The organism is Alteribacillus bidgolensis (assembly GCF_002886255.1).
Classification (GTDB): domain Bacteria; phylum Bacillota; class Bacilli; order Bacillales; family Marinococcaceae; genus Alteribacillus; species Alteribacillus bidgolensis.
In genome coordinates, this window is the sequence record NZ_KZ614149.1 from 2,763,607 (window position 1) to 2,994,292 (window position 230,686).

General features: G+C 39.4%; 206 protein-coding genes and 16 pseudogenes (1 of these 222 cut by a window edge). 65 read left to right on the plus strand and 157 right to left on the minus strand.

From position 1 onward, the window contains the following. Window positions 1–267: 267 nt before the first annotated feature. Window positions 268–903 carry a hypothetical protein gene (locus CEF16_RS13765; RefSeq protein ID WP_091583428.1) on the minus strand — a complete coding sequence of 212 codons (636 nt, stop codon included), beginning with the start codon at window positions 901–903 and terminating at the stop codon, window positions 268–270. 130 nt (window positions 904–1,033) lie between these two features. Then, a complete protein-coding gene (locus CEF16_RS13770) occupies window positions 1,034–1,957 on the minus strand; it encodes an ROK family protein (RefSeq protein WP_091583425.1) in 924 nt (307 codons plus the stop codon). A 258-nt stretch (window positions 1,958–2,215) separates the two neighbouring features. Between CEF16_RS13770 and CEF16_RS13775 the strand changes: the two genes are divergently transcribed. Further along, window positions 2,216–3,259 carry a M14 family zinc carboxypeptidase gene (locus tag CEF16_RS13775; RefSeq protein WP_091583423.1) on the plus strand — a complete coding sequence of 348 codons (1,044 nt, stop codon included), beginning with the start codon at window positions 2,216–2,218 and terminating at the stop codon, window positions 3,257–3,259. A gap of 17 nt (window positions 3,260–3,276) precedes the next feature. Continuing rightward, window positions 3,277–4,470: a M14 family zinc carboxypeptidase gene (locus tag CEF16_RS13780; protein ID WP_091583420.1), complete on the plus strand. Its 1,194-nt coding sequence runs from the start codon at window positions 3,277–3,279 to the stop codon at window positions 4,468–4,470. Window positions 4,471–4,646: 176 nt separating this feature from the next. Here the strand turns inward: CEF16_RS13780 and CEF16_RS13785 are convergent, their stop codons facing one another. The 3 genes from CEF16_RS13785 to CEF16_RS24455 all read right to left on the minus strand — a co-directional run bounded on the left by CEF16_RS13785 (window position 4,647) and on the right by CEF16_RS24455 (window position 5,737). Then, entirely contained in the window at window positions 4,647–4,841 is a 195-nt protein-coding gene (locus CEF16_RS13785; RefSeq protein WP_091583418.1) for a hypothetical protein, read from the minus strand. A 197-nt stretch (window positions 4,842–5,038) separates the two neighbouring features. Continuing rightward, window positions 5,039–5,380: a Na-translocating system protein MpsC family protein gene (locus CEF16_RS24450; RefSeq protein ID WP_342750502.1), complete on the minus strand. Its 342-nt coding sequence runs from the start codon at window positions 5,378–5,380 to the stop codon at window positions 5,039–5,041. Between the two features lie 9 nt (window positions 5,381–5,389). Then, window positions 5,390–5,737, minus strand: coding sequence for a Na-translocating system protein MpsC family protein (locus CEF16_RS24455; RefSeq protein ID WP_245917873.1), 348 nt, complete (start codon window positions 5,735–5,737; stop codon window positions 5,390–5,392). A 265-nt stretch (window positions 5,738–6,002) separates the two neighbouring features. Between CEF16_RS24455 and nagE the strand changes: the two genes are divergently transcribed. Beyond that, a complete protein-coding gene (gene nagE, locus CEF16_RS13795) occupies window positions 6,003–7,370 on the plus strand; it encodes an N-acetylglucosamine-specific PTS transporter subunit IIBC (RefSeq protein WP_091583415.1) in 1,368 nt (455 codons plus the stop codon). An 828-nt stretch (window positions 7,371–8,198) separates the two neighbouring features. Here nagE and CEF16_RS13805 read toward each other — a convergent pair. The 7 genes and pseudogenes from CEF16_RS13805 to CEF16_RS25340 form a co-directional block, all read right to left on the minus strand. Then, window positions 8,199–9,422 (minus strand): cytochrome P450, encoded by a 1,224-nt coding sequence (locus tag CEF16_RS13805; RefSeq protein WP_091583410.1) that lies wholly within the window; start codon window positions 9,420–9,422, stop codon window positions 8,199–8,201. A gap of 116 nt (window positions 9,423–9,538) precedes the next feature. Next, entirely contained in the window at window positions 9,539–9,829 is a 291-nt protein-coding gene (locus CEF16_RS13810) for a hypothetical protein (protein WP_091583407.1), read from the minus strand. Between the two features lie 217 nt (window positions 9,830–10,046). Continuing rightward, window positions 10,047–10,787 (minus strand): SIS domain-containing protein, encoded by a 741-nt coding sequence (locus CEF16_RS13815; protein ID WP_091583404.1) that lies wholly within the window; start codon window positions 10,785–10,787, stop codon window positions 10,047–10,049. 37 nt (window positions 10,788–10,824) lie between these two features. After that, the gene (locus tag CEF16_RS13820) at window positions 10,825–11,562 is read right to left on the minus strand and encodes a GntR family transcriptional regulator (protein ID WP_091583399.1); all 738 of its coding nucleotides are present in this window, start codon (window positions 11,560–11,562) and stop codon (window positions 10,825–10,827) included. A gap of 25 nt (window positions 11,563–11,587) precedes the next feature. Beyond that, entirely contained in the window at window positions 11,588–12,355 is a 768-nt protein-coding gene (nagB, locus tag CEF16_RS13825) for a glucosamine-6-phosphate deaminase (RefSeq protein ID WP_091583397.1), read from the minus strand. A gap of 28 nt (window positions 12,356–12,383) precedes the next feature. Continuing rightward, the gene (gene nagA / locus CEF16_RS13830) at window positions 12,384–13,577 is read right to left on the minus strand and encodes an N-acetylglucosamine-6-phosphate deacetylase (RefSeq protein ID WP_091583395.1); all 1,194 of its coding nucleotides are present in this window, start codon (window positions 13,575–13,577) and stop codon (window positions 12,384–12,386) included. A 120-nt stretch (window positions 13,578–13,697) separates the two neighbouring features. Next, window positions 13,698–14,172: pseudogene (locus CEF16_RS25340) on the minus strand (thioesterase family protein). A 166-nt stretch (window positions 14,173–14,338) separates the two neighbouring features. Between CEF16_RS25340 and CEF16_RS13845 the strand changes: the two are divergent. Further along, window positions 14,339–15,898, plus strand: a complete 1,560-nt coding sequence (locus tag CEF16_RS13845; RefSeq protein ID WP_091583386.1) for a BCCT family transporter — start codon at window positions 14,339–14,341, stop codon at window positions 15,896–15,898. Window positions 15,899–15,960: 62 nt separating this feature from the next. On the opposite strand, the gene CEF16_RS13850 is transcribed toward CEF16_RS13845, so the two are convergent. The 18 genes from CEF16_RS13850 to CEF16_RS13935 form a co-directional block, all read right to left on the minus strand. After that, a complete protein-coding gene (locus tag CEF16_RS13850) occupies window positions 15,961–17,238 on the minus strand; it encodes a TRAP transporter large permease (RefSeq protein ID WP_091583384.1) in 1,278 nt (425 codons plus the stop codon). After that, the gene (locus CEF16_RS13855) at window positions 17,235–17,699 is read right to left on the minus strand and encodes a TRAP transporter small permease (protein ID WP_091583381.1); all 465 of its coding nucleotides are present in this window, start codon (window positions 17,697–17,699) and stop codon (window positions 17,235–17,237) included. The genes CEF16_RS13850 and CEF16_RS13855 overlap by 4 nt, the downstream gene beginning before the upstream one ends. A 57-nt stretch (window positions 17,700–17,756) precedes the next feature. After that, window positions 17,757–18,842: a TRAP transporter substrate-binding protein gene (locus CEF16_RS13860; RefSeq protein WP_091583379.1), complete on the minus strand. Its 1,086-nt coding sequence runs from the start codon at window positions 18,840–18,842 to the stop codon at window positions 17,757–17,759. A gap of 45 nt (window positions 18,843–18,887) precedes the next feature. Then, complete coding sequence (rhmD, locus tag CEF16_RS13865) at window positions 18,888–20,072, minus strand: L-rhamnonate dehydratase (protein WP_091583376.1); 1,185 nt, start codon at window positions 20,070–20,072, stop codon at window positions 18,888–18,890. Window positions 20,073–20,096: 24 nt separating this feature from the next. Continuing rightward, window positions 20,097–21,122, minus strand: coding sequence for a zinc-dependent alcohol dehydrogenase (locus CEF16_RS13870; RefSeq protein ID WP_091583373.1), 1,026 nt, complete (start codon window positions 21,120–21,122; stop codon window positions 20,097–20,099). 13 nt (window positions 21,123–21,135) lie between these two features. Continuing rightward, complete coding sequence (locus CEF16_RS13875; protein ID WP_245917874.1) at window positions 21,136–22,050, minus strand: fumarylacetoacetate hydrolase family protein; 915 nt, start codon at window positions 22,048–22,050, stop codon at window positions 21,136–21,138. Window positions 22,051–22,062: 12 nt separating this feature from the next. Further along, on the minus strand, window positions 22,063–22,815 hold the full coding sequence (locus tag CEF16_RS13880; protein ID WP_091583367.1) for an IclR family transcriptional regulator: 753 nt from the start codon (window positions 22,813–22,815) through the stop codon (window positions 22,063–22,065). A 307-nt stretch (window positions 22,816–23,122) separates the two neighbouring features. Further along, window positions 23,123–24,310: an MFS transporter gene (locus CEF16_RS13885; protein WP_091583366.1), complete on the minus strand. Its 1,188-nt coding sequence runs from the start codon at window positions 24,308–24,310 to the stop codon at window positions 23,123–23,125. A gap of 475 nt (window positions 24,311–24,785) precedes the next feature. Then, the gene (locus CEF16_RS13890; protein ID WP_091583363.1) at window positions 24,786–25,349 is read right to left on the minus strand and encodes a shikimate kinase; all 564 of its coding nucleotides are present in this window, start codon (window positions 25,347–25,349) and stop codon (window positions 24,786–24,788) included. A gap of 65 nt (window positions 25,350–25,414) precedes the next feature. Further along, a complete protein-coding gene (locus CEF16_RS13895; protein ID WP_139185929.1) occupies window positions 25,415–26,635 on the minus strand; it encodes a hypothetical protein in 1,221 nt (406 codons plus the stop codon). Between the two features lie 210 nt (window positions 26,636–26,845). Next, complete coding sequence (locus tag CEF16_RS13900) at window positions 26,846–28,045, minus strand: CaiB/BaiF CoA transferase family protein (protein WP_091583356.1); 1,200 nt, start codon at window positions 28,043–28,045, stop codon at window positions 26,846–26,848. Further along, window positions 28,046–28,879, minus strand: coding sequence for a sugar phosphate isomerase/epimerase family protein (locus CEF16_RS13905; RefSeq protein ID WP_091583354.1), 834 nt, complete (start codon window positions 28,877–28,879; stop codon window positions 28,046–28,048). Window positions 28,880–28,994: 115 nt separating this feature from the next. Beyond that, window positions 28,995–30,758, minus strand: coding sequence for a thiamine pyrophosphate-binding protein (locus CEF16_RS13910; protein ID WP_091583351.1), 1,764 nt, complete (start codon window positions 30,756–30,758; stop codon window positions 28,995–28,997). After that, a complete protein-coding gene (locus CEF16_RS13915) occupies window positions 30,755–31,759 on the minus strand; it encodes a zinc-dependent alcohol dehydrogenase (protein WP_091583349.1) in 1,005 nt (334 codons plus the stop codon). Before CEF16_RS13915 ends, CEF16_RS13910 begins: the two co-directional genes overlap by 4 nt. Beyond that, window positions 31,749–32,516, minus strand: a complete 768-nt coding sequence (gene aroD / locus CEF16_RS13920; RefSeq protein WP_091583346.1) for a type I 3-dehydroquinate dehydratase — start codon at window positions 32,514–32,516, stop codon at window positions 31,749–31,751. Before aroD ends, CEF16_RS13915 begins: the two co-directional genes overlap by 11 nt. Before the next feature lie 13 nt (window positions 32,517–32,529). Continuing rightward, complete coding sequence (locus CEF16_RS13925) at window positions 32,530–33,960, minus strand: aldehyde dehydrogenase family protein (protein ID WP_091583344.1); 1,431 nt, start codon at window positions 33,958–33,960, stop codon at window positions 32,530–32,532. Beyond that, window positions 33,957–34,808 (minus strand): citryl-CoA lyase, encoded by an 852-nt coding sequence (locus CEF16_RS13930; protein WP_091583341.1) that lies wholly within the window; start codon window positions 34,806–34,808, stop codon window positions 33,957–33,959. The genes CEF16_RS13925 and CEF16_RS13930 overlap by 4 nt, the downstream gene beginning before the upstream one ends. An 11-nt stretch (window positions 34,809–34,819) precedes the next feature. After that, the gene (locus CEF16_RS13935) at window positions 34,820–35,599 is read right to left on the minus strand and encodes an IclR family transcriptional regulator (protein ID WP_425428027.1); all 780 of its coding nucleotides are present in this window, start codon (window positions 35,597–35,599) and stop codon (window positions 34,820–34,822) included. Between the two features lie 508 nt (window positions 35,600–36,107). Here CEF16_RS13935 and CEF16_RS23320 point away from each other — a divergent pair. The 5 genes from CEF16_RS23320 (at window position 36,108) to CEF16_RS13955 (ending at window position 40,879) form a co-directional block, all read left to right on the plus strand. Then, window positions 36,108–36,374, plus strand: a complete 267-nt coding sequence (locus CEF16_RS23320) for a hypothetical protein (RefSeq protein ID WP_139185928.1) — start codon at window positions 36,108–36,110, stop codon at window positions 36,372–36,374. Between the two features lie 367 nt (window positions 36,375–36,741). Then, a complete protein-coding gene (locus tag CEF16_RS13940) occupies window positions 36,742–37,800 on the plus strand; it encodes a Bug family tripartite tricarboxylate transporter substrate binding protein (RefSeq protein ID WP_170031942.1) in 1,059 nt (352 codons plus the stop codon). A 15-nt stretch (window positions 37,801–37,815) separates the two neighbouring features. Beyond that, complete coding sequence (locus CEF16_RS13945; protein WP_091583333.1) at window positions 37,816–38,865, plus strand: tripartite tricarboxylate transporter substrate binding protein; 1,050 nt, start codon at window positions 37,816–37,818, stop codon at window positions 38,863–38,865. A gap of 19 nt (window positions 38,866–38,884) precedes the next feature. After that, the gene (locus CEF16_RS13950; RefSeq protein WP_091583330.1) at window positions 38,885–39,370 is read left to right on the plus strand and encodes a tripartite tricarboxylate transporter TctB family protein; all 486 of its coding nucleotides are present in this window, start codon (window positions 38,885–38,887) and stop codon (window positions 39,368–39,370) included. A 12-nt stretch (window positions 39,371–39,382) separates the two neighbouring features. Beyond that, window positions 39,383–40,879, plus strand: a complete 1,497-nt coding sequence (locus CEF16_RS13955; RefSeq protein WP_091583326.1) for a tripartite tricarboxylate transporter permease — start codon at window positions 39,383–39,385, stop codon at window positions 40,877–40,879. Between the two features lie 770 nt (window positions 40,880–41,649). Here CEF16_RS13955 and CEF16_RS23810 read toward each other — a convergent pair. Next, complete coding sequence (locus CEF16_RS23810; protein ID WP_170031945.1) at window positions 41,650–41,796, minus strand: hypothetical protein; 147 nt, start codon at window positions 41,794–41,796, stop codon at window positions 41,650–41,652. A 675-nt stretch (window positions 41,797–42,471) separates the two neighbouring features. Between CEF16_RS23810 and CEF16_RS13965 the strand changes: the two genes are divergently transcribed. From CEF16_RS13965 to CEF16_RS13975, 3 genes are all read left to right on the plus strand, one after another. Further along, entirely contained in the window at window positions 42,472–42,780 is a 309-nt protein-coding gene (locus CEF16_RS13965; RefSeq protein WP_091583321.1) for a DUF5634 family protein, read from the plus strand. Between the two features lie 599 nt (window positions 42,781–43,379). Next, window positions 43,380–43,862 (plus strand): hypothetical protein, encoded by a 483-nt coding sequence (locus CEF16_RS13970; RefSeq protein ID WP_245917875.1) that lies wholly within the window; start codon window positions 43,380–43,382, stop codon window positions 43,860–43,862. A 115-nt stretch (window positions 43,863–43,977) separates the two neighbouring features. Further along, the gene (locus CEF16_RS13975) at window positions 43,978–45,921 is read left to right on the plus strand and encodes a tetratricopeptide repeat protein (RefSeq protein WP_091583318.1); all 1,944 of its coding nucleotides are present in this window, start codon (window positions 43,978–43,980) and stop codon (window positions 45,919–45,921) included. A 447-nt stretch (window positions 45,922–46,368) separates the two neighbouring features. Here CEF16_RS13975 and CEF16_RS13985 read toward each other — a convergent pair whose 3' ends face one another. Both CEF16_RS13985 and CEF16_RS13990 read right to left on the minus strand, forming a co-directional pair. After that, window positions 46,369–48,975, minus strand: coding sequence for an MMPL family transporter (locus tag CEF16_RS13985; protein WP_091583312.1), 2,607 nt, complete (start codon window positions 48,973–48,975; stop codon window positions 46,369–46,371). Window positions 48,976–48,993: 18 nt separating this feature from the next. Continuing rightward, complete coding sequence (locus CEF16_RS13990) at window positions 48,994–49,434, minus strand: MarR family winged helix-turn-helix transcriptional regulator (RefSeq protein ID WP_091583309.1); 441 nt, start codon at window positions 49,432–49,434, stop codon at window positions 48,994–48,996. Between the two features lie 189 nt (window positions 49,435–49,623). Between CEF16_RS13990 and CEF16_RS13995 the strand changes: the two genes are divergently transcribed. Then, on the plus strand, window positions 49,624–49,812 hold the full coding sequence (locus tag CEF16_RS13995; RefSeq protein WP_091583306.1) for a hypothetical protein: 189 nt from the start codon (window positions 49,624–49,626) through the stop codon (window positions 49,810–49,812). A 137-nt stretch (window positions 49,813–49,949) separates the two neighbouring features. On the opposite strand, the gene CEF16_RS14000 is transcribed toward CEF16_RS13995, so the two are convergent. The 9 genes from CEF16_RS14000 to CEF16_RS14040 all read right to left on the minus strand — a co-directional run bounded on the left by CEF16_RS14000 (window position 49,950) and on the right by CEF16_RS14040 (window position 58,248). Further along, a complete protein-coding gene (locus CEF16_RS14000) occupies window positions 49,950–50,903 on the minus strand; it encodes a 2-hydroxyacid dehydrogenase (RefSeq protein WP_091583303.1) in 954 nt (317 codons plus the stop codon). 58 nt (window positions 50,904–50,961) lie between these two features. Next, window positions 50,962–51,717, minus strand: coding sequence for an alpha/beta hydrolase (locus CEF16_RS14005; RefSeq protein WP_091583301.1), 756 nt, complete (start codon window positions 51,715–51,717; stop codon window positions 50,962–50,964). A gap of 101 nt (window positions 51,718–51,818) precedes the next feature. After that, window positions 51,819–52,517 carry a YqjF family protein gene (locus CEF16_RS14010; protein WP_091583299.1) on the minus strand — a complete coding sequence of 233 codons (699 nt, stop codon included), beginning with the start codon at window positions 52,515–52,517 and terminating at the stop codon, window positions 51,819–51,821. 632 nt (window positions 52,518–53,149) lie between these two features. Beyond that, entirely contained in the window at window positions 53,150–55,033 is a 1,884-nt protein-coding gene (gene ctaD, locus CEF16_RS14015) for a cytochrome c oxidase subunit I (RefSeq protein ID WP_091583296.1), read from the minus strand. Window positions 55,034–55,418: 385 nt separating this feature from the next. Continuing rightward, complete coding sequence (locus CEF16_RS14020) at window positions 55,419–55,631, minus strand: hypothetical protein (RefSeq protein ID WP_091583293.1); 213 nt, start codon at window positions 55,629–55,631, stop codon at window positions 55,419–55,421. Next, a complete protein-coding gene (locus CEF16_RS14025; protein WP_091583291.1) occupies window positions 55,631–55,948 on the minus strand; it encodes a hypothetical protein in 318 nt (105 codons plus the stop codon). Before CEF16_RS14025 ends, CEF16_RS14020 begins: the two co-directional genes overlap by 1 nt. A 362-nt stretch (window positions 55,949–56,310) precedes the next feature. Further along, window positions 56,311–56,706, minus strand: coding sequence for an HXXEE domain-containing protein (locus tag CEF16_RS14030; RefSeq protein ID WP_245917877.1), 396 nt, complete (start codon window positions 56,704–56,706; stop codon window positions 56,311–56,313). A gap of 127 nt (window positions 56,707–56,833) precedes the next feature. Beyond that, window positions 56,834–57,034, minus strand: a complete 201-nt coding sequence (locus CEF16_RS14035) for a hypothetical protein (protein ID WP_091583288.1) — start codon at window positions 57,032–57,034, stop codon at window positions 56,834–56,836. 830 nt (window positions 57,035–57,864) lie between these two features. Then, window positions 57,865–58,248 (minus strand): ArsR/SmtB family transcription factor, encoded by a 384-nt coding sequence (locus CEF16_RS14040; protein WP_091583285.1) that lies wholly within the window; start codon window positions 58,246–58,248, stop codon window positions 57,865–57,867. A 146-nt stretch (window positions 58,249–58,394) separates the two neighbouring features. Between CEF16_RS14040 and gvpU the strand changes: the two genes are divergently transcribed. Beyond that, window positions 58,395–58,817 carry a gas vesicle accessory protein GvpU gene (gvpU, locus tag CEF16_RS14045; protein WP_091583283.1) on the plus strand — a complete coding sequence of 141 codons (423 nt, stop codon included), beginning with the start codon at window positions 58,395–58,397 and terminating at the stop codon, window positions 58,815–58,817. Window positions 58,818–58,954: 137 nt separating this feature from the next. Here gvpU and nadA read toward each other — a convergent pair whose 3' ends face one another. From nadA to nadB, 3 genes are read right to left on the minus strand one after another with little or no spacing between them, the layout of a single operon-like run. Beyond that, window positions 58,955–60,052 carry a quinolinate synthase NadA gene (gene nadA, locus CEF16_RS14050; protein ID WP_091583280.1) on the minus strand — a complete coding sequence of 366 codons (1,098 nt, stop codon included), beginning with the start codon at window positions 60,050–60,052 and terminating at the stop codon, window positions 58,955–58,957. Between the two features lie 27 nt (window positions 60,053–60,079). Beyond that, window positions 60,080–60,907, minus strand: coding sequence for a carboxylating nicotinate-nucleotide diphosphorylase (nadC, locus tag CEF16_RS14055; RefSeq protein ID WP_091583277.1), 828 nt, complete (start codon window positions 60,905–60,907; stop codon window positions 60,080–60,082). Then, window positions 60,888–62,486, minus strand: a complete 1,599-nt coding sequence (gene nadB, locus CEF16_RS14060; RefSeq protein ID WP_170031948.1) for an L-aspartate oxidase — start codon at window positions 62,484–62,486, stop codon at window positions 60,888–60,890. Before nadB ends, nadC begins: the two co-directional genes overlap by 20 nt. Window positions 62,487–62,711: 225 nt before the next feature. Between nadB and CEF16_RS14065 the strand changes: the two genes are divergently transcribed. Next, a complete protein-coding gene (locus CEF16_RS14065; protein WP_091583272.1) occupies window positions 62,712–63,848 on the plus strand; it encodes an IscS subfamily cysteine desulfurase in 1,137 nt (378 codons plus the stop codon). 436 nt (window positions 63,849–64,284) lie between these two features. On the opposite strand, the gene CEF16_RS14070 is transcribed toward CEF16_RS14065, so the two are convergent. Beyond that, the gene (locus tag CEF16_RS14070; RefSeq protein WP_211295860.1) at window positions 64,285–67,440 is read right to left on the minus strand and encodes a glycoside hydrolase family 97 N-terminal domain-containing protein; all 3,156 of its coding nucleotides are present in this window, start codon (window positions 67,438–67,440) and stop codon (window positions 64,285–64,287) included. 970 nt (window positions 67,441–68,410) lie between these two features. On the opposite strand from CEF16_RS14070, the gene CEF16_RS14075 reads away from it, so the two are divergent. Then, window positions 68,411–69,490 carry a branched-chain amino acid aminotransferase gene (locus CEF16_RS14075; RefSeq protein ID WP_091583269.1) on the plus strand — a complete coding sequence of 360 codons (1,080 nt, stop codon included), beginning with the start codon at window positions 68,411–68,413 and terminating at the stop codon, window positions 69,488–69,490. 32 nt (window positions 69,491–69,522) lie between these two features. Here the strand turns inward: CEF16_RS14075 and CEF16_RS14080 are convergent. The 7 genes and pseudogenes from CEF16_RS14080 to CEF16_RS14110 form a co-directional block, all read right to left on the minus strand. Then, window positions 69,523–69,812 (minus strand): annotated as a pseudogene (locus tag CEF16_RS14080) (LysE family translocator); the annotation flags it as partial. A 368-nt stretch (window positions 69,813–70,180) separates the two neighbouring features. Further along, entirely contained in the window at window positions 70,181–71,584 is a 1,404-nt protein-coding gene (locus tag CEF16_RS14085) for a glycoside hydrolase family 32 protein (RefSeq protein ID WP_091583267.1), read from the minus strand. Window positions 71,585–71,599: 15 nt separating this feature from the next. Further along, window positions 71,600–72,421, minus strand: a complete 822-nt coding sequence (locus CEF16_RS14090; RefSeq protein WP_091583264.1) for a carbohydrate ABC transporter permease — start codon at window positions 72,419–72,421, stop codon at window positions 71,600–71,602. Continuing rightward, entirely contained in the window at window positions 72,421–73,302 is an 882-nt protein-coding gene (locus CEF16_RS14095; RefSeq protein ID WP_091583260.1) for a carbohydrate ABC transporter permease, read from the minus strand. The genes CEF16_RS14090 and CEF16_RS14095 overlap by 1 nt, the downstream gene beginning before the upstream one ends. A 96-nt stretch (window positions 73,303–73,398) precedes the next feature. Then, window positions 73,399–74,661, minus strand: a complete 1,263-nt coding sequence (locus CEF16_RS14100; protein ID WP_091583257.1) for an ABC transporter substrate-binding protein — start codon at window positions 74,659–74,661, stop codon at window positions 73,399–73,401. Window positions 74,662–75,161: 500 nt separating this feature from the next. Continuing rightward, window positions 75,162–76,295 carry a response regulator transcription factor gene (locus CEF16_RS14105; RefSeq protein WP_091583254.1) on the minus strand — a complete coding sequence of 378 codons (1,134 nt, stop codon included), beginning with the start codon at window positions 76,293–76,295 and terminating at the stop codon, window positions 75,162–75,164. Next, window positions 76,273–77,982, minus strand: a complete 1,710-nt coding sequence (locus CEF16_RS14110; protein WP_091583251.1) for a cache domain-containing sensor histidine kinase — start codon at window positions 77,980–77,982, stop codon at window positions 76,273–76,275. Before CEF16_RS14110 ends, CEF16_RS14105 begins: the two co-directional genes overlap by 23 nt. Before the next feature lie 279 nt (window positions 77,983–78,261). Here CEF16_RS14110 and CEF16_RS14115 point away from each other — a divergent pair. Next, window positions 78,262–78,729: pseudogene (locus CEF16_RS14115) on the plus strand (alpha-amylase family glycosyl hydrolase); the annotation flags it as partial. 402 nt (window positions 78,730–79,131) lie between these two features. Here the strand turns inward: CEF16_RS14115 and CEF16_RS23815 are convergent. After that, window positions 79,132–79,296 carry a hypothetical protein gene (locus CEF16_RS23815; RefSeq protein ID WP_170031951.1) on the minus strand — a complete coding sequence of 55 codons (165 nt, stop codon included), beginning with the start codon at window positions 79,294–79,296 and terminating at the stop codon, window positions 79,132–79,134. A 391-nt stretch (window positions 79,297–79,687) separates the two neighbouring features. On the opposite strand from CEF16_RS23815, the gene CEF16_RS14125 reads away from it, so the two are divergent. Next, complete coding sequence (locus CEF16_RS14125; protein WP_096241753.1) at window positions 79,688–80,884, plus strand: IS110 family RNA-guided transposase; 1,197 nt, start codon at window positions 79,688–79,690, stop codon at window positions 80,882–80,884. 204 nt (window positions 80,885–81,088) lie between these two features. Here the strand turns inward: CEF16_RS14125 and CEF16_RS14130 are convergent, their stop codons facing one another. From CEF16_RS14130 to CEF16_RS14200, 15 genes are all read right to left on the minus strand, one after another. Continuing rightward, window positions 81,089–82,066, minus strand: coding sequence for a 2-hydroxyacid dehydrogenase (locus CEF16_RS14130; protein ID WP_091587006.1), 978 nt, complete (start codon window positions 82,064–82,066; stop codon window positions 81,089–81,091). A gap of 289 nt (window positions 82,067–82,355) precedes the next feature. Continuing rightward, entirely contained in the window at window positions 82,356–84,404 is a 2,049-nt protein-coding gene (locus CEF16_RS14135; protein ID WP_091587007.1) for a thioredoxin domain-containing protein, read from the minus strand. Window positions 84,405–84,732: 328 nt separating this feature from the next. Beyond that, window positions 84,733–86,379: a glycosyltransferase family 39 protein gene (locus CEF16_RS14140; RefSeq protein WP_091587008.1), complete on the minus strand. Its 1,647-nt coding sequence runs from the start codon at window positions 86,377–86,379 to the stop codon at window positions 84,733–84,735. 21 nt (window positions 86,380–86,400) lie between these two features. Then, window positions 86,401–87,138 carry an SDR family oxidoreductase gene (locus CEF16_RS14145; RefSeq protein WP_091587009.1) on the minus strand — a complete coding sequence of 246 codons (738 nt, stop codon included), beginning with the start codon at window positions 87,136–87,138 and terminating at the stop codon, window positions 86,401–86,403. Next, the gene (locus CEF16_RS14150; protein WP_245917879.1) at window positions 87,135–88,502 is read right to left on the minus strand and encodes an FAD-binding oxidoreductase; all 1,368 of its coding nucleotides are present in this window, start codon (window positions 88,500–88,502) and stop codon (window positions 87,135–87,137) included. Before CEF16_RS14150 ends, CEF16_RS14145 begins: the two co-directional genes overlap by 4 nt. Window positions 88,503–88,562: 60 nt before the next feature. Further along, the gene (locus CEF16_RS14155; protein WP_170031954.1) at window positions 88,563–89,525 is read right to left on the minus strand and encodes a lysylphosphatidylglycerol synthase transmembrane domain-containing protein; all 963 of its coding nucleotides are present in this window, start codon (window positions 89,523–89,525) and stop codon (window positions 88,563–88,565) included. Between the two features lie 17 nt (window positions 89,526–89,542). Beyond that, on the minus strand, window positions 89,543–90,391 hold the full coding sequence (locus tag CEF16_RS14160) for a decaprenyl-phosphate phosphoribosyltransferase (RefSeq protein WP_245917880.1): 849 nt from the start codon (window positions 90,389–90,391) through the stop codon (window positions 89,543–89,545). Between the two features lie 1,165 nt (window positions 90,392–91,556). Continuing rightward, on the minus strand, window positions 91,557–92,174 hold the full coding sequence (locus tag CEF16_RS23820) for a hypothetical protein (RefSeq protein ID WP_170031398.1): 618 nt from the start codon (window positions 92,172–92,174) through the stop codon (window positions 91,557–91,559). 1,212 nt (window positions 92,175–93,386) lie between these two features. Next, entirely contained in the window at window positions 93,387–94,379 is a 993-nt protein-coding gene (locus CEF16_RS14170; protein WP_091587013.1) for a ketoacyl-ACP synthase III, read from the minus strand. A gap of 503 nt (window positions 94,380–94,882) precedes the next feature. Further along, window positions 94,883–95,647, minus strand: a complete 765-nt coding sequence (gene allE / locus CEF16_RS14175; RefSeq protein ID WP_091587014.1) for a (S)-ureidoglycine aminohydrolase — start codon at window positions 95,645–95,647, stop codon at window positions 94,883–94,885. Window positions 95,648–95,677: 30 nt separating this feature from the next. Beyond that, window positions 95,678–96,907 carry an allantoate deiminase gene (gene allC / locus CEF16_RS14180; protein WP_091587015.1) on the minus strand — a complete coding sequence of 410 codons (1,230 nt, stop codon included), beginning with the start codon at window positions 96,905–96,907 and terminating at the stop codon, window positions 95,678–95,680. 275 nt (window positions 96,908–97,182) lie between these two features. Continuing rightward, window positions 97,183–98,535, minus strand: a complete 1,353-nt coding sequence (locus CEF16_RS14185) for an allantoinase (RefSeq protein ID WP_091587016.1) — start codon at window positions 98,533–98,535, stop codon at window positions 97,183–97,185. A 317-nt stretch (window positions 98,536–98,852) separates the two neighbouring features. Continuing rightward, window positions 98,853–100,280, minus strand: coding sequence for an NCS1 family transporter (locus tag CEF16_RS14190; protein WP_091587017.1), 1,428 nt, complete (start codon window positions 100,278–100,280; stop codon window positions 98,853–98,855). A 491-nt stretch (window positions 100,281–100,771) separates the two neighbouring features. Next, window positions 100,772–102,160 carry an allantoinase AllB gene (allB, locus tag CEF16_RS14195; RefSeq protein WP_091587018.1) on the minus strand — a complete coding sequence of 463 codons (1,389 nt, stop codon included), beginning with the start codon at window positions 102,158–102,160 and terminating at the stop codon, window positions 100,772–100,774. A gap of 455 nt (window positions 102,161–102,615) precedes the next feature. Beyond that, window positions 102,616–102,996, minus strand: a complete 381-nt coding sequence (locus tag CEF16_RS14200) for a cupin domain-containing protein (protein ID WP_091587019.1) — start codon at window positions 102,994–102,996, stop codon at window positions 102,616–102,618. Between the two features lie 277 nt (window positions 102,997–103,273). Here CEF16_RS14200 and CEF16_RS14205 point away from each other — a divergent pair, with 277 nt between their 5' ends. The 3 genes from CEF16_RS14205 (at window position 103,274) to CEF16_RS14210 (ending at window position 106,283) form a co-directional block, all read left to right on the plus strand. Next, complete coding sequence (locus tag CEF16_RS14205) at window positions 103,274–104,935, plus strand: PucR family transcriptional regulator (RefSeq protein ID WP_170031957.1); 1,662 nt, start codon at window positions 103,274–103,276, stop codon at window positions 104,933–104,935. Window positions 104,936–105,600: 665 nt separating this feature from the next. After that, the gene (locus tag CEF16_RS24900; protein ID WP_281259177.1) at window positions 105,601–105,732 is read left to right on the plus strand and encodes a hypothetical protein; all 132 of its coding nucleotides are present in this window, start codon (window positions 105,601–105,603) and stop codon (window positions 105,730–105,732) included. Between the two features lie 68 nt (window positions 105,733–105,800). Then, complete coding sequence (locus CEF16_RS14210) at window positions 105,801–106,283, plus strand: DUF421 domain-containing protein (protein ID WP_091587021.1); 483 nt, start codon at window positions 105,801–105,803, stop codon at window positions 106,281–106,283. A 136-nt stretch (window positions 106,284–106,419) separates the two neighbouring features. Here CEF16_RS14210 and CEF16_RS14215 read toward each other — a convergent pair whose 3' ends face one another. From CEF16_RS14215 to CEF16_RS23825, 14 genes and pseudogenes are all read right to left on the minus strand, one after another. Further along, window positions 106,420–106,731, minus strand: a complete 312-nt coding sequence (locus CEF16_RS14215) for a YrhK family protein (protein ID WP_091587022.1) — start codon at window positions 106,729–106,731, stop codon at window positions 106,420–106,422. A 489-nt stretch (window positions 106,732–107,220) separates the two neighbouring features. Next, window positions 107,221–108,166: pseudogene (locus CEF16_RS14220) on the minus strand (isocitrate/isopropylmalate family dehydrogenase). Between the two features lie 255 nt (window positions 108,167–108,421). Continuing rightward, window positions 108,422–108,877: a DUF2188 domain-containing protein gene (locus tag CEF16_RS14225; RefSeq protein WP_091587023.1), complete on the minus strand. Its 456-nt coding sequence runs from the start codon at window positions 108,875–108,877 to the stop codon at window positions 108,422–108,424. Window positions 108,878–109,260: 383 nt separating this feature from the next. After that, window positions 109,261–110,976, minus strand: coding sequence for a sigma-54-dependent transcriptional regulator (locus CEF16_RS14230; protein ID WP_091587024.1), 1,716 nt, complete (start codon window positions 110,974–110,976; stop codon window positions 109,261–109,263). A gap of 87 nt (window positions 110,977–111,063) precedes the next feature. After that, on the minus strand, window positions 111,064–112,074 hold the full coding sequence (gene pdxA / locus CEF16_RS14235; RefSeq protein ID WP_091587025.1) for a 4-hydroxythreonine-4-phosphate dehydrogenase PdxA: 1,011 nt from the start codon (window positions 112,072–112,074) through the stop codon (window positions 111,064–111,066). Further along, the gene (locus tag CEF16_RS14240) at window positions 112,074–113,348 is read right to left on the minus strand and encodes a four-carbon acid sugar kinase family protein (protein ID WP_091587026.1); all 1,275 of its coding nucleotides are present in this window, start codon (window positions 113,346–113,348) and stop codon (window positions 112,074–112,076) included. The genes pdxA and CEF16_RS14240 overlap by 1 nt, the downstream gene beginning before the upstream one ends. Before the next feature lie 45 nt (window positions 113,349–113,393). After that, window positions 113,394–114,545: an iron-containing alcohol dehydrogenase gene (locus tag CEF16_RS14245; protein WP_091587027.1), complete on the minus strand. Its 1,152-nt coding sequence runs from the start codon at window positions 114,543–114,545 to the stop codon at window positions 113,394–113,396. A 23-nt stretch (window positions 114,546–114,568) separates the two neighbouring features. Next, on the minus strand, window positions 114,569–115,462 hold the full coding sequence (gene dapA / locus CEF16_RS14250; protein WP_091587028.1) for a 4-hydroxy-tetrahydrodipicolinate synthase: 894 nt from the start codon (window positions 115,460–115,462) through the stop codon (window positions 114,569–114,571). A 130-nt stretch (window positions 115,463–115,592) separates the two neighbouring features. Then, window positions 115,593–116,897 carry a TRAP transporter large permease gene (locus CEF16_RS14255; RefSeq protein ID WP_091587029.1) on the minus strand — a complete coding sequence of 435 codons (1,305 nt, stop codon included), beginning with the start codon at window positions 116,895–116,897 and terminating at the stop codon, window positions 115,593–115,595. Next, window positions 116,894–117,403: a TRAP transporter small permease gene (locus CEF16_RS14260; RefSeq protein ID WP_091587030.1), complete on the minus strand. Its 510-nt coding sequence runs from the start codon at window positions 117,401–117,403 to the stop codon at window positions 116,894–116,896. Before CEF16_RS14260 ends, CEF16_RS14255 begins: the two co-directional genes overlap by 4 nt. Before the next feature lie 222 nt (window positions 117,404–117,625). After that, entirely contained in the window at window positions 117,626–118,642 is a 1,017-nt protein-coding gene (locus tag CEF16_RS14265; protein ID WP_091587031.1) for a TRAP transporter substrate-binding protein, read from the minus strand. Window positions 118,643–118,692: 50 nt separating this feature from the next. Then, window positions 118,693–119,778 carry a sialidase family protein gene (locus CEF16_RS14270; protein ID WP_091587032.1) on the minus strand — a complete coding sequence of 362 codons (1,086 nt, stop codon included), beginning with the start codon at window positions 119,776–119,778 and terminating at the stop codon, window positions 118,693–118,695. A 27-nt stretch (window positions 119,779–119,805) separates the two neighbouring features. Then, window positions 119,806–120,552 (minus strand): SDR family NAD(P)-dependent oxidoreductase, encoded by a 747-nt coding sequence (locus tag CEF16_RS14275; protein ID WP_091587033.1) that lies wholly within the window; start codon window positions 120,550–120,552, stop codon window positions 119,806–119,808. A gap of 330 nt (window positions 120,553–120,882) precedes the next feature. Next, window positions 120,883–121,005: pseudogene (locus tag CEF16_RS23825) on the minus strand (DUF2188 domain-containing protein); the annotation flags it as partial. A gap of 178 nt (window positions 121,006–121,183) precedes the next feature. Here CEF16_RS23825 and CEF16_RS14280 point away from each other — a divergent pair. Next, window positions 121,184–122,728, plus strand: coding sequence for a PTS transporter subunit EIIC (locus CEF16_RS14280; RefSeq protein ID WP_091587034.1), 1,545 nt, complete (start codon window positions 121,184–121,186; stop codon window positions 122,726–122,728). Beyond that, on the plus strand, window positions 122,729–123,436 hold the full coding sequence (locus CEF16_RS14285; protein ID WP_091587035.1) for an N-acetylmannosamine-6-phosphate 2-epimerase: 708 nt from the start codon (window positions 122,729–122,731) through the stop codon (window positions 123,434–123,436). Window positions 123,437–124,347: 911 nt separating this feature from the next. On the opposite strand, the gene CEF16_RS14295 is transcribed toward CEF16_RS14285, so the two are convergent. The 3 genes from CEF16_RS14295 to CEF16_RS14305 all read right to left on the minus strand — a co-directional run bounded on the left by CEF16_RS14295 (window position 124,348) and on the right by CEF16_RS14305 (window position 126,568). After that, window positions 124,348–124,533 (minus strand): DUF4083 domain-containing protein, encoded by a 186-nt coding sequence (locus tag CEF16_RS14295; protein WP_091587037.1) that lies wholly within the window; start codon window positions 124,531–124,533, stop codon window positions 124,348–124,350. A gap of 240 nt (window positions 124,534–124,773) precedes the next feature. Continuing rightward, window positions 124,774–125,304, minus strand: a complete 531-nt coding sequence (locus CEF16_RS14300; protein ID WP_211295861.1) for a 5' nucleotidase, NT5C type — start codon at window positions 125,302–125,304, stop codon at window positions 124,774–124,776. A 418-nt stretch (window positions 125,305–125,722) separates the two neighbouring features. Then, complete coding sequence (locus CEF16_RS14305; protein ID WP_091587039.1) at window positions 125,723–126,568, minus strand: HAD-IIB family hydrolase; 846 nt, start codon at window positions 126,566–126,568, stop codon at window positions 125,723–125,725. A gap of 83 nt (window positions 126,569–126,651) precedes the next feature. On the opposite strand from CEF16_RS14305, the gene CEF16_RS14310 reads away from it, so the two are divergent. Then, window positions 126,652–127,638: a LacI family DNA-binding transcriptional regulator gene (locus CEF16_RS14310; protein ID WP_091587040.1), complete on the plus strand. Its 987-nt coding sequence runs from the start codon at window positions 126,652–126,654 to the stop codon at window positions 127,636–127,638. Window positions 127,639–128,275: 637 nt separating this feature from the next. On the opposite strand, the gene CEF16_RS14320 is transcribed toward CEF16_RS14310, so the two are convergent. From CEF16_RS14320 to CEF16_RS14350, 7 genes are all read right to left on the minus strand, one after another. Continuing rightward, window positions 128,276–128,968: a YesL family protein gene (locus tag CEF16_RS14320; protein ID WP_091587042.1), complete on the minus strand. Its 693-nt coding sequence runs from the start codon at window positions 128,966–128,968 to the stop codon at window positions 128,276–128,278. Between the two features lie 116 nt (window positions 128,969–129,084). Beyond that, the gene (locus CEF16_RS14325; RefSeq protein ID WP_091587043.1) at window positions 129,085–130,053 is read right to left on the minus strand and encodes a sugar phosphate isomerase/epimerase family protein; all 969 of its coding nucleotides are present in this window, start codon (window positions 130,051–130,053) and stop codon (window positions 129,085–129,087) included. Between the two features lie 57 nt (window positions 130,054–130,110). Beyond that, complete coding sequence (locus CEF16_RS14330; RefSeq protein ID WP_091587044.1) at window positions 130,111–131,118, minus strand: Gfo/Idh/MocA family protein; 1,008 nt, start codon at window positions 131,116–131,118, stop codon at window positions 130,111–130,113. A 27-nt stretch (window positions 131,119–131,145) separates the two neighbouring features. Beyond that, window positions 131,146–131,877 carry a ThuA domain-containing protein gene (locus tag CEF16_RS14335; RefSeq protein WP_091587045.1) on the minus strand — a complete coding sequence of 244 codons (732 nt, stop codon included), beginning with the start codon at window positions 131,875–131,877 and terminating at the stop codon, window positions 131,146–131,148. 100 nt (window positions 131,878–131,977) lie between these two features. Next, window positions 131,978–132,796, minus strand: coding sequence for a carbohydrate ABC transporter permease (locus CEF16_RS14340; protein ID WP_091587046.1), 819 nt, complete (start codon window positions 132,794–132,796; stop codon window positions 131,978–131,980). After that, window positions 132,796–133,656, minus strand: coding sequence for a carbohydrate ABC transporter permease (locus CEF16_RS14345; protein WP_091587047.1), 861 nt, complete (start codon window positions 133,654–133,656; stop codon window positions 132,796–132,798). Before CEF16_RS14345 ends, CEF16_RS14340 begins: the two co-directional genes overlap by 1 nt. Before the next feature lie 137 nt (window positions 133,657–133,793). Then, a complete protein-coding gene (locus CEF16_RS14350) occupies window positions 133,794–135,092 on the minus strand; it encodes an ABC transporter substrate-binding protein (RefSeq protein WP_091587048.1) in 1,299 nt (432 codons plus the stop codon). Window positions 135,093–135,443: 351 nt separating this feature from the next. Here CEF16_RS14350 and CEF16_RS14355 point away from each other — a divergent pair, with 351 nt between their 5' ends. Beyond that, window positions 135,444–136,463: a LacI family DNA-binding transcriptional regulator gene (locus CEF16_RS14355; protein WP_091587049.1), complete on the plus strand. Its 1,020-nt coding sequence runs from the start codon at window positions 135,444–135,446 to the stop codon at window positions 136,461–136,463. 86 nt (window positions 136,464–136,549) lie between these two features. On the opposite strand, the pseudogene CEF16_RS14360 reads toward CEF16_RS14355, so the two are convergent. Both CEF16_RS14360 and CEF16_RS24085 read right to left on the minus strand, forming a co-directional pair. Continuing rightward, window positions 136,550–136,912 (minus strand): annotated as a pseudogene (locus CEF16_RS14360) (tryptophan--tRNA ligase); the annotation flags it as partial. Then, window positions 136,885–137,154 carry a hypothetical protein gene (locus tag CEF16_RS24085; RefSeq protein ID WP_211295862.1) on the minus strand — a complete coding sequence of 90 codons (270 nt, stop codon included), beginning with the start codon at window positions 137,152–137,154 and terminating at the stop codon, window positions 136,885–136,887. The gene CEF16_RS24085 and the pseudogene CEF16_RS14360, both read right to left, overlap by 28 nt. Here CEF16_RS24085 and CEF16_RS23325 point away from each other — a divergent pair. Continuing rightward, window positions 137,146–137,331, plus strand: coding sequence for a hypothetical protein (locus tag CEF16_RS23325; protein WP_139185998.1), 186 nt, complete (start codon window positions 137,146–137,148; stop codon window positions 137,329–137,331). The genes CEF16_RS24085 and CEF16_RS23325 overlap by 9 nt on opposite strands. A 335-nt stretch (window positions 137,332–137,666) precedes the next feature. Next, entirely contained in the window at window positions 137,667–137,936 is a 270-nt protein-coding gene (locus CEF16_RS14370) for a hypothetical protein (protein WP_091587051.1), read from the plus strand. Between the two features lie 357 nt (window positions 137,937–138,293). On the opposite strand, the gene CEF16_RS24905 is transcribed toward CEF16_RS14370, so the two are convergent. The 3 genes from CEF16_RS24905 to CEF16_RS25520 form a co-directional block, all read right to left on the minus strand. Next, a complete protein-coding gene (locus CEF16_RS24905) occupies window positions 138,294–138,509 on the minus strand; it encodes an aldo/keto reductase (RefSeq protein ID WP_254781015.1) in 216 nt (71 codons plus the stop codon). A 101-nt stretch (window positions 138,510–138,610) separates the two neighbouring features. Further along, window positions 138,611–138,949 carry an aldo/keto reductase gene (locus CEF16_RS25515; protein ID WP_483860543.1) on the minus strand — a complete coding sequence of 113 codons (339 nt, stop codon included), beginning with the start codon at window positions 138,947–138,949 and terminating at the stop codon, window positions 138,611–138,613. Beyond that, on the minus strand, window positions 138,946–139,143 hold the full coding sequence (locus CEF16_RS25520; RefSeq protein ID WP_342750504.1) for an aldo/keto reductase: 198 nt from the start codon (window positions 139,141–139,143) through the stop codon (window positions 138,946–138,948). Before CEF16_RS25520 ends, CEF16_RS25515 begins: the two co-directional genes overlap by 4 nt. 645 nt (window positions 139,144–139,788) lie before the next feature. On the opposite strand from CEF16_RS25520, the gene CEF16_RS14380 reads away from it, so the two are divergent. The 3 genes and pseudogenes from CEF16_RS14380 to CEF16_RS14385 all read left to right on the plus strand — a co-directional run. Beyond that, a complete protein-coding gene (locus tag CEF16_RS14380) occupies window positions 139,789–140,058 on the plus strand; it encodes a hypothetical protein (RefSeq protein ID WP_091587052.1) in 270 nt (89 codons plus the stop codon). Window positions 140,059–140,207: 149 nt separating this feature from the next. After that, a pseudogene (locus tag CEF16_RS25345) lies at window positions 140,208–140,355 on the plus strand (IS110 family transposase); the annotation flags it as partial. Window positions 140,356–140,401: 46 nt separating this feature from the next. After that, a pseudogene (locus CEF16_RS14385) lies at window positions 140,402–140,720 on the plus strand (IS110 family transposase); the annotation flags it as partial. A gap of 19 nt (window positions 140,721–140,739) precedes the next feature. On the opposite strand, the gene CEF16_RS14390 reads toward CEF16_RS14385, so the two are convergent. From CEF16_RS14390 to brnQ, 7 genes are all read right to left on the minus strand, one after another. After that, complete coding sequence (locus CEF16_RS14390) at window positions 140,740–141,717, minus strand: ornithine cyclodeaminase family protein (RefSeq protein ID WP_091587053.1); 978 nt, start codon at window positions 141,715–141,717, stop codon at window positions 140,740–140,742. Window positions 141,718–141,874: 157 nt separating this feature from the next. Then, window positions 141,875–142,000, minus strand: coding sequence for a hypothetical protein (locus tag CEF16_RS24915; protein ID WP_281259178.1), 126 nt, complete (start codon window positions 141,998–142,000; stop codon window positions 141,875–141,877). A gap of 294 nt (window positions 142,001–142,294) precedes the next feature. Further along, the gene (locus CEF16_RS14395; protein ID WP_091587054.1) at window positions 142,295–143,476 is read right to left on the minus strand and encodes an NAD(P)/FAD-dependent oxidoreductase; all 1,182 of its coding nucleotides are present in this window, start codon (window positions 143,474–143,476) and stop codon (window positions 142,295–142,297) included. Continuing rightward, window positions 143,473–144,720: an NAD(P)/FAD-dependent oxidoreductase gene (locus CEF16_RS14400; RefSeq protein ID WP_091587055.1), complete on the minus strand. Its 1,248-nt coding sequence runs from the start codon at window positions 144,718–144,720 to the stop codon at window positions 143,473–143,475. The genes CEF16_RS14395 and CEF16_RS14400 overlap by 4 nt, the downstream gene beginning before the upstream one ends. Continuing rightward, window positions 144,713–145,054, minus strand: coding sequence for a (2Fe-2S)-binding protein (locus CEF16_RS14405; protein ID WP_091587056.1), 342 nt, complete (start codon window positions 145,052–145,054; stop codon window positions 144,713–144,715). The genes CEF16_RS14400 and CEF16_RS14405 overlap by 8 nt, the downstream gene beginning before the upstream one ends. A 5-nt stretch (window positions 145,055–145,059) precedes the next feature. Then, on the minus strand, window positions 145,060–145,323 hold the full coding sequence (locus CEF16_RS14410) for a (2Fe-2S)-binding protein (RefSeq protein WP_091587057.1): 264 nt from the start codon (window positions 145,321–145,323) through the stop codon (window positions 145,060–145,062). Between the two features lie 82 nt (window positions 145,324–145,405). Next, window positions 145,406–146,761, minus strand: coding sequence for a branched-chain amino acid transport system II carrier protein (gene brnQ / locus CEF16_RS14415; RefSeq protein ID WP_091587058.1), 1,356 nt, complete (start codon window positions 146,759–146,761; stop codon window positions 145,406–145,408). A gap of 851 nt (window positions 146,762–147,612) precedes the next feature. Here brnQ and CEF16_RS14420 point away from each other — a divergent pair. Beyond that, window positions 147,613–148,161: a helix-turn-helix domain-containing protein gene (locus tag CEF16_RS14420; RefSeq protein WP_091587059.1), complete on the plus strand. Its 549-nt coding sequence runs from the start codon at window positions 147,613–147,615 to the stop codon at window positions 148,159–148,161. Window positions 148,162–148,388: 227 nt separating this feature from the next. Here the strand turns inward: CEF16_RS14420 and CEF16_RS25350 are convergent, their stop codons facing one another. After that, window positions 148,389–148,574, minus strand: a complete 186-nt coding sequence (locus CEF16_RS25350) for a GrpB family protein (RefSeq protein ID WP_091587106.1) — start codon at window positions 148,572–148,574, stop codon at window positions 148,389–148,391. A gap of 31 nt (window positions 148,575–148,605) precedes the next feature. Here CEF16_RS25350 and CEF16_RS14430 point away from each other — a divergent pair. After that, window positions 148,606–149,393 (plus strand): annotated as a pseudogene (locus CEF16_RS14430) (transposase); the annotation flags it as partial. A 64-nt stretch (window positions 149,394–149,457) separates the two neighbouring features. Here the strand turns inward: CEF16_RS14430 and CEF16_RS14435 are convergent. Beyond that, complete coding sequence (locus tag CEF16_RS14435) at window positions 149,458–150,027, minus strand: dihydrofolate reductase family protein (protein ID WP_091587060.1); 570 nt, start codon at window positions 150,025–150,027, stop codon at window positions 149,458–149,460. Between the two features lie 280 nt (window positions 150,028–150,307). Here CEF16_RS14435 and CEF16_RS24920 point away from each other — a divergent pair, with 280 nt between their 5' ends. From CEF16_RS24920 to CEF16_RS24930, 3 genes and pseudogenes are all read left to right on the plus strand, one after another. Next, complete coding sequence (locus CEF16_RS24920; RefSeq protein WP_281259180.1) at window positions 150,308–150,703, plus strand: IS110 family transposase; 396 nt, start codon at window positions 150,308–150,310, stop codon at window positions 150,701–150,703. Continuing rightward, window positions 150,700–151,134 (plus strand): hypothetical protein, encoded by a 435-nt coding sequence (locus CEF16_RS24925; RefSeq protein ID WP_281259181.1) that lies wholly within the window; start codon window positions 150,700–150,702, stop codon window positions 151,132–151,134. Before CEF16_RS24920 ends, CEF16_RS24925 begins: the two co-directional genes overlap by 4 nt. A gap of 53 nt (window positions 151,135–151,187) precedes the next feature. Next, a pseudogene (locus CEF16_RS24930) lies at window positions 151,188–151,471 on the plus strand (transposase). Window positions 151,472–151,769: 298 nt separating this feature from the next. Here CEF16_RS24930 and CEF16_RS14445 read toward each other — a convergent pair. The 3 genes from CEF16_RS14445 to CEF16_RS14455 form a co-directional block, all read right to left on the minus strand. Then, entirely contained in the window at window positions 151,770–152,243 is a 474-nt protein-coding gene (locus CEF16_RS14445) for a DinB family protein (protein ID WP_091587061.1), read from the minus strand. A gap of 291 nt (window positions 152,244–152,534) precedes the next feature. Further along, window positions 152,535–153,341 carry a MurR/RpiR family transcriptional regulator gene (locus CEF16_RS14450; protein ID WP_091587062.1) on the minus strand — a complete coding sequence of 269 codons (807 nt, stop codon included), beginning with the start codon at window positions 153,339–153,341 and terminating at the stop codon, window positions 152,535–152,537. A 211-nt stretch (window positions 153,342–153,552) separates the two neighbouring features. Beyond that, window positions 153,553–154,887 carry an aminotransferase family protein gene (locus CEF16_RS14455; protein ID WP_091587063.1) on the minus strand — a complete coding sequence of 445 codons (1,335 nt, stop codon included), beginning with the start codon at window positions 154,885–154,887 and terminating at the stop codon, window positions 153,553–153,555. Window positions 154,888–155,247: 360 nt separating this feature from the next. On the opposite strand from CEF16_RS14455, the gene nhaC reads away from it, so the two are divergent. The 7 genes from nhaC to ald all read left to right on the plus strand — a co-directional run bounded on the left by nhaC (window position 155,248) and on the right by ald (window position 165,245). After that, the gene (gene nhaC, locus CEF16_RS14460; RefSeq protein ID WP_091587064.1) at window positions 155,248–156,702 is read left to right on the plus strand and encodes a Na+/H+ antiporter NhaC; all 1,455 of its coding nucleotides are present in this window, start codon (window positions 155,248–155,250) and stop codon (window positions 156,700–156,702) included. A gap of 245 nt (window positions 156,703–156,947) precedes the next feature. Continuing rightward, entirely contained in the window at window positions 156,948–159,083 is a 2,136-nt protein-coding gene (locus tag CEF16_RS14465) for a sigma 54-interacting transcriptional regulator (RefSeq protein ID WP_091587065.1), read from the plus strand. 345 nt (window positions 159,084–159,428) lie between these two features. Further along, window positions 159,429–160,817, plus strand: a complete 1,389-nt coding sequence (locus tag CEF16_RS14470; protein ID WP_091587066.1) for an aminotransferase family protein — start codon at window positions 159,429–159,431, stop codon at window positions 160,815–160,817. Between the two features lie 26 nt (window positions 160,818–160,843). Then, the gene (locus CEF16_RS14475; RefSeq protein ID WP_091587067.1) at window positions 160,844–161,926 is read left to right on the plus strand and encodes a C45 family autoproteolytic acyltransferase/hydrolase; all 1,083 of its coding nucleotides are present in this window, start codon (window positions 160,844–160,846) and stop codon (window positions 161,924–161,926) included. 15 nt (window positions 161,927–161,941) lie between these two features. Next, the gene (locus tag CEF16_RS14480) at window positions 161,942–163,351 is read left to right on the plus strand and encodes an NAD-dependent succinate-semialdehyde dehydrogenase (RefSeq protein ID WP_175488377.1); all 1,410 of its coding nucleotides are present in this window, start codon (window positions 161,942–161,944) and stop codon (window positions 163,349–163,351) included. Between the two features lie 37 nt (window positions 163,352–163,388). Then, window positions 163,389–164,078 (plus strand): GNAT family N-acetyltransferase, encoded by a 690-nt coding sequence (locus tag CEF16_RS14485; protein ID WP_245917881.1) that lies wholly within the window; start codon window positions 163,389–163,391, stop codon window positions 164,076–164,078. A gap of 27 nt (window positions 164,079–164,105) precedes the next feature. Continuing rightward, window positions 164,106–165,245: an alanine dehydrogenase gene (gene ald, locus CEF16_RS14490; protein ID WP_091587069.1), complete on the plus strand. Its 1,140-nt coding sequence runs from the start codon at window positions 164,106–164,108 to the stop codon at window positions 165,243–165,245. Between the two features lie 112 nt (window positions 165,246–165,357). On the opposite strand, the gene CEF16_RS14495 is transcribed toward ald, so the two are convergent. Both CEF16_RS14495 and CEF16_RS14500 read right to left on the minus strand, forming a co-directional pair. Beyond that, window positions 165,358–165,642 (minus strand): hypothetical protein, encoded by a 285-nt coding sequence (locus CEF16_RS14495; RefSeq protein ID WP_091587070.1) that lies wholly within the window; start codon window positions 165,640–165,642, stop codon window positions 165,358–165,360. Window positions 165,643–165,699: 57 nt separating this feature from the next. Then, window positions 165,700–166,126 (minus strand): annotated as a pseudogene (locus CEF16_RS14500) (DUF1801 domain-containing protein). A 283-nt stretch (window positions 166,127–166,409) separates the two neighbouring features. On the opposite strand from CEF16_RS14500, the gene CEF16_RS14505 reads away from it, so the two are divergent. Then, window positions 166,410–166,862: a hypothetical protein gene (locus CEF16_RS14505; RefSeq protein WP_091587071.1), complete on the plus strand. Its 453-nt coding sequence runs from the start codon at window positions 166,410–166,412 to the stop codon at window positions 166,860–166,862. 112 nt (window positions 166,863–166,974) lie between these two features. Here CEF16_RS14505 and CEF16_RS14510 read toward each other — a convergent pair whose 3' ends face one another. The 5 genes from CEF16_RS14510 to CEF16_RS14530 form a co-directional block, all read right to left on the minus strand. Next, window positions 166,975–168,018, minus strand: a complete 1,044-nt coding sequence (locus CEF16_RS14510) for a FecCD family ABC transporter permease (RefSeq protein ID WP_091587072.1) — start codon at window positions 168,016–168,018, stop codon at window positions 166,975–166,977. Continuing rightward, window positions 168,015–169,028: a FecCD family ABC transporter permease gene (locus CEF16_RS14515; RefSeq protein WP_091587073.1), complete on the minus strand. Its 1,014-nt coding sequence runs from the start codon at window positions 169,026–169,028 to the stop codon at window positions 168,015–168,017. Before CEF16_RS14515 ends, CEF16_RS14510 begins: the two co-directional genes overlap by 4 nt. A gap of 66 nt (window positions 169,029–169,094) precedes the next feature. Then, entirely contained in the window at window positions 169,095–170,063 is a 969-nt protein-coding gene (locus CEF16_RS14520; protein WP_091587074.1) for an ABC transporter substrate-binding protein, read from the minus strand. A gap of 296 nt (window positions 170,064–170,359) precedes the next feature. After that, a complete protein-coding gene (locus tag CEF16_RS14525) occupies window positions 170,360–170,866 on the minus strand; it encodes a hypothetical protein (protein WP_091587075.1) in 507 nt (168 codons plus the stop codon). 23 nt (window positions 170,867–170,889) lie between these two features. Further along, a complete protein-coding gene (locus tag CEF16_RS14530; protein WP_091587076.1) occupies window positions 170,890–171,204 on the minus strand; it encodes a DUF2325 domain-containing protein in 315 nt (104 codons plus the stop codon). Window positions 171,205–171,453: 249 nt separating this feature from the next. On the opposite strand from CEF16_RS14530, the gene CEF16_RS14535 reads away from it, so the two are divergent. From CEF16_RS14535 to CEF16_RS14545, 3 genes are all read left to right on the plus strand, one after another. Continuing rightward, entirely contained in the window at window positions 171,454–171,915 is a 462-nt protein-coding gene (locus tag CEF16_RS14535) for a hypothetical protein (protein WP_091587077.1), read from the plus strand. Then, entirely contained in the window at window positions 171,912–172,409 is a 498-nt protein-coding gene (locus CEF16_RS14540) for a hypothetical protein (RefSeq protein WP_091587078.1), read from the plus strand. The genes CEF16_RS14535 and CEF16_RS14540 overlap by 4 nt, the downstream gene beginning before the upstream one ends. A 99-nt stretch (window positions 172,410–172,508) precedes the next feature. Beyond that, a complete protein-coding gene (locus tag CEF16_RS14545) occupies window positions 172,509–173,276 on the plus strand; it encodes a PRC-barrel domain-containing protein (RefSeq protein ID WP_170031960.1) in 768 nt (255 codons plus the stop codon). A gap of 455 nt (window positions 173,277–173,731) precedes the next feature. Here CEF16_RS14545 and CEF16_RS25355 read toward each other — a convergent pair whose 3' ends face one another. The 3 genes from CEF16_RS25355 to CEF16_RS14560 form a co-directional block, all read right to left on the minus strand. Further along, complete coding sequence (locus tag CEF16_RS25355; RefSeq protein WP_091587080.1) at window positions 173,732–174,223, minus strand: nuclease-related domain-containing protein; 492 nt, start codon at window positions 174,221–174,223, stop codon at window positions 173,732–173,734. Window positions 174,224–174,714: 491 nt separating this feature from the next. Then, window positions 174,715–176,085 (minus strand): aminotransferase family protein, encoded by a 1,371-nt coding sequence (locus CEF16_RS14555; protein ID WP_342750480.1) that lies wholly within the window; start codon window positions 176,083–176,085, stop codon window positions 174,715–174,717. Beyond that, window positions 176,078–177,346 (minus strand): M20 family metallo-hydrolase, encoded by a 1,269-nt coding sequence (locus CEF16_RS14560; protein WP_091587081.1) that lies wholly within the window; start codon window positions 177,344–177,346, stop codon window positions 176,078–176,080. Before CEF16_RS14560 ends, CEF16_RS14555 begins: the two co-directional genes overlap by 8 nt. A 168-nt stretch (window positions 177,347–177,514) precedes the next feature. On the opposite strand from CEF16_RS14560, the gene CEF16_RS14565 reads away from it, so the two are divergent. The 6 genes from CEF16_RS14565 (at window position 177,515) to CEF16_RS14595 (ending at window position 185,040) form a co-directional block, all read left to right on the plus strand. Then, entirely contained in the window at window positions 177,515–178,915 is a 1,401-nt protein-coding gene (locus CEF16_RS14565; RefSeq protein WP_091587082.1) for a sigma-54 interaction domain-containing protein, read from the plus strand. 302 nt (window positions 178,916–179,217) lie between these two features. Next, window positions 179,218–180,312, plus strand: coding sequence for an agmatine deiminase (gene aguA / locus CEF16_RS14570; RefSeq protein WP_425428028.1), 1,095 nt, complete (start codon window positions 179,218–179,220; stop codon window positions 180,310–180,312). Between the two features lie 87 nt (window positions 180,313–180,399). Next, window positions 180,400–181,740, plus strand: coding sequence for an APC family permease (locus CEF16_RS14575; protein WP_091587084.1), 1,341 nt, complete (start codon window positions 180,400–180,402; stop codon window positions 181,738–181,740). 266 nt (window positions 181,741–182,006) lie between these two features. Continuing rightward, window positions 182,007–183,392 carry a Na+/H+ antiporter NhaC family protein gene (locus tag CEF16_RS14580; protein WP_091587085.1) on the plus strand — a complete coding sequence of 462 codons (1,386 nt, stop codon included), beginning with the start codon at window positions 182,007–182,009 and terminating at the stop codon, window positions 183,390–183,392. Between the two features lie 138 nt (window positions 183,393–183,530). After that, entirely contained in the window at window positions 183,531–183,794 is a 264-nt protein-coding gene (locus CEF16_RS23330; protein WP_139185999.1) for a hypothetical protein, read from the plus strand. Window positions 183,795–184,851: 1,057 nt separating this feature from the next. Then, window positions 184,852–185,040: a hypothetical protein gene (locus tag CEF16_RS14595; RefSeq protein ID WP_091587088.1), complete on the plus strand. Its 189-nt coding sequence runs from the start codon at window positions 184,852–184,854 to the stop codon at window positions 185,038–185,040. 71 nt (window positions 185,041–185,111) lie between these two features. On the opposite strand, the gene CEF16_RS14600 is transcribed toward CEF16_RS14595, so the two are convergent. From CEF16_RS14600 to CEF16_RS24475, 3 genes are all read right to left on the minus strand, one after another. Then, window positions 185,112–185,495, minus strand: coding sequence for a hypothetical protein (locus CEF16_RS14600; protein ID WP_091587089.1), 384 nt, complete (start codon window positions 185,493–185,495; stop codon window positions 185,112–185,114). After that, entirely contained in the window at window positions 185,492–185,701 is a 210-nt protein-coding gene (locus CEF16_RS14605; protein WP_091587090.1) for a helix-turn-helix transcriptional regulator, read from the minus strand. The genes CEF16_RS14600 and CEF16_RS14605 overlap by 4 nt, the downstream gene beginning before the upstream one ends. 112 nt (window positions 185,702–185,813) lie before the next feature. After that, window positions 185,814–186,611, minus strand: coding sequence for a halocin C8-like domain-containing protein (locus CEF16_RS24475; RefSeq protein ID WP_091587091.1), 798 nt, complete (start codon window positions 186,609–186,611; stop codon window positions 185,814–185,816). Window positions 186,612–186,936: 325 nt separating this feature from the next. Between CEF16_RS24475 and CEF16_RS14615 the strand changes: the two are divergent. After that, a pseudogene (locus CEF16_RS14615) lies at window positions 186,937–187,164 on the plus strand (Ger(x)C family spore germination C-terminal domain-containing protein); the annotation flags it as partial. A gap of 362 nt (window positions 187,165–187,526) precedes the next feature. On the opposite strand, the gene CEF16_RS23830 reads toward CEF16_RS14615, so the two are convergent. Further along, window positions 187,527–187,703, minus strand: coding sequence for a hypothetical protein (locus CEF16_RS23830; protein WP_170031963.1), 177 nt, complete (start codon window positions 187,701–187,703; stop codon window positions 187,527–187,529). Between the two features lie 371 nt (window positions 187,704–188,074). Between CEF16_RS23830 and CEF16_RS14620 the strand changes: the two genes are divergently transcribed. Both CEF16_RS14620 and CEF16_RS14625 read left to right on the plus strand, forming a co-directional pair. After that, window positions 188,075–189,037 carry an SGNH/GDSL hydrolase family protein gene (locus CEF16_RS14620; RefSeq protein WP_091587093.1) on the plus strand — a complete coding sequence of 321 codons (963 nt, stop codon included), beginning with the start codon at window positions 188,075–188,077 and terminating at the stop codon, window positions 189,035–189,037. Next, on the plus strand, window positions 189,034–189,672 hold the full coding sequence (locus tag CEF16_RS14625; protein WP_091587094.1) for a YpmS family protein: 639 nt from the start codon (window positions 189,034–189,036) through the stop codon (window positions 189,670–189,672). Before CEF16_RS14620 ends, CEF16_RS14625 begins: the two co-directional genes overlap by 4 nt. Window positions 189,673–189,720: 48 nt before the next feature. On the opposite strand, the gene CEF16_RS14630 is transcribed toward CEF16_RS14625, so the two are convergent. From CEF16_RS14630 to CEF16_RS14675, 11 genes and pseudogenes are all read right to left on the minus strand, one after another. After that, window positions 189,721–189,915, minus strand: coding sequence for a hypothetical protein (locus CEF16_RS14630; RefSeq protein WP_091587095.1), 195 nt, complete (start codon window positions 189,913–189,915; stop codon window positions 189,721–189,723). Further along, window positions 189,899–190,009 (minus strand): HAD family hydrolase, encoded by a 111-nt coding sequence (locus CEF16_RS14635; RefSeq protein WP_425428029.1) that lies wholly within the window; start codon window positions 190,007–190,009, stop codon window positions 189,899–189,901. The genes CEF16_RS14630 and CEF16_RS14635 overlap by 17 nt, the downstream gene beginning before the upstream one ends. 46 nt (window positions 190,010–190,055) lie before the next feature. Beyond that, complete coding sequence (hpaB, locus tag CEF16_RS14640; protein WP_091587096.1) at window positions 190,056–191,492, minus strand: 4-hydroxyphenylacetate 3-monooxygenase, oxygenase component; 1,437 nt, start codon at window positions 191,490–191,492, stop codon at window positions 190,056–190,058. A gap of 875 nt (window positions 191,493–192,367) precedes the next feature. Then, window positions 192,368–193,828 carry a sodium/pantothenate symporter gene (gene panF, locus CEF16_RS14645; RefSeq protein WP_091587097.1) on the minus strand — a complete coding sequence of 487 codons (1,461 nt, stop codon included), beginning with the start codon at window positions 193,826–193,828 and terminating at the stop codon, window positions 192,368–192,370. Next, on the minus strand, window positions 193,825–194,112 hold the full coding sequence (locus CEF16_RS14650; protein ID WP_091587098.1) for a YhdT family protein: 288 nt from the start codon (window positions 194,110–194,112) through the stop codon (window positions 193,825–193,827). The genes panF and CEF16_RS14650 overlap by 4 nt, the downstream gene beginning before the upstream one ends. A 364-nt stretch (window positions 194,113–194,476) precedes the next feature. Continuing rightward, window positions 194,477–195,817, minus strand: a complete 1,341-nt coding sequence (locus CEF16_RS14655; RefSeq protein ID WP_091587099.1) for an aspartate aminotransferase family protein — start codon at window positions 195,815–195,817, stop codon at window positions 194,477–194,479. Between the two features lie 375 nt (window positions 195,818–196,192). Beyond that, window positions 196,193–197,212 carry a hypothetical protein gene (locus tag CEF16_RS14660; protein WP_091587100.1) on the minus strand — a complete coding sequence of 340 codons (1,020 nt, stop codon included), beginning with the start codon at window positions 197,210–197,212 and terminating at the stop codon, window positions 196,193–196,195. Beyond that, on the minus strand, window positions 197,209–197,469 hold the full coding sequence (locus tag CEF16_RS14665; protein ID WP_245917884.1) for a hypothetical protein: 261 nt from the start codon (window positions 197,467–197,469) through the stop codon (window positions 197,209–197,211). Before CEF16_RS14665 ends, CEF16_RS14660 begins: the two co-directional genes overlap by 4 nt. Before the next feature lie 418 nt (window positions 197,470–197,887). Continuing rightward, a complete protein-coding gene (locus CEF16_RS24480) occupies window positions 197,888–198,283 on the minus strand; it encodes a molybdopterin dinucleotide binding domain-containing protein (RefSeq protein WP_245917885.1) in 396 nt (131 codons plus the stop codon). Window positions 198,284–198,325: 42 nt separating this feature from the next. Then, a pseudogene (locus CEF16_RS25360) lies at window positions 198,326–199,278 on the minus strand (molybdopterin-dependent oxidoreductase). Between the two features lie 266 nt (window positions 199,279–199,544). Beyond that, complete coding sequence (locus CEF16_RS14675; protein WP_170031966.1) at window positions 199,545–201,038, minus strand: BCCT family transporter; 1,494 nt, start codon at window positions 201,036–201,038, stop codon at window positions 199,545–199,547. A gap of 425 nt (window positions 201,039–201,463) precedes the next feature. Here CEF16_RS14675 and CEF16_RS14680 point away from each other — a divergent pair, with 425 nt between their 5' ends. The 3 genes and pseudogenes from CEF16_RS14680 to CEF16_RS14690 all read left to right on the plus strand — a co-directional run. After that, entirely contained in the window at window positions 201,464–201,643 is a 180-nt protein-coding gene (locus CEF16_RS14680; RefSeq protein ID WP_091587102.1) for a hypothetical protein, read from the plus strand. A gap of 58 nt (window positions 201,644–201,701) precedes the next feature. Continuing rightward, window positions 201,702–202,379: pseudogene (locus CEF16_RS14685) on the plus strand (YetF domain-containing protein). A gap of 93 nt (window positions 202,380–202,472) precedes the next feature. Beyond that, window positions 202,473–202,739, plus strand: a pseudogene (locus CEF16_RS14690) (KGG domain-containing protein); the annotation flags it as partial. A gap of 215 nt (window positions 202,740–202,954) precedes the next feature. Here CEF16_RS14690 and CEF16_RS14695 read toward each other — a convergent pair. After that, the gene (locus tag CEF16_RS14695; RefSeq protein ID WP_091587104.1) at window positions 202,955–203,203 is read right to left on the minus strand and encodes a GlsB/YeaQ/YmgE family stress response membrane protein; all 249 of its coding nucleotides are present in this window, start codon (window positions 203,201–203,203) and stop codon (window positions 202,955–202,957) included. Between the two features lie 427 nt (window positions 203,204–203,630). Then, window positions 203,631–205,319, minus strand: a complete 1,689-nt coding sequence (locus CEF16_RS23835; protein WP_170031969.1) for a coiled-coil domain-containing protein — start codon at window positions 205,317–205,319, stop codon at window positions 203,631–203,633. A 497-nt stretch (window positions 205,320–205,816) separates the two neighbouring features. Here CEF16_RS23835 and CEF16_RS14710 point away from each other — a divergent pair, with 497 nt between their 5' ends. Further along, on the plus strand, window positions 205,817–206,302 hold the full coding sequence (locus CEF16_RS14710; RefSeq protein WP_091587377.1) for a hypothetical protein: 486 nt from the start codon (window positions 205,817–205,819) through the stop codon (window positions 206,300–206,302). A 168-nt stretch (window positions 206,303–206,470) separates the two neighbouring features. Here CEF16_RS14710 and CEF16_RS25365 read toward each other — a convergent pair whose 3' ends face one another. From CEF16_RS25365 to CEF16_RS14790, 17 genes are all read right to left on the minus strand, one after another. Beyond that, window positions 206,471–206,548: a putative holin-like toxin gene (locus CEF16_RS25365; protein WP_367888744.1), complete on the minus strand. Its 78-nt coding sequence runs from the start codon at window positions 206,546–206,548 to the stop codon at window positions 206,471–206,473. 226 nt (window positions 206,549–206,774) lie between these two features. Further along, window positions 206,775–207,725 (minus strand): D-2-hydroxyacid dehydrogenase, encoded by a 951-nt coding sequence (locus CEF16_RS14715; RefSeq protein ID WP_091587378.1) that lies wholly within the window; start codon window positions 207,723–207,725, stop codon window positions 206,775–206,777. A 59-nt stretch (window positions 207,726–207,784) separates the two neighbouring features. Beyond that, window positions 207,785–209,071, minus strand: coding sequence for a TRAP transporter large permease (locus tag CEF16_RS14720; RefSeq protein WP_091587380.1), 1,287 nt, complete (start codon window positions 209,069–209,071; stop codon window positions 207,785–207,787). A gap of 31 nt (window positions 209,072–209,102) precedes the next feature. Beyond that, the gene (locus CEF16_RS14725; RefSeq protein WP_091587382.1) at window positions 209,103–209,609 is read right to left on the minus strand and encodes a TRAP transporter small permease; all 507 of its coding nucleotides are present in this window, start codon (window positions 209,607–209,609) and stop codon (window positions 209,103–209,105) included. After that, entirely contained in the window at window positions 209,606–210,625 is a 1,020-nt protein-coding gene (locus CEF16_RS14730) for a C4-dicarboxylate TRAP transporter substrate-binding protein (protein WP_091587383.1), read from the minus strand. The genes CEF16_RS14725 and CEF16_RS14730 overlap by 4 nt, the downstream gene beginning before the upstream one ends. A gap of 19 nt (window positions 210,626–210,644) precedes the next feature. Then, a complete protein-coding gene (locus CEF16_RS14735; RefSeq protein ID WP_091587385.1) occupies window positions 210,645–211,898 on the minus strand; it encodes an enolase C-terminal domain-like protein in 1,254 nt (417 codons plus the stop codon). Between the two features lie 27 nt (window positions 211,899–211,925). Next, window positions 211,926–212,681, minus strand: coding sequence for a glucose 1-dehydrogenase (locus CEF16_RS14740; RefSeq protein ID WP_091587387.1), 756 nt, complete (start codon window positions 212,679–212,681; stop codon window positions 211,926–211,928). A 14-nt stretch (window positions 212,682–212,695) separates the two neighbouring features. Further along, complete coding sequence (locus CEF16_RS14745; protein WP_091587388.1) at window positions 212,696–213,706, minus strand: zinc-dependent alcohol dehydrogenase; 1,011 nt, start codon at window positions 213,704–213,706, stop codon at window positions 212,696–212,698. 4 nt (window positions 213,707–213,710) lie between these two features. Further along, on the minus strand, window positions 213,711–214,412 hold the full coding sequence (locus CEF16_RS14750) for a GntR family transcriptional regulator (RefSeq protein WP_091587390.1): 702 nt from the start codon (window positions 214,410–214,412) through the stop codon (window positions 213,711–213,713). Window positions 214,413–214,827: 415 nt separating this feature from the next. Beyond that, on the minus strand, window positions 214,828–215,385 hold the full coding sequence (locus CEF16_RS14755) for a DJ-1/PfpI family protein (protein WP_091587392.1): 558 nt from the start codon (window positions 215,383–215,385) through the stop codon (window positions 214,828–214,830). Between the two features lie 211 nt (window positions 215,386–215,596). Then, window positions 215,597–216,433, minus strand: coding sequence for a coiled-coil domain-containing protein (locus CEF16_RS14760; RefSeq protein ID WP_096241754.1), 837 nt, complete (start codon window positions 216,431–216,433; stop codon window positions 215,597–215,599). A gap of 352 nt (window positions 216,434–216,785) precedes the next feature. Further along, window positions 216,786–217,439 carry a class II aldolase/adducin family protein gene (locus CEF16_RS14765; RefSeq protein WP_091587394.1) on the minus strand — a complete coding sequence of 218 codons (654 nt, stop codon included), beginning with the start codon at window positions 217,437–217,439 and terminating at the stop codon, window positions 216,786–216,788. A 1-nt stretch (window position 217,440) separates the two neighbouring features. Further along, window positions 217,441–218,373, minus strand: a complete 933-nt coding sequence (locus tag CEF16_RS14770) for a 1-phosphofructokinase family hexose kinase (RefSeq protein WP_091587396.1) — start codon at window positions 218,371–218,373, stop codon at window positions 217,441–217,443. Next, window positions 218,370–219,743, minus strand: a complete 1,374-nt coding sequence (locus CEF16_RS14775) for a PTS galactitol transporter subunit IIC (protein WP_091587398.1) — start codon at window positions 219,741–219,743, stop codon at window positions 218,370–218,372. Before CEF16_RS14775 ends, CEF16_RS14770 begins: the two co-directional genes overlap by 4 nt. Before the next feature lie 16 nt (window positions 219,744–219,759). Further along, window positions 219,760–220,035 carry a PTS sugar transporter subunit IIB gene (locus CEF16_RS14780; RefSeq protein ID WP_091587400.1) on the minus strand — a complete coding sequence of 92 codons (276 nt, stop codon included), beginning with the start codon at window positions 220,033–220,035 and terminating at the stop codon, window positions 219,760–219,762. After that, window positions 220,032–220,508 (minus strand): PTS sugar transporter subunit IIA, encoded by a 477-nt coding sequence (locus tag CEF16_RS14785; RefSeq protein ID WP_091587401.1) that lies wholly within the window; start codon window positions 220,506–220,508, stop codon window positions 220,032–220,034. Before CEF16_RS14785 ends, CEF16_RS14780 begins: the two co-directional genes overlap by 4 nt. Further along, window positions 220,498–222,558 carry a BglG family transcription antiterminator gene (locus CEF16_RS14790; protein ID WP_091587403.1) on the minus strand — a complete coding sequence of 687 codons (2,061 nt, stop codon included), beginning with the start codon at window positions 222,556–222,558 and terminating at the stop codon, window positions 220,498–220,500. The genes CEF16_RS14785 and CEF16_RS14790 overlap by 11 nt, the downstream gene beginning before the upstream one ends. A 220-nt stretch (window positions 222,559–222,778) precedes the next feature. On the opposite strand from CEF16_RS14790, the gene CEF16_RS14795 reads away from it, so the two are divergent. Continuing rightward, window positions 222,779–223,573 (plus strand): carbon-nitrogen family hydrolase, encoded by a 795-nt coding sequence (locus CEF16_RS14795; protein WP_091587405.1) that lies wholly within the window; start codon window positions 222,779–222,781, stop codon window positions 223,571–223,573. Between the two features lie 222 nt (window positions 223,574–223,795). Here CEF16_RS14795 and CEF16_RS14800 read toward each other — a convergent pair whose 3' ends face one another. Beyond that, window positions 223,796–224,845 carry a 2,3-butanediol dehydrogenase gene (locus CEF16_RS14800; protein ID WP_091587407.1) on the minus strand — a complete coding sequence of 350 codons (1,050 nt, stop codon included), beginning with the start codon at window positions 224,843–224,845 and terminating at the stop codon, window positions 223,796–223,798. A 108-nt stretch (window positions 224,846–224,953) separates the two neighbouring features. Next, window positions 224,954–225,979 carry a potassium channel family protein gene (locus tag CEF16_RS14805; protein ID WP_170031972.1) on the minus strand — a complete coding sequence of 342 codons (1,026 nt, stop codon included), beginning with the start codon at window positions 225,977–225,979 and terminating at the stop codon, window positions 224,954–224,956. A 541-nt stretch (window positions 225,980–226,520) separates the two neighbouring features. Between CEF16_RS14805 and CEF16_RS25370 the strand changes: the two are divergent. Continuing rightward, window positions 226,521–226,622: pseudogene (locus tag CEF16_RS25370) on the plus strand (S-layer homology domain-containing protein); the annotation flags it as partial. An 18-nt stretch (window positions 226,623–226,640) separates the two neighbouring features. Continuing rightward, entirely contained in the window at window positions 226,641–227,078 is a 438-nt protein-coding gene (locus tag CEF16_RS14815) for an S-layer homology domain-containing protein (RefSeq protein WP_091587411.1), read from the plus strand. A 432-nt stretch (window positions 227,079–227,510) separates the two neighbouring features. Here the strand turns inward: CEF16_RS14815 and CEF16_RS14820 are convergent, their stop codons facing one another. Next, a complete protein-coding gene (locus tag CEF16_RS14820; protein WP_091587412.1) occupies window positions 227,511–228,884 on the minus strand; it encodes a sigma-54 interaction domain-containing protein in 1,374 nt (457 codons plus the stop codon). A gap of 232 nt (window positions 228,885–229,116) precedes the next feature. On the opposite strand from CEF16_RS14820, the gene CEF16_RS14825 reads away from it, so the two are divergent. The 3 genes in view from CEF16_RS14825 to CEF16_RS14835 are tightly spaced (at most 35 nt apart) and all read left to right on the plus strand, a layout consistent with a single transcriptional unit that may run on beyond the window. Beyond that, complete coding sequence (locus CEF16_RS14825; protein ID WP_139186004.1) at window positions 229,117–230,136, plus strand: NAD(P)/FAD-dependent oxidoreductase; 1,020 nt, start codon at window positions 229,117–229,119, stop codon at window positions 230,134–230,136. A 31-nt stretch (window positions 230,137–230,167) separates the two neighbouring features. Then, window positions 230,168–230,419, plus strand: a complete 252-nt coding sequence (locus CEF16_RS14830) for a ferredoxin (protein WP_425427987.1) — start codon at window positions 230,168–230,170, stop codon at window positions 230,417–230,419. A 35-nt stretch (window positions 230,420–230,454) separates the two neighbouring features. Then, window positions 230,455–230,686 carry the beginning of an aromatic ring-hydroxylating oxygenase subunit alpha gene (locus CEF16_RS14835; protein WP_091587416.1) on the plus strand. 854 nt of this gene lie beyond the right edge of the window, so only the first 232 of its 1,086 coding nucleotides appear in the window; its start codon is at window positions 230,455–230,457; the stop codon falls past the right edge of the window.

Sequence of the window (230,686 nt, forward strand, 5' to 3'; positions counted from 1 at the left end):
TTACGTATTTATCCATAAAAGTTATGCATATATGTTTACATAGTGTTCATTTCTTATTCTTTAATTATGGAGTGCCTGGCCCCATATCATGACCCGAATAACTGGCCCGCTCCACTCCTTTGAAAAACTCGGCTTGCCGCCAGGTCCTATGGCGGAAGTCGCAGTTTTGCTTATACTTTGATCCTTTAACAAAGTTAAACTTTCCCAAAGTATAAAAAAGCGTACAAAAAAAGAGCAGTGTTGCAATTTTTACTGCTCTTTTCTTAGCTATAGTTTCAATATTTTCTGTTTTACTATATCCTCAATTACTTCTTCTGTATTTAATGAGTCATTCACATAAAATCTGCTTCTTTGAGGGGGGCTTGGTTTCATTAGAACATCAAGCTTATGGCAATAACGAAAAAGCAAGGTTATAAATTGCCTCAGAGTTGACGATTGATAGGTTGTAAACGTTCGCAAGTCATTCGCAAATGCTTCGTAGAAAGTCTTTGAAGAAAATGGTTCTTTTTCTTTCCAACTTTCTAGATTGTTTAGAAATTTCCGAAAAAGCTCGACACTAACTGCGTAAGTTTGAGGAGGTTTTTTGAATTTCAAAAGATTATCCTCTTCTATGTAGTACAGCATTAAGGCATCCGGTTTACGTTGGTGGTCGTTGATATTGTGGATAGAGGCAGGGTCTGCTGCAGGGGATAACAGATCTTTGGGGCTGTTTTCTGTTTTATCTTGTTGTACGGAAGCACTGACGGACGCAGCACTGGATTGGAAGGGTTCCCCTGCGATAAAAGCTTCGATACGGGCCAATTGTCTCATGTAGGAAACAGCCTGCTCGGCACGGTCGAATTGATGGGTTTCAATCGACGTCTGGAGAATGTCTTGCAATTTTTCATGTAATAGAGAAGACATGTCTGAACTCCCCCTTTCTTATTTGTTACTATTTAATTGTACACAAAAGACCTGGTTATGGCTATCAAAAAATAAAGCGTTTTCTTTTTCTGGTATATCAGCCTTATTGTAAATTGCAAAGCAGTAGGACTTACCTAATTGAACAAGCTGCACCGACTGCTCCTAATTCTGCTTCAAACCGTGCAGGCTTCATCGTTATTCCCTCCGCCATGTAAGACATAGTAAAGCGCTTTACATAGGCTTCTACTTGGCTGAAAAAGTAATCCCCTTTTTGTAAAACCCCTCCGCCAATAACAATTTCTTTTAAAGCCAGTAAATGAATCGAGTTTACAAGAGCTAGTCCAAGGTATCGGGCACCCTCTTTTAAAACGTTCTGGCACCAAACATCTCCCTTTTCGGCAAGCTCTACTATTTCAGGCATTGCCATTTTTTTATACTTTCCTCCCTTCGTACGAACTTTTTCTTCCATAGCTGGACCGGATGCATAATGCTTTAAACATCCATAATTACCGCACGAACAAATTTGGCCCTTTGGATTCACCGTCATGTGACCCAATTCTCCGGCTCCTTGCATGATCTTCTCTTCCATTACTATGCCAGCACCGATGCCCGTTCCAACAGAAACATACATAAAACGATCCCTTTTTCTACTCTTTTTCTGCCATTCTGCCATAGCTGCTGCATCCGTGTCATTGCATAAACGAACTGGCATTTGTAAGGCTTTTTCTACATGCTCCCCGATGGAAAAATCTTTTACACTTAAGCTTTGAGCATAGCGAATGGTTCGCGTCCTTGGATCGATGATTCCGGCAGAGGCAATCCCAATCTCAATCGGGGTCCGATCTTCTTTTTCCGCCCTTATTATTAAATCCTGAACGATTGTGCTGATCGTTTGTAAAATCTCTTTTTCCGGATGTTCCTTTTTTGCAAAAGTGGGAAGTTGTCTGGTTGCAACTGCATGTCCGTCATCGTCCACCAAAGCACCAAGAATTTTCGTGCCGCCTAAATCAATGCCTATTCGAAGCGTTTTCCCATTAAATTCTCGTCTTTTCATCCCTTTGTCCTCACTTCATCTATATCTCTACTAGCAATATAACATACTTACTTTTTTTCAGCCTTATATATTTCTCCTTACGAAAATTTCCTAATACGAAAGTTATGTTTATCGCTTTAATTATAAAATATTTGTCTGTCTTTTGTATTATTTTCCATTTTCAAGATAAGTCCTTTTGTCGGTTTTTCCATTTTTACCAGGAATTAGAAAATAATAAGTTGAATGATAAAACAGCTCTTACAAAAGGAGGAATTGTTTATGTCAAAAAAGAGTTTTTTTTCCAGAATAACTGCTGTAACTACTGCAGTTCTCTTCGTGTTACCGTTTGCTGCATCGAACGTACAAGCAGTGGGAGAAGGACCAAATCTATCAGGCAATGAAAAAATTTTAAATGAACGCCTCACCAGCTATGAAGACATGAAAACAGAGCTAAAGAGATATGACAGCCAGTCGGAATTACTTGAAGTTGAGGTGTTTGGCCAATCCGTCCAAGGCCGCGACCTTCACCTAGTTTCTTTTGGAGAAAATGCTGATAATCCTGTCATTTTATTTTTAACACAACAACACGGAAATGAAGCGATGATTACAGAAGGTGCGCTTGAGTTGGTGAAAAAGTTAAGCACCAATAGCGAACAGGTCAAAGAGTGGGCTGAAGAAGTCAACGTTTTAATTGTTCCACGTCTCAACGTAGATGGCGCCGAGGGTGATGTAAATTTTGACATTTCTAATTATGTTGGCGGTGGTCAATCCACTCGATATAATGCAAACGAAGCAGATTTAAATCGAGATCATAATACACTGGCGGAACCCGAAACTCGTGCTTTTCATGAAGAGGTGCTGCAGCAATACAACATTGATTATTTGATTGATTTTCACCATCAGGACACCCAAAGTGCGATAGACGATGAATATGTTTCCGGTTCGATGCTGTACCCGACTAACTCTGGTGTGGATGAAGAGGTACGAAAAATGTCTAAACAGCTAGGCTCTGTTGTTTATGATGCCGTAGAGTCTAAAGGTTATGGATTAATCGGAAAATACAACGGCGGAACTGCCAACACAATCGCTCGAAACGGTCTGGCCCATGAATATGATATTGCTACCCTTTTGTTTGAAATGCGCGGAATGACAGATCATGAATATGAAAGTTACGTACTCGGCCAAAAAAGCAACGGATACCTTATCCAACAAGCTAAAACCGCAATGGAAGCTGCAATTACCGCCATTGCTGATGGGAATATAGAAGAAGCTGACATCACATTCTGGGATGAACTGCCGACACAAGGCTATAAAACAGAATGATGAAAAGGATGAGATAGATGAAAAAATGGAAAAGCATATCGTGTATGTGTATGCTAGCTGGCGCTCTTGTTTTTCAACCATTAGCAGTGAGTGCTGATCAACCGGAAAACTCTCCCGGCACGCCAGATCAGCAAAACTATAAGATTAAAGGATTTGTTGATTATGAAGAACTGGAACAAAGGCTGGAAAAAATCGAACAAACGAGCAATGGACGTGTCGACGTTGAGGTCATCGGCCAATCCAACCAAGGCCGTGATATATACAGTGCCCGTATTGGAGACGGAGATAAAGTGGTGTTGATAGAAAGTGAAATTCACGGAAATGAAAAAACCGGAACAGACGCCCTTCTTCATATTCTTCAATATTTAGGATCAAGCAATTCCACACATGCTGAAAAGATTCGAGAAGAACTCACTTTCGTTGCTGTACCAAAAATGAATCCAGATGCTTCCGAATTAGATCGCCGCGGAAATGAGCGTTCCTGGGAGGAAGTTGTGGCTGATTTCCCTCAGCTTGAAGGAGCTGTTCCATCGTGGAATTACTATAATAGAAGCTTGCAGGGAGACGACTACAGCGACAACCCCGGCTTCGATGTAAACCGTGACTTTCATCCAGATTTGCAGTATGAACCTCAGCCTGAAGATTTCCCAGGGAGTTCGAGTGAACCCGGCTGGTATATCCATCCAGAATCTCAAACGATACGTGATCTATACATCGATCTACAAGATGAATTCGGCAGCGTAGATACATTCATCGACCTTCACCATCAGGGCCCGCATTATAAAGTCGGCGAGACTAATAAAGATGTAACCATGTCAATCTCTGCTCAATTTGTTCCTAATCCAAACAGTGAAGATGGGGCGAAATACAGCAGCTATGCAGACAATTACAACTACGATTTTTCCCGTCAATTAAACGTAGCCATCTATAATAAACTGCAGCAAGGAAACTCTCCTTTTAACAATATCACTCTATACTCACAAGGGCTTGACCTGCCGGGGACTGCGCTCGGAAGCTTTGCTTTAAACGGAAGCGGCACTGTTTTATTTGAAGTAAGAGGACAAACACACAGCTTCGGACAGAAAAAACGAGGACAGCTTGTTAAAACAGTCGAAACCGGTCTTTACGCTGTACTTGAAGGAATGGCTGATGGAAGTGTTTATGAACAGGACCCAGAACGTTATGAGGATATCCCGCTTACCAACCGTTAGAATGTAAATCAATGGTGGTAATAAATAGAGAGGCCGTTTCCCTTAGAAATGGAGCGGCCCCTCCCTTTTTAACAACTGAGTTACTACCCGTATAAGACTGTCAGGTTCAGAATTTATGATTTGGGTGAGAACATATGTAAACATACATTTCAATCCTGATAAAAAATCTACCTCTCCTATAAAGGGTAGAGTTTTTCGTCATAACAATGGCGGCACTTTTTATACTTTTTTTCCTCTACTAATTTATTTACATAATTCTCATCGTGAGTCCCTTCCCTTTTTTCAAGAGGTGTAGTGTTGAGACCGCAGGCATACCCTGCATAGGGGGTGCGGTGTATTTGCGACGTCGTATGATCAATGAGATATTTCAAGTTGAATTCCCCCTTTTAAATTTTTTGGAACGATTTAGGAAAAAAAGAACAACCGAAAAACTTGGCTTACCGCCGAGTCCTTATGGCGGAGCCGTAGTTTGACTTATGGGACGGCCCCATAAAAAAAGCCGAAAAGAATGGTTTTCTTCATTCTTTTCGGCTTATGTCCAGCTCTAATTGTCTGTCTCATTACCACCTTAATGCTTATTCGGTTGTAATATAATAATGATATAGCTTTTATCTAATTTAAAGTCCCAATCCACAAAAATGTCCGCTACGTTTGTTTGGAGAATCGCCTCAAATTTACTCGCATGCAACAGCCTTTTTTCTAGATGTCTTTTTGTTAATTTAAGTTCTTCTTCAAAGCCAGATCGGATTAACTCTTTCTCAATCCGAACTAAAATACCATCTCTCGTAATAATAAGAGTTCTGTCATTTATCATACAGGAATCAAGAGACGCAGGTAATTTCTCGGCATGCTTGCTTACACGGGCAATTTCATTATGAATGGCTTCTTTCCCGGAATATTCTTCTAATATGGCGGCATCTTATTCGCCCTCTTCTTCATCAATGATTCCAATTAAGATGCCTGTGCGGTTTTGAAGAGACCAATCATAATACATTTCATTTACCGCTAAATTCGCAGTTACCTTTAAGGCTGCTTTAATTTCCGGAAGAAGTTCCTGCATAAGGATATCTCTCGTTTCTTCCACTTTCATCGTTTTTTCTTGTGAGACCAGCACCCTTTCCATTGGGGCCAAAAAATCTCTTAAATGAAGTGTTACAAACGGTTTTTTTATCGAAACATAAACAGAAGAAGGGCCTTTTCCAAAGTTATCTCTTAAAAGCTTACCAGTATAACTTGCTATTTCAGCTTGCACCGACGTTTTTTCCATAAATCGCCATTCCTTTTTTAAGACAGAAACGTTCTTTTTTCCGTCCTGCAGTTTATTATAACATTTCTTTTCTTAATAAAAAGAGTAGTTACTATCTATTTCCGTATTACGAGGTTTTATAACCAGATTTTTAACATTTAGTGTTCTAGTGGTATAGACAACTATATTTAATGGTGCTATAATGCCCATATGATTGGCATTATTTTTACGTTGTTGTAATCGCTTACCCGAACGTTTACATTCATTATTTAAGGGGGTTAAACAGATGCTTAATTTTTTGCAGAAAATCGGTAAAGCATTAATGCTTCCAATCGCTACCCTGCCTGCTGCGGCATTATTGCTTCGTCTAGGACAAGATGACTTTTTGGATATTCCATTTATGGCAGCAGCAGGTTCGGCATTATTTGATCACTTACCGCTTATTTTCGCTATCGGTGTTGCTGTTGGTTTGTCACGAGATGGAAATGGGGCGGCCGGCCTTGCTGGAGCGATAGGTTTCTTGGTGCTGCAGGAAGGAACAGCTGCTGTTAATGAAGAGATTGACATGGCATTTCTTGGCGGTATTTTGTCTGGTGTTGTTGCGGGGCTTTTATATAACCGCTTTCACGCCGTAAAACTACCAAACTGGCTTGGATTCTTTGGTGGAAGGCGCTTTGTTCCGATTGTAACGGCTGCTACAATGGTTATTTTGGCAGGGATTTTCGGGTTTGTCTGGCCTCCTGTTCAAGCCGGCATTGACGGTATCGGCCAGTGGATTATTGATGCAGGAGCAGTTGGAGTTGGAGCGTATGGCTTCTTAAACCGCTTGCTTATCCCGATTGGACTTCATCACGTTCTAAACAGTCTCGTTTGGTTTGAATTTGGATCATTTGAAGGAGCAACGGGTGATCTTGACCGCTTTTTTGCAGGAGATCCGACTGCGGGAACCTTTATGGTTGGTTTCTTCCCGGTTATGATGTTTGGTCTTCCGGCTGCATGTTTAGCCATGATTGTGGCTGCAAAACCAGAACGCCGGGCCCAGGTGGCTGGTCTTCTCGGGGGGCTTGCGTTCACATCATTTCTTACCGGTATCACAGAACCAATTGAATTTACGTTTATGTTCTTGTCTCCGCTCCTGTATGTCATTCATGCTGCCTTAACAGCAGCTTCGATGGTAGTCACTTATTTAGCCGGGACACTGCATGGTTTTGGGTTTTCTGCTGGTGCGATTGACTATTTTTTAAACTTCAATATCGCAACTAAACCACTGTTATTAGCGGGGATTGGAATCGTGTTTGCTGTGGTTTACTATATCGTCTTTTATGCAGCAATAAAAGGACTTGACCTAAAGACACCAGGCCGTGAAGACGAGGAAGATATGACAAACACAAATGAAGGCGACGACAAATATGAAGTCATGGGGAACGAATATGTCGCAGCGCTTGGCGGATATGAAAATATTCACAGCATTGACAACTGCGTCACCCGTCTTCGTTTGAAAATCAATGATATGGACAAAATCGATGAAGATCGAATCAAGCGAAACGGTGCCCGCGGCGTGATGAAAATAAACAGCACCGATTTGCAAATCATTATCGGCACCGATGTAGAATTTGTCGCCGATGCAATGCGGCGAACGAAGCCTGAAGATTAATCAAAATAGAGTACTGCATAACGTTGCGGGGTCTGGTCTTGTTCTATTTTTGCGGGCCAGACCCCTCATATTTTTGTAATGTGCTTGTTTTTGGATGGTCTGACTCGGATTTTTCGGTTAATGTGCAGTGTAAAACGTTTTATGTGCTTAAGAAAGGTTTTTATGGTTGTAAGGTTTCTCTCATTGTAGGAGCAGGGACATAGTAATACTCATGTTGGTGTAGCGTTAGTTATGCACCTTGTTGGTGATGGTTTGATTTACTTTTTTACAGTTATGCTTAGACTCTTGGAAGATATGTATCACTTCTTATCTTTCATGAGCGGTTTGAACCATTTTATTCTTTTATGAACCATTTCTTTCATGTACACCTCTCTACAAATTTATGTACCTCTCTATCTTTCAACAGCATTACCATTTTTGTGGTCTATCCCTTCACATTTCGTTGTAGTGCAGAATAGTAGATCAACTTGGGGGATACTCTCTTTTGTGCATATTTCTCAACTTTTCCACCACTTTCCCTTTTTATTGATCCACTTTCCGCTTTTTTTGCACTTTTCCCCTTCGTTCGGGTCTGGCACTCCTCATTTAGAAAGACAGCTCCGCCCATTGGATGATCTCTTTTTATGAGATGCTGTACGGCTTTTCCTGTTTTATACACAACTTTTCTAGATTTATTAGCCATTTTTTATGTCTTTTGAACTGCTCTTATTCACTTATAACTCACTTCCTGTCTTTTTTGCACCATTCTCCTTTTTCAGTACCTCTCCGTATCCAGAGCCGGCACTCCACACTTTAAAATTGCAATTGATAGATACCTCAGTCTAATCATTAGCACGACTCCATGTTTTGAAAAGTAATTGGCAGTTTTTCTAATGATCTAAACCCCATAAGATTTCTCCATTGCAATTCAGCAGCGTCCAGTTGAAGATCAGTTATTCTATGCATGAGGGTGTGAATGGCCATTTGCGCCTCCATACGTGCTAATGAGGCACCCAAACAAAAATGAACACCATGGCCAAACGCAAGATGGTAATTAGACTTCCTGGTTATATCCAGCCTATTAGGAGCAATGAACTTTTGCGGGTCACGATTAACGGCACCCAATAGGATGTAAACCTGTTCCCCTTTTTCAATTATATTTTTGTTGATTTCAATGTCTTCTGAGGCATAACGAGCTATCATTTGTGTAGGGCTTTCAAAACGTAAAAATTCCTCCACTGCTCTTTCTGTTAGCGATGGGTTTTCTTTTAATTTCCTAAACTGGTCAGGATGGTTTATTAACGCAAAAATGGAATTGCTAATAAGATTCACCGTTGTCTCATGACCAGCAATTAGAAGTAAAATACAAGTTGATAGCAATTCTTCCTCACTTACTTTATCCTCTTCTTTTATTAACATGCTGATAAGATCATTCCTTGGGTTCTGTTTTCTTTTTTTAATTAACACACGGAAGTAATCTATTAATTTTATTATTTTGTCATTCCCTTTGTGTAACTCCTTTCTTGATCTGGTGAAATCAATAGTTTGCAATAAAATAATAGACCATTCTCTAAATAGATAACGATCCTCTGCTGGTACTCCTAAAATCTTAGCTATAACGAGACTAGCTAAAGGAAAAGCAAAATCTGAAACAACGTCCATCTTATTTTGTACGCCATTTAGTAAGTCATTAGCAGTTTCTACTATGCAAGGTCGATATTTTTCAGCCATCTTTGGTGTAAATGCCTTGCTGACAAGAAAACGTAATCGTTTATGGTCAGGTTGATTTTTGTATACCATCATGTTGTTTTGAATATTCTTAAGAAATTCATACTTTTTGGTGGTTTGAGGAAGTGGGATCCGATTTTGAAACCTCGTATCTTTAAGAATAGCTAGTGCTTCTTCATAACCAGTTACATACCATCCTCTATTTTTCAATAAAGATCCTTTGTATAAGGGACCAATAGAACGCAGATGATCATAAAAAGGATAAGGGTTTTCAAAAAAAGCTGCAGAAGTTAGCGAAAAGGGTTGTTTGGCATCTACTCGTTTTTGAGTTATATGTTTTGTCATTTTTATGCACTCCATATATGTAAACTTATTTTTATTCCAGGTTTACAATAAAGGTACATGATTTATAGTGACATTGCAACGGTCTTATTTCCTTGTTAGTTACTCTTCTTTGTGTACTACGCTAATATATGAACAACTTTCTCTTTAGATTGACGCACTATTTTTATCATTTTCGTTATGTAGAATTTTCCATTTTCAGTGTATTCTGTTTTGGAGTCTGGCCCTACACATTTTGTAACACTTTGCTGCAGCTTTCCTTCTTTTTGATCTCCTTCTTCTTTGATTTGAGCTCCTCTTCCTACTTTTTTAAACACTTTCTCTCTTTTATACTCCGCTTTCCACTGTTTTTGCGCCACCCTGGCCCCGGCACTACTTCCGGGTCTGGCCCCACATACTTTGTAATACATTACCGCCGGGGCAGCTTTGATTTGTATCCTTTCCTCCTTGATTTGAGCAGCTTCCAGTTTTTTTGCACCTCTTTCTCTTTTTTATGATCCTCTTCCCCCCTCTTTTGCACCATTGCCCTTGGTCCAGCGCTTTCCACGTCTCTGGGTCTGGCCCCCCACAAATACTTAATCGTGAATGCTGTTTCAAAATTAAAAAGAGCTGTGCCTCAAATGGCGTTCAGCTCTTTAATAGCGGGATTCGGTTTTTATATAGATCTACCATACGTTTGTTGTGTTCATCGCTTCCTTCGATATTGGCGCTTTTAAAGACGGGCAGTTCAGTTTGTGTTTGTTCGAGCAGGTGCAGAACTTCGGCGATCATGCCTTGTAGTATAGCGATGTTAATCAGGGAGGATCCTGGTGCGAATTGAAGTTCTGGCTCTGTTTCAGCCTTCAGCAGCGCGTCGCCTTTAGGTATATGGTTATCAAGGACGATGTCTGCTGTATCGTGGAGATGTTTGCCGGTATCATGTCTTGAAGGCTGAGACGCTGCATAAGTTTTTGATGTTAATGCAATCACCCTGGAGCCTTTTTGTTTTCCAAGCAAAGCTGCATCTACGGGCACGCCATTTCGGCCCGAAGTGGAGACGACTAACAGAACATCTTTTTCTGTCAGCGGAAGTTCCTCCATAAACGAAGCAGCGTAATCTGTTTTGCGTTCTAGCTGTGAGGATTGTACAGGCCCTTGGTGAAGCATGAGTTTTTCTTCAAGAATGGGATATACCGGAACAAGTCCTCCTGCGCGGTAAAAAAGTTCCTCTGCCATTATGTGCGAATGGCCGCAGCCAAACACATAGAGTAATCCGCCTTCTGAAACCTTGTCCGCTATTTGTTTTGCAGCTTTTTGGATTGTCCGCGCTTCCTTTCTTTCAACTTCATCTATGAGCTGCTTGATTTCATGAAAATAATGTAGAAACATTAGACCGATCCTTTCCTTCCCTATTCAAGATATGCCTTTAGCTTGAATGGCTGTCTCTAGGCATATGAATGCTGAATTTATAGCGGTCCCCTCGATAAGCGGATTTAACGTATTCAAATGGTGTGTCATCTTGCAGGTGAGTAAGACGGGAGATCCATAAAATAGGGTCGCCTTTGTTTATACTTAATAGCTCTGCTTCTTTTTTCCCAGCAACTGCAGATTCTAGGGTTTGATCGGCAAAACCTATTTTTAAATTCAGTTCCTTTTCGATATATTGATAAAGCGATTTACCGGCATGCTCTTCGGTTAGTCCTTTTATTAAATTTGCATTAATATAAGTGGTTTCAAGTGCCATTGGTTCTTTGTCCGCAAGTCGAATACGCTGCATTTCATATACTTTATCGTTTTCTTTAATGTTTAGAGCTTTTGCTGCGTCGCTGCTCGCTTCGGTTACACGAAAATAGTTGAGGACATTTCCGGGTTCGAAGCCGCGTGCTTTCATATCTTCTGTAAAGCTCGTTAAACCTTGCAGTGTTTGTTCTAGTTTTTTTTCTGCCACAAACGTCCCTTTTCCTTTTTCACGCCTTAGCAGACCTTCGTTAACAAGCTCTATAATTGCTTGCCGCACTGTCATACGGCTTACATCAAATTCTTCTGCAAATATGCGTTCGGATGGAAGCATATCTCCAGGCTCCCACTCACCGGCGTTCATTTTTTTCCGTATCATTTCTTGGATTTGATAATAAATAGGCAGTGGTGAACTTTTGTCAATCATCCGGTTTCCACCTCTTTTTTATCCGTTATAAAACATTCAAGCTGTCATGTTTTTTCCATTCTCTTTCTGAAACAGCTGAAAGTGCTTCTTCATCCGCTATGATTGTAACATACGGATGACTTCTTAAAATGGATGCAGGAAATGTCTCATTTATATCGCCTTCTAACAGATTTTTCATTGCTTGTTTTTTACGTTCACCTGAAGCGAGCAGTAGAATACAGCGGCTGTCCATAATGGAAGCAATGCCCATGGTGATAGCACGTTTTGGAACTTCGCTTTTATTTTCAAAATAGCGGGCATTTGCTTCTCTCGTTGATTCCTTCAGCTCTACGATATGAGTGCGGGAGTGGTGAGGCGTTCCGGGTTCGTTAAAGCCGATATGGCCGTTTTCACCGATGCCTAACAGCTGTAAATCAATGCCTCCATAGTCTTCAATCAACTGTTCATAGCTCTTCGCTTCTGCTTCTAAATCAGCAGCATTGCCTTTAGGAAGATGCGTTTGCTCTGATTTCAAGTCCAATGGGTGAAACAAATGCTCTTTCATGTATGCATGATAACTATTCGGATGATCTGACGCGAGACCCTCGTATTCATCAAGATTAAATGTTGTTATTTGAGAAAGATCTAGATCATTGCGTTTCGCTTTCTCGATAAAGGCTTCGTACGTTCCTTCCGGCGTACCGCCTGTCGCAAGGCCCAAAACCACGTTAGGTTGAGTCTGTACTTTTCTAAAAAGAAGTTCGGCTGCATATTCACTCATCTCTTCGTAATTCGTGACCCGAACAATTTCCAATCGGTCCACCTCCTTCAAATGTTTATGATTACTTTTCATATGCAAGAGTACCGCGGCACCACGTTCGAATAACCTCTTGATTAGGACCTAACTGAACAAAATCAGCGTCTTTACCGACTGCAATATTTCCTTTTCTGTTCTCAACCCCTAGCTTGCAGGCAGCATTCCACGAGGTCATTGCTACCGCTTCTTCTAAACGACAGCCAGTAAAATCAATTATATTTTTCATCGCTTCGTTCATTTTTAATACACTGCCAGCAATTGTTCCATCCGTTAAATACGGACGGTTTCCTTTTACGGTGACTGTTTGTCCGCCCAGGTCATACTCACCGTTTTGCAGACACTTTGCTCGTATCGAATCGGTAATCATTAACAATCTGAAAGATCCTTTCATTTGGTAAGCCATGTTTACCATAGAAGGATGCACATGAACACCGTCAGCTATGATTTCATTTGTCAATTCGTTCCGAGTGAGAGCTGCTGCTGCAAGTCCCGGTTCTCGGTGATGCAGCCCTTTCATCCCGTTAAATAAATGAGTCACATGAGTCAAACCGTGGTCGATTGCTTGTTCTATTTCTTCTATAGAAGCGTTGGAGTGAGCAGCAGATGCTATTACTCCAGTGTCTTTTAAATAACGAATGACTTCATGATCCGGGTCTTTTTCAGGTGCAAGAGAGACCCACTTTATAAATCCTTTTGCCGCCTTCTGCCATTTTTTCAACAATTCAATATCTGCTTCGCACAAATGCTCTTTTGGCTGAGCGCCTGCTTTTTCTTCGGTAAAAAACGGCCCTTCTAAATGAACACCGAGCATTTCTGCTAGATCAGATGGCTGCTGTCCTTCGGCAAAAGCCGCTGCGTTTTCTAATGCGTTTGTAATGGCCTTTTCGCTTTGCGTTAGTGTAGTAGCCAAAAAAGATGTCGTTCCTTCTGATGGCAGGGATTCGGCAATCGTTGTTAATGCTTCAGGTGTCGCGTCCATCGTATCTGCATTATTTGTACCGTGTATATGCACATCAATCATGCCCGGTACTAAAACCGTGTCCGGGTCTATTTTTATCTCTTTTATGCTGCTCCATTCTGTCTTGCTAAAGTCTTGTTCAATATTTTTATCTTCACCAATTGCCGTAATTTTACCGTCTTTCACGACAATATAAGCATGATTTAATTCCTGCGCTGGGTTTATTATGGTAACGTTTCGAAGTAAAAAGGACTTCGTCACTTTTAGTACCCCCTCTTCTAGACACGATTGGTCTATACCTGTTTACCTTAATGATAGCAAACTATTAATATAGTTGTCTATACCATCTAATATAAGGGAGGAAACACCCCCCTTATTTTGTTAATTCTCTTTTTTGCTGCGAATTCCAATACGCTGACCAGCTTCTTGCGGCCATTCTTCTCCTTCATGTTCGGCTTTTGCTTTATGTATTAATGGCAGAACCTTTTCTGGAAAGCGTCCGGCTCGTCGTTCGGCTTGATTAACAGCCAGCATCATTGTTTCACAAGTCGCCAGCCTCTCACCATTTTCATTATGCATTTCCAAAAACAAATGAAGACGTTTTTCATCATAATCAAGCAGCTTTCCTAAAACTTGAAACGCTTCCCCTTCTAATATTTCTTTTTATATAAACAACATGAGTTTCGAGTGTGAATATAGTGGCACCGTAATGATTTCGTCCTTGTTCGTTTAGCCCGAGTGAACTGGTGAATTGCTCTCCAGCAATGCTGAACACTCTAAAATAAGCTGCGTCATTCATATGTTTATTGTAATCGACAAAGTATTTTTTTACTTGATCTTTATATAATAAACGCATGCCCTTCCCCTCCTTTTATTTTACATCTTTCCACATTCTCTTATAAATTCCTTTCCCTCTGCTTAGAAAAAATTTCATTTTTCATTTCCCTCTTTTTGGTATACACACATATTACTGAGCCGGACAGGGAAACTTGAATAATACATATAAACGTGAGGAGATTGCTATGGATAAAAATATCATGGATTGGCCAACGTTTTTTGGGGCTTTGCTTTTATTAATTTTAATCGCAGCTCCGCTCGTCATGATTCCTGACTATGGAGAAGCAGTGGTAACAGCGGCTAACACGTTCGTAACAGAAAACTTTGGTGTTCTTTACCTATTAATCGGAATGGTTTTGTTTATTTTTTTACTTTATATTGCTTTTAGCCGCTATGGCCGGATTGTTCTCGGTAGCCGCGGGGTGAAGCCGGAGTTTAACACACTCACCTGGGCAGCGATGCTTTTTGCAGCTGGAATTGGTTCAAGTGTTCTGTATTGGGGAACGATTGAGTGGGCGTACTACTATACTGGACCTCCATTTGGGCTGGAAGCAGAATCAGCAGAAGCAGTGGAATGGGCAACAACCTACGGGATTTTTCATTGGGGGCCGATTGCTTGGGCGATCTATTGTTTACCAGCCCTGCCGATTGCTTATTTTTATTACGTGCGTAAACGGCCGGTTTTAAAAATTAGTGAAGCATGCCGTCCGGTTTTGAAAAAATATGCAGATGGCCCAGTCGGAACACTAGTCGATATCTTATTTATGTTTGGTCTGCTCGGCGGTGCCGGTACGACGATGGCTCTTGCTACTCCGCTGATTGCACAAGGAGTAAATTATTTCACCGGAATAACACCAAACATGGCCTTAAATACGGTAGTGCTCGTTATAAGTACGATTATTTTTGCTGTAAGTTCTTATAGTGGACTGCGTAAAGGTATTCGTATTTTAAGTAACATTAACCTTTGGCTTTCTTTTGTGTTATTAGGCTTTGTTTTTATTGCCGGGCCGACTGTTTTTCTCGGAAATACGATGTTTAACAGCATTGGAAGATTGGCTGATAACTTCTTTAAAATGAGCATGTGGACCGAGCCTTTTGCAGGTGTCGGCGGAGTTGAAGGAACAGGGTTTCCAGAAGCCTGGACCGTTTTCTACTGGGCTTGGTGGCTTGTGTATGCCCCGTTTGTCGGATTGTTCGTCGCACGGATTTCGAAAGGACGTACGATTCGTGAAATGATTGTCGGAACGCTTGTTTACGGCACAATCGGTTGTGCCCTGTATTTCGGAATTCTAGGCAACTTCGGGCTTTATTTACAGTTAAGCGGACAATATGCTGTCGTTGATGTATTAAACGAACAAGGCGCGCCAGCTGCAATTATTGGAACGATTGCCCAGCTGCCGGCAAGCAATTTGTTTGTTGCGGTATTTGTTATTTTAGCGATCATCTTCTTGTCCACCACATTCGATTCTGGTTCCTACATTTTAGCATCTGTGACACAAAAAGAAATTGATGACGAACCATTGCGTTGGAATCGTTTGTTTTGGGCGTTTGTACTTGCCACACCATCGCTTGTGCTTATGTTTCTTGGTGGTCTTGAAACGCTGCAAACAGCCAGCATTGTCGGCGGCTTTCCTTTGATTTTTATTATGGTGATGCTGATTATTTCATTTACACGAGCTATTAAAGAAGACATGCCAAAAACATTTGGAAGCAAATATTTTATTTACCGGGATGAGCAGGAATAAGCAGAATGATAAAAATCTTTGTTCAAATACGTAAAGCAATGAACAAAGATTTCTTCTTTTTATTAGTCAATTAAACTAGGCAGCAAAGTTGAAACATCTGGGAAATAAGCTACAAAAATGATCACAAGGACAATTAACATGAAAAATGGCCATAAATATCGTAAAGTTTCTTTAAAATTGGCCTTTGCAATCCCATTGGTAATAAACAGCAGCACCCCTACTGGAGGTGTAACACCGCCGACAATAAGAGTTATTGCTACTACGGTAGCAAAGTGAAAGGGATCAAACCCTGCTGTTTCTGCAATAACAGATAACACTGGAATAAAGATGATTGTTGCAGCAATTGTTTCAATCACACAACCTATAATTAATAAAATGATAACGATCAACAGCATCAATAAATAAGGATTACCTGTAAAATCATTAAGCCAAGCAGATATTTGCAGCGGAATTTGTTCATTAGCCAAGATCCATCCGAATATCGAGGCCGTGGCTGCAATAAACAATACCATAACACTTGTATGAGTGGATTGAACAAGCACTTTATAAAGGTCTTTTAACTTCAACTCTTTATAAATAAATATGCTTACAATTAACGAATAAACAACAGCTACCACACTCGCTTCGGTGGCTGTGAATATCCCAAACAAGATACCGCCTAATATAATAATAGGTGCCAGCAGCGCCCAGAATGCACTTAAAAAACTTTGCCATACTTCTTTTAAAGTTGCCCTTTCTTCATATGGCAGGTTGTGTTTAACTGCTCCTGCATAGTTAATGACAAGCAGACCTGCTGCCATGACCAAACCAGGAAGAGCTCCAGCCAAAAATAACTTTGAGATAGACAATCCTGTTAACGATCCATAAATAATCATAATGATACTTGGAGGTATGATCGGTCCAATCGCTCCAGCACATGCTGTTAATGCTGCCGCATAACCTCTAGGATAACCGCGGCGTATCATAGATGGGATCATGACGGAACCAACTGCTGATGTATCAGCAGAAGCTGAACCCGAAATCCCTGCAAACGTAGTGCTTGTAAAGATAGTAGCATGCCCGAGACCGCCTTTAATATGACCTAGTAAACTATTAGCAAAGCGCACAAGACGGTTAGATATACCCCCATGTTCCATTATGGAACCAGCTAACATGAAGAAAGGTATGGCTAAAAAAGTGAAACTGTTTAACGTATTTACAATACGCGGCATCACTTGAGCAAGCGTCACATCCGTTGTAATAAAAAGGGTAGCAATAGAGGAAACTCCAATGGCAAATGCAACAGGCATTCTTAAAACGAGAAATAAAAACAGCAGCCCGAACATTAACAATAAAGTCATGAACTTACCCCCTTTTCTTTAACTAAGTCAATAATGTTTAACACTGTATATAAAAGCATAAGTATACCGCCAATCGGAACAGATAGAAATACATATCCCATTGAAATTCTTAATACAGAAGATGTTTGGATACTTGTCACTTCAACGACTTGAAAACCATATTTAATTAAAATCCCAATAAAAATTAAGATCGTCACATTCACTAAGATATCTATGATTCTTGTCACTTTTCTCGGAACAGAGTCACCTATAAAATCAACTACAATGTGTTTTTTCTCTCGTAATGCATAAGCGGAACCTAGCATTACAAACCAAATAAACAAAAATCTCATCGCTTCATTAGGCCAACTCATTGGAAACCCAAAAAAGCGGGTGAATATTTGCAGTACAGCTAAAAGTGTTATGATACTAAATAGCGATACTAAAACTACTCTTACGCCTTTATTAAACACTTTCTCCATTAATCCTCATCCCTTCCTTTTGAAAGGAGAGCCAGCTGATAAGCTGGCTCTAATTCTCTACTCCAATTCAGCAATCTGTTCTAATAAATCGGTCATTCCTTCTTCTTCTGCATAGCTATTTACAAATTCCATGGCAGATTCACGAAATTCCTCTTTATCAATGTCTAGTGTTTCCAGTCCTTCTTCTGCTAGTTGTTCCTTATATTCTTCATCACGTTCCATCGCTAATTCACGTCCATACAATGCAGCTTCGCGCCCAGCCTCTTCAATTAATGTTTGATCCTCACTAGATAATTCATCATAAAATTGCTGACTGATATTCAAAGATAAAACAGTGAAGATATGCTCTGTTGGAACACGATATTCAACGACTTCATGCAAACCATCAGAATATATACTTTCAGCTGATCCTTCAAATCCGTCGGCTACACCCGTTTCGAGAGAATTATACAAATCTCCCCAAGGTATAGAAGTAGCGGAAGCTCCCCAGGATTCAACCGTACGAGAATATTGCGGTGCATCCGGTACACGCAGACTCATTCCATCTACACCTTTAATTCGACTAATTTCTTCATTGATTAATAAATCACGAAATGCTGAGTCTACCCAGCCAATCGATTTAATATCAACAGCAGCCAATTCCTCTTCCAATGTTTCAGCAACGGGACTATCCAATACATCATGCACATGTTCATAGCTGCTGAAAGTATATGGTAAGTCTAAAACACCTACTTTTGGAGCAAAGTTTGATAAGACCCCTGCATCGTTAATTGTCATCTCTAATGAACCTACTTGCAGAGATTGAATAAGTTCGCTTTGTCCTCCTAATTCACCAGATGGGTGAATATTGACACCGATGCGTCCGTTTGATTGAGATTCGACGATATCTTCAAATTTTTCTGTTACTGCAATCACCGAGTGGGAAGGCGGCAAATGAGATCCAAGACGAATACTTATTTCCTCTTCTTCACTATTAGCATTTTCGCCGCTGTCTTGTTCCTCAGCTGCCGTATCCTCTGTCCCTTCACTATCTGCCCCTGTAGCTGTTTCATTCTCATCACTAGATTCATCCGTTAAAGAACTGCATGCTGCTAGAGCCAATATTAGTAACAACATCAATGTAAAAATGAAGCTTTTTTTCATTTTTTCAACTCCTTCACATTTTTGACAACGCTTACAATAATGGTTCTAATCTTTTTCTACCAGTCCTAAATTATTATCTCGATTCAATTCCACTCCAAACCCAGGTGTATCAGGCAATCTCACTTTTCCGTTTTTTGGAAGTATTTCCCCTTCTAATAAAGGGTAGAATTGCGGAATCACCTTGTCAGCTTTTGGACTCATCATGAGGTATTCTGCAAAAGGACTGTTCGTTTTTGTCATTACATAATGGTAACTATAAATACCACTGCCGTGAGGAATAACATATTTTCCATAGCTTTCAGCAAGATTTCCTATTTTCATCAGCTCCGTTAATCCTCCGCACCAGCCGACATCAGCTTGTAAAATGTCCATGTCACAAAACTCTAGCAGCATTTTAAAGCCATACCTTGTGGCTTCATGTTCACCTCCAGTTACTAAAATATTATTAGGTGCTCGTTTTTTTAAATCTCGATACGCCCAGTAATCATCGGGGTTAAAACACTCTTCCACCCATTTAAAATCCAGTTCTGCTGACTTTTGCATCAGTTTTTGGGCATAGGGCAAATCTAATGACATCCAGCAATCCCACATCAGCCAAAAATTTTCTCCCACCTTATTTCTCATGGATTCAGCTTGTTCCATGTTTTTTCGAAGACCCTCTTCTCCATCATCTGGTCCATATTTTAATGGCATTTTTCCGCCAATAAAGCCCATTTCCTTTGCTAAATCAGGTCTGGGTCCAGTCGCATAACACGGTAATTCCTCTCGTACTTTTCCGCCAATCATGGCATAAACCGGTTCTTGTCTTAGTCTTCCTAATAAATCCCAAAGAGCCAAATCAATCGCTGATATCGCATTCATAACGATACCTTTCCTGCCGTAAAAGATAGAACCTCTATACATTTGGTCCCACATTTTTTCAATGTTCTCTACCGGCTGCTCAACGATGAACCGGTCTAAATGATTCATAACAATCCAAGCAGCAGGGTATCCGCCAGTAGAAATACCGACTCCTACTTCCCCATTGTCTGCTTCTACTTCCACCACTAACGTTTTTAATGCATTAATACCGAAACTTGTACGTGTTTTTTTATATTCAGGATAGATACTCATTGGAGTGGCTATTTGTTTTACAATCCAATGCTCTTGGGCTTGATCGTGATAGTCACCACCACCTCCACTCACCACATACGCTCGTATACTCGCAATCTTATGTCCGGTTACTCCCATTCTGCTTTTACCTCCCAAAACGTTTTATTGATTTACTTGAAGAAATATTTTACTGTTTTTCACCTTGCCTTCAATTAAATCCATAAATGCTTGCTTGCCTTCATGCAGATGCCTCACTTCTGACCATCCTTTTGAATCTATCTCGCCTTCTACTAACAGCTGAACAGCATCTTGAAAGTCTTGTTTCGAATAGCAAAAAGACCCTAAAACGGTAACCTCGTCTCTTATAAAGTTATTGATAGGCAGCGGTGTTTCATTGATTCCTAGCCCAATATTCATAATGACTCCCCCGGAATTCACCAAATCAGCAGCTTGTGTTCTTGTTGGCAAAAAGCCGGCAGCATCAATAACCACATCAATTCCTTTAGGTCCAGTAATGTCAGGTAGCGTTTGTTCTACATCTTCTTTATCAGGGTTTAATGTATACTTAATCCCTACATCTTTTACTGTCTGAAGCCTTTCATCATTAATGTCAGTCATAATAATACGGTTTGCCCCAAGAATATTAGCGACAAAAGCACTCAGCACACCAATCGTACCGGCTCCATAAATTAAAACATTTGAAAGGGGGCGGTTTTCTAATGCTCTTCTAACCGCTCTGAAGCAGCATGCCAATGGTTCTGCTAAAGATGCAGTATGCGAATCCAAAGAACTAGGAATCTCAATTACCGTACTTTCCGGCACCGCCACATATTCTGCAAAAGCACCAGAACGATGGATTCCTACAATTTGCCGGTGATCACATAAATTCTCTAACCCTTTCCGGCATTTCGTACAGTGGCCGCAATTTATTAGCGGATTAACTACTACTTTGGATCCTTCTGAGATTTGTTTAACTCCTTGTCCTACCCTTTCTACGCTTCCACAAAATTCATGACCCATAATTAATGGAGGAACTCTTAAACTATTATGACCTAAAAAACCTTCTATCTCGGAACCACAAATACCGACTACATCAACTTTTATAAGAACTTCTTTTTCCCCTGGTTCTGGAATATTTCTTTCTTCTTTATCTAATTGTTTTGGTCCATTCCATGCTAATACTTTCATTGTCAGCCTCCCGTTATCGAACTTTATTTTCCAATACACCTATTGATTCGATTTCGAGCTTGCACCTATCACCCGATTTCAAGAACACCTGCGGATCACGAAATACACCAACACCATGCGGAGTACCGGTTGCAATTATATCTCCTGGTTCAAAGGTGAAACCTTTTGACAAATACGAGATAATATAAGGAATCTTAAATATTAAATTTTTAGTGTTGGAATCTTGCAGTTTTTCTCCGTTTAACTCTAAGGAAATACCAAGGTTATGCGGATCTTCTATTTCATCTTTTGTTACAATTGCTGGTCCAATAGGAGCAAACGTGTCATATGATTTTCCTCTTACCCATTGAACATCTTCGAATTGAATATCCCTAGCACTCACATCATTTATAATTGTGTAACCAAACACATAATCCAATGCTTCTTCTTCTGTTATGTTTCTTGTCTTTTTTCCAATAACCACCGCTAATTCTACTTCATAGTCAACTTGTTCTGACTCTTCTGGCAGTTCAATGTCATCACCGTTTCCAATTAAGCACGAAGCCCATTTAGAAAAAATCATAGGCTTTTTCGGAGGCTCGACGTTTTGTTCAATGCAATGGTCCATATAGTTATTACCTACGCAAACAACTTTACCTGGATTGGAAATAGGCTCTCTAACATCTACGTTTTCAATGTTGTATTGAAAAGATGAAACTTTGTCTGTATGTTTCTGAGCCCATTCCCATGCTTCCTTAATTTCCTTAAGACTTTTTTCGTCATTTTGAATAATAGATAATAAATCCTTTTTCTTTTCTAAACTTTTGGCATTCTCAGAGTTATAAGCTTGCATTAACCCTTCCAATGAGAAAACGTTCTCCTTGTCCAAAATTCCAACTTGATCTGATTCATTTTTTGCTTTAAAAGTAAGTAAGTGCATACTTTTCATCCCTTCTTATTTTTACAATGTTTGATTTGTTGATAATTTTTTAGCTAGTTTCATAATTTCATTAGCAGCAAGTTGTTTCTTTTCAGGCCAATTGTTTTCGAGCATCGTAAAACTGACACCTGCTATGATTTGATTATCTTTGTTGTAGATAGGCGCTGCTACACAACAAAATCCTATGGATCCTTCTTGTTCTTCCACTACATAACCATCTTCTTTTGCTTGTTTTAACTGATTCCACAACTCATCTACGTCAGCCACCGTATTTTTAGTTTGCTTTGGCAGATCTTTTTCTGGGAAAAGTTCTATTAGTTCTTCATATGTGTGGTCGATTAATTGAATTTTTCCGATAGCAGATGCATGAGCCGGAAACCGCATTCCCGGATCTGTAACTAACCGAGCAGGTGAACTCCCTTCTTCTCTTGCTAAATAAAATACTTCAGCATCATAGAGTTTCCCCAATTGGATGTGTTCATCTACTACTTCAATCGCTTTTCCTGCCTTCATGGAAAACGTTTCCAAAATATCGAATTGCCTAAAATATGCTGAACTAAAAGAGCCTAATGCAGGACCCAATGTATACTTTTCACTTTTGTCTTTTTGTATCCACCCTAAGGTTTCTAACGTGTTCAGTAATGAATACATGGAGCTTTTATTAATCTCCAATTTTTTGGAAATATCAATTAGTCTTAATTGAGAAGGGTGATTTGCAATTAAATCAATAATAATATTTGCTCTTTCTAATGCCGGAACCCAATATTTAGGCATTTCATGTACCTCCTTCCCTTAAGTTTATTATAATAAACTAAGTTTTTTATTTTGAACTAACGTTATTCTAACACATAATTACTAATTGTCAAAAAGTTTTTGAGATCAGATTTAATTTTGTTAAAAATAAAAAAGGCTGCCCATAAAAAATGGACAACCTGTTAAAAACGAAAACATAGGTTAATGGACACCCTTTTGTACTAACTTGTAAGTTTATGGCTAGCAACAGTTATTCATAAGAAATTTTTAAATCAAATGATTGATTATTTTTTACACCACTATGCAGTGCAAAAAACTTATTCGCCAGTTAGTTATCATTAACTTCTTCATTATTATCTCCACTTCCATTCGGATCTTTACTTGCTTTAAAAGCCGCCCCTAAACCTAACGAAATCGTACATGCACTAATAATAAACATACTAACTAAGCCCATAGCGCTCGCCACTGCACCCAGCAAAAGCGGTGTAGCTACTTGTGTCATCCGGTTCACGGTCAGCCTGAGCCCTAATGTTTCTGCTGAACGTCCCTGTATCGTTGATTCAAGGGTTAGCGTAATGGATAAAGGAGCGCCTATTCCAAGACCAACACCTAGGAAAAATACCAAAATGCCTGTTACGACAAGGGAGGGAGAAAATGGCAGGCCAACCAAAGCAACGATCATTAATAACATGGTTACGGTCAGTAGTTTCGTGCTTCCTAAAATGGTTATTAAACGAGAAAGATAAAATCGAATGATGACCCCCGCTAAACCATTAATGGCGATAAAGGTGCCTATGACAGAATCACTATATTCAAATTGAACACCTAATAACGGAAAAAATGTCATGTATAAATCCCTGGAAAATAAGACGAGAGCACTGAATATCAACGCTAGCCGCAAGCTCGGGATATGTAATAATTTCATAAAGGAATTGGAGCTATTTTCTATGCCATTTGCGTTTTTGTCCCTTTCTATTGGAGGTTCATCAGGGATGAAAGAAATGATGATACTGCCGATTAAACCCACTCCCGCTAACATGAGAAAGGCCATTTGATAGTTTGTTAGATCAGCAGCGAACCCACTCGTAAGCGGCCCAAGAAACATACCGACCCCAACGCCTAAACTAAACCACGAAACATTTTTACTTCGGTTTTTATTACTGGATATTCTTCCTACATAATCTTGCGCAGCTAATATGAATATCGTTTGGGCGGATCCGGCTATAATTTGGGATGCATATAAGCTGTAGATATTTGGAAAAATCCCAGGCAGTGCGATGCCTGCCACACCTAAGTACCCGCCGATAATAAGTGCCAGTTTTGAATGAAGGTAGTCTATTTTTTTCCCAAGACGAATTGCAAATAAAAGAGGAAAAAAGGAAAATAAACTTGTTATCAACCCAATATGCGTAGCGCTCGCCCCAAGATCATAGGCAAATAACGAAACGGTGGGGCGGGTCCCCATTAGTGATAAAACGTTAAAGCAGGATATGATCATAATTAAAACAAGTTTCAATTTGCATCACCAGTTTCTAGGTCCTTCCCATTAGCTGAGGGCCAGTTCACCTTTATGTACTGCTCATTTGCAAACAGCCTGCTTTCAATATACATTATTAAAATTATGAAAACAAAAAATGCTCTCGCATTTGAGAACTTTTGAAAAACGGTTATTGAGATACTGGGTGGTGCTGAAACGAACATAACGATCAATCAATCGTTTAATTAAATTAAGGCGCCACACCGTTTGGACGCAGCGGTAAGCCAAATTTTTCTAATTCAAACTTATTTGGCTTGAAAGTCTCCTATCTTACATAAAGCTCTTTATGTACGGCCGTGTTATTATTTATTGTTCCATACATTTTAGGGGTCCTTTCTGAACAGATTGTAATTGATGCAGTATCAATACTTTTATCCTCTTATTCACTAAAAAAAGAGAGTACCACATTTTAAGTAAGTACCCTCTTGTTTATATGAAAAATGTCTGTTGGTTTTCAGTCAACAATATACGGCTGATACCATTCCCAGCCGAGCTTCAGCAGGCTGACGATTTCATCTGCAACCTCTTCTTCGTTCATGGAATCGGTTTTTACTTGAAAGCTGTTTAGATTATAGGTGCTCTGCCGCTTTTGAAAAAGCTCTTCTATTTCTTCCATCGATTTATTATGAAGAACAGGACGGTTATCAATAATCAAGCTTAACCGGTCTTTCCAGGAGTCCCACGTAAGATCGAGCGAAATCACAATGCAATACTCCATGCATGCTTCTCTGATTTCGTCTTGGGTATATGCCCCGCCGCCAAGAGAAAGAATCTTTAGGCGTTTGTTTTTACAGTAGTCGATGGAAATTTCCCGTTCAATTCGGCGAAATTCTTCTTCCCCCTTGGTGCGGAAGATCTCCGAAACTTCCATCCCGTATTTTTCTTCAATCACCTTATCGATATCTACAAAATCGCGGTACAGCTTTTTAGACAATCGTTCTCCAATGGTCGTTTTCCCTACTCCCATAAATCCAATAAGAGCAATGTTTCTTTCTCTTAGCGAAGGTACATTTTCCATTGAACACACTCTTCCTCTTCCCGTAGATTATATTTCTTTATTCTACCCAATGAACGATTTAAGTGTCAAACCACTTCGAGAAGTTTTGTTATCCCGTAAGCTGCCGAAATATTCCAGACCATAAAAAGAAACGCAAACAAAATATTTTTTAAGCTGACTTGATAAGGATTCAGATTGATATACATGCCCAGTACGGCCGGCGTCACATTAAACGGGCCGATCATCATCGTACAAACCGCCGAACTTACAATCGTAAGGGTTAACCCAAACGAAAGCTCATCTACAAAAGGATCGATGAACGGGATGAGCAATGCTATCGTAACAAGCGGATGGAAGCCGATAAACGCAAGTCCAAAAATAAACATCCCGATAAGCAGAAACAGAAGAAAATACATATCTGTTTCATACACGTATTGAACGATCGTATTAATATATGCAAAAGGGCTTGTATATGGCATTAACTCCACGAAAAAGCCAGCCGACAAGAAAAGAAAAAACATGCCGTGAAGCTTATCTTTGTTGTTTTTTGCCATTAAGTAACCGAGCCTGCTATAGGCTTTAGGTTTTTTTATAGCGATGGACCAGGCAAAAGAAAAAGGAATGATGGTTACGGTCACGATAAAAAGAAAACCAAGGTCGATCCATTGGTTTCCCGTTAACACGATCATTATAAACGCCAGTACGGCCAGGCCCATTTCGAACCCTTTCTTTTTTATAGGGGACAAGCTTTCTGGATCTTTTTTCGTTTCTTCTTGTCTTAACGTATAACGGTTCCATTTTCTTTGGTGCAGCCGCCAATCAATATAAAGAAATAACAAACTGTTCACCCACAGCACCGGCAGCAGCCATAAATAACTTTGTCCTGTAATATCAAGTGTCATGGCAAGTAAAATTTCAGTAGGACTCCAAAATAATACGAGCGCATAAGGCCTTAATATCCCATGTGTAAAAAATACTTGTGTGAACGTCTCTCCAAAATCCTTTACTTTATCGCGCACGGAGCTAATAATAACAGGAACGGTTGCAACGTTTAAAAAAATGGTCAGCACATAGGTCGCAAACGAGGTTTTTTTGTAAAGTGCACCAGCGTCCTCCGTTTTCATTCCAATCATCCGGCTTAAGGTTTTGTCATAACGGCCCAGTTTAATAATCGCATTCATAAAGGGAAGGACAAATAATAACGCCAGCAGCCCTAACAACGAACTGAAATACGTTAAAAGCTCAAGCGAATATAATCCTTGTGAAAAAACGGCAATAAGGCCAAGCCCTAAAAAAATAAGACCCACTGTTTGAAATAAACGCCCTGCCTTGCCTAATGTGAATAAAAGGATGATGATAGATAAAATGCCAAGAAAATAGCTTATTATGGGCAAGGACAACACTTGATTAATAATATATAAAAATAAGATAAAAGCATACAAATAGAAAATCGTTTTTCACCTGCTTCCTGATGCAATAAATTCATCGGCATGGGCGTCCCATACCGATGAATTCGATTAAATAACTCCTTTATCTTTCAACTCCGAAATTTCTGCTTCAGAATATCCGAGCATGGATGAAAGCAATTCTTCATTGTTTTCCCCAAGATCCGGAGAAAGATTTCTTACACTGCCCGGTGTTTTTTCAAACTTCGGTACGATACCAGGTGTTTTTATTTTTCCTAATCTTGGATGTTCGAGTTCAATAATATTATCTCGGGCTTGATATTGAGGGTGTTCAAAGATATCCTGTATATTGAGGATCGGGCTTACTGGAACTCCGTATTCGCCTAAATACTCTACCAGTTCGTCCCGTTCCTTGGTTTTCATCCAATCTTCTACGATTTGTACTATTTCTTTGTCATTTTGCAGTCTGACTGAATTCGTATAAAATTTTTCATGTTCTAATAGATCTTCTCTGCCCATCGCTTTAGCAAGACGATTAAAGGTTGTGTCTGTACTTGTTACTAACACGACATAGTGCCCATCTTTTGTCTCAAACGTTCCGGCTGGGCTCGAATGGCCGCTTAACCCCGGCGCGCGTTCTCTCACTTTTCCGAGCTGATCATATTCTGCTACAAGAAACTCCATCATCCGAAATACTGTTTCATAAAGAGCAATGTCTATCATTTGTCCGGTGCCGTTCTCATTGGTATCTCGATGATATAAACCGGTTATGGCTGCAAAAGCAACGTAAACGCCAGTAATATAATCGGTTAATGAAAAGGATGGACTAACAGGTGCACGATCAGAATACCCCTGTAAATAAGTAAATCCGCTGAACGCTGTGGCAGGGGTACCAAAGCCTGCTTTTTCTTTATAAGGGCCGGTTTGTCCATATCCTGACACCCTGATCATAAGAAGATCAGGATTTATTTTTTTCAATTCGTCATAGCCTGCTCCCCATTTTTCCAAAGTGCCGGGCCGAAAGTTTTCAATAAGAATATCGACTTCCGATGCGAGCTTTTTTAAAATTTCTATCCCTTCGTCCGTATGCAAATCGAGCGTAAGAGATTTTTTGTTTCTGGAAAGTCCCGGCCATCTCAGCGGCTCTTCTCCTTTAAATGGGCCGACATGCCTTAAGGTATCTCCTTTTCCCGGCATTTCCACCTTAATCACTTCTGCTCCGAAATCTCCTAATAAAACAGAACCATACGGGGCAGCTATCATGGTTGATACGTCTAGAACTTTTACTCCTTCTAATGGTGTTCCAGCCATTTACTTCACCTCCTGCTTTGTCAGTGGATGTGTGTTTAAATAGTCCTTGGCTGATTGCAAACAACGCCTCGCAAATTCTTCATTTCCCAATTCTTGGGCAAGTTTTGCATTTGGCAGCTCGATCGAGTAAGGAATGTTTGGAATTCTATTGACGATGCTTCCTACATCAATACCGCCTTCTCCAAGTAAGGAACGTTCCTCTCGAAGCACCCGGGTCATTTCAGGTTTCCATGCCGGAATTTCTCCAGGCGCGTTACAAAGATGAAGATAACGGAACCAATCACGCGGCACTGCATCTAAATCTTCCACATTATCCTTTGAGCGGTGGAAATGATGAACATCAATCATGAGTCCGGCATTTTTCTGGTTTACGGTGTTCAAAACATCTAAAGCACCATCAAGATTATGAACACTTGCAATTGGTACAAATTCAAGCTCTATCGTTAGTCCAAATGGTTTCGCCAATTCGCAAATTTCTGTGAATCGCTCAATCGCGTAATTTCGATCATCTGTCCAAATGCTGCTGAGAACATGACGTCCTCCTAATTCAGCAGCCACTTCCATTGCAGGAAGATAGCTTTTTGGATCGACCCCGTCATAGACTTTAGCCAGTTCAATATCTAAAAGTTTCATTCCTGTCTCAAACATGGCCTTTTTGGTTTCACGAAGCATCTGTTTGTTTTCCGCCAGCGCATAATTGGGTTCCCCAGGCAGACCCATGTAAATGGGACGGAAGCTGACAAAATCATAGCCGGCCCTTGCAGCAAGGTAGGTCATTTCTGGCGGTGCACAGTCTAGTACGGTAAGGTGAGCTAGTGAAAATTGTCTTGTCATCTCATACTCCTCCTTTGAAATTTGCAAAGCTTCTTTTTCAGCCGGGATAGGTTTCCTGTTACGGATTGCCCGAGTGACTGGACGCTGCAGCAAAAGGTTATTGAATCGTTTCCTATTAATCTACAGACACGTGATGAATCTTCTTCCCTGGAGAATAAATATCCATAATGTTCCAGTGTCCGTCTGTTGGCACCGGTTCGTTTTTCATCGAAACATCAAGTAAGAATGGCTTGTTGCTTTGAATTGCTTTTTTAAGTGCCGGTTTAAATTCTTCTGCTTTGTTGATTTTTACACCATCTACGCCGTAACCCTTTGCGACAGCTGCAAAATCAGGGGAGTACGATTCACCGTCTTTTTTAAATACGGTTCCATAGGTAGTACCATAATGACTTTTCTGCAATCCAGCGATCGTTCCAAACGCACTGTTATTCATCACTACCCAAATCACAGGAATATTTTCTTCAACTGCTGTAGCCATGACAGATGGATTCTGCCCAAAGCCACCGTCGCCAATCAAGGAAACAACCACTCTTTCAGGGTCTGCTAATTTAGCACCGAGCGCTGCCGATGAACCAAATCCCATCGTAGCGTAGCCTCCCGGGGTTAAAATAGTACCTGCTTCATAAGCCGGGAACTGCTGCCCTACTCCGTTTTTGTTCCAGCCAACGTCGGTTGTAATATACGCATCTTTTGGCAGTGCTGCACGAACGTCCGCTAAAATACGTTCCGGACGAAGCGGGAAAGCATCACTCTTTTGATGTTCTTTGATTTTTCCGAAAAATTCTTTACGATAGTTAGCAATTGCTTCTTCCATTTTTGGATTTTTTCTACCCTCGGGGAGCATCTCTTTTGCAACTCTATTCAGTTCAGTTAATGCTTCTTTTAAATCTGCTACAATACCGAGTTCTACTGGATAGTTTCTTCCAAGCTCTTTGCCGTCAATATCAATGTGGATGAGCTTTGTGTTAGGAATATCAAAGGTATATTCTGGATACCATGAACTGGAATCTGCTTCAGAAAATCGGGTTCCGAGCGCTAGAATTAAATCGGCGTCACGGCAATTGTCATTTATGAATTTTGTACCCCAGAAGCCTGTCATGCCAAGGGTAAGAGGGTGCACATCTGATACAGCGCCTTTTCCCATTAACGAATAGGCAACCGGAATGCCCAGATGATCCACCAGTTCACGAAGTTCCTCGGCAGCATCAGCCAGCATGATTCCTCCACCTACATAAAAGACAGAGTCTTTTGCTTCTAGTAATCTTTCAATGACTTGACGCGCTTTTGCATCACTAATCGATGGCTTTGTTAACTCTTTATTGTTCTGCTTTACCCGTTCAAACAACTCTGTATCAACCTCAGCCGAGAAAATATCCATTGGCACAGATACAAGCACAGGACCCGGACGGCCGTTTTGAGCTAAAGAAAAGGCTTTGTCTAAAATTTCTGGGAATAAGTCTGGGCGGTCAACTCTCCATGCCCGCTTTACAAAAGGCCGATAGATTTCATATTGAGACGCATCGGCATGCAAGTTCACTTCTTGGTGAGGATGTTTTCCGTAATAGTGAGAAGGAATATCTCCTGCGATAACGACCATCGGAATAGAATCTAAAGCCGCGTTTGCTACACCTGTTGCTGCATTGGTCAACCCCGGGCCAAGGTGAGAAAGAACGACAGACGTTTCTTTTTTTGCTCGGGCATATCCATCGGCAGCATGAGCAGCAATCTGCTCATGCCTTACATCTATAAACCTCACAGAACTATTTTCAAGCGCGGAGAGAACTGCGATATTCGTGTGCCCGCAAAGTCCAAAAATGTGCTCGACGTTATTATCTTCCAAGTAGCTTACCAACTGATGAGAAACAAGATCTTTTGTCATGAAAGCCCCTCCTTAAAATCGATTAATACTTTCCCTGCTGTACCAAAAAGAGCCGTTTCAAAGGCTTTTTCATAGTCAGAAAACGGATAAATTTCGGAAACAACGTGAGAAAACGGTTCCGGGTTATTTTTTAGAAAATGAAGCGCTCGTTCGAAATCTTTTGGAAAATCATAAATGATCGAACCAAACACCGAAACTTCACTGCGCACCAATTTATTCACATCAATATTTACTGGCTCACCAGTAATGCCAACCGCCAGGATATTTCCTCCTGGTTTTACGACATCAAAGGACTGTTCGATTGTCTTAGGCACACCAGCTGCTTCTACTACATGATCATATTCTTCTTCTAACATCTCAGGCAGGCCGGCTTTAATCTCTTTATGGACGTCCATTCGTTTTAATTTCTCTTCATTAATATCTACGGCAGTGACGTCCGCTCCTAATAGATTCGCTAAGATGGAAGAAAGCATCCCTTCTGTGCCGCACCCTAACACAGCGACCGTATCTCCTTTTTCAACCGTTACGTTTCTAAATGCATGAACGACAACGGCAAGCGGCTCTATTAATACGGCTAATTTGCCGTCCATCTCTTCTGGTATAGTTAAAAGATTTGTGACAGGTACATCAATATAGCTAGTAAACCCACCATCTTTTGTTACGCCTAAGGTTTGTTTGTTACGGCAAATGTTTTTTTTCCCTTTGTGGCACAAATCACATTCGCCGCATGACAGATTTGGCTGTACGACTACTTTTTGTCCTTCGGTGAAAAGCCCTTTATCATCTGCCTCCACCACGGTTCCATACAGTTCATGTCCCATCACTACAGGGTAGTTGGCGTGAGCCAGCTTTCCTTTATAAACACTCAAGTCGCTTCCGCATATGCCGCCATACTCTGTTTTCACTCTTGCATGGCCTTCTGCTGCCTTCGGCTTGACAGCAGCTGATTCTCTGTTAAATGTGTATGGCCCGGTGATGACTAGAGATTGACTAGCTGTCATTGCTCAAATATCCTTCCAATTGACGAACCACTTCGATTGGGATTTGCCCGGGAGCGGAACTTTTGCTGCCGACCGCAAAAGTAAGCGCAGAACCGAATTTCCAGCCTACTAAACGGGTTAATCCCCCATCTACACCCATTGACATGGTAATCACAGGAATATCAAGATCGGTGTGAGCCGTCTGTGTGATCTGAAGGACCGATAGAACATCGGACATATTATTTGGCATCACAGCAAGCTTCCCAATATCTGCTTTATAAGCGGAGGCTTTCTCCAATTTGTTCAGCATTTCTTTTTCTGAAGGTGTCTCGTTAAAATTATGAAAGGATAGGATCACTTTTACGTCGTTTTGCTGCGCGGCTTGTTTAATAGCGTCAATGTCTGCTTTATCATTTTCTACTTCGTAATCAATAAGATCTGTGCTTTTCGTTTCGCATACCTTTTTTAACAGTTCGACTTTCCCGCTTTCATCAAGCGGTATTTCCTGCCCGCCCTCTTTAATAGAACGAATCGTAAAAATGAGCGGCAAATCTCCTAGCTTTTTTCGTATGCTAGAAGCTGTGTTGACAACGGCATCGGCATCGGCGATGTTTTCAAAAAAATCAACCCGCCATTCCACTACATCCGGTTTCTTCGTAACGATGGTTTCTGCCTGTTCTATCAATTCGGATTGGTTTTTGCCAACCATTGCCGAGCATATCGTTGGTTTTCCGCCAGCTAACACTGTATTCCGTACTTTTACTTCTTTTGCACTCATGCTTTCACTCCTCTTAGCTATCTAGATGAACAATCATTTTCATTTCGGTCATCTCTTTGACAGCGAATCGCGGACCTTCTCTTCCGATACCGCTATTTTTCACGCCGCCATACGGCCAGTGATCTAATCTGAAATTTGAGGTGCCGTTTACAACGACGCCCCCAACATCCAGTACTTTGGATGCTTTTTTAATAACATCAAGGCTATTGGAAAAAATACCAGCTTGCAGCCCAGTATCAGAGTCATTAACCTCTTCTAAAGCTTCATCTAAGTTCTCATAAGGAATAATACTGACAACCGGTCCAAACACTTCTTCGCAAACGACTTTTGCCTGTTTTTTCGGATTAAAGATCACCGTAGGCTCAAGAGATGCCTTATTGATTGTACCACCTGTTAAGATCTCGGCGCCTTGCTCTTTTGCTTCTTCTATCCAGCTTTTTACTCTTTGAGCGGCCGCTTCATCTACAAGCGTACCAACGTCCGTCTCTGGATCAAGCGGATCTCCTGTTTTTAAGACGCTTACTTTTTCTGTTAACGTTTCACGAAAACGGTCGATAACCGATGTGTGCACGTATATTCTTTGAACAGAAATACAGCTTTGACCGGAGTTGCTGAAGCCCGTTTTGGCACAAAGTCCAGCAGCCCGTTCGATATCAGCATCTGCATGAACAATTGTTCCAGCGTTTCCGCCAAGTTCAAGCAGAACTTTTTTCATTCCCGCTCGGTAAGAAATATCTGTTCCGCCTTTCAAACCGCCAGTAAAAGAAATGAGATTAGTACGGCTGTCTTCAACGATTTTCTGTCCTACTTCCACTCCGCCGTATACGACTTGAATCGCTTTCTTTGGATATCCAGCTTCAATCAGCAATTCTACAAACGCATTTGCAATCAGAGGCGTTTGCGGAGCAGGTTTTAAAATAACCGTATTGCCGCCAGCAAAGGCAGGGCCAATTTTATGGACCATTAAATTAAGCGGTGCGTTAAATGGTGTAATTGCAGCGATAACACCTGCAGGAACACGGAACGTCATCGCTGTTGCTTGTTCTCCTCTTGTCGAAGTGCTTCCTGGAATGGTTTCCCCCGTTAACCGCTTTGCTTCTTCTGCTGACTGCTCTAATGTTTCAAGTGATCTCGATACTTCATCTCTTGTATTTTTTAATGTTTTTCCTAGTTCCGAAGATAATAGATAAGCAAACTCTTCTTTTCGTTCTTCTAATAAAGAAGCGGCTTTTTTCAAAACGGCAGCTCGTTTGTGTGCTGGTAGGTCTGCCGTTTCGTGTTTTGCATTCACTGCACTTTGCAGAGCATTTTCTACGTCTTCTTCTGTCGCAATAACTTGTTCGCCGACTGTTTCTCCTGTATATGGATTTTCGACCGGAACGGTATCCCTGTCTCCAGCAAGCCATTCCCCATTTACGAATAATTTTGCTGTTTTTATACTCATCGTACCTCTTCCCCTCCAGATAGCTTTCGGTTTTCAACGCCTGTATACTTCACGAGCTCTTCATCATTTGGGCAAGGTCCTTTTACGAGTACACCGGTCTGCATTTCTTCAAATGCATGAGCGGCGATGCCCATCCCGCGTGATAGCGCAAAAATTCCTTTCGCGGCTTCAGCCGGCAGTCCAATTTCACATTGAATAGCTGCAGCAACGCCGTCAATATTCATCGTGATTGAACGCTTCTTTTTCTCCGCTAACAGACGGCGGTATTGTTCGGCTATATCAAGGTAAACTCCGGAGATCTCCTTTTCAGCTGCCATAGGTTCTGCTAATTCATAAAGGCGGTTCACTCTTGGGTCATCATCATGGAGCTGGTGGCCGATTCCTGGAAGTTTTTCTTTTTTGGAAAGCATGTCATCAAGTTTGCTGTCTATGACTTGGTAGAGATCTTTCCCGCTTTCTCTCGCTTCTTCCCATGTTTCATAGAGAAGTTTCATACCTTTTTCTGTCGCTCCTCCATGAGAATCTCCGAGCAGATTGATTCCAGTAGCGACCGCTGAATTAAAAGAAATTCCGCATGTGGCAGCCATTCGGCCAGCCGCTATCGATGGAGCACGCGGGCCGTGATCAGCCCCTGCAACTAAAACGCTTTCAAATAATTTAGCTTTTTTTTCATCGAGTATATCTCCACATAATAGAAGATACAGCATTTGCCCATAAGAAATATTGCCTATTAAATCTTCCATTTTGTATCCTCGAATATTTACTTCATTTTTTTTAATTTGGCTGATTTCTGTTTGCCACCAGCCCTCTCCTTTTTGATAGGATTCAAGCGCACTTCTGCCAGACATACAATACCTCCTTAATTTTCTGCTGTTTTACTGAATGGATATCCTAAATAATTAGATATTTCCATAGCAGCCGCTACCAGGCTTGTTTTTAAATCAGGTAATTCATGCGGTTTAAAACGGCTCGATGGCCCGGAAACCGATAATGCTGCTACCATATTTCCATCAATATCAAAAATCGGCGAGGAAGCAGCAGATGTTCCTGCTTCTCTTTCATCAATGCTTTCTGCATACCTTTCTTCCACGATAGTTTTAAGCTCATTTTTCAAATCTGCTTTAGTATTTTTTATAGGCTGTTCAGCCATTGCTTTTTCTAGAAATTCTTTTGATTGATAAGCGAGCAGTACTTTTCCCCCTGCTCCGACAGTCACAGGCAGCTTTTGACCGATGCTTACCATATGTTTTACAGACTGCGTGCTTTCGTATTGTTGAATACACGTTCTATGTTCTCCGTCCAGCACGTAAAGGTTAACCGTTTCTTTTGTTTGATTGCGCAGTCGTTTCATCGTTTCTTCTGCTACCGATCGAAGTTCAATCGACTGCCCGGCTACGTGGCCAATAAAATATAACTGTCTTCCGAGCCGATATTTTGAGGTTACTGGATTTTTTTCCACAAAATGATTCAGCTCGAGCGTCGCCAATAATCTCGTAGTCGTTGATTTGGCGAGCTCTATTTTGTTTGCTATTTCTGTAAGCGTAAGTTCCGGCTCCTCTCTATGAAAGCAATTTAATATATCAATCGCTCTTTGCAGCGTTCGTATACCTTTTGGAGATTCACTCTTTTCCACTGTTATCCCTCCTTTTGTTTTATCTAATGGAATCTCATTTCGTTTTACGGAACTTTGAATTCATTCTAAATTGCTTCTTTTATTATTTCAAGTATTTTTTTACGATGAACATTTTTGTTGTTCATTTTCCGTGGATATTTGCTTTTTTGGTAATTTGATGATGACAAGGGAAGGATTGTTTGATAGAATGTTCCTAATTCAAAAATTCCATTTGGTAATACCCTTTTCCATTAGATGGTACAATTATAACTATTATTGTATCCGTTTTCAATGTGTGCAGGGTAAACGTCATTAATCATTCTTAGTGGGAGGTGTAAGAAATGAATACAGATGTGGTAGGTATGAATCCAGAAGGAAAAGAAAATTAGATTATCGTAAAGAGAAAAATGTTATATTAATGGTCGGACACCAAAGACGATTTTAAAATGGATAAGCTGCGCCCGTTTCTGTTTTCCGAGGAAAATATGCTTTAGATTCTAACCAAAGATCATGAGTATTAAACGAAGCGTGAAGGTTGAATACAGGAAGCGTTCCATTACTTATTAATGGAATTCATGACATTGATATCCTTCGCTATGTAACTGGTTTAACGATTGAAAGTTTATGCTGCAGATCGGAAGACGCTTCGAAACCATCCCGTAGAAGACGCTGCTTTTATTATTTTGATGCAGGCAGGAAGGAGCAGCGATTAATTATTCTATCTCTGATGGCGATCTTCTCTATGTTCTTATGTATTAACTTGAATAAAAATCCGAAACATTATCATTACAAAGAAAAATGATTTGTGGTTACTTTTTCGGGACAAAAGGAAGTATTGCTTTTCCAAGTTTCAGAGTTTTTTCGTATGAGGAGGATAAATTCCGCTTTTTGAAATTATGCATTTTTTTGATTTTTCATGGTGACGCGATTATAAAGGTCTGGTACAATACTTGTAACAAAGTTCCATTGAATAATAATCCATTCCATCTAATGGAATTTTAATTTTCTGTAATTTGTAAGCGTTGCCAAGTAGCCGCCGCTCATTTCTTATGGTAATTTTATATAAAAATGTAACGCTTTGAAAAGATTTTGTCGTATTAAGGAGAAAATTATTTATATTTGTTATATTTATCTTTATGAAACGATTAATCTTACAAGGAGGAATTGTAATGTCTATGAAAAAAAGAGTGAAATTAATAGGATCATCACTATTTTTAACCCCTATGCTTCTTCTCGCAGCCTGCGGTGGAGGCAATGATACAGGAGCTTCAAATGAGGATGCAGAAAATTACCCAGAACGTGACATCAGCGGTGTAATTCAATGGGGCGAAGGCGGGGCCACAGATAACATTTCGCGTACGCTTGCTCCGCTTGCTGAAGAAGAACTAGGCGGCACCCTTGTTATGGAAAACCGCGAAGGCGCATCTGGTGCTACAGGCGCTCAATATGTATATGATCAGCCGGCTGATGGCTACACGTTATTATTTGGTGCGGAAAATCCAAACCTTTATCAAGTGCTAGGTATTTCTGAAAGAGATTACTTAACCGATTTTGAACCAGTAAGCATTATCGGCCAGAGCTATGCAGGAATTGTCGTAAAAGAAGACTCTCCATTTGAAAGTTTAGAAGATTTAATTGAATATTCCACTGAAAATCCTGGAGACATTACAATGGGGACTTCTGGTGAAGGCGGCCTTCCTCACGTGGCAAGCGCGATGCTGCAAGCGGAACTTGGAACCGAATTTAACCAAGTGCCTTATAACGGAGACGGTCCATTAGCTACCGCATTACTAGGGGATGAAATTGACGCTACCGTCCTTGCCGTTTCAGCTGCACAAGAATACGTAGAGTCCGGTGACTTTCGCATGTTAGCTGTCATTAATGATGAACCGCTCGATTCTGCACCGGATGTACCAGCTATTACCGACGAGTATCCTGAGTTTGAAAAATACTTGCCTTGGGGACCATTCCAGGGAGTTTTCGCTCATAAAGACACCCCGGACGCCATCATAGACAAGCTGTCAGATTCATTTGAAAAAGCCCAAGAAGACGAAGAATTCCAGGAAACGTTAGAAAATCTCGGTGTAAATCCATTGAATATTAACGGAGAAGAAGCGATTGAATATCTTGAACAAAACCGCTCTACTTCCACTTGGATGCTGTACGACGCAGGAGCAACCGAAACATCCCCAGAAGAATTTGATATTCCAAGAGTAGACGAGGAATAGATTTGGAGGAAGAAAGTGATAAAAAAGAATATAAAAAATCTATCATTGTCCTTAGCTGTTATGCTTACTGTTTTTCTCACAGCTTGCGGCAATTCAAACAGTACTTCAGAAACAGACGCATCTTCTTATCCTGAAAAAGATATCGACGGAGTTATTATTTGGGGGGAAGGCGGAGCAACAGACAATATTTCCAGAACATTAGCTCCTCTTGTCGAAGAGGAACTTGGCGGATCTTTAGTTATGCAGAACAAAGAAGGCGCAGCTGGAGCAATTGCGACGCAATACGTATATGATCAGCCCGCTGACGGTCACACGCTTCTGTTTGGAGCGGAAAACCCAAACCTTTATCAAGTGCTCGATATCTCAGAAAGAGATTACATGAACGATTTCACACCGATAAGCATTTTCGGACAAAATTTCGGAGGCCTTGTCGTGCACGAGGACTCCGAATTTGAAACGATCGAAGACGTCATTGATTTCGCAAAAGAAAACCCTGGTGAATTAAATATGGGCTACTCCGGTGAAGGAAGTCTTCCTCACGTAGCTAGTGCTATGCTAGAAGCTGAGTTAGACACAGAATTTAATTACGTTCCTTATGACGGTGACGGACCTCTGGCAACAGCTCTATTAGGAAAAGAAATTGATGCCACTGTTCTGTCTGTGTCAGCAGCTCAAGAATATGTGGACGCAGGAGATTTCCGCATGCTGTCTGTCATTAACGATGAAGCATTAGAAACGGCATCAGATGTGCCTCCTATCACAGAGTCCTATCCTGCATTTGAAAAATATTTCCCGTGGGGGCCTTTTCAAGGAGTATTCGTTCATAAAGATACACCAGAGAGCATTGTAACGAAATTAACGGATGCTTTTGAAACCGCACAAGAAAATGAAGAATTCCAAAATACATTAGAAAGCCTCGGTGTCGTCCCGCTTAATATAAACGGGGAAGAAGCAGTAGAGTATGTGGATAAAAACCGGTCTACATCTACCTGGCTGCTGCACGACGCAGGTGCTGCTGAAATATCTCCTGAGGAATTTGACATTCCAAGAGTAGACGAGGACTAAGACAAGGAGAGAAACCACCATGTTTTCATTCAAATCATCGCTCCCTGGAATTTTTATGGTTATTGTTAGTCTGCTTGTATTAAGCCAGGCTGTCGTCATGGAAAACCAATCGATTATAGATCCGGCAAGCGGAAGCTTTTTTCCCGCTCTCATTGCTTTAATTATGCTTTGTGCCGGAATCGTTACGATTTTTCAAGATCGCTCTTCCACCCAAAAGAAAGCAGCAAAAACGACAGAACAGGAGAATGAATCAAATGAGGCTGCAGCTGCAGAGACATTTACGAAAAAAGATTACAAGTTAATTCTGACCTATTTCTGTCTCGTAATTGGTTTTGTCATCTTGCTTCCTATTTTAACGTTTTTCCCAGCTGCTTTTTTATTTTTAGCAGCCAGCATGTTCTATTTAAAAGGGATATCCTGGCTGCTCAATGTAACCGTCTCTTTAGCAACCATTGTTGTAATCTACTTTTTATTTTCGCAGTTGTTTAATATTGTGTTTCCATAAGGAGAATTCACCATGGATATCCTACAACAATTTCTTACACCATTTATTAATGTAGAATTGCTGCTTTTAGTGGCTGTCGGGACACTGGCTGGCATTTTTGTCGGTGCTATTCCCGGGCTTTCGGTAACGATGGCCGTTGCTCTTTTGCTGTCTCTTACCTATTCCTGGGACATGCTCCCGGCGCTTGCCTTGATGCTTGGTATTTATTACGGAGGCGTTTTTGGCGGATCAAGAGCAGCTATTCTCGTCAATATGCCAGGCTCTCCATCCTCAGTAGCAACGTCTTTTGACGGCTTCCCTCTTTCGCAGCAAGGAGAAGCTCGAATGGCCTTAACATTAACAACCATTTTCTCGTTTATCGGAGGTCTCGTCGGGGTTGCAGTCTTGGCTACCGCTGCTCCGCTTGTATCAACGATTGCGATCCAGTTCGGGCAGCGCGATTATTTTTTACTTGCGATGCTCGGGCTGTTATTAATCGGTAGTTTGAGCCAGGGATCGATGGCAAAAGGGGTGTTTGCTGCTGGTGCCGGGATCATACTAGGTCTGGTCGGCATGGACTCAATCGGAGGGGGAAGCCGTTTCACCTTTGGTTCCCTGCAGCTCATGAACGGCATTGATTTTGTCGTAGCGATTTTAGGGTTGTTTGGTATGTCGGAAATTTTATACCAGCTGAAAACGTTAAACGAAAAAGGGCAAACAGTCACGTTAAAGAAAATGGTGTTTCCGCCGCTTCGTTTTTTGTTTAAATTTTTACCGCTGTCCATGCGTGTATCGATTATGGGGGTTTTAATTGGTGCACTTCCTGGTGCAGGCGGTGAAATCGCAGCACTGCTGGCTTACGACCACGCCAAGCGGACGACGAAAAAACCGAACCGGCCGTTTGGAAAAGGCGCGTACGAAGGGGTTATTGCCCCAGAAGCGGGTAACAACTCGGCAATTGGCGGGGCGCTTATTCCGTTATTGACACTCGGTATTCCAGGTGATGCGGTGACCGCCATCTTCATCGGTGCCTTGTTTATTCATGGGCTGCAGCCTGGACCGATGCTGATGGAACAAAGCGGTGACTTGTTTTGGGTCATGGTTGGCTCTTCTGTTTTGGCTAACGTCTTTCTATTGATTTTTGGCTTGTTGGTCGTAGGTATCTTTATTCGAGTCGTAACGATTCCAAAACAAATTCTGCTTCCCATCATCGCGGTCATTACGGTCATTGGTGCATATGCCTTGAATAACAATATAACCGACGTGTATTGGATGCTTGGCTTTGGGATAGTCGGTTTCTTTATGAAAGTCCATAACTTCTCGGTAGCACCGCTTGTGTTAGGTCTTATTTTAGGCCCGCTCATTGATACATCATTCCGCCGTGCCTATATGGCCGCCCAGGAGCCTTCAACATTCTTATTAGGGTTTGTGAACTCCCCGATCAGTATCCTATTAACGCTGGCATTTGTATTTACTATTTTCTCCCAAACAAAAATGTATGGCAGAATGAAAGAAAAGATGAAAAAATAAATCGGGATGTAAAGAGCCGTTTCCAAACGCACATTGGAAACGGCTCCTTTTGACGTGATTAGAATAATTCCAGGGGGGCCTCTATTATTTTTTATTGTCCTGTTTTTATGTAGTTATTGCTTTTATTTTTGAATGTTTTCCCGCTCTAGTAAAAGTTGTTCACCTTACAAAAATAATAACTCTGATGCTGCATCGATGATATTCTAGTAAACGTTATCTCCTATCACATCACACAAAAAGTCTATGTCACTTTGAGCAATAATTCAGCAACGTTTTTTTAAAAAATTGCCCGCAATCTTTAGCGCTGACTACTTTTATATCACCTTTCCCCTTTAATACGAGCTGTTTTTCTTAAATGCAAAAATAAGCGGGTTAATGAAAGATAAACCTGCAATTTTCAGAAATAAATAAGAAGAAACAGCGTCACCTGCGAGGTTAAATTCGTCTACAATATTTCCACTTGAATAAAGAGTGATGGCCGATATGCAAATAGAAAGGAGGGAGATACTGGTAACAGAAAAAAGTTTCATGAGGTTGTTTTTTTGAAAAATAACGATGAACAATATAACTAGTGACGCAATGGTTAAAGCTACAAACACTGGTCTTAAATTCCGGATATACATATTCCACTAATATCACCTTCTGTCCAATAAATCCAACTCATTTTTGACGTTTTTTTCCTTTGAAAATAGTATGCTGGCAGCACCATTTCATAACCCAGCATACCTGCAGTTTTAAATGAATTCCAGCCTCTCGTTAAAATTCGGAACTTATTTATCAAATTCCTCCGTCTTTCCGTCACGCGTTTCTGCTATTATTTTCTCAAAATAGAATGAACGGTAGTTTCCATCGTAAATTGGGGTTTGACCAGAACCATCTACATTTATTCGATAAATAACGCCGTCGTTTGCATACACGACTACCCTTCCATCTATATAAAAATGATAATGGTCTACACCGCTGAATCCGGTTTTTTCACCTATTCCAATTCTGTCGAGAGATAAGGAAGCAATAACTTCTTTATTTGAGCCATCAAGATCGGAACGGACAAAATGAACGTCTGTTGAATCAATATTACTCTGATCCTCTTTTTCTAAATAATAAAGCTCGTTCCCAATAACGGAAAAATTAGAGTAAGACCACGTTTCTCTCGAATCAGCAGGGTAGGAATCAGGACTGCCGAATAATTTTGTCTTCTCGCTTCCATCCAGTCGTACTCTGTACTAGTCATTATTATACATTTCTTCCACTTCTGAAGAAGTATTATGAACGACAAAGTACAACAAGCTGTCATGATAAATTAAGTCGTTTTCTTTCCCAGCCCAGGAGCAGAATTATAACCTTTTACTAAAATCGCAATAATCACCTTCGAAGTCTTGTTCCTCGAGGTCCAAGTAAAAGTTATCGAATTATATGAACTTCTTCCTGCCGAAGTCTTGATTTTGCTTTTTAGTGATAACGCTCTATCTGGACATCCTCGGAAACTGCGGTTTAAATGACAACAGGTGAGGATTAAATTTCGTTTATTATGAATGACATTCAAGAAAGAACAGCATATTAAGGAAAAATAACAGTTTGAAGGTGATCTTACAATGGAATTTATACCGCGTGAACAACTAATAAATGAGCTGCAGGACTCTTTTAATCCTCTCATGGAAAAATACGACATAGACAACATCGGTGTGTTTGAAGAAGAAGGCCAGGATGATTCTTATTACGTCGGATATACAGTAAGTAAAAACGGGAAAGTTTACATGGTGCATCTTCCGTATAAAAAAAATAAGGATGGCCATTTAGCTCGTGCTCAAGGAGGATGGACGGTTGAAACGGATGAACCTGCGACTGTGGACGAAGAAGGTTATGAGGACTTAGATGACGTTTTCCAAAGATTTCTTACGTAAACATAACTTTTTAAATGAAATTTGGTGATGAACAATGAACTGAAAGCCGTCTATATCAGCCCCTTTAAATGTTTTCTTTGTGTCCAAGATTTTAAAATATTTTATCACTTTCAAAACTCGGGATGCTTATCTTGATAGTGAATGTTTTTAGAATAGCAAACGCAAGGTATTGTGGACTATTGTAATATTCTTTTTCCCAAAACAATCCTTTAAAAAATATTTGTCAGTTACATTATTGTGTTCCTGTATTTTGCTAATACAAACACTCCTTAACCCCATTTTCAATTGGTGGAAGGTAAAAGGAGGAACCAAGTACATGGTATTTGATGCCTTATCTTTTTTTTCGGGCCATTTTTCAAGATTAATTTGTGGGATCTTGCGAAAACACATATTTACTCATTGAAGTATGTTGGAAATAATTAAGAATCAAGAAGACTAATTGTCGCTTCATTGATGAAATGTTTTTGATATCCAAAATAAGTTGCTTCAGACAATACCCACATATCTAAATACACATTAGATAATGGTGGTAACAAATAAATGTAAACAACATACAATATGGCAGGCAATGGCCCAAATTTTTTAAAGAGGGTGTTTTTTTGAGACAACAAAATGTAATGTGGCAGCCTGTCGTGATTGAGCTGAATCGCAGTCTATACAGTGAAGAAATGGTTTGTTCCATGAGCACCCAATTGTTTTATATTCCCGAAACGGAAAACTTGCAGGGAAATGAAGAAATGCATTCCCACCTTGTTCCCGCCTCTTATCACCGCGTGACTGCTAGTGGTTCAGCAGAAAGAATAATGAATGGAGAATATGACCCGTCCATTGTGCAAACTTTGGTCAACTGCATTCAAAACGCAGAACAGAGAGATCGTAACGTACGTAATGGATTACAAGTCATGAGAAACGCTGCTCCCTCGTCCTACAAACCGTTTATTGAAAACATTATACGTTGGCAGGATGATGCGGAAAGGTATTTACAAAATGCTAAACAATTAACCATGCAGGTTACAGGTGCAGCCGAAGGACAGGGACAGTCCCCGTACAGTCAATCACAGAGAGCGTGGCCGTATTTTTAAACACAAATGTTGGAAAATGCAGTTCCTTTTATCATCGTTTTGTTTCCATCACCAAATCTAACGTCTTATGTTACACTATTAGTAAAATCTCGTGGAATGACAGGCAGGTGAAACGATGAAAATAGGACGTAATGATCCATGTCCATGCGGCAGCGGAAAAAAGTACAAGAAATGCTGTGCTGGTAAAGTGACAGCATTAACATATTCGAAAGAAGAAATTTTATATGTTCAACAAAGTATTTATAATTATGTTGTAGACCATTATATACTCGAACTAAGAGATTATATAAGCTTTTTAATAGGAGATAATGCTTTAGACTCCCTCAGAAGAGAAGAAGAAGGTACCCTCTCTATTATCGCTGCCGCACATTGGGTTTTAGAAAAAAGGAACCAAGAGGAAAATGGATTGATAGACGAGATCACCAGCCTATCTTTTTGGAACGCGAAGCAGCGTCGTCTATTAGACACGTGGAAGAAAACATCCCTATTTTCCGTATGTTTTATTGAAGAATGGGGAGAAAAAGAATTAATCGTCCAGGATATGATAAATGGAGACACATTGCATGTAGAGACCCCACTGGATTTTACAAACGGTCCATTAGGAATTTGTTTTCTCAGCCTCGTACCTGCCCAGCAGCACTGGGTTATGTTTGGGATGCCTTGTTTTATTGCCCCTTATGATGAACACAGTGTTAAAGAAGCGTTTCATAACTTCAAAAAAATCTTTGAAGGCTTGGTCACATTATCAAAATCCCTTTCATTCGATGAAGATCCGTTCGCGAAGGTACTGGAACAGTATTTCTCTCTACATTATGATGAAGAAACAGAAGAGGAAGACTATTATATAAATAGTGACTTAACAGACGAAGAAAAACAAGTGATGACGGTTTTCAAAAAGCATGCTAGTCAAGAGCTTCGTGATGAAGGAGGGTTAGACAAAGCAGAAAGGATTTGGGAAGCCTATTGCGAAGTCGCTCTTCCAATAATTAAAAAGCCTGAGGCATATGCGGCCTCTTTAGAGTACTATATGAGCAACGACGTCTTAACTGTTCCGGGTGCTACCCAAAAAGCTCTTGGGAAAAAATATGATGTTTCTCCAAATACGATCTCAAAACGGATACAGGATTTCGATGACGCACTGATGGAGTACCATATGCGTGAAACTGCAGCTAAACCGGCTGATCCGCAAAAAGACAGAATTATGATGGAACGCCAAATGTTTATTTTACATAAAGAAATGGAACGACTCGGTCTTTCATCTATCGAGGAAATCGAGGCGTTTCAACAAGATTTTAATCCAGAGCAAGCTTTGATAGAGCAGTGGGATGAAGGCGATAGAGCCCAGCTGATGTTATATGACGCCATGCTTGAACCACATCCTGTGGAAAAGAATCATTTGATTCAAAAAGCGCTCAAAATTGATGAAAATCAACCTGACGCATATCTACAGCTGGCTAAAATAGCGGTGTCCGAAAAAGAAGAATTGGAATGTACAAGAAAAGCAGTAGAAACTGGACGAGCTGTGCTCGGAGAAGACTTTATTAATAAAGAAAAAGGACATTTTTGGCTCCTAACAGAAACACGCCCTTTTATGCGTGCGATGCAGCAGTATGCCTCCCTTCTTGAATTTACTGATCCCAAACAAGCTGCACAAATATATGAAGAAATGCTCAAGCTTAACCCATCTGACAACCAAGGAATCCGTTATCAACTGCTGTCGCTTTATCTTTTGATTAATGAACATGATAAAGCAAGTGCATTAATAGACGAATACCCTGAAGAGTCTGCTTTCTGGCTGTTTCACCAAGCTTTTATTGAATACATGAACAATGGATTATCGAAAGAATTTGAAGTGAAGCTCCATAAAGCAGAAAAAGAAAATCCTTACATTATTGATTATATAGTGGACTTGGAACGTATGCCGATAGAACCTTTCATGGTTGAAGCTTTTTCTCCTGGAAGCCCAGAAGAAGCCGCAATATATATCGAAGATGCCGTATTTATGTGGCAGGATGAAGACGAGTTGATGAATTATTTGAAAAAACGAGCGGCACAGTGATGCTGGCAACATCCTAGTGTGCACTTTGTGTGGGGCCTGGCCCGCGTTTACGTCACGCGGCCAGGCCCCCTATTTGTTTTCAGATAGAAAGCGGAGTGAATTGAACAGTTCTGGCAGCAGCTCTGGAAAATGTGGTTCTTAATGTTACTGTTGAAATTGAAGTGAAATTAGCAGTAATTTCGAAGCAGACACCGGCCGTTTTTTCGTCAAATCACTTTAGATGGTAGAGATATCCGCTTTTTTTGCTATTTTTATATCTATTATCTGGATTACATAGCTCCATTTGTTCCAGTTTTTTACAATACTAGCCGGATTTTGCGATTTACTCGCCGGATTCACTGGTTTACTCACCGATTTCGCACTTTTACTCGCCGTTCTTGTTCCTTTACTCGCCATTGCGTGACTTTTACTCGCCTAGAAGTATTTTTCTTGACAGGAGAGGGTACTTCATTCGTTGAAGCTGATGACTGCTGGTATAAACAGCGGCAATATCACCAGTCCAAAGAGCATCAGACCTGATACTACCACGGTGCCCACCTGCATCAGCGTCAGTACGCCGGATGGAATCATTGCCCCGAATGTGCCGGATAAAATGATTGCAGCTGTGATGATAACGGTGCCCATTTTCACCATCGATTTCATTAGACCTTGCCGTACGCCGAGTGCTGCTTCTTCCCGGTAGCGGTCAAATAGGAAAATTGAGTAATCCACGCCCAGTGCGACGAGCATGACAAAAGCAAAAAACGGGACTGGCCACATGATACCGGGATATCCTAATCCATTGACGAAAATCAATTCCGCTGCTCCCATAGCGGTATAATACGTTAATAACAGGCCTGCCAAAATAAACAGCGGTTGAAACAGAGAGCGCAACAATACAGCTAAAATAACAAATAACCCAACTAAAATGATGATGATAGTGTTCGTAAAGTCTTCCGATGATACATTCTGCAGATCTGCATTTATACTAGGAACGCCGCTGTAGGCAATGTCACCTTTTTCTAGCGGAGTTCCTTGTATTTCCTGATCTACAATCTGCCTAACCCGCTTTGATGCATCAATAGCGTCAAGGGTATATGGATCATCTTTTAAACTTACTTCTAACGTCATTCCGGTATTATCGGAAAATACATATTCATCCACCGCGTCCTGAAAGTCTTCCTCTTCCAAAAACTCCTCTGGTACGAAGACACCGGTCCCGCGAGTATAGGCTGCTTCTGAAAGATCTTCTGTAAACGTTTCTGCTTCTTCAAGGCCTGCTTCGATTTCTTCGAGACCGTCTATCGATTCCTGTACCCCGGTTGCCAGATCCTCTAGACCGCCCGATAGATTACTAGCTTGCTGCTGCTTGGCTCTCATTTCAGCATTACCTTGCTGAAGTCCGGATTGGATCTCTGTTAATCCTTGCTGGACTCCGGCAAGCTGCTGAACAGCCGTTTGAATATCACCTGTCTGCTGGAGCTGCTGCGAAATGCCTCCCACTTGCTCGTTCACATCTTCTACTCCAGCAATGGCTTCATCAAGCGAACCGCCAGAACCTGCAGAAGATACTTGATTGTTCATATCATGAAGACCGTTTTCTATTTCGGTTAAACCATCCTGCACCTCGCTTAATCCTTCCCTTGCATCTCCTATACCGGAGGAGATGTCTTCCATTTGCGTGTCCACGTAAAGTTCATCAATGACAGAACCTGTCGGACGCGTCACACTCCGGACTTCTTCTACATCTTCAGAACGTTCAATCGTTTGAGAAAGACTTTCCACATAAGCGATTTTCTCTGCGGTTACCATATCTTCTTCTGTATCAATGACGACTTGAAGAGGCAGCGCATCTCCCATTCCAAATGCTTCTTCAACTACACGCAGCCCTTCCACCGATTCAGCACCGCCGCTGATTTCATCCGTATTATTGTAAGAAACATCGTTGTCGTATGTTACTAAAAACGGCACTGTAATAATCGCTACGATCACAATGGAAAGAATTGGCCGGTATACAGAAAGACTTCCCATCATCTTCCATAGTTTATTATCGTGATGCGATGCTGCCTTTTTAGACGGCCAAAATAACTTCTCTTTCAAAACGGCCATAAAAAATGGAACTAACGTATACAGTACAATCAGCAATACAAATATACCAACAGCTACCCCAACAGCGGATTGGAATATAGCAAAGTTTGCAAACCCGATAGCTGAAAAACCAACAAATACGGCCAATCCACTGTAAAACAACGTCTTTCCTGCTGTTTTATACGTATTGACAATCGCTTCTTCCACCTCATGTCCAGCAGAAAGCTCTTCTTTAAACCGGCTTAAGAGCAAAATACAATAGTCCGTTCCGATCCCAAACAGCACAGCCACAAGAAAGATCTGCGTGTAAGTGGAAACCGGGAAGCCGAACCATTCTACGAATAAAGCAACAATAGATTGACTGATAAAATAAGTAATCGCCACAGAAATAAGTGGTACAAACGGAGTCACGATTGCGCGGAACACAACGAGCAGCAGAGTGAAAATGAGTACAATCGTAATTCCCTCTGTTTTCTCTAGCCCTTCCTGCGTTGTTTTATCCACATCATCACTTATAATAGAATCACCCGTCACGTATCGCTGCATGCCATCCGGGACACTTAAAGATTCAATCTTATTGCCAGCTTCGACCGCATCTTCTTCTGAACCATGAATAGCAACCGGAACAAGCACGACATCTTCGTTTTCTGATACGAGCTGTTCTCTTATTTCTTCTCGTTCAAATGGATTTGTCACCGATTCAGTGTTTTCTCCGTTTTTTATTTCTTCTATATATCTTTGAATCTCTTTTTCTATCTCATCTGTTAACGGCTCTTCTAATTGCAGAACAAGACTTAGCGTCTCCCCTCCTTCACCGGCCTCATCAAGAATGTCACCAGCTTGCTGGGAGGTTAAATTTGCAGGCAGTTGAAAGCTGTCTTCCTCTTCTGCCAGCTCGGTCAGGCTGGGGGCATAAAAAAATAACCCCGCTGTCAGTGCAGCCAGCAAAGCAGCAATGAGCCATCGAAATTTTATAATCGGGCGCATGTTTCTCTCCACTTCCTTTTAATTTTGTTTTTTTAACAGTTCTTTTACTTTGCTGAAGATATATATAAATTGATCTATTTCTTCATTTTCAATGCCCTCTAAGACGGAACTTAAATACTCATTCACCTGCTCTTTCGCTTCTTTATAGGCAGCGGCTCCTTTTTCTGTGAATTCCACGTGTTTGACACGTCTATCGTCCTCTTTTTGCACGACTTTGACATACTCTTTATCTACTAGTTTTTTCAATCGGCTTGATGTAGCACTTTTATGTCCGCCTTGTAGTTCGGTGAGTTCTTTAGACGTTAACGACCCATACCTCTCCAACCAATTCAGCATTTTGATCTGCTCCATAGACAATTCTTTATGAAGTTCATTTTCAACCTTTCTAAACACTTCATTTTGTCCATAAACCATAACGTCTGTGAATAATCGAATCGCCTCTTGTAATCTATCACTCATTTAGTTTACCCCCTAAACTTTATTTTAGTTTAACCGTTGAACTATTTTTTGTCAAATAGGAAAAAACAATTATTTTAAAAATTTTACAAATATGTTACATTTGTAAAAAGAAATAGTTCTGTTGTTACACTCGCCATTGATATTAACTGAATATTTCGTATATTAATGTCATATCATGGGGGAATGGTAATGAAGAGGTTATTTGTGTTTTTAAAACCGAAGAGAACATGGCATGATTTTAATAGGTTCGAGCGGAAAATGTGGGTGCAGCTATTTGATAGAAAAAAAGCAGAGCTTAAAAAACAAATAAAAGATAACGTACAATGCTGCCGCTTGGCCAAACGCTATGCGGACTGGCAGATGCGAGCTATGGGATAGGTTTAGAAAAAATATATTATTGACAAAACAAATGGTAATGGAAATTAACATTAATAAAGCTCATCAAGCAAATACAGCTTGATGAGCTTTATTGTATTGCAAAAGTAATCAAACGTTTGATTGACCTTCCCTGCAGCTTATACAGAAATAACATGTTTGGGTGTTTTCCCAAGCACTCCGTCTACACATTGCTTGGCCGCATCTACATACATGGCATGCCTTGTTTCATGAGTTGCTGTGCCAAGATGCGGCAGCGTGACAACTTGGTCCATTTGGAGAAGCGGGTTTTCAGAATCAACTGGTTCTTTTTCAAACACATCAAGTCCGGCTGCTTTTATCCACCTTTCTTGGAGTACATGGATTAAATCTTCTTCCACCACGACGGGACCACGGCCGCCGTTTATAAAAATCGCGTCCCTTTTCATTTTTTGAAAGGCCTCAGCGCCGATCATTCCCCGTGTCTCTTTAGTTAATGGCGTTAAAACCATCACGATATCTGATGTTTCAAGCAAGTCATCTAGATCGGCATAAACGGCTCCCGTCTCTTTTTCTGCTTCTGGTTTACGGCTTCGATTATGATACATCACATCCATATGAAAGCCAAATGCTGCGCGGCGGGCAACTTCTTGGCCGATTCGTCCCATCCCGATAATACCAAGCTTTTTGTGGTGGATGTTCGTTCCAAAATAGTGGGATGATAATGGTTTTTTCCAATTGCCCTCTTTAACAAACCTGTCCAATTCCGGCATCCGCCGTGCTGTAGCAATCATAAGTCCAATCATTGTGTCCGCCATCGTTTGAATAAGGACCTCCGGCGTATGAGTAGCTATTATCCCTCTATTAGTAATGGCTTTCACATCTAAATTGTCGTATCCAACGGAGACGTTACTGACTACTTTCAAGTTGGGAGCTTGATCAAGCAGCGCATCATCCACTTTTAATCCTGCACCGTACAGTCCATCTGCTTCTTGTAAGTATTGGTAAAACAATTCTTTTTGTTTTCTCGGCCGGGCTATTTGTACCTCGCAATGTTCTTTCATTAAAGCTAGTACATCTTCCGGCGGTTCAACATATGAGAGTATCATTGCCATTGTTTATATTCTCCTTTACTGGGTAGCGGGAGTTTTTTTATTATAGTTTTTGCTTTCATTACACCGTTGCCGATGAGGTTAGTCCATTAATAAATGCAATACTTTCAATCGCGATTTTCTCTTTATTATTATCTAACGTCGCGACATGGTAACTATCCTCCATTGGAATCAACCGTTTATCTTCTGATGCTAGGCGGTCATAGATCCATGAACTGTTTTCTGGCGGCACGACATGGTCCACCTCAGATACAAAAATTCTTGCAGGCACTTGAATCTGCGGTAATTTCTGACGTGTTTCTTTCACCAATTGCTGAATCTCCCCGAGCGATTTCACTGGGGTTTTTTCATAGGCTAGCTCCTCGACATTTTCTTTTTTAATGTCTGATCCTATGGCATCTAAAAATCTAACAGCTGGCACTGCTTCCGGACTCATTTCAGGAATATCAATAGCAGCATTTATAAGAATGATACCTTTTGTTTGCGGATACTGTTCTGCCAGGTGCAATGTCAGTGTACCTCCCATAGATAAACCGGCAATATAAATATCATCACACGTTTCCTTTAAAAAATGATAACCTTCATCTACTGTTTCACACCAGTCTATATAGGTAGAGCGTTCCATATCTTCATAATGGGTGCCGTGTCCTCTTAAACGCGGGCCAAACACGGTAAACCCTGCTTGGTTAAAACTTTCACCGAGTGATCGCACGCTTTGTGTCGTCCCTGTGAAACCATGAATCACCAATACGCCCGTTTTATCACCTTCAAAATAGAAAGGCTCCGCTCCTTCCATCACTGGGTATTGTTCCTTCATTTTCTCACCTTCCCCCCAAAATCTACCTTAGATTCCTTCTTTATTGATATACATCATTCCTCTCATTTTTAACTTTTTTTTGTAAAATTAGATCTTTTTCCTTATTGTTCTACAAATGGAAGATAATGAACGGCTTTAAAAGGGGAATAATAAAATATGGGTGTTATGTTAGTGCCGCGCCAATGCATGTCATTTACGAGTCCATGCATTTCAATTTCCGCTTCCGCGCGACGAAGATTCCACGGTTCATGTGAAATCGGCCCCTTATACACCTTGTTACCTCTCATTGTCCATAAACAGTACCGTTCGGTTAGCCAATAAGTTAAAGAGTCAGATGAAGCTTGAAATGAATCCCCATACGGACGATACCGCCCGTAAAAAGAATCCGGACGATAACCTTTTTCTACACGGCGGCTAAGAAAATGTATCCATTCGCCGTTTGAAGTTTTTGTCATCCTTGCCCGTCTATAGGGCATGTGCAGTAAAGATCTAGCTGCAACTACAGCTAAGCAATGATTTGCGTCTAAGCTTAAAAAATAAACACCTGGTTCTCCTTTATATGTTACATACGTTCTCACATTTAATTCAGCAAAATGAGTAAATGGCAGCGGAGCTGGTATTCCACTCAGCTGAACATTTGTTCCGTAAAACGGTACGATACTTAACCAGGCCTGTCCCTCAAACGTATCTATTTCAAACGCTTCCGGTACGTACTGACGTATTTTTTCTAATGATACAGGCCAGTGGATAAACAAGAGATCTTTCCATGTCTGACGAGCAACCCACGCTATTTTCAGCACCTCCTTCCCTTGTCTTTTCCCTCTTTTTCACCTTTTTAATGATGAAAATAAAAGAAACGGCGTATCTATTACAAAAAACGCACTCGTCGACGGTTAGGATGTGCTAATGTCGAGACGTGACGTTTTTGAGGACGGACATATAGACATCTTGTGTAAATCAAAGCAGAAGTCCTCACGTCGTGTGGAAGTATGTTTCTGCGGCGACGCATAATCGCAGGTGTTAAGAACAATGGTGATTGAATTTCCTTTTATTTTCCAATACTATCCGAATATGCTGATTTATTCGCCGTTCCTAGGTAAATACTATCCGTTATCTTCGTTTTACTCGCCAATCTTTAACATTTACTCGCTATTGCGGATCGGGTCGTGCTTTCTGTTACGTTGAAAGGTGCAGAAGTCACTATTGAAGTCCATTTCTGGGCACTGGATCATCGCAGGCATCAGAAATATGGTGATGTTTTACCATCATATGGCTGCTCTTAACTTCCTTTATCTTCCATCACTGTCCGAATATGCTGATTTACTCGCCGTTCCTAGGCAAATACTATCCACAATCGTTTTTTTCTCGCCTATCTCTTCCATTTACTCGCCATTGCCCTAAAACAACGAGTGCAAGCAAAAAAAGCCGGCCACTATAAAGGCCGACTATTATTTTCAATTTCTTTTACTTTATCTTTAGCGATGTGCCAGCCATGATCTTCTTTGACTGACCGGACAATCATTGAACCGAATGTGAGTATTACACCAACTCCGATTGCTAGGAAAGGAATGATATTAGTATCTGCTACGTTTATCAAAATTAACCCGAATCCCCACCAAAACAAGCCAAGTGCCATGAGAAACGGCAATATCGAAGGATTCGGCATATGAATATCTACTACCGGTTCGGCCGGTTTCATGTGCCCTTCCCCATGAACTTTTTCATAAAACCAAGGATCAAGTGAACGTACTTGCGGCACTTGTGCAAAATTATATTCAGGAACAGGTGACGGAATCGACCATTCCAATGTCCTGGCATCCCACGGATCCCCTACTTTGACGCGTTCACCTTTTACAGCAGAATAAATGACATTAATAACGAGTACAAGGACTGCGGCTGTCATTAAAAACGTGCCCATCGTGGAAATAAAATTATAGATATCCAGCCCTTCACCTGCTCTATACGTAAAATAACGGCGGGGCATGCCAATTAAGCCAAGAATATGCTGAACAAAGAAAGTTAAATGAAAACCAACGTACATCAGCCAAAACATAAGCTTACCTAATGTTTCATTTAATTTATGTCCAAACATCAATGGATACCAATAATACAACCCAGCGAAAATACCGAGAATAATTCCGCCGATAAAAATATAATGAAAGTGGGCAACGATAAAATACGTATCATGATAAAGATGGTCTACCGGAGCCATAGCAACCATGACACCCGTGACCCCGCCAAGTACAAATGTTGGCACAAAAGAAGATGCACATAACATTGCTGTATTGAACGTAATCTTTCCGCCCCACATCGTAAACAACCAGTTAAATATCTTCACACCAGTCGGGACAGCAATAGCAAAAGAGGAAATCGCAAAAATGGAATTGGTAATCGGTCCAATTCCGACCGTAAACATATGATGCACCCACACCATAAATCCGAGAAATGCAATCAACAATGTTGCAAAAATCATGGCAGTGTGTCCAAATAAACGTTTTCTAGAAAAAGCCGGAATGACTTCTGAGAGAATTCCAAATGCAGGAAGAACCAGTATATACACTTCGGGATGCCCAAAAATCCAAAAGATGTGCTGCCAGAGAACAACACTTCCCCCATTTTCTACTTGGAAAAATTGCCCGCCAAACAGCCTGTCGAGCATTAACATAGCCAACCCTGCAGCAAGCGGAGTGAAAGCAAACACTATCAGAATCGATACAACGAGCGTCGTCCAGCAAAAAAGCGGCAAACGCATCATTGTCATTCCTGGGGCCCGCATATTAATAATAGTTACAATAAAATTAATCCCCGAAAGAAGTGTTCCAATCCCGCTGATCTGTAAGCCAAGCGTATAAAAATCCATACCTAAATTGCCATATTCTCTCGTTGATAACGGCGTGTAAGCAAACCAGCCTGCATCCGGACCGCTCCCGAAAAACCAGCTGATACTTATGAGCAATCCGCCAAAAAAGAATATCCAAAATGCCAAAGCATTTACAAACGGAAAGGCTACATCCCTCGCTCCGATTTGGAGGGGGACGACGTAGTTCATAAACGCAAACAACAACGGTGTCACCGCTAGAAACAGCATGAGGGTACCATGCATCGTCAGCAGTTCATTATAAGTTTGGCCGGTTAATAATGTATTTTCCGGATACATCAGCTGAATCCGCATCAATAACGCCATCACCCCGGCCTTTATAAAAAACAACGTTCCTGCAATTAAGTATAATACCGCTATTTTCTTATGATCGACAGTCGTCAGCCAGTCCCACAGCACACTTTTTTGTTTTTTATATTCCACTGCTGTTTCTGCCATATGTTCGTCATCCTCCCGGGGGTGAGTTTTTCTGTTTTGTTAACAACCCCGGCTTCATTATTTCCATTCAGAAATAAGGATATACGAAGAATAAAATATTGCAGTGGTTGTTTGGATGGTTTTTCCGTACGTGAAAATTTATATCTATTTGATATTTGCAATATATTTGATGAATAGTAAAACGCAAATGATCCACTTTTTCTGCCTTATAGTCCAATCGAGGCCGGCCCGCTGCACCTCTCCCTGAACTTTAAGATGACAAAAAGAAGATGTACCCATTGAAGGACAAACTAGCAAAATAGCTTTGCTTTTCTTTTATAAGACCTAAAAACAGCTTGCTCTTTTGTTTAAGCAAGCTGTACTTAAGAAAATATAAAAATATATATTATTGCGCTTCTTTTACGGTTAACATCTTCACGGAACAAGGAGAGAGGTCTACTTTAACGACATCATAAAACACACGAGCCTGTTCTTTTGATTCGAACGTAACCTCTGGATTCTCAGGGTTTTTCACATACGATTCAAGTCCTACTTCATTTCCGTCCTGATCTACGGCAATGATCATGTATTTCTCTAGTTTGTCTTGTTCTGCTCTCATTAATCGTTCATCTCCTTTCCCTTTTCACAACGGATATTCTTTTTTAAAAACGTTTCAATGTTGAATGAGTCTGCTTCTCCTTCATAGACAGATTGCATATTTTTCCCTTCCATCACATAGAGAGAAGGAAAAGTTTTAATACCCAAGTATTTAACCAAATCATTGTTATTAGCTGACACTATTTTTATATTCATTTCCTCGTTTCCACATTGCTTGTTCAGGTGCAACAGTGCTTGATAATAGGGTTTTTCTTCATAGAGATTCTCTTCTTTAGAAAATAACAGTATGGATGTTTCGTTTTCCATATTTGTGAGCATGGCTGGCGCCGTTTAAGAACTACAGCCTGCAAGCCATATCAAAGCGACATATAACATGGTTTCTGACTTGCTGTTTTTCCGCCCATCTGCGGTTTACCCCTTTCTGTTACATTTCAAACACCGTGATGTATGCAAACGGATTCTTAGCCTATACCTGTTCTTGTCTCCTTTAAAACTTATTTCTGCTCAGGGAATCCTCTGGACTCCCCTTACTTCTTTAATGGAATAGCAGGCCCAAATGATTACCTAATAATTGCGAAATAAAATGGGCAAGCAATGCCAGAGGAGCCTGCAGGACAAACCCCATGAATAAAAATTGAAGAAATTTTTTTATGGTTAGTACGTTTTCTGCGAGAAGAAACTTAACCGTCAAATAAGAATAGGGGAAAATAAGAAGAATGGATGTAATAATTCCAGGAACATATTCTTTGAAAAAAATGAACTGCAGCAAATGCCCAAGCCCGTTTTGCTAACAAAATACCTGGTACTAAAAAGGAAAGGAAAGTAGCTGGTTTCATTCCTAAAAATTTTCTATCCTTGAATGCTATCACACACCCTGTGGAAGCAAAAACCCATAAAAGAGTAAATGCAAAGGCAAATTCTATTGCTGTCACGTGAATAGGTATTATATTTGAATGAGCTGTGAGGAAGGCCTCTATGGTCCATATTTCTTCGATATCGTGAAGTAAATAAAGAATTGGAAACAATACAATTAGAATATGAAAGGTTGATAAATCATTTATTCGAATATTTCCCATATGACCCTCCGGTAATTGTTAATCTTTCCTCCCTATTCTATTGTATCGTAAAAGGAGTAAGTCCCTTGCACGAGATTCTATCGTTGTTAGCCCATAAAAGGTTTTGCTGCGCGGCACCTTTAAAATATTATTGTTGCCGACGGGTTTTCAATAGAATTCTTGATGTCCTATCAATATGATTGGATATATTCACACCACCTTCATACAAACCATTTTCCTCTGATCCTGCATCAGAAGAAAACATATGATTAGGAAGGACAAACGATAACGCTAAAACATGGAGTAAAACTCCAGCAGCAATGTAAAACCAATGGCTCTCCCAAGCCACCTTTATCCCCCATGTGTATATTACGTTATACTGCTGGTATCATGCGGAAAAGGTAAATAGATATAGGTATTTAGAACTGTATATTTTTACAATTTTATTTCATTTTCAAGGTTTATAAGACTTTAGAGTGTGGTATATAATTATATACTAAGGAACACCAATAAACGTCGGTCTATTAAGGGGTTGCCTATGCATTATATTCTTTCTCGCAAAACAGCGTACTGTACACAGGTCAAGAGGCACGTCAATTATGAAATCTCTATTTACCTATATGAAGGGGTTTTACAATGCAATGCATCTTGTACAGGAATAGAAGATACATGCGCAAGTTGTCCCCTCATTTATTACAATAAAAACTTCCCGGATGAACCTAGAAAAAGACTGACTCATCGTTGAATCAGCCTTGATCTTGGCAATTTTCCTTTTCAAGAATTCCCATATAAAGTACAAAAACAAAGGAGACCAGCCCCTGCTTATAAATAGCGAGTAAATGTATCACTTTAGATAGTAACCCTTTTGATGGAATAGTATTGGAAATAAACAGAATCTCAAACCAGCAATCAAACAGGGTATTTCACTCGGCAGCAACAGGAAAAAGCGGCAATTTGCAAAGTAATCTGCTTGAAGTGGATACCAGATGCCTGAAATCAAGCAAATCGCAACATGTCTTCCGTTTTCATAGAGTTGAACCCTTACAAGCATCGTTGCCTGTATTACTTTTCGCAGCATCAAAAACTAATGCTGCTTAACAAATTTTGTAAATTTTCACATCCTCACATGCCTTTCCTTTTTGACCACCACTTGTTTGTTTCTCGATTATGATAACTATATCAAGTCCGGCTGCTTATTTCTTTTTGGTGAATGGAGGCTAGTTCTGCAATTTCTTGGATGTGATTATCGTCTAACGAATAATACACAAGCTTTCCTTGTTTTCGGTATTTTGCAAGACCTAATTTGCGAAGATACCTTAAGTGGTGAGACGTAGAAGCAATCGACGCTTCTAAAATATTGGCGGCATCACAAACACATAGCTCTCCTTCGAGTGCAAGCGCTTGTACAATTTTCATTCTGTTTTTATCGGCTAGTCCTTTAAACATATTTGCCATTTGTTCCATTTCCCGGTCATTAACAGAGCTGCGTACCCGCTCGACTTTTTCTCGTTCCACACAGGTAACTTCACAAACATCTGGAGCTGCTTCTTTTGGCTTTGCCATTTTTAGCCTCCTTGGTTTCTGTATATATTATGTTTATTATAGTACATTCAAGTTTCTATTTGAATTTTTACAGCAGAAAGATGATTAATAAAACAAGTCTGAAGGGTAAAGAATAGAAAATATGTCCAAAGGAAAGGGTGAACATAATGACAGAAGATTTTTATGAGGATAAACGAACTGACCACTTATTACGGTATTTGGTGCGCCTTGCCGACAATGGCGCGGAAATGGATGTGACGTTGAATGTGAGCGGAACAACCATTACAGGCACCCTGATTGGGAATGTTACTTATTTAGATGAGATTCAACGTTACCTGCACACAAACCATGGTGATTTAAAAGAGAAAATGCTCACTTTTTTTGAAAAAACAGCTGATAAGTTTCAAAAACATACCGATCAAGATGAGTACGAAAGCGGCTATATTCACCTTCGTGATGCTAAAATATTAGAAGAACACGGGGAAAGAGAGTTTGCTGGCAACCTATGGCGCGGAAAATTAGCAGATGTGAACGGGTTCAGCTTTGGAGCGATTCGGGTAAAAAACTCTGAACGCAGCCGTTTTGAATAAGAATAGCAAGCGGCCTGCCGTTCGTTTAACGATTGTTCCTAAACACTCATGCTGACACGTTTTCATGCCAAACCTTTTCTGATAATGGTGACCAGCCGGGGGTTACAACAATCCGGCTGGTCATATTATTCATTCTTTTATCGCTGAAGCATTCTTTCAAGCGCTGACAACGCCTTGCGTTTTGTTTTTTCTTCTACTTCGATAATATGGTGCGGCTTTCCTTCGATAATGCTTTCTAATGACCAAAGCAAATGCGGAAGATCAATTCGGTTCATCGTAAGACACGGGCACATATTCGGGTTTAAAGAGAAAACAGTTTTGTCTGTTTCTTCTTGAGCAAGGCGATTGACAAGGTTCATTTCTGTACCGACTGCCCATTTGGTTTCACTTGGAGCGCTTTGAATCGTTTTGATAATTTTGTTCGTTGAACCTGCATCATCAGCTGCTTGCACGACATCAAACGTACATTCCGGATGAACAATAATATTCACGTCTTGATGTTCTCGGCGTACGTTATCGACATTTTCCATCGTAAACTTTTCATGCACGGAACAATGGCCTTTCCAAAGGATCATTCGTATATCTTCCAGGTTTCCTTCATACTCTAATTTATTATTTATAGGGTCCCAAACAGCCATCTTTTCTAATGGGATGCCTAAATCATAAGCCGTATTGCGGCCAAGGTGCTGATCCGGCAAAAACAAAATCCGCTCTTTTTGAGCAAAAGCCCATTGCAGCATATCGCTCGCATTCGATGACGTTAACGTCGCTCCTTCATGTTCACCGCAAAATGCTTTGATTGCAGCAGTGCTGTTCACATAAGTCAGCGGGATCATGGTATCCCCTAATTTCTGCTGCAGGACTTCCCATGCCGTTTCAACCTGGTTTATATCGGCCATGTCTGCCATCGAGCAGCCAGCTCGTAAATCCGGCAGCAGCACCGTCTGATGGTCTTCTGACAAAATGTCAGCCGTTTCTGCCATAAAATGAACGCCGCAGAAAACGATGTATTCTGCCTCTTTATTTGCCGCTGCCGTTTTAGCAAGCTGCAGTGAATCTCCTGTATCATCGGCAAATTGAATCACTTCATCTTTCTGATAATAATGCCCAGGCATAAACAAACGCGTACCTAGCTCTCTTTTGATTTCTCGCACCCGATTTTCCATCTGCTTTTCACTCAACGTTCGTATATGTTCTGGGAGCGTATGGGCCTGAAAACTTTCTAACACTTTCATCGTCGCACTTCCTTTCTTAGAAAATGATTATATAAGAAAACTAAGATCACATGCTGCCACCGAATGAGTAAGACAGCCAAGCGAAATGTAATCCACCCCGCAGTTTCGGTAGTCTGCTATATTATCGAGCGAAATGCTGCCGGAAGCTTCTGTTTGAATAAAAGAGGGAACGAGTGCTACATATTCTTTGATGTGGCCAGGGGTGCAATTATCGAACATAATAACGTCTGCTCTAGCATCAACGGCTTCTTTTACTTCTTCAGCATTTGTCGTTTCCACCTCTATTTTGATCATGTGACCAGCATAGTGTTTTACGTTTTCCACCGCTTTTGTAATACTGCCCGCTGCAGCAATGTGGTTATCTTTAATCATTACAGCGTCATAAAGACCAAATCGGTGGTTGCTTCCGCCTCCGCATGCAACAGCATATTTATCAAACATACGCAGACCCGGCATTGTTTTTCTCGTATCACAAATTGCAATAGAAGGATCGTCTAGGGTGTTTACAGCTTTCTTAGTCATTGTGGTAATCCCGCTCATCCTCTGTATCATGTTCAAAAGCACTCTTTCACCGCTTAAAACTGCTCTTGTCGGGCCTTGAATGTCAGCGATCACCTCACCAGACGCCATATTTTCTCCTTCTTGTTTGTACACCTGCACCTCCGTGCTGTCATCAAGAAGCTCCAACCCTTCCCTTAGCACCATTCCACCTGAAAAACTGCCCGTGCTTTTTGCAATCAGCTGCCCTTTCGTTTTTTCATGCGGAGAAAAAATAGCATTGGTCGTTACATCTTCAGTTCCAATGTCTTCTATCAAAAATTCTTCCAGTTTCTTTTTAAGGTGTAATGTATTCATGCAAAGCTTCCCTTCCTGTATTCGTTTTTACGATAGGGGCACGCTCTTTTTTCTCCCAATAAATAGAGAAACTTGCCCACTCTATCCTTTCTTGCTCGTAATCTGTGCGAAGGTGAGCCCCCCGGGATTCTGTTCGGATCAGTGCTGCAGTTGTGACCATCCAAGCCACAGCAAGCATATTTTTCACAGCAAGCTGCTGTTTGCTTAACTGATACGAAGCTGGACTGAAAATAAAGGCTTCATACCTGCTTAACCACTCTTTCATGCTGAGAAGTTGGTGTTGTTCTTTTACAATGCCAGCCCAGCCATCCATTCTTTCTTGCAGCTCATGAAGCGCTGGTATGTCTTCTATATTCGAAGAATCAGCCCATGTTGTTGGAAGTCTTCGTTTTTTTGAGGTTACAGCCTGTGTGGCAAGATGTTTAGAAAGCAGAAGCGCTCCGGCGGCTCCTTCAAGCAGTGAATTGCTTGCCAGCCGATTGGCTCCATGCATACCTGTGCATGCGGTTTCTCCAATCGCATAAAGTCCATTTTTGTTTGTTTGACCATATTCATTGGTCTCAATGCCGCCCATCATAAAGTGAGCACCTGGTCTTACAGGAAGCATCCCCTTTTTAAGGTCGATATGATGCGCACGCAGCCTTGATGTTATAGACGGAAATTTTTGTTCAAACTGAGGGATTTGTTTTATAGAAAGATAGACTTCTCCCCCCGCTTGCCACGTTTCATACACCGCTTTTGCCACCACCGACCGAGGTGCTAAATCTTTCAGCTCATGTTTTCCTTCCATAATCGGCTGATGGTGTTCATCAACCAGGATACCGCCTTCCCCTCTGATTGCTTCAGAGAGCAGACCGGCTCCTTTTCCATCTGCATAAAGCATGGTCGGATGAAATTGCATAAATTCCATATCGACGAGTCTTACACCCGCGCGATACGCCATCGCCAGCCCATCTCCGGTGGACTCTTCGGCATTAGAAGTAATCGAATAAAGCTGGCCGCATCCTCCGGTGGCAAGTACGGTAGTGTTTGAAAAAATCTTACACATCGTTCCGTCTTGACTTTTTCCTCGTAGTCCAATGCATTCGTCTTGATCTATTAGTAAGTCATACGCCCAAAAATGTTCCATAACATGGACATTATCTTTTACTTGCTGTTTTAGTGGTTTCATAATGTGATAACCAGTAGCATCACCTCCGGCATGATAAATCCGGCGGCAGCTGTGAGCTCCCTCTTTTGCTAAGTGATAATCACCCTGGTTGTTTTTATCAAAAAGGACCCCGTTCGAAAAAAGAAATTCCATCACTTGAGGAGATTGTTCGATTAACTTTTTTACAGTTTGCTGATTGTTATAGCTGTGTCCTGCTTTGAGTGTATCCTGCATGTGTAAATGGGGACTGTCCTTATTTTCGAGCGCTGCTGCAATCCCGCCTTGTGCCCTGGTGGAATTCCCCGTTCCAAGCGCACCCTTTGTTACTAGCGTTACTTCTCTTTGTTTTGATAACTCAATAGCTGCCATTAACCCTGCTATTCCACTTCCTATGATGAGAATATCCGTAGTGATCCTTTTTTCTTTCATGATTACTCCTTTAAGTTTACATGTGTCTTGACACATATATTTACATAAATTTAAACTAGTAGCAACCACTCTTTACAAAAAAATTCGTATGAATGTGAAATATTGAGCGAGGGGCCAGATATTTTAAAGATCACAAATATCTGAACGGGTCACTAGAACCCGCAGTAGAACAGGAAACTGTTCCGTATCATGGTCTGACTTTTTTCAAGAAGGAGAGGATGGGGATTGATTTATTTAGATCATTGTGCAACCACACCAATGAGTGAAGAGGCAGGGCAAACGTATATAAAAACGTCGCAGTCGTTTTATGGAAATGAACAAAGTTTACATGATGCTGGTGACTCCGCTGGACAATTGCTTGATCATTGTAAGAAAGAACTTGCAAGCATTTTAAATGGCGAAGCGTCTGGTTTTTATTTTACGAGCGGGGGATCTGACAGTAATATTACCGCTCTCTTAAGCCTTGCCTATGGCAATCAGGGACGAGGTACCCATATTATCACCTCTCCCCTTGAACATCCTTCCGTCTATCAGGCATTAGAAAAGCTGAAATCAGAAGGGTTTGAAGTCGAAGAAACGGCCGTACAGCCTAACGGTCAAATTTCGCTTGCTTCTATAAAAGAATTAATTCGCGAGGATACGATTTTAATCACGATCTGCCATGCAAGCAGCGAAACCGGTGTGATTCAGCCGATTGAAGAGATAGGCTCACTTGCGCAAGATCATGGTATATTATTTCATTGTGACGCGGTCCAAACCTTTGCAAAAATACCTATCGATATAAAAAAGAATAGGATAAGCGCCATATCTATGTCGGCTCATAAAGTGTACGGACCCAAAAACACAGGAGCCTGCTATATCGACCCTGCCGCAGCATGGAAAAGTATGTACCCCGGCGTTGTTCACCAACAAGGGATCAAACCAGGCACCATCGATGTACCCGGAATTGCTGCCTTTACAACCGCTTCCTTAAACTTGTATGAAAAAAGAGAGCTAGTAACAGCAGCTTGGCGCCAGATGCAGAGCTGGTTTTTAAAACAGTTAAACGACGATGTTTTTTCTCTCATTGGAGACAAAAAGAAACGCCTCCCCCATCACCTGGCTTTGCGGGCACATAGACGGGAAGGCCAGTGGATCATGTTAGAGTGCAACCGGAAAAACATCGCCATTTCTTCAGGGAGCGCCTGCAAAACTTCTTACTCTGATCCGCCGAAAAGTCTTATAGCCATGGGATGTAGTCCCGAAGAAGCACACGGTTTGTTTCGGATTAGTTTTGGTGTGGATACGACGTATGAAGAACTCGCAGCTGTGGCAGAAACATTAAATGAACTAGCTGCAAGCAGCATGAACGTTCAAGTGTAGCTACGGAAGGGGATTTCAAGGGTTTACTGCACGTCACGCGAGTTAAGATGGTTTATACGTATCGTCGTGCTTTTCATATTGGAAAAACGACTGTTTTAGAACTGGTCCTAACGCTGTACATTTTAAAATATATTGGTATGTCAACACGAAACTGGACAAATATTTAAAGGTTCATAGATTTATATTCAGCTGATATTAAGTAATCTAGTAATCCATGAATACGATGTTGTTGAGTCAAAAAGTTCAAGGTCAAGTTCGTACTGGCTAGAGAAGCTGCAGCCGTGGATAAAATCGATTTTTTAAGGTAGCCTCTGCGACGTTTTTCTAAAAAAGATGACTCCGGCCCATACGGAGTCATCTGATTGATTACTAAACGCACCAAAGATTGGATTTACTGTCTATATTAGGTCACCGGATCAATCAGGAATACCTCACATTAATGATCTAATTTCCTTATTTCAATGGGATCTAAGGGACCATCATACAATCCACCACCCCCGGAGCCATCAAAAACCCGGATACTGATCTCGTTTTCTTGGCCATACTTTATAGCTTCAGTAGGAATTTCATATTCTCGGACCTGGTCCCAGGCTGTATCCATTCCTTCTCCTTCCTCATCAGTTGGAAATTCACCAGATTGGCCGATTTTTTCTCCGTTAAAGTAAGTGATATCTACATCATCAATTTTCCCCAGTGTCACTTTAAGGGGATGTCCTTCCCACTCTGCCGGAATATTAATTGTTTTCCGGTACCAGCCATACACATTATCTTCTGTATAATCGGAATGTTCTTCCCAGCTGGATGGAAGCGTTACTTGCTGCCAATCGCTGTCATCCCATTCAGCTTCTTTCCAATCTTCATTGTCTCCTTTTTGAAATAGCCATTCCCCAGAGAGATTGATGGATGGTAAAGTTACGGTTTGTGTTTCAAGATCACCTATTGCAACTTCGTATATCCCTTTTTCTGCGAGTTCATGTGTGAAAGCCACTTCTTTGGTGCCTCCGCCTGCCTTGGCAGGAACTTGTACTTCTTGGCTGTCGACTTCTTTTCCATCAAGATACATTGGCACCTCCACGGTACCTTTGCTGCTTCCAAAGTTCGTTACTTTAGCTGTCGCTGTAATCTCCTGCTCTTTTGAGCTTACTTCTAAATTACTATACTTAAAAACAGGTTCTTTCTCTTCTACTTTAATTGTTTTACTCTCAAGGTCATTAACGCTAATTTGATGATCACCTGGCTCGAACAGTTTATCGTATGGAATGCTTACTTCTTTCGTTTCTCCCGGATCTACTCTGACTTTTTCTTCTGCCACTACTTCGCTGTCAATTATCATCTCAATATTTTTTCCTAATGTTATCGTTCCGTCATTACTAACGTTTACGGTTACTTCAAACGTATCGTTTGATTGAATGGTTTCAGGCACTTTTTCATAAGACACCGAAACTTCTGATTCTTCGTATTTCTGCAGTTCTTTCCTTTCTTCTTTCGTCGCAGGAGTAAATTTCACAGCCTGTCCTCCTCCTGCAGCTAACGATGAAGTAAAAGTATCTTTAGAATCCACAATAACCTTATTTATAGTAACTTCATGTGGACTGTCTTCGTAATGTGATTCTGATTCATCAGAATAAACTTCAGCCACATACTTCTTTCCGTTTTCGAGAAAATCGAGGTCAATTTCTAAATCTCTTGCATGCTCGTCAGTAATACTTCCCATATACCATTCATCCCCACTGCGGCGGACTGTAGTAGTGTAGTCTCCAATTTCTGCATTTGGAACCATCGTTTCATCCCAAGTGACTGGAACATCATGAATAAATTGAAACTCCGGTAAAATATTTCCGTCTTCATCTAGATAATTTTCTGGTAAATCAGCTACCATTTGCACACCACTAGAAATGGTGACATATAATGCTAATTGCTTTGCACGTGTTGTGTCTACCCTTGCACCATCGTTATACGGCACTTCTGTATCAAAAATACCAGGAGTGAAATCCATGGGCCCTCCTAATTGTCTAGTAAATGGAAGTATTGTATCGTGCTCAGGTGGGTTATTATCTAAGCCAAAGGCACTGTACTCCATTCCACTAACGCCTTCCCGACTCATCCAGTTAGGATAGGTACGTTCTAGCCCTGTACCTTTAATGGGCTCATGCATATTAATCATGATTTCATGGTCCGCTGCTTTTTTTACAGCTTCTAAATAATGGTTCACCATATATTGCCCATGGTGATGCTGTCCTTCGGGGTTTCTAATACCGTGATCTGCGACATACCCACTTTTAATAGCATGAATCCCCATGCGTTGATACATGTCATATGCCTCATCCATCTGGTCTTCATAATTTAAGATATCCCCACTCGTTTCATTGTGCATCATATACTCAACACCGTGTTCTTCTGCGTAGTCTACAACTGCTTCTAAATCATAGTCTGGATAAGATTCAGTGAAGCTAAATAAATCCCCGTTTTCTATCCAATTTCCATCCCAACCAATGTTCCAGCCTTCAACTAGTAGACCGATATTTTGATCTTCTGTATTCAAATGCTCGCTAGCAAAATCAATGTATTTTTTAGCATTTTCGGTCGTCGCTCCATGATCTGGGCCTGATTCCCAAGTAGATTTGCCGCTGATCATTTCCCACCACACACCGACATATTTCATCGGTTCAATCCAAGAAGTATCTTCTAGTGCAGTTGGTTCGTTTAAATTCATAATCATATCCGATTCCACCAAATCACCAGCGTTATCACCCACTTGTATGGTTCTCCATGGTGTTTCGATTGGCAATTCATCTTTTTTAACTTTAACATCGCTGTCCGGCCATGGGGCTAAATGACTCTCAAATGCATGGTCTTCACCTTCCACTGCTTTCAAAGCCATACCTGAATAATCAACTAATGCCGCTTCATGCACTGACATGTGAATGCCTTCCGGTGTTTCCATAGTAAACGGTGTACTGACTTCCTCTACTTCGCTTAATGGACTGTTGGTGTAGTTATATTCATAACTGTCCCAATCGTTGGGAATCCACCAAGAATCATTGTTATTTGAAAAGTTAAATTCAGTGTTTTCAGAAGTAATTTGTAGATTTTCATCCAAATTCTCTTGCTCTGGTAACACATACCTAAACCCAACACCATCGTCAAAGGCCCGGAATTCCACGTTCATTTTTCGATTAGGGTCATCTTTTTCCTGTAAGTATACGGTTAATTGCTTATAATGATTTTTAATCTTTCTTTTGTCTCCCCATTTAGGTTCCCAATGCTCATTATAATTTTCAATAGATGTGTCTGTTACCTCAAAATTACTGTTCATGGGTGCTTGTTCTTTGAAATCAAAACCTAAAGAGGAAGGTTCAATAAGACTGGAACCTCCAAAAGAAAGTTGATATTGAGGCTCACCGTCTTTATTGAGATGAAAGTCAATTTCTACCTTGCCATCAGGTGAGCTTACGGATGTTTTTAAGTTTTTATTATCAGATTTCCCGTGGTTAGCAGCCTTTTCAGACGCATTCGTCTCTATTGTTGGTAGCAAAAGACCCATGACTAAAACAAATATAAAAACAGATATGAATCTCCTCTTAATTTCCATACTTACCTCCTCTTATTAATTTCTCTTCATTTTCCTCATTAACAGATTTAATAACATGAGGATATGATTTCCAAACCCCTTAGGGACAGCATCGTTGGTACTCCCTGAATTTTTAGATACATACCCCTCCTTATACAAAATCTAAAGAACTAACAATCAACTGTTACAGTGCAGCAATCTTCTCCTCCCCCTAGCATTCATTAATATTTTAAAGTAAACGTTTACTCAATAATCATGATTTTAAGCGTTTTCAAAACTATTGTCTACTAATATTTTAAAAATTGTTATAATTTTACCATTAATACTTAAGCAATATGATTAGTATAATATGCTCACTAACCAAAGATTCAATTACCGATTTTTTGTTATTTATACCTAGTATAGGCGTTGCATTACATTTTTTAAAATATAGAACTTTCGATGCGTTAGCAATTTTACTGCATTCAGTTATGTTATGTTAATTGAAGTAAACGTTTACTAATTTCTTTGAATGTTATGGATTTATTCTCTAAATGGTCGATACAACGAGTCCGTCACTTCTACCTGTTTCAACTTCTCCTCCGCCGTACATCTCGGCTGGATAAAACCTATCAATAATCGCTTAAAAATTCTCGGCTAAGCTAATTTTGAGCATGATTATGAAACAACTCTGCTGAAAATTGTACCGATTTTTTTTATATTTGATTATACTTTTCGCTTTTATAGGCTAAGTGGTACAGCTTTCTTGTTATGAGCAAAACAATGCACACAGCAGAAAATAAATATAGTAATCAAACGTTTGATTGAGGTGTATGTTCGGCTTTGCTGCCTCAACATGTGTAGATTTCTCCACTAAATTTTCGGAGTCTGGCCCCGGGTCTTTGTGACATTTCTTCTCATTTCCAAAACACAAATACTGAAAAATAAGCGCATTTCGAGTAAACTATTAGTAAGAAAAAATCTTTCAGTTCAGAAGAAAGAGGGATAAATGATGGCATTAGACTTAACGATTCACCAAGCTCCAACGAAGAAAGAAAAACCCGATTACGATAATTTAAGTTTTGGTAAACATTTTACAGATCATATGTTTGTCATGGATTATAGTACAGAAAAAGGCTGGTATGATGCGCGTATTACTCCTTATGAACCGCTTTTAATGGATCCGTCTTCGCTCGTATTTCATTATGGCCAGTCCGTATTCGAAGGGCTGAAAGCATACAACTCTGGGGAGGAAGTACTCTTATTCCGTCCGGAAAAAAACTTTCACCGCTTAAATAAATCAAATGAACGGATGAACATTCCCAAGATTAATGTCAGATTTATGGTAGATGCCTTAAAGCAGTTAATACATATAGACCGCGATTGGATTCCGACACAGGAAGGGCAGTCCCTCTATATAAGGCCATTTATTATTGCTACCGAGCCGGCATTGAGTGTAAAACCATCAGCTCAGTATAAGCTGATGATCATTCTTTCTCCGGTTGGTGCTTATTATTCCAACTCTGACCAAATGAAACCGGTTAAAATTTATGTAGAAGATGAATATGTTCGTTCGGTAAAAGGCGGGGTTGGTTTTACGAAAACGTCCGGTAACTATGCTGCAAGCTTAAAAGCGCAAACGAAAGCGACCGAACTTGGCTATGATCAAGTACTCTGGCTAGATGCACTTGAAAAAAAATACGTAGAAGAAGTCGGCAGCATGAACATCTTTTTCAAAATAAACGGGAAGATTATTACGCCAGCTTTAAATGGCAGCATTCTTGATGGCATCACTCGTGACTCTGTCATCGAACTTCTCCGTTATTGGGGATACACCGTGGACCAGCGCCGCATTTCTATTGACGAAGTGTATAACGCACAGAAGGATGGGACACTTGAAGAAGTGTTTGGTACCGGCACTGCTGCTGTTATATCACCGGTTGGGATTCTAAAATGGAAAGATGAAGAACTTGTGGTGAACAATAATGAAACGGGAAAACTTTCTCTTGATCTTTACCAAACCATTGCTGGAATTCAAACTGGAAGTAAAATAGATAAACTCGGCTGGACGGTTCCATTAAATGACTTATAGTTGAACAATCTTTTATTATCATTAGTGCCATTAAGATCCGTATCTTTTTCTCTAAATGATTGAAAAGCTAAGAATAACAAATAAATAGCTCCAGCGTATTTCACAATGGCAAACGCAATTGCAGATTGATAAATAATTGTATCCCCAAAGTAGCCGCACTTATATGTACGATTAGACCAGTACAAAGTCTGAGTGCAGTTGCAATCCCTGCCTTTTTATTTTGAGAAATACTTTGAGCAATAACAAATAAAATATCTGGACCTGGCATTAAAGTAAGGAATACTACAACACCTAAATAAGATAAAACCATCGTTATATCCATTTATGCACCTCTTAACAGACTGAATTTTAATCTATTATAATATAATCCTAATATCGGGTGAACCAGGGATTATATAGGTTATAAGTATGTAACTATTGTCTAAAATTATTGGCGCATTCTCTATTCAAGAAATGCGCCCTTTTCTTGAACATTCTACACTAAGACTTAGCTTGTAAGAATTTATTTACGTTCTTTAACCTTTACATATGCCACGTGAAGCGGTCGAGCAATGCATGGTTCCCCTCAAGGGTGATCGGCAGTCATAGGTGGATAAAAATAAACCTCCCTTGAGCCGTCAACTCAAGGGAGGTTTATTTTTTATGAAATACAGTATGGCTACAGAGCTGATTAAAAACAGCTCTCTTTTTCTATTTCTCCAGCTTTTGGATCGAAAAGGAATGGAAATTAGCAGCTTTTCTACTTTTCAAGGTCACCCCTTGTTTTTCGAAATACACCCGAAATGTGGCTGCTTTTTCTCCTCCGTTGATGAAAAGCTCTAAGCTGGAGTGATCGATGTAAGCGTCAATTTGCACGGTTTCACTGTCTGGAACCGCAAGTCTGGTAACGTCTTTGTCTCCTTTTTTCATCCCACTGCGATCCACTGTAAGCTCGCCGTCTTGATAAGCGAGGCTTAATGTGTCCTCTGGGCTTGAGCTAATGTCCAGTTGAAACGCAGTCTCTCTATCTAAGGTTGTTTCCAGGACGATGGTGGTGAAATCAAAAGATACTTCTGTTTCTTCTTTTAATGTCTTTTTCTCGAACTGGAAGATCTCTTTTTTCTGCAGGTTCTTCCATTCTTTTGGGACTTGCATGTGCAGTTTTTCATCCACAATACGCAGTTCTCTTGGCATCGTGAGGGCCCCGGCCCAGCCTTCTTCTTTTTCGATAAAAGCTTTTTCCCACATGTTCATCCAGCCGATGAGAAGCCGGCGTCCCTGCCCGTCTTCGAAGGTTTGCGGGGCGTAAAAGTCAGGGCCAACGTCGATTTCATCCTCGTGAATCGTTTCGAACCGGTTATTTTCTTTATCCCATTGGCCGAGGATATATCTTGTTTTTGAGTTTTCTAGTTCCATTGGTGAATAGATGAGAATGTCGTAGCCGTCGAGCGAGAAAAAGTCCGGGCATTCCCACATTGTTCCCTGGGAGCCGTTGCTTTCAAGCAGCACCCCGCCGTATGTCCAATCTTCAAGGTTATCAGATGTATAGTAGACCGCTTTTCCAATTCCATCTTTACACGTGCCGACGATCATATGCCAGGTGCCGTCTATTAACGTTACTTTCGGATCGCGGAAGTCTTCGGAACCTTTGGCAGGCGGTGCCACGACCACCGGATTGCTTGCCAGCTTCTCAAAAGTTACACCATCTTCAGAAACGGCGACACATTGAACCTCTTTTGGAGAACGCTCTGCGTTATGGCCGGTGTAAATAAGATAGAGCTTGTCATCTTGTACAACGGCACTGCCGGAAAAGCAGCCCCCTTTTTCATACTCATATTCAGGAGCCAGCGCAGTCGGAAGATGCTCCCAGTGTACGAGATCCTTACTTTTCACATGACCCCAGTGCATTGGTCCCCATTCCGATTCATACGGATAAAACTGAAAGAATGCATGATATTCTCCGCGGAAATAGACAAGCCCGTTTGGGTCATTGATCCATCCTACCGGGGCAGTAATATGAAAGGATGGATGATAGGGAAGCTCACTGGACGATAACGCATGTTCTTGAATATATTGATTAGCTGCCTGAACCGTATAGTCTGAGATTTTTTGCATGGTAAATACCTCCGTTTATTTTACTGCTCCGTCGGAAACGCCGCCGATGATGTGCTTTTGCAGGAACAAATAAATGAGAATGACCGGCAATAGCACCATCAAGTACGAAGCAAATGCCAAATTGAAGTTGGCTGTGTACTGGGATTCAAAGACATACTGCATTAACGGCAGTGTCCATTCGGACGAATCCTGCAGGATGACAAGCGGCATAAGAAAGTCATTCCAGATCCAAATTAGATTTAATACAACAAGTGTAATCGTCATTGGTTTTAGCATCGGGAAGATGACGTACCAAAACATCCGGAAGACACCGCAGCCATCAATGAGCGCTGCATCCTCTATTTCTCTTGGAACAGATTTGAAATAGGCGACGTATAAAAAGACGGCCTGGAATTGTCCGTACGTAGCGTATAAGAGGATCAGTCCCCAATTATTCAGCATATCGAGGTTGTTCAACTGCTGAATTAATGGAAGCATCATCACCTGGAACGGGACAAACAATCCGCTCACAAAGAAGTAATACATAATCCGGTAAAACAATTGATCCTGGTTGCGGGCAATCGCAAAGGAAGCAATTGAACCTATGAAAATAATAAATATGATAGAAACAACAGTAATGGTAAACGTATTAAAAAACGCTCCGACGTAGTTACTCATCTCTGCTGCCTGGATGAAATTATTAAATGATAAACTCGAAGGGAGGCCCAGCAGAGATTGAGATGATTCCTCCGGAGATTTAAATGCGGTGACGACCGTTAAATACATCGGGAATAAAATACAGAGTGCTCCGATGATAATAAAAGAATAGAGGCCGATCTTTTTTCCGGTTGTATCCATTACAGTTGCACCTCCCGCTTACGTAAAATACTGATTTGAATAATAGAGACGATGATAATAAACAGAAATAGAATCAGTGCTACAGCAGAGCCGTATCCATAGTTATTATTAAGAAATCCAAGATTATAGATTAAGAGAGTAACAGATTCTGTCGCAAAGCCTGGTCCTCCATCTGTTAAGGCGATGATGTAGTCATAGACCATCAAATGCTGCTTCATAGCTAGAATGGTGCAAATCGTAATCGACGGCACGATCAATGGCAGCGTAATCCGGAAAAACTTTCTCATCCCACTCGCTCCATCAATGGCTGCAGATTCGTACACATCATCTGGAATCGTTTGCAGTCCTGCCATATAAATGACCACAAGAATGGCTGATGCCTGCCAGACCGTAACAAGGATTAACGCCCAGAACACGAGATCATGGTTTCCGAGCATATTTGTTTGCAGGGCTTCTACGTTTAAGCGCTCTCCCAAATATGGAATCACATGATAATAAATCTGCTTCCAAATATAACCGATAATCAGCATACTGAGCACTGCCGGAAAGAAAAATACAGCCCGGAAGATGTTTCGGAATTTAATTTTCTGAACTAGTGCCAGTGCTACAGCTAAGGCGATAATATTAGATAATACCGTAGAAACGAGCGCATATTTAACCGTAAAAGACAGCGAATTCATAAAACGGCTGTCGCTTAAAGCTGATATATAGTTTTCAAACCCGATAAATTCACTCGTGCGGCTGACTCCGTCCCAGTCGGTCATACTCATGTGAAAAGCACTTAGGACCGGGTAGGCATAAAAGGTTAACAATAAAAGCAGCCCCGGAATAATGAGGATAAAATACCCTTTTCGAAGACTGGAATATGCTGTGTTATTCATAAGAATCCTCTCCGATTTTTTACTTATAATGAAGGGAGCTGCCTCCTAATAGAAGCGAGCTTCACTTGATGATCAATGTTTTCTCCTAATATCTTTTTACCGATAGCTTTCAAACATTTGCTCTAAGCTTTCCAGGTATTGTTCAATATCCTGATGATTAAAGAAGTCCTGGCTGTGCGCACGGAAATCTGCTTCTGCAGCTGTTCCGCCTGCCCAGTAGTGGTTCGGCCAGTTCGCAATCTGATCATTTTCTACGTGCGGGGAAAGACCTTCCAATACTTCATCCTGTACCTCTACGTCTTGAACGGCACTAAACGAACCATCCATGTCCGCAAACTGCTGCGCTTCATCGATTAGAAACTCTACAAATTTTAAACTTTCCTCTGGGTACTCTGTATCTGCAGCAATGGACAAGCCAACATCCACTCCAGAAATAGTCACGTTTTCTTCCGGATTATTCGTTTGCGGGAATGGGAAGTAACCGAACTCTTCGTCAAAGTTATCGTTCATGTCCCGAAGTGTAGGCAATACCCATGCTCCCATGAAGTACATCGCACCTTCTCCATTGGCAAACAGCTCATTTGCCTGGTCCGTGTCTGTTCCCATGTGATCCTGCTGGGCGTACTGAATGACCTCGAGCATTTTTTCGGAAGCTTCCTGCCATTCCGGTGACTCAGCTACCGGCTCTTCTCCGGCATTAAAGGCCTCCCAATATTCTGCATCAAACTGTTGGGCGATAAAGTTCAGGTTAAAGATAGACGATTGGTCAATTGACTGGTTTCCCATAATGATCGGGGTTTCTCCCTGTTCATCCAGGTATTCAATGGAAGCCACAAAGTCATCCCATGTTTCTGGGGTGTCGAGGTCATACTCTTCAAATATTTCTTTATTATAGAGGACACCGTTTGCATTTAATGAAAGAGCGGCACCGTACATGCGGCCGTCTTCAAGATAGCGGTCCTGGATTTCAGGATTGATATCATCGATAAAATCTTCGTCTGTGATATCAAGTAAATAATCATTGTTTGCCCTTGTCACATAGTCTTCCTCTACAGGATAAGTAATAAATAAATCCGGGATATCCCCCGTAGAAAATCTAGTTGTGAGTACTGTCATGGCATCTGGAACAGAGTTTTGTTCCACTTTAATGTCCGGGTTTTCCTCTTCAAATTGTTCAATCAATGTATCGAAGGTAGCCACAGCTTCAGGCTTTGCCTGGAAAAATTCTATTTCGGCAACCTCTTCGTTTTCTCCATTTTGGTCTTCATTTCCGTCACTTTCTGCTTCTTCTCCTCCATTGCAAGCGCTTAACAATAATGCCGTCATTCCGGCAGATAATAAGTAAAAAGATTTTTTCATGTGGTTCTCCCTCCTTGGTATATAACCTTACTGTAAAGAAAACGTTTTCAACATGAGGTAATCATTCGGTCTATGTAGAAAATTTTTTGAAAGGGCTTTATCAAAGGAAAGGATCTGATTTAAAAAGTAAAAAATAGAGGTGACCTTTTAAGTGAGGCTCGGCTAATGGCCACTGTTGATAAATGCTAAAATTGCTTGTCCGCACTTAGTATTTATACATCTTCCCTGTCCGCACTTGCATAGTACGTGGCAGCTCTTAGCAGAGGTTCCTATTACTTACAGCCTTCCTTTTTCCGTAGGAGTCCCCGTTCTACCCCGAACAGGCGTCCGCCGTTCTACGCAGCAGGGCAGGCCAAAAGGACAAAGCGTGGGCAGCGACTCCAGCTGAAGTATGGGACTTGAAGACCCCGCAGCAGCCGATTTAAGTTGCGAGGAGGCTGAGAGGCACATACGCGGAAAGCGTTCGCCACACGCAGCATTTTAAGAAAGGTCCACTATATTTACGACTGCTTTTGTTTTCGATATTGGCTTGGGGTCATCTGCTTTAACTTACGAAATACCTGGCTGAAATACCGCTGATCCTCGTATCCCACCATATTCGCAATTTCATAAGCCGGTTTATTTGTATCTCTCAATAAATCACAGGCACGTTCAATCCTTGTTAATTTAAGATGTTCCGAAAATGTTTTTCCATTCACCTCTTTGTACATGGTGCTGAAATAACTGGGGCTGAACCCGAAGGTTTTTGCTACTTCCTCGATGGTAAGTGGCTTATGATAATTTTCTTCTACAAAATATTTAGCTTTCGACAGCATCGTATTCGACTGCTTTTCAAACGATTGATAATTGCGATAGACCGCTTCTGTGAGGAGCTGGTCTTTTATATATTCCTTTTGCCGGAGAAATGTCTCAGCTCTTTCAAGGGAGTAATTTAAATTTTTGCTTCCTTTCACTTCTGGTCCTAATGCTGCTTTTCTTGCGTTATTTTCCTTTAGAAGAGATTCTGCTAAAGTATAAAGTTGTTCTTTTATAAATTGTCCATAGCCGATAACAAGTATGTCTTCGTTAGAAAGAGGATAAACGAAAATTTCGTATTCGTTTGTTTTTGTATCTTCTAGTTTTATGCCGCTTCCATGGATTATTTTTAGAACAGCCAAGGTCTGTGCCTCTAGTTTTCTTGTTATTAAGCCACGTTGATTTTTTTGAAATGCTGCTTCAAAGAGCTCGCTTTTCAAGGTTGTGTGCTGGGCTTTTGTTTTATCTTCAATTTCGTTGATTGCTTTCTTGAGCGTGTCTTTAAGCTCCTCTCGATCGATCGGCTTTAATAAATAGTGAAATGCCTTATATTTTAGGGCGCTCCGTACGAAATCAAACTCATCAAACCCGCTTAACACAATGACCTCATCAGCAGATCGATCCGCTAAGATTTCTTTAAGAAATTCCAGTCCGTCCATATCCGGCATTTTTATGTCTGTTACCACCAGGTCCGGCCGTATTGAATGAAATTTCTCAATCCCCTCTTCCCCGTTTCTAGCTGTCGCTGCAACGTAACAGTTAATTTCTTCCCACGGAAAGGTTTGCTTGAGGCTTTCTAATATAAGTTCTTCATCATCAATTAACAGAACCTTGTACATAGTCCCTGCCCCCTTTTTGAACTGGAATAGTCATTTGAATGGTGGTATTTCCAGGCTCACTGCAAATCAGAAGCCCACTATTTTCTTTATAGTACATCTGGATGCGGTCATGAACGTTTAATAAGCCATGGCCGCTTTGTGTCGATTCGATAGTACGCATATTTAGTAGTTCTAGGGCCTCCTCTGAAAACCCAGGACCATTATCTGTAATTTTTAAAATAATAGCAGACTCGTTTTTCACCCCGTCTATTGCGATGTGATCAAAACTCTTGCCTTTCAAGCCATGCTCAATAGCATTTTCGACGAGAGGCTGTAAGACCAGCTTCAATATGTATTGATCGTTTACCGTTTCTTCAAGGTCTACTTCATAGGTGAACCGGTCGTTATGTCTAATTTTTTGTATTTCTAAATAACTTGTCACATGCTTGAGCTCTTCTTTAACCGGTATTTCATAAGGTCCTTTGAGGCTGATGCGAAGCAGCTTTCCTAAGTTTGTAACAAGATGCTGCACTTCCGCTGTTTTGTTCAAACTTGCGAGAGCATTAACAGACTCGAGGGTATTATATAAAAAATGCGGATTGATTTGATGCTGGAGTACTTTAAATTCAGCCTGATTTCGTTCCTTTTGCTCTTTTTCCACCTGTTCTATCGTCGTACGTAATTGGGCAACCATATCATTAAAGCTATTCGTGAGCATCGTAAATTCCTGTTCTTTGTAAGGAGTTAATTGCACGTTTAAATTTCCCATTGATGCCCGTCCCATCCCGTATTTGAAATATTGTATAAAAGACATTAAACGCTTCGAGAAAAGTTTGTGGAATAGAAACAAAATAAAAAATAAAGAAGCTATAATACCTATCGTAAATAATAAAACAGGCGTTAAAACAGAGTTCATCGTTTCCATGCTTTGAAAAGAAACCAATTTCCAACCCTGAAACGTTGATTTAGAGGTGAAAAAAAACTCCTTTCCTTCTTCGTTTGTATACGTGTTGTCCTCTGCATGAACGACATCCTCCCCTAATTCACCAGGTGAGGTATTATAAACAATCGTGCCTTCTTGGTCGAGAATAACCCAGTCACTGTCACTGTTTTGGCCAAGGTTATCGACGCTTTGCAGCAATTCAGGCTCCACAAATAATATGTAATAGCCTAAATGCTCGAGAGTCTGGGGATCAATAACGCTTCTTCCGACAGTTAAAATATTCACTGGCTGTCGCTTTAGTTCTACATTTTCCGGACCTACCCAGTATGTGCCTCCCTGCTGCTGATTTACATTCTCTAGAAACGATGAACCTGCAAAATCATGAAAATACTCTTCTACAGGGTTTAAATAATACAAGTTCTTCTGATTTTCACCTACTACTTGATAGTCATAGGTTAAGGGATTTGTAAAAGACATTCTTGAAATTGTATTTTCGTTAATTATTTCCTCGCTTGATGAGGCCCATTCATTTGTGAAATGAGATTGAAGAGATTCTGAGGTCACTACATGTTCTGTGAATAATTCAATTTCGCTGAGTACTGTGTTTATGTTTAAATCAATGGCTTCTAATGTGTCTTGCATATGGTCGTTAATTTGATCACGATAAAGCGTGCTGGTGAATTCATATAATATTAAGCCAATGATTGTTAAAGGTATAATCACCATAAAAACAACGAGGGTGTAAAATTTCTTTTTAATACTCATCCAGGGGTGCTCCTTATCAAATAATTGGTTTTACTTTAACATAAAAACAAACATAATATTTGACGGGGTGTTTTTCCGGGCTGTGCATATATTTATCCTTGTATCTATCTTTCATCCGCGATGAAATAAAAGTGCAAAATCGCTTGCACAAACTTATCATTATACAGGATAAACTTTTATAGTCATTTGTCTATTGATAAATGTTTCTTTTAAACATTTAAAGGCAATCGATTGCATTTGTATGTTTTACAACTGAGAAAATTCAGGAGTGATGGTGAAATGAGCAGAGTTTGGTGGAAAGAGGCGGTGGGCTATCAAGTGTACCCCCGCAGTTTTCAAGATTCTAATGGAGATGGAATTGGTGATTTGCAGGGATTGATTCAGCGCCTCGATTACTTGCAGGACCTGGGGATTGACTTGATCTGGATTTGCCCGATGTATAAATCGCCGGAAGATGATAACGGTTACGATATTTCTGATTATAAAGATATTCTCGAAGACTTTGGGACGATGGCGGATTTCGATGAACTGCTTGAAGCGGTGCATTCTCGCGACATGAAGCTGATCATTGACCTTGTTATTAATCATACTAGTGATGAGCATCCGTGGTTTATTGAGTCGCGGTCGTCGAAGGATAATCCGAAGTGTGACTGGTACATTTGGGAAGACGGCAAGAACGGTGCCGAGCCGAACAACTGGGAAAGTATTTTTGGCGGCTCTGCCTGGGAATACGATGAAAAACAGGAATATCTAGCTGGGTTACGTTTTCTTCAATAGCCTGCATTGTTTTGTGGCGAAAAGCATTTGTAGAACGACGCAGCTCTATTAAACCTACTTCTTCATTCAAAGGGAAGAAGTGACAAAGAATGAAACTACTTGTATATCTATTTCGTCTAATGTTTTAAAGGAAGAGATATAAAATTAGGAAAATAAGAAGACCTATTTATTTCTTTTGTTTGTTATTTCTTTCTGTTCTCATAACTGCCTGTGAAGAATCAAATGATAGACAATTAAGTAATGGACAAATGCTGGCAGTTGGAAATACCGTTGGTGGTCCTATAGACCCCGAGGTTTACCGTGTTTTCGAACAGGAAGAATTTGAAGAGAACTGGGAGCATTTTGAATTGCCGGATACCAGGCAGCCGGACATTATAATTTATTCTTGATTTCCTTGTTTTCATATTCTAATTGAGCAATCCTTGATTCTAAATCATCTATCTTTTTCTTGTTAGGACCTATCCGATTTTTTATAAAGGCAATAAGGGATAAGAACAGACCGATATAAAACATGATTCCCATAATAATTACTTCCATAATGGTCCCCTCCCTAAAAAAACTTTTCCTCGTACTTTTCACCTTAGCATAGTTATTCAATAAGTTTGAATCGTTTCACCAATACTCTTTTGCTTAATGTTTCTTTAAAAGCTGTTCTTCGACAATATGGCCCTTTCGTATTATAAGGTCAGCCAGTTCATTTATATTTTCTGGTTGACCTATTTTTTATAGGTTTTATTCTGTAGGTAGCCGGGGTAGGACGCTCGCGCCCTTGGGACATGGATCCCGTCCGTTATACTGTCCACCCCCTACTTGTAGAAACATGTTTGAGGCTGGTTGAGACCTAGATCTCGTATAACAAGCGAAGCTATGACACTACAAGATAGGTTAGGGGTTACCGGTGAATTTATTATGGGAGAGGTGATAATCTATGAATCCAGTCATTGGCCTGGATATCGCAAAAGGAGAAAGCCAAGTACAAGCCTTTTTACAAAAGAAGAAGCCATTTAAGAAAACTTTCAAGTTTAAGCATGACACGGAAGGATTGCATCGTTTCTACAGGTTCTATGAAGAAATGGAGCAGGAATCTGGTATCCGACCAGTCGTCATCTTTGAATCCACTGGTCATTACCATGAGCCTGTCCTTCCGTTTCTTGAAGAGCATAACGTAACCTATTATTTAATTAATCCCGTTATTGCTTATGAATCCAAGAAGACAAGCTTACGGAAGGTGAAAACAGATTCTATTGACGCGGTTCACTTATGTGAACTTTACTACAAAGAAGACTTGGAAACATTCCAACGGAAGAGCATCAAAACGATGAATTTAAGAAATTTATCAAGACAACATGACGCTTTAACCAACACCTATGTTCAGTTGAAATTGAAATTCCAAACGATTTTAGATCAGGTTTTTCCAGAATATAAAGGGGTCTTTGGCGATCTGTATTCTCCTATTTCGTTAAAGACACTCCTTGAATATCCTACTTCTAACGATGTATTACTCTGTGAAGCAGAAGATATAGCTGAGGCAATGTTTGAAATGGGGGGAAGACGTTCGTATGCTTGGTGTCTAAATAAAGCTTTCAAATTGAAAGAGGCAGCCGTGCGAAACCCTTTCAAAAAGAATTTATATCACAGCCACTTAATAAGTTCAGAAATGTACATCCATATGCTTCTTCAATACCAAGAGCACCTATCAAAACTGGAAAGAGAGATAGATGCCCTGGCAAAAGAGTTTGAAGAATATGAGGTTATCAGATCAATCCCCGGTATCGGTGGAAAGATAACAGCCACTATCATTTCCGAGATTGGGGAAATTGATCAATTTAACCATCCAAAAAAATTAGTTGCCTACGCAAGTATAGATCCCAGCATTTATCAATCGGGCAAATTCACAGCCAATATTGCCCGCATTACAAAAAGAGGATCAAATAGGCTTAGGCAAGCATTATATAAAGCTGTTCAATGTGGTTTAACAAGCAATCGGAATCCGATACTAAAGACGTTTTATGATAAAAAACGGGAAGAAGGTAAGCCACATAAAGTAGCGGTTATTGCTTGTGCAAATAAGCTCATTCATTGGATTTATGCCATTCTGAAACGTAAAGAGGCATTTAAAATTTAATACTCATCCAACAAAATCCATAAAAACCAAAAACTTCAAACAAGAAGTTTGAAGCTTATTTGACATGCGCAAATTTATTGTAACATGACTTTTTTAACTTTTTTAGCCCTACCTATTGACCTTCTATTAGCTGGTATTACCATTAGAAAAGTTACATTTTAACGGCTCCTCTGTTTCTAGCAGAGAAGAGCCGTTCTTTTTGCTTTACAAAGAAAAAATCTGTTCATTGATGAGGTTAGGCGGACGTTTTCCTTCTAGGACTGCGTCCGCGTTTTCAGCAGCCAGCAAGGACATTCGGTCTTCTGTCTCTGCTGTCGCTGAACCAAGATGCGGAGTAGTCACTACTTTCTCCAATTTTAATAGCGGGTGATCAGAGAACAGTGGTTCTTCTTGAAAAACATCGAGTGCAGCTGCCCGTATTTCTCCATTTTGCAGTGCTTCCACCAATGCCGTTTCCTCCACCGTATGCCCGCGTGAACCATTTACGAAAACGGCACTTTTTTTCATCCGTTTAAACTGTTCGGCTCCCATTAAGTGGCGGGTTTCCGGAGTTAACGGCGTCATCAAACATACATAATCCGATTCTTCGAGCAGTTGATCGAGGTTTCGGTATTCTGCAGCGAATTTTTCTTCAAGTTGTGGTTTACGAGAACGGTTGTGATAAAGAATATGCATATCAAAACCAAAATGAGCCCGTTTTGCTATCGCTTCACCAATCCTGCCCATTCCGATAATCCCTAACGTTTTATGATGCACATCCACACCAAATTTGGTCTCGGACAGCAGGCCTTTCCACTCTCCCTTTTTAACGTACTGATCTAATTCTGGAATACGGCGGGCGGCGGCAAGCAGCAATCCAAAAATGGCATCAGCTGTCGTATCGTTCAGCACATCAGGTGTATTGGTCGCCGCAATCCCGCGCTTCGTTAACTCTTCTATATCGAGGTTATCGTACCCAACCGAGACATTGCTGACCACTTTTAAGTATGGAGCATGATCGAGCATGTCTTTTCCTACTTCGAGTTCTACAACAATAAAAGCAGATGCTTCACTAATTGCCTTTTTGAATGCTTCATTGGAGAGGTCTTCTCCGTTATTAAAATGACTCACTTCATATTTTTCACTCAGCTTGATTCGAGCCTTTTCTCTGACGCGGCCGTACGCTACTATCTTCGGCTTCATGCATTTTCCCCTTCCCTATTTTTTGGACAGCTGATTCGGCACTTTCGGAACGTCGCTTGCCTTGTTCAGCTCTACTTTTCATAGATTTGGCAGTTTTCTGCCAGAAACAACGCTTCTTCCTATTGGTTCAGCTTTTCCCTTTTTTGGGACAGCCTCCTGTCTCTTCTTGCAATGCTCTTATCCTGTCATACGGAGTTTTACTTGCTTCAATCAGCATTTCACTCCTCAGCGATTCAACGCTCTTTTTATTAAGAAGCAGGTAATTTATTCAGCACTACTCTGCATCTTTTTAACCCAGCATCTTCAACGCTTCCTCTATGTCAGTTACAGGATGGTGACAGGTAAAGTTTTCGCATATATATACTGTTGTTTTGCCTTCTACTTGCCGATACGCGGCTGCAAACGGGGCAGCGTCACTAAACCGTTCTGGATTTTCACTTATAAGATAAGTGACTTCAGGATAAAATTCCTGCTGCAGCTGTTCGGTCACCATCTTCGTTTCTTCGTCGTCTGCGTTTGTAAGAACGACTACTTCTTTCATGTGACTATGAAGCAGCAAGTAGCTTTGGAGAAAATACATGTGGCCGCTCGGATATTGTTTCAGCTCTTTTGCAAACGCATCAATTGATTGCCGCGTTTTTTCTTCATACGTCGTTTCACCGGTTAAACGGGCAAGGCGCAATAGCTGAACAGCAGCAACACTGTTACCGGAAGGCATCGCGCCATCATACGTTTCTTTCGGACGCACCAGTAATTCTTCCCCATCTTTTCCATAAAAGAAAAAGCCGCCATTCTCATGGTCCCAGAACAGTTCTATTAACTGATCGCCATAATGCCTTGCTTTTTCCAAATAAGAAAGATTAAGCGAGCTTTCATACAGCTCAATCGCTGCCCACAGCACATTGGCGTAGTCTTCTATAAATCCTTTATGCTTTACTTCGCCATCACGGTAGCGAACCATCAAGCGGTCCTCTGCCGTAAGCTCGTTTTCTATAAACGAGAAAGCTTTTACTGCTTCTTCTAAATAGCGGGGCTCATTAAATACACGAGAAGCTTTGGCTAAAGCAGCAATCATCAATGCGTTCCATGAGGTTAATATTTTGTCATCTTTATGCGGATGCACTCGTTTTTCCCTATGTTCAAATAATTTTTTCCGCCCTTTTTCAAGTGTTTCCTTCACATTTACTGGATCCAGCTTGTGGCTTGCAGCAAAAGCTTCCGGAGATTGGCGGATGAGGTTTGGAATATTATTTCCTTCAAAATTTCCCTCGTCAGTAATATCGTAAACATTGCAAAACAGTTCGCCGTCTTCTTCACCGAGCACTTGTTTTATTTCATCAGGCGTCCATACATAAAATTTTCCTTCTACTCCCTCAGAATCGGCGTCTTCTCCAGAGTAAAAGCCGCCTTTTTCGTCTTGCATATCACGAAGAATATAAGTGAAAATTTCTTCTGCTGTTTCACGGAAGCGGTCTTCACCAATCAATTGATAGGCTTCTGTAAAGGCAATCGCCAAAAGAGCGTTGTCATAAAGCATTTTTTCAAAATGAGGGACAAGCCATTTGTCATCGACCGAGTACCTTGAAAATCCAAAGCCAATATGATCATACATCCCGCCCGCTGCCATGCCTTCTAACGTTTTCAGCGCCATCTTTAATGCTGTTTCATCCTTAAAACACCGGTAATAGCGGAAAAGATACATTAATATGTGAGGCGTTGGAAACTTCGGAGCACCGCCAAACCCGCCATAGTTAATATCAAAATTCTGCCGGAGCTGTTCCAATCCCTTTTTCAGCACTTCTTCTGTTAAATCGGATTGTCCTTCCGCCGTTCGCGGCTGTAATACGTCGGTCATTTTATCGCTGACTTCCTTCACTTTTTCCGGGTCTTCTTGGTATTTATCATACAGCTGGGTTACAACATCAATCATCCCCGGCATCCCGCGCATGCTGTGTTTTGGAAAATACGTCCCGGCATAAAAAGGTTTTTGGTCTGGGGTAACAAACACGTTCAACGGCCAGCCGCCATGACCTGTCATTGCTTGGCAGGCCAGCATATAAATCGAATCAATATCAGGCCGTTCTTCCCGATCCACTTTAATCGCCACAAACCGGTCATTCAGTAATTCTGCCACTTCTTCATCTTCAAAACTTTCCCTTTCCATCACATGGCACCAATGACAAGTCGAATACCCTATACTCACCATAACCGGTTTATTTTCTCGTTTGGCCTTTTCAAATGCCTCTCCGCCCCACGGAAACCAATCAACGGGATTATGTGCGTGTTGCAATAAATAAGGGCTTTTTTCATGAATCAAGCGATTAGCCAACGAAATCATCCTTTCGAAAAACGATTCTATATAAAGTGTACCCGAAAGAAAACAAAGAAAAAACCGAACCCTTTATTTGGACTCGGCTTCTTTTCTAATAAATAAATCAATTACACAAAATAAGGATAATGTAAAAATAAAATAGGTCGGGAATGTTCCGTGTATATTTAAGAAAAAATTGAATAGTAAAAACGGAAATAGAATGATCAAGCAATTTAACTTTGTCTTTATCTTCAATTGCATCTTTAAGGAATATGTGGCACGAAGCATTCCCTAAGGACAACAGTGAATAGGTTTATTCTGTATACGTTCATAAGATATATCTAAGCAACTAAAATTAATATTCCATAGAATCGATTCGACAGATAAAATAAGTCAGATGTCCGCCTTTCCCCTGAATTGTTTTTACATCTTTCCAGGTAATTCCAAAAATAAGGGTTAATTTATCTTTGGTATCCATGGAAAGAACATACCAGGTATCAGGTGTGTCTTTCATGAAAACTTTTTCCCATCTGGTGTAAAAAGTGAAGTCTTTTTCTTCTTCCCAATTCGATGGGACCTCCTGAGCTTCAAGACTCTCGTTCGGATCTATTCCCACCAATGGACTGTTAAACCCCTTCACTCGAAACATCTTGCTGAGAGCTTCGGCTTGTTTACCTTGCTTGTCCACAGCTATAATAGACTGTTTTTGATGTTCGGACTTCAGTGTTCGGAATGCTAAAAACTCCGCAGAATTGTCACGGCCGGATTGAATATATGACTCAGCATAACTGTGTAAATAGTATAGGGGCAGAATTAGAATGACCGCCCATGCCGCCAGTATAACTGTCCCACGCTTTATGTTCCGTTGTTTATGTTTGTCCCTTCTTCCAATCCAAGGCTGTATCCAATCACCAAATCCTACAGCTATAGCAACTAAGCAAAGTGGGAAAAGATAAGCGATGTATCTAGTCCATAAATAAAACTCATATTGATCGTTCAATATAGGAATCACAAGAAGACTCGCTATTACAATCGCCAACAGGAGAGACCCATGACGAAACCTCATTAATCGACGAAAGCCGTGTGTCAAGCCAATGATAAAGAGAATCATGATCAGGAAACTAATCCCATGCAACCATCCTTCTCCGTCAGGAAACGTGCTTGATAAAGATCGGATAAGTTCCATGATCATTTCTAGGATATTTTCAATATAACCTCCAATCGAAAACTCCTGATTTAGTGCATAGTCCTTCCGCTTAACCCAAAGAAACGAGTCTAAAGGTTTTATAATATTATGTATGATCATGTTGCTGTATCCTGCAATAAAAACGACGATTGCTATTCGATAACCGGATTCCCTATAAAAAGCTCGCCACCCCGAATGGGTTATCACATAGAAAACCACTCCTAGTAAAGCGGCTATAACTGAAGGATGAGTCTGCAGGGCTATTGCCCATGTTAAACCAGCTAAAGCCCATAAAGACCGTCTCTTTTGTCCGATTGTCTTTAAGGTAACCAGCACAGCTAAGCTTACAAAGAATGGGGTCGTGACGTTTGCCCATGCCATGTGCGTGACAAAAATATGCATACTGTTAGTGGCTAAAAGTGAAGCCGCGATCATAGCGTGCAGCCGTCCGAACCAATGTCTGGCTATCCAATAACTGACAACTACGGTTCCCGCACTGAGGAGGACTACATATAATCGTGGCAAGTACACACTATATCCGAATAATTTAAATAGTCCGGCTAATACATAATTATGAAATGCCCCGATGTCATGGGACGTATTATGTAAAGGCCAAATTTCACCTCTTGCAATCTGAGCCGATAATTCAACCTCTCTCCACTCGTCAATGAACCGAGGAACATCATACATGTAAGGAATCCGGACGAGAAGCGCAAAAAGAAATAAACTAAAGCTGATTATCCAATCACTTTTTCGGAGTATAAAAGTTCCTTCTTTCTCTTTAGCCTGAGTAATAGTAAGCTGCTTTTCCTTCATCTCAATAACTCCTCCATGCTGCTACAACTTAAGTCGTTTAAAGACTCGCTCTGGAATTGACTTTATAATGAACATGATCATCCACCAAAAACCGGGGACATAAATCACATCATGCTTCTTACGAATGGATTCGTGTACCCTTTTGGCCGCGTCTTCCGGCTGTGCCACTAGAAACAGACCATTCAAGCCATAAGTCATTTTAGTATCAACAAACCCGGGTTTGATGGTAGCCACATGGACTCCCGAAGCATACAATCGATTCCTCAATCCTTGCACATATACAGATAAGGCCCCTTTGGATGATCCGTAAATATAATTACTTTTCCTACCTCGGTCCCCGGCAACGGAGGTTATGACACCGATGAAGCCGCTCCTTTCTCTTTCAAAATAACGGGCAGCCGTTTCTAGTAAGGACACATAAGATGTAAAGTTAACATCTATCATTTTTTTGGCTTTCGTGAAATCATTTTGGGCTGTTTCCTGATCGATCATATATCCGTGGACCAAGAACATCCCGCTAAGTTTTCCGGCTTCCTCCACACAGGATGCAAAGAAGTCGGCGTGTGTATCAAAGGACTCAGCATCGATGGTTTTTACACTGACGGGAACATGATGGCGAATGTGGATATCAGAGGCGATTCTCTCCATTTCTTTTCTATCCCGCGCCGTGAGGACCAAAGGATATTTTTCCTTAGCATATTGATGAGCGAGCGCTTTACCGATCCCTGATGTGGCTCCTATGATTAGAACATGCCTCATCCGATATCCCTCACAATGTTTAACCGCCTGGCCATTGAGGATGAGAAGAGGCCATCGGGATCTATTTTGGCCTTAATTTCTTGAAACGTAGAAAGTTTCGGATACATCCGGGCAAACGTACCAGGAGTCATTAATGAATCCTTCGCTAAATACAAGGCACCTCCATAGCTGAGCACCACTTCATCCAATTCTCGTATAAACGTCAACAACTGTTCGCCACCCCTAAACGGAATATCTAAAGCCAGCGTGTACCCTTTACGCGGAAAACTCAGTAAGCCATTTTCATTCTCACCAAACCTCTTCAAAACACCCAGAAATGAGGAGCACCGTGCTCGACTTAATTTCTGAAGAAGTTTCGTGAGTCCTTGGCGACTCGTTTCAAGGGGGAACACGACTTGATACTGAATAAACCCTGTTTTTCCGTATATGCGGTTCCAACTTAAAATTACGTCCAGCGGATAAAAGAAAGAATCATAGTCAACAAGTACCTCGGAAGTGTTTTTAAAGCGACTATAGTAAAACGAATTAAATGCTTTTATGCTGTAAGGGTTGAGCACAAAAGCAGGCAGGTTGAAAGGCACCTTTAGCTTTCTTCTCTTTTTTAGTGAAAGAGGCTCATTTTTGTCCACCTGCTCTTTTGAAGCATGGTTCCCCAACATAAGTACTGAGCGGCCCATCGAGCGATTTCTCGATATGCAATCGATCCAGGCTACAGAGTATTGATACAGGTCGTCCGTTTCATTGAGCATGTCGATGGCATCGTCGAGATGAGCTGCCTTTTTGTAATCAACCTCAATATAGGACGATTCCACTTTCATTAATTTAATGCGGGCACTGAGAATGATTCCAGTAAGGCCAATCCCTCCCATTGTCGCCCGGAATAATTCTTGATTTTCTTGACGGGAACAGGTCATAATCCCACCGGAAGGAGTAAGCAGTTTAATATCGAGTATATGGTTGGAGATCGAGCCGTCCCTGTGATGATTCTTACCGTGTACATCATTAGCTATGGCTCCGCCAACCGTCACATATTTGGTTCCTGGTGTGACCGGAAGAGTATATCCCCGCGGCAAAAACAATTCAATGATTTCTTTAAACGTAACCCCAGCTTCACATTCCAACACTTGTACCTGATCGTCAAAATAAAGAAAGCGATTAAAACGAGTATGCGAGATAATACCACTTTGCTTATTTAAGGCGGTATCGCCATAGCTTCTTCCCAACCCTCGAGAAATATAGTGAAACTGGTTTTTGGATCGTAATATTTCCTGTAAATCTTTATATTTTTCTGGTCTGTAAATATATCCTGTTTCTTTCGGAAAGTTTGCCCACCCTGATAAAGCACCTTTGATTGATCTGCTCATTTTTACATCGCTCCTAAAAACAACCTAATCAAAAATCGTCCCATTCAGTATAAAAACCGATCATTTTATCTGTTTCTCAGTTTCTGTATAAAACCATCGCTTAAAATTTATAAGTAAAACAGCACTTCCAAGGATGACCCCAAACCAAAGTGTTGCGAATCTGCCCATTACCATTGCAGCTATGGCCTTAGAATGATCAATTCCTAGTCCTATCATTAAACCAGTCATACTGGCTTCCGTTACCCCAAGTCCGCCTGGAAGCATAGACAACGCACCGGCTATGGAAGAGAAGGAAAAAACAAATACGGCTTCCAAAACACTTTGATTCAAGTCGAGTCCCCGAAGCACAAAATAAAAAGAAAGACATTCTAAAAACCAGGAAACTGTACTTATCATTGTGGCATAAAGAATCGTTTTAAACCGCAGGAGCTTATTCGAACTCTCATACAACACTTCTAATCGGCCTGAAATCCAGCTCATGACGGGATATTTCTTAAATTTAATAAAAATACTTTGAACCAATCTTTTATTTTGCACCAAAAAAACAGCTGAAACGAGTATCAGCGAAGTAATGACTAGAAACCAACCTCCGTTGGAAAATCGAGTAATGCCCCAGGCAGCGAGGATAATCATTGCCAAAAGATCCGTGAGCCTTTCAGAAAACACAACCGGAGCTGTCCTGGCAATATCCACTTTCTCCGACGACTTGAGTAAAAAAGATTTCAGAAACTCGCCTGCTTTTCCGGGTGTAATTGCCATAGACATACCGCTGATGAAAATCATAAGGCTGTTTTTTATGGAAATCCGAATCCCTATCGTACGCAGAAACACTTCCCATTTCAAAAACCTCAACAGATACCCCAAAAACGTTAAACTAAAAATTAGTGGCAAGTAATTCCATTCAAAACGGGTAAAGATTCTCTGCAGCACTTTGAAATCGGTCCATAAACCAAAAGCTATGAGAGTAAGCAGGCCTAGAAGTAAACTAATCCATAGTTTATGCTTTATATAAGACGCATTCATTGTTGATAACCCCATCATTACTGCAAATAAATTTTTATGAACATGACGCTGATGCTAAAAAAAATAACCGTAAGCAGAATATGCTTATCCTCAAGCAAAACCCTTTCCGGACTCCCCCCCTCTTGCTTCATGTGAACGAGATACAAATAACGAAAAATACCATAGATAACAAATGGAATCGTCCACATCATATATGCATTCTCCTCTGTGTTCGCCGTATATAGAGAATAAGTAATAATTGTAGCAGCGGTAACAATGGAAATCAGCTGATCCAAAAATTGCAATGAATAATGATCGAGAACTTTTCTTTGCCTTGCTTTATCGCCATTCAACAATTTCAATTCGTGCCTTCTTTTACCCAAAGCAAGAAACAAGGCAAGCAGCATGGTACAAAGGATGAACCAGGAAGTCAAGCCGACATCCACAACAACGGCACCTGTGAAGCCACGGAGGACGAACCCTATAGCGATGATCATGACATCAATAATCACGACATGCTTTAGCCATATGCAATAAAGGATGTTTTTGGCCAAGTAGAATAAAAGAATACCGGCAAATAAAGGAGTAATCCAGTAAGCTGTAATTATGGATAAAATCAATAAAAGAATTCCGAACGAAATAGCAGTCCGGATGCTCAGTGCCCCGGATGCGATTGGACGCTTTGATTTTTCCGGGTGAAGCCGGTCTTTTTCCACGTCAATAATATCGTTAATTATGTACACTGTGCTGGCAGTAAAGGCAAAACAGAAAAAAGCCATAACGGTCGTAACCATCGCTTCGGTTTCAAGGAATTTTTCCGAGAAGACCGGAGCAGCAAAAATAAGCAGGCACTTTGTCCACTGCTTTGGTCTCAGCTGGGCAATCAACGGTTTCAGTAATGTAAACCTCCTTTCATATGGGAACATATTTAATTTATTGAATAATAACTTATACTGCCCTTAATTCTCACAAGAATATTCATGATTCGTATTAAAAAAGCCGAGCCAAAGTTGAAACCGAAACATAGGATTTCAATAAACTTACTCCATTTTGATTTAATTAAGAGAATCAACAAAAAAATAATTTAGTTGTTATTTAGGTATAGATGGATTACTGCTTTTTTAATAATTCTAATGAAAAAGAAGTAAGAGCTAAAAAAGAAAGAACTAAGTACCAGTTACAATAAAAAAGCATTACTGTTCTTTTATATGATTTTTAAGGAAGAAGAGTTTAGGTATTCTTCCTCGGTCACTCCAAAATTATAGTGATATGACAATCTTTCACCTTCCATAGCCTCTGAAACATTGTCTGCAAGGCATTCTTGTATTTTCCTTGAAATAGCATTTACCTCATTAACTTTTTCAGCCTATCACGCCTTTTAATTTCCTATTATGTTTCTTCATGAACAACCAAATAACACCAAGAAAATCGAACACGACAAAGAATATTTTTGGTAGTTGATAAAAGTCTTTAAACTACAATTTGTTAATTCCTTATATGCTCGTTAGTTTCGAACAAAATAATTCACCCAAAAAAATCACCCTGTTACAAAACAGGATGATTTAACGTTCGTACTACGACCTCGGCTGACTTCTGATCGTTCAGCGACCTCTCATGAAGCCGGTTACCGTAAGTGTACGGCATTTCGATCAGACCTCCCCGGGTAAGCGCACAACTTCCTCTCCATGTACCCGCCTCATTTACCAGCCCTTCCCTTTGGTCGTAAGGATTTCGGCTTGTTTTGCAGCCTCGTCCAAGAAAGACGGCCTTGTATGAGAATCGTGTTCCTCGGGTCGGAGATTTGCCTCCAGCTTCCTTCAGATTCCATTTCGCAATGGACACCCTTGCCTTCCGCTAACGGCTACTACGACCTTCGCCGTTCAGGACTTGAACCTTAAAACGTGTACGCATGCCAGGCACACAAAAATAGGTTCAGGCTTTAAAAAAAGCCTGAACCTATACTTGCTCCAATAATAGCACCAATGATGGAGCTTATGATAATGATAAACTTTAGGTTTGATTGCTTAGAGGGAAATTCTATTTTCATTTATATCACCACCAACATGTTGCTGCATATCCTGCAGCCCCTGACGCAGCCCCTCCTGCACCACCGGCTGCTGCTCCGGGACCAGCTCCTACACCACCTGCGAATGATCCAGTGATTGCACCTCCGACTGCACCACCAACACCAGCAGATACAACAGCTTTACCTAATCCAGACCAACTACAAGACTTTACTTGAACATCACCTGCATCTTGTTGAGGTGGTTCGTAGTTTTCACCAGGGACGATAACGCTTTTCTCTTCATCATATGAAACAATATCTTTCTTTATATCATTATTAATTTGAGCAATACCCAATTTAAATACTTTATAAACGTCTTTGCCAAATTTTGATTTTACTGCTTTGGCATCCATCGTTAAATGTCCTTTTTTATTCGTTTCGATATATTCTCCCACTTCATTGGCTACGGATTCGACTTCCTCATACAACGCGTCATCAATATACAATGAGAAATCTTCATCCTTTTGTAACTCTTCCAAATCATAGCCTGGTCCTACATTTGCTTTTGCCTCCTCACTTTTAGCAGAAACTTGTCCATAAAAAGGATTCATTAACAGCAAGGTAAAAGTCAATGCTACAATACATCTCCAAAGGTTTTTTCTCACCTGCGTCTCCCCCTTGTTTCATTTTCCCAATGTTATTTTATCAGGAGGACTAGGCAAGCTCATGATTATATGGTTTGTTTTTTCCATTTATTTCTTTAAATGAAAACGGCTGAAGAAAGGAAGGTCTTATGTCTTTTTACTCCACCTATGTACAAACGATATACAATTCATGAGCCTCCCTCTTCTATCTGTCGCCACCTAGAAATAAACATTTCTGTCAACGGTACCGCACTGGAGCAAAGCGAAAGGACGATCACCCAATGAAAAATTCATTTTAATTACTGGTAACCGCAGCCATTGCCTTTGGGTTCATTTTTGTATATCAACGATCCTTTCTTTTATCCTTTTTTCTTGAATAACGAGAACAGCTAAAATTTGACCACACAACAAAAATAAAAATATCTAACACATCATCTCAAAGTTAGCCAAACTATGGTTTGGAATAAAACTTATAGTAGAACCGAAGACCCCATTACAATTACAACGATAAAAGAGAAAACAATCCCACTTATCCATGCAAGGTAATTTTAACCCGCTATCCAATTGCCACCATAGAATATCAAAGACAGCGTAATCCCTACTGAAATCGTAAACAATAAGCAATGCCAATCATTGACTGATTGTAAGCATTTTCAGTTTTCCCTTGATTTTAAAGAAAATATAAACAATAACAAAGAATAAAATGAATGAAAAAAATCAGACATATAAAATCCAAAATCTTGATAAATAAAAAGATATAACGAACGGTGATTCCCACTTTAACAATTATCTCAAGTCTTCATAATTCGTACAATAAGCCCGAATATCGCCTTTAAAAAGGAAAAAGCACTACCCTTATTCAAGGATAGCGCCTCGTTTCTGGAACATACCTTGTATCAACACTAAGCTTCTTAAACAAAAAGCTTGGCTTAGACAAAACAAAACGTTTTGATTTCCTATAATTGATTTAGTAAGTCAGTGATTTTGTCTTTTAATGGCGGAATCTCTTTTTCAACCACATTCCAAACGATGCCGTTATCCACTTGTTATGCACTCTAAAATATGAGTCTTGTCATCTTTCATAGTTGTATGGCTCCATTTAACACGTATATATAATAAGTATGATAAACCACAGTTTATTAACATATTGTTACTGATTAAATCCCTATTCTGGAATAACGGCAATCAACATGGTATAACGTTTCACTGATTGGATATCCTCTTATTTTGACCTTATCGGTCCGGAACTCCCCATTTAATAATTATTCCGGTATATGTAAGCCCTCCGCCAAAACCATATAAGACAACCGTATCTCCATAATGTAATTTTTGTTCTTTTATCCCAAGGTCGAGTGCTAATGGTATCGATGCCGATGAGGTGTTTCCCATTTTTTTAACACTATATAATGTATTGTCCATACTAATATGTGATTTTTCACAAATGGATTCAATCATTCTTAAATTTGCACTATGAGGTACAAACCAGTCAATGTCTTCCGTTCTTAAATGGGCTTTCTCTAACAAAGTTTGTAAACCTATTGGAACCGATCGTACTGCCCACTTGTATACTTCACGTCCATTTTGAACCATATTTCCATCGCCAAGCAACTTCATACCATTCATTTCTTTTGACAAGCCAGAACGATAAAGATGAATTCCACCTTCGCCATTCGTTCCCAGAACGGAAGAAATAAAACTTGGATTTTCCTCATCGTATTCGACTAAAACTGCACCAGCCCCATCACCGAACAGAACACAAGTTGACCGATCAGTATAATCTGTAGCTTTCGATAAGGTTTCTCCCCCAATCACCAATATTTTTTTGTGGAGACCGGAAGAGATTAGTCCATTGGCTACATGCAAACCATATGTAAATCCGGCACATGTAGCATTCAAATCAAAAGCACCGGTACTCTTCATCTTGAATGTTTCTTGTAATTGACAAGCTACGCTTGGAAATACAAAATCTGCTGTAGTTGTGGAAACGATAATTAAGTCTACATCATCAACGGTTTTATCGTAATTTTGCATTAAATTTTTCACGGCTTTAATACATAAATCCGATGTAAATTCATTTTCACTAGTGATACGTCTTTCCTTCATCCCTGTTCTTTGAACGATCCACTCATTATTTGTATCAACAATATTTTCTAAGTCTGCATTAGATAAAACACGTTCTGGAATATAAGAGCCAATCGCAGTAATACGAGCTTTTGATTGAGTCATCTAATTCACTCCCTCAACACATGTTATTCATATTTTAACACTTGATATTATTATCTGATACTAATTGTATGTTAAAAAAACAGTATATTAATAAATTCATTTTAAAAGGGCTAATTGCAATTAAGATTAAGGAAGTGTTGCTTATTTTCAATAAAATGGCTATATACACAAGAAAGAGCGCCATTCTTACTTAAGAAAAGCGCCCCTTTAATGAAAATAACACTTTTAAAATAAATTTCTGCACATATGAAGTACTCGTTCAAGATCATGTTTATGTAAAATACCTATATGACGTTTTAATTCAGATCCATGCACTGAAATAATTTTGAAGTACGTGCCACAGGTGGTTTTAATAACCCAGATTCTTTCCAATATTCCAAACAAAAATAATGCCCTGCTAGAATAGCTTTCTTTATTTCAGCTATTTTACAGAAGATTGAAAAGAAAAAAGAATCAGGGCTCACAAGCTCTGATTCCTAGGTAAAATCCAAATTTATTTGCATTTAAAGTTCCGGATCGCGATTGCAATCCTTAGAATAGACATATGTTAGCGGCTCTCTTCCTACTGAATAAGCAGCCTGGTGAACGTAGGGGCCCATGAAAATATAATCACCTTTTTTCACCGGAATCCATTCATTATTAAGATTATACATTCCTTCTCCTGATAATAAGTAAGCACCATGCTCCTGTACATGTGTTTCAATAAATGGGTGACTTGCTGCAGGATCAAATGATAGAATATGGAAGTTCATGTCAAAATCTAAATCTGTTGGTAAAAGATCCTTAATATGCACATTATGCATATCATCATAATCTCTAAATTCGATGTGATTGGCATGACCTGAAACAACCCATGGCTTTCGTCCCTCGAGAGGTTTGTATTTTTGCTTGTAGAGGAATAGCCTTGAGTCTTCTTCAATAAGGTTTTCTAAATACATCTTTGTCCCCGGCGGGCAATACAAATAGCCACTTTCTTCTAGGATGAAGTTTTGCTCCTCAACTGATACTTTCACTTTACCTCCTAAGACATAAACAAAGCTTTCGACATCTTTTTGACCGCAAAAACCATCGCTATTTTTTCCGTCCTTATGCATCGTCACCATATAATCAACAAAGCTTGCCCCTAGCTTAGGAGAACCTAAAACGGAAATGGTACAATTTTCAAATCCAGGGATAACATTGTTCACTAAACCCTCGGGCGCAATAAGTGCATATAGGCCATGTTTTATGATAGACCTGCTTGAAAGTAAATCTTTAGGATAACCCATGATAAACATCTCCTTGTGTCATTTCATTATTTATTCTTTATAAGCTAGTTCATAAAGGGTACCAATCAGTGCTTTTACACCTTCTGCTAAATCTTCTGGTTCTGTATGTTCTGCCGGATTATGGCTGATTCCTTTATGGCTTGGTACAAACAGCATCGCCGTCGGAACAACTGGTGCAAAAATCTGTGCATCGTGTCCGGCACCACTGTGCATCATTTTATAATTCAAATCATTTACATTACATACAGTTTCAATGACTTTTACTATTTTCGCGTCCATTGGTACAGGGTCTATATCCAGCCACATATCGATTTCAGCTTCTACATCATGCTCTTTTGCACGCGTGGCAATGGTATTCTTCACTTTATTTGTATACTGGACAATTTCGTTTTTATCAATATGCCGGACATCAATGGTAAAGTTTGTTTTCCCTGGCACCACATTAACCATGTTCGGTTTCACTTCAATATTGCCAACCGTGGTCACTAGTGGATCCCCAACCTCCTTTGCCATTGTAATAATCTCAGAAATCATTTGACTAGCGGCGTAAACAGTATCCCTTCTATGACCCATTGGTGTTGTTCCAGCGTGATTTGAGTCGCCTGTTAGTTGTACACTAAAGCGTCTTTGTCCAACAATACTTTGTACGATACCAACAGATTTCTTTTCTGCTTCCAAGATACTACCTTGTTCAACATGGATTTCAACAAAGGATTTTACATCTTTACGCATACCTTTTGATTCATCTTTAAAGTGGAAGCCTGTCTCTTTCATGGCCTCTTCAAACGAAATCCCGTTAAAATCAGCAATGGTCTCCACATCTTTTTGCTTTGCTATGCCCACAATGTTTTTAGATCCCCAAAAAGTATATGGAAATCGACTGCCCTCTTCTTCGGCCATGGATACTACTTCAAGATTACGTAATGGCTGGCCATACTTTTCTTTTAAATAGTTGATGGCGATAATCCCCGCCACAATTCCATATTGTCCATCATATAATCCTCCGTTTTTTACGGTATCTATATGGGAACCCGTTAAAATAGTTTCATCCGATTTTGTACCAATTAAGGTTCCAAATAAATTTCCTACTTCATCAAAGCGAGCTTCAAACCCTTCTTTTTCTAACCATGCTTTAACGGCGTTTTGGGCTTCCACCCACGACTTTGAATAAAGTAAGCGTGAGACTCCGCCATCGGGGTCGTTTCCAAACTTCCCAAGATCATGTAACTTTCTAACTATCTCTTCTTTCAACCCTTCCATTTCTACCTTCCCCTTCATAAAACTTAGAAGAATTATATAATGAAACCGCCTTACATATTTTATTTCGTTACTAAAAGTTTACGCTATTTTAGCACCGGGGTCATTATCAGTAATAAATAAAATTTATATCTGTTTTTATGAAAAATTGACAATATACACTTTTCAATTTTTTACTATATTATTAAAAAAGCAAGTTAATAAAAGGCAGTTGAGACAAACTCCACAGCCCTCCACTTTAGTCTTAAAGGACATATGTTCATATCTTTCCTTTTTACTTATACTGTTTCTTGAGCTCTCTTTTTAAAATCCCCATTCTTAAAGACCAGTTCCCCATTGATAAGCGTTGTAATGATCTTTCCATTAAATGTTTTACCCACATATGGAGAATGCTGGTGACGATAAAATAGGTCCTCTCTTTTTAATTCAAAGCTTTCATTAAGGTTAACAATAGCAAGGTCTGCATCACTGCCTACTGAAATGGTTCCTTTATTTGGAAAGAGACCAAAAAGCTTAGCTGGATTTGTCGCTGTTAATTGAACAATTTTTTCTAATGGGAGAGCACGTTTAACATACCCTTCTGTTAACATGACATTCAAGGTAGACTGCGCACCGGAAATACCACCCCATGCTTTAAAATAATCTCCGTCCTGTATTTCCTTCATATGAGGTGGTGCTGGTGAGTGGTCTGATGCAATCACATCAATTTCACCGTTCGCCACTGCATTCCATAGACCTTCCACTTCATTTTCTTCACGTAGTGGAGGACAGCATTTTGCCACCCCTCCTTTCTGTTCTAAGTCTTTAATAGTTAAAGACAAATAATGAGGACAGGTTTCAACAGTGACGTCTACCCCTCTTAGTTTAGCTTCGTTTATAACTTCAACCACTTTTCTACTGCTGGCATGTACAATATGTAGTTTACAGCCGGTTGCTTCTGCATAAGAAATAATTCTTCTAACCGCTTCTATTTCAGATATAATTGGGCGAGATTCTACAAAATCCCTTGCAGATGTTTTGCCTTCTGCTATTTTTTCCTGAGCAAGCTGATCACAAATAACAGTACTTTCAGCGTGAACTGCTAATAAAGATCCTAATCTTGCAATCTCGTTCATTCCTTTAAAAATGGTAACATCATCTACATGATTAAAATCTGTGATTCCGCTTGGGGACATGAAAGCCTTAAAACCAAGGACGCCATCTTCGAAAAGATCCTTTAAATCATTAATATTTTCTGGAACAAGTCCACCCCAGAACCTAGCATGCACCAAGGAATTTTTTTCTGCTGCGGCCTTTTTCAATGCTAAATTCTTTTTATTAATGGCAGGTGGAGTACTATTTAATGGCATATCAATAAAGGTAGTGACTCCGCCCCCGGCCAAGCTCCTGCTTCCTGTTTCAAGGCCTTCCCATTCCGTTCTTCCTGGTTCATTAAAATGAACATGCGTGTCTATTAAGCCAGGGAATATATGAAGGCCATCGGCATTGATTTCACTTTTAGCTATAGCTTTAAGAGATTGACCAGCAGATGTTTCGGCAATTTTCCCATCTTTAATAGCAATATCTCCTTGAATTATTGTCTCTGCTGTTACAATATTACCGTTTCTAATAATTAAATCGTATTTTGACATCGATCTCACCTCCTAAATGAATAAAAACATAGGGGGCTGCCCCATAAGTCAGTTCTCAGCAAACGCAACTGGAATATACTCGCTTTCACCCTCAGGGCACAAGTGCGACATCTACTCCAACTCTCTTTTATCGTTCTCGTAGTGTCTTCTTTGCAGTGGGCAACGGTTCAGCCTCCTCGTGAGCAAACCCTTCACTGCGGAGGCTTCACACTACTGCCCTGTTTCCCCTCAGGAGTCTCGCATATTCCAGTTGCTAGATGGTTTTAATACCCTAAACTAACCTTTTGAGACAGCCTCTCTTTTTTCTAATTTATTGATTAGCTTTCATCAACAGATTTATCGTTGCTGTCAAATATGGTACCCTTTTTAAAATTCGAATCTTTGAATGCTAACTTCATTAGAAGAATATAGGAAATACTTCCAACAATCAGCCCGATAATCCATGCTAGCTCCACAGCTATAAAGGCTCCTCCAGCACCGATTAGCATTGCAAGCACTGCGGCTGGATTAAACCCGGAAAATGGACCGTCTTTCTTATATAAATCTGGAACATTAATTTTTTGCCTTCTTAATATATAGTATTCAACTAATAAAATACCAACAATCGGGCCTAAAAATGCGGAGTAGATTAGAATGAAAACGCCTAGACCCTCTGCTGAAGAATCCTTGACTAGCACCCAAGGAAACGAACCTAGAGCAAGCAGCCCAGTCATAACAACAGCAGGCTTATATTTCAATTTCGTAAGCAACGTAATTACATAGGTTGGAGCAATAATATTGGCAACCATGTTTACACCAATCACACCTAAAACAATGAAAGCGGATACAAAAACGGTAATATAGGGGTTATCTACAACGATGGCAAACGCTTTCACCGGGTTAGAATTTCCTGTTACAGATGCTAGCATTGCTCCGACTGTTAAAGTCAAGCCATATGCTATTAAGATAGGAAAGAAGTATAAGAACCCTCTTTTTGAATCACTGATACCGGATTTCAACTCTCTTGAATAGTCCCCCGCGCTTAAAAAGATTGCTGCATAATTTCCCATAAACATCATGATAAAAGAAAAGAACGGTAACCCCCATGTACCTTTTGCCTGAACCCAGTTTTCTGTAATAGTCTGACTATGAGATGTTAGAAGAATACCTAGAGCATAAATCAGCGCTAAACCAATAACAACGGCTACAAGTGTTTCTACCCATTTTATCGCATGGAAGCCGTACAACGATAGCCAAGTTTGTAAGAGCTGAAGAGCGAGAAAGCAAATGAAAATGTTATCAAAGCTACCACCCGTGGCAATTTTTGCAATTTCATTTAAGGCAGTACCACCAATCCAACTTTGAAAACCGTACCAAACGATGGCAGGAATCCCGCGTAGAAGGGATGAAATGATAGCACCTTTCTCCCCAAAAGACATTCTCAGCTGTACAACATATGGTATTCCTGTTCTGTAACCGACTCTGTCATTTAAAGCAAAAACAGTGGAAATGATACAAATGGCAATGATAGCAGCCGCAAGTGTTTGAAAGAGGTTTAGTGTTGCAGCTCCCGCTACAACCAAGCTTGCTCCAAGCGTCATATTCCCTAAGTTTACCCCGTCACCAATCCACATAAATATATAGTCTAACTTTCCTACTTTTCTTTCTTCTTCGGTTGCCGGCTGTAGTGATTCATCCACAGTCGTGTCAGGCTGGACCGGAGTCTCTACCGTAGCCTGCTCCAAATGCTCCAAATTTGTCGACATCGTTCACTCATCTCCTGTTCATTGTTTTCTGTACCTCTTTAGATTGATTAACGAATTATTAATGCTAAAAGGAAGAGCCTCTGCTTAGAAAACATTTCTTTTCTGGTGTGTGTTCAAAAAGGAGGACAAAAAGCTTCGTCATCGACTAAAAACGTGACGTCCTGTCGTTACGCCGATACTTCGAGGCGGACTTCCACAGGAAGTGGTGACTTCTGCGTTGCGAACAGAACGATCTCGACCTTAGCATAAGATCCTCTCAAAAGCAGAGGCATGTTTTTAACTGAGCAACGGAGAAGCAACCTAACGAAGGTAGCTAAGTCCCGGCGCGTCCGTGGCGAACCCCGTATCAGTACATCGTGTACAAGTAAATTCGACAGCGATTTTTTCGGAACTTTTTAAGAACAACCTCTTGTAGTGATTTGTAGGTTTATCACATTTGTTGTTTTAAGCTATTGTTTTTTATGCTCTTTTCCTGTTAGCAATTGTGGAATTTAGGCTGATGTAGTTTTAATTTTTTTATTGGAGGTAATCAGTTGCCCAACAGGTTCTCCAACAATCCCTTCATTAACGTCAAACATAAGGTTTCCGCGGACAAAAGTTTTGGTTACCCGACAATTAATTTTTCTTCCAATATAAGGGCTGTGTTGATGGCGGTAATAAAGATCATCTTTTTGAACAACATAAGATTGGTTAGGATTCACAAGGATGATATCGGCATCTTTGGATACAGCAATTTCCCCTTTATTTCCGAAATTAAATCGTTGTGCAGGTTTTTTGGCAATCATCCGGACAAAATCAGTTACTGGAATATTTCGCTTCATAACAGCTTCGTCAAACATAAGATCAACATTGTTTTGGCAGCCTGTAATACCGCCCCATACTTCAAAAATATTATTTGTTTCACTATATTTCATTTCAGGTGGACACGGGGAATGGTCGGAAGTAAGCATATCAATTTTACCTTCCGTCAGCCGTTCCCAAAGCTTGTTTTGTTCTGCTTCATCCCGCAATGGAGGCGCACACTTGGCAACTGAACCAATTTCCTCAAATTGAGATGTGGTCATGGTCAAAAAATGCGGACAAGTTTCAAGGGTGACATCTTGACCTTCGTTTCTTGCTTTCGTGATTTCCTCTACCGCTTCAGCCGTACTGATATGAACAAAATGTAGTTTACAACCGGTTTCTTTTGCTAAAAACAATGCTCTTTTTACTGAAAGCACTTCCGTAAATGCCGGCCGTGAAGCCACATAATCTGATGGGGTTATTTTTCCTTGTTTCTCGAATTCCTGTCCCATTCGATCTGTAATCTCTGCATTTTCAGCATGGATGGATAAAATATGACCGAGCTGTTCCAATTTCTTCATCCCCATATATAACGTATAATCATCAACGTTTACGAAATCCTCAGGGATATCCGACCCACAAGTAGACATGAAGCATTTATAGGCTACAACGCCTTCATTTGAAAGCTCTTCTAATTTGCCGAGATTACCAGGAACCAGACCACCGTATAACGCATAATCGATATAGTTCTTCTCCTTAGCGGCTGCCTTTTTTAAATCTAATGATTTTTTATCCACTGTAGCTGGAAGCGCATTCAAAGGCATGTCTACATAGCTTGTCGTTCCCCCAGCTGCCAACGCTTTTGTGCCAGTGATAAAACCTTCCCATTCTGTTCTCCCCGGCTCACAAATGTGAACGTGAGTGTCAATCATACCTGGCATCACATACTGCCCTTGCGCATTTATAACCTGATGAGTTTCTACGTCAAGGTTTTTTGCAATGGCTGAAATTTTTCCATCTTTAACGGCTACATCGATTTTTCTCACTTCATCATCGAAAACAACATTACCGTTTTTAATTATTAGATCGTATTTCATTTTTTCCTCCTGTGGATATTATTTTCAGTTTAGGTTTACGATTCCGTTTATTTCATAACTTCAGTAAAAAATGGCATTCTTGAAAAAATGAATAAAGGCCAACCTTTAGTAAATAAAGGATAACTAACCGCTAAAGGTTGTTATCTTCCTGCTTAGGGTTTTAACCTCTGTACTATAACAATATTATAAACTATTATAAAATCAAAAGTCATTAGCAAAAATAGACAATATTCACAATATTCTTTTGTTCAGCATAAACTATTTGATGGTAGATACTATTTTCACCGTTAATGACACCTTAGAAAAACTCGGCTTGCCGCCGAGTCCTTATGGCGGAAGTCGTAGTTTTGTATACTATGGTCCTTTAACTAAGTTAAACATTCCTAAAGTATAAAAAAAGCAATCTGACTTCACATGGTGTGAATCAGATTGCCAAAATTTATTAAGAAGCAAAACTACTCTTCTTTAGGTAGAACTACATCCATTGGAAGAGGTCCTGCGACCCCAACAAAAATGAAGCGCTCGTTCCCAGTATTTCTCATACCATGTTGTTGACCAGGGTAAGAAATAATCATATCACCTTTCGTAATTTCTACTTCTTCGCCATCTCCAGGATAGAAAATTCCTGTTCCTTGAATACAAATCCAAAGGTCGTCAGAAGTTGTATGCCAATGTTTATAGACTTCTTGACCTGGTTCTAAGCACCATACAGCACCAGCCGTTTTGTCAGTTTCATAAAAAATGGTCTTTTTACCTTGGTTTGGGTCAAACTGTGCAACCTCATCAAGCTTGAAAAATCTTTTTTTTAGGATTTTTTCTTTTGTTTCATTTACCATTTTAGATTGCTCCCTTCACACATTTTCATTGATATAATTTAATTTTTATGGCTCCTATTCCCCATTAATGACGAACCGGAAATTGATTAGACAGTATATTGCAATGATAAACTATCGTTTATGTAAAATATAATAGAAATATCCCGAAAAATCATTAGACATAATTCATAAAGAGAAATATGAATTTTGTTTAAAATAAACATGAAAACTCTATTTTACTGTATAATAAAAAAATGAAAATTTTATAGATTCATTAATTAGTGGGGGAGATATGTATATGAAAAAAGTGGAGGATTTGTTTATTCTAGATGTCTTTCAAGATGCGAAAATCCTTGCAGGTCATTCAGGTTTAATTAGAAATGTAGAATCCATGGAAATTTCTGAGACACCTGATGTCCTTCATTATTTAGCAAAAAATTCATTTTTGTTAACTACAGGATACGCTTATAAAGATAACCCTAGAGAATTATGCCAACTCATTTCGGATATAAATGAGCTCCCCTGTGCCGGGATGGGGATTAAATTAGGAAGATTTATTGATACATTACCTCAAGAGGTTATAGACCTTGCAGATAAGCTGCAATTTCCAATTATTCAAATCCCGGTTTCTCTTACTTTAGGGACGGTGGGACACCAATTATTAGGATTTTTATGGGACAACAAAACCGAAGAACTATTTTATGCCATTCATGTTCATAAAAAATTTACTGATATGATGATGAAAGGATATACATTGCAATCGCTAATCAAAAACCTTGGTCTCTATTTAAAATGTCCGGTTCTTCTGTTAAGTCCATTGGGCGAGGTTACTGCTTCCTCGGTTCATTTCCAAAAGGAAAACATGAAACTAATGCAAGCACACGTAGAGTCCTTATTTAAAAATAGTTTGGAAACCTATCAAAACAACAGTGCCATTACCATTAATCACCCAGATGGCAGCGAGACTGACATCACATTGAATGTGTTTCCTGTTAAAACCACGCATCTATTTCCATATTTATTAATTATATTTAATCCGGAACAGCTTCATTATCCGTCTTCCAAGCTAGCAATTGAGCAAGCATCGACGGTCATTTCTTTTACCTTAATTAAAAATGAGGCGATTAAACAAAACAATCGCGTATTAAAAAATAATTTCTTTGGGTCGCTTGTTGATGGAAAAATTCCTTTAAAGCAGGAAATTATTCACCGTGGAAAACAATATAATCTTTTAGAGAATGCCAAATATTTATCGATTTTGTGTAAAGTCGATAACAATAGCGAGAACTACTTTCAACAAAGTGATGAAGTACTTAACCAAACTTATGACTTTTTATATGATTATTTAGAAATCGCAATAACCAAGTTAGGGATTCAAAATATTTTTTTTATAAAAGATACCTATTTTGTAATCTTGCTCCAATTTACATCGCCATTTGATGATACTTTGAAGGATTCGATTCGAACAAGTTTAGAAGAATTCCAGAAAGAAGCTTTCGATAAATTAAAAATTTCGCTTTCTTTTGGGATTGGGAACTTTGTAAATGACGTCACCTCTATCCCTACCACCTATTCAGAGGCAGTGGAAGCATGGGAAAATGGGGCCGAACTTTTTCAAAAAGAATTTATTAGTTTTTATGAAACAAAACAAATTCAAGAATTGATTCGCCTAATCCCAAAAGAAGAGTTACAAAAATTTTATGAAAATACATTACGGTCCTTGGCATATCCCAAAACAAAGGATGAAGAAGCCCTAGTCAAAACGATGGTTGTGTTTTTAGATAATAACTGCGAGATAGCAATCACGTCAAAAAAATTATTTGTACATCGTAACACCGTTAAATATCGAATTGCAAAATGTGAGGAAATTCTAAATTATTCTATAAACACACCAAATGATTCTCTCCATTTAAGAATGGCACTATTAATGAGGTCGATGTTCCATCCCCTGGGAAGCTAGTCTTTTTTTAAATGTTTTCTGAAATAACAGCTTGTAGTTCCCGGCAATAAAAGATTCTGATCACTATTCGGAATGGACATTAATACAAGCACATAGTAATTTATTGAAGGAATGATTAATAAAGAAGAAATGAACAGGCGGAAAAACTCGAAGCTTCACATAAAGAATTGCGGAAAAAGAACTTGCTCACGTTTCAAACGAATTACTTGACGTCAAATTGAACTACTAGAAGAAGCCCGTTAACGATTTGACCCTTCCGACCCTTTGATTGAATGTATTTATTACGACAAACAAGACGGTAATATTTCTTTAATTCTTCTAAACCCTGCTATTGCAGGGTTTTTCTTTTATACTTTAGAAAAGTTTAACTTCGCTAAAAGATCAAAGTATATTGCCATAAGGACTCGACGGTAAGCCGAGTTTTTCTAATATAATTTGGTTGACTTTAAATATGTTTTAAATAAGGACTCTTTGACTCTACCAGCCAATTGTATTCATTCAATTGTCGGTCATGTTCTTAATATTCATTGTAAAAGTGTACCAATTAAAAATAATAAGTTTAAATATAAGGGAAAAGAGTTATCTGGTATGTTGAGACATCCTTTTTGTGCTGCTGAAAGTTAGCCATTTAGCAACAGAAAAGATATAACAAAGGTGGTTGTAAGATGTTTCTCTCCATCTTTTTAAACCTTTTAGTTGGGCTGGTTGGTGTAGTAGTCATTACCCGGCTGCTCGGCAAAAAAGAGCTCTCTCAGGTAACACCGCTCGACTTCGTTTATGCTTTAATTCTAGGGTAGAGGATGCCATTTATGATTCACAAGTACAGTTTTATCATGTTCTGTTTGCGCTGTCTTTGTGGGGATTGATGATTTGGATAGTCGAAACGATTACTCAAAAATTCGATAACCTGCGAACACTAATGAAAGGAAGCAGTTCTATCCTGATTGAAGACGGAAAAGTAAATACAAAAGCATTAAAAAAAGCCAAACTGGAAATGGAACAGCTTCGCACTCTCCTGAGAATGCAAGGCATTTTTTCTCTGAGGCAGGTCGAACATGCCGTCTTAGAAACGAGCGGAATGGTCAGCGTGATGGAGAAAGCTAGAGAAGAACCAGTCTCTAAAGGGGACGTGCTGGAAGATTATGAGAAAAATGTACCTACCTATTTAGTAGTGGAAGAAAAGGACATAAATGATCGGAATTTAAAATTAATGGGCAAATCCAAGGAATGGCTGTTAGATGAGTTACAAAAGCTCAACTATCATTTAGAGGATATTTACTTTGCAGAGTGGAGTAAAACAGACGGTTTTTTTATACAATCCTATCAGGAAACATCCAAAGAGAAATAAAAATTTAAATAATGTTAAAAATTTACGGAGGGGGCTGTTCTATTATTAAGGGCAGTCCCATCTAAATTCTAGTAACCCCTGATACCTTCCAACAAACTTTTATGGGGCCATACATTTTTTTATCACTGCTGCCTCATTAGCGGGAGTAATTTTTGTACGTTTTATTTATATTATAACTGTCTTTGTCTTTCATTTCGTTGCGCAGGGTAGAGTTATGGATTAGTTTTAAGATAGGGCGTACGGTGAGAGTAAAGCTGGCAAGTAAATAAGCAACATTTCCAAAATTGGCTGTGGCTTGAAAAAAATTCAAGCAGCTTCCTAGGACAAATAAAAAACCGATGAGGATATCATTCAATGTCGTGATCAAGCGATATCTTTTTCGAAAAAAGACTCGGAATCTACCTGCTTTTATATTCACATAGTGTTTCTCATCTTTTATGGCCGGCATTTGTTCATCACTCCTTTTCACAAAATATGGTAATTTTCAGCTTGGATGTAAACATACTTGCCATTTCTGCTTAGATACGGGAGTCAACTTTTATTTAAGAAAAACCGGCTTGCAGCCGGTCCTATGGCGGATGACGTAGTTTTACTTATACTTTAATTCTTTAACACAGTTAAACATTCCTAAAGTATAAAAAATGGGTTGCTTTTTCATCTAGTATAGGAGAAAAAACCCCCTCATTTTTTAATGAAACCAGTATTAGCTTTAACTTCCCCTTTAAAGTACCGACTGCCCCCTCACTCATCTCCATAAATTATTTGTTAAGATTACTCACCCTCCATTGGAACTTTTATCCTTTTACACACATAATTAAACCGGGTTTTATCCAAACTTTTTTAAAGGAATACTTTTTTGTTATTTTTCTGATTAAAACTTTTATGCTTCTAACCAAATAAAGCTGCCAGCAGGATGCTAAGCAGCTCTTAACTGAAATTATTTTGTTATCTTTTCTAATTCCCGACTTACAGCTTCACCGACTTCTGCGGTTGAACTGCCGCCTCCCATATCTGGTGTGAGCGTTTCGTTCTCTGTCATTACCTGTTCCATCGCCTGTAATATTCGTTTTCCCCAATCTTCATGGCCAAAGAAATCCATCATCTGGCTCGCTGACCAAATCGCTGCAAGCGGATTGGAGATTTGTTTTCCGGCAATATCCGGTGCGGAACCGTGAATCGGTTCAAACATAGAAGGATATTCTTTTGAAGGGTTAATATTGGCCCCAGCTGCTAAGCCCAAGCCTCCTGCAAGTCCGGCTCCGAGGTCTGTTATAATGTCGCCGAATAAATTGGAAGTGACAACGACTTCAAAACGGCCCGGGTCCTGAACAAAAAACATACTTGCTGCATCCACCAAATAAGAATACGTTTTCACATCAGGGTATTCTTTTCCTACTTCATCAAACACTTGGTCCCAAAACACCATTGAATAATTTAACGCGTTTCCTTTACTAATGCTTGTCAGTGTTCTTCCGGAACGACTCGCCTCTTCATAAGCATGGCGGATAATCCGCTCGGTTCCTATTCGTGAAAAAACGCCAGTCTGTAATACAACTTCTTCTGGCCCGTAAATTAACATACTGATCAAAGCTCTTTCGAATTTTTAAAAGCAGTTCCCAAAGAGAGATATGATCCGGTACACCAGGATAGCCGACAGCTCCCAAGTAAATCGCATCAAATTCCTTCAATTGATCAATACCATCGTCATCCATCATTTTCCCATGCTTTGCGTAGTATTCACAGCCCCACGGAAAGGAAGTAAATTCAAAACGAATGCTGCCGTCTAGCTCTGCTGCCTTGTTTAACACGTTCATTCCTTGTTCTACCACTTCCGGCCCGATCCCGTCGCCGGGGATAACAGCTATTTTGTGTTTGCTGCTCATTATGTATAAATCCCCTTTCCTGAAATGTCTCCAATCCTATTATACACAAGTTTTCAGAAATGACAGGGCTTTCTTTATATAGGGGTGCAGGGTTTTGGACGAAGGCAAGGAATGAACAGCAGGAGCAGGTTCCGTACGGTGCGGATCCTGGTTCTGTTATTGCACACCAAACAGCAAAAATGACAGAAAATAATGGAATCCCTGTCCATTTCCACTTCCCGTTCAAAAAAGGACAACCAGTATACCTGGGTGTCCTTAATCCGAGTAGGAATGGCGCTTATCAATGGTGCCGTCCTCTTTATAAATAACGGCTTCAGTCCCTTTATTCTCTGCTACTTCTTTTGCACGTTCTATCGCATCCGGTTTTTTATCATACACTTTGTCTGGCTTTTTGGCTCCTTTTGCCTGTACCGCCCAGCCGTCTTCATGAGAAACAACCATTTCTGCTCGGTCAAGAAGCTCCGGTCTGTTGTCATATTTTTTACCTTCTTCAGATCGTTCGGTGGGATCTTCCTCTACCATAAATTCCTCAATTTCATCTTTTGAAGCGTTATCGTGCCATTCTTTAGCCTGTTCGGTGGCGATTGGGATAGCCCGCCCTTTATCATAGCCTTCATCCACCATGGCATTTGCAATGTCAATCGCTTTTTTACGAACTGCTTTATCAAGATTTTTCAACGATGATGGATAATCATTCATGGTCCATGGCATACTATTCTACCTCCTCAGGGTTAGCCCAATTCATAAAATCTACACTATATTTGATATAACCAGTTTTCACATATATAAAACGTTATCCTTTTTTCATTATTTCCCTATCTCCATACGAATTTTCAAAAAACTATTGATGGAACCATTTTCTTTAAGGGGAGAAAAACATGAAAACAGCTTGCTTTGCAAAAGCAAATTCCACAGGTCTTCTTTGTAGAAGTGTTGAAAAGACAGCATTAAAATTCTCGCTTAATCTTTACGAAATACAAGCTGTATCACCTAATAATCAATCTACTTCTAATTCATTACCTGTTTTTCAATTCCGACTTCTTTAATTGAAAAAAGACCCAGTCATACTAGATGCGACTAAGGTCTTTTCAGGGTCAATTTTTAAGCTTTCTCCATAAAGTAGAGCGGTTGATTCCAAGACGCTCTGCTACTTTGGTTTGGTTATAGTCTTCCTCTTTCATGACGTGTTCAATAATATCATGTTCTAGTTCAGCTAGTGTTTTGTTCGCTGGAATGTCCATGGTGGCATACTCATTTTCTGATTCATTTGTCTTCAAATCCGTGCGTGTTATATACGGACCGTCAGATTGTTTGATAGCGTTTTTTATAATAAGACGTAAATCATTTAAATTATTTTCCCAGTCTTTTTCCTTCAATGCTTTGTATGCCTCATCATTCAGGCCTATAATTTGTTTTCCAAACACTGCATTGTATTGGGCAATATAGGGTAAGGTAAATGTTTTTATATGTTCAAATCTCTCGCGCAGTGCTGGAATGGTTAATACTTGTTCGTTTTGAAATACGGTATCCACTACATGACGGTCTTCTGCCGCGAAAACCAATACAGCCCGGCTTTCAGCAGCTAATGCAAGCCAGTGTTGTATTTGTGCTGGCTCAACGTATTCCCACCCTTTTATATAAAGGACGCCATTGTTTACTTTTATGGTTTCTTGAATCAGTAACAAACTATCTTCACTAATGGATTCTCGTATGGTTATTTCTTTTTTAGAGGCGGAGAAATCATAGAGCTCGGAATGAATCGCAGAAGCAATGGTTCTTTTGCCCGTGCCTTTTTCCCCAACAATGGCGAGAGATCGAAACTGTTTCACTGTATCGATCACTTCAGGAACGTCCATGCCCTCTGGCAGAAGAATATGCTGAAAAGAGGTTATCGTCGTTTCTAATGGCAGGACCGCCAAATCTGTCCGATTGATAGAGAAACGCCGCTCTTCTTCGAGCTTTATATAAAATAACTTCTCCCCGTTTTGGTGCAATTGCTCGCCTTGGGCTTCCCATCTTTTATTAGCAAATACGACCCACTCATGGATTTGGCCTTCTTTCATAAGCTTCACCCAGACGTCTCGTAATTTTTTCGGCCACTTATCTATTTCGGCTGTCAGCAGATAGTCTTGCAGAAAATGAGTGCCGGCATGGTTTTCAAACGTAATTTCCCCTTCTTCGTTAAATAATACCAGGGGTTCTTTGACGTTATGCAGCAGGTGCTGAAAACCTTGAAGTATTTGCTGCTGCCTATGCATTAAGTTTGCGGATGTTTTAGCCTGTTCCACCGCTTCCTCAATGGCTTCTATCCCTGAATTAATTAAAATACCAGTCATGCCCAGCCTTTCTGCTTGCCGAACGGTGATTGTGTCTCCTATTACTGTCGACACGCCGCGTGTTTTGGCATCTTGAACGACTGGCAGCACTTCTTCTGAACTATATATGGTCGTGTAAGGAATATGAATATTTAATATATCCATCATTTCTTGAAAGCCGCTGCAAACGTTAGGGAAACCTATAAGCTCCACGCTCTCACCCCATTGTCTGGCCATCATAATCAGTCTTAAAATATCATAGCCAGACACACCGATTTCAATGACCGGCAATGTCGTATGTTCCCGGATAAGCTGAGCGGTACCCCCACGACTAATAATCGTTTGGAAGCCTTCTTTCTCCATTTCAGCTAAAGGCGTTAGTGCTTCTCGTAAATCCCCAGTTTCCACGCGAATGGTAAGATGGTTATTATTCACTTCTAGAGACTTTGCCCTTTGAGCCATCCCTTCATAAGGAGCGATTATTCCTATTTTCATTCCATTCTCCCCTACTATTCATTCATATTGTGGTCATTATAACGAATAATTAGAAGGAAAAGGAATCACCCTCTTCCTTTTCCATTTTCAGGTTATCGATTGTTTTGGTGCCAGTTCTGCTGCATTATATATAGCAGCTACCAGACTTTGATGATCGGCAATGTTTTTGCCTGCGATGTCAAAAGCCGTTCCGTGATCTACCGACGTGCGAATGACTCCACCATTAAGGCCTACTGTAATATTGATTCCAGCTTCAAGCCCTAGCACTTTCACGGGGCCGTGGCCTTGGTCGTGGTAAGCGGCTACAACGATGTCATAGTCGCCGCGGGCTGCTCGGAAAAATAGAGTATCTGCCGGGCTAGGCCCTACGACATTGATTCCTTCGCCTTGCGCTTTTTCAATACCAGGAACCATTTGGTTTTCTTCTTCCCCATATCCAAACAGTCCGTTTTCTCCTGCGTGAGGATTAATGCCGCATACAGCAATCGAAGGATCTTCGTTTCCAGATGCTTTTAACGTCTCGTGCGCAAGCTTAACGACCTCATACGTCCGTTCCGGCGTAATACTTTCTATCGCATCTTTTAACCCTACGTGTGTTGTTAAATGAATCACTTTCAGGTTAGGAGCGGATAACATCATTGAATAGTTGTCTGTATTCGTTAAAGAAGCTAAAATTTCTGTATGCCCCGGATATTTGTAACCGCCTTTTTGCATTGCTTCCTTATTTAAAGGAGCTGTACAAATAGCGTTGATATGCTGATCCTTGGCAAGATTAACCGCTTTTTCTACAAACAAATACGCATGCTTCCCAGCTTCTGCACTCACTTGTCCTTTTGGAATGTCCTGGGACATATTCCCGACCTGTAAACAATTTAGGGTACCCGTTTCAAACTGAGCTTCTTCTACCGCTTCGACTTTGTTTATAGATGCGTCTATATTTACAATCTCGAGGACTTGTTGTAAATAAAACGCGTCTCCAATAATCAGCGGCCGTACTTTTTCGTACAGATTGTTTTCTAAAAGCGCTTTTACTATGATCTCCGGCCCTACTCCGGCCACGTCGCCCATAGTTATACCGATAATTGGTTTTGTGCGCATCAATATAATACCCCCCTCTCCGATTTTTCCAAAGCATGTAAAAATACGTCTTTTCCCCCAAAACCGCCTGCTTTTGTGATGACAAATACAGGGTCATCCTCTTGGGCTTGACCGATGGGGATTCCATTTTCTAATTCGTCAATCAGTTTTAATTGATCCCATTTATTTTGCCTGCAGACGGCTTTTGCAATATCGCCGCCTGATAAAAAGTACCATTTAAATGCAGCGGTAGAACGTAATTGCTTCACTAAGTTTCCGAGTGCATTTGCAATTTCTCTGGAAGCATCTTTTATTTCCATGTTTCGCTTTTTCAACGCATGCTGTAAAGACTCCCAAGTATCTTCGTCATACAATGTATATAGCACTACATGCTTTCCATTTGCTCCTTTTTCGAATTGCCGTTTCACGTCATTCCATGTCTCTGTGTAATCAAATAACAGCGAGGTCGGATGCACGGCAATATGGCACATGTTGTCAGCCTTTTTCAACTGCTCTAACTGCAATCTCGTCACTTGATTAATGCTTCCAATCGTAAACAGAAACCTTCCTGCTTCCATTTTCGTTTTATCCGTCTCATTTTTTTCTTGGGATAAGCAAGCTTTCGCCACAGACGGCATTAATCCTGCCGACCCTGCCCAGGAAAATCGGTATGAAGAATTGGTTAAAACTTGAACAACTCTCTCGATATCTTCATCTTTCTTTGCATCAAAGGTTATATAGCGTTTGTTTTCGCCATCGTTTTTTTTTAAAGCGTCCTTCCACTGCTTATCCGTCCAATCAGGCGAGCCGTGCCATAAATCGTGGGCAGACTGCCTATTAATGATCGTTTTGATCGAAGCGGTGTCAAAAGGAGGACCAGGATAATTTTTAATATGGCTTCTATCTAATGGTTTATCTTTTACGTACAGTTCCCCGTTTTTTACAAAACGTCCAGCAGAAGGATAGGCTGGGTTGATAACAATGAAATCAGGTGAGCATGTATCGTAAATAGCGTCGAGCTCTGCGCCGATGTTTCCCCGCATGGTAGAATCTATTTTTTTATAGACAACGTCGGGGAGATACTGCTGTACCGTGTTCATGACTTGCTTTACTTTATGGTATGAAGCCATCGAGGCATCTGCCCTTGAATCTGTATCTACAACAACCACTTCATGTTTATGAAGGCCTTTTAAATCTCCATCTACTAGGACGGTCGGATTATACCCAACATCCAGTAACTGCACCCCTGAATCATTTGCTCCTGTTAAATCGTCAGCTATTATACATAAATCCATTCGTTCACCCTCCCCCTATCCATATATTTCAATTTCTCTCTCAATTTAGAGGAGCAAACGACGATAGATCATTTCAATCTCTTCGACACTCATTTGCTTAGGGTTATTATCCATTAACCGCTTCACGTTGGATGCTGCTACGGCAAGGTCTGGAACATCTTCTTCTTTTACACCGTAAGCGCTTAAGTCCTGCGGGATTTCCAGCTCAGCTGTTAACGACCGAATGCTTTCGAGCACATCACTGGCATTGCCGCTTTTCGATAATGACGTTTCCTGTGCAATTGTTTCCAAACGTTCTTCAACAGAATCATAGTTAAATTCCATCACGTGCGGCAGCAGCATAGAATTAGCTACCCCATGTGTAACACCAAACGAACCGCCAATCAGATATGCCATCGCATGAACTGCTGCCGTTCCAGCTGCACTTAAAGCCATTCCGCCAAGCATAGAACCTAGCAGCATATTTTCTCTCGCCGTTTCATTCTTGCCGTTGTGGTAAGCTTCCAAAATGTTATCACTGATTAATTTCATGCTCTCCATCGCAAACATGTCACTAAGAGGATTGGCTTTATTTGAAATATACGATTCTAAAGAATGAGTAAATGCATCCATTCCTGTTGCTGCTGTAATAGACTTAGGAAGCTCCAGCGTCAAGGATGCATCTAAATACACTTGCTGCGGAAGAAAGTACTGGCTTACAACCCCAACTTTCAATTCTTCTGCTGGCAGCGTTAAAATAGAATTCGGTGTCACTTCTGATCCCGTTCCTGAAGTCGATGGGATCAGAACCATTGGAACACCCGGCTTTTGTATTTGTTCAATGCCCATCATGTCCCGAACGGACTGCTCATTTGTGTGGCATACAGCAAAAAACTTCGTTACATCTAATACACTGCCTCCGCCAATGCCAATCATCGCGTCATATTGGTCTTGGTTGATTTCTTCCACTGCCTCTTCCACATAATGAATGGTAGGTTCTGGCGTAACATCCGAACGAACCGTAGATGTAACGCCAGCACTTGATAACGCTTCTTGCAGGGTATCAACATAGCCGAACTTCAACATAGAAGGCTGGGCAATAATCAACACATTCTTGATATCTCCCGGAAGCTGATGAATATTATCTTTAATCGTTTTTAGGGCTCTAACCCCAGTAAAAATCCGGTCGGCACTGCGAAATTGATAAAAGTTCGTCATCCTTATCTTCTCCTTTCCAAATTTTACGTCGTAATGTATGGCTCGTATTGTTTTAAAACTTCCCGAAGCTCTTCTTGAATGTCACCGGACACGCGGTGGACTGGTTTTCGCGGCGCCCCGATATCAATGCCTAATTGGCAAACCGCTTCTTTAAACACTGCAGGTGTAGTGGCACGCTTTGACAACGTTCGGATCGGTAAAAGGGCTTCCTGGCATTTTTCTGCCTCTTCGACCTTGCCATTTTTCCAGTTGTCGTAAATCGAAACAACCAATTCCGGAACCATATTGGATGTAGCAGCCACACCGCCATTTCCGCCAGCTTTTAATGTGTCGAGAATCAATGAATCTGCGCCTGATAATACGGCAAAGTTTTCTGTCTGTTCGATGTATTGTTTAATAAGGTTAATATCACCGCTGCTGTCTTTAATGCCAATGATGTTAGGAATCTTTGATAATCTAGCAACCGTTTCCGGATCCACAGAAACATTGGTGCGCGATGGCATATTGTAAATCATGGTTGGTATGGTAACGCCTTCTGCTACGTCCCGGTAATAGTCGTATAACTCTTCTTGAGACGGCGGGTCAAAATAAGGAGTGATCACCGATAAACAATCCGCCCCCAAGCTTTCCATTGTTTTCGAACGCTCGATAACTTCCCGCGTGCTGTTTCCGCCTGTCCCTACAATCACTGGAACTTCGCCGTTTGCTTCTTCAATCGAAGCTTTTGCAACAAGCTTTTTCTCTTCTTCATTTAATACATGAAATTCACCATTTGTCCCCAGTACAAATAATCCATTCACACCAGCATCTAACACGTGCCTTGAGAGCTGGCGCAATTTGTTTTCACTCACGTCCCCGTTTTCATCAAACGCCGTTAAAAGCGCCGTAATCACACCGTCTAAATGGACTTCCTTCATACCCGTCTCCTCCTAATTATTTACAAATTATAAGTTCTCTTTTTATTTTGATGTACAGTGTTTTTAATTGCAACTTTATATGGAATATTGTTTAATATTGCAACTGAGGTGACCAAAAAAAATTCTCTCTTTATTCATCCATAAACAGGTTAGGCAAGAATGTAACAATATCTTGGAAAAAGATAATAATAAGAATAGAACCAAGATACACACCTACAAATATTAAAATATGATTAAGCATTTTCATCACATTTGTCCCTGCTACTTTAGAAGCCAATAGACTAGACAAACCATATGGCGGCGTTACTGTACCAAGACGAATAGCCATTACGGTTACGATCCCAGCTACAATTGGGTCAATTTCTAAAGCATTCATTACTGGAAGTAATAGTGGAACAAAAATAAGCATAGCGGACGTGGGCTCCATAAACGTACCTAAAACCACGTACAAAAGCGTTAGTAAAATCAAAAAGCCAGCCGGGCTTACATCACTATTTATTAAAAATTGAATGATTGGATCCATCGCTTTATAGTAAGTCAATACCCACGACAAAAACGCTGCCGCAGCAATTAATATATAAATAGTCGCCGCATCCATAGCTGCTTGTTTAGAGACATCCATGTATTGGCCAAATCTTCTTTCTTTTTTAACAAAAAACGCAATAAAGACTACATACACTACAGCAATACTAGCTGCTTCAGTTGCAGTAAATACGCCACTCATTATCCCTACAATAACTATCAAAAATAGACTTAAAGGAAATATGACTTTTTTAATCGCTACAATTTTTGAAAGTTCTTTATTGCTGTCTAATCCAAGATCCTCACTATTTACTGTGCCGACATTATTTTTGGAAGCATAAAAATAAGCATAACCCATCTGCATTAAACCTATTAATATACCTGGCAAAATTCCTCCAATAAACAGTCCCGCGACCGATGTTTTAGCCAAAGCACCATACACAATTAATAAAATACTAGGCGGGATGATAGACCCTATTGTTGAAGAAGCTGCAGTCACCGTTGCAGCAAATTCTCGGCTGTAACCAGCTTTAATCATTGCAGGTATTAATACCCTTCCCAAAGATGCCACGTCTGCTACAGAAGATCCTGAGATAGCTGCAAAAAATATGCTTGTGACAATGTTTATATGCGCTAAACTTCCTTTCGCTTTTCCAACCAGTGCCTTTGAAATGTAAATTAAATCTTCTGTGACGCCAGTTAGGTTCATCAACCGGCCGCAGAAGATAAATAATGGAATCGCTAATAAGGTGAAACTTCCAAGAGATTCCAACATAATCGAACTCATTTGAGTCAAACTGACCATTGGCTCAAACAATATAGGAATGGCTGAAGCAACGATTAAACTAAAAACAACGGGCACACCTATCAATAAACAGAAGAAAAATATACTGACAATTAGTAGTAGAATCATTTTTTGTTCACCTCATTAGATGGCAGCTCTAGCAACTTCCTAGCATTTACTATGTGAAAATAAAGCATAAAAATGGAACCTACAAGAACAGCAGTGTAGTAATATGCTAAGGAAGGGGGATCTGATAAAAATCGAATCGATACCATTTCTGTTCTATTTATTCCTGCATTAAATGCTGCAACCCCAACGAAAACCAAAATGAGTATGGCAGTTAACATAAGAACATAAACAATAATGTTTTTTATTCTAACTAATCTCGCTGAAAGGTATTCTGTGAAAATATCAATTTCAAGATGGTGTTTTTCTTTGACTGCTATGGCAGACCCCATGAACACCAACCACGCAATACAAAACTTTCTTATCACTTCTGTCTCAGGAATAGAAGCTGAAAAGACATATCGAGCAACAACACTGACGAATAAAGTAACAGCGAGTAAGACCAGAGTAAATGCATTGAATGATTCTACGATATTTTTGATACCTCTGTTCACTTTACTGAATATCATAATACCCCTTCTCTTCTACTATAGTCATTGGAGCTGTCCTATAAGTCAGTTCTCGGCAAACGTTACTGGAATATACTCGCACTTGCACAAGACGTGCTGGCCTCGGCGTTGGCCACAGGACGGGACGAGTTTTAGCTAGCGATAGTTGGAGTCTCGTATATTCCAGTTGCTAGATGACCACCATAGCCTAAACCACCCTTTGAGACAGCCCCAGCTTTTTAGTTACTTCACGAAAATGTCTTCTACTTCCTCTTCAATTCCTTGTTCCTCAGCAATTTCTTCCATCTGTACCCTGGACCTTTCAATGAATTCCTCGCGGTCTGGCTCTGTAAATTCTACTCCAAATTCGCTTTCTAATGTTTCCATATCTTCTTCTGCCTGCTCAAAAGCCTTACTTATATACTCTGCCTGTACTTCTTCGGAAGCAGTTTGAATGGCTTCTTGCAATTCGGAATCAAGGGACTCATATCTTTCATTATTCATCACTACAAATCCTAAAGTGAGTTCATGCTGGGTTCTTGCCACGTAATCTGCTACTTCACCAAACCGTTGTTCAATCATTGCATCTAAACTGTTTTGAGATCCATCTACTACACCAGTTTGAATTGCCGTATATACTTCGCTGAAATCAATGGTACTAGGATTTGCCCCTAAGTTTTTCCACCATTCCATTTCCGTACTCGAACCACCGCTGCGCATATCTTGACCTTCAAGATCCTCTATAGATTCAATTGGAAATGTACTAATAATATTTCTCTCTAATCCACCGGCATACATAACTGTTTTCAAACCAGGATCTTCAACTAATAAATCTTCAAAATAAGATAATTTATCACTTTCATTCACAACAGATTCAAAATGTTCTTGATCCTCAAACAGATAATTGGTTCCTAGCACATTAAATTCTGGATTGTGTTCAGCAAACCAATCGGGATCAGAATAAATGACATCAATATCTCCAGTTATGACAGATTGATATAAACTTGATGCATCACCTGCTTGTCCACCCGTGTGGACAGTAAATTCGATGGCTCCATCGCTCTGGTTTTCTACCTCATCAGCAAACGCAGTTAATGATCTTGCCAAAAGAGAGTCACTGGGGTTAATAGTAGCTGCTACTAATTCAACTGTCTCTCCCTCTGCTTCTTCAGAAGCCTCACCGCCTGCATCACCACTACCACAACCTATCAGTGATGCCGCGGTCATGCCAAAAAGTAACGTACTAATTAGTGTCTTCATAATTTAAATCCTCCTTAAAGAAATTTTTTATAAACCGGTTACATTTTTCATTAACTTTTTAGCCAATCCTTTTGTAAAGAAAGGTATCTAATACAATCTCGCCTATTCGTAAATGTAATATCTATTTTGTTATCTTCAATCTTCTCAATAGACGGATAGGAAAATTCAGGGTTTCCTTCTACATCTGTGACAATATTTTTTATATATGGCCAAGTAAGCCCTTCATCTTCTGAAACAGCAATAGCTAAAGGAGAACGCTGCACACCCCAGATAGCACTAGGATTCTCTTTTTCCTTTACACCAACTGCATCCATGTCACTTTTATCAAACCAAGGGGGCCTATTTTCTACCGGCGGCTTCATTTCTGCATTGATATTATTAAAAATGACTGCTATACTATCGTTGTTTAAACGTAATCCTTGAATCGAAGCATTATTATTAGGGAGCTCTGTTTTTTCAGGGGTAGTCCAGGTCTTTCCATAATCAGACGATGTGCTTCGATAGATATAATCTGCTTTTCTACTTCTAAAGAAAGCAACCAAGTTGTCATCTGCTAATCTCACAATACTCATATGAACTAAGCCTTTGCTTTTTTCAACCTCGTGTTCTGTCCACGTCTTTCCATTGTCGGAGGATATTTTAACAACACTGAAGTCGTTTCCTAAAAACCCATCTTCAGATTTCAAGCTATAGTAAGCAGGTAAAATGATGTCCCCGTTTTCTAATACAACTGGAGGGTTCCTAACAAATGAGCCTGATTTATCGAATAATGTTTTCACGTTGCTCCAAGTATATCCATTATCATTTGAGATTCTGCAGCGTACAACGGCGGAGTCTTGGTGGACCGCGTCTTGGGCTGTATAAATCAACCATAATTCCCCATTTGGATTTTCAAATAAAATAGGATTTTGTTCTGATCGTTCAGAGTCATTTGACACAACAGTTGGTGTGCTCCACTCATCCGACCCTTTATTCAATCTTGAGAGGAGTATAGAAATATCGGCTCTGCCCTCTCTCGATCCTCCAAACCAAACACAAAGTCTATCACCATTTCGTAGTAAAATAATGTTCGAAGCATGATTATGTGGGAACAAGCTTGGTATATTTGTACCTAACTCGTCAATATCTGTCATCATTATCCATCCTTTCTATAAAAAATAGAATTAATTCATGAAGGAACCACCGTTGATGTTAATAGTCTCTCCGGTTATAAAATCAGATTTTTCCGAAGCCAAAAACAAAATAGTATTTGCTACATCTTCAGGCTTTCCCAGTCTTTTTAAAGGAATTTTTTGCAAAATTTGTTCATGGTATTCTTCAGACCATTGCTTACTCATATCGGTTTCTATCGGTCCTGGACATACACCGTTAACTAAAATATTATGCGGAGCACCCTCCATGGCTAAATGCATCGTTAAATAATTAACTCCCGCTTTTGCTGTACCATAAGAAGGTGCAGCGTTTCTATGAACTGCTTTTCCTGCAGTCGAACTAACATTAATAATTTTCCCAGCGTTTTGATTGATCATATGGGGGAGAACTGCTTTGCTAAAATAAAGGTTTGCATTTAAGTTAACATTCAACACTTCATCCCATTCCTCTAGAGTCATGTCTAAAGTAGAGCTTCTCCTATTAATCCCTGCATTGTTTACTAAGATATCAATTTTATTAAAACGATTTATGGTTGACTCCACAACTTCTTTCGCAGTCTGTGGTACAGTCACATCACCTGCCTGTATCATAGACTCAGAACCCATTGTTTCTATTTCTTCAGCAAGCTCCTCTAATATTTGGATATTAGTACCGTTTATAACTACAGCAGATCCATTCTCAGCTAAAGCTAATGCTGTTGCTCTTCCCACACCCCTACTAGCACCAGTTACGATTGCTACCTTATTATCTAATGACATTATCTCTTAACCCCCTTTATTGAAACGCTTACAATTTCTAGTAACTCTTAAATGTTTAACTATCTTATTTGGAATCTTATTATACAATGATTTAATTTGCAATAACATTCAGAAAATAGTTTAATTTTGCAACAATAAATTACTTAAAAAAAGACCCGGGTGCACATGCTAGCTACCAGAGGTCCGTCATTTATTCTTTCGGTAATGTAAATACGGCATAAGAAATGCATAGTTGCCGCAAGCGCAACCGAAATTCCAATTACCTGTAAATAATGATATAAGTGTTAACCACCATTTGCCCCCCGTTTAGGCCGATTGCTCCTCCGCTAGGATAGTCCGCCCTTCATCATAGCCTTCACCCACCATGGCATTTGCAATATCAATCGCTTTTTTCCGAACTGCTTTGTCAAGATTTTTCAGGGAGGACGGATAATCATTCATGGTCCAAGACATACTGTTCTAACTTCCTTGGGCTAGATGCATTTCAATTCCTATATTTGATATAACCAGTTTCCGCATACTTTTTTCCAATATTATCCTTCATTCATACGAATTTTCGAAAAACTATTGATAAAAACCATTTTCATATATACAATTAAAATGAAAACTATTTTCCCAAGGGGTGAGTGCAATGAAAACAGCTTTCTTTGAAAAAGCACAGCGATTTGGTAAATCATTTATGCTTCCTATAGCCGTGCTGCCAGCTGCGGGTCTGCTTCTTGGTATCGGCGGGGCTTTTAGTAACAGCGCTACAATAGAAGCATATCCCTTCCTTGATCAAGATTGGCTTCAAGCGATCTTTATTACGATGAGTTCTGCTGGAAGTATTGTATTTGCTAACTTGGCTGTCATTTTCGCGGTGGGGGTTGCGATTGGTTTGGCTCGTGCTGATAAAGGAACAGCCGGTCTTGCTGCAATGCTTGGTTATCTTGTTATGAACGCCACCATTAATGCCATTTTAAACATTACAGGTAATATTGCAGAGGAAGAAAATATGGCTGAAGTGGGGCAAGGAATGCTTCTTGGTATTCAGTCTCTTGAAACCGGTGTATTTGGGGGAGTGGTTGTTGGACTGATGACGTATTTCCTCCATAACAGATTTAACAAAATTGAATTACCACGTTTTCTCGGATTTTTCGGAGGTTCTCGGTTTATTCCAATTGTTACTGCATTCTTTTCGATTTTACTAGGTTTAGCTCTGTATTACGTTTGGCCTCCTATTCAATCTTTTATTTTTTCATTAGGCGGGATTATAGAAGCCACTGGTTATATTGGAACCTTAGTGTATGGGTTTGTCCTGCGGCTCTTAGGTCCTTTTGGCCTGCACCATATTTTTTATATTCCATTTTGGACCACCAGTCTTGGAGGGTCCATGGAAATAGCGGGCTCTATCGTAGAAGGGACGCAGCGAATTTTCTTCGCTCAACTTAGCGAAGGTAATGTCGAACAATTCTTTATCGGTACGGCACGCTTTATGTCCGGCCGCCATATTACCATGATGTTTGGCTTAATTGGAGCTTGTTTGGCTATGTACCATATGGCAAAGCCTGAGAATAAGAAAAAAGTATTTGGGCTCTTATTTTCTGCTGGTTTAACTTCTTTTTTAACAGGAATTACAGAACCTATAGAATTTTCTTTCTTGTTTTTAGCTCCGCTATTGTACGTCATTCATGCTTTTTATGACGGCTTAGCTTTTATGCTCGCTCATATGTTTGAAATTACGATTGGACAGACCTTTTCAGGAGGATTTATTGACTTTCTGTTATTCGGGGTCCTGCAAGGAAATGACAAAACAAATTGGATGATGGTTCCTGTCATTGGAATTCCATGGTTCTTCCTTTATTATTTCACCTTCCGATTTGCTATCGGGAAATTTGATCTAAAGACGCCAGGACGTGAAGCAGAAGATAGCACGGATCATACGATGAAAGGAACAGACCGTGCAGAAGCTATCATATCTGGACTAGGCGGCAAAAATAATGTGAAAGATCTTGATTCCTGCGCAACAAGATTACGTGTAAGTGTGCATTCTGTTGAAAACGTTTCAAAAGACGCTTTAAAAAATACAGGAGCTAAAGGAGTCCTTACTAGCGGCAACGGAGTACAGGTTATTTATGGACCTGAGGTAACTAGTATTAAAAATGAAGTAGAAGAAATATTAGGAGAGATGAATTAAATGACACATCCAGTATTACAGCAATGGAAAAATCAACTAATCGTATCATGCCAGGCTCTAGAAGATGAGCCCCTCCACTCTTCCTTTATTATGGGAAGAATGGCTTTGGCAGCAAAGGCAGGTGGAGCAGCCGGCATCCGTGCAAATTCGGCGTCCGATATTAATGAAATTAAAAAACAAACAAATTTACCTGTTATCGGCATTCGAAAAAAGGTGTATCCTGATAGTGATGTATTTATCACTCCTACTTTAGAAGAAATAGTTGAAATTGCTGAATCTGGTGCAGAGATGATTGCAGTAGATGCAACAAATAGAAAAAGACCAAAAGACGAAAAAATAGAAACGCAAATAGCATTCATTCGTGAAAAATATTCATCAATTGCTCTAATGGCCGATGTTTCTTCTCTTGAAGAAGCAATCGATGCAGAAAAACTAGGTTTTGATTGTGTCTCCACCACGTTAATCGGTTATACGAAAGAAACCGAAGGACAATCCCTTGCAGACAACGATTTTGAATTATTAAGAGCTATCACTGACGCCGTTTCTATTCCAGTCGTAGCAGAAGGGAAAATCTCTACACCTGAATTGGCGGGCGATGCTTTAGAAAACGGGGCACATTGTGTAGTGGTCGGAAGTGCCATTACACGCCCGCAGCTTATTACAAAAACGTTTTATGACCAAATTGTAAAAACAGAGGCCGGGTCCTAGACGAACGGGTTCAGTAATGGGAGAGCAAATCCAGAAGAACCTATTAACTCACTAATGAATTGGCGTAATCTTCACTAGTAATATAATTAACACGTACAAGGGCTGTCCTATAAGCCGGTCAAAACCGACTTTTAGGGTCAGTCCCTTTCAATCTAACCCAAAAACAGTGTTGGGGCATGTAAAAACGACACCCAAAAGGCCTTAAAACGCACACATGAGCCTGACTATTAAATATTTTTTATTGTTTCTTCTTTCCATAAACGTTCCATATTTACTTGATTGTTTGTACGTCAACCATAATTAAAGCTTTTTTCCTTTCATCCATAGGATCCCCCCTAATAATTTTCCATTGATACCCATATTTTAAATCCAAATTTTAGTTTTGTACAATTGTTATTGTTCTACGTTAATCGAATAACTAAGAGCTTCCTTTCACTTTCTAATAATTCCTTCCTTTAATAAACAATTTGGCCCTATATACAAAGAGAGAGCGCATTTCTTACTCCTGAATTGCGCCCGTTTATGGAAACCTTTTTAATTCTTTATTGAGCCAACATTATCGGCAAACTAATTGCGCTAATTACAACACCCTGAATCATTGTTTTGATAAGTATGGAATTACTGGCTTCCTTGCGCTTACTAAAAAATTCATTAACAATAAGATTAAGGAAAAATAAAATAACCATCAATATCAAAAAAAATAAAGAGTAATCGATTAAGACCTTCATTTTCATCACCCTATTTTACTTTGCTACCCTATTGCTTAACATTCATTATTTCAAAACTCCTAAATAGGTACAATGGCTTTTTCCATATTTTAGAAATACAAAGAGGACGACTTATTAAATAAGTACCCCCGTTTGCTTAATAAATACTAATCTCTGTGTTTTCGCATTTGTATTGGTGTATAATCATTTATCTTTTTCCAAAAGTTCTATTATCCTATCAAGCTTCTCCTCAACTTTATTAGAGCTACGGTATTTTCTATTTAAATTGATTATCAACCTTCTAACAAACAGTGTAAAAGAAACAGCAAATAAAATGATTAGCATTAAAATGACAACTGAAAATATAAGATCACCATAAAACAAAGACATAAAAAACCCCCAAATAACCTCGCTTTGTTATGTATTCAACTTTTCCTTATTTTAACATAAACGCTCAAGCTCAAAACCATTAGATTAAATTAAAAGTCATGGTCCTTTACACAAAAGAAAGAGCGCAGTCCCTGCTCTAGGATCGCGCCCTATAATGGAATAACAAAAATAGAGAAACAGATACAACTAGCTTATTTTTCTTCAAGTAACGCACACGTTTGTTAAAGAAGAACTTTTCGTTTATTTGAGAAAATAATTCCTTACCTTTTGCCAGTTGTTGACTCTAACATAGCCTGTTTCATTAATATTATGTGGAGATGTAAACAAGATTCCTTGACCAGAAAATCGTTTAAAATGTCTTACATTATCGTCAATAAGATAGTCTGCATTAATAATACTCTTATCACCACAAAAGACAAAGTTCATATCATTCAAGAAGCTAAAATGTTCCTTTAACCATTCATACTTTGCTGTAAATGATGTTGGAAACTCCATTGCAGCCGTAGTAATGAAAATTTCATAGTGTTCGCTTAATTCCTTTATTACTTCTTGACTATCCTTCATTACTGCTAAATCCCTAAAGTAAGTAGGTTCGGTTAAGTAATTCATAATTTCTTCTTTCAACTGAGGGCGTAACTCTCTTAGTTTTTTTCCTTTTAAGTCTTCAACTGTAATATTTTCGTTGTAGTCTCGATTGAAAAGTGCTAAATGTTTGGGAATAAAATCAGCAATTACTTCATCCATATCTATTGCAATTCTCTTCATAACCAATCCCCCTAATATGTACAAGTTTATTTTATTATACAAGATTTTCTTATTACACAAACCTGCCCCGTATGCTTAAGTATGTTTTTTCACAATCTTCTCTATATATTTTAACAAAAATATCTAATTTTCTTATTAAGTGTTATTCCACAAAACGGCCCTTTTGTTGAAGAATACACGATTGCGTTTAAGCAATATAAATTTTTTGAAATTTCCATATGTTCCACTTTAATATCCACATAGAAGATACCAAAAATGGCTCAATAATAAAGGGAATTAAGTAAAATCATAGTTTCAAATGAAGCTATTAACGGAATCAAAAAGGACTTACTCACAACTCTACCTCCCATTCAATTGACCATCCAACGCACCCGTTTTCAGGTACCAATATTTGGTTAAATAGGGTACCTTAAGCGTTTCAAAACTAAGGATTAGGGAACAATTTTTTAAGAACTTCTAGTATTCCGAGAGAATAATGCGAAATTGTTACATTATCATGTAAACCCTTTGCTTCTTCCGTAGCGTTTCCTAACAAATAACCATATTGAACTGTTTTTAACATTTCTACATCATTTCCACTATCTCCAAAAGCAATCGTATTAGCTAAAGGAACTTGATAATATTTGATCATAAACTTTACTATTTCTTTTTTTCCAGTATTTAAAGGGATAAAGTCAACATCAAATGCGCCTTTAGGGTCTCCTGCTTTTGGATTGCATCGATTTATGTTTATTCCTAGACCGTTTAATTTAGCTACATGACTAATGATCTTTAAATCATATTGGCTTTTCGTCTTGGACTTTTCAAAATAATAGTAGTTCCACTTATAACCTTTTTGTCCTAACTGAGTCTGCTCTACAAGCTCTATGTTATAGACATTGTACAGTTCACTTTCAAGTTCTTTTACAGTGTCGCTTGAGAAATTAACTTTCTTTAGTCTATTTTCCCATTCCTTATTAGGTAGCAAATCTCCTTTTTCACTTACGTTATATACTTCAGTACCTAAGTTACTTGCTATAAAATGGGGACTATAAGAAATATTGGCCCGTTCCATTTTGTGAGCAATTTGATTTAAATCACTACCAGTTACCCAACCGATTTTTAAGAATTGTTTTTGAACAAGAAGATGAAGATACTCTTCCAGTTCATTTAAATTTTTCAACAATTCATCAGTACAATCATGAGGAAAATATGTTTCATCAAAATCAAAAAAGATTATATACTTTGCCTCATTAGCATTTAAAAAAGATTTATTAAGCTTAAAATTCATATAAACCACCCCATTAATCTAATTTTTTATAATATAATTTCTGGGATTGATCCCATGTCAATATTTTTTTATGAGGTGAAAAAATGGTAACAATATATGATATTGCGCGACTAAGTGGTGTTTCTAAATCAACAGTATCACGAGTGGTTTCTAATCATCCCTATGTATCAACTGAAACAAGAAACAAAGTACTAAAAGTCATGCAAGAGTATAATTATGTTCCAAATTCTCTTGCCAAACAATTTCGTCAAAAGCAAACAAAGTGTATAGCTATTCTCATCCCTAATTTAGACCACCCTTATTTCAGTCAACTCGTTAGATACATATCCGCTGCTTGTTATAAAAAAGGATTTAAAACAGTAATACATCAAACTTTTTCAAACAAATATACAGAAAGAGATGTATACACTCAACTTCAAAGAAATGAATTTGATGCCATTATTTTAGCTTCCTTTTCATTACCAGAGGAGGCAATTGCTAGATATACAGAAAATAATATAATCGTTGCCTGTAATGAGGATTACTCTGGTGACTATTTTGACGTTTTTTGTTTAGATGAGGAAGAGGTAACCATGAAAGCAACATCATATCTGTTAAATAAAGGACTTTCAAAATTAGCCTTCTGTTCGGACAATATTACTTCCCCTTTACAACAAGCAAGATTAAAGGGTTTTATTTTAGCTCACACTAAAAAGGGATTACATCACACCAAAGACTTTGTTTTTAATAAGATATCAAATATAGAAGATGGAATCATATTAGGTGAAAGAATATTTAAGGATCGTTTAGAAATAGAAGGTATTATCGCTGGAAGTGACTTCGTTGCCGCTGGATTAATAAGTTCGGCTGTTAAAAATCATATCGAAATACCTAAACAACTATCAATTATAGGTTTTGACAATCATCCGATATCACTAGTTACTAATCCACAAATTTCCACTATCTGCAATCATATTCAGGATATGTCTAATGACCTAGTAAATCACATTGTAAATAAGATTAATGGTATAAAAAAATCTCCTATCAAAAAGGTATACAACGGAGAAATTATTAATAGAAATTCTAGTTAATGTGCTACATTACTTTATACTCGGAAGAACAACTCATACCGCTATAAAAATATAATCAATATTTTACCTTCTCTTATTCAAGAATCTGGCCCTTTCACAAAGAAAGAGCGCAATCCTTTACTACAGAATTGCAGCCCGATTGCTGAATATGCCTTTTACACCAGCCCGAAAATTACAGCGTTCAAACAACGTCGGGCAATCTGTATCTCTTCTGCCCCAACCAACAAGTTCTCTCCATTGGGAAAGAAAGTGGGATGAAAAGAAAGACTTTTGGTCCAGAAATCTTTTAATCAAAGTTCTTTAGAAGAATGGTTCGGTTAAACTCCTTTGAATTTTTGCGTTTGCCATGGAAATTATGGCGACTATCATTTTGTCTATCCGCTGGGTTCCGGAGTATGGATGGTTCTATGGAATATATACTAGCTCGTTTCATGCTATTTTGGCGTTTAATAATGCTGGCTTTAGCGGAGAGGTCAATCCAGAGGAAAACTGCCGGTAACGATTCCAGATTTATATCATTACGGTCATTCGCTTGGATTTTAATTTGTAAAAAGGGTGTCCCAAAAAGTTCCCTTAAGGGCACCCTTTTATGTGTAACTACAGCAAACGGGGAATACATCTTATTTGCGGGTGGGGTTCACTTTTGAAGAACTTGCTTTTCTGCTAATTTTAAATACAGTCTATAAAATGCTGAAAAGGATATGAAGGCAGCCAGTGACCCTGTGAAAAACGGAATGAAGAACAGAGGACCATTTACACTGACGTATATAATGAGGCTGCTTCCTAGAAGAACGGTTAAAAATAAAACAGGACTTCCAATAGTAATAATGAAAGTTTTTTTCAATAACGTACGCAATTTTAAGTGATAGTGGGCCATCATGGAAAAAAAGTTAATAGAATAAACAAATAAAACCATCCCCATAATCATAAACGTAAACATTAAAGGGACACTTACTTCACTAAGATAATAGTATTCAACGGCCCAAGTGATCCACAGTCCAGTTAAGATAAAACCTCCGAGCAAACTTCTTTTATAATTTTCTTTATAGTAGTTCCAGAATGACTTCATAAGGGAGATATAATCTTTTTTTATCACCCAATCTCTGACAGAAGCAAACATAGCGGCAGTAGCCGGGAAAAACAAAAACGGTGATAAAACGATAAGAGGAATAGTTAAAATAAATACTTCTCCTGTATGTTCTGCAAACAACATACTGATAATAACGAAAACTATAGGAAGATTAAAGATAAGCCAAAGCAAATTGATAACCGCAAATCTCGAAACCCATTCACTTACTTGATATAACCCTCCCAATAAACCTCCTCTCATTCTTTTCCCTCCCTTTAAATTCTTACCATAGTATACAAGAGAATCCCCCTTTAAGTAATTGCTATGCTTTCATACAGCTGCTTAAAGGGGGAAGCTTTATATTCCTATACAAATTCTTACGCCCACCACATTTCTGCAGGAGCCTCTTCAATATTTACGCTTTTTAAATTTTTAACAGCGCGATTAAATCCTTCATCAATCGACATGATTGGATCTTCATGCTCAATGCTTATAACATGATCATAACCGTATGTTCTAAGTGCACTAACCATGTTGGACCATTCTTGAATGCTGTGACCATACCCTACAGAACGGAAACTCCAGGCACGTGTTTGAACGTCAGAATACGGCTGCATATCCGTCAATCCATACATGTTTACATTATCCTGATCAATGTACGTGTCTTTTGCATGGAAATGATGAATGGCATCTTCCTTTCCTAGAATTTTAATAGCTGCTACTGGGTCAATTCCCTGCCACCATAAGTGACTCGGATCAAGGTTTGCTCCAATAGCATTATTCGTAGCTTCTCTAAGTTTCAGCATTGTATAAGGCGTATGAACAAGAAAACCTGCATGAAGCTCAAGTCCTATTTTTACACCATGGTCTTTCGCAAATTGTCCTTGTTCTTTCCAATAAGGAATCAGCTTTTCCTCCCATTGCCAATGTAAAATATCTTTGTATTCATTTGGCCACGGGGTCACAGGCCAGTTCGGATACTTTGCCTCCTCTTGATCTCCCGGTGTTCCAGAGAACGTATTTACAATCGGTACCTCTAACAACTCTGCAAGCTTTACTGTTTTAACAAACGTATCGTGTGAATCTTCAGCAAAGCTTTTATTGGGGGAAAGTGGATTTCCATGACAACTAAATGCACTAATCTTCAAACCACGGGAATGAACTTTTTCAATATACTCTTTTCGCTTTTCCGTACTCTCCAGCAATTCATCAATAGGACAATGAGTATCCCCTGGATAACCTCCGGTCCCTATTTCAACCGATTGCAAACCGGAAGCTTTTACATGATCAAGCATGTCTTCAAATTTCTTACTAGAGAATAACACAGTAAAAACCCCTAATTTCACTTTATCGCCTCCACTCCCTTAAGTTAAACGTGTCTGGATATTATGACTAGTTAAGTTTTAATGTGTATTCGATTCCATTGCTGCTAAAATAACTTCAAGAGATTTCTTCCCTTCTTCTCCACTAATTAAAGGTTCCTTATCATGAATAATACACTCAACAAAATGATTAATCACTTGGGTATTAGTTTGTCCGCCTTTATCATTCGATTGAATTTGTCCTAATTCATATTTAACAACATCACCGTTTGTATACTGAGCAATTAATGAATAGTTAGGATCATCTTCTAGACGTAACGTGGCATGTTCGCCAAAAATAACCGTGGAGTTATCTTCGATCGTTTTATATGCCCAGCTTGCAGCTAGTGTACCAACCACACCGCTTTCTGTCTTTAATATACAAACAGCATTATCATCAACATCTATATTTTGCTTAGTATTAGTTTCAACAAATCCTGCCACTTCCACAAACTCTTCATTTAATAAGTAACGGAGGAGATCTGCTTTATGAACACCAAGGTCCCCCATAGCACCCATCACCGCTTGTCCCTTATTAAAGAACCAACTTTTTTTACCATCAGCACTCCATCTGTCTGGTCCCCCATGTCCAAATGTTGTTCGAAAGCTATAAATCTTTCCGACATCACCTTTTTCGATTAATTCTTTTGCTTTTACATGGGAGGCAACAAAGCGTTGATTATGCGCTATCATTAACTTTTTCTGATTAGATTCAGCTGCTTTAATCATGTTGTCTGCTTCTTCCCTGGAAGTTGCCATTGGTTTTTCACATAATACATGGCATCCGGCATTTAAAGCAGCGATGCTGACTGGAGCATGTAAGTAGTTTGGCAGACAAACACTTACAGCGTCTATCTCTTCTGTTTCTAATAATTGTTCATAGTTTGTATAAGCATTTGCCTCGTATTTTTCAGCGGCTTCTTGAGCCCTTTCTTCATTTATATCGCAAACGGCAACGATTTCTGTTTGTTGATTATTGTCATACTCCAATAAATGACGGTTTTTAGTAATGCTTCCACATCCGATAACGGCTACTTTTAGATTGGTCATATTTCTCATCTCCCTTTTGTTTATTTATTATTGTTTTACTTGCTTTTTAGTAATTTCCTCTAGAGGTTTTGCATTCCCATAGACCGGAGCCGGAGTGTTTACGTTATTCACCCATTTCACACCATTTTTGATAACTCGCTGTATTTCTTTGTTATAGTACGTAGGATAGGTTTCATGACCCGGCCGGAAATAGAATATCTTTCCTTTTCCACGTTGATAGGTAGAGCCGCTGCGAAAGACTTCTCCTCCTTCAAACCAGCTCATAAAGATCAACTGGTCAGGGGCTGGAATATCAAAATGCTCTCCATACATCTCTTCTTTTTCCAGCTCAATATATTCACCAATCCCTTCTGTAATCGGGTGACTTGGATCGACCACCCAAAGACGCTCTGTCTCATCGGCTTCACGCCATTTCAGGTCACAGGTAGTACCCATTAATTTTTTAAAGATTTTAGAAAAGTGAGCGGAGTGTAAAGCAATAAGCCCCATTCCTTCTAGAACTCGCTTGTGTACCTTTTCTACGATATCATCTTTGACCTCATCATGGGCTTTATGGCCCCACCAGATCAGCACATCTGTTTCATTTAAGAGTTCATCTGTTAATCCATGGTCTTCTTCATCTAATGTTGCGGTTTTTACATGGATTTGATCTTCTTCTAAAAATTCGGCAATCGCTCCATGAATACCGTTCGGATAGATTTCGGCCACCATTGGATTCGACTTTTCATGACGATTTTCGTTCCATACAACTACATTCATACTAATAATCTCCTTTGTTTTGAATATTTTTATATTTATGGAAAAGACAAACGTTTATATAACGTGCTGTCTTCCAATTTTCATTGAGTACTAAATTGACTTATTTAACGGCCCCTTCGGATACCCCGTTAATAATTTGCTTTTGAGCAAAGAAGTAACCGATGATTACCGGAATAATCGCGATCGTTAATCCTGCTAGTGCTAAATGCCACTGTTTTGTGTATTGTCCGAAGAAAAAGAACATTTTTAAAGGGATTGTGGCACTTGATTCTCCTAATACAAGAGAAGGTAATAAGAAATCATTCCAGATCCAGATGACATTTAGAATGCCCACCGTTACCGAAATCGGCTTTAACAATGGGAAAATAACATACCAAAACAATTGAAATCGATTCGCTCCATCGATAATAGCGGCTTCGTCCAGGCTTCTCGATATCCCCGTCATCGCCCCGTGGTATAAAAAGATCGCGAGACTACAGCCAAATCCTAAATACATAAAGATCAGGCCAGCGCGGTTCAACATTTCCGCCATTCCAAAAAGAGAAACGAGTGGAATCATCACGGACTGAAAGGGAATAAGCATAGCGGCTACAAAAATTAATAAGATGACGTTACTTAGCTTACTTTTATTTCTTGCCAGCGCATATCCCGCCATCGAGGCAAAGAGAACAATAATCCCAATACTCACCGTTGTAATTAATACGGAATTAAACAGAGACTGCAAAAATTCCAATTCAATAAAGGCATCGACAAAATTTTCGGTTGTGACTTCCTCAGGCCATCCAAGGACTCCTTCAAAAATGCCTCTTTTCGTTTTAAACGCATTAACAATCATTAAATAAAACGGAGCGATCCATACTAAGGCAAGGAAGAGGCCAAGAATTTCCACCAGGAATAAATCTCGTTGTTTTTTCTTCATTACATCTCGACCTCCCTTTTTTTATTGTAATAAACCTGCGCTATGGCAATGGTCGCTACTAAAATGAAGAAAATAACCGCTTTTGCCTGCGCAAACGCCATTTGATTCTCACTAAAGGCTGTTTTTACAATTTCCATCGCCACCATTTGCGTGGAATTATGAGGCCCCCCATTTGTCAGTGATAAGTTCTGGTCGTAAATTTTAAACGAAGTCGATAACGTTAAGAACATACTGACGGTAAAGGCTGGTGCAACCAGTGGGAACGTAACATTACGGAATCGTTGAAAGCTGTTGGCCCCATCAATTTCAGCGGCTTCAATTAATTCGTTTGGGATATTTTGCAAGTAAGCGATGTAAATAATCATAATATATCCAGCCATTTGCCAGGTGGTTAGGATTACAAGCCCCCAAAAACCAGTCGTTGTTGTTGACAACCAGCCGTTTAACGCTTCAATACCAAGCGCGCTGCCAATATCATCAAATACACTAATAAAAATAAACTGCCAGATAAACCCTAGAATCAGACCACCAATTAAATTAGGCATAAAAAAGATGGTTCTTAAAAAGTTACTGGATTTCAGTTTTCGAGTTACAATTAAAGCGAGGCTTAAACCTAAAATGTTAAGAAGAATGACGGTAACCACTGAAAATTGAATCGTAAACCATATCGCATTCACAAATTCAGCATCTTGAAATAACTTGATATAATTCGAAAAACCTAGAAACTTTGAGGCCGTTAAACCATTCCAGTTAGTGAAGGAAAAAATGAATCCATAGACAAAGGGAATGATGACAACCAAACTTAAGCTAAGTATAACCGGTGTTAAAAATAACCAGAATGAAACATCCCGATTTCGCATGTGATCGCCTCCGATGTATTTCTACCATCCACATGGCCTAAATTCTGTAAAACAAGTGTTGGACATGTATTTCAATGGAGCTAACAAGACAGCTTTATGATTGCTGCCTTGTTAGCAGTTTTTCTTTTTATAAACAATTATTGTCTTGCCTCTTCCCATTTGCTTTGTGATATATCTTCTAACTCTTCCCAGGTCATTTCTCCACTTAAATATTTCTGGATATAAGCTCCCAACACATTATCTGTCCAAGCACTAGGATATCCCATAAATACCCATCCGATCGTTTTCCCTTCGTCAGCATATTGATAGATTTCCTGAGATAGAGGGTCAGCTATTTGTGATGTATCATACCCTTCATATGCCGGGATAAATTTAAAGTCATTTAAGACTACTTCTTTGCCGGTTTCTGATGTATACAACCAATCCAAGAAGTCTTTTGATGCCTCGATGACTTCATCATCACTATTGTTATTTACAGCCCAATAGTTAGGAACTCCTACCGGAAGACTTCCTTCATGTCCTTCAACTGGGATTGGTATTATACCAATATTATTTTTGGCAAATTCTGGATCCATTTCATAAATAGCATTGTATACCCAGTTTCCTTGTTGAATCATGGCTACTCCCTCAAGAGAAAACAGCTCTTCTACTTGCTGCGAATAATCAAGACTTATGGAAGGCTGCACAGAGTATTGATTTTGCAGATCAAGAAACCTTTTCATTTCATCGCCTTTTTCGAATGCTATTGTTTCCGCTTCATAAGCATCTAAAGGATTATCATTGAATTCTGGAGCAACAAACGCGTTTGATAAATGGTTTCCAGTCACCCATTTTTCTTTGGCGGGAAGAGCGAACACTGCTTCAATTCCTAATTTTTCTTTGTGGTTGTCTAACGTTTCAACCGCGTCCTCTAAATCTTCAAATGTAAGAATGTCATCCGGATTAATGCCTGCTTTTTCAAAGATTGTTTTATTATAAATTAATCCGTATCCTTCCTGGTTATAAGGTAATCCGTGAACCTCTTCGCCATCTGTAACACTTTCAAGTGTACCTTCAAGAGCGGCATCTGCCGCTTTTGTATCTGATAAGTCTGTCAGGTAATCTTTATATTCTTCCACAACAGATGGTCCTTCGACATTAAAAATATCCGGTTCTTCCCCTGATGCGAATGCTGACTTAAGTGCACTGCCATAGTCGTTTCCGCCACCGACCGTTTTTACATTGATATTTACACCAGGATTTTCTTCCTCATACTGCTTTACGATATCTTCAAACTGCTCTTTAAATTCTACTTTATATTGGAAGATATCTACTGTAACTTGATCTTCTGATGCGGCACTGGACGATCCTTCGTCATTAGAAGATGAACACCCTGCTAATACACTAGATAGTAACAAAGCCGAAGCGACTCCTGCATAAAACTTTTTCCCTTTCAAATAAACCCTCTCCTTCCCATTAAATAAATCCGCTTTCACCTTAAACAATAACGTCTCTTACTAATCATGATCTTCATACCTTTATGAAAAAGTAAACGATTACAAAAGTGAACTAAAAAAATAAAAACTTAAATTACATTCTTTATTTTATCAACCCTCTCAAAATGTTTAGATTTTTCGAAAAGTAAACGATTACAACTATGGTTGAATTCTATATTACTTCTGTTAAATTTGTCAATCTTTTTTTGTTTATTTTAGGATCTATTTGACAAAAATAATAGGTTGGAATATGATAATTGTCAATAGTTAAGTAATCGTTTACAATTTACAAGAATTGCGAGGATTAAAAATATGCCTACCATTAAAGATGTTGCCAAACACGCAAACGTTTCCGTGGCTACCGTTTCTAGAGTCTTAAGTAACACGGGATCCGTAACAGAAAAAAATAAACAGATTGTGTTAAAAGCTGTTAAGGAATTAAATTATAAACCAAATGCCCTGGGGCGTTATTTAAGAACAGCTCATACCAATACAATATTAGTAGTGGTGCCTGATCTCGCCAATCCCTTTTTCTCAAATATATTGAAAGGGATTCAAACGCTTGCCAATGAGAAAGATTATGAGGTACTAATAATGGACGCAGAACAGACCAATTTCGATAATGTGAAATGCTTTAATATGTTACAACAAAAACAAGTCGATGGCTTAATTATGCTTACATCAAGAGTTGACCGCGATGTTCTACTAGATATGTGTGAAAACCATAATATAGTACTGGCTTGCGAATACTTTGAAGACGCTACCATTCCTACTGTTTCTATAGATAATATAAGTGCTGCGCGTAAAATAACCGAACATCTCATTCATTTAAATTACAAGAACGTGGCTCATATTACCGGCCCAATGAATACGGTGTTAGGTATAGATAGACTTCGAGGATTTAAACAAGCATTACAATCAAATAGTCTTCCTATTAAAACGTCTTATATTCAAGAGGGAGATTTCAACATAGAATCAGGATACAATATCATGTATAAGCTTTTATCTATGGAAGCTCGACCGGATGCTGTATTTGCAGCGAACGATGAAATGGCTATGGGGGCTATTAAAGCTGCAGAAACATTACGTGTAAAAGTTCCTGAGGATGTTGCTGTAGTAGGTTTTGATGACATAAAAATGGCTTCCATGTTTACTCCTCAATTAACAACGATTTCACAACCAGCATTTAAAATTGGACAGAAATCCATGTCTCTCTTATTAGACCTATTGAATAAAGAACCTTTAACGCAATTCCAATATGTGTTAGAAGACACTTTAGTAGTGCGTGAATCATGCGGTCACTATTTAAGTAAGCGTCAACAAACGACCTGATATTTTTACCCTTGTCCACATAAACTATTATATACTCTAGTCAAGTAGAATGCAGAATCCTTTGTATTTCTGCTTTAGAAGGTCGTTGCGTTTGTATTTAAATCAGACTTACTCATTTTTTTCGGTTCCTGTAAAGACATTATTCTTGCTCCAACTTCTGGGGTGTGCATATCTGGAATTTTAAAAATATCCTCCATACCGATTATTAAAACGTCGGGCTAAGTTTTTCGTGATTTCTGTGTTGTTTTTGATCCTCTCCTACTGGAACATAGTCTGCTTGGTAAAGTAGTATATCTGCAGCCATAAGAGGAGAATAAGCAAGCAGCCCCAGGGATGGACTCACCATGACGTTGAGATTTATCTTTATACTGTGCCATTCGTTCAAGTTCACCGACATAATATAACGTAGTCATAACCCAACCTAATGCAGCGTACTCTGGAACTTCAGATCAAATAATGTTATTTTTTTTAGGATCAGGACCAATCCGCTCACTCTGCGTCCATCACCACTGACAATGACCGTCCCATTAAGAGACATTATCCGATTCATAACCAATGCAGGAGCCAGATCACCGCCAACTACAATTGTATCAACATCACATTTTTGAATAGAACAGCCCAATAATTGAAGATCGATTACTTCCTGAATAGTTTCCTCAACAGAATTTTCCTGATTAAACAAATGGTCCAACACAATTTCGGTCTAGCCATTCTTCTAAAAGGGACGATTGCATGTGCCATTGATAACCTGGATCTGCAATTAGTAATCGGGATCATTTATCAACCAAATCTCGTTTTTGGCACCGCGTTACAGCAATTTCTAGAACAGCTGCGTGATCAATTACATCATCCGAAAAAATTTGACTAACGCATTTAAACGTTTCATAGGAGGTTGCACGTATTAAATTTCATGTAACTATGCAGGATATACAGTCTATAGATACCTCTGCCTCGTTTTGTGTTAGAGATTACTATATCCCCTTCAAATTTATGGGATTTTTGTATTTCATTAGGAATATAATGGAATAATACCTAAATTAAATAGAAAAAAGCATACATATCATTTCCTATAATTGTTTATTTGATATTTAATTAACAAAAATATTTTATTTTAGTTTAAACAATGATAGAATAGGGAATAAGTATAATAACAAAAAAGTAGAAACATTCATTATTCAGAAAATTCCGAATGGAGGGATTTTTGTGATAAAAAAGGTGTTTTTTCTGAAACCAAAGAGAACGTGGCATGACTATAATGTTTTTGAACGTAAAATGTGGGCACAGCTCTTTACGGAAAAAAAATCAGAATTACGAAGACGGTTTGGTCATTCCATCGAATGTTATAGAATAGCAAAACGTTATGCAGATAACGAAATGAGACGTTTGGGACAAGTGAAAGATATATCTGATGCAAACAAAAACACTGACGTAGTTGTGGAATTTTCTGCAAGAAGAAAAGAAAAAGTTGGATAATAATACAAACAATTCAGACTTCAGCTGCCAGAATGGGAATGAGAAGTTTCAGTATAAAGTCAAGAACCTGTGGATTTACTACGTTAAAATCCGAGTATAAAAAAGCCTAATTTCTCGATTATAACCCTGAGAAATTAGGCTTTAATTATTTCATAAACGTTAAAGCATGTTACTTTTGCTGAATAATCAGTATAACTCATTTCCAAATATGATAAAAAACGTGAAGAGGGAAAGCCATATAAAGCAGCTATCATTGCTTGCTCCAACAAGCTCATTCATTGGATTTATGCCTTATTGGCAATCTATTACGAAAATGGGCTTTTCTTTTGTAATTAACTTTTTAACAATAAAACACTATTAATTATGACCCACTATTGAGTGCGGTACATATGGCTCTTCCAAGTACACAACTTCTTCAGGCGTTAGCGAAACCGAAAGAGCAGCTACTGCACCTTCAAGATGAGAGAATTTTGTAGCACCGACAATTGGAGCTGTTACCGGTTCTTTCTGCAGTAACCAGGCAAGTGCAATTTGAGCGCGTGGAACACCATGCTTTTCAGCGAGTCTGGCCACACGTTCTACTATTAATCTATCAGCATCTGCTGTTGCATCATAATTCTCTTTTTGAATTGGATCTGTTTCCGAACGTTCTGTGGTTTCCGATCAATCACGTGTTAACCTCCCTGATGCAAGTGGACTAAATGGAGTAACGCCAATTTTTTCTTCCTTACAAAGCGGAAGCATCTCCCTTTCTTCTTCACTACAGAAGGTTCAGATGGTTGCATGGATACAAACTTAGTCCAGCCGTTTTTCTCCGCAATATGATTTGCCTTTAGAAACTGCCATGCATACATCGCAGAAGCACCAATGTATCTCGCTTTCCCGGATTTTACCACATCATGCAATGCTTCCATCGTTTCTTCAATCGGGGTGTTGTAATCCCAACGGTGAATCATATAGAGATCGACATAATCGGTTCCAAGCCGTTTAAGGCTTATATCAATTTCGCTCATAATTGCCTTCCGAGAAAGTCCAGCACCATTTGGACCGTCATGCATTTGATAATAAACTTTTGTCGTAAGGACATTTCATCCCGATTTGCAAAATCTCTTAAAGCACGTCCCACAATTTCCTCATTCGCTCCGTTTGAATACATATTTGCTGTATCAAAGAAATTGATCCCTAATTCTAGTGCCTTTTTAATAATCGGACGGCTTTTCTCTTCATCAAGTACCTATTTATGATGAACGCTCTGCATCACCAAAACCCATGGTACCCAGACAAATTCGTGATACATCTAAACCAGTATTTTCAATTTTCACATATTCCATGAGTTTTATCCCTCTTTCTAATAAATATAATAAAGTCAATAAACCTTGGTCTAAAAAAGTGATATAAACAATAAACTTTTCTAGTTAAGTATAATCCTTCACAATTTCACGCCCCAACATTAACATAAATATCCAGTTTTGTTTGAAAGTTTTATTCCGTTAAATGACCCGTTCGATTAGAAGGTTGACCAGTTATTCTGTTTAACTTTTTTTATGAATTATTCTTAACCCGGGGTAGGACGCTATGGCCCGTGGGACCTCAATCCCGTCCGTAATACTGTCCATCCCATACTTGAACTCGTATAACAAGCGATGCGGATGATGAGTATGGACATCTTTCTCAATGAATTCAATAATAGTGTACATTTGAATCTTAATAAGATTCTCAAGAATTACGCAATTGAACATATGTACTTAATAAAGAAATTTTAGTTTAAATAATGAGAGAATAGGGAATAAGTATATTAATAACAAAATACAAAACATTTATTATTCAGAAAATTCCGAATGGAGGGATTTTTATGATGAAAAAGGTGTTTTTTCTGAAACCAAAGAGAACGTGGCATGACTACAATGTTTTTGAACGTAAAATGTGGGCACAGCTCTTTACGGAAAAAAAATCAGAATTACGAAGACGGTTTGGTCATTCCATCGAATGTTATAGAATAGCAAAACGTTATGCAGATAACGAAATGAGATGTTTGGGACAAGTGAAAGATATATCTGATGCAAACAAAATCACTGACGTAGTTGTGGAATTTTCTACAAGAAGAAGGGAAAAAGTTGGATAATAATACAAACAATTCAGATGGCAGCTGGCAGAATGAGAATAAGAAGTTTCAGTATAACCTGTGGATTTACTACGTTAAAATCCGAGTATAAAAAAGCCTAATTTCTCGATTATAATCCTGAGAAATTAGGCTCTAATTATTTCATATATGATATTCTTCTTCAATACCAAAAGCATCTATCCCAACTAGACAAAGAGATAGATGCCCTGGCAAAAGAATGTAACGAATATAAAATCATCCGATAATCCCCGGTGTTGGTGGAAAAGAATTGCTGCCACAATCATTCCGAAATTGGGATTAGCATGCGCAATTTTATTGTAACACGACTTTTAACTTAAATGGAATAACACCGATTTTTTCTTCCCATACCGTTGTAGATATTGCTCAACAAACACACGTGGATCGAGCTGTAAATTTTCGTGGTATTGTGGTCAGCGATCCCCTATCTTTTGAAAACCATGAAGATGGCTTTACTAAGTTACTAGAATGGATAAATCAATTAAAAAACACCAAAGACCTTGATACAGAAATCGTTGGTATGGAACCTACTGGACATTACTGGTTAAACCCGTCTCAATGGCTTTTATGATAGAGATATTGATGTTGTATCCGTTTATCCCCATCTTGTTAAAAAGAATAAAGAAAACAGAGATAATACTCAGTTTCGAAAATATCTATAACTTACAATTGAATACTAGTTCCTACATTATTTTCAATAGCTTTTTTATAAAAATATTTGGCTACAACAATATCCACAACAGCTAATCCAACTGATTTAAACACGGTGATTTCTTGATCGCTGACTCTGCCCTTATATTCTCCGTTTACAATTTGCCCAAGCTCTCCATAGATGTCGCTTGGCTTAAAAACGCCTTCGTTAACCGGAACTAGTAAATCGCCAGTCTCTTCTAATGCTGCTTCTCTAGATTCCACTACTACTTTGTCGGCTAGAGAAATTACATGAGATGGTAACTCTTGCATTGTTGGTCTAAATGAACCTACTGCATTGACATGAACACCCGGTTTTAATGACTCTGAAAAAACCGGTGTTGAAGAGTTGGTTGTAGTTACAATAATGTCAGCTTCGCGTACTGCTTCGTTTGGGTCCGAATATACTCTTACACGTTTATTAAATTTCTTTCTAATATATTCATTAAATTCTTGTGCTTTTTGTTCTGTTCGGTTATAAAGTAAAATCTCTTCAATGTCTCGAACAGCGAGTACAGCTTCAACCAGACCTTTTGCTTGTTCTCCTGTACCTATAATACATAACTTTTTTGAATCTTGACGGGATAAATATTTCGTTGCTACACCTGATAAGGCGCCTGTTCTAATCATTGTTAAATAAGAGCCTTCCAAAAGAGCGGTGGGTTCTCCTGTTTTGAAGTCTGATAGCATCACAATACCATTTATGGTTTTCTTCCCTAATTTCTTGTTATTTGGAGCTACGGTTACTACTTTTAATCCAAGGCTCTCGAGTTCTTCAGCCACAGAAGGCATTACTAATGCAGTATTTTGACCACCATCAAATGGTAAGGCGGCACGAATAGGTGTAACTGTTCTTTCTTCTGAAAATTCCTTTAATGAGACAGCTGTGCATTCAATGACCTCATTCATATCTACTAAATTTTTTTGTTCATCAGTATTTAAGATTAACATACTTTTTCATCCTTTCCTGCTGATATCCAACCTGTATCTTTTTCACTTGAGAAATCGAAAGCCAATTTGTCTGTAACGGCCTAAGCCAAAACCGTTGATCCAGAAAACCCTTTAAAATAAATCGCCATTTGCTGGTCGTTCTACTAAATGATGCATGTTATACTACTCTAGAATTTCCCGCAGTTTGTACAAGTTTAAATAAAATATCTAACCCCATCGATGTCATTTTCAATGATAATTCTGCATTTAGCCCTTTTTCTGCAATCACTTCAATTGCGTGCACACCAGCAACAGATTTCCTTGCCTCTTATTCATCAATAAACTCCCCTAAGTGATCAACAATAACTATAAAATCTTATTAATTTTTTAACTTGTTCAGCTGCATTATCAATATCTACTCCTACCACGAAGCGTGATACTTCAAATCGGAAACCATAATTCTTTGCTGCTTTTATAAAAGACTTATTATTAGAAAAAATAAAAAGAAATTACGGATTACTTGCTCCAATTAATTCTCCTCACAACAATTATTTTGTTTCCCACAAATTTTCCTAATAATTCTTTGAATTCATTCGGATCACGGCTTTGCATTAACATGGAATCGGTCATAACGAAGGGCTTCAATTGGAATCGATGTATCATTTTCATTGATCATTTCTTCGATTACTTTACCTGTAATCGCAGCTAAGCTTATTCCATCCCCTTCATGTCCTGCTGCTATATAAAACCCTGGTACCTTTTCAACATTTGAAATAATTGGAAGGTGATCAGCTGTCCATGGTCGTAATCCTGCGTATGTTCTTATAACAGTCATATCCTCTATTTTAGGGAAGAAACGAACAGCTCTTTTTGCTACATATTTGATTACTTCATGATCTACTTTTGTTTCATATCCATTAAATTGACGACTACTACCAATTAAAAAGTTTTGACTTACCGTAGGTTCGAAAACTAACGCAACGCCATATTTATCAGTTACTGGATCTACGTGTCTCTCCCCACCAAACTTTGAAATGAGGTAGCCAAATTCCATTACATTTCTAACTGTAACAGGCTGTTGTCTTGAAGCTACAATTACGTGACCTTTACGCGGTTTTATTGGAATGTCAATACCTAACATCTCTCCGATAAATGGAGCCCATACACCACAAGCATTGACCACCTTATTGGCGGTAAAGGTTCCGTTATTTGTCTCGATTACAAATTGATTTACTTGGTTTTTATAAAGATTTTTCACTTCCGTATTCGTATGTATTTTCGCATCGAATTGTTTGGCACGATGAATCATCGAATAGGTTAACATATAGGGGTTTACTATAGAATCAGTTCTACACTCCAGCCCACCACGGAGATCATCTGCGAAGTAATCAGATTCATTGCGTAGGTCTTCCCGATCCAACATTCGAAAATCTAAACCCGCCTCTTGTTGTTGCTGCACCCATTTTTGTGCAGCTTCCATTTCCGTATCATTTTCACAAACTAAAACACTACCAGGACTCCGATATTCAAATGGGATTTCAAGTTCATTATTTAATTCATTGACCATTTGTTGACTTTTTAGAGACATTTGACTATCAAATCCCGGATCTTTATCCACTGCCAAAATGTTTCCATCGCACTTAGAGGATGTACCACTAGCCAGTTCTTTCTTTTCAAGCACCGTTATGTCTAAGCCAGATTTTGAGCAATAGTAAGCGATCGATGAACCGATAATCCCGCCCCCGATTACAACGACATCGCGATGACATATGTTCGTCATGTTATTCCTCCTTGCCTATTAGTAACAACTGATCTTTCTTTATTCGATTGATAAGCGTCCCATTGCTTCAAAATTTTCTTTCTTCCTGCTTCTATTTTCGGATGAAATTGTATATGTGCACTATCCCTGGTCTGTTCAGTCCATTCAATAGAATTTTTAATTTCACCATCTAATTCATCCATTCCAGCATAGTGCGCCATTGATAAACCTGCCGTTCTCCCCTGCGCAGCAGCAACCTTTGCTCCTTCAATCCCAGTGATATTCCCTGCAACATACAGTCCTACCAGAGGGGTTTCCATCCGTTCATTATGTAAAGGAACATAACCTCCTAATTCCTCCACTAAATAAAATGGACAACCTGCAACTGCTGCTAGTTCAGCTAATGGGTATAAACCTCCGGCAATACAAACGAAATCTACTGGAATATGTTCCTCACTACCAGAAACCACTTCTCCATCAGCATTAATCGTTGCCAATGTTACTCCTTCTACTTCATTTTCACCATAAATTTCGGTGACAGCTTTTCGAAGTTGAATTGGAATATCCCACATTTTCACTCCTTTTTTAGGATAGAACTTAACCCCAAATTTTTTCATAAAGTCATTCTTCATTAACTTACTCCCATATCGAATGAATGGAGATGGGGCCATATGGGATACATGAAGAAGAGAATCTAGAACTTCTTTTGGTTTACCTGAATCCTGTGTCATTTGGTTCGTTTTTGGTAAAGTAAGAGAAGCTACCTCTACGCCAGCTAGTTGTAACTCCATCGCAATAGCAGCCGAAAGAACATTCACACCGATAATAACCCCACGCTCTCCGGGTTTAACGCGGTGAACATTTGTCATTACCTGTGCAGCTCCAACCGACATCACCCCAGGTAACGTCCAACCAGGTACAGGTATAGGAGCTTCTGCTGCACCCGTTGCTAATAACAGACTAGGCGTATGAAATGTGTCCCTTTCTGTATAAATAGTCCATATTCCATTTGAATTTTCGATGTTATTTACAGCTGTGTTTAAATGAAAATTCACACCAAGATCAACTGCTTTTTTATACAATTTATTTGATTCTTTAATTCCATTCCACCAGTTCCCATTCGGTTCTTCATAAAGCTGTCCTAGTAATCGGCCACCAGCTCTCATATACTCATCAATGACAACAACCTCTAACCCCTTTTCTGCACAAGTAACAGCCGCTGTTAAACCTGCAGGTCCAGCTCCTATAATGATTGCGTTATCCATTTTCCAGTCCTCCATCTTCTATACGGGGAGTTTGTAGTTGGCCACCACTTTCTACAATCATTCCATCTTTTACAGGTGTAAGACATGCCCGGATTCCCTGCTGACCATCTACTGAAACTCTACACTCATAGCAATGGCCAATATTACAATAAATACCTCTTGATGCCCCGCTTTTTTCGTGGTGTCGCAGGGTGCGAATTCCATTGGCTAAAAGTGCGGCAGCCAAAGATTCATTTTCCAATCCTTTATAGACCCTATGATTAAACGTGAAGGAGACATAATTATCATCCTCGATCTTACCGAGTATAGGGTGGTCTAAGATTCTTCGCGTCATTTATATTACCCTCCTAAATTTTCAAAGCTAATCGGGCGTATAGGTGGCTGATATTTCAATGATACAGAGGTTCGATTTTGATCATTTGCTGTTGTAGCAGCTATTTTATCCACCATAGTCCGACATGATCTTCCACCACAATACCCCATACCTGCTCTAGTACGAAGCTTTAATTCCCTAGCCGAACATTTATACTCGGCAGCTGTAGTCTCCAATTCCTCGTAACTTACTTCTTCACACCTGCATATGATCATTTCATCTTCTTTCACTTGAAACACCTCCATTAAATTAAATTATTTGTGCGTGAATGAAAGTTACTTAGTAATTAATGCTAAAATTATGAATGATAAGTTAGGAAACCTCTTCCCCTCCTATATCGAACTTTCTTTCTTCTGGCTTTTTCATAACAGCTACAATAGTACCGATCACAGCTCCAATCAGTCCCGTAATGATCCATCCTGCCCCACTACTGAACAATGGAATAAAAGAAAAGGTTTTACTAATAAAATCTGCAAAAACATTCGCTTCTTTTAAAGCATCTAACAATGCAACAAATCCACTACCCATAATCGAGCCTACATATACGGATTGATAACCTTTAAATAGATTATTGGTAAAGGAAAGAATAATTAATGTAATCGCTATTGGATATAAAAGAAGTAAAATTGGTGACGCTAACTCAAGTATGGTATTCAAACCAAAATTGGTAATTATTAAACTAAGAACAGCTAATAGTGTTACCCATTTTTCATAAGAGATATTTGGATAGATTCTATTAAAATATTCTCCTACTGATGATAAGCACGCTATATTTGTCGTTATTCCGGTTAAAAATATAACCGAACCGATCAAGAATATACCGACGTATCCAAATAGATGGATGGCACTGTCTGCTAACACTTCTCCACCATTGCCTGCATATCCAATGGCATCTACACTTGAGGCTCCTATCCAAGCTAAAGATAACTGCAAAAGAGCCAAACTAATTACAGTTATAACGCCAGCTTTAATAAAAACAATGGATGTTGCTTTTTTCCCTTCAATGCCCAAAACTTTGATAGACTTAATAAAAATACCTCCGAATATAAACGCGGCAAGAACATCCATTGTATAATACCCTTGAACAAATCCTCTGAAAAACGTTTCTTGTATGTATGGGTCTTTGGGTTCTCCAAAACTCCCCATCGGAGTAATGAATGACTTAACTACTAATATGATTAAAAGCGTAGCAAATACAGGTGTGATCACTTTACCTAACCTATCTACAAACTTGCTTGGATTAAGAGAAAGCAAGACAGTTAGTAAAATAAAGAGAAAAGAAAAGAGAAATAAGAATAATTTACTTGTCTGACCCATCTCTGTGATAATAGGATACACTGATATTTCATATACCACTGATGTAGTTCTTGGGATAACGTATATTGGTCCTAAAGTTAAAAATAGGGCAATGGAAAATAACATACCGAACTTTGGATGTACTCTTGCGGCAAGATTCTCTACTGTGCCCCCCGATATAGCTAAAGCTATAACCGCTAATAAGACAAGACCGACACCTGTAATCAAAAACCCTGACATCGCAATCCACGTGTTCGTTCCTGCAAGTTGACCTACCATGGGTGCAAATATTGTGTTACCTGCCCCAAGAAACATCGCTAATAGCATAAGACCAATTACTATTAGTCGTCCTGTCGATAAAGTACTTTTCATTTAAAGCCCTCCTAATTATTTTACCCTTCTTATTCATCCTTTCTACCCAACGCACTCCTGTAACCGTTTTCAATAAAATAAACATAGCGTCAGCCATAACTGCTTCCTAACATACAAATGTTGCGGTTGGCCACAATCACTCCTAGCGATACCCTATCTATGGCAATATAGCATCTGTAAACCCATGTAAGGTTATTGAGCCAAGAATATCTAACCCCCTTCAAATTAATTTAATTAATACTACAAATAACATCTAAAATTGAAGTTACACTTAAATTTTTAGTTAAAAAAATAATACTCAAATAAGATATTTAAACGCTAAATAACTTCACCATTACTAGGTTAATATGTTACAATTATTTTTATCAAATTAAAGTGAAAATTAAAATGTTTTAAGTCACACTTTAATTTTTAATCATAATGTTATTATACTTACTATTTTCTTAAAAATCAAATATTTTTTCAGAAAATTTTAACACACCCATATTTTATAGATTATTCCGCATATAACCGATATATTCTTTCAAAGAGCTTTTAATGAGTAAAACTTTAAACCAAGAATTAAATACCACTTAAGTTAAAAAAATAATTTGAACTCAAATTTGGTATTTAAAACTTAAGTAGAAATAAACTTTTTAAGTGATGCTTAAATTATAAAATGAAACTAATGAAGTCATCAAATGCTTTGTAAGAACATATCACACATGATTTAATTTTATCATTCTAAGCTCTTATAACATTAAGGATTTTGATATACGTAATTCATTTAACCTAAATCCTCTCTAACGTTTACAAGAAAACTAGCTTATTTCTATAATTTCTTACACTAATCTATATTTGGGGGTATAAAAATGGATCCAGAATTAGGGAATCTAATAAAAAGACTCCGTAAGGAGAAAAAAATGACATTGAAGGAAGTCTCCGAAAAAACGAATTTATCTATAAGCTTCTTATCCCAAGTAGAACGTTCTCTTTGTTCCATTACGTTACTCTCCTTACGAAAATTATCTGAAGCTCTTGGTGTCAGCCCCAGTTATTTCTTTCCTGACACTATACAAATTGACAAAGATATGATCAGAAGAGCAACTGAAAAACAAACGGAACATAAGTCATCCTTTACTTATTCAGATCTATCTGGTAATGTATCAAATCCCTTGTTTACGCCAATTCTAGTTACCTTATTACCTGGAGATAAACGAGGCACACCTTTTTCTCATGAAGGGCAGGAATTTATTTATGTTATCAATGGAATCATGACTATCATTCTTGATGACACTGAATACGATCTGTACCCTGGGGACAGCATTCATATGGATTCAACCAGACCTCACAACTGGTTTAACAAAACAGACAAACCTACTAATTTTTTATTTATTAGTGCTGCTACCTCTCGTGATTAATTTTTAAACAAAAAGTTCAACAAAACGGCTATCTGAACTGGTAGCCATTTTTAATATATTTTACACATTGATCTCCGTCCAATGTTTAACATTATATACTTCAAAAAAAGAATAGATAAATGTTGGTTTATAAACAGTTTTATCATTTTTTGTATTGTTCCACTAAAGCTGAACAAGGAAGTCCCTATTCATTTATGAACTTTTCTTTCGCTAAATGAGTTATTTTTCTAATAAAGTCGTCTTACCTTCAGTATAAGCCTCCCTGTCGTGTTTTTATAGGTTTCAGCTAATTTTAACTTCAACCTTTCATATTCACTTGCGACAGAAGGGTTTACTTTAAGATAATCCCTAAAATATATTCTATCCCATAAAAATTCTTGTTCCTTTGTCCCTATATGAACATGGAAGGATATTTTTTCTAATCCAGCTGGAGAATACCCCTTAGGACAATATGCGCTCGCCTATGATGTATTTCCCAATCCAACCGACACACGTACATTCACTCCTTTTCTAGATAAAATGGAGAAAAGCTTCTTTGAGTTACCCCAATATATCGTCGCTGATGCAGGCTATGGAAGCGAGCAAAATGATGAAAATATTCTAAACCATCGAAAACGTACGCCACTCATCACGTATAACTTGTATCGTAAAGAGAAGAAAAAGAATTATAAGGAAAATCCATTTAACATTTCCAACTGGGACTATGATCAAGAAGACGATTCATTCACCTGTCCAAACGGGAAAAAATTGACCTTTCGCTATACGTCAAACCGAACGGATAAAGCAGGATTTCAACGAACATTTAAAGTCTATGAATGTGAAGACTGTTCTGGTTGTCCCTTACGATCCAAGTGTACAAAAGCAAAGGAAGGAAAGAATCGAAAGGTTTATTACAACAAAAAATGGGAAAACCAAAAAGCATATAGAAGAGAAAGCTTTCGGAAACGAAAAAGGGTGAAATCTATGGTAAGCGTAAGATAGATGTAGAGCCAGTCTTTTTGAAGGCTAATTTGTGTTTCTTCCGAATGTCGGTAAGAGGTAAAGAAAAAGTAGAAAATGAACTAGGATTTGCATTCATGGCGGTAAACTTGAGAAAGTATACCGCCTCCACATTTCATGGACCCCTGAATAATAACCAAAAAAGATTCCGATTATCAAAAAACGATAATCGGAATCTTTTTTACTATTTCGGGCTAGTTATGTCCCAGCCTCCTCGATTGTTGAAGAAGTGACAATTACTATTGAGTTTTTCCTAATGATATTTATTGTATTTTATCTTTGGAATGTGCAATATTATTAATTCCCATTTAAATGATAGATTAGTTGCACAACGCCAGAGGAGAACGTTCTTGTATTAACCATTTTTAAATTCAACCTCTGTTTTATATCAATAAACAACGGTTTTCCTTCTCCCAAAATAACAGGGTGAACAGATAATCTAAATTCATCAACAAGCTCTAAATTGATAAAAGTTGTAATAAGACTTGCTCCACCATATAACCAGATGTCTTTACCAGGCTTATTCTTTAATTTATTTACTTCTTCAAGAATATTATCATTTATGAATATTGCTTTATTATCAGTCCCTTTTTGCGTTCTGGAAAACACATATTTTTCTTTACTATGAACTAATTCCCAAATTTCTTTTTCAGTATCAGTATCTTCAATTTCTGGAGTAAATTGTCCCCATAAATCGTAGCTTTTTCTTCCATATAAAATAGTATCAATTTGATTTAAGAAATTAATAAACCCCATCTCAGAGTCCATAATGCACCAATCAACTTCCCCATTTTTCCCTTCAATAAAACCATCTAAAGTAACTGCTAAATCTAAAATTATTCTTCTTGGTCTTACGTTATTAGACATAATTGTTCCTCCCTTTAATCATTTAGATATTATTTCTCCCCGCCAAGTTTTTTATATTTTCGTTATTTACAGCATTTATTTCTGAATAACGTTACTGATTTCTTACTCAGAATAGCGCCCGTGGGACCTCGATCCCGTCCGTAATACTGTCCACCCCCTACTTGTAGAAACATGTTTGAGGCTGGTTGGGGCACAGATCCCGCATAACAAGCGAAGCTATGAAACTACAAGGTAGGACTAGGGGCTGCCGGCTAATTAAATGAAGGGGACGTGATAACAAATGGATCCAGTCATTGGCCTGGATGTCGCAAAAGGAAAAAGCCAAGTACAAGCCTTTTTACAGAAGAAAAAACCTTACAAGAAAAGTTTTGTTTTTGATCATAACGTGTTAGGCTTGCATGACTTTTATCGGTTCTATCAAGAGGTGCAAGAAGTTTCAAGACTTCCTCCGGCAGTCGTTTTTGAATCTACGGGACATTATCATGAACCTGTTTTACAGTCCTTAGAGGACCACCAAATTGTTTACTATTTAGTTAATCCCGTTCTTTCCTATGAAGCGAAAAAGACGAGTTTAAGGAAAGTAAAAACAGATGCGATCGATGCCTTTCATTTAGGGGACTTTACTACAGAAATGAGGACCTCGAACCCTTCCAAAAGAAAAGCGTTCGCACTATGAATTTGCGTAATCTAACCCATCAACATGAATCTCTAACAGGGACCTATGTACAAACCAAACTCCAATTTCTAACGATATTAGATCAAGTTTTCCCTGAATATAAAAAGGTATTCGGATCCTTATATTCGCCTACTTCTTTATCAACATTACTTTATTATCAAACACCTCAAGGTGTAAATGAGGAAACGGCTGATGAAATCGCTGAAATGATTCTTAAACAAGGGGTGAAACGCTCCTATAAATGGGCTTTAGAGAAAGCTCATAAGCTAAAGGAAGCAGCTGATAGAGACCCTTTTAAACGTAACTTATATACAAGTCACATCGTTAGTCTTACGATGTACATTAACCCTCTTCTTCAATACCAAAAGCACCTATCCAAACTAGACAAAGAGATAGATGCATGGCAGAAGAATTTGAAGAATATAAAATGATCCAATCGATCCCCGGTATTGGCGGAAAAATTGCGGCAACAATCATTTCCGAAATGGGAGAAATCGATTCGTTTAATCACCCTAAAAAACTGGTTCGGGCAAGTTCAGAGCAACCATTAACAAAATCACGAAGAGAGGATCTTCTCGCCTTCGGCAAACCCTCTATACCGCTGTGCAATGTGGAATCACAAAAAATCGCAATCCAAAACTAAAAGCCTGCTATGTTAAAAAGCGCGAAGAGGGAAAGCCACATAAAGTAGCTATTATTGCTTGTTCCAACAAGCTCATTCATTGGATTTATGCATTATTAAAACGTAAAGAGGCATTCAAGGTATAGTAATTTCCATGAAAAACCAATTAAGGAAAAACTTAAAATCAACATGTTTGAAGCTTATTTAGCATGCGCAATTTATTGTAACATGACTTTTTTAGCCTACCTATTGACCTTCTATTAGCTGGTATTGTAGAAGAAGATTTATCTATTCCTTTACTGGTCTTTTTGTTCAGTTCCTCTTGTCCTTTTCGAATGGATTCCATTTCTTGTTCTAATGTCTCTAATTCTTTTACTGTGAATGGCTAAATGGAATGCTAACAAATCATTTGGTGGAATTAAGCTTTGAGAAATTCATGAGTATTTATTTTAAAGCTCGTTTCATACCGTTGATAACACCCTGATGTAACCCTTCATGCCACAGGGTGAATGTGAACAGATCCCCCACCATCTTTAACTTTTTATCGCTAAATACAAACACATTGGCTGCCGGTTCTCCTAATCTTCCGGAAAATGTCTCTCTTATTCGTTCCTTTTGTTCTAATAACAACTCGCGTATTTCATTCAAAGTAAGAGGTGAGGTAGACCAATCCTTTGGACTTGTCCCCGGTTTGAAAGATTCCTGTATTTTTGTGGGAATATCTCCGGGTTGATTCATCCCAAAGTAATACATTACTCCCTCCTGTGCAACGAGGATATGTCCTAAATTCCAGCGCAGAGAATTACTATGTCCATTTGGAATCACATCAGCTTGTTCTTCGGAGGCAATAGAATCAAGTAGTTGGATTGATGACTCCCTGTAAAAATCATATTGTTCAAAAATACCGTCTTCTTTCATTCCTTTCACACTCCTTCTTTGTGATTCTATTTAAGTTTATCACATGACTGGCTAAGGAGTTCTTCTCGCTTGCTCAAAAGCTCATCCTTTTATTCAACATAAGGCCTAGTTTGTTGAATAACTCTTACTCTTATTTCAACATAAAATCCATTTATTTTGATAATGTAACATGTAAATCAGAAGTGTTTGTAGGCAAAAATAAGACCAAACCTAATAAGATTTGGCCTGAAGGAATAATATTCTTTGTTGTTTTTTCTGCTTAAACTGAACCCGTTAGTCCTAGACCTGGTCTCATATTTTTTTATAATGGTTTAAAGCATTTACCGTCTTTTTATAGCGCTTTGCTGCCTGCTCATTTTGAACAAGCATCATGCTTAATATATCCAGGACATAAATCATCGATAATTGTGAATTGATAAGACCTTTTGCCTCGTGAATTTTTAAATTAGAAGTAAACAGCAAAATATCTGAGGTTTTACTTAATGGCGTCTGATCATGATTTGTAATACTTATTACTTTTGCTCCCTGTTTTTTTCCAAGTTGACAAGCATCAATGACTTCTCTTGTCTCCCCAGAATTTGATATAGCTAAAATCACATCTTCCTGCCCGAGTATCGAAGAGTTTATCAGCATGACATGAGAATCTGTGTGGGCATCCACTTTGTATCCCATCCTAAGCATTCTTTTTTTCATTTCTTCTGCACTAAGCCCTGAGCTTTCAATACCATAAATATGTATAGAATTGGCTTTTTCTAACCAAGTGACAGCAATTTGCAGAGCTTTTTCATCTAAGACCTGCCGGGTTGATTGAAGCACCGTGTCATAAATGTCATCCACACTGCCAATAATACCGGTTGTTTCTGAGTTTCGTTCCACCACATCCCGCAATAAAATTTTCAATTCCACAAAGTTTTTGCAGCCTACCTTACGGCTAAAACGGGTAATCGTTGCTTCTGACACTCCAATATTTTCTGCAAGCTCTCCTATATGAATATTTAAAAGATCTTCTTTATGCTCCATTATATAATCTGCTATTCTTTTTTCCATTTTACTTAACTTAGGATAATTCACTTGAATGTGTCCAATGATAGATCCCATGGGAACGTCTCCTCTATGGATAGGTTGTCCTTACTATTTTAGCATACCTTTATCATTTCCCGCCTTTAGAAAAACTCTACTTGCCGCCGAGCCCCTATGGCGGAAGTCGTAGTTTTACTTATACTTTGATCGTTTAACAGAGTTAAATAATCTTAAAGTACAAAAAACCCCGAAGCATCCACCTCCGGGGCTTGATTTATTCAGCTTTGTTTTAATATTTCTTCAACACTTGTTCTTCTAGTGCAACAATACAATCCTCCATAATCTCAATCACTTTTTCCACTTCTTCTTTCGTAATGCATAATGGCGGAGCAAATACTAATGCATCCTGCTCTCCGAACACGACGGAACGGCAAATCAGACCTCGCTTTGCAGCTTCAGCTATAAGAAATGGAGCCTGTTTTGTTGGAAACTTTTCCTGAGACCCTTGATCTTTTACAATTTCTAATCCAACCATTAATCCTTTACCGCGAACTTCACCTATCGTATTTCTTCTCGCTTGTACCGCTTTAAATCCCTGGGTTAGTTCTTTTCCCCTGATCGCAGCGTTTTCCTGAAGTCCTTCCTTTTCTATTATTTCGATGTTCTCGAGGGCCACAGCACAAGACATTGGGTGGCCGCTGTACGTATAACCATGAAGCAAAACACCATCTGAAAGCTTTTTAAAATCGTTATGCATTTTTTTAGAAAGAACGACACCGCCTAGAGGTGCATAACCGCTTGTCACTCCTTTCGCAAAACACATCATATCCGGCTCAGCCCCTTCTTGTTCCATTCCAAACATAGTACCAGTACGACCAAAACCGGTAATAACTTCATCAGCAATAAATAAAATTCCATATTCATCGCAAATTTGCCGAATCTCTTTAAAATAATTTTCAGGCGCCGGGTGAACCCCTCCTGCTCCTTGAATAGGTTCTGCAATAAAAGCGGCTATCGTTTCCGGTCCTTCCTGTTCAACGAGATGACGAAAAGACGCAGCAGATTGACTATTGGCGAAATAGAAGTCCGGTGCCAATGAATTCGTAAAATCCCGAAACGGCTTTAAGCCAGTAGCACTCGTTGCCCCCATTGCTACACCGTGGTAGGAATTATTTCTGGAGATAATTTTCTTTTTCTCTGGTTTTCCTTTTAATATCCAATAATGACGAGCAAGTTTATAGGCCGTATCATTTGCTTCAGATCCTCCTGATGTAAAAAAAACAGCACTCAACTCTCCAGGAGACAGGTCTGCTATTTTGGCAGCAAGCCGAATAGCTGGTTCATTACTAAATGTAGAAAAACTAGACGTAAAAGCTAATGTTTTCATCTGTTCGCTTGCTGCTTCAGCCAGCTCTTTTCTTCCGTGTCCTGCATTAACATTCCAAAGAGAAGACATTCCATCTATAACCTTATTTCCATTTGTATCTTTAAGATACACACCCTTCCCTTCCGTAAAAATAAAAGATGGACCGTGCTCTTGCTGCTGTTTGATGGGAGAAGTTGGGTGAATAAAATGAGCTTTATCCAATGCGGCCAGCTCTTGTGTCTTTTGTTCATTTGTCATTTTATGATCTCCTTTTTTCATGATATGCTATTGATTTTGCAAATTTTGTGCCAATGTATAGCTGCCGTTTTTTATTTAGAAATAACTTTATTTGGAAGCTTTTATTTAATTCATGGAGAATACCAGTTTTCTATGCACAAACGAATAATTTATGCAAAAATGGGTAGAAAGAGAATTATTTTTTCTAAATCATCTAAAAATAAAGCCTTTTTTGAGTTGGCATAATAATTGCACTAATATTAATTGACTGTTTTTAGACTTTGATCCAAACAAGAAAGGATGAGCAGTATCTTTTGCCCGCTAACATAGAACTACCTTGAAAATTATGCCAAATCTATCATTAAAGGAGATGAACAGATCATGGATGAAAGAAAAGAAGAACGAGAAATGAAAAAACCTACTTTTAAGCTGGCTCTTATACCGATAGGCTTTATGATTGCTTCGTTGTTTGTCGGAATCCTTCAATATGATTTAGACCCTCACATCCCTCTTTTAATAAGCGGAGGAGTAGGAGCCATTGTAGCCATGTCTCTAGGGTTTACATGGAAACAGCTCGAAGAAGGAATGCTCAATGCTATCAGATTATCCCTTCAGGCCGTTATTATCTTAATGATTATTGGTGCAATTATCGGTACGTGGATAGCAGCTGGCATTGTTCCAACCATGATCTATTACGGTTTAGATATTTTGAACCCTTCCTATTTCCTCGTTGCTGCCTGTGCCATATCCTGTGTGGTCGCCATCGCTTCCGGAAATGCATGGACAGCTGCCGGTACAATTGGTATTGCTTTAATGGGGATTGGGGAAGGTCTTGGAATGAATCTCGGAATGGTAGCCGGCGCTGTTATATCAGGAGTCTATTTTGGAGATAAAGTTTCTCCCCTATCTGAAACAACGAATCTCGCTCCCGGTATAACAGGGACGGAGTTATTTGAACATATAAAACATATGATGTTTACCACCATTCCGGCGTTGATTATTGCTTTGCTGCTTTATACAGTGCTTGGCTTTTATGTTTCTGGAGACGGGGCAACGATTGAACAAGTTCAAACCTTGCAATCCCAATTAAGTGAATATTTCGTCATCACGCCATGGCTGCTTTTAGCTCCATTAGCCATCATCATAATGATGATTAAGCAGATGCCTGCCATCCCCGCCCTTACTATCGGCTCGCTTATTGGAGTGATTTTTGCAGTAGGTTTCCAGGGCACTGGTATCGGAGAAGCGATTAACATTATGTATTATGGGTTCTCTTCCGACACTGGACTTGAATTTATGCAAAACCTTCTTAATAATGGCGGTATTGAAAGCATGCTTTATACGGTTTCCTTAATTCTGATTGCTATGTCTTTCGGGGGCATTCTAGAAACATCAGGTATTCTTGAAGCGCTTGTGATGGGTTTGCTCCGCTTTGCTAAAAAAACTGGCAGTTTAATTGCCACCACAATTGCTACGTGTGTAGGAGCAAATATTATTGCTTGTGACCAATATTTATCCATTATTTTGCCGGGGCGAATGTACGCCAAAACGTTCCGAGAGAGAAACCTTCATTTAAAGAATTTATCGAGAACACTTGAGGACGCAGGGACGATGACATCGCCGCTCGTACCCTGGAACACATGCGGAGCGTTTATGTTTGCAACACTTGGAGTATCAGCGTTCACTTATGCCCCCTATGCTTTTCTAAACTTAATCAGCCCAATTGTAGCCCTTATTTACGGTTTTATCGGGTATAAGATCGAATATGTATCAAAGGAAACAGCGGAAGATGAACCAGAACTGACAGGCAACAACCTTACAAGAAAAAAAGCCTAACAATCCTGCCGGAGGAGATCCCAGCCATCTCCTCCGGTTTTTTGGCGGCACTCCCACATATGTCTTGCCTACTGTTATACTGTTAAGAAAGTATAATTTTATTGGTAAACCGTTTAAGTAAATCTACGACTTCAACCGTTTGGACTTAGCGGTAAGCCAAGTTGTTCTAATACTTTAGGGATGGTTACCTTTAAGTATAATTAAAAGGAAGACAATACCATCCGAAAAAGAAGGAGTGGAAACCGATGCCTATGGTGATGAAAGAAAAGCTCCATCCTCTTTTTTGCATCTCCGTTGACCCTCCTGAAAAGGAGTGGAAAGCAAAACTATCAGAACATAAAGAGCCATTTATATTTCTTAAAAGTCAAGGAAGCGTCTATGCTTTCGTGTATAGTGATGACCTCCGTATCAATACATGGTCCGATCCCGAGATAAACTTAGAAACTCTTATCACCCACGCTCATTCACTTGATAAAGTTGGCATTTTAAAATCAGAAGAAAATACGTCGCTGCCATTTATTTTTCAGACGCTCGGGGAGCCAATTGCTTTAGCAAAGGATGAAAATGGAGAGTATCTAGGATATATGAGAAGAGAAGATTTGCTTGTTGAGCTTTTCCGTCAAGAAAACCAAAACAGCAACCTTTTAAAAATTATGCTCTCCTCTATCCCTATGGGCATTTTTGTGGTAGACAAAGAAAAGAAATTCGTCAATTGCAATGAAGCGGGTTTAAAAATGATTAATTCCTCTTACGAAAAAATAATGGGAGCAGATGCGGAAGTTATTTTTAACAAAGATCATCTCGAAAAAGTATTTATCTCAGGAGAGACGGTACTTAACCAAATTCAATTCACCAATGATATGGGCATCCTGGTCGATTTCAGCCCCATTCTTAATAACGATGGCCAGGTTGACGGTATTATGATCATTGTTCAAGATTTGCCGATGGTAGAAGAAATGGCAATGGAAATCGAATATGTAAAAGACTTAAACGCTGATTTAAATGCCATTCTCACTTCCATGTACGATGAAATATTAGTCGTGAATCATAAAGGAGAAATTCTCCGCTACAGTGATAATTTCATTTCAGATTTTTGGGAAACAGATTTGAAAGAATTATTAGGAAAGAATTTGCTCGCGTTAGAAGATAAGGGTGAGTTCAGTCCATCTGTAGCACGCCTTGTGATAGACAGGAAGGAAAAAGTTTCGGTCGTTCAAGAAACCAAAAAAGGCAAAAACGTTCTCGCTGTTGGCAACCCAGTTTTTAATGAAAAAGGAGAGCTTCATCGAATCGTTATTGCCTCTAGAGATATTACCGAAACAACCCGATTAAAATCAGAATTACAGGAAACGAAAAGACTTACCAAAGAGTATAAAAAAGAACTAGAAAATTTAAAAAGCAAAGATCGGTTTGCGAAAAAAATCATTTACCAAAGCGCAAAAATGGAACAAATTATGATTAAAATTGAAAAACTGGCTGAATTCAACTCCACTGTTTTAATTCTTGGCGAATCCGGCGTCGGGAAAGAATTAATTGCCGAATCCATACATCAATACGGGAGCCGCTCTAATCAGCCTTTTTTAAAAATAAATTGCGGTGCTATTCCAGAAGACTTGCTTGAAAGCGAATTGTTCGGCTATACAAAAGGAGCGTTTACAGGCGCAGATACAAGAGGAAAAACCGGCTATTTCCAAAAAGCAGACAAGGGTGTTTTACTGCTCGATGAAATCGGCGAAATTCCGCAGCGGCTTCAAGTTAAATTGCTTCGTGTCTTGCAGGAAAAAGAAATTACACCTGTAGGCAGCACCCAATCGATACCAGTTGATGTCCAAATTATTACGGCCACCAATAAAAATCTTGAAAAAATGGTAGCAGACGGAACATTCAGAGAGGATCTTTTCTATCGAATCAATGTCATTCCAATTACGATTCCGCCGCTTCGCGAACGACCGGAGGATGTACCGCTGTTAGCCTTTCATTTCTTGAAGCAGCTAAACGAGCAGTACGGCAAAAATTATCATTTTTCCCCTGAAGCGCTGAACGTCTTAGAAGTCTATCCATGGCCCGGTAATATCCGCGAGCTCCAAAATCTGATTGAACGTTTTGTCGTGTCAGCCGAGGAAGACGTTATTACTGCTGACTTTGTCAGCCCCTTTTTAAACTTTGGGAAAAGCAGCAGTGCCAAACCGCTTATTACCGATATCATGCCATACCAACAAGCACAGGAGTCCGTCGAAGAACAATTGATACTGCTCGCTATGAAAAAATATAAAACAACGAGTAAAGCAGCTAAAGCTTTAAAAATCAGTCAATCGGCCGTCAGTCGAAAATATCAAAAAATACTGAACAGGCAGCAAAACAACGCATCAGTAATAGATTAAACTCTTTTATGCAAACAAAGATAACTTATGCAAAATTGCATAAGTTCAAACCTTCTTCCCCTTCTACTTTCTAAAGAGCATGGCTTGTGCCTGCTCTTTTTTTATTCCTAAAGGATTAAAGTTAAGAAAAGCTACGGTTTTCGCCATTTGGACTTGGCGGCAAGCCAAGTTTTTCTATATCTCTCTTTGAAAGCTGCTCCCCTTCTCTCCTACCGATTATCAGTATGTATTTAGAAAGAAAAGAAACCAGCCGTCATGGCCCTATTCCTTTACTCTTTTTTTATTGGCACAGGATTTGCATTTTCTATAACCAGCAGCATCAATGACAACATAGGAGGTTTTAAAATGACGGAGCATCTTATCGATAATAAGAGTCATGCCAAACAGGTAGAAGAACTCGATAAAAAACATTACTTGCACCCCACCACCATCCCTAAAAAACATGTAGACCATGGCCCAAAACTAACATTTTCAAACGGACATGGCATTTATGTTCATGATACAAAAAAAGAAACCTATATAGACGGAATTTCCATGTTGTGGAACGTTCACCTCGGCCACGGTCAGAAAGAACTAGCGGATGCTGCTCATCAGCAGATGTCTACCCTAGCCTATAGTTCATCGTTTGCCGGCTATTCTAATGAACCTGCTGTTTTGCTTGCAGAAAAACTGGCTGCCCTTGCCCCAGGCGATCTCAATTCGGTTTTCTATACGTCCGGCGGTTCTGAATCCAATGATACGGCCTTTAAACTGTCTCGTTTCTATTGGCAGCTAAAAAACCAGCCTCAAAAAACGAAAATTATTGCTCTTGAACAAAGCTATCATGGTGTCACGATTGCCGGTCAATCAGCTACTCATTTATCCGCTTTTCATAACTTTTCCGGCTCCTCCATTAACGGTGTTTTTCATGCCAAGCCTCATGTAACAGAATGCGAAAAAGGCAATACCAGCCACCCGGAATATGAAGGCTGTATTCGCGACATCGTGGAAAAGGAAGGTGCTGATACGATTGCGGCTGTCATTATAGAACCTGTCCAAGGATCCGGCGGGGTGCATATGCCTCCTGCTGATTATATGGAAGCAGTACGAGATCTTTGTAATGAATTCAATATCCATATGATTGCCGACGAGATCATTTGCGGTTTTGGCCGTACAGGGAAAATGTTCGGTGTTGATAACTGGAATGTGGTGCCAGATATCATGTGTACCGCCAAGGGTATCACGAGCGGATATTCTCAACTCGGTGCGGTTCTTCTCCATCAGGACATACGAGATACCCTCGTTCAATATGAAGAAGTGCTTGCCCACGGCTTTACTTACAGCGGCCACCCTACAGCTTGTGCTGTAGCACTTAAAAATCTGGAAATCATGGAACGCGATCATATCGTGGATCACACAAAAACCATGGAAAAGCACCTTCTTCAGGGACTCGGTTATTTGAAAGAAAAACATTCAATGGTTGGAAAAACAAGAGCACTTGGACTGCTGGGAGGCTTTGAAATTTTCGCAGATAGTGAAAAGGAAATAGAATTTGATTCTGCTTTATCGGCAGCGGCTGCTTTAACGGAAGAATGCTTTACCCGTAAATTAATTCTCCGTCCCCTTGGCGCTGGTGTTGGCAAAAATATTATAGCCATTGCACCGCCGCTTATTATTTCGAAAGACGAAATTGAAAAAATGATTGGTATTATAGATGACTCGCTCTCTGCTTTAAGTAAAAAGCTGAATGTTTAAACGAAGCATAAGAAAAGGAGCTTTATATGAAAAGACTAACACTTACTGGTTCTGCAAAAGAAATAGGCTATCAACACGGTTATGAAGGCAAAGACGAAGTGCACCAAAGTTTACAAACGTATGAAAAACTATTTTACGGTTATAAAAAACTGAATTGGAAAGCAGCAAAAGAAATAGCCCTCACTCATATGGATGCCATTGAAAAATACAACCCTGCTTTCATTGAAGAGATGAACGGAGCAGCTGAGGGAGCGGGAGTTGACTTTGAAGATATTTTAGTATTAAACACGCGCAGCGAAATCGCTTTAACCACAACATCAGAAGGGCCGACGTTTTCAGATGGGTGCACGTCGATTGGGATCACCTCCCCTATTACCAATCAAACGATGATTGGCCAAAACTGGGATTGGAAAGCATCGCAAACTAAAAGTTTGCTGCTGCTTCATATCGAACAGGAAAACCTTCCTTCTATCAAAATGGTAACCGAAGGCGGCATTATTGGAAAAATCGGGATGAATAGTGCAGGGATCGGGGTTTGTTTTAATGCACTGCTCACTGACCAAAAATCCAATCAAGTTCCTGTTCACCTTGGACTGCGCAGTGTCTTGAATGCTTACACATTAGAAGAAGCAATCTCTAGCATTCATGACAGTCAAATGGCGTCTGCTGCGAACTTTTTAATAGGCAGCGACGATGGCAGAGGTAACGGCCTTGCAATGAATGTTGAAGTATCGCCTTTTGGTATTGATTTGTTAGGCGGCGAAACTGGAAAAGTTGTTCATACCAATCACCTTTGTTCTAAGAAAATTCAACAGAATGTTAAAGATCTGAATACATTCAAGCAAACAGATTCCTTATTGCGCTGCAAAAGAGCAGAACAGCTTATTAATGAAAAACTCTATCAGAAGAAACCTATAAACGAAGAGACACTGAAAACGTGGTTCGCTGATACGTTCAATGCACCCAATTCAATCAACCACTTCGAAAACAAACGAGCTCCAGAACACAGACAAATAGAAACGGTATTCTCTATCGTTATGAATCTTACGGAACGCCATGCATCTGTTTGTGTCGGCAAACCATCCGAAGCAGCATTTCATCATATCTAAAGGAGGAAATAAAAGGTGTATATAAACGGACAATGGATTACGACAAACGAAAAAATGGACGTGATAAATCCAGCCACCCTAGAAAAAATTGCGGATGTTTCAATCGGGGGCCGGCAAGAAACAAAACATGCAATTGCAAGTGCCAAATCGGCTTTTTCCAGCTGGGGAACAGCCCCTGGAACCAAACGCAGTCATTACTTGGCAAACACCGCGCAACAGCTGCGAAGAAATAGAAATGAATTAGCAGAAACGATTACAACAGAGATGGGGAAACCGTTATCAGATGCCAAACGAGAAGTAGAAAGTGCCATTGATTATGTAGAATGGTATGCCGAAGAAGCCAAACGAATCTATGGTGAAGTCATCCCTGCTTCTCATGAAAACAAACATTTGATGGTCATCCAGCAGCCAATTGGAGTAGCTGCTGCCATTACGCCATGGAACTTTCCAGTTTCCATGATTACAAGAAAAATAGCCCCCGCTCTTGCAGCTGGGTGTACCGTTGTGCTGAAACCTGCTCCTTCCACACCGCTATCTGCCATCAAAGTTTTTGAATGCTTTCATGCTGCCGAACTTCCAAAGGGCGTTGTCAATTTGGTAATCGGACCGGCTAAAGAGATTGGGCCTGAATTAACAGGAAATCCTGATGTTCGAAAAATTACGTTCACTGGCTCTACAGCAGTTGGAAAAAAATTAATGCGGGATGCAGCCGATACCGTTAAAAAGGTTTCCATGGAGCTTGGCGGGCACGCCCCCTTTATCGTGTTTGAAGACGCTGACCTAGATGAAGCTGTAAAAGGTATTCTGGCAACGAAATTTAAAGCAGCAGGCCAAACCTGCATTAGCACAAATCGTATTTTTGCCGAGAAAAATATAGCAGAAAAGCTTGGCAAAAAACTAGCTGAACAAGCAGCACAGCTGAAGGTTGGAAATGGCTTGGAAGACGTCGACGTCGGTCCTCTGATTAATGAAAGTGCTGTAGCTAAAGCAGACAGCCATGTAAAAGATGCTGTCTCTCAAAATGGAGAAGTTCTTTGCGGCGGCAAACCATACAGTAAACTTAATGGCTATTTTTACGAACCAACTGTTATCACAGGCGCACATAAAGAGATGAAAATCGCAAATGAAGAAACATTTGGGCCGGTAGCCCCTATTTTCACTTTCGAAGAGGAAGAAGAAATTGCAGCGATGGTTAACCATGAACAGTACGGATTGGCGGCTTATTGTTTCACGAAGGATTTAAGCAGAGGCTACCGAATGATGAACCAATTAGAATACGGAATTGTAGGCATCAACGACCCTGCTCCTATCGTTGCTCAGGCTCCGTTTGGAGGCATAAAAGAAAGCGGGATGGGCAAAGAAGGCGGAACCTCAGGTCTTAAGGAGTATCTTGAAGAAAAATATGTGTCGATTAAAACAGGTTAACAGCGTTTCATTTAACTCATGCTTAAAGGAGAGAGAAATGATGACAGATAAAAACAAATCGGTTATCGAAAGGGACATCATTGTAAGAAACATCGAGACAAAAGACATTGACGAGGTTTTAGAATTAGCCCTGAACGTATTCGGCCCAGACATTGCATTCAAACGAAAGCATATAGAAAACCAATTGAAACTATTTCCAGAAGGGCAGATTTGTATAGAGTACCAGGGAACGATCATTGGTTCTTCCTCAAGCTTGATTGTAAATATAGAGGATTATAATACCCACCACTCGTTTGATGAAATTGCAGATAAAGGATATATCCGCAACCATCAACCAAATGGGAAAAACTTATACGGCATTGAAGTCGTTGTTCATCCAGAGTACCGTCATATGAAAATAGGAAAACGCCTTTATGAAGCACGGAGAAAACTTTGTGAAAAACTAAACCTTAAAAGCATTGTTATTGGAGGACGCATCCCGAACTACCATAAATACGCAAATAAAATGTCTGCCGCGGAATACACCAGACGTGTCCTCGACCAAGACATTTATGACCCTGTTCTCTCCTTCCAGCATAAAAATGGATTTATTTTAAAAGGTGTTATGCCTAATTATTTACCAGAAGATAAAGCTTCTATGGCCTATGCCACTTTAATGGAATGGCAGAACCCGCACTTTCATCAAGAAGAAGCCGCAAACACCACATCCACTACCTTTAAACAATAAATGAACAGAAAGGCAGGAGAATTAACGATGCAAATTGGAGTACCAAAAGAAATAAAAAATAATGAAAATAGAGTAGCCATTACTCCCTCTGGGGTTTTACAATTGACCGGAGCAAAACATGAAGTCTTTATAGAAACAGGAGCTGGCCTTGGATCCGGTTTTACCGACAAAGAATATGAAGATGCAGGAGCTGCCATTGTAGATTCTGCAAAAGAGGCTTGGAACATGGAGATGGTGATGAAAGTAAAAGAACCTTTACCTGAAGAATACAATTACTTTTATGAAGGATTAATTCTGTTTACGTACCTTCACCTTGCAGCAGAACCAAGTTTGACCCAAGCTTTAACGGAAAATAAAGTGGTAAGCATCGCTTATGAGACTATACAGTTAGAAGATGGTTCCCTTCCATTGTTAACTCCGATGAGTGAGGTAGCAGGACGGATGGCATCACAAATTGGCGCCCAGTTTCTTGAGAAACCTAAAGGCGGCCAGGGTATTCTGTTGAGCGGTGTCCCTGGAGTAAATCGCGGAAAAGTTAGTATTATCGGCGGTGGAGTTGTCGGTATCAATGCAGCCAAAATAGCGATGGGATTAGGTGCTGAGGTAACCATTCTTGATCTTAGCCCAAAACGACTGCGCGAACTAGACAACATTTTCGGCAACAAAATACAAACGCTGATGTCAAATCCTTTAAATGTGGCAGAGGCAGTGAAAGAATCCGATCTTGTAATTGGTGCTGTGCTTATTCCGGGAGCCAAAGCACCAAAGCTGGTTACTGAAGAGATGGTACAAACCATGAAAGAAGGTTCTGTCATTATAGATGTAGCGATTGATCAAGGCGGCATCGTGGAAACCATCGATAAAATAACGACACACGACAATCCAACGTATAAAAAATATGGCGTCGTACATTATGCAGTAGCGAATATGCCGGGCGCAGTGCCTAGAACCTCCACACTGGGGCTGACCAACACAACCATCCCTTATGCATTGAAAATAGCAGACAAAGGATATATACAAGCGAGCCAGGAAGACCAAGCGGTGCAAAAAGGAATTAATACACTTAACGGTTACGTGACTCATAAAGCAGTCGCAGAAGCACACGGATTAGATTACATGCAGACAGAAAAAATATGGAATGATCGCGTGTTACAAACAAGCAGATGAGAGGAACAATCCATTAATCAATCGTTTGATTAATTCTTTCTAGGGCTGTCCCAAAAGGTTTTTTATCTGAAAAATTTAGCTGACCCAATTTATGGGACAGCCCCAATTCTTATTATGAATACGCTAGAATTATTAGAATACATACAATCGCAAATATTACAATCCCTGCCCCGCTCCACCAATACGGTTTAGAAGATGTTACTTTTCTCAGCAGGAAGTAATTAAAACCAAGGAATACGACAACACTTAAGGTTAAACTTATAAACGTCTCTAACAAATTAAGTTGAAATGGCTCTCCCCAACTAAAAAGCACCCAAAAGTATAGGTAGACATAGTACGCTAAAATTCCAATAACTAGATTTCCTATTAAAAAAAACACTTTTTTTATATTGCTCATTAGAAAACCCTTTCAAAAGTACAGAAGTTAGACTTCCAATGGGGAACTCAAAAAGAATCATTGGTTCGGATAGGTTGTTTTCAAAAACGTCACAGATTGATGTATTAACGCCCTTAATACATCAACATCAATATCTGCTACTTTGTTTATGTACACACAAGCTTTTCCTGTTTTATGTTTTCCAAAATCCTTCAATAAATCATCTCGATCTGGGTCCCCCTTTGCAAATTATAAACTGATATTAGCTTTTCGAGGTAAAAATCCAACGAGCGGGGCATCACCTTCATGACCAGATTTATATTTATAGTGACAGGAACCAAATCCAATAATACTTGTCCCCCACATCTTCGCCTGGCAACCAGTCGTTTCCGTAAAAATATGTAATAGTTTATATGCATCCTCACGTTTTTTTGGGGTTTTCAACATTTTCAATAAACTCTATGACATCCCTGTCATTTTCTTTTGTTTTTTGTTCGTACGTCACTTTATACCTTCCTTTTCTTATTAAACAGTATTTTCAAAATTTCAGAATTATAATTCAAACAATTTCTTCTGCAACTAAATTCTTTTCTCCTGCCTGCACTACTATCACATAATTATCTTTTCCCCAGGCAACCCTAATGATTACTGAGCATGCAAGAATGACTATTTTTTAGAAATTCGAAATGACATTAGAAAAACTCGGCTTACCACCGAGTCCTATGGGACATAGTTTTTCTTATACTTTGATTCTTTAGCAAAATTAAAACTATAAAAGAGGTTATAAAATGATTTATATCATTCTAATATTTTTTATTGTACCCTGGATTACCGGTTTCTATCTTTATAAAAAAGCTCCTAAGATATTTTTCACTACCGCTCCTATTACTGCTCTTATTGCCATCACCTGTAATCAGTTAGGAATTCATTTAGGGATATGGGAAGTAAATCATATGCCTACCGTTATGCTTTTAGATTCTATTTTTCTTGATTTTGGAATTTTTACGTTAGCAGGTGCCTGGTTTACTTATTTCCTGTATTATAAAAAGTTAACCCGAGTTTGGTCATATATTTGGTTTGTCCTAGGGATGACACTGCTTGAGTCTATTACGCTTTTAGTCGAAATGGTGTCTTATGATGAAAGCTGGAATATGTTTTACACTTTTCTGATGTATCTCGGAGGTTTTATCATCATTGATGTTGTAACGCAAAAATTGGATAAGCTGAGAATTTTTCCTTAATTGAAAGCCTCATAACACCAGTTACCAGCTGACAGCCCGCTTAAAAAACGACGTGACTGTCAAATCTTTTCCTAACAAAAACTAGAGAAAAATAAATTTCATAATCGGCTTTTTAAAATTGATTCCGATTTTTAAATAATAAATAAAGAAAAAATGGAGCACCGATTCCTGCCGTAAACACACCTGCCGGGATATCGATTGGGTAAAAAATAGTTCGCGCTGCCAGATCTGCTCCAAACAATATCAATCCCCCTGTTAAAGCGGAGGCTACTGCCAAGTTACCGAATTGCTTATCTACTAACGTGCGTGCAATATGTGGTGAAATCAAACCAACAAACCCAATAGCACCGACCGCAGCGACGGCAGCACCCGCTAAGACTACACTAATACCCAGGAGTATAAGACGGTCTCGCTGTACCCGAACCCCTACTCCTGAAGCTACATCATCTCCTAGCTGCTGGGAATTCAAGCTTCTGGAAAAAACAAGAACTAGTGGCAACAAAATAAAAACAACCGCTGCTATTGTGAACACGTCTTCCCAAGAAGCCCCGTAAACGCTCCCTGTGAGCCAAAGGTAAGCCTGATTCGCGGTTACAGCGGAACTGACGACAATCATAAACGTCGTTAAAGCACTCATAATAGCTGAGATACCTATCCCAATCAGTACAAGCCTTATTGGTGTTATTCCGTTTTTCCAGGCCAACGCATAAATGAATATCGATATGATGAGTGCCCCCGTTATAGCCGCTAACGGCATCCACGCGATACTAAGGCTCTCTGCTAGATATGTAAGAAACGCAACTGCTGCAACCGCAGCTCCTCCCGTTACTCCAATAATATCCGGTGCAGCTAAAGGATTTCGGACAACCCCCTGTAATATCAGCCCAGAAACACCTAGTGCAGCGCCTACAAGCAGCGAGAGAAGTGTACGAGGGAGTCGTGATCCCAAAACGATAAATTCATTTCCTCCTGTCCCCTGCCCCATAATCGTTTGCAACACTTCGAACGGATGCAGAAGTTTACTTCCTAGACTGGGACCCGCAACGCATGCCAGCAAAACCAAAAAAACTAATATACCTAGTGTAAGTATAGTCTTCCCTTCTATCTGAAAGGAAACAGTATTTTTCTTATTTCTAAACGTCACGTACCGTTTCATAGCTTTGACACTCCCCTGCGAGCGATATACACAAAAAATGGGCCGCCCACAAGCGCTGTCATAACCCCAATAGGGACCTCCTGCGGCATGATTAAAATCCTGGCCAAAACATCAGCTGCCAACAGTAAAACAGCTCCAAGCAATGCCGAAAATGGTATAACCCATCTGTAATCATGGCCTGCAAAAAAGCGTGCGATATGTGGAATAACCAATCCAATAAATCCAACGGACCCGACAACTGCAATAGAGCTTCCTGCTAGAAGAACTACTATCGTTCCCATGACGCCTTTAACGACTTTAACATTTTGTCCCATGCCCTTTGCAATATCATCACCGGTAGATAGTAAATTAACAGCTTTCCCCATAAACAGTGCAACCAGCATTGCTGATCCTATAAAAGGGAGAACAGGCAAGAGCATCTCCAGAGTTCTGCCGCTGATGGAACCTGCAAGCCAAAACAATACATCTTGAAGACCAGTTTCGTTTAACACTAATATCGCTTGTGTATACGATTGAAAAAGGGCACTGATGGCTGCTCCAGCCAATACAATTTTTATCGGAGTTAAACCGTTTCGTCCAAGGGAACCAAGAAAATACACTACCAAGGCTGCAACCGCAGCTCCCAAAAAGGCAATTCCCGTTAAATGAATGAGAGAAGAAATAGATAAAAACACAACCCCGACAACTACAAAAAAAATCGCCCCTTGATTAATCCCAAATGTACTAGGTGAGGCTAAAGGATTTTTGGTGAGTGCTTGCATAAGTGCCCCGGCGACAGCTAAACTGGCACCAATTACCGTTCCAATGACAGCCCTGGGAAGACGATCGGACTGAATAATAATATGCTCTGTTGATTCATCATCAAAGTCTGTAAAAGAAGAAAGGGCCTTTTCAAAAGAGATTGGTGTCTGACCGAACACAATGCTTGCTATAAAGGCCACACAAAATAATATTAATAACATGATTAATATAATGGGTTTTGATTTCTTAATGGAATGAAACTGCGTCATACTCTCACACTTCCGTATTCAGAAACGAAGGAGAAAGAAACATACGTATTTCTTCCTCCAGTTCGTTTAATTTTCTAATTCAAAAATTTCATACAAATCATCGAGCATGTTATGAGCTGAAATGTATCCACCTGCAGCATTCCAGGCCACTTCTTCTACCATGTGAACTTCATCGTTTTTGACAGCTTCTAATTCTTGCCATAAAGGATGTTTTGTCCATTCTTCGTACGTTTCTTCTATTTGCTCTGTTTCTGTGCCTGAATTAAAATTGAAAATGATTTCTGCATCTGCCTCTGGAATGCTTTCTTTTGAAGATAGTTTAATCCCCCATTCTTCCGGATTATCATGACCTTCAGGACGTGTAAACCCGGCATCTTCAAGGATCCGTCCTGCATACCCCATATAGAATATACGGGCATGATCTGCGCGGAAATTCGTGATGGCAGCCTCTAATGGAAGAGCATCACCCATTTTTTCTTTAAAGTCAGCGATACGTTCGTTATAATCTTCCATTAATTGATCGGCCTTCTCTGCTTTGTTGAGTGCCTGTCCAGTAATATCGAGTGTGTCTTTCCAATCATAAACAGCTTCTCCGACAACGGTGGGTGCAATGCTTGAAAGATCATCATATATGTCTTCATGTCTTGTTTTTGAAGCAATGATGAGATCAGGACTAAGTTCTGCAATTGCCTCTAAGTTCGGCTGTGTTTCTTCCCCAACTAATTCTGCATCTTCAAGATCCTCTCGTAAGTATTCATAAACTGGTTTTTCTGTCCACGATTCCACGATGCCAGCAGGCTTTGTGTCCAGTGCGACAGCTATGTCGTTTGCTCCTTGATACAACGTAACGACTTTCTCAGGTGTACCTTCTATTTCCGTTTCTCCCATCGCATGCTCTACTACTCTCACTTCTTCTCCATTATCCTTATTACTGCTCCCTTCCACTGATTGTGATTCTTCCTCTGTACCGCACGCAGATAAAATCAAACCTGCAACAAAAAACGTAAACAATATAGATATTTTTTTGAACAGCATTTTTTGACCCCCTACAAATGATATCGATTATCAATTTCACTCAAGTAAGTATATAATTGATAATCATTCTCGTCAATGGAAAGTTTCACTTTTAAAAATTTTATGTCTAATCTTTACATGACTTTTCATTTCTTTTGTGAGCAGTATTTGTTCCATTCCTAATTTTACCGCCAAGTCCTATGGCAGAAGACGTAGTTTTACTTTATATAAAAATAAGACCGACATGGCCGTTCTTTATCGGTCTTACTTTGCTGGTTTTCTTAATATAAACCTCACAAAAGCACAACTGCAAAGCTTCACAGCGAATAACCTCTTCTACTTTTTACTCGCATGATATGTTTGCCTGTTTTAAGGTCTACACCTCTTAACACCCATCCTTTTTCAGAGAAGGTCGTTTCCAGCCAATCCACCGATTGCAATAATATGTTTTGCTTTTTCTGCTTTGTTCCACTCAAAAACATCCATGCTTCTATAGAAGAAAAATTTTCTTGATTATCGTAAGCGATATACACACCATCAATCTGTTTACCAATCGTCTTATCGGTAAAACGCAAATATCGGAAAACTTTCAGTGCTTCGTCCATAACAGCAGTTATTGAAGCAATAAAATCACCGACCGTTGAAAAGTCGTTGTAATCCAAGTACATCCACTTTCTTTTTATGTTAAGTAAGAGATCTTTCTCTGTAGAAATACGAGCATCTGCTATTTCTCTAAGAATCTCATTAAACAACTGCTGTAAACATATCGGATCAGTAAATGACCTTCTATTACTACTTTCTATGTGTGCATTAAAGTCTTTCACTTACAACCCTCCTATATTTAAATTTAGTGCCTTAATAATGGGCACTGCTTACAGACTTCGTTACAATTGGATAGTGACTGATAAATGGAGCACCAAGACCGTTTCGCATAACAAATGGGAATGCAGCGGTTTTTAGCTTTTACTGTCAATTTTTTTGAAATATTATGATTGATAAAATCAGTCAAAACTATCACCAAATCGATTCGTTCAGGAATGTCTTTATGGACCATTTTCACTTTCCTGCCGCTGACATGTAAAATATGATGAAAACCTAGTTCATTTAACCTCACTGGAATAGAGCCAAGTTTGTCCGCTCCAACAATCATAAGAGATTCCATATAGAACAACCTCCAAAAAGAAATGAAAATGATTATCATCTAATGTTTGTCTTTATTTTATTGAAAATGATTATCAATGTCAATATTGTTCTATTTATATAAACCGCTCAGCTTCCTCTTTATTTCTTACATCCCTTAAGGTTACTGAAAAGCGCAAATATTTCGATTGCAAAGTGTACCTAAGGAATTATAAAGTATATATCTTTTTCATTTTACACATATTAAAAACATGGAAAGGAGGTTATTTTTATGGCTTTTACTATTTTTTTCTTTGCAGCTTGGCTCACTTTAGCTCTATTTGCAGTGATGCGAAAAAGATTATCTCTTATAGAAAATACATTTGTATTTATGGTTATTTTTGTGATCAATATTAATTGGGCTTGGATTATTTTTGAGGAGACGAATTTTGTTAAATTAACAACCGAGGGGATGGATTATACAGCCTTTTTGCTATTTAGAAGTATCATCATACCAATGATTTTAGTAATTCAATTAAATTTAATTCCAAAATTTAATACAGCTTTAGTTATTATTACATCCGTCATTATATTACTCTTTTTAACATATCTTTCCACCTTTTTTCATGTAACAGATTACACAAAATGGAACTTAGGTTATGATGCCTTATACTACATTTTCCTTCATGTCATATCTTATTACAGCCTTCAGCTATTTAGAAAGACTGCCAATAATGAGGTGAATTACTCATGATCTTATGGGAGAGTTTTGATAAGAATGAAATAAGTATATTAATTATGTTTGTTATTGCTTATGCTGTTATATTTCTGCTTCCTAAGAAATTTACCGCCGAAATTACATTACTATTTTTATTATTCGGATTCACCATTGGGGTTTTACATGAATTTACAATTGGTGGAGGACTTATTGATTTTTACAGGCTGAATGATTCAAATCGCTATGAAATATTTGATGTTATATATCATCTCTTATTTGCTCCCTTTGGCTACCTTTTTATTTATTTTTATGAAGTATTTAGAATTCATAAAATAACTTTTATATGGTATATCATAGCCTGGGCTTTGGTTGGTGTTGGAATGCAATGCATCTTTATATGGATGGACATTCTTCAATTCCAAAACGGTTATGAGCTTATTTTTTCCTTTCCAATATTTTTAACGACCCAAACTATTACTGGCCTTTACTATGAACTCGTATTTTCAAGATTCAAGGTCCTAAAAGATTGACTTTCTACCATTACAGCTTGTTTGAATATTTTCTCCGTTTAATAACAAATGGATGCAGGGTAAACAAACTGTACCATGATTATTAAGGAGGGAATATTCTTGCTGTTTTCTGGAAAATCTCTCGCTCGTTATTCTTTGGAAGCAACAGATGGTTCTATCGGTCGTATTGAAGATTTCTATTTTGATGATGAATCCTGGGTCGTCCGTTATTTAGTTGTGAATGCTAACCCCTGGCTGCCTGGAGAAAAGAAGCTGCTTTCACCGATTTCCGTAGAACGCATTGATCCAGTCGAACAAACCATTATAGTAGATTTAACGAAGGAACAAATTAAAAACGCTCCGCCGATGGACACAGATCGCCCAGTTTCCCGGCAGCAGGAAGTAGATTTTCATCGCTATTTCGGGTACGGATTGTACTGGCCCGGTGTAAGCGGTGCCGGCTTGTGGGGAGGAAGCCCGATGGCACGTAATTTGGTCAATCAGGATCCCTTTGAAGAAGAAGGTATGGAAGCAGGCCTGGCTGATACGAATCCAAACATGCGAAGTGTACGGGAAATCATCGGTGAATTTAGCGGATATGATGTTTCAGCCCTCGATGAAAAGGTCGGGCATGCCGATAATGTACTGATTAAAGACGGCTCTTGGGATATTCAATATATCGTAACCGATACCCGGCGCCTGCTGCCCGGCGAACATCACGTTATTTCTACAAGGGTTGTACAAGACGTAAACTGGACACAAGATCACATTAAATTAACAATGACAAAAGAAGAAGTGAAAAGAGCGCCTAAATATGACCCAGAAGATTTAACCACAACGGAAGAAAAACGTTTCTATGATCACTACCACACCTCTCACAGGACCTGATTCTCTCGTTTCATAGCGCCGAGTTCATTATAGATATTGTTGAAAGTATTTTTTCAACATGAATAAGACACCCCTTTTCTTGTAAAACGGGGTGTTTTATCTGCTGTCTTCCGATTACCAATTGGATGGGTTCTCGATAGGATTAGTGCGTTCACTTTCTGGAAATTTTTCAAATACTCGCCGATTTGTATGATTTACTCGCCGTTTTCGGACGAATACTAGCCGAACGCTGCCGAATACTATCCAAACAACAGAAAATACTCGCCACAACAAAAAACTAGCATAATTTGCCGCAGTTTAGAAAAGTCAATGTGATAAACCCTGTCTTTAAACGTTCCGGAATAGTCAAATGGCAAAGCCTTTTACATTTTTAGTTGAAGTGGAAACAGAGAAAACGTGAAAAAATTTGCGGAATTGTTTATTTGTAATAGCAGGGCTGATGAGGAGAAAATAATCTACGAGTGTAAGGAGATGAGTATTCGGAGATTTTGCTGCACAAACCGGGCAGAACCAGCCTCCCTTTTTCTTTTGAAGGGGTAAATGAAAGCATTCCTCACAATAAACGCCTGTTTGTATATCGGATGGGACAATGGCAAATGGTTTGAACATATTTGGATTGGCAGGTTCGGAAGGTTATTTTTCTGAAGCCATGTATTTAGGTGGTCCTTCTGCCGATTTATTTGTAAAATCGGATCCGGAAAACCTTCTTCTTTGTCGTTTACTGTTCGAATAAGCTGGTGGAAAAATGGATTAAAATACAACGTTCCAGCTACGTTTTTCACTTCGAGGATGAGACAGAAGTTCATGGTTAAAATGAAAATATCGATCTGGAAAAATGTTTTGTCTTTACTGGGAAGGCGGATGTCGTGGAAAATGAGGTCTGTCTTTTTAGAAAGAGAGGATAAATAATAGTCAATGGACTGTCTGTTCGCCTCGATATCCCGCATAACTTTTTGCTAGTTCGTCCTCTAGCTTGCTTCTGCTTGGATGACCCGGCTCAACCCTGCGGAGCAAAGCTTCTGTTTTGAGTATTTTTAGAGGTAATTGCAATTCTTTTTTAATCGATGCCCTCGCCTCCTTTATTTTTTACCATAAATAGCGTGGAGGATAATTTCCTTTTCTTTTCCAATACTATCCAAATTTGCTGATTTACTCGCCGTTCACATCAAAATACTATCCGAAAATATTCATTTACTCGCCAATAACCACCAAATACTCGCCACACGTTAAAACAATGACTATCCTCTGCTAAATTAGCGAACGTCCTGTTCCAACGCATCGTGTAGCAGTAAGCCGAACTGGCTTGCACAGGACGCCGCCTGGCCTCATTATCATGAAAAGCCCCAAGCGGCCGGGCGTTAGAGCTATAGATGAAAACGCCAAACTTTTATACTTTCTTAAAAAGGTCCGGCCATTTTCACAGCCGGCCCCTTATGCTTTATTCCCATTTGCTGCTAACTGCTGTTAAAGCTTCATCTATGATAGTGATCATGTTTTCCATTTCTTGCTTCGTTATCACAAGCGGCGGTGCGATGGCCACAATATTCATTCCTTCTTCAAAATCAAATGGACGAATAATAAGATTACGATCAAAACATTCTTCAACCAATGTATTCGCTGCTTTCACAGAATCATGAAATGGAAGAGACGCTTCAGGATCTTTCATCAGATCAAATCCTGCCAATAAACCGAGATTTCTTGGCTTAGCCACACAGCGATGTTTATCTTGAAGGTATTGAAGGCCTTTTTTCAATTCATCTCCCATCTCCTTAGCACGAGCGACCAATCCATCTCGTTCGATTATTTCAATATTTTTCAGGCCAACAGCACATGCGGTAGGATGGCCGCTGTATGTGAAACCGTGGGCTAGTACATTATCGTATTGAACAATGACTTTGTTGACCTTTTCTGAAATGAGCACTCCGCCAAGTTGAGCGTAGCCGCTAGTAATTCCTTTCGCTATACACATAAGGTCTGGCGTTACGTTCCAATGATTCATTCCAAACATTTCACCCGTTCGTCCAAATCCGCAAATCACCTCATCAGCAATCATTAATACATTGTGCTCATCACAAAGTGCACGTACGGCTTCTACATATCCTTCCGGAGGCAAATGAACGCCGCCTGCACCTTGAACTGGTTCTAAAATAACCGCTGCAACACGGTCTGCCCCTTCTTTTTCGATGATGCTGCGAATACAGCCTTTATAATCAGGATGGCTTCTATCACCAAGTTCACATTCCGTTAAGTGGGCTTTCGCATTTAAAATATCAGGATCTTTTGAACCAGAAAAATTACGGAATGCATCAATACCCGTTGCACGCTGCGCGGACACCGTTACGCCATGGTACCCTCTTTGAAGCGAAATGATTTTATTTTTTTGAGAATAGCCATGCTGCTGCCAATAAAACCGAGCCAGCTTAAAGGCCGTATCATTCGACTCTGATCCCCCCGATGTAAAGAAAACAGAATCAAGGGAACCCGGTGCTAATGCTGCCAATTTTTCTGCAAGCTGTGCAGCCGGTTTATTTGTAAAACCGTAAAATTGAGAACCATAGGCAATCTCAGCCATTTGCTCGTAAGCAGCTGCTGCTAATTCTTTTTGACCGTGTCCTGTATTTACATTCCAAAGCATGGATACTCCGTCCATAAAAGACCGGCCTTCAGCATCTATGACGTTAACTCCGCTTCCTTTTGCAAACACCGCCTTTGGTCCTTGTTTGGCATGAAGATACGGGTTTGTCGTTGGATGAATGACGTGTTTTTTATCGATGGCAGAGATTTCATTGGTTGATGATGATTTAATCAATATTTCTCACCTCAATATTTTCTATTTTTTGTTTGGTGCATTTTAAAATAACGTCTAATAACACGTTTGCTCCTTTTTCAATGTCTTCTTCAAGTGTTAATTCTTTTTCGTTATGGCTTTGACCGTGTTGACTGGGCAAAAAAATCATTCCTGCCGGCGCCATATGACGAATATATTTCGCGTCATGGCCTGGCCCGCTAAACAATCGCTTCGAAGAATACCCGCGGGCAGCAGCAGATTGTTCCATATACTCTTTCATATGGTTGGAAAAGGTGACGGCATCACTGTTCCATGTGGTTTGAATCACAACATCGGCATTGTTCGTGAAAGCCATCGTACTTAACTGTTCTTTCATTCTTTCCACTGCATGTTTTCGCACTTCATCTTTTTCATGACGAATATCTACAGAAAAGCTCACGGATCCTGGAATCACATTTGGGACGTTCGGATAAACATCTAACTGACCTACTGTCGTTTTTAATCCTTTAATTTCTTTGTGAAGTTCATTTATTTTACTTATCATTTTGGAAGCAGACAAAAGAGCATCCTTGCGATCCTCCATTGGCGTCGGTCCTGCATGGTTGCTTTCTCCTTTCACCTCGACATTTAGCCAGGACATTCCTTGAACTCCTTCGACAATGCCGATATCAACATTTTCTTTTGCCAGGATCGGACCTTGTTCAATATGGAGTTCAATAAAGCCAAGTAGATTCGTTAAACGATTCTGCTCTTCTCCTTTATATTCGATTTGGCGCAGCGCTTCAGCAAACGATGTGCCTTCCTTATCTTTAATGTTATATATATATTCTTTGGAAAACGCTTCAGCAATACCGCCAGAACCAAGCATTGGAGGGCCGAATCGTGCTCCTTCTTCATTGGTAAAATTTACGATTTCAATCGGGTATTCTGTTTCCAGCCCCAGCTCATTTAATGTTCGTATGACTTCTAAAGCAGTGAGTACTCCGAGAACGCCATCAAATTTTCCTCCACTTGGCTGAGAGTCCATATGAGAGCCCATTGCCAATACCGGCCCTTCCTCTTGTTTTCCTGTTCTTCGTCCGTACATGTTGCCAAAGTCATCCACACGAACAGATAATCCTGCTTCCACAAACCATTTTTTTAATTGGTCTCTCATTTCTCTATCTTGTTCTGTTAATGCTAGACGGTGCAATCCGCCGTTTTTCGATGGACCGATGCTAGAACTGACAGCCAATGTCTGTAGCAGTCTCTTTTGATTAATTGTGTATAATGTTGACTCCATTCTTCACCCTCCTTCCTCTTTCTAAAATGCAAACTTTATGCCAACTATGTTTATTCCTTTACCCTCGACTTTTTTGTAAAGCACTGATACAATATAGCGCAATATTCGAATCGAAAACAGATCAATGAACCTATTTCAATTCAACTATTAAAGAGGAGGAAGTTAAAAATGAAAGGCTGCTTTTTTTCTGATCCGCATTTTCGAGAAATTTTTAATCATTTTCGCGATGGCATATTTATAGCTGATCATAACGGGATCGCCCTTTGGATCAATGATGCCAGCACAAAGCAGATTGGTGCTTCGAAAGGTTATGTTATCGGCAAAAGTGCATATGAACTCGAGGAAGAGGGATTATTTACCCCTTCTGTTACAAAATCAGTTCTCGAAAAAAGAGAAACGATCAGCAGAGTACAAACCTCCAATAACCGGCAGTTTTTAGCGACAGGAACGCTGATTACAGTTGATGAAGATTACAGCGAATACGTATTGGTTCACGTAAAAGATATTACAGAAACGGTTCGATCCTCTCTGAAATTAGAAAAGGCAGAAGCTGTGATTCAATACTATGTCGAAGAAATTCAGAAAATGAAGTATGAACAGCATGTTGATGATGATGCTCATCCACGACTAATTGGCAAAGGAAAGGTCCACGAAGAAGTTATGGATCTAGTAAAGCGAGTAGCAAAAGTAGATGCCACTGTTTTGGTTCTAGGAGAAACCGGAGTAGGGAAAAGTGTCATAGCTGAAACGATTCATAATCAAAGCGAGCGGGCCAATAAGAAATTCGTACAAATTAACTGTGCTGCGCTTCCTGATTCCTTAATTGAATCGGAATTATTTGGTTATAAAAAAGGAGCATTTACAGGAGCCAATGCAAAAGGAAAGCCGGGACTAGTAGAAGAGGCCAATGGAGGGACGCTCTTTCTCGATGAAATAGGCGAACTGCCTCTATCTTTACAGCCAAAACTATTACAGCTGTTACAGGACAAAATGTACCTGCCGCTTGGAGATACGATCCCTCGATCCGCTGATGTGCGCATACTTGCAGCTACAAATCGTGATTTAGGAGAAATGGTCAAAAAAAGAGAGTTCCGAGAAGATTTATATTACCGTTTAAATGTAGTATCCATTCGCGTCCCGCCGCTTCGGGAAAGACGGGAAGACATCATCCCGTTTCTTTCTCATTACATGCAGCACTATAACCAAAAATATGAACGGTCTGCCACATTAACCAACGAAGCTATCGATACCTTGCAGTCCTATGATTGGCCGGGCAATATTCGAGAGCTCGAAAACATGGTCGAACGTATGGTTATTACCTCAACGTCCGACGTCATTTTAAAGTCCGCATTACCGGAGAAAATACTTTCACACGAACCATTTCATGATTCTGGTTTTTCAATTGATCGTAATCAGTCCCTCCCTCTTTATCTTGAAAATATTGAAAAACAAGCTATAAAAAAGGCACTAAAGGAAAAAGGATCAACGAGAAAAGCAGCTGCAGACCTTGGAATGACGCAATCGGCCTTAATGCGGCGAATAAAAAAATATAATATATATCCAAAGTGAGTTGATAGCAACTCATTACTCTTAACTGTTTCCGTCTTCTTTATTTTTCTTTTTATAAAAAACGTAAATAGAAAAGCCTTTTATGCGGTACTTTAAAAGTTTTCTTTATTAGAAAAACTCGGCTTGTCGCCGAGTCCTTATGGCGGAAGTCGTAGTTTTGCTTATACTTTGATCCATTAACAAAGTTAAACATTCCTAAAGTATAAAAAATTAAAAACGCCAGCCACTTTTGGCATACCTTTTGCATTATTAATAAAGTAGCTTATTTAAGCGAAATTTTTTAACCGAGGAGGATACTCATGGTGACATTATTACACAGCACTCCAACACAAGATGGCTTTCGTATGCCAGGAGAGTTTGAGCCGCACACAGGAACATGGCTGCTTTGGCCAATGAGAACAGACACATGGCATTCTGGAGCAAAACCCGCTCAACAAACATTTGTAAACGTTGCTTCAGCGATTTCGCAATTTGAACCGGTAACAATAGGCGTGCACGCAAATCAGTTTGAAAATGCCAGAAACCTGCTTCCAGATAACATTCGCGTGGTTGAATTGTCTTCCAATGACGCCTGGATGCGTGATATAGGCCCTACATTTGTTAAAAATGACCAAGGAGAGGTCCGTGGAATAGATTGGGGCTTCAATGCATGGGGAGGCCTAGAAGAAGGTCTGTATTTCCCCTGGGATTTAGACATGCAAGTCCCTCAGAAAGTGTTAGAAATGGAACAAATTCCTCGTTACGATGCGACTGATTTTGTGATGGAGGGAGGGGCCATTGCCGTTGATGGAGAGGGTACACTTATTACAACTGAGGAATGTCTTTTAAACCCGAACCGAAATCCCCATTTATCAAAACATACCATTGAACAAAGATTAAAAGACTATTTGAACATAGATAAAATTATTTGGCTGAAACATGGAATGGTTGGTGACGAGACAAATGGCCATGTAGATGAAGTAGTTTTTTTCGTCCGTCCTGGTGAAATAGCTTTAAGCTGGACGGATGACCCAAGCCACCCCCAATACTCTGTCCTGCAAGAGGCTTATCATAAACTCGCCGATTCGACAGACGCAAAAGGACGTCGATTGACTATTCATAAAGTTACACTGCCAGAACAAGCGACTCTTCGTCCAGAAGAAAGCAAGCAGATTGATTTTGCCAGGGATAGTTTTGACCGGCTGTCTTCCATTACATTTGTCTCCACCTATATCAATTGTTATTTATGCAACGGCGGCGTGATTATGCCTGCTTTTAACGATCCTCAAGATGAAGAAGCAAAGGCGATTTTTAAAGATCTATTTCCTAACAGAGAGATTGTCCAAGTTTATAGTAGAGAGTTATCGGTTGGAGGAGGAAACATTCACTGTATTACCCAGCAGCAGCCCCGCCCTTAATAGAGCTCTCATTTGTTGGAGACTGAGTAAACCGCTCAGGTCTCTAAATGAGTTTTCAAAATATTCTAATCACAAAAGGATGATTTCATGAAAGAACAAGGAGAACTTCAACGTCAATTGACGCTTATGCACGTTATAGTTATGGGACTAGCCTATATGTCCCCTTTTGCCGTTTTTGATACATTCGGTATTGTTTCGGAAGTCACATCAGGGCATGTCCCCACTGCTTACATTTTAGTCTTTACGGCAATTTTATTTACAGCTTTCAGTTATGGAAAAATGGTTAAACGATATCCTGTTTCTGGATCTGTTTACACCTATACTCAAAAAACAATGAATCCTCATATAGGTTTTATTGTTGGATGGATCACGTTTTTAGCTTACTTAGCGCTCCCGATGATCAATGCCCTGTTAGCAAGAATTTACTTATCTGCCGGGTTTCCAAATATCCCTGAATGGATATGGATTGTCGGATTAATCGCGGTCATCACTGTTTTAAATATCATTGGTTTGAAAATTGCTACAAATGTCAACCTGCTGCTCGTTCTGTTTCAATTTGTCCTTGGAATCACATTTGTCCTGTTAACCATTAATAGTATTTTAAACGAGCAGCCCAATCGTTTTTTTAGTGCGGACGCATTGATTTCCGAAAGCTTGGACACCTCCACCCTATTTGCTGGTGCAGCTTTATTAGCTTTATCGTTTATTGGTTTTGACGCGATTACTACTTTATCCGAAGAAACGATTCATCCAAAAAAAGTCATACCAAAAGGAATTTTCCTGGTTGCATTAATTGGCGGTATTTTCTTTTTCACCGTTACTTACTTTATGCAGTCTCTGTACCCTGATGTTTCTTCCTTTAACGATATAGAAGGGGCATCGCCAGAAATCGCTCAAATGATTGGAGGCAATCTTTTTTTATCCTTTTTTATAGCAGGCGCTTTAGTCTCCGTTCTAGCATCTGGTATGGCTGCTCAAACAAGTGCCTCAAGACTTCTTTATGCGATGGGGCGTGATGGTATTATTCCAAAACGAGTATTTGGCTACGTCCACCCTCGTTTTAATACACCCATTTTTAATATTATTATCATCGGTGTGTTAGCTCTTTCAGCCCTGATGCTCAATTTAACACAAGCCACATCTCTTATTAATTTTGGCGCTTTTACCGCTTTCTCATTTGTCAACTTATGTGTGATCGTTCATTATTTCCGCTATCATAAAGAACGCTCATTTTTCTCTATGATCAGTTATGTCGTTTTTCCACTCATTGGATTAGGATTTGTACTTTATTTGTGGATCAGCCTGGACCTTTTTTCTATTACTCTAGGTATGATATGGAGTCTGCTTGGGATTGGTTACCTCTTTTTTAAAACGAATTATTTTACAAAAGAACCGCCGCAAGTGGAATTTGAGGAATTGGATGCTTAAATACCCTATATTTTTATAAAAAAAATAGATAAAAGCGGCTATGCGTAACGTCATAAAGTATGTGCATGGACAACAAAAAATATCGTATTATACCTTTCTACGTTTCTATACCAGCTCAAAAGGTAACTGTTAATCTCTCATCATAAAATATCGTTTGATAGTGTTTGGCATGAAAAATGCAAATATTAATGTTTAAAGAAAGACAAATGGATGAATGATAACTCCTTCTTCGTTTTTCATTTTTTAAAAATCAGGGAGTGTATATTATGGAACATTACGGGTGGATAAGTTTAGTTCCTGCGTTAAGTGTATTAATTTTTGCATTATTGACTAGAAGAACGCTGGAATCATTAATCGTTGGTTCTATCATCGGATTTATTCTCCTGGAAAAAGAAAACTTTTTTCCTTCGTTTGTTGATTCCTCTTTAGCCGTCATGGGAGATCCGACAATCGGTTGGCTTATTTTCGTTGTTCTATTTTTTGGAGGTTTTATTGCATTATTAGTAAAATCTGGCGGAGCACTTGCTTTTGGAGATTTTGTTTCGTCAAAAATAAAATCAAAAAAATCTGCTTTACTTATTACTTGGCTGATGGGGCTTATTATTTTTATTGATGACTATATAAATGCTTTAACCGTAAGTACTTCCATGCAGCGCATAACAGATAAATATAAAACATCAAGAGAGCTTTTAGCTTACGTGGTAGATTCCACGGCTGCTCCAATTTGTGTTTTGGTTCCATTGTCGACCTGGGCCATTTATGTGTTAGGTCTTTTTGAAGCAGAAGGGGTTGCGGATGCTGGACAAGGTGGTATGGCATATCTTCAAGTAGTTCCGTTCATTTTTTACGGATGGGTTGCTATATTCGTAGTTTTATTAACTATTTTAGGAGTTATCCCAAAACTTGGACCTATGAAAACAGCAGAATTAAGAGCAGAAACACAAGGAATTTGTATCCCGGAAGGATCAGGGAACATTTCCCTTGTAGATGATGAAATTGCAGCAGGTGTCGATGCTGACGAGAAAAAAATGAAAGAACCAAAAATGATAAATTTTTTCATCCCGGTCATTGTGCTGATTGCATACACGTGGTATGCCGGCATTGATGCGCTCCAAGGTGTAATCGTTGCAGTTGCAGTAACGATTGCTATGCTGTTTTTTCAGAGAATAATGAAGTTAACTGAATTATTCGACACATTTATAGACGGATTTAAACCAATGATATATCCAATCGGCATTTTGGTGGCATCATTTATTTTAGTAGATGCTAATGAAAAACTTGGCTTGAATGCTTACGTGATCGAAAAAGTAGAACCATTAATGAGTTCTAGCCTCCTCCCTGTTGTAGCCTTTGTTTCTATGGGATTAGTAGCTTTTGCAACAGGCTCTTTCTGGGGTGTCTATGCTGTCACCCTTCCGATCATCATACCATTAGCTGAAGCTATTGACGCCAACATGTGGCTGTCACTGGGAGCTGTTATTTCTGCTGGAGCATTTGGAAGCCATGCTTGTCCGTATGGGGATGCTACTGTTTTATCTGCGACAGGTTCAGGCATAGATACGATGACTCATGTTATAACGCAGCTGCCTTATATCTTATTGAGCGGCGCCATATCGGCACTTGGGTATTTGATCTTAGGATTTACTTTGTAGGATTATCTACAATGAAAGAAATAGGAGGAACATTACGTATGATTAAGACCGGTTTTATATGGGACAACAAATATTTAGATCATGATGTTGGAGATATGAAGTATTCTTTTAACAATGGCAATGAGATGGGAGTATCTCATGAATTCGGAAAATCCGAAACTCGCCTATGTAATAAAAGAAATGTTGAAAAAGACAGGCATTATCGAAAAGATGAACTGCTGCTCCCCGTATGACGCCGCTGAAAGTGATTTATTGCGTGTACATACAAAAGAACATGTAAATTGGGTGAAGAAAGCATGTGAAAAGGGGATTAGGGAGGTAGGTCCGGAAGCATACAGCACTCCTGTTTCACTGGACAAAGTGATAGAAACGTTAAAATCATATTGGGATTTCTCAACTTAAGATGAAATTCACTTCAGTGTATCGACTAAAAAAGGTAACTGCTCCCTATTCAAACAAAGGGGGCAGTTATCTTTTTTAAAAACAATTTTATAAAAAATCGTTTTGTAATTGTTTGAATCATTGACCCGAACCGATCATCTACGTTTATCAGCGGAATCGGCTGTCGTTTTCTTGTTTGTTCACCTCATAAATGTCATACAGTCCTTCAAATGCTTGCGGCTGGGGCAAGGTTCAACTCACCAATCACAGATTCCGCTTTTTCTACGAACACGGAGGAATTTCCAACAAATGTAGAAGGAATGATGTACCCTTCTTCTGTTATGGAACACCTCGACCCCGAGAAGCCGGTTGGCTCATTGAAGAAATTATTTTCCCCTTCCGGCTCATATCTTCTCCCGAGGTCCAGGCCCTCAGTATATACTGAAGTTCCCTCTAATAAGATGGATACGAATCTGTTAAACAGGAGGATTGCTTTAATTATGAAATCAAAAAGTTTGACCAAGGCTTACCAGCGTGCCCGCCTTTAGAAGGGAAGCCACTCAAGTGGTGCTCTTTAAAAGAATGGGAGGAGTTAAAGTCATCAAATAAAAAACCGGATAAGACCTGGGTTTTAATAGTAGATTGGTTAAAAACCTATGTGCTGCCGTAGAAACAATTTTTCGGGGAGCCAGGAAGGCAAAAGTGAATTTTTACATTCTACTCTCCTTACGTAATGTCTATCAGGACAATATCGAAATTATAAACAAGGCCTCCATAAAAATCAATGAGTGTGTTGTAATAAGCATTCTTTTGTCCATTTCTCAGCAGCATCATAAATTACTTTTCTATCCTTCCTTTCGATTTCATAATAAGTTGCCTTGTAATCAATCACCCGCTTTATGTATTTAAATTCCGTTTGGTGTTCAATATTAATTCTATACGATCCCCTATCCTTTCACTATCTAACCAGGCTCAGGAAATTCTCATCCATCTCAATTCTCCATTTGAAAGGACAAACAACAACGGTTATTGAAAAAAGATAAAGGAAGAGCTCTTATGAAAGAAAGGATGAGAAGGAATGAATCGTATATTTAAAAGAAAAACAGCTGCCTGTGCAAACTGTGGGAAAAAGATAGAGACAGGAGAAGAAATCTATGCAAAAATGAGGTATCCGAAACGTAAAATAATGGTGGAAATAAAGGCCTATTTAATAAAAGAAACAGAAATCTTCTGTAGTACATGTTTTAAACAAGAGAAGGGCAAATGATAATGTTTCATTCCTGAGGCATTTTCTATGATCGAACCAAAAGAAAATGCCTCATGCTCTGCTCTGTTTTCTCAATTATTTTTACTTTTACCAACAAGACCTGCAATACCTACGGTCATGATGGTTAGTAAAAAATATAAAAACAAATAGTTAATATGGATATAATCGTTTCCGAAATAATACTGGAAAATGACTAACAGGAAAAAAAGAAGAATGAAAGCAAAAACTATGGCGCTAAGCATATAATTTTTTATATTATGGAAAACCCTCTCATCAACGGGAGGAGTATCGGATTTATTCATCTTTCTTTTAATAAGTTCCAGTAACAAAAGACTAATCACAACACCAATAATAATAGGAATAACCACATTCACATTATTTAACAGGAGTCCGCCAATGAGAAATCCTATAATGATGAAGATAGGAATCCAGTAACCTCTAGCCTTACTGTTCATACTTTTTCCTCCTCTTCTAGACTAAAAATCATTTCTAACGGTTTATCAAAATATTTGGAAAGCCTCAAGGCCAGTTCTAAACTCGGGTTATATCGATGGTTTTCGATCGCGATGATCGTATGCCTTGTGACCCGAAGCGATTTAGCCAGTTCCAGTTGGGTGACATTAAGCTCTTTTCTAAACTCTTTTATTTTATTTTTTACCACATTGCATATCCCCCTTTCATGATGTAAAGATATCTTAACCTTACTTTTACTATATAACAAAAAAAGGAAAATGTGAAGATATCTTTACATTTTCCTTTTTTTCTTTATTTTTTTAGCAAACATATGAAACAGTGGCTGTACATCCTACCGCACCGATCATGCCGCAAATCACTGCGAGTGACACTCCACCGACACCTGTGGTAATACCAAGTGCGGCTGCTGCGGCCCAGCATCCAGCGGCACCGGCTCCACCGCAAAGGGCGCCAACAATATATTCACACCAAAAAGAGGCTTTCACTTGACTATTGATCTCCTCTGTCTTCTTCTCAATAAAATCCTGGCCATCGTATGTATGACCGTCTTTTGTGATGACTTGATCATCCTTTAGCTTTACATCATAAATAACGTTATCATCCACAGTCAATTTTAATTTCGCCATGTTATCGTTTAGTTGTTTGACATCATAGCTTCTTTTGAGTATTAATCTCTCATCTTCTAGATCGACAAAGTATTGTGATACCACCGTTTTTTTACCTTTTTTGGCCTGGTAGGTGGTAACTGCTTGATAAGCATTCTCATCTTTTTCCACATTCACTGTAAACAACTTTTCGTTGTACTGTCGTTGGTTTAAAGTACGGCTGGTTGATTGAAATTCCGATGAATTTTCTGTTATTTCAATGGCCTTTTGCTGTTCTTCCTCTGTACCAGTAGATTGTGGCTCTTCTAGATTTTTGGGGTCAACGGTACAATCTGGGCAGTCTTCTTCCTCAGGATTTGAAGGGAACAGCTGATCCAGATTCTCATCCGCACCACTATCTTCCCCGGCAACAGAACTAACGGGATTCAAGAAAATTCCTGCTAATAGACTTAGACATAACACTAGATTCATTACCTTTTTTGCGACAGTCATTAACAATTCCTCCTTTTAAAGTTTACGAGTTTCATTAGATAAAACTTACATCCATTCCAATACATTCCAAAATCTTATGTATTCAGATTATCATGCATTATCCGATATTTTAATGGTAAATTAGAACGCTTATGAGACATGGGGACTATTTTATTACTTGTTTATAACATTTATCTGGAACTTATTTCGGAATAAGAAAAACGCAAGCTGTTACTCTCAATAACTTATCTATCGTGGTGATATGAAAGTTATAATCTAATCGGTTAAGCATACATAAGGAGAGAAAAGTCGCTCTTAAAGTTTATTCAATCGGGTTAACAACAATCAACCGAACATCGAGATAAACATTCAGGCTGAAGGTAATGTGGGGGAGGTGACATGCGGAATGGATATAATGAATGAGAAAACAGTTAAACAGGTAGAAAAGCTCGCGGAAGAAAAAATAAGCATTCTCATTCGATCCTCTATTGAAACGGCACAAAACGATATGGAAAGCGACATCTTTGGTTTCAGAGAAGTTTTCCATCACGCGGCCCCCAAAGCATGGACATAGGAAAAATGGGGATAACCAAATCACGGATATAGCAGTAGACATTAAGGTGCTTTTAACATGAGACGAACAGGAACCGTTGGTGATTCCTTTCTTCAAGAATGGAAGGAGAAATAACTATGTGGTCGATTGTAGGAATTCTTAATAAGACAAATTAGCCTTTCTTAGTGCAAGGGAAGGATTATCGACATACTCTCTAAATAGACAACAACCTTCCGCCGTTCGAGACTTGAACCCTAAAGCGTGTGCGCATGCCGGGCACATCAAAAAAAAAAGAGAAAGAGCGCACATTTGCATTCTTCTACCTAACTGACTTATCTGAAGATCTAGAGGATGCTCTACCCAGAATGGCTAAAAATACGTATTCATTGACTGTTGGACTTCTCTCTTTTATTCATAACTCTAAAATAGAGTTCCAAGCTAAGAGCTATAATGACTCCAGCAAAAATGTATTGCGTTGAATCATTAAATAAAGCTAACGCAACAAAAGTTATTATCACAGCTGACTGCACTAGAGACTTTAATTTTTTTTCTAAATTCATAAAAAGTTAGCTCCCCTTTTTCTGAAGTTATAAAAATAACATACAGGACAACATTCAGCACTGTTTTCCTCCTAACGTACATATTAATTAAACTTATGGAATAGAGAGTAGTACATTAGCAATTTGTTTTTCATATTATTTTAAAAGGGTATAACATTGTTAATGGATCAAAGTATAAGTAAAATTATGACTTCCGCCATTTGAATTTGGCGATATGCCAAGTTTTTCTAATACTTTATTTTTCCACGCCCTGTCATTTGCCAAATTTCAGCTTTGGTTCTCTGCCCTATTTTACTTAAAATACTACAGGAAATTCTGTTAAAATAAACATTATCATAAGGTGTAATGAAACCACTTGGATGTGATTGTTAATGAAGAAAAATAAATTAATTATATACAGTGTCGTTTTGTTTTTCATTTTGGTTTCAGGAGCTTGGGCGATTAACAGCTTTTCATCTGAACCTCCAGAAGACAGTGCCTCCGTCTTCACGGAAACAAAACCAGATATTCCAGCCCCCAAGCAGAAGGAATCCGATCCTCCTGAAAACGACATGAAAAAGGAAGAAGAAGACACGGATACTAACTCAGAAAATTCAATAACGGAAAACGACGTACAAGAAGCAGTTGCCGCTATGGTAAAAGAAAACCGCGCTCTTGTCATTGACCCTGATGTAAAAATGGTAGCAATTGGAGATTCGCTAACACAAGGGGTCGGAGATTCTACTGGAAATGGAGGGTATGTCGGAATTCTCGAAAAAACCATCGGAAGCAGCAGTATCTCTGCCTCGTCGTTTACAATCGCTAATTACGGCAAACGCGGAAACCGGACAGATCAGCTTGTCAAAAGGATGGAAGAGCCTGCTATGACTTCCTCTATTGAAGAAGCAGACGTTATCCTTGTCACAATTGGGGCTAACGATATTATGCATATCGTTCGTTCGAATATTAACAACCTAACGTATGAGGCGTTTGCTAAACAAACCGATTCATATGAAAATAGACTCGAAGACGTGTTTCAAACGATCCGTTCCAAAAACGAGGAAGCACCTATTTATTTAATTGGTCTCTTTAATCCTTTTCACATCTATTTTGAAAATATTCCAGAATTAAATCAAATTGTAGAAGACTGGAATACAATCGGACAAGTGACGGCAGCAGAGGACGAAAACGCCTCTTTTATTCCCATTGATGATTTATTCCAGCAAGCCGATGAAAGCTATTATGCAGAAGATAATTTTCATCCAAATAAACGGGGTTACCTTCAAATAGCAGAGCGGGTTTTTCAATATATCAAACCAGAAATAAGCACATCAGAAAGTGACGAAACAGAATGATCAACCGATTAAAACAACAAAATGTATGGAAATGGCTATTTATCGCCCTTTTTATTATAAATTCAGGGGTTATCATTTGGCTGTTTTTTCTTTTTAATGCGACGCCGGATGAACCGATATTTCCACAAAGGGAGCAGGTTCAAGAAACCGATGTTGAATTTTCAATTGTGACCGATAGAGAAAATTTAAACCAGCTGATCAACAGATACCTTGATGAATTATCAGAAGGGGAAAGAGCCTCTTATTCTGTAGAATTAGATAATAAGGTACGCTTAAAAGGTTCTGTACGCGCATTCGGCCAGCAAATTCCTGCTACGGTTATTCTTGAGCCAGAAGTGCAGGAAAATGGTGATTTACTCTTAAAACAAGAATCTATAAGCCTTGGAAAGCTGCAGCTTCCTAATCGCCAAGTATTGGGCTATATTAAGAAAAATTACGAAATGCCCGGCTGGATCGAGGTAAACCCGGACCGTGAAGATATCTATGTAGCCGTTACCGATATTAGCAGCTATCAAAATATTGAAGTGAAAGCTGAACAATTTAACTTAACCAATGACCGAATTGCCTTTAGTATTCACACCCCATATGAAAGCCTCCCGTTTAATAAGAATAAGATAATGAATTATTTTCAATAAAAATAAACAGCTTCATATCAAGAATAGACCGGCTGTCAAAAGCCGGTCTTATTCTTCTGCTCCTACAATAATATTGTCTGTGCGTTTCCCTTGGTAATAAAACCAATAAGAGTCTCCTGCTGATTGCTCAGCAGTAGTGAGCCGTACGACCATGTCGGTTCCGGTATGGCGCTCGAACGTCTCTTCCGGATTTATGATCTCCGTATGTTTTACTTCAAGCTCTGGTTCAAATCGAAGAAACATTCAATTGCTCTAAGGCTCTCTTGAATGTTTTAAGGTCAGGTTTTTTTATTCCTTCCCATTCAGATATTAAAATGGTTTCAAAATACTTTTCAATACCTAAAACTAACTAAAACTTTTTGTTTTATAATGCTGCAGAGTATTTATTTATCCAAAAGGGACTTAGCTAAATTAACAGCAAGATCCTTTGAATAGCTATTGTAAAGACCTGTGCTTAGCCTCACGGGATCACCAAAAAAGAATCGTTCATATAGTGTTTGTCTTCCGCCAAACGCACTTGTACTTATATCCCATGCAAGCCGAAAGATTTTTGTTTTTTCCTCACCGTTACAAAATGCTCCTTGTAAATAGTGATTTAAATCGTCTTTTAAAGTGGAGTTAAAATCCTGTTCTGTTGGAATAGAGATTAAACCGCTTGCTCCTAGCAGCTGTATAATCTCAGTGAACCGGGGATACAGCCGCGAAAAGGTAATAATGGCTGCATATAAGGGATTTGCGCTTGGTATCATTGTTCCTCTTTTATCTTCTTTTGCTTCTACTTCAGAACTTAAAAGAAGCGCTTTCATTGTTTCTAGCCCTATAATTAATTCACTGACCTTTTCTTGGACATGTTGATATTCACCAATATTAATAGTGTCGACTAGAAGTTGGGCAGCACCGAGGAGAAATTCGATTTTCACAACCTGCCTAGCTGCCGTCTGATGAAGCAGAAAGGGATAGAAATTAGATTCCTTATACATAGAGATTGCAACAGTATAATTATTGTACAAAAAAATTCGTTCCCAAGGAACCAGCACATTATCAAATACAACAATCGTATCCATTTCTTCAAATCTCGATCCTAGTGGATGATCGAATTGTGAGTCTCGATAGGCAAAGGATTCACGACAGATAAACTTTAGGTTTGGCGTATTGCTTGGAATCGAAAATGCATAAACAAACGAGTCCTTAATAAATTTTCCTCCGACCGGCAGTACTAACAGCTCATCTGTAATGCCTCCTTGAGTTGCTAGTAATCTTGCACCTTTTATAACTAATCCATCCTTCTTTTCTTTAATAACTTGAGCAGAGAGAGGTTCGTCCTCATCTTCATAATAACCAATCGAACGGTTGACTTGCGGGCTGACAAACGTATGAGAAAATGTCAAATCATTTTCTCTAGCGTGTTCATACAAATTCTTAAGATTTTTTCCGCGGTTATTCTTGTCTTGAAAGGCATCCCAAGCAGTACCTAATGCCATAAGGGCTGTATTAATATAATCAGGTGATCTCCCCATCATACTGCCGGAAGTTTTTGCCCATTCCTGTGTTGTTAATCTCCTTTTTTCTAAATCTTCCCTTGAACGGGGAGACAAATAGGATGTTCCAACAAGATCTCCTGTTAAGGGGGACGGGTATGTCATAAAGCCAGAATTTTTCAGATCCATTTGTAGATCAAAGAGTTTTGCTTTACTTTTTAACAGTCCTTTAAAGGCAGCATGGTCACAAATATTTCCATTAATTCTCTGTCCATCAATCCATACCTCCGCCTGCAGCTTACGAATTCTTTTCAAAAAAGTTGATCCGTTACATGCTGGCATGTCATCCCACCTTTTATGCATATTAAAAATAACCCTTTAAAAAGATTCATCATCAGATAAAAGGTAATTGGTGAAAGATTTGAGCTAAATAAGTTTCATCCCTTCAAATTATTTTAATTTAAACAAAATTACATTATATTCAAAAAAGTACACTTCTTAATAATATAATTCGATTAGTAGCTTAATAAACCCTTCTATCATATGGCCCTTCTACAAAGAAAAAAGCGTATTCCTTACTCCAGGATTGCGCCCGTTCCTTGAATATAGTTCGTGAAAATAAGCAACTTATTTTCACTTACATAAATTATTTTTCATTTAGGCAAGATTATAGAAAAAAATCTTATTGGGAGCAACATTTATGATTTTGCTTGCCCTTTTATTAATGTAGCGGATTATTAATGCTATTTATACTTATCATACCAAGCACATCGACTCTAATTTTTTACCCACTTTATGGTACTATATCAATCTCGTACCTTTTTTCCTGTCTGCGAGTATGATGATTGGATACGGAGTGAAGTTTTTAACAAAAAGCGTAGATAACTTAACCTTCTCTCTTATTGTACCTAAAGGAATGGAGATTCTAGTTAGTGTAGTAATTGGATAAATCTTTCTAAAAGAAATTCCCATTTGGCGTACAGGATTTGGTATCACAGTTATATTGATTGGTTTTTAGATATTAAAAGGAAAATAAGAAAGAGCTTAATTGATAAGCTCTTTCTTATGGCAAAAATCACCCGCTTCATTAGATTGAAGAAATAGCAGGCAGCGATTTTTTTGATACGCCTAAACGATTAGCGATTGAAATAGCTCTGCTTGGTTATGAATATATCCACGGGCCAATTTCTCGGACGGCTGATGTCATCATGTAAGTTTTACCCTTTGACCGCACCATCTTGCATGTTGGCAGGAGTGACGGATCGATCCGTTAGTAAACTAGCAATAACGTAACCTAGAAATGAAATGAATACGGGTAACGTAACAGTGTGCATACCAAAAGGTTCCGGCCAAACGTTATGAATCACACTGTACGTTCCTACCCCTAAAATGATCGAGGCCATCGCTCCGTATTTGTTTCCTTTCGCCCAGTACAACCCGAGCACTACCGGCCAGATAAATGCTGATTCGAGGCCGCCAAAGGCAAACAAATTCAGCCAAATGAGTAAATCAGGCGGGCTTAAAGCGAGGGCGAAAACACTTATCCCAAGAACAGCGGTAACGCCAAAACTGATCGTCTTCACTTTTTTTCTCGCTGCTTCAGGATTTACGTAATTTAAATAAACGTCTTTAACCACCGTAGAACTAACGAGTAAAAGCAGCGAATCTACTGTAGACATGATCGCTGCCATAGGTGCAGCCAGGACAATACCGGCAAGCCACGCTGGCAGTACTTCCATCGCTATCATCGGCATAACAGAATCGGCCACTTCAATGCCAGGAAGAATGGGTCTTGCCATGACACCAACAAGATGCATTCCAAACATCATAAAAGCTACAACAATAGTACCGATAATCAACGCACGGTGCATTCCCTTTGAATCTTTGTAAGACATTGCCCGGACAGCGACTTGTGGAAGCCCTACGACACCGACCCCTACTAAAATCCAAAAGGAAGAAACATATAATGGCGTTAAACTGCCATCATGGCCAAACGGGCTTACCAAATTAGGGTTTTCATTGGCAAGATCGCTCATAATGTTACCCATCCCGCCGCCGGCAATAATGGTTCCGGCTAAAATAATCAAAGTGCCGAAAAACATAACAATTCCTTGCAGAGTATCGGTTACCGCTACCGCACGAAAACCGCCGATAATAACGTAAATAATAACCGAAACAGCAAAAATAAACAAAGCAGAAATATAAGATAAACCAGTTAATGACTCAATCAAACGTGCACCGCCAACCCACTGAGCGGTCATCGCGGAAAAAAGAAAAATAATAATACTGAGTGCGCTCAGCAGCACAACCGCTTTGCTGTTATATCTGCCTTTTAAATAATCGACCAGCGTCACTGCTTTATAGTGCCTGGACTTTATGGCAAATTTCTTTCCTAAAATCATAAGGACAAAATATCCAGTTGCCACTTGAGACATAGCAAGCAGCACCCAGCCAAGCCCTTGACTGTAAGCTGCCCCCGGACCGCCTACAAAACTGCTTGCACTTCCGTATGTAGCAATCATCGTCATCGCTAAAATTAATCCGCCAAGTTCTCTGCTGCCTAAGAAATACTCCTGGAGAAAATTACTTTTTGAGGCAATTTTGCGCGAAGCCCAAAACCCTATAATAAAAATGGAGGCGAGAAAGATAAGCTGCGGAATCACAACTTCCCAATTCATACCCTCTCCTCCTCTTCCTCTGCCTCAAAGGGAACTTCTTTAAAAAATGATTTCACAATGACAGCAACTAAAACCATCATAAGAATCGAACCTACAACACAGCTGTAAAAAAACCAGGCAGGCATACCAAGGATATAGCTGTATTCTTCAACAGGCGCTGAACCCAGACCGTAAGCAAAACCGAACCACCATATAAAATTAAAAAGAACAAGTCCTACACCGATCCATGCCTCCCGGTGGGCCAACGTAAACCGCCTATCCAGCTTTTTTTCTTGCTCTGCCATGACAAAACCTCCTTTATCGGGATTTAATATTTCGAATCTTCTTCTTTTTTTATTATAAGAAACATGTTTCAAAAGGGCCAATATTTCAATGATAGGATTTATCCGTAATCGTATTAAAAAACCCCTTAAGGTTCGATTTGCCTGACTCCAAAAAAGGAGGTGCATAAAAATCGTATCACCTTTAGGGGTTTACAGCACGCTTTATACAATCTTGTATTCTATATTTTTTATACAAAAACGTACAGCCCTTTAAGGCTGATACATTGCCTCATCGGAAGCTAGATGCATTGGCCAATCCTTTAACAAAGTTAAACTTTCCTAGAATAGCTGCGTTTTTGTATTTGCCTTTTCTACAGACCTGTATCTAATCATTGAACGCATTTTTTAAAGTTTTTACGATAAATGTTAGATCTTCATCGGTAATATTTAACGGAGGGGCAAGTGTGAGTACATTGCTGTATCCAGACACAGTGTCAGCATTTTTTCCAACAATCAATCCGTTTTTCTTGCACTCTCCCATTATTTTAGCAAGATAAGACGATGATGCCGGTTTTTTTGAATCTTTGTCCTCTACTAGCTCTAAACCAACTAACAATCCTTTATGACGGATGTTCCCAACATTAGGATGATTATCTAGCTTCGCAAGTTCTTCTCTCAGCTTATCTCCGTTTTTCTGTGACTTCGTGCACAAACCTTCCTCTTCCATAATCTCAAGATTTTTTAAAGCAAGGCGGCAGGCTGCTGGATTGCCTCCGAACGTATTAACATGGCGAAAATGCGAGTCTTCTCCTTCTTCTTTAAACGGTTCATATATTTCTTGGCGTACAGCTGCAGCAGACAGAGGAAGGTAGCCGCTCGTAATTCCTTTTGCCATCGTTACGATATCCGGCGTGATGTTATAGTGCTGAAAACCAAATTTTTTGCCAGTCCGTCCAAATCCGCAGATGACTTCATCGATCATAAGCAGAACGTTATGTTCACGGCATATTTGCTCCACTTTTTTCAAATAAGATTCATGCGGGATAAGAATGCCTCCGCCGGTGATGATAGGCTCCATAATAACGCCTGCCACTGTTTCCGGACGCTCCCAAAGGATAGTGTCTTCTATCATTTGCGCACATTCGAGGCTCCACTCTTCGAATGTTCTTCCGTTTGGTATTCTGTACTCCTCAGGGGCGTGAACATGGACAAAACCAGGCGGAAGCGGCTCATACAGATGTTTACGCTGAGCTTGACCTGTTGCTGCTAGTGCCCCTAACGTACTTCCGTGATAAGAGCGGTATCGAGAAATAAACTTATATTTATGCGGGGAACCATTTTGTTTATGATACTGGCGAGCTAACTTAAAAGCTGTTTCATTTGCTTCAGAACCGCTGTTAGCATAAACAATACGGTAATCTCCTTCCAGCCAGTCGTTTAATTTATCTGCTAATTCAATCGCTGGGACATGGCTGTTTGACAGCGGATAATAGGGAAGCGTCCGAAGCTGTTCGGCCGCAGCATCGGCTAGTTCTGTACGTCCATATCCAACGTTCACACACCACAATCCAGACATTCCGTCTAACAATTGGTTTCCTTCGATATCCGTGATCCATGCTCCGTCCGCCTCTTGCACCACCATAGCGTTCTGGTTTTTCTGGTACGGTTTCATGTGGTGCCAAACATATTGATTATCTTTTTTGTACAATTCTTTAGGGGTACTCATTTAACTTTTCACCTCCGTGTTCTGGTGTCTCAATTTGAATTCCATTTCCCTCCGCAGAAGATTCTTAAAATTTCAAACATCTTTTGTACCTCCCCAATAATGTTATTCACCGTGGTTACGTTTTACTATAACGTAATTTGTTTGTTTTTTAATCTAACAAAGTGTCAACCATATTGGTTGAATCATTTTACTATTTGGAAAGGCAAGAGACCTGCTTGTAACGGAGTTTGCCTACATGAATGCCTATGTAGAAAGATTTTATTGTCCTAGTTTCTGGATTAATACACAGATTATTGATCCATAGCAGCTTTAGCTTTGCCTTTTTATTGATCCATTTTCAACAGTATTTCTTCCCACTTAGTAATGTTTGCACCATCATCGTCGTGTGTGTTTTCTTGGATCAGCGTGTGAGCTGATTGCTGCGTATTTTCTTTTTCCTAAAAACTGGGCCAAACGGTTAGTTTCAAGGATGGAAGAAAGAGCCTCCCCTGCTTTAAAAACTTCTTCTGATATTTCATCGCGTGAGAGGGTTCCGCCAAATAATAGGACAGTGATTCTCTCATTTATTTTGACAGGAAAACAGAATAGAGATTTCGGATAAATCCCATGTTTATGGAAAAAATAAGCCCGCGGGTCTTTTTCAATACCTTCCCATTTAGCAGCATTTCCAGTTAGGAGAGCCCGGCCAATCAACCCTTCACCAGTTTGAAACGAAGAATGTTCAAGTACATTTGAACCTTCCCCTATCGCATGCACCACCTCATATTCGTCTTCTGTTTTCCTATTCGCCATTCCAATAAAATCACATTCAGGAATACTCTCCATAAAGCCATGTAACAGCTGTTTATTCACTAAATCTATTTGAGCTGCTTTTTTAAATACATTGATTTGCTTTTTATGCGCATAGTGGACCTGATCTTCCTCTATGCTTAAAGCGATAAGCTTTGAGAGATTGTCCAGTTTGTTTGTTATTTCTTGTTCTTGCGCCATGTTTGTATCTACTGTTTGTTCGAGCAGCAAATCCCAGTCCGTCTCCTTCCCGAAAGAGGGGACGAGGAAATCTTTAATCAGGGATGATGTTTGCTTTTCTACCATCATGCCGGCCCATAAGTAGTATTCAGGCTTACCTCTTACTATAATCGGCGCAATCACAATCTTTACACCCGGAAGAATGTCATAAAAGAAAGGACGAGAACCGTACCATCCTGAATTAATAATATCTTTTATTCGTCTCTCTATTTCAACTTGTGTCCGCATAAAAAAATCACAAAGCGGATTATTCCCTTTTTCGTATAAAAGCCATGTACCGTCTCGATCTGTGACTGCAATGTTCATGTCAAGAAAAGAAGCATACGTATTTAATACCTCTTGAACAATACCTGAGAGTTGTTTCATGTATTCTCCAACTCACTTGGTATATCTAAATCTTTTGTAACGGCAGGCTCCTTGTACCGAAAAAGAGGCAGCGTTTTATCTTCTGTTTTTCGAATAATCCCATGCTGTACTAATAATTCAAGCACTGGCAAAATTTCTTCTTTTTTTCTTCTTAGTTTTTGTTCTAATCCTTCGGTGTTTTCAACCATATACGGATTTGATTGAAATAACATTGTACACTCCATCTGTAACGGTATATTCTCCTGTTTTCTTATCATTTTCTCCCCCTGAAACAACGAATAGTTTTCTCGTTATCATTAGAAAAGCGCAAGCGCCCTTATTTTAAATGATGTTCGGCTAAGTTCCCCACGTCCTGTGAGAATGCCGAACTGGCTTGCACAGGATGGGCTGACTTTTGCGCCCAGAACACGATGTTCTCGATTCTAGCAAAAGTTCCTTAAATCTTCTGGAGCCTCCGAGAGGCTGGGCGCTGAAGCTAGACATCAAAGTGCAAAATTTTAAACTTTTCCTATCTCATTAGAAAAACTTGGCTTACCGCCAAGTCCAAATGGTGGAAGCCGCAGCTTTACATATACTTTAACCCTTTAGAAAAGTTAAACTTTTCTAAAGTATAAAAAACATTCAAGCAATTGCATATCCCCTGCTCTTCTATTTTGAAAAATTTTACTGCGATTACTATTCCACTGCTAATTTTTCAATTCGACATAAGGAATGTTTTAAAACGGGCTGGTTTGACACAGCATCCATGATGTCCATGATTAATTGATTTGCTGCCTGGTTTTCTTCCCATCCCCCGTAATGAAACGTAACAAATACTTCCCCTTTTTTCATTTCCGTTCCAACTTTGGCTGGAATTTTAATAAAACCTCTTGAGGAAACGACATTGACCGTTTCTCCATTTTCAATGCTTAAGGTTTTTGCATCGTCTTCATGTATTTCTACGCAGGCTTTCGGAGCTTTATCATGAAGTTCTGGGGCACGGGCCGTTTTTGTACGGGTATGCCAATGCCATAAGAGTCTTCCGGTGTTAAGCTGTAACGGGAAATCCTCTCCTGGTTTTTCTACCACCACCGAGGTGTCTGGTTGGATGAAAAATAGCTCTTCCTTCTGCTTCTATCGTTTTATATTCTTTTTCTGTTTTGGGACGCCCGGTGACAATGTCTTTTCCGTAGCTCTGACAGTAATCTGCTTTTGTAGGAAACAGCCGTCTTCATACAAACGCACTTTTCCTTGTGGGTTCTCCCGGGTTGATGGCCAGCGAATGCCGTTTTCTTTTTCTAATCTGTCATAAGTCATACCGGTCATATCACTAGGCCGGCCTTCTGAAATTTTTTTCCACTCTTCAAAAGCTTCTTCCGGCGACGCGTAATTGACAAGCGGGTTGCCATCTTTATCTTTTAAACCAAGGCGCTTGCTGAATTCTACTAAAATTTCAAAATCTGTTTCCACCCCTGCCGGCGGCTCTACAGCTTTTCTTAATAGATTGATGGTACGGATCCGCGTTTCCATCGTTCCTTCCTTCTCCCTCCACATTGCTCGAGGAAGTACAACATCGCCACTTTTGTTGTTTCGGTGAGAAAAGGATCCTGCACAACGACAAATGGTTTCTCCATCGCTTTTTTAACTCTTGGCAAGTTAGGAAGAGAAACAAGCGGGTTCGTATGAATATTCCAGAAAAAACCGATTTGCTCTTTTTCCATCAACTCAATTTGTTTGATGATCCCTTTTTCAGGACCTACCGCTAAACTGGACTCTTCTACATTCCACAGTCTGGCAATGTCGCGGAGATGGTCAGGATTTTCGGGATTCCGATTGCCGGGATAAGTGCCAACGCCTCCGACCGTCCGGTTACTCGAAGAACTTGGCTGACCGGCCATATGTAAGGGACCGCTGCCTGGCTTCCCTATTAAACCTCGCATTAAGTGCAGATTGTTTATAGCTACACAGGCTGCGGTAGCATCTGCACTTTGAAAAGCTCCTTTTTGCAGACTAACTCTTTTCCAGTCTTGGAAATGAAGCTTTTCCGTTTCATCATCCCGGTAAATGACTTTCAGCCACTCCACCATCGCAGCATATTCTGGTAATTCTTCTTGTCTTAAGTAAGCTAGCAGCTCTTTTACTACTTTTTGTTTTTCTTCTAAAACAAGAGTCAGCCGTGTTCCAAGCGGCCCCCTTTTAACAAGAGGGCTTTCGAGCACTTCTGTTATCAACTCATCTACTTTTAAAACTTCTCATACATATGATCTATTTCTTGCTGTTTTTTTGCTTCCAGCTCACTCCCTCCTTTTATTACCTTCTTTTTCCTTTTTCCTTTATCTTGAAACGTACAGATCTACTTTACTTCTTCTCTCAGTGCTTTAATGAGGGAAACAATCATGGCAAGTATAATGATCGCAAAAGGCAAGGCTGCTATAATAGCAACGGCTCTAAGCGCTTCTAAACCCCCGCTTAATAAGAGGACAGCCGCAGTAATCGATATTAAAAATCCCCAGGCCAGCTTTGTGATAGCTTTCGGATTTAAGGTCCCCTTTGATGAAAGCACACTCAATACATAACTTGCTGAATCCGCTGAAGTAATAAAAAAGATAGTGATCAACAGTAAGCCAAGCAGGTTTAAAACAAGGCCAATCGGTAAATTTCCAAGCATAATAAAAAAAGCTACTTCTTCACTTTTTTCTGCCTGGTTGGCTATATCAAACCCTTCCACGATTTGCATATTTAACGCCGTACCCCCCATGACCGTGAACCAGAGAGCCCCAAGCAGAGCTGGCACAAACAGAACACCAAAAATAAATTCTCTAATGGTCCGTCCTCTCGAAATTCTTGCAATAAACATTCCAACATAAGGACCCCAGGCAATCACCCAGGACCAAAAAAAGATCGTCCATTCCCCTCTCCATGCTCCATCAGAATAAGGGTCAAGCGAAAGACTTAAAGTCACATAATTTTCTATATATTGTCCTGCTGCTGTTGTAAAACTTTCTAATAAAAAGATAGTAGGTCCTAACAAAAGCACTGCTGCTAATAAAACAGCGGCTATAATAAGATTTGTGATACTTAAATACCTAATCCCCTTGTCTACGCCAGATACAGCCGATACCATAAACAGTACAGTAATAACGGCAATGATAACCAGCTGGCTTATATGATTGTTTGGTGTTCCAAAGACTTCAGATAAACCTCCGCTTACTTGCATCGCACTGAGTCCAAATGTAGTAGCCACTCCAATTCCTGTAGCCAGCGTAGCGAAAATATTTATGATTTTTCCCGCTGGGCCGTCTGCTTTTTTTCCTATTAATGGATAAAACGCATGGCTGATCAACCCCGGTCTTTGTCTTCTAAACTTAAAAAAAGAAAGCGTTAAACCAATAATTGCGTAAACACCCCACGGCTGCAGGGCCCAATGAAAAACGCTGTACGTTAACGCAGCTTCTGCCGCTGCTTCTGTCTTAGGATCATAGCCTGGAGGCGGATCAATATAGTGTAAAACCGGTTCTGCAGTACCCCAAAAAACAAGTCCTACTCCCATACCTGCTGCAAAAAGCAGACCCAGCCATGTAAAGAAAGAATAGTCCGGCTCCCCGTCTTTTTTTCCAAGCTTAATATGTCGGTAGGGCCCAAAAGCAAGGTATAAACATACACCGACAAAAAGAGTAGTAACGAGCATATAAAACCAGCTAAACTGATTCATGACCCAGTTCAAACCAGTATTTGTCACCTGACTTAATAGATTAGGGAAAAAAGCTCCCCACAACACAAAGACTGCCACAATAGAAAAACTTACATAAAACACCAAACCAGGCGACCTTTTTTCGTTTCTATTCAAACTCCCACCTCTTTTCCAACCAGACATTAGTCATCTATGTCCCTTTTCCAAATAGGAGCTTGTTATAAACATGTAATCGTGTTGATTCATTTTGAAGTGGGTTTGGCGGATGTTGTCATCAATCTGATTATTGGGATGATCGGTATCATTATTGTAAATCGATATTTGATTTTATGTATGCCCTTGTATTTGGCAGCATTGTCGAGACTCTACCTATGACACTTAAACAAATGTCGGCCATGTCCTTTTGGGCCTTATTAATATATCTCATTGAAAAAACGGCTCAGAAGTTCGATACCTTCTCCATACCATTAAAGGCAGTCTACAGAAAACAGGTCAATTACTCCATATTAGAAAACAGCGGGAGAGCAGCTTTTTTCAAAAGACTATACCAATGATTATTCCTAAAGCTAGAGGTCGGAAAAGTGAATAACGCTGCCTTAAAACATACGGGGATAGAGGAAACATGGCTGTTTCAACAGATCAATACGAAGGATACAATCTCCGGGATATTTGTTTTACAGAATGGAGTCATTTTCAGCGCAGAACTACATCTTGGCAAAACCGTACGAATTACCGGACGGTTTTTTGGATTGTTTTTCTAGTATTAGTATGAAGAAAAAAATCATGAAAAAACTAACTCGGAAAGGAGGGAATAAAGAAGTGTCTCTAACAGAGTTGATTGTTCGTATAGCTTGCACTTTTCTTATCTTACTGCTGTTAACCAGGATAATGGGCAGAAAAGAACTGAGGCAGCTGACATATTTTAATTTTGTTTCAGGTATTGCTATCGGATCAATTGGAGCCGACTTTATCTTGAGTGAAGACGTCAATATTCGTAATGGAATCATAGCAATGATAGGATGGGCTGTATTCACCCTTACGATGGGGTGGATTGATATAAAATCAAAAAACGTTCGGAAAGTTATTGAAGGAGACCCCGTCCTTCTCATAAAAAATGGACAGATTTTGAGACAGGCCCTTCAACGGGTGCGCTTAGACGTGGATGCATTAAAAGCATTGCTGCGTTAAAAAAATGCGTTTGCCATTTCAGATGTGGAATTTGCGATCTTAGAAACCGACGGCAACTTGTCAGTAATGAAAAAAGAACATAAGCAAACGGCATCAAAAGTAAATCCTGCCTCCACCTCAGCCGCACCCGCTATTTTGCCAACCGAAGTGATATCTGATGGAAAACTCAACCGCAAAAACATAGCAAAATTAAATGTAAAAGAACATTGGGTAGAAGAACAGGTCCATCAATCCGGCCTTGCTTCGGTCTCCGACGTTTTTTATGCTGAGCTGCAAAAAGATGGAACATTATATATAGCTCAAAAATAATTATATATTTTATGTTTAACATTTTCCGCTGCAGTAAATAACCATTTATAACTTCATCCTCACCTTACATTAAAGAAAAGGAGATGGATAAAGATGGCTAATAAAAATAATGAAAACAGAAAAATGAGTGTGAACGAAGCAGGACGCAAAGGCGGAGAAACAACTTCCGAAAAACACGATAGAGAATTCTATCAAGAAATTGGACAAAAAGGCGGCGAAACCACATCAGAAGAACACGATAAAGAATTTTATCAAGATATCGGACAAAAAGGCGGCGAAACCACATCCAAAGAGCATGACAAAGAGTTCTATAAAGATATTGGTCAAAAAGGCGGCGAGTCGCGAAGCAACCAAAACAATAACTCTTCATAGAGAATGAAGTTTCTACTAACACAGGGGCTGTTCTAGCAATAGAGCAGCCCTTTTTATTGTTAATCAATCGTTTGATTGACAAAAGATTACCGCCAAGTCCAAATGGCGGATGCCATCGTTTTTCTTATACTTTGTTCCTTTAACAAAATTAAATATTCCTAAAGTATAAAATAAGCCCCGCTTTCTCAACGGGGCGGCAAGACTTATTTTCTAATAGCTTTTAAAATCAAACTTAAAATCACAATAAAAACAATTGCACCTAAGAGAGCAGGAAAAATAGCCATTCCACCAATGGACGGCCCCCATGCTCCAAAAAGATTACCTCCAATCCAAGCACCTACAACGCCCGCTACAATATTGCCAATTATTCCGCCAGGCACGTCTTTACCAAGAATAACGCCTGCCAGCCAACCGATCAGACCTCCGATAATTAAAAATAGTATAAGTCCCATGCAGATCAGCCTCTCTTTCATTTTTGATTAGAAATTGTTTCGTTGATGTTTTTCCCCTATAAATGGCTAGTTAATCTTATTCTTTTTCATAGATTTGAGTATTAACCTGCATGTGAGACCGATCCTCGGTTAAAAATGAGGAAGTATGGCTATTCTATTTCTAGTTATTTTCCAATACTATCCGTTCGAAGCGAAATACTATCCGTACACACCCATTTACTATCCAAACTTGCGCTTTTACTATCCGTAAAACGAAAAATACTATCCAAACTAAAAACTGTGGGATTTTTCGCGGGGCCTGGACCAACACAAAAAACAGAAATAAGTGCAAGCGCCCTGTCAACCGGGAAAATAGAGAAAACCTTTGTAATTAGCAAAGTGCAAAAAAATAAGAGAAGCCCCTTTTAGGAGCTCCCCTTTTGTTATATTACTGCTCTTCGTCCTTTTCTTCAAACGTTGTTTCTGGTGTGATATTTACTTCTGGATTCATATTAATGATTTGGATATATTGTTCTGCTTCTACGGTTGTTTCGATATCAGAAGTATCCTCTTCTCCTGCTTCTTCACCGGCTGGCGCTTCTTCGATTCCTTCTCCTGCTTCTTCACCGAATGGCGCTTCTTCGATTCCTTCTCCTGCTTCTTCACCAGTTGGCGCTTCTTCGATTCCTTCTCCTGCTTCTTCACCGGTTGGTGCTTCTTCGACTGCTTCTCCTGCTTCTTCACCGGCTGGTGCTTCTTCGACTGCTTCTCCTGCTTCTTCACCGAATGGCGCTTCTTCGATTCCTTCTCCTGCTTCTTCACCAGTTGGCGCTTCTTCGATTCCTTCTCCTGCTTCTTCTCCGGCTGATGCTTCTTCGACTGCTTCTCCTGCTTCTTCACCGGCTGGTGCTTCTTCGACTGCTTCTCCTGCTTCTTCACCGGCTGGTGCTTCTTCGATTCCTTCTCCTGCTTCTTCACCAGTTGGCGCTTCTTCGACTGCTTCTCCTGCTTCTTCACCGAATGGCGCTTCTTCGATTCCTTCTCCTGCTTCTTCTCCGGCTGGTGCTTCTTCGATTCCTTCTCCCGCTTCTTCACCGGTTGGTGCTTCTTCGATTCCTTCTCCTGCTTCTTCTCCGGTTGGCGCTTCTTCGACTGCTTCTCCTGCTTCTTCTCCAGTTGGCGCTTCTTCGATTCCTTCTCCTGCTTCTTCTCCGGCTGGTGCTTCTTCGACTGCTTCTCCTGCTTCTTCTCCGGTTGGCGCTTCTTCGACTGCTTCTCCTGCTTCTTCTCCAGTTGGCGCTTCTTCGATTCCTTCTCCTGCTTCTTCTCCGGCTGGTGCTTCTTCGACTGCTTCTCCTGCTTCTTCTCCAGTTGGCGCTTCTTCGACTGCTTCTCCTGCTTCTTCACCAGTTGGCGCTTCTTCGATTCCTTCTCCTGCTTCTTCTCCGGTTGGCGCTTCTTCGACTGCTTCTCCTGCCTCTTCACCAGTTGGCGCTTCTTCGATTCCTTCTCCTGCTTCTTCTCCGGCTGGTGCTTCTTCGACTGCTTCTCCTGCTTCTTCTCCGGCTGGTGCTTCTTCGTCTTCTTCTCCTGCTTCTTCATCTGCTGGTGCTTCTTCGTCTTCTTCTCCTGCTTCTTCATCTGCTGGTGCTTCTTCGTCTTCTTCTCCTACTTCTTCACCTTCAGATCCATCTTCTTCGCCGATAGAAGCAAGTGTGTCTTGTGCTTCTGAAACAGTTGATCTTACATCTTCAATGAATTGTTCTGTTTCTTCTACTTCTGGAAGGTCATCATCTATTTGATTGTTTGTTAAACCATCTAATTGGTTTTCAGCACCATCTAAACGATTTTCTAAAGAATTTAATTGTCCTTCATAGGAGTTCAATTCCCCATTAGGTAAAGTCTCTTGTTCACTTATGTTTGAGAGAATGTCCTCAACTTCAGTGTTTACTTGATCAACCTTTTTCTCAACACTGTCTAGCTTTGAAGTATCAGCTTCTTGTTCCTGCTGCACTTGTACTTCATTTTTAGCTTCCAAATCAGAATTTGATTGTTCAGCATCTGCTTGTCCTGCAGAAAAAGCTAGTCCTAGTGCTGCCAAACTTGGAGCTGTCAATTTTACAATTTTTTTGTTCACTTTACCTTCCTCCTTAGAAAATTGGGAGTTTTTGTTGGTACGTGTCTTATTCTAAGGACCGCTTTCCAGTAAGAAAAGGCAATTATGAATTCATAATTTCTTTTTAATACGAATGAAAACTTATCTACAAACCTCTCTACTTTTATTACACACCATTAAAAAGTCTACAATTCTGTCATAAAACAAAATCTAACCAATATTCTTTTTTGAAATCGGCTATATATTTAACAACAATATTACAAAATATTATCCTTAAAAATTTTTACCATGAAATAATAAATATTAATAGTAAAATGACAGTAATACAAATATCATTAAATACCTGATTTATAAGTAATAATTAAACATTATATATACAATGCCAAAATAGATCTTTTATCAAGATACTACCACAGTCCATTTTAATATTTTAAAATAATAAAATATCCTCAACTTGGAAATGGGGATTAATAAGTTTATTCTTTCTGGTTTATACTTTACATAGAAGGAGAAAAACGATGCTGCGCTTTTTATTTCGATTAAACGTAGTCCAATCATTAGTTATTCTTATCGTTCCAACAATTTTTGTTACAGCTTTCCTACTACTTAAACAACCATCCCACATCTACACAAAGCTAGTTGATTTTGCCGCTGCGGCAATGTTTTACTTTTTGCTGGCATTTCTTCTCTATCCATTGCTGCTTGGCGTTAAATACACACGCCGCAAAAAGCTTGTCATATTCACACGGATTTATATCCGTTTCCATATCGCGGCTGCTATTTTAGGGACAGTTTTACTCCTGCCTCATGTCATCGGCATGTCGTTTTATTACTCCACCACGAACCCAAAAGCGTTAACTGGCCTGTTCGCTGTATGCTCATTTTTTGCTGTTCTTATTTCCGGATACTTACGAAAAAAAAGATCTTCAGGCAAGCGCCGGCGCTATCATCGTTATACCGCATTCTTATTTATCGTTATTCTTTTTGTTCATATAGTGATATAACCGTTTGCGGCAGCGGAAAGTTCTGGTATAATAAAAACAAATCCTCATATAATAAAAAAGACCGCAGGTGCGCTAACACCTACGGTCCTGCAATAGCTTGGTTCCCTGCAAGGGGGATCGGCCAGGAGAAAATAAATCACCCGCTCGAGCCGTCAACTCAAGGGTGATTTATTTTTGTGACAGCATCGCCACGATCAACATACCGAACGTGACCATCAGCATCAAAGCTTCATACACCGTCATCATATAGGCACCACCCCCTCCCTTTTTGGGGATGACACCGAACCACCCTTGAGTTTACCAAAACTATTACCTTACCATTATATCACTTAATTGGATTTTTATAGATAGTTCTGAAAGATCATTGTTCAATAGCACGTGTCTCTCTCATTAAGAAAATGCAAACATTCTTTTTAAAAATAGCACGCTAACAGTACATTTCTAAAATGTATTTTTCTCTCCACCCTATTACTTAATAACCTTTATCTGTATCTACAATATTCATTAATTCATTTCTATCCTCTTGAAATGCTTTTAAATTTTCAGAAAAGATGTCTAATGCTCGATTATGGTAATGAGGTGACACGCCTGACAAATGCGTCGTAACAGTTATATTTTCTTCCTCCCAAAAAGGGTCATCGGAAGGGAGGGGCTCCGTCTCAAAAACGTCTAAAACCGCATGATATATCTCTTTGTCCCTTACTGCTTTTAATATTTCTTCTCCTCGAACGGTATCTCCCCTTCCTATATTTATAAACACAGCATGACCTTGCATTGCTTTGAAGTGTTCATATTGAAAAAATCCTTTAGTCTCAGGAGTACTTGGAAGTACAGAAACAACGAAATCTACTTCAGGGAGATAGTGGATCATTTCTTCACGGGCGATATTTTTATCAAAGTGACTAATGTCTCTGCCGCTTCGCGATACCCCTATTGTTTTCATCTGAAATGCTTTAGCCACTTTTGCAATCTCTTTTCCTATTACACCAGTTCCGGCTATTAACATAGATTTACCAGTGATTTCTTCCATATGAATATCGCGAGTCCACACTTTATTTTTTTCATTTTCTATTAATTTTTTTCCTTGTCTATATACCAGCATCAGCATCATAAATACATACTCTGACATGGGCGCTCGATGAATCCCCTTTGCACTGGTAACTAATATATTCCGTTTATTTAATGCTTCAAATGGAAGTTTATCGATTCCAGCAGCAATAACCATGACCCATTTTAATTGAGATGCTTGATCCAAAATATTTTCTGTTAAATCTTCACCGTACGTAATAATGATATTTGCTTCTAAAAGAAACTCTGATGCTTCATCCATATTATTACAAAACACAAACGTTTCTTCAGGAAATGCATTTTTCAGCTTCGTTTGATTTTCTGCTGGCAATTCTGCTGATGATAGAATGTACATACTGGTTCCTCCTAAAAAGTAAAAAATAAGTGATTAAAGCTAGCATGACTTCTTCTCTTTTATTTCCCAGCGAAAGTCTCCGGTACAAATAAAATCAATTGCGGAAAGAACAGTAAAACCAAAATTAATGATAATACTGCGATTAGAAATGGAAATGCTCCTCTACTAAACTCGGCAACGGAAGTCTTGGTAATAGAACAAACCGCAAACATCGTAACCCCTAATGGAGGCGTCATACCTCCGAGTGTAATTAATACAATCATTAAGATTCCAAAGTGTACCGGATCAATGCCTGCTTGCTGAACTATCGGAAGAAAAATAGGTGTCAGTAATAATGTGTTTGCTGTCGCTTCCATGAACAGACCGGCCATAAAAACGATTAGCAAGATTAGTAATAATAAGATTGTCGGTTGATTAGTTATACCAGTAATAAATTCTGAAAAGGTTCTTGGCAAATTTTCAAATGCTATTACGTAACTGAATATAGAGGCTGCAGCAATGATTAACATAATCATGCTATTATCTTGAACAGAATCGATCATCGCTTTTTTAAATTTTTGCCAGGTTAAATCTTTGTAGATAAACCGACCTACTACCATTGCGTAAACTACTGCGACAGCCCCTCCTTCAGAGGCAGAAAATATTCCGAAACGAATTCCTACCAATAGAATAACTGGAAACAGCAGGGCCCAAATACAGTCTTTAAAACTAGTTAATACTTCTTTAAAGGTAGGTTTCTCAAACAAACGGTTTTCATCATAGCCTCGTTTTTTAGAAACTAGATATACAGTGAACATTAATGTCAAACACATTAATATTCCTGGAATGATGCCTGCTAAGAATAGATCTCCAATGGACACGCCACCAATGAACCCATATAGGATTAATCCAATGCTTGGCGGTATAGTAGAGGTAATTAAAGAACTTACTCCAATTACCCCTATTGAAAAACCTTTTGAATATCCTCTCTTCACCATATCATTTGTAAGAATTCGACTTTGCATGGCAGCATCTGCAGTAGCAGATCCTGATATACCTCCAAGCATCGTACTTAGTACAATCGAAACATGAGCTAGTCCACCTACTAAGTGTCCTGTTAATAAATTAGAAAACCTTATTAATCTAGCTGTAATCCCTGAAACATTTAGAATATGTCCCGCTAATACAAAAAACGGTACAGCTAATAGAGGAAACGATTGAGTCCCCGTCACAAATTGTTGAATAGCATTCATATTCATAAGATTTGGGGCACTAACAAAATAAAACAACCCTGATATTCCAATAGCAAAAGCAATAGGCACATTAGCAAATAACAAGAGAAAAAACAATATCAGCATTAATGTCATACTTTAACCACCTATATTTTTGACAAGTAGTTTATAATCCACTTTGATTTTCAGTATTTTTAGAATTCTTCACTAACGTAATCATTCGGCTTATGGAAGTTATAGTCATTAAAGCTGCCCCCACAGGAACTGCTAATGTGATACTATAATACCCGATAGAAGTTCCCGTAATTAATCGACCTGTATTGGCAAAAGTCATCTCAAACCCATAAAAAACCAAGGCAGACAAGAAAACCAAAATAATCACTTGAGAAATCATTTCAATATATTGCTGTATTTTTGAAGGCAGCATTTTAGTAAACACATCTATGCCAATATGAGCATTTTTTCTTAGTGTTTGATTTGCCCCCAAAAAGATCACCCACATGAATATTAATTGTGCTATTCCTACAGACCAGGTTGTAGGATGATCAAATAAGCGTACAATTACTTCCATAAATACTAAAGCGACTAAAGAAATTAGCAAGGTAATTAACACAAAATTTTCTACTTTAACATAGGCATTCTTTAAACGTGAATACAATGCACTATTCATCATTCGTTATCAAGCACCTCATCGATCTCAGCCTTTACATCTTCTAATCCAATTTCAGAAAAAGCATCCTCTGCCCTTTCTTTAAACTTTTCTCTGTCCACTTCTATAAATTCTACTCCTTCTTCTTTCATTGCTTGTTCATATTCTTGCGATTGTTCAGTGGCTATTTCTGAAGCAGTATCACCTGCTAATTGAGCTTCTTCAATCAAAATATCTTGGTATTCTTCAGGTAAATTACTGAACCAATCAGCACTAACAACCATCCCTGAAACCAATTGATAGTGATTTGTCTTGGCAATATGATCAATCACTTCATATAAGCTAGATTCATAGATAGCGAGATTATGAGCTTCTACTCCATCAATAACACCTTGTTCTAATCCAGGATACGCCTCTGTCCACGGCATCCCACTTGGCGATCCACCCATTCCTGAAACTGTCGCATTGACGATTTGAGAACCATTTGTTCTAATAACGTTTCCTTCTAAATCTTCTGGAGTCTCAATTTTAGTATTTGTGGCTAGGTTTCTTTCGCCTAATTTAAAATTAAACGAGAGAATTTGCAGGCCATTATCTTTAAACTCTTCAACCCATTCATGGTACGGATCTGATTCTAAAAATTTATCTATTTCTTCATAATCTTCAAACATATAAGGAGATTGCAAGATATAAAATTCATTTTTAATATCTCCAATTTGGCCTGCATCGGTAATTGTTCCAACATTGGTTCCGGTTGATGCCTGTTCGATAAGATCTGGAATGCTGGCTAGTTGGTCACTGTGATAGGTTTCTACTGTAATATCCCCATTTGTACGTTCTTCTACCCCTTCTTTAAATTGTTCAATTCCTTTAAATTCTGCATTCTGATCATTTTGGGTTATGCCCACTCTCAGGGTATATTCACCTTCAGAAGACCCTCCGTTTTCCTCACTAGATGAAGCATTAGAATTGTCTCCCTGACATGCAGCCAGAACTGTCAAAAACAAAATTGCTAAAATGAATAAAATATTATTTTTCATTTATTCTCCTCCTTTATAATCAAGGTTTTACTGCCGTTCCATCATAGATCCTAGCAAGCGTCCACTCTGGGATTTTATTACGTGGTGGATATGCTAGTGCCTCTTCTTCACAAAAATCTATGCCTAATCCAGGAGCATCTGTTAAATACGCGTATCCCTCTTTTATAATAGGTCCTCCAGGAAATACCTTTTTTAATTCTTGGTTCATAGGAGTCCATTCTTGAATACCAAAATTTGAAATACTGGTATCAATGTGGAAATGAGCGGCGACCCCTATAGGAGATATATCTCCAGGTCCATGCCAAGCGGTTCTCACACCAAAAATCTCACCCAATATAGCTAATTTTTTGGCAGGAGTAATCCCTCCAATTGCACTAATGTGTGCCCGAATAAAATCAATTTGCTGTGAAATAATTAAATGTTTCCAATCATTAGGATGAGAGAATAACTCTCCAATCGCTATAGGAGTACTTGTCTGTTCCCGTAACATCTTTATCCATTCTAATTGTTCTGGCGGAAACGGATCTTCTAAATAAAACAAATTAAATTTCTCAAGTTTTTTAGCTAGCTTTATTGCTTCAATAGGAGGGACCCTCTCATGAATATCATGAATCAATTCTATATTTTCGCCTACATTACTTCTAATATACTTAAAAAGCTCTTCTACACTTTTAACATAAGCTTCCGTATCAAAATATTGACCTTCTCTTAAGTTATCAGGGTGCCGTTTTTTCTCTAATCCTTCTGCTCCTTTCATTTTTTTTGAGATTAAACCAGTATCATTTGTGCCAGCTCCTCCGTACATACCTAATTGACACCGAACATGTTGATATCCCTCATTGATCGCCTTGTGAATATCTTCTACTACTTCTTCTTTTGAAGACCCATCTGTGTGTCGGTAAAGGGCCACTCCATCTCTAGATTTCCCCCCAAGCAACTCATATACAGGCAGATCTGCTATTTTTCCTTTTATATCCCATAAAGCCATATCTATGCCTGATAAAGCATTATTAACGATTGGACCGTTTCTCCAGTAACCGCTTACATTAGTAATATTCCAAATATCCTCAATATTAGCCGGATTTTTCCCTATTAAGAAGGGTTTTAAATAGGTTTCAATCACTTGTTTAACCGCATCTGCCCGCTGGGTAAAGGTTGCACAACCAAGCCCATATAGTCCGCTCTTATTTGTCTGCACACGGACAACTACCAAATCAATACTATTTGGAGCAGTCACAAACACTTCAACGTCTCGAATAGTATAATGTTCCAATATAAAAATTCTCCTTCTTTAAAGTGTTTATCTTCCTAACCATCCACCATCAACAGCTAATAAATGACCGTGTACATACTCTGAAGCTGGAGATGCTAAAAATAATGCTGGTCCTTTAAAGTCTTCTGGTTCTCCCCAGCGACCTGAAGGGATTCTTTCTAAAATTTGACGACTGCGGGTAGGATCATTGATTAAAGCAGTATTCATTTCTGTTGCAATATACCCTGGTACTATAGCGTTTACATTTATACCTTTAGAAGACCATTCATTGGCAAGCGCTTTAGTTAGCTGTCCAACAGCACCTTTAGCGGAGGTATAAGCCGGTACATTTATTCCTCCTTGAAAAGATACGAGAGAAGCTATGTTAATAATTTTCCCCTTGTTCTTTTGGACCATGATTTTTCCTGCTTCTTGACAAAGGATCCAAACAGCTTTCAAATTAATATTAATCACTTGATCCCAATCTTCTTCAGGAAATTCTACAGCAGGATGGCGCTTCTGAATTCCAGCATTATTTACGAGAATATCAGTGGAGCCCATTTCTTCTGCAATATTAGGAATAACAGATCTCACTTGTTCCAAATCATTTAAATCACAGTAAAATATTTTACATTTAACCCCTAAATCCTCAATTTCACGTTTCGTTTCATCGTTTGATGACCGTTGAATTAATGCTACATCAGCTCCTGCTTCTGCTAAAGCAATGGCAATTGATTTTCCTATTCCTCGTGTTGTTCCGGTTACTGCAGCTACTTGTCCTTTCAACGTATCTCTACTAAACATAGAAACACCTCACCTTAAAGTTGATATAATACTTTCAAAGATTGATTGGAATCCTTCATTAGTTGAAAGCCTTCATCAAATTTTCCAATTGGAAGTTTATGTGAAATTAATGTACTAACATCTACCTCTTTATTTTTTAACATGTAAAGTGCTTGTTCAAAATCGTACGTAGAAAAACATCTGGTTGTTTTTAATGAAATTTCTCTAAAATGCATTTGAGCCATTTTCACTTGAGGAGGTTTTTTATAAACACTAACTAACATTATTTCTCCTTGTGGTTTTATGGCGTCAATCATTTGATCAGCCGTGCTTTGCGTGCCTGCTACTTCAAATACTGCATCGGCCCCTATTCCATTTGTTAAATCTTTTGCTACATGAACTATATCCGTTTTACTGGCATCTACAGTATAAAAACCTAGTTTTTCGGCTAATTGTAATCGGAACGGGCTTACATCTGATATGACTACTTGTGAAGCTCCAGCTCTATTTGCAAGCATAGCAATAAGCATCCCAATTGGACCGGCACCGAGAATAACCACTACATCACCGATTCTCATACTTGACTTTCTTATGGAATGAACGGCTACAGCAAGAGGTTCTGTTAAAGCTCCTTCTTCATCACTAACGGAATCGTCCAATAAAAATAAGTTATTTGCAGGTACACTTACATACTCAGCGAACCCGCCGTTTCTATCAATTCCCAGATACTTTAAATTATTACAGATATGGTTTTGTCCAATACTACAGGCATAACATTTCCCGCAACTGATAAGGGGATTAATCGTTACTCTATCCCCAGGTTTTATGCGATCGAGTCCTTTTACTTCTTTTACATAACCTGAGAATTCATGTCCCATAATTAATGGAGGGGCTGCTCTTGGATGAGCCCCAGAGTAAATCATCATATCCGTTCCACAAATTCCAGCATAGGCGACTTTAACTAACGCTTCTTTGTCATTTAAGTGAGGAATATTTTCTTCATTTACTTGTACGGTTTCCGCTCCTTTATATACGCCTGCGTTCATCTTATTACTCCTTTTCCACTCTGTTGTTAATAAAGACACTATTTCTTACTGTAGCTCTTGTATCCAAGAAATGGATTTGAAGATTTTCTTCAATTTTATCGACATCGCCCACCATAATCGCATTTACAATATCTAAGTGGCTCTGAATCAAAAAATCTTTATATTGTAATTTTTTTTCTGTAGAGAATCTTTTTTTAGTAGCTATTAATAGTGCCGTTATAATCAATTTTTCAATATTTTTCCACAAATGATAGATACGATTATGATCACTTGCCCTAATTACTGCTTCATGAAACGCTATATCCTGAATAGCCAATTCCGTAGCATCTTTCTTATCAATAGCAATTTTCATTTTCTCTACTGTAAATTGTAAAAAAGCAATAAGCTCCTCATCGTTTTTCTCCGCACATTTTTTCATGGCAAAACTCTCAATTAAATAACGAATATCATTTAATTCTTCAATATCCTTTTGAGAGATTCCAATAATTTCAACACCCGTTCTTTTCAAGCTAAGCAATCCTTCATTTTGAAGAATACGTAATGCTTCTCTTGATGGAGAACGACTAGAATTATATTTTTTTGCGATAGAATTTTCTGACACAAAATCCCCTGGCTTTAATTGCCCCGCGATAATTTCATAACGCATAAGACCGGCAATTTCTTCTCCTTTGGAATGAGGATCTAATTTTTCAACTGGGAATTCCATCTCTTCTCCCCCCTTATCTGCATACTATGAATACGTTGTATACAACGTATTCAACTAATTACATAAGATTATACAATATATACTGACAAATTGTAAACGTTTAATTTTTAATTTTTGAAAAATATTGATCTTGCCTGAACAATATGAAACCAATAATCATGGGATGTAGAAAATGTTAAATACAGCTTCGTTTACGGTGTACACAACCAAAAAAGATTGAAGGATAAGCTATATTCAAACATCACGGAATCGCTGTGAAAAAGAAATAATTAGGATTGAGTATGTCACCTTATGGAAAAAATTGAAATATCCCTCAGGTTTCTAATAATCTGGGAAAAACTAAGAAAACCTGTGAGACAGTTAAAAACATAAAAAGGAACCAGACAACAACGCCTGATTCCTTCCATTTATGGTACTATTTCTCATTTACTTGCTTAACGAATTCTCTCATGATAGCTGGCAGGTCAGGCCAAGCATGCCCGGAAACCAGGTTATTATCTACATAATCCATTTCGTTGATGTATTCGGCACCAATGCTTTCTACTTCCGGCTTGCACGCCTGATAAGCAGTCAGCTTCCGGCCCTTTACTACATCTGCAATCGGTGTAAGCACCAGACTTCCATGGCACATGACGGCAATTGGCTTGTCCGCTTCAAAGAAATGGGCCACAATGCTTGGCAGATGTTCAGCCATGCGAATATGTTCGGGAGCCCGTCCGCCGGGGATAATTAAGCCATCGTACTCATTGGCATTCACATCAGCAAAAGAAGTGTTCGCTTCAATCAAATATCCTCGTTTTTCGGTATACGTCTCCCAATCTTCGAAGTCGTGAATTACTGTATTTAATTTTTTCTTATGAGGCGCAGCAATGTCTGCTTCAAATCCTTCCTCCAAACAGCGAAAATACGGGTAATACACCTCTAATGCTTCTACTGCGTCTCCAGTGACAATTAAAATCTTTTTAGCAGCCATAAAAAGTCCTCCTTATTAAAGATGCATTTCCATTTCCTTCTTTATTTTAACATGATTTCCATTGCACAGGTATTAAATCTAAGTAAAGAGTTATATCTAAAAGGAATAAGGCGTGAAAGTAAATCAATGAAAGGTGAGTAAGTCATTTTTTCTCATGAGGGGGGAATGGCTGCTCTATCGTGCGGAGGTGTGGTGGTTTTTGTTTTTCTGTTTATTGAATAGTTCGTTTTAACATATCAATATCCGCTTCTTGATCAATCGATCGTTTAGCAAGCTTTTCTAACGTTCTTTCTTGGCCGGCCACTAATGCTTCTAATCGTTCATAGCTCTTAGGAATACTTGAAAGTTTGTTTTCAAGTTTTTTCTGGCCTTCTAACAATTCTGCTTTTATCGACTGCATATCGTCTTTCATGAGGTTCATTTCTGATCTCACATTCCCAAATTCTTCCTTCATCTCTGAACGTATGTCACTTGTTTCTTGTTTAAACTCGGACCGCATATTTTTCATGTCTTCTCGGAATTCGGTTTGCATGCTCTCCATTCCGCTTTTCATGCTTCCGATTTCTTCTCGGAACTCGCTCTGCATGCTTTCCATTCCACTTTTCATGCTTCCGATTTCTTCTCGGAATTCGCTCTGCATGCTTTCCATTCCGCTTTTCATGCTTCCGATTTCTTCTCGGAACTCGCTCTGCATGCTTTCCATTCCACTTTTCATGCTTCCGATTTCTTCTCGGAATTCGCTCTGCATGCTTTCCATTCCGCTTTTCATGCTTCCGATTTCTTCTCGGAACTCGCTCTGCATGCTTTCCATTCCACTTTTCATGCTTCCAATTTCTTCTCGGAACTCGCTCTGCATGCTTTCCATTCCACTTTTTATGCCTCCAATTTCTGATCGGAACTCGCTTTGCATGCTTTCCATTCCACTTTTTATGCCTCCAATTTCTGATCGGAACTCGCTCTGCATATTTTTCATGCCAGTCTCCAACGAATCTACTCGAGAATTCGTTGATTGAACCTCTTCAAGGATCATTTTTAACATGTCATCCATCACTCTTGCCTCCTTTCTTATCGGGTGATGTTATTATAGCATAAACCATCTGCGTTTTAGAAAAACAACGATATTTAATAAAAATTATATACTTTCTAACAGTGCAAACAAAAAGAGGTTTCCTTCTCATAAATTTTTAGATTTACATCGAATATTTTGATAAGGAAAAAAGCTGCCCTTCATCAGGCAGCTCAATACGATTATGCCGTTTTGCTTTTCTCCCACACCTTTTTAGCATATACCGCGATCATTAAAGCGATGAACGTTAACCAGACCTGTCCGAAAAGGATACTGCTTAATAAAAGCCCGCAGCTTATAAATACAAACAGCTGTATAAAGATAGGCACTTTTGTTATTCCTCCAGATTAAATTCCAGTTCCCGCGTGTTGTCTTCGATTTTTTTAATAGATAATGAGTCAAGGATCAACGCTTTATACGCAACATAGGCGTTATATTCAATCCGTTCAAGTACATCATATGCTTTTCGCAAGGTTTTATCGAGAACAACTATCCCATGTTTATTTAACAGCATAGCAAGCGGCAGTCCATCTGTGTCTCTTGATTGCACATAACTTCTAACAATTTCAGCAAGTTCAGGAGAAGTGGCTGGTGCAAACGGGAGGGTTGGAATGGTTCCGAGTTTTTGGGTAGACTCTGTTAAATTAGGCATTTCCATTCCCATCGTCGCAAAAACGAGAGATTCTTTCGGGTGCGCATGCAATACGCAGCCAATATCAGGTCTTTCCCGATAACATGCCATATGCATATTAATTTCTCTCGTAATATTTCCATCGCCTTCTACTTTTTGCTCTTTCATATTTACTACTAGAATTTCATGCCATTCTAAATCGCAAAATTTCTGCTGGGACATTAATGTAGGGGTCATAATGATATGTTCATCATTGATTCGTGCACTGACATTGCCACCGGCCGCATTGGTTTCAAATCGCAAAAACATCGTCCTTACAACTTTACACAGTTCTTCTCGTTCTTGTTTATATAACAAATTAATAAACCCCTTTCCGTTCTTGGATATTCGTTTTCAGACTAAGAACCTTCGCTTCTTCCACATCAAACGCACTGCTATTGCTTTTTGTCACTTTAGAAGCAGAGCAGCCTGCTGCAAACGTTAGGGCCTCCTCCCACGTACAGCCCTGTTCCCTTGCGCCAAACAGCGCTCCTACAAATACATCCCCTGCTCCGGTATCATTGCATTCCTTAACTTTTGGAGCATCGACATCGAAAATTTTCTGTTCTATTAAAGCCGTGCTCCCCTCTCCACCTTTTGAAAAAACCACATAAGGCACGTTTTGGTTTAGTTCCTGCAATTGACGTAATACATTCTGTTGAGCAGGGAATAATTCTCTTAATTCTTGTTCATTCGGTTTGATAAAATCTACTTGCATCTCAACCGCTGTTCTTAAAGCTTCTCCGCTAACATCACAAGCTATCGTACATCGTCTTTCTTTTAATAAAGAAACAATCTCCTTCCATCTGGCGACTGGGTATTCTGGAGGCAAAGAGCCCGATAGAATCACCGTGTCTTCTGTTTTCACTGTATCTATTAAATATCGGCAGAGCTTTTTGTGATTTTGTTCCGATATGCGAAAGCCATGTTCTGTTACCATTAAACTGCCTTCTCCTGCCTGATCCATCAGCACATAAGTGATTCGTGTTGCGCTTTTTTCTTCTATAAATAATTTATAATGCAGGTTTTTCTGGTCTAAAATCTTTTTGAAGCTGCTGGCATTTCGCCTGCCAGCAAAGGTTATGGCTGTATTATGAATATTCAAACAAGTCAACGTATGAGAAACATGAAGCCCTTTTCCGCCCAAGTCTATTTCTTTTTTGTACATTCGGTTATTTTTCCGTTTTTCCAAAGGATTCTTTGTAAACAAAATATGATCAATAGCTGGATTAAGCGTAATTGTGTAAATCACATCACATTCTCCTTATACTCCGTCTCCTCCGCTGTATCATCTTCTACCTTTCTCGCTTTCATCGTTTTCAAATAAAGAACAAACAGAGCGGCCCATATCCCGACAAATAGGAAACCTAGCAAATGTCCTTCTCCTACGTGTGCAAAAAGATACCGGAAAACGGGGTATTCTATCGTACTCCACGAAATCATCTGTCCGCTATCTAAAGCAATAGCTCCTGTGTCCTGTGCCAGCTGTGTAATCGTTGGAGCAAAACCAGTCGCAATATACAAGAAAACTGGCGTCGTAATGATTCCAAGAATGATCATTCGAAGTAAATTCCCGCCCGTAATAATTAATGCGGGGGCAGCCATAGAAATATTGATGATCCCTGCAAACGGGAGAACATTGTTTCCTGGGAGAATAATGGCGTAAAGCAGTGTAATTGGCACCCACACAATGACAGCCACCCACAATTCATTACTTCCCGCTAATATCGGCCAGTCTAAGCCAATATTCAATTTTCGGTGCTTAAATCGTGATTTCATAAATTCCGAGATGGCATCAGACAAAGGAGATAACGCCTGCATAAACAGTTTGGCTACCATAGGAAACAAGGTTAGTGCCGCTGCCGCTTGAATTGCCAATGTAAGCGTCTCAGGCACAGTGTAGCCGGCTGCGATACCAAGAAGTACGCCAATAATAAAACCCATCACATGATTTTCCGCGAAAGCACCGAACTTTTCTTTTAATGTATTCGCATCGATATGACGGTCAAAAAGAGGTACCTTGCTTAACAGCCAGTTAAACGGAAGAAGAAAGACGCCAAAAATCATCATCCCATGCGAAACGGTGACACCGGGAATGCCAGTTACTTTTTCAATGTGCTTTTGGTTTACATCCGCTATGAGAAGCTCCGCCACCATTTGGATAGCTGCTATAACAAAAGCCAGAGCCACATTATTTGTCACACCTATAACCAGCACTGCTGTTAAAATTTTTCCCCAAACGTTCCATAAATCGACGTTAAGTGTTTCTGTTTTATTCATGACGAGAAGGATGGCATTGACGCCCATTTGCAGCGGGAACATTAAGAACGCTAATGGCCAAGCCCACGCCAATGTGGCTAAAGAAGTCCAGCCGGCGTCTACTACATTAAGCTCGATCCCTGTTCGTTCGACGAGGCCTTGACCGGCAGGAGTAAGAGCGTCCAGCATGAACCCAATCACTACTCCCATCCCCGCAAAGGCTACCCCTAAAATGATCCCTGCACTAAAGGCTTCTTTCCACTTCATTCGTACAGCAATGCCTACAATGATCATGATTAAAGGTACAAATACTGACGCACCAAGATCTAAAATATATTGAAAGACACTTTGCAGGACATCCACATTTATCTCCCCCTTTTTACGTTAGCAAGCTAATTAATTGATTCGTTTCTTCCTCCATCCCCATTCCTGTTAAAAATGCAATGCCGTTTAATGTAGGGATATTATAGTCTTTGCTCCCTTTTGTTATCGCAATATAGACGTCACTTTGCGGTATATATTGGTCTAATGACTTAATATCAACCGCTTCAACGTTTGCTTTAATACGATTTTCATTCAAAATCTTCTGAACCTTAGAAGCCACCGTCTGGCTGGTTGCCACTCCTGAACCACACGCTACAATTACTCTTTTCATAACACTTCACTCCTTATTGGATATTTTATAACTTGAAAAATCTCTTCTTCACTTTTCGCATGTTTTAACCCTTGCACAAATTGGTGATTCGTAAAAAGGGTCATTAAATACTGTAAAAGCTCTACCTGTGTTTTCGACTCCGTTATTCCTAAGAAAAAATAATGAGAAACCTGTAATGTTTTATTTTTTTCTCCCATGCTTCCAACCGGCAGCGGTTTTTCAGTGTTGGCGTAAGCAATAAATGGGCTAGATATATGCTCACAATCTGTATGAGGAATAGCAATGTTAATATTTTCTAACGATAATCCGGTCGGATAAGTCTCTTCTCGCTTTGTTAAAGCTGACAGATAGGAGGATTTTACATAGTTTTCTTTGTGCAGACAGCTTCCTACTTTTTCAAAAAGCTGATAAGCCGTCTCACATTTCAGATTGGAAAAGATGAGATGTTGGTGGAATAATTCATCAAATGGCATGATGGTCCTCCTCTACATGTTGTTGCAGCGTCTCTGCTATTTCTAGAGCATGCTTTGCTTCATAAAAACGCTGAGATTTAGTGTCATCCATAAATAACTCATTTAAGCTTAATAACGTCGGGACATGATGTTGAAAGTCTATTGGAGAAAGGGTCACTAACGCTTTGGCCATACCGCCGTCTGGCATTTCTACCGGATAGCGAAAAACTAATATATCAAAATCTTCCTTTCTTACTCCATCCGACGGCTTTGCATGCGGCAAATAAACGTGAGGGCCAAGCATCATCCGATCACTTTCTTCTGAAAATAGCTCGAGAACTCTATCCATATAACGAGACTCAATCGCCTGTCTTTCTTTCATATGATTTAAGCTATAGCAGACTGCCTCTTTCCAGGTGACTCGTTCTTCAATAATGTGAATATGCTGTTTTTCAAAAGTGAAAAAAGGCTGGCGTTCTTTTTCTTCTGTTTTTTGATTGTTCTTGTTATCGCTGTACGATCTATCGAAAAAATCTACTATCTTTTCGTGGATCACGTCTTGCTTCTCCATTTCAATATGGTCTTTTAACGAATGCAGCAATTCCCTGGCTTTCTTCTCGTTATCTCTTTCAATATATTTCCGTACGTTTTTTCTTAAGTGAGCCCGCTCTTTTTGATCCAAAATAGGATTAACAATAAACGTTTTTTGACTCGTATGCAAAGGAATTGTCGTAAAAATAAAATCGACCTTTTCTTTTTGATTAAATGTTCTTTCAGAAAATGCTCCTAAAAATTCAATATGCGGAAACATCAGCTTAAGCGTTTCTAACAATAGCTTTGACACCGAGGTTCCATTTCGGCACACGACCATCGCTTTAAATATTTTTTCACCTTGTTCATTGGTTTGATAGATCCACGCTTGCACGAGCATTGCAATATATACTTTTTCTTCTTCCGGCAAAGATTTTCCGATGTAATCTTCTAATGCGCCTGCAGCTCCATTCACTATCGAACAAATCGATGCGTGTTCCTCTTGAAAGATTTGAGTAAGCGGGTTTTGGACATGCAGCCCTAATTTCACCCGATAGACTGCGGGTTTAATGTGCAGCCATAGTTTCTCTTTTAATTCCTCTTTTCTCACCAACGATGTCACTAGATTTAATTCGATTTGGTCGATAAATCTATCAATAGAAGTTTTTAATGCTTCACTGTGAGATAAGTGAATGGCCGCCTCTAACATATTAGAAGAAAGAACTTGTAAAGTAAGGTACAACCGGTCTTTCTCTGTCAGACCGCTTTGGTCCCAAAACATTTGTTGAAACGCTTCGTATTCATCCGTATGAAACACACCATAATCTTCGGTTTCCGGCACCCATTCCTGTTGAAATGCCTGCATTCGTTTTATTAATAAATGCAAAGTGACCGGAAGAACTTCAAGTTGCTCATCGGAAAATGATATCTCTAATCTTTGTTCTGCTCTAAGCAGCCGCTGCCGCAGCAAAAACACTTCATTTGGCTCTATTAATTGTTTTTTCTTTAGCAACGTTTTTGCAAATTCATATTGAAAGAGCTGTTTTAACTCGGTGACAAGTAAATTCCGCAGCTGATATTCCGATCCTGAGATAAAATAGCCATGTTTACGGCTGTAATTTACCTCGATGGATTTATCCTCTAACTTACGCTTCATGAGCTTCATATCAAGCAGCACTGTATTTTTACTTACTTCTGTTCTTTCAGCTAAATCTTGAAGAGACAGGGATTCTTTTTCTACCAACAGGGTGATTAACATGAGCTGCACTCTTAATTCCGGTGTTAAATCATCGATGGAAAAATACGTTGCATCCCGTAAAATTTCACATAAACCCTTTCTGGTATTAGTTGGAATGACGATTTGTTCTTCTGGTTGAATCGCTAAAAGGTGAAAGTTGTGCTGCTTTAGTTCTTTGTTTATTAACTGTATTATTTTCTCAATTTGGCCTTTTGAGCTATTTAACTGATCTTCTAAATCAGACAAAAACAGGGTGGAACTGCTTAATAGCTGCTGCATTGTATTTTTCATCATTTGCTCCATATGGCCTCCCCCCTTTCCTTATTATGATTATCTTTAGTATAACGATTAGATCTTCTCTGTGCGTATCCTTTGAACACAAATTAAGAAAACGCTTACATTTGTAATTGTGATGTACGGACTCATCGTTGATTTTTTCAGGGAATAACGTTTGCCTATTTAAACCATTATTCATTAATATAAAGATAGGAGTTAACCAAACGGAAAAGGAGAGGTTAAATAAATGATTGTTTCTTCACTGCAGATGGATATTATTCCGGGGGACCCTGCAGCAAACCGGGAAAAGGTAAAAAAGCTTGTAAAGGAAGAAATCGAAAAAAACCGTCCGCATGTGATTGTGCTTCCTGAAATGTGGACAACCGCTTATACGCTGCCAGAGCTTCCAGACATCGCAGATCATGAAAACAGTGAAACCATCCCTTTTTTACAGCAGTTAGCCGCAGATCACAACGTTCATCTTGTCGGCGGTTCAATCGCCTATCAAAAAGAAAAAGACATGTTTAACCGCGCCCTTATTATCAATCAAAAAGGGGAACTGATTTATCATTATGACAAGCTTCATCTTGTTCCTATGCTCGATGAACCAACGTACCTGACAGGCGGGAAAAACAAAGCCCAAGTTTTTGAACTCGACGGGCTGAAAATGGGAATTATTATTTGTTATGACCTTCGCTTTCCCGAGCTTCTCCGCGCCCTTTCCCTAGAAGGAGCGCAAGTCATATTTATTGTAGCCGAATGGCCGCAAGCGCGGACAGACCATTGGAAGTATTTACAGCTCGCCCGTGCGATTGAAAATCAAGTGTATATCGTCTCCTGTAATCGTGTCGGCACATACAACGAAGTGGAGTTTGCTGGAAAATCAATGACGATTGATCCGTGGGGAAATGTGCTCGCCGAAGGAAGCCAAAACAAGGAAGAAACGGTTCGCGCCGAGATTCATCCCGAACAAGTGGAAGAAGTCCGCAAAAAAGTCCCAGTTTTTGAGAGCCGTGTGCCGCAATATTACAATTACTATTAAACAGGACCGTTTTCATTCGAAGTGCTGAATATAACGACCGCACCGCTGAACCTTTGCAAGAAACAGCTCCCTATTTGTTTTCCTTTTAGCAAAACGCTGGACTGAAGCGCTGTATCACTCGACCTCACCGCTGAATAACCTCTATTTAGAAAATTTAAACCTTCCAAAAGTAGAAAAAAGCCGAATGGACCAGTAATACAGATCCATTCGGCTTTTTCATGCTTACTCCGGTTTAACTAATATTTTGATTTGGCTTTTATCTTCCGTCAATTGTTCAAACCCTTCCTCAACAACCTGGTCGAGCTTGATTTTGTTTGTGATTAATTTATCGCCGTTAAAGTACCCTTGTTTCATTAATTCCATGACGGCTGGATAAACATGGCGGTAAGCGATGATTCCTTTCACCGTTTTTTCTTTAATGACAAGATCATTCGGCTGTATGGAAGCTTCGGATTCCCATATGCTCACGATAACAGACTCTCCGCCATTATGAGTACTGTTAATGCATTGATTTAGTACATCGGGAATACCAGTTACTTCATAGGAGACATCAATACCGCCGTTCGTTAAACGTTTGATTTCCTCAACAGGATCTGCATCAGTTGGGTCAATAACGTACGCACCGAGCTCTTCTGCCAGCTTTTTTCTTGAAGCAGAAACTTCGACGGCATAAATGGTAGATGCCCCGGCAGCTTTTAAAGCTTCAATCACGAGCAATCCAATCGGACCAGCACCAAAAACAGCAGCTGAATCTCCTGCTTTTAACGAGCTTTGACGAACCGCATGCAAAGCTACAGCTGCTGGTTCCACGAGCGCGCCTTGTTCATAGGATAATTCCTCCGGCAGTTGATGAACCATATGCTCGCCAACAACGGTATATTCCGAAAAACCGCCTCCGCCGCCGGATAAGCCGTGGAAACCTAGAGAGTCAGAAAGATTGTATTTTTCATCTTCATACCTCCCATTCGCATGGGGTGCTAAAATCGGTTCAATTGCCACCCGGTCTCCCACATTTACCTTGGAGACCCCTTCTCCTGCTTCCACAACTTCCCCAGCAAACTCGTGCCCCATTATTATTGGAGCCTGGTCTTTGCTAATCGGATGGGGTTCTTCTGCCGGAATGAAAATCGGGCCTGCTAAGTATTCATGCAAATCACTTCCGCAAATACCGCACCATTTCACCTTTACTTTCACTTCATGATTAGAAACCACGGGCTCCTCGACATCTTCTACTCGCAAATCTTTTGCACCATGCCAAACAGCTGCTTTCATAGGTCACGCCTCCTTGAAAGGTTAGGATCGATTCCTTATTCTTTTTTTGTAGACCAAAACCCTTCTTTAAAGGAAAAATAATACACCGTATGTGACCTTCATCACCCTTTACTTCACCCGCTTATACGTTTCTTCATCACAAATAACAAACAAGCGTGCATCATCAGGAATTTCACGGTCCAGCTGTCGATTAATATTTAACTTCTCCCCGTTTGACACAAGCGTTGCTCCTTCCTTCAGCAATTCATTAAAAGCATCACGATACGTACTCCAATGCGGGCGCTTCTTTATTTCATAGAGGTCATCTCCGTGCTGCTTGGATAGAAGCTGTGATACAATCCGTGAACTGCCGGGGTGAAACGCGGAACGTACAGCCATCTGAGAGATCGTATCTGTACTTAAAATAAATTCATCGATGTCGACATGAACAAAATTCTCCACATTGCTGCGGTCTTTCACTTCCACGATTGTATAAATCTCCTCATAATACCGTTCAATCGTAGTGGCGATTAACAGCGTTTTCCCATCAACATAGGAGGCATCTTGAATAAAATTGCCAAAGTCGGTGACTTCGTTTGCAAAAACAAATACCGCTTTTGCTTCTTTTAGGTTTGCTTGTTCAAGCGTGGACTGTTGAATAGGATTTCCTTGCACATAATGAACCCGTTCATGAGAAAGCGGTGTTGTATCGAGCTGATCAATTAATACAATTTGTACTTCGGGATCACTATGTAAAATTTCCTGGATGGCTAATTTCGCATTGGTACTCCAATCAATAATGACAAAATGGTTCGCTCCGGTAAAATCCATTTTCCCCTGCTCCTTTCTTCGTTGAAAGAGAAAGATTTGATCGACTACTTTACTGATGACGATAGAAATAAGACCGATTCCAAAGATGTAGAGCCCCATCGCTAAAATTTTCCCAGCAGCGCTCACTGGAGAAAAATCTCCATATCCTACGGTCGTCACCGTCGTCATCACCCACCAAAATCCGTTAAAAGGATTTTCGAAAGTATCTGGTTCCAATACGTAAATAAGGATCGAGCTGATGCCGATAAGAAAAAGAGAGGTTAAAAAAACCAATCTATTGCTGACAGAGATTAACTTGTAAAATAACCTTTGAAAAATAACCATTCTTGACCCCCATTTGCATAACTCTTTAGACAAGCTAAAATTTATCATAACAGGATTGAAGGGAATATTCGACTGCAGCTAAAGAAAGACCCAAGCTGAATTTGCTTGGATGTTACATGTTACAGTTTAAATTTCTTTATTAAATCGTTTAATTTCTCTGCCATTTGAGAAAGGGATTCGGCGTTTCCTGCCTCCCGCTTCTTTTTTAGGTATAGTCTCGTGGGTAACAAGAACTAAAAACCTAACTCATCTTTTATACCACTTTTAGGTATAAAATATCATATAATAATTTATGAAATATAAATTAAAACGTTAGCATCCCTATTTTTGCAGCGTTATCCTTTCTTATATAATCAAAGGAAATTGTTGTCATGTCTATTGCTAGTTTCCCTGCGCTGTAATATACTTACGAAAGACCTACAGACAAAAGGAGGAAGGCAGGCCACGATGAAAAAAAAAGCTCACCGCCCTGGCATTAGCGGCATTTGTAAGCATAGGAGGATTAGGTCCTCAGGCGCATGCGGCCAATTCATTTAAAGATATTTCGGAAGACTTTTGGGGTTATGAGGACATTTCAAATCTGACTGAACAAGAAATTATTAATGGTTACTCCGACGATACATACCGACCGAACCAATCCTTAACAAGAGCCCAAAGCGCTATGATTATTGGGAGAACGTTAGAAGCAGACGTACAACAACAAAACGAACATCATTTCTTAGATGTAAGTGCCGAAACAAGCGGCTCAGACTATATTCATACACTTACCAATGAAGGAATATTTGCAAAGTCCGATCATTTCCACCCTCAAAATCCATTAACCCGCGCTCAAATGGCAAAAATTGTGGTACTTGCTTTCGAGTTAGACGGCAGCAGCAACAAAACGTTTGACGACGTCGGCACCGATCACTGGGCTGCTGATTATATAAATACCCTTGTAGCTGCCGGCATTACAACAGGAACGTCTGACAAAACATACAGTCCAAATGATTCCATTAACCGCGGACAAATGGCTGTTTTTATCAATCGGACACTAGATTACTTGGAAGAACAGCCAACAGGCGGCGGCCTGGAGATTGATGATATTATTATAGATTAAGATATCCTAGAAGGATAAACATTTATCAAGTAGATTTATTATTAGGTCAGCCAGTTAATAATTCTGGTTGACCTTTTTTATAGACTATATTTTGAAAGCAGCGTGTGGAGAAATAGGTCTAGTTGACCCTTAAATATGTACAACAAGTGAAGGTATGATTCTACAATTATGCAACAGCATTAAATACAACATACGATGTTTAAAAGTTAGAATTTATATATAAAATGTTTTGAAATGAATACAGCACCAAAGATTATATTTCAAACAAATCCTAATCGGATTGTATAATTATAAAAACGCCATTGCTGTATTGGTCCACTGGATCACCTACTTACAATACACATTTAGCTCAACTTTATTGATCCCATCTATGTGTACTGATCAGCACCCTGCCAGCTTATCCTGCTGGCAGGGTGCTGCAAATAGTACTTGTTATTGTTTTTCATCGATTAAATCCCCGCAGTGCTCCCTAATTAGCTTCGATGCTTTCGTCTGACTGATATTAAGGTCATTTGCGACTTTTCTGGAGGATTTATTTGTTTTATAAGATCTTCTAATTAAAAAACGTGTTGTCTCATTTAAAACGTTATCAAGTGAGACCGGGTGCGATGTAAGTTGCGCAATTTCTTCAACTTGATCGGCTACCGATTGGGGTAAATCAGATATCTCGATAACTTCATCGCTGACTACCACTAAGCGTTCAATTAAATTTTCAAGCTGCCGTATGTTACCAGGCCAAGAATAATGGATAAGTGCATTTAAACAGTTATCAGATATTACTTTGTTCTCGTTGTATTTTTTGTTGAATTTATACAAAAAGTGATACGTTAATGGGATGATATCTTCCTTTCTGGATCGTAATGGCGGTAATTCTATATCTATAACATTTAAACGGTAATAAAGATCTTCTCTAAATTGTTTTTTCTCTACTAATTCCTGCAGGTTTTGATTGGTTGCTGCAATTATACGGATATCAACTTTTTTTATTTCATTACTTCCAACCGGAATATACTCTTTATCTTGGATAACCTGTAATAGTTTTGCCTGAAGAGATAGAGACATTTCACCAATCTCGTCAAGAAAAATAGTTCCTCTATTCGCAGCCTCAAATAAACCTATCTTTCCTGATTTGTTCGCACCAGAAAAGGCCCCGCTTTCATAACCAAATAGTTCAGATTCTAACAGCTCTTCAGGGATAGCTGCACAATTGATCGTTAACATAGGCTCATTTTTTCGTTTGCTATTATCGTGGATGTGCTTTGCCACCAAACCTTTTCCAGTACCAGATTGACCTAGTATTAATACAGTCGAGTCTTTAGAAGCGATTTTATGACAAAACTTTAGTATTTTATTCATTTCTTTACTGTTGGTAATAATTTGAGTCTTTGCGAGCTTCTTTTGGGACAGGTCCTCGTTGCCAGCTAAATTTTTAGCATGAACCATTTTAAAAGATTGCCACTCCGTTGCAATAATAACTACTAGTTCAATTTCATTTTTCTCATTCAGTATTGGAGTAGCACGTGTTAATAGCTCTGCTCCTATATACGTTTGCTGCTTGATATAACAAGGTTTCTTACTAGCATATACTTCGGGGACTATCGATGGCTCCCAATACCCTTTCTCATATAACTCACTGTTAAACTTCCCCATTACCTTTTTCTGTTCAAGTCCATAATGTTTTTCACAAACCTTGTTAACGTATACAATTCTCTTTTTACTATCGAGCACAAAAATTTCATCTGAAGAATAGTCAAGAATCTTTAACAAGTTCGGCAGTGTTAATTCTTTACTGCTAATTGCTCCCATTTAATTGGCGAACCCCCTCTCAAAAACATGAGTTATTTTAAACTACCCTTCTTGCCAAATTTGAGTCATTTATAACTCAAAAATAAATACTCAGTAACTGTAATGCTTGGTTTGTTGCCTTGTTAATTTTGGCATCCTTTTTGCAATTAGTAATATTGCAAATTATTAATATCTATTTTGTCCGATGTTTTCTGCATTGGCAACCATTTTATTACAGCTTGGAGGGTTAAACTTGGAAAATGAGTCCGAAGTATTTGATATTACAATCATTGGCGGTGGTCCGGCCGGCTTATTCACAGCCTTTTATGCAGGCATGCGCCAGACATCTGTAAAGGTTATCGAAAGTCTCCCCCAATTAGGGGGACAGCTGACTGCGTTATACCCCGATAAATATATTTATGATGTTGCCGGTTTTCCAAAGGTAAAAGCACAAGAACTTATTAATAACCTAACAGACCAAATGCAGCAATTTAAGACTGCTGTCTGCCTTAATGAATCAGTAGAAGATATTGTCAGTATGAAAAATGATGTATTTGCATTAACAACAAACAAGCAAACTCATTATACAAAAACGATTATTATTACCGCTGGAAATGGGGCTTTTCAGCCGCGGAAACTCAATATTAAAGGAGCAGACGGCTACGAGAATTCAAACCTCCATTATTCTGTCAAAAATTTAGACCATTTTACTGACAAAAAAATTACAGTATTGGGCGGTGGAGATTCCGCCGTAGATTGGGCCCTGATGATGGAGCCGATAGCAAAAAAAGTCACACTGATCCATCGTCGAGATAAATTCCGAGCCCATGAACACAGTATAGAAAAGCTTCAAAGATCAAACGTAGAAATTTTAACATCTTATGTCCCAACCGAACTTGTAGGAGACAAAAAAATTGAGAAGCTAATCGTCTCAAAAGTAAAAGGGGAAGAATCTCGTTCCATTGAGGTCGATGAGATGCTGGTGAATTATGGTTTCATCTCTTCTCTTGGCCATATTAAAAACTGGGGGCTTGATATTAGTAAAAACTCTATCGTTGTGAATTCAAAAATGGAAACGAATGTTGATGGTATCTATGCTGTTGGAGATATATGTACGTATGACGGAAAAGTAAAGTTAATTGCTACCGGTTTCGGCGAGGCACCAATAGCTGTCAGCAATGCAAAAGTCTATATTAATCCGGATGCAAAGGTGCAGCCTTTACACAGCACCACGGTCATGGGGAATAAAGAAAAAAGCGGTTCACCTGTGTAGAGGCTGACACTATCTAATAAAAGGAGGAGTAATGGGAGTGGAAAAATATACAAAAGTAGATAAAGCTACATGCATTGCCTGTGGGATTTGCGGTGAAATTGCACCTGACATATTCGATTACGATGAAAGTGGATTCTCCTATTCTATTTTAGATGAGAACGAAGGGGTGATACCAATACCAACAGAGTTTGAAGATGATGTAGATGAGGCCGCCGAAGAATGTCCTACCGGATCTATTAAAACTGCGGAACGACCTTTTATAAGCCGCTGCATGGCAAAATAAAAAAATCCGTTTCTTTATAAAAGGAGGAAATAAAAATGGCAACTTACAACAGTGTAAAAAATGCATCGAATCGTACATTTGAAAGAGTGTTGACTTATGACAAATATACAGATCCTAAAGTATTAGAAAAAGAAACAGAGCTCATATTTTCAAAAACCTGGCAGCTCGTTGGTCATGTCAGTCAATTGGAAAAACAAGGTTCCTTTTTCACTACGGAAGTAGCTGGTGAACCAATCCTTGTCGTTCGCGGGAAGGATGATGTAATAC

What these genes read in the sequence shown, in the direction of transcription:
- CEF16_RS13765 (WP_091583428.1), bottom strand. Translation starts at nt 903, where the DNA reads ATGTCTTCTCTATTACATGAAAAATTGCAAGACATTCTCCAGACGTCG.
- CEF16_RS13770 (WP_091583425.1), bottom strand. Translation starts at nt 1,957, where the DNA reads ATGAAAAGACGAGAATTTAATGGGAAAACGCTTCGAATAGGCATTGAT.
- CEF16_RS13775 (WP_091583423.1), top strand. Translation starts at nt 2,216, where the DNA reads ATGTCAAAAAAGAGTTTTTTTTCCAGAATAACTGCTGTAACTACTGCA.
- CEF16_RS13780 (WP_091583420.1), top strand. Translation starts at nt 3,277, where the DNA reads ATGAAAAAATGGAAAAGCATATCGTGTATGTGTATGCTAGCTGGCGCT.
- CEF16_RS24455 (WP_245917873.1), bottom strand. Translation starts at nt 5,737, where the DNA reads ATGGAAAAAACGTCGGTGCAAGCTGAAATAGCAAGTTATACTGGTAAG.
- nagE (WP_091583415.1), top strand. Translation starts at nt 6,003, where the DNA reads ATGCTTAATTTTTTGCAGAAAATCGGTAAAGCATTAATGCTTCCAATC.
- CEF16_RS13805 (WP_091583410.1), bottom strand. Translation starts at nt 9,422, where the DNA reads ATGACAAAACATATAACTCAAAAACGAGTAGATGCCAAACAACCCTTT.
- CEF16_RS13810 (WP_091583407.1), bottom strand. Translation starts at nt 9,829, where the DNA reads ATGTATTACAAAGTATGTGGGGCCAGACCCGGAAGTAGTGCCGGGGCC.
- CEF16_RS13815 (WP_091583404.1), bottom strand. Translation starts at nt 10,787, where the DNA reads ATGTTTCTACATTATTTTCATGAAATCAAGCAGCTCATAGATGAAGTT.
- CEF16_RS13820 (WP_091583399.1), bottom strand. Translation starts at nt 11,562, where the DNA reads ATGATTGACAAAAGTTCACCACTGCCTATTTATTATCAAATCCAAGAA.
- CEF16_RS13845 (WP_091583386.1), top strand. Translation starts at nt 14,339, where the DNA reads ATGGATAAAAATATCATGGATTGGCCAACGTTTTTTGGGGCTTTGCTT.
- CEF16_RS13850 (WP_091583384.1), bottom strand. Translation starts at nt 17,238, where the DNA reads ATGACTTTATTGTTAATGTTCGGGCTGCTGTTTTTATTTCTCGTTTTA.
- CEF16_RS13855 (WP_091583381.1), bottom strand. Translation starts at nt 17,699, where the DNA reads ATGGAGAAAGTGTTTAATAAAGGCGTAAGAGTAGTTTTAGTATCGCTA.
- CEF16_RS13860 (WP_091583379.1), bottom strand. Translation starts at nt 18,842, where the DNA reads ATGAAAAAAAGCTTCATTTTTACATTGATGTTGTTACTAATATTGGCT.
- rhmD (WP_091583376.1), bottom strand. Translation starts at nt 20,072, where the DNA reads ATGGGAGTAACCGGACATAAGATTGCGAGTATACGAGCGTATGTGGTG.
- CEF16_RS13870 (WP_091583373.1), bottom strand. Translation starts at nt 21,122, where the DNA reads ATGAAAGTATTAGCATGGAATGGACCAAAACAATTAGATAAAGAAGAA.
- CEF16_RS13875 (WP_245917874.1), bottom strand. Translation starts at nt 22,050, where the DNA reads ATGAAAAGTATGCACTTACTTACTTTTAAAGCAAAAAATGAATCAGAT.
- CEF16_RS13880 (WP_091583367.1), bottom strand. Translation starts at nt 22,815, where the DNA reads ATGCCTAAATATTGGGTTCCGGCATTAGAAAGAGCAAATATTATTATT.
- CEF16_RS13890 (WP_091583363.1), bottom strand. Translation starts at nt 25,349, where the DNA reads ATGGAAAATGTACCTTCGCTAAGAGAAAGAAACATTGCTCTTATTGGA.
- CEF16_RS13900 (WP_091583356.1), bottom strand. Translation starts at nt 28,045, where the DNA reads ATGGCTGGAACACCATTAGAAGGAGTAAAAGTTCTAGACGTATCAACC.
- CEF16_RS13905 (WP_091583354.1), bottom strand. Translation starts at nt 28,879, where the DNA reads ATGACAAGACAATTTTCACTAGCTCACCTTACCGTACTAGACTGTGCA.
- CEF16_RS13910 (WP_091583351.1), bottom strand. Translation starts at nt 30,758, where the DNA reads ATGACAAAAGATCTTGTTTCTCATCAGTTGGTAAGCTACTTGGAAGAT.
- CEF16_RS13915 (WP_091583349.1), bottom strand. Translation starts at nt 31,759, where the DNA reads ATGACAGCTAGTCAATCTCTAGTCATCACCGGGCCATACACATTTAAC.
- aroD (WP_091583346.1), bottom strand. Translation starts at nt 32,516, where the DNA reads ATGAGTGCAAAAGAAGTAAAAGTACGGAATACAGTGTTAGCTGGCGGA.
- CEF16_RS13925 (WP_091583344.1), bottom strand. Translation starts at nt 33,960, where the DNA reads ATGAGTATAAAAACAGCAAAATTATTCGTAAATGGGGAATGGCTTGCT.
- CEF16_RS13930 (WP_091583341.1), bottom strand. Translation starts at nt 34,808, where the DNA reads ATGTCTGGCAGAAGTGCGCTTGAATCCTATCAAAAAGGAGAGGGCTGG.
- CEF16_RS13940 (WP_170031942.1), top strand. Translation starts at nt 36,742, where the DNA reads ATGTCTATGAAAAAAAGAGTGAAATTAATAGGATCATCACTATTTTTA.
- CEF16_RS13950 (WP_091583330.1), top strand. Translation starts at nt 38,885, where the DNA reads ATGTTTTCATTCAAATCATCGCTCCCTGGAATTTTTATGGTTATTGTT.
- CEF16_RS13955 (WP_091583326.1), top strand. Translation starts at nt 39,383, where the DNA reads ATGGATATCCTACAACAATTTCTTACACCATTTATTAATGTAGAATTG.
- CEF16_RS13965 (WP_091583321.1), top strand. Translation starts at nt 42,472, where the DNA reads ATGGAATTTATACCGCGTGAACAACTAATAAATGAGCTGCAGGACTCT.
- CEF16_RS13975 (WP_091583318.1), top strand. Translation starts at nt 43,978, where the DNA reads ATGAAAATAGGACGTAATGATCCATGTCCATGCGGCAGCGGAAAAAAG.
- CEF16_RS13985 (WP_091583312.1), bottom strand. Translation starts at nt 48,975, where the DNA reads ATGCGCCCGATTATAAAATTTCGATGGCTCATTGCTGCTTTGCTGGCT.
- CEF16_RS13990 (WP_091583309.1), bottom strand. Translation starts at nt 49,434, where the DNA reads ATGAGTGATAGATTACAAGAGGCGATTCGATTATTCACAGACGTTATG.
- CEF16_RS13995 (WP_091583306.1), top strand. Translation starts at nt 49,624, where the DNA reads ATGAAGAGGTTATTTGTGTTTTTAAAACCGAAGAGAACATGGCATGAT.
- CEF16_RS14000 (WP_091583303.1), bottom strand. Translation starts at nt 50,903, where the DNA reads ATGGCAATGATACTCTCATATGTTGAACCGCCGGAAGATGTACTAGCT.
- CEF16_RS14005 (WP_091583301.1), bottom strand. Translation starts at nt 51,717, where the DNA reads ATGAAGGAACAATACCCAGTGATGGAAGGAGCGGAGCCTTTCTATTTT.
- ctaD (WP_091583296.1), bottom strand. Translation starts at nt 55,033, where the DNA reads ATGGCAGAAACAGCAGTGGAATATAAAAAACAAAAAAGTGTGCTGTGG.
- CEF16_RS14020 (WP_091583293.1), bottom strand. Translation starts at nt 55,631, where the DNA reads ATGAGAGCAGAACAAGACAAACTAGAGAAATACATGATCATTGCCGTA.
- CEF16_RS14025 (WP_091583291.1), bottom strand. Translation starts at nt 55,948, where the DNA reads ATGCTCACAAATATGGAAAACGAAACATCCATACTGTTATTTTCTAAA.
- CEF16_RS14030 (WP_245917877.1), bottom strand. Translation starts at nt 56,706, where the DNA reads ATGGGAAATATTCGAATAAATGATTTATCAACCTTTCATATTCTAATT.
- CEF16_RS14040 (WP_091583285.1), bottom strand. Translation starts at nt 58,248, where the DNA reads ATGGCAAAGCCAAAAGAAGCAGCTCCAGATGTTTGTGAAGTTACCTGT.
- gvpU (WP_091583283.1), top strand. Translation starts at nt 58,395, where the DNA reads ATGACAGAAGATTTTTATGAGGATAAACGAACTGACCACTTATTACGG.
- nadA (WP_091583280.1), bottom strand. Translation starts at nt 60,052, where the DNA reads ATGAAAGTGTTAGAAAGTTTTCAGGCCCATACGCTCCCAGAACATATA.
- nadC (WP_091583277.1), bottom strand. Translation starts at nt 60,907, where the DNA reads ATGAATACATTACACCTTAAAAAGAAACTGGAAGAATTTTTGATAGAA.
- nadB (WP_170031948.1), bottom strand. Translation starts at nt 62,486, where the DNA reads ATGAAAGAAAAAAGGATCACTACGGATATTCTCATCATAGGAAGTGGA.
- CEF16_RS14070 (WP_211295860.1), bottom strand. Translation starts at nt 67,440, where the DNA reads ATGGAAATTAAGAGGAGATTCATATCTGTTTTTATATTTGTTTTAGTC.
- CEF16_RS14075 (WP_091583269.1), top strand. Translation starts at nt 68,411, where the DNA reads ATGGCATTAGACTTAACGATTCACCAAGCTCCAACGAAGAAAGAAAAA.
- CEF16_RS14085 (WP_091583267.1), bottom strand. Translation starts at nt 71,584, where the DNA reads ATGCAAAAAATCTCAGACTATACGGTTCAGGCAGCTAATCAATATATT.
- CEF16_RS14090 (WP_091583264.1), bottom strand. Translation starts at nt 72,421, where the DNA reads ATGGATACAACCGGAAAAAAGATCGGCCTCTATTCTTTTATTATCATC.
- CEF16_RS14095 (WP_091583260.1), bottom strand. Translation starts at nt 73,302, where the DNA reads ATGAATAACACAGCATATTCCAGTCTTCGAAAAGGGTATTTTATCCTC.
- CEF16_RS14100 (WP_091583257.1), bottom strand. Translation starts at nt 74,661, where the DNA reads ATGAAAAAATCTTTTTACTTATTATCTGCCGGAATGACGGCATTATTG.
- CEF16_RS14105 (WP_091583254.1), bottom strand. Translation starts at nt 76,295, where the DNA reads ATGTACAAGGTTCTGTTAATTGATGATGAAGAACTTATATTAGAAAGC.
- CEF16_RS14110 (WP_091583251.1), bottom strand. Translation starts at nt 77,982, where the DNA reads ATGAGTATTAAAAAGAAATTTTACACCCTCGTTGTTTTTATGGTGATT.
- CEF16_RS23815 (WP_170031951.1), bottom strand. Translation starts at nt 79,296, where the DNA reads ATGGAAGTAATTATTATGGGAATCATGTTTTATATCGGTCTGTTCTTA.
- CEF16_RS14125 (WP_096241753.1), top strand. Translation starts at nt 79,688, where the DNA reads ATGAATCCAGTCATTGGCCTGGATATCGCAAAAGGAGAAAGCCAAGTA.
- CEF16_RS14130 (WP_091587006.1), bottom strand. Translation starts at nt 82,066, where the DNA reads ATGAAGCCGAAGATAGTAGCGTACGGCCGCGTCAGAGAAAAGGCTCGA.
- CEF16_RS14135 (WP_091587007.1), bottom strand. Translation starts at nt 84,404, where the DNA reads ATGATTTCGTTGGCTAATCGCTTGATTCATGAAAAAAGCCCTTATTTA.
- CEF16_RS14140 (WP_091587008.1), bottom strand. Translation starts at nt 86,379, where the DNA reads ATGAAGGAAAAGCAGCTTACTATTACTCAGGCTAAAGAGAAAGAAGGA.
- CEF16_RS14145 (WP_091587009.1), bottom strand. Translation starts at nt 87,138, where the DNA reads ATGAGGCATGTTCTAATCATAGGAGCCACATCAGGGATCGGTAAAGCG.
- CEF16_RS14150 (WP_245917879.1), bottom strand. Translation starts at nt 88,502, where the DNA reads ATGAGCAGATCAATCAAAGGTGCTTTATCAGGGTGGGCAAACTTTCCG.
- CEF16_RS14155 (WP_170031954.1), bottom strand. Translation starts at nt 89,525, where the DNA reads ATGAATGCGTCTTATATAAAGCATAAACTATGGATTAGTTTACTTCTA.
- CEF16_RS14170 (WP_091587013.1), bottom strand. Translation starts at nt 94,379, where the DNA reads ATGACTCAATCAAAAGCTCGTATTACTGCGATTGGCTCTTATATTCCA.
- allE (WP_091587014.1), bottom strand. Translation starts at nt 95,647, where the DNA reads ATGGGTTATCCTAAAGATTTACTTTCAAGCAGGTCTATCATAAAACAT.
- allC (WP_091587015.1), bottom strand. Translation starts at nt 96,907, where the DNA reads ATGGAAGGGTTGAAAGAAGAGATAGTTAGAAAGTTACATGATCTTGGG.
- CEF16_RS14185 (WP_091587016.1), bottom strand. Translation starts at nt 98,535, where the DNA reads ATGTCAAAATACGATTTAATTATTAGAAACGGTAATATTGTAACAGCA.
- CEF16_RS14190 (WP_091587017.1), bottom strand. Translation starts at nt 100,280, where the DNA reads ATGTCGACAAATTTGGAGCATTTGGAGCAGGCTACGGTAGAGACTCCG.
- allB (WP_091587018.1), bottom strand. Translation starts at nt 102,160, where the DNA reads ATGAAATACGATCTAATAATTAAAAACGGTAATGTTGTTTTCGATGAT.
- CEF16_RS14200 (WP_091587019.1), bottom strand. Translation starts at nt 102,996, where the DNA reads ATGGTAAATGAAACAAAAGAAAAAATCCTAAAAAAAAGATTTTTCAAG.
- CEF16_RS14205 (WP_170031957.1), top strand. Translation starts at nt 103,274, where the DNA reads ATGAAAAAAGTGGAGGATTTGTTTATTCTAGATGTCTTTCAAGATGCG.
- CEF16_RS24900 (WP_281259177.1), top strand. Translation starts at nt 105,601, where the DNA reads ATGTTTCTCTCCATCTTTTTAAACCTTTTAGTTGGGCTGGTTGGTGTA.
- CEF16_RS14210 (WP_091587021.1), top strand. Translation starts at nt 105,801, where the DNA reads ATGATTTGGATAGTCGAAACGATTACTCAAAAATTCGATAACCTGCGA.
- CEF16_RS14215 (WP_091587022.1), bottom strand. Translation starts at nt 106,731, where the DNA reads ATGCCGGCCATAAAAGATGAGAAACACTATGTGAATATAAAAGCAGGT.
- CEF16_RS14225 (WP_091587023.1), bottom strand. Translation starts at nt 108,877, where the DNA reads ATGCCATGGACCATGAATGATTATCCATCATCGTTGAAAAATCTTGAT.
- CEF16_RS14230 (WP_091587024.1), bottom strand. Translation starts at nt 110,976, where the DNA reads ATGAAAATAGGAATAATCGCTCCTTATGAAGGGATGGCTCAAAGGGCA.
- pdxA (WP_091587025.1), bottom strand. Translation starts at nt 112,074, where the DNA reads ATGCGCACAAAACCAATTATCGGTATAACTATGGGCGACGTGGCCGGA.
- CEF16_RS14240 (WP_091587026.1), bottom strand. Translation starts at nt 113,348, where the DNA reads ATGGATTTATGTATAATAGCTGACGATTTAACAGGAGCAAATGATTCA.
- CEF16_RS14245 (WP_091587027.1), bottom strand. Translation starts at nt 114,545, where the DNA reads ATGACGAACTTTTATCAATTTCGCAGTGCCGACCGGATTTTTACTGGG.
- dapA (WP_091587028.1), bottom strand. Translation starts at nt 115,462, where the DNA reads ATGAAGGAAGTCCATTTAGACGGTGTGATTACGGCGCTTTTAACGGCG.
- CEF16_RS14255 (WP_091587029.1), bottom strand. Translation starts at nt 116,897, where the DNA reads ATGATTCTACTACTAATTGTCAGTATATTTTTCTTCTGTTTATTGATA.
- CEF16_RS14260 (WP_091587030.1), bottom strand. Translation starts at nt 117,403, where the DNA reads ATGATATTCAGTAAAGTGAACAGAGGTATCAAAAATATCGTAGAATCA.
- CEF16_RS14265 (WP_091587031.1), bottom strand. Translation starts at nt 118,642, where the DNA reads ATGAAGACACTAATTAGTACGTTACTTTTTGGCATGACCGCGGCATCA.
- CEF16_RS14270 (WP_091587032.1), bottom strand. Translation starts at nt 119,778, where the DNA reads ATGATGACAGATATTGACGAGTTAGGTACAAATATACCAAGCTTGTTC.
- CEF16_RS14275 (WP_091587033.1), bottom strand. Translation starts at nt 120,552, where the DNA reads ATGTCATTAGATAATAAGGTAGCAATCGTAACTGGTGCTAGTAGGGGT.
- CEF16_RS14280 (WP_091587034.1), top strand. Translation starts at nt 121,184, where the DNA reads ATGAAAACAGCTTTCTTTGAAAAAGCACAGCGATTTGGTAAATCATTT.
- CEF16_RS14285 (WP_091587035.1), top strand. Translation starts at nt 122,729, where the DNA reads ATGACACATCCAGTATTACAGCAATGGAAAAATCAACTAATCGTATCA.
- CEF16_RS14295 (WP_091587037.1), bottom strand. Translation starts at nt 124,533, where the DNA reads ATGTCTTTGTTTTATGGTGATCTTATATTTTCAGTTGTCATTTTAATG.
- CEF16_RS14305 (WP_091587039.1), bottom strand. Translation starts at nt 126,568, where the DNA reads ATGAATTTTAAGCTTAATAAATCTTTTTTAAATGCTAATGAGGCAAAG.
- CEF16_RS14310 (WP_091587040.1), top strand. Translation starts at nt 126,652, where the DNA reads ATGGTAACAATATATGATATTGCGCGACTAAGTGGTGTTTCTAAATCA.
- CEF16_RS14320 (WP_091587042.1), bottom strand. Translation starts at nt 128,968, where the DNA reads ATGAGAGGAGGTTTATTGGGAGGGTTATATCAAGTAAGTGAATGGGTT.
- CEF16_RS14330 (WP_091587044.1), bottom strand. Translation starts at nt 131,118, where the DNA reads ATGACCAATCTAAAAGTAGCCGTTATCGGATGTGGAAGCATTACTAAA.
- CEF16_RS14335 (WP_091587045.1), bottom strand. Translation starts at nt 131,877, where the DNA reads ATGAATGTAGTTGTATGGAACGAAAATCGTCATGAAAAGTCGAATCCA.
- CEF16_RS14340 (WP_091587046.1), bottom strand. Translation starts at nt 132,796, where the DNA reads ATGAAGAAAAAACAACGAGATTTATTCCTGGTGGAAATTCTTGGCCTC.
- CEF16_RS14345 (WP_091587047.1), bottom strand. Translation starts at nt 133,656, where the DNA reads ATGCGAAATCGGGATGTTTCATTCTGGTTATTTTTAACACCGGTTATA.
- CEF16_RS14355 (WP_091587049.1), top strand. Translation starts at nt 135,444, where the DNA reads ATGCCTACCATTAAAGATGTTGCCAAACACGCAAACGTTTCCGTGGCT.
- CEF16_RS23325 (WP_139185998.1), top strand. Translation starts at nt 137,146, where the DNA reads ATGGTCCAACACAATTTCGGTCTAGCCATTCTTCTAAAAGGGACGATT.
- CEF16_RS25515 (WP_483860543.1), bottom strand. Translation starts at nt 138,949, where the DNA reads ATGAGCGAAATTGATATAAGCCTTAAACGGCTTGGAACCGATTATGTC.
- CEF16_RS14380 (WP_091587052.1), top strand. Translation starts at nt 139,789, where the DNA reads ATGATGAAAAAGGTGTTTTTTCTGAAACCAAAGAGAACGTGGCATGAC.
- CEF16_RS14390 (WP_091587053.1), bottom strand. Translation starts at nt 141,717, where the DNA reads ATGTTAATCTTAAATACTGATGAACAAAAAAATTTAGTAGATATGAAT.
- CEF16_RS14395 (WP_091587054.1), bottom strand. Translation starts at nt 143,476, where the DNA reads ATGACGAACATATGTCATCGCGATGTCGTTGTAATCGGGGGCGGGATT.
- CEF16_RS14400 (WP_091587055.1), bottom strand. Translation starts at nt 144,720, where the DNA reads ATGGATAACGCAATCATTATAGGAGCTGGACCTGCAGGTTTAACAGCG.
- CEF16_RS14405 (WP_091587056.1), bottom strand. Translation starts at nt 145,054, where the DNA reads ATGACGCGAAGAATCTTAGACCACCCTATACTCGGTAAGATCGAGGAT.
- brnQ (WP_091587058.1), bottom strand. Translation starts at nt 146,761, where the DNA reads ATGAAAAGTACTTTATCGACAGGACGACTAATAGTAATTGGTCTTATG.
- CEF16_RS14420 (WP_091587059.1), top strand. Translation starts at nt 147,613, where the DNA reads ATGGATCCAGAATTAGGGAATCTAATAAAAAGACTCCGTAAGGAGAAA.
- CEF16_RS14435 (WP_091587060.1), bottom strand. Translation starts at nt 150,027, where the DNA reads ATGTCTAATAACGTAAGACCAAGAAGAATAATTTTAGATTTAGCAGTT.
- CEF16_RS24920 (WP_281259180.1), top strand. Translation starts at nt 150,308, where the DNA reads ATGGATCCAGTCATTGGCCTGGATGTCGCAAAAGGAAAAAGCCAAGTA.
- CEF16_RS24925 (WP_281259181.1), top strand. Translation starts at nt 150,700, where the DNA reads ATGAATTTGCGTAATCTAACCCATCAACATGAATCTCTAACAGGGACC.
- CEF16_RS14445 (WP_091587061.1), bottom strand. Translation starts at nt 152,243, where the DNA reads ATGAAAGAAGACGGTATTTTTGAACAATATGATTTTTACAGGGAGTCA.
- CEF16_RS14450 (WP_091587062.1), bottom strand. Translation starts at nt 153,341, where the DNA reads ATGGGATCTATCATTGGACACATTCAAGTGAATTATCCTAAGTTAAGT.
- CEF16_RS14455 (WP_091587063.1), bottom strand. Translation starts at nt 154,887, where the DNA reads ATGACAAATGAACAAAAGACACAAGAGCTGGCCGCATTGGATAAAGCT.
- nhaC (WP_091587064.1), top strand. Translation starts at nt 155,248, where the DNA reads ATGGATGAAAGAAAAGAAGAACGAGAAATGAAAAAACCTACTTTTAAG.
- CEF16_RS14465 (WP_091587065.1), top strand. Translation starts at nt 156,948, where the DNA reads ATGCCTATGGTGATGAAAGAAAAGCTCCATCCTCTTTTTTGCATCTCC.
- CEF16_RS14470 (WP_091587066.1), top strand. Translation starts at nt 159,429, where the DNA reads ATGACGGAGCATCTTATCGATAATAAGAGTCATGCCAAACAGGTAGAA.
- CEF16_RS14475 (WP_091587067.1), top strand. Translation starts at nt 160,844, where the DNA reads ATGAAAAGACTAACACTTACTGGTTCTGCAAAAGAAATAGGCTATCAA.
- CEF16_RS14485 (WP_245917881.1), top strand. Translation starts at nt 163,389, where the DNA reads ATGATGACAGATAAAAACAAATCGGTTATCGAAAGGGACATCATTGTA.
- ald (WP_091587069.1), top strand. Translation starts at nt 164,106, where the DNA reads ATGCAAATTGGAGTACCAAAAGAAATAAAAAATAATGAAAATAGAGTA.
- CEF16_RS14495 (WP_091587070.1), bottom strand. Translation starts at nt 165,642, where the DNA reads ATGAGCAATATAAAAAAAGTGTTTTTTTTAATAGGAAATCTAGTTATT.
- CEF16_RS14505 (WP_091587071.1), top strand. Translation starts at nt 166,410, where the DNA reads ATGATTTATATCATTCTAATATTTTTTATTGTACCCTGGATTACCGGT.
- CEF16_RS14510 (WP_091587072.1), bottom strand. Translation starts at nt 168,018, where the DNA reads ATGAAACGGTACGTGACGTTTAGAAATAAGAAAAATACTGTTTCCTTT.
- CEF16_RS14515 (WP_091587073.1), bottom strand. Translation starts at nt 169,028, where the DNA reads ATGACGCAGTTTCATTCCATTAAGAAATCAAAACCCATTATATTAATC.
- CEF16_RS14520 (WP_091587074.1), bottom strand. Translation starts at nt 170,063, where the DNA reads ATGCTGTTCAAAAAAATATCTATATTGTTTACGTTTTTTGTTGCAGGT.
- CEF16_RS14530 (WP_091587076.1), bottom strand. Translation starts at nt 171,204, where the DNA reads ATGGAATCTCTTATGATTGTTGGAGCGGACAAACTTGGCTCTATTCCA.
- CEF16_RS14535 (WP_091587077.1), top strand. Translation starts at nt 171,454, where the DNA reads ATGGCTTTTACTATTTTTTTCTTTGCAGCTTGGCTCACTTTAGCTCTA.
- CEF16_RS14540 (WP_091587078.1), top strand. Translation starts at nt 171,912, where the DNA reads ATGATCTTATGGGAGAGTTTTGATAAGAATGAAATAAGTATATTAATT.
- CEF16_RS25355 (WP_091587080.1), bottom strand. Translation starts at nt 174,223, where the DNA reads ATGCGGGATATCGAGGCGAACAGACAGTCCATTGACTATTATTTATCC.
- CEF16_RS14560 (WP_091587081.1), bottom strand. Translation starts at nt 177,346, where the DNA reads ATGGAGTCAACATTATACACAATTAATCAAAAGAGACTGCTACAGACA.
- CEF16_RS14565 (WP_091587082.1), top strand. Translation starts at nt 177,515, where the DNA reads ATGAAAGGCTGCTTTTTTTCTGATCCGCATTTTCGAGAAATTTTTAAT.
- CEF16_RS14575 (WP_091587084.1), top strand. Translation starts at nt 180,400, where the DNA reads ATGAAAGAACAAGGAGAACTTCAACGTCAATTGACGCTTATGCACGTT.
- CEF16_RS14580 (WP_091587085.1), top strand. Translation starts at nt 182,007, where the DNA reads ATGGAACATTACGGGTGGATAAGTTTAGTTCCTGCGTTAAGTGTATTA.
- CEF16_RS23330 (WP_139185999.1), top strand. Translation starts at nt 183,531, where the DNA reads ATGAATTCGGAAAATCCGAAACTCGCCTATGTAATAAAAGAAATGTTG.
- CEF16_RS14595 (WP_091587088.1), top strand. Translation starts at nt 184,852, where the DNA reads ATGAATCGTATATTTAAAAGAAAAACAGCTGCCTGTGCAAACTGTGGG.
- CEF16_RS14600 (WP_091587089.1), bottom strand. Translation starts at nt 185,495, where the DNA reads ATGAACAGTAAGGCTAGAGGTTACTGGATTCCTATCTTCATCATTATA.
- CEF16_RS24475 (WP_091587091.1), bottom strand. Translation starts at nt 186,611, where the DNA reads ATGACTGTCGCAAAAAAGGTAATGAATCTAGTGTTATGTCTAAGTCTA.
- CEF16_RS23830 (WP_170031963.1), bottom strand. Translation starts at nt 187,703, where the DNA reads ATGAATTTAGAAAAAAAATTAAAGTCTCTAGTGCAGTCAGCTGTGATA.
- CEF16_RS14620 (WP_091587093.1), top strand. Translation starts at nt 188,075, where the DNA reads ATGAAGAAAAATAAATTAATTATATACAGTGTCGTTTTGTTTTTCATT.
- CEF16_RS14625 (WP_091587094.1), top strand. Translation starts at nt 189,034, where the DNA reads ATGATCAACCGATTAAAACAACAAAATGTATGGAAATGGCTATTTATC.
- CEF16_RS14630 (WP_091587095.1), bottom strand. Translation starts at nt 189,915, where the DNA reads ATGTTTCTTCGATTTGAACCAGAGCTTGAAGTAAAACATACGGAGATC.
- hpaB (WP_091587096.1), bottom strand. Translation starts at nt 191,492, where the DNA reads ATGCCAGCATGTAACGGATCAACTTTTTTGAAAAGAATTCGTAAGCTG.
- panF (WP_091587097.1), bottom strand. Translation starts at nt 193,828, where the DNA reads ATGAATTGGGAAGTTGTGATTCCGCAGCTTATCTTTCTCGCCTCCATT.
- CEF16_RS14650 (WP_091587098.1), bottom strand. Translation starts at nt 194,112, where the DNA reads ATGGCAGAGCAAGAAAAAAAGCTGGATAGGCGGTTTACGTTGGCCCAC.
- CEF16_RS14655 (WP_091587099.1), bottom strand. Translation starts at nt 195,817, where the DNA reads ATGAGTACCCCTAAAGAATTGTACAAAAAAGATAATCAATATGTTTGG.
- CEF16_RS14660 (WP_091587100.1), bottom strand. Translation starts at nt 197,212, where the DNA reads ATGAAACAACTCTCAGGTATTGTTCAAGAGGTATTAAATACGTATGCT.
- CEF16_RS14665 (WP_245917884.1), bottom strand. Translation starts at nt 197,469, where the DNA reads ATGATAAGAAAACAGGAGAATATACCGTTACAGATGGAGTGTACAATG.
- CEF16_RS14695 (WP_091587104.1), bottom strand. Translation starts at nt 203,203, where the DNA reads ATGGGACTTATACTATTTTTAATTATCGGAGGTCTGATCGGTTGGCTG.
- CEF16_RS14710 (WP_091587377.1), top strand. Translation starts at nt 205,817, where the DNA reads ATGCTGCGCTTTTTATTTCGATTAAACGTAGTCCAATCATTAGTTATT.
- CEF16_RS25365 (WP_367888744.1), bottom strand. Translation starts at nt 206,548, where the DNA reads ATGATGACGGTGTATGAAGCTTTGATGCTGATGGTCACGTTCGGTATG.
- CEF16_RS14715 (WP_091587378.1), bottom strand. Translation starts at nt 207,725, where the DNA reads ATGTACATTCTATCATCAGCAGAATTGCCAGCAGAAAATCAAACGAAG.
- CEF16_RS14720 (WP_091587380.1), bottom strand. Translation starts at nt 209,071, where the DNA reads ATGACATTAATGCTGATATTGTTTTTTCTCTTGTTATTTGCTAATGTG.
- CEF16_RS14725 (WP_091587382.1), bottom strand. Translation starts at nt 209,609, where the DNA reads ATGATGAATAGTGCATTGTATTCACGTTTAAAGAATGCCTATGTTAAA.
- CEF16_RS14730 (WP_091587383.1), bottom strand. Translation starts at nt 210,625, where the DNA reads ATGAAAAATAATATTTTATTCATTTTAGCAATTTTGTTTTTGACAGTT.
- CEF16_RS14740 (WP_091587387.1), bottom strand. Translation starts at nt 212,681, where the DNA reads ATGTTTAGTAGAGATACGTTGAAAGGACAAGTAGCTGCAGTAACCGGA.
- CEF16_RS14745 (WP_091587388.1), bottom strand. Translation starts at nt 213,706, where the DNA reads ATGAACGCAGGCGTATATAAAGGAGCGGAAACCGTACAAGTAAATGAA.
- CEF16_RS14750 (WP_091587390.1), bottom strand. Translation starts at nt 214,412, where the DNA reads ATGGAATTCCCAGTTGAAAAATTAGATCCTCATTCCAAAGGAGAAGAA.
- CEF16_RS14755 (WP_091587392.1), bottom strand. Translation starts at nt 215,385, where the DNA reads ATGGCTGCTAAAAAGATTTTAATTGTCACTGGAGACGCAGTAGAAGCA.
- CEF16_RS14760 (WP_096241754.1), bottom strand. Translation starts at nt 216,433, where the DNA reads ATGGATGACATGTTAAAAATGATCCTTGAAGAGGTTCAATCAACGAAT.
- CEF16_RS14780 (WP_091587400.1), bottom strand. Translation starts at nt 220,035, where the DNA reads ATGAAAAGAGTAATTGTAGCGTGTGGTTCAGGAGTGGCAACCAGCCAG.
- CEF16_RS14785 (WP_091587401.1), bottom strand. Translation starts at nt 220,508, where the DNA reads ATGCCATTTGATGAATTATTCCACCAACATCTCATCTTTTCCAATCTG.
- CEF16_RS14790 (WP_091587403.1), bottom strand. Translation starts at nt 222,558, where the DNA reads ATGGAGCAAATGATGAAAAATACAATGCAGCAGCTATTAAGCAGTTCC.
- CEF16_RS14795 (WP_091587405.1), top strand. Translation starts at nt 222,779, where the DNA reads ATGATTGTTTCTTCACTGCAGATGGATATTATTCCGGGGGACCCTGCA.
- CEF16_RS14800 (WP_091587407.1), bottom strand. Translation starts at nt 224,845, where the DNA reads ATGAAAGCAGCTGTTTGGCATGGTGCAAAAGATTTGCGAGTAGAAGAT.
- CEF16_RS14805 (WP_170031972.1), bottom strand. Translation starts at nt 225,979, where the DNA reads ATGGTTATTTTTCAAAGGTTATTTTACAAGTTAATCTCTGTCAGCAAT.
- CEF16_RS14815 (WP_091587411.1), top strand. Translation starts at nt 226,641, where the DNA reads ATGATTATTGGGAGAACGTTAGAAGCAGACGTACAACAACAAAACGAA.
- CEF16_RS14820 (WP_091587412.1), bottom strand. Translation starts at nt 228,884, where the DNA reads ATGGGAGCAATTAGCAGTAAAGAATTAACACTGCCGAACTTGTTAAAG.
- CEF16_RS14830 (WP_425427987.1), top strand. Translation starts at nt 230,168, where the DNA reads ATGGGAGTGGAAAAATATACAAAAGTAGATAAAGCTACATGCATTGCC.